Source organism: Paenibacillus sp. JT22N1, from assembly GCF_059692155.1.
On record NZ_JCAUAW010000007.1, the window covers coordinates 57,672 to 288,357 of the forward strand.

A 230,686-nucleotide genomic window follows, 5' to 3' on the forward strand; every position below is an offset into this window, starting at 1 on the left:
CATATTTGAACTTCGAATCATCGATAAGTCCAAGTTGACGACCGATTTTAAGACGAAGGTTACCTAGGACATCAGCAACAACCTTTTTCTTATCAGCGGAGAAAAGAAGCAAATCCCCTTCTTCTGCGCCCAAACGCTCTGTTAATGCAGCGATTTCAGCTTCATTGAAGAATTTCACGATAGGTCCTTTGAATTCGCCGTCTTTCACTTGAATCCAAGCTAAGCCTTTGGCTCCATAACGTGCTGCGAATGGTAAGAGGTCATCGATTTCTTTACGACTCCATGTGCCGCAACCTTTAGCGTTCAAAGCTTTTACTTGACCGCCGCCTTTAACGACGTTTGCAAACACTTGAACACCTGAAGTTTCAACGATATCAGAAACATCTTCGAGTTCTAGACCAAAACGTAGATCCGGTTTATCCGAACCATATTTCGCCATAGCATCCGCATACGTGATACGTTGGAATGGACGTGGGATTTCGACTTGAGCTGTTTCTTGCATTAATTTGACCACGAGTTCTTCCAAGATTTCAAGCAGTTGATCCTGAGAAATGAAGGAAGTCTCAATGTCGACTTGTGTAAATTCAGGTTGACGGTCTGCACGAAGATCCTCATCGCGGAAACAGCGTGCGATTTGGTAGTAACGCTCCAAACCACTAACCATTAACAATTGTTTGAAAATTTGCGGGGACTGCGGAAGCGCGAAAAATTCGCCAGGATGCACGCGGCTTGGCACCAAGTAATCGCGAGCGCCTTCAGGAGTACTTTTCGTCAAAATCGGTGTTTCAACTTCAACAAATCCTTGATCATCTAAGAAATTACGGAATACTTTGGACGCTTTGGAGCGAAGCATTAATGTTTTTTGCATTTCCGGACGACGCAGGTCCAAATAACGATATTTCAAACGAACGGCTTCATCCACATCTACACCGTCTTCGATGAAGAACGGAGGTGTTTTGGCTGCATTCATGATTTCGATTTCAGTTACCTGAATCTCAATTTCACCCGTTGTAATATTTTTGTTAACCGTTTCGGCATCGCGTTCTACAACTTTCCCTTTAACAGCAAGCACGTATTCATTACGAGCGCGGTCAGCAATGGCAAGTGCATCCCCTGAGAAGTCTGGGTTAAATACGGTCTGTACAAGCCCGCTGCGATCGCGTAGATCGATGAATAGAACGCCACCTAAGTCACGTCTTCTTTGCACCCATCCGTTTAGTGTAACTGTCTGTCCTACCTGAGCTTTAGTAAGCTGCCCACAATGATGTGTTTTGAGCATCATGATTATTTTTCCTCCTAATATAGGGATCTTTGAGTGGAGCTCAAAGTCTCTCCTTTGTTTATCTATTCGAAAAGTGTCTTTGCAGCGTTCGAGGCAAGATCGGCTAAACTCACAGTCAACTGACTGCCTGTATCCATCTTCTTCAGCGTAATTTCGCCGCGCACCAATTCGTCATCTCCAAGAATCGCCACATAGGTAGCTTGAAAGCGGTCAGCTGATTTCATTTGTGCCTTCATTTTACGGCCTTGGTAATCTTTCTCCGCTTTCAGTCCTTGCACTCTAAGTTGGTGCAGCAGCTTCGTTACTTCCTTCTCCGCCGCGTCCCCTAGACCGATCAAATATACATCCAACGGCTCTGGCTTCGGAATTTCGACTCCTTGTGCCTGCAGTACGAGCAGAATACGCTCAAGGCCAAGCCCCAAACCAACTCCCGGCTGATCGGTGCCTCGGCCGCCAATCTGCTCAACTAGACCATTGTAGCGTCCGCCTCCGCCAATCGTATCAATCGCGCCGATCCCGGCTGCTTTGTACTCAAAAGCTGTATGCGTGTAGTAATCAAGACCGCGAACGAGGCGAGGATTAATCCGATACGGGATCTCCATCGCTGTTAAATGCTCTTGGACTAGCGCGAAATGCGACGTACACTCTTCATCCAAGTAATCTAAAATTTCTGGAGCGCCTTCGCCATACTTTTGATCCACTTTGCAATCAAGAATACGCATCGGATTACGATCAAATCGGGACTGACAATCTTTACAAAGCAAATGCTTGACAGGTGCGAAGAACTCCTGCAGTTTCTCACGGTAAACCGTTCTAACCGCCGGTGTGCCAACGGAATTAATTTCAACGGTTACTTCCTTAAGTCCAATTTCTTTATAGAACGTATAACCAAGCGCAATTACTTCAGCGTCAATGCTTGGATCTACAGACCCGAAAGCTTCAATGCCGAACTGATGGAACTGGCGATATCTCCCAGCTTGTGGCTGCTCATAGCGGAACATTGGTCCTACGTAATACAGCTTCGTTAAATCCGGAATCCCGTAAAGCTTATTCTCTACATAAGCCCTAACAACACCGGCTGTTCCTTCGGGACGAAGCGTCATGCTGCGATCCCCTTTATCGAGAAAGGTGTACATTTCTTTACCCACGATATCTGTCGTTTCACCGACGCCTCTAATGAACAGATCGGTTTCCTCAAATATCGGCGTACGGATCTCTTTGTAATTAAATCTTTGGCACAAGTCTCTTGCTTTGCTCTCTAGGTACTGCCACTTCTCCACCTCACCGGGAAGAAGATCCTGTGTGCCTTTTGGCTTTTGTATGCTCATGTGCTCAACCTCCTCTTATCGTTCCTGTCAAATAACAACAAAAAAATCTCCCACCCCCGACTAACGTCAGGGACGAGAGATTTGATTAACAAATTCACCCGTGGTACCACCCACATTCAGAAATACTGCTATCGTTTGCCAGTGGCAACGAAACAGAATTCTGCTCTTTACGGTTAACGCCCGCTACACGCACAACTGCTACTAGACAAGTTGACATCAGCCAATATGCTTTTCCCAGCCGGTCCTCGGGGAGGTCTTTTCGTTCGCTCATCATAGGAAGTTTGCAGCCTAGACTTCCTTCTCTGTTATGTGGGGGCGACTTACTTTGTCCCTTCAACGGATCACAAAAGTATCGAATTACATTATTGTTTATTGTAAACATTGGCAGATACAAAGTCAAGAGATAGAAGTACTAATCCTCCTATACCTCCACTATATTAATTAATGTAAGTCCGCCCATTTTTGCAACTCGTCCATAACGGGTTTAAGCCCTTTTCCTTTGGCGGTTAATTCATACTCAATCCGAACCGGCGTTTCTGGGTATACATGACGGATGATGATCTCTGCAGCCTCGAGCTCCTTGAATCTCTCCGAAAGCATGCGATCACTCATACTCGGGATGAGAACTGATATGTCTTTAAAGCGCTTCGGTCCAGAAAGCAAGACATGAACAATAAGTCCTGTCCAACGCTTTCCTAGAAGTTCAAAAGCATTCTCGAATTTGGGACACAGTTGATAGTCTTCCATATAAATCATCTCCTTATAAACAATTTTAGCATAGTCGCTTGACAAAAGTAAGTGCTTCGTAATAATATACTAACATAAAGTAAGTTATTAAACAAAATATATTAAAAGAGGAGTTGTTAGTGATGGCTTTAGGTCTACTTATTATTCGTTTAGTGATCGGTTTATCATTCGCGGCGCACGGTTCACAAAAAGTATTTGGATGGTTTGGAGGCTATGGTCCCAAAGGTACGGGAGGTTTCTTCGATTCAATAGGAATTAAGCCAGGTGTGCTCATGGCTGTTCTTGCAGGTTTAGCGGAAATTGCAGGTGGGCTGCTCTTCGCCGCAGGTCTTTGGACACCATTAGGTGCTGCTCTTATCGTACTGATTATGCTTGGTGCTATTATTAAAGTTCATGCCAAAAATGGTTACTGGGTAACTTCCAATGGTTATGAATACAATTTAACGCTGATTGCTATCGCCGTTGGTGTTGCACTTATCGGAGCCGGTGAATATTCCTTAGATGCTTTGATGTAAAAATGATGTTAAACCGTCCGGCTCAAGCTGAGACGGTTTTTTTGTATAAAGAAAATAGCCTGCGGCACAAGGGCTGCAGGCCTCAAATAAATATATATTTTAAAGGGGGTCGACTATTATTATATCCCCTCTTGATTAAAGAGATATGAAAATTAAATTACAATTTCATTACAGCATTTTCTCCGTATTTTCAAACATTTTCATTTATTTTCACCGTATATTCAGACCATTTTCACATATACATGTACAACAAGGCAGATGGCCTTGAATTTATCATCAGGAGGCTGTAACAATGACAATACAAAACGAGTTTCAAGAGGAACGGCAAGATCTAGTGGTGCTCTTCTCTGAAGATTCCGAAACCGAAGCCGAAGTTGAAGAAGAAGTATCTGAAGAAACAGCCGAAGAAGAGGCCATTGAAGAATCGGACGAAGCTGAGGAAGCGGAAGAAGAAGCATCTGATGAGGAAGAAGTAGAAGCTGAGGATGTGTCCGAGGAGGACGCCGAAGCGGAAAGTGAAGAATCAGCCGAAGAAGATTCGGAAGATTCGGTGCAAGCAGAAGAGGATGCTGCGGACGCAGACTGAACAACGTAAGAATGTAAGCGTAGTCAAAAAAACTTCCTTAGCTTCGAAAAGTTAAGAGCCTTAGTGCCACATCTACAAGCGGCATTAAGGCTCTTAATTGTTGTTCTATGGCTTACCAGTAACACCAACTTTTAAATCTTTAATAAGCAAATACGTGTCCGCATTCGTTAACTTTTGCTTGTCTACAATAAGCTTAACGGTCGTTTCTGTGAGCAGCTTATTCTCCATTAACTTGGATTGCGCTTCAGTAGATGTAGCTTTCAACCCTAACCCTTGTGTGATTGTATAGCTGGCTTGTTCTAGTGTCAGTGGTATTTTATCTGCGTTTTGCAGATTCGCAATAGCCTGACTGACATCCCCGCCCCAGGCATCAGGTTTCATTTTCTTCGCACCACTGACTAGATTAACCATCCGCTTTGGATTGGCCGCGTCATCCAAGTGAAAGTTATTGTCATAAGCTCCTGAAGCTAAGCCCAGCATCAGTGCTGATTTCAAACCTTCATAGGCTTTGTGCTCCATAAAAGGTTGAGGCTTGATTGAAATAGGCTGAAGCTCCATGCCTTGTTTAATCAAATGTTCCTGCAATTTGGCAATAACTTCTTTGGAGCCAGCTAATTGACGAAATGTCATTTTTTCTTGCTTAGAAAGCATAGCAGCAGCCCCTGCCGCTTCACCTTCAGCCATTCCAGTCGGCATCACTCGAGCACTTCCATGCGGAAGCGTATCGTAACTAGCCGCTCTACCGACAACAAGTAGTCCATCCACTTTCTGTGGGACGATACTGCGGAAAGGAATAGCGTACTGTGTCGGAGAACATACCACGTTACCGGAATCACTCGGTGTCACACGTTGGATATCGACAGGATAAGAACCGAAGCCAATACGGTCCCATTGATCCCCATTCGTACATACATCAACTATGTTCATTCGGTATTCTCCCTGTATATGCCGTGTTTCACGCACATATAACTCAGAAGCAGTCCCCGCTAGCTCCACACCTGCAAATTCAGGGAACGTTTTCTGCATATAGGCAACCACATTCGGTAATTCTTGATTGGCAATATCAAAAGCATCTTGAACAGATTTCGGATTAAATGTATCTACGCCAAATATTTGCAATGAGTTCACAAGTACAGTATTATCGTTCTCTCTTCCCATGTTCAAGCCACGCATTTTAGCACGTTCTTTATTAAGAGGTGGATAATTACTCATTTCTTTATAGCCCCAGACACTAACTTCATTAACGCCAGAATTCACGTCATCGTCTCCATTTAGACGCTTTGCCATCAGACTCCATACTTCTGGAGTTATGTTTTTAAGACGAAAAACAAGTGTAACAGCCATTCTAGACTGAGGATCACCCAAATCTTCTCGACCAAATGTAAAAGGAACACCTGCCGCTGCTGCAAAATCAGCATCTTGTGTGGCATCGATGACAGAAGCTGCTTTCACCGTTTGTTTGGTTCCATCTGACAAAGTTAGTACTGCGCCTTGTAACTTCGCATTTCCTGATCCTGACGATTCAAGAATAGGATCTATTTTTTGCGTTTGCAATAAAATATCTATATTTTTCTCCGCACGAACCATGTCGTAGAAAGCATTAGCAGCTGTGTTAACATCGAAGGAATCACCTTCGATTTTGCTGTACCACTCTGAGAAAAAGCCCTTGTTAAACACCTCATGTTTACTGAGCGGATTCGTTTTGGGCGCATAGTTCATATCAATTGTATTAAGACCACCATGCGTCATCAAACCACCCAACATAGTCCGATTCCGCCCGTCTACGAGTAGTGTACTTAATCCATTACGAGCAGCCGAAACGGCAGCAGCAACCCCCTCAGGGTCCGTACCCACTACAATGACGTCGTATGCCTCTTTGGCTTTCTTTACTGATTTCACTTCTTGAATAGCTTGCTTTTTTAAGCTATGTTCACCATGTGAAAGGTGTTTATACTGATAGTAGAGAGATGCTGCAGCTGCCAGCACCGCAAGTACAATCAATGTCCCCATCAACCAAAGCCATCCTTTGGATGTGGAATTGTTACGATTTGAATTTGCCATTAGGACGAAAGCACCCACCTTGTCTCCTGCTTTTCATACGGCTTACCAGATAAATATGTAATAAGCTTCTTTGGAGCAGTTGATTAATTTCTAGCCAAAAAACATCACCTGTTAGTTTACCACATTTCGAACGTGTAGAGAAATATTACGGCATTAACAAATAAAGCCGCGCATGGCTGAACGAACAGCACGCGTGGCTTTATGGTTACCGATAGGATTTTTTGGGAATGCTTTTCATCTTTTCTTGTTCGGATGTGAATTCTGCACTAATTTCTACATCAGCGAGCGCAGGTGCTTGACTCATCCGCTCAGCAAGTGTGGTATGGAGCAGTTGCTGCTCCGGTGCTGTCATGGCTCTGTGTTTGATCGATTGACGCATCTGGGTGCTCCTAACCGCTAGTATATACACATTAAGTATAACCAGTCAGCTAGCTTATTATCCTTCGGAGCAACCTATCTGCTGTCGATAACCAACGTAACAGGTCCCCAATTCGTCAAAGATACATCCATCATTTCACCAAAAGCACCCGTTTCCACGTGTATGCCTAGAGACCTTAGCAGCTCATTAAACTTATCATATAGCGGTTCAGCAAGCTCTGGTCTTGCCGCTGACATGAAATTGGGTCGTCTCCCTTTACGGCAATCGCCATACAAAGTAAACTGCGAAACGGATAAAATTTGTCCTCCCGTCTCCAGGACGGAAAGATTCATTTTGCCGGTTTCATCTTCAAAAATACGCAGTCCAGCCACTTTATCCGCCAAATACTTCGCATCCTGCTCTGTATCGTCATGGGTAATCCCGACAAGGAGCATCAACCCCTGTTCAATACGACCAATGGTTACATCATTGACTGTTACTTCGGCACGTTTACAACGCTGAACAACTACTCTCATTACCTGCCCTAATCTCCTTAACTTTACAACATCGGTTAGCTTTGCATAATACGCTGAACGGAATAAACATCTTTAACACGTTTAATTTTCTCAACAACGGACTGCAGATGGTCTATATTTTTGATTAAAATGGTCATATGAATCGTAGCCATCTTATTCTTATCTGAACGTCCCGATACAGCGGAAATCATCGTTTTGCTTTCTGAAACAGCTTGGAGTACTTCGTTTAAGAATCCACGGCGGTCATGACCTGTGATTTCAATCTCTACGTTGAAATTGGATTCGACAGCTTCGGCCCAATCGACCTCAATGACCCGTTCCTCTTCCCCCATACTCGTAGGAATGTTCGTACAATCAGAACGATGCACAGACACGCCGCGTCCTCTTGTAATGTACCCAATAATCAAATCGCCAGGTACAGGATTACAGCAGCGTGCGAAGCGGACAAGCAGATTGTCGACGCCTTTGACACGGACACCGTTAGTTGGACGGCTTTTGCGTTCAGATGAAGCCTGCGCCTTGACCTCCTTGACCTCGCTAGTAAGCTTCAGCACCTGCGCTTCTTCGGCTTCCTTACGCAGTTTCTCCGTTAGCTTCGTACATATTTGTGCAGCTGTAATACCGCCAAAACCTACGGCTGACAGCATATCTTCAATATCACTAAAATTAAACTTCTTCGCGGCTTCAAGCATTTTATCGTCGCTCATCAATGTCGGAGGATCGATCGCCAATCGTTTGAGTTCGCGTTCAATCATGTCTTTCCCTTTTTCGACGTTCTCTTCGCGTTTCTCTTTCTTAAACCACTGCTTGATCTTACTTCGAGCATGAGAGGATTGCGCGATTTTAATCCAATCCTGACTAGGTCCGTAAGAATGCTTAGAAGTCAGAATTTCAATAATATCCCCTGTTTTCAACTTGTGGTCCAAGGGAACGATCCGGGAATTTACTTTGGCACCAATTGTGCGATTGCCGACTTCAGTGTGAATCCGATAGGCAAAATCCAGAGGCACAGAGCCGGCAGGAAGCTCGATAACTTCCCCTTTTGGCGTAAAGACGAAGACAAGGTCTGAGAAGAAATCCATCTTCATGGATTCCATAAACTCGGAGGCGTCATTGGTCTCGTGCTGCAGCTCCAGAATTTCACGGAACCAGCTCATTTTGTCCTCGAATGTGCCCGAAGGTACAACAGAACCGCCTTCTTTGTAGGCCCAATGCGCAGCGATACCAAACTCTGACGTCCTATGCATCTCCCATGTGCGAATCTGTACTTCTAAGGGCTCTCCCTTAGGACCAATCACCGTCGTGTGCAAAGACTGATACATATTCGGCTTCGGCATCGCAATATAATCTTTGAAGCGTCCAGGCATTGGTTTCCACAAGGTATGAATAATACCTAAAGAAGCGTAGCAGTCCTTGATGCCATCGACAATAACACGAAGTGCCATGAGATCGTAAATCTCATTGAATTGCTTGCCGCGGGAGCTCATTTTTTTATAAATACTGTAAAGGTGCTTAGGTCTTCCAGAAATATCTCCCTGAATACCCATTTCATCCAGCTTTTCTTTTATGCTATGAATAACGTCCTCAATATATTGCTCACGCTCAGTACGCTTCTTCTGCATGAGGTTAACGATTCGGTAATACTGCTGCGGATTCAAATAACGAAGAGCAATATCCTCCATTTCCCATTTAATCGTGGAAATACCGAGTCGATGGGCAATCGGACAGAAGATCTCCAGCGTCTCCTCCGCAATACGGCGCTGGCTCTCTTCGGATTGGTACTTCAATGTGCGCATATTATGCAAACGGTCCGCCAATTTAATAAGAATAACGCGAATATCCTGCGCCATAGCAACGAACATTTTGCGGTAGTTCTCGTTCTGCTGCTCCTCTTTGGACTTGAACTTGATCCGTTCCAACTTCGTCAAGCCATCCACTAGCATCGCGCAAGTTTTCCCGAATTTATCTAGAACAGTTTCCAGTGAAACTGTTGTATCTTCAACGACATCATGCAGAAGTGCAGCAATCACGGATGTGACATCCATCTGCATGTTCACCAATATCTCTGCAACAGCGAGTGGATGCAGAATATAGGGCTCACCCGATTTGCGTACTTGGCCATGATGGGCTTCATCCGCGAATTCATAGGCCTCCCTAATCCTCTGCAAATCATTCTCTTTCAGATAGGTGGCGGCCTTCTCCAGCAGCTGCTCTATACCCATGCATCTACCCATTCCCTTTAATCGATTTTTATTCATTATGCCTGCAAGGCAGGCTCCACGTCAACTGTTCGTACCATGCATTCGACAAAAAGCAGCATTTTCTCCCAATTCACTGAAAGTATTTATGAATTGTTAGCTTTCATTGTATAAAAAAGAATCGAACACTAACATTCGATTCTGAGCTTTTAATTTTAATATTGAACTAAGGAAACCACGTCAATCCCATTAAACTTACTTCTACCGTCTAAGTAGGATAACTCGATCAAGAACGCAGCCCCTACAACTTCTCCGCCAAGCTGGTTAATCAGGTCGATCGATGTTTGAATCGTTCCACCTGTTGCAAGTAAATCATCTGCAATCAGTACCTTTTGACCTGGTTTAATAGCATCCTTATGCATGGCTAATTTATCCTTGCCATATTCAAGAGCATAGTCAGCCTCAATCGTCTCGCCAGGCAATTTGCCACTTTTACGAATCGGAATAAAGCCTATTCCAAGTGAATAAGCGAGCGGAGCGCCAATGACGAAGCCACGTGCTTCGGGACCCGCAATAACATCGATTTGTTTCTCTTTAATTAATGCTTTCATTTGATCGATAGCTTCTCTATAAACAGGCCCGTTTTGCAATAACGTTGTGATGTCCTTGAAACGAATGCCCGGTTGTGGAAAGTCCGGGATAACGCGAATGTATTCTTTGAAATTCATATAATTTCCTCCAAAATGTGATTTTCTTTTTTTATTTGATCGGCAATCCATTCCTCCAGCTCTTTGGCTGAGGAGTACATGACTATGGATTCAACTTCCTGGCGATGCAATCTATGTTGATACAAGCGGGATGCTGTTAAATCTCTCTTCGCAGGTGACGCATGCAGTTTAACGAAGCCGCCTTGTTTTTCAACAAATCCAAGCTCCTCAAAAACGGATAAAATAAATTGAATCATTGCAGGAGAAAGACCCGATCGTTTACTAAACGAAGTCATTAATCGTACATCCTGAACATTCAGCGATCCTTCTTTTTGCAAAGTGCCATACAGCATTTTAAACATGTCTCGAGAAGGCAGGGTACTGCCGCTGTCTGGCCCTAGCTCGGCAAATACTGGATAACAGCGCATCATTCCACTGGCCTGATGAAGCACACTTTGCAAACTAGCAACGCTGCGTGGGATCGTGTACAAAATAATATCCTGCATGTTAGCAAATTCCAATTGCTTGGCTGGTTCGTTACCCGGCCGTAATTGTTCACTATCTTGAACAATCCAGTAGGGGACTGAACCCCCTAACTGAAACGCTGTTGAAGTGAACAAGACTGCATCTGCTTCGTCAAACAGAACGATAGCTGGAGTTAGTGTGCGGTTACCATTCAACGCAGCAATCGTGCTCTGAAGTACGCTAAGCTTTGTACTCAATTGCCCTGCTCCACGCCAATCAAACAGCTGCATATGCGTTATACGAAGATCCTGCATCATAATTTGAGGCTTCCTCACACCGTTCCACTCGTTAATTGAAAGCTCTCCAAGCACGTCTACCTTAGCAGCAGGTGCGATCAGACCCGCCAAGCTTCCTTTACCGAAGCCGACAGCTTCCACTGAGCAGCTTACTTCTTCCTTCATCTGGGAGAGCGCTAGCTTGAGATGCTGTTTCTCCTTACCCATCGTACGGATGTCGCCGAGTGATAAATCGGTGAACATGAACCTCGGCGCAGGATTGCCCATACCGAAGGGCGCGAGCTTCTCTAACTGCTCAATACTTGCAATCGGAACATCTGACAAGCTGCACGCTGCATCTGCTTTCAGAAGTGGAATGAAATCCTGTTCCGTTAGCGCAGCAGCTGCTAGTTCGTTCAGCTTATGAGTGAATGCCTCCAAATGGCTGCTATTCAAACTCATACCCGCAGCCGCTTGATGACCACCGTAGTGGTCGAGCATCTCATCACAAGCCGTCAGAGCTTTGTGTAAATCAAAGCCAGCAATCGAGCGAGCAGAACCTTTGGCCATACCCGTCTGTGGATCTATGCTTAGCACTAAGGTCGGACGGTAAAATTTCTCTACAATCTTGGATGCAACAATACCGACAACACCGACGTTCCATTGTTCCTTAGCGACAACTATCACTTTATCTAAACCTTTGGCTTGCTGTTGTTCGGCTAGAACAAAAGCTTCTTTCACCATGTCTTCTACGATAAGTTGACGTTCTTTATTCAGCATATCCAGTTCAAAGGCAATTTGCTCCGCTTCTTTCTCATCCGATGTTGTGAGCAGCTTCACAGCTATATCAGCGGCTTCCAATCGGCCGCTTGCATTAATTCTCGGTGCTAGCGAGAAACCAATATGAGATGCGGTCACTTCCTTATTTTCAATACCGGATACACCAATGAGTGAACGAAATCCTGCGTAAGTAGAATCCTGCATTCGCAGCAGCCCCTGCTTCACGATTAAACGATTCTCCCCCGTGAGAGGCATTAAATCAGCAACCGTACCAAGCGCTGCAAACTCCAACAGTTCTTCAGGCAATCGATCAAGTAGTGCATGGGCCAACTTAAAAGCAACGCCAACGCCTGCGAGATGCTTATAAGGGTATGGGCAGTCTGGCTTCTTCGGATTAATGACGGCTAAAGCTTGAGGCAGTATATCAGGAGGCTCATGATGATCCGTCACGATAACATCTAGGCCTAATTCCTGACAATAGGCTATTTCTTGAACGGCACTAATGCCTGTGTCAACGGTGATTAATAGCATGACGCCTTGTTCTTTGGCTAATTCGATCGCAGAGCGATTCAGCCCATAGCCTTCTCGAATGCGATGAGGGATATACGTATCGAAACGAGCGCCTAGGCCTTTTAACAAATGGGCCATCAATGAGGTGCTGCTTACACCATCTGCATCGTAATCACCATATACACGTATTAATTCATCATTCTGAAGAGCTTTTCGGATGCGTTCTACAGCTGGAAGCATCCCGTCAAGCAGATACGGGTCATTATAATAGTGGACTCCGCCATGCAAGAATTGCTCAGCATCTGGCACGGTGCGTATATCTCGAAGAACAAGCATTCTGGCAACGAGCGGGTCTATCTGCAGCTCGCGCACAAATGATTCAACGAGCATTTCATCCGCATTTCCTATGCTCCATCTTGCCTTCGGTGCTAGCACTCGGTGTGTCCTCCTTAGAGTTTTGCTGTGCAAAACTTTCTACGTAAGCATAGTCTTAGAGTTTTCCTTATGGAAAACTTTCTTCGTAAGCATAGTTTTGGTGCTTATTTAGTGAATAACGGATGGAAATTCATTTAACTCGGTATCCGTATTATTTTTGTAAGGATATCCTGCATCATAGGGGTTTACTTGAACAAAAACATCGGAAACATGATGGAATCGTTTCATCAACTGCTGCTTGATCTTTTTGGAGACTTCATGCCCTTCCCATACAGTTACCCTTGGATTCACGCTTATTTTGATATCAACAACGACATAATGGCCATGTTCCCTTGCTTGCAAGTCATCGACGGTTATTACGCCTTTTATCATCTGTACGGCAGCAATCAATTCAGCGGCATCTTCTTGCAGCAGGACATAATCGGTTTTCGTATGTAAGGCTTCTTTAAGTAACGAATACCCCATCTTCAGCACCATGAGAGATATAAATAATCCCGCAAGTGAATCCAAATAATAAAGAAAAGATATGTTTAGGTAATTGCCCATTAAAGCTCCGAGCACACCAATAAGAGCTACAATAGAAGAGTATATATCGGAACGGTGTCCCCAGCTATTAGCAATTAATTCCTGAGATCCTAAACGCTTGCCCATCCGGTATGTATATTGAAACATAATCTCTTTTACCAAGAGCGAAATCCCAATTCCAACAAGAGCGTACACCTTAGGAGCATGCTCGACGTCAACCCATATGGATTTGATGGTCGAAATGCCCAGTTCAACACCTAGGACTAGAATAACAATCGACATTAAAATAGATGTGATAGATATCTTCTTATCTTGCCGATTGGGGTAAGCTTCTTGAGGCGCCGTTTCTGCTGTTCTTAGTTTAATTAATGCAGAAGATGAACTTACTGCCTCAGATGCTGAATGTACCGCGTCAGCGAGAAGTGCTTTACTCTGCGACATAAACCCAATAATAACATTGAGACAGGCAAGAGCAATATTGCCAGCAATACCTACCCAGACAGTGAGTTCTGTCTTTTGAAAACGCTCGTCATTCACGTGGACACTCCCCCTGAACGGATACAAAGGCCGCGCAACATTCACGCGGCCGGTTATTATGGTTATTACGCTGCAGCTTTCTTTTTAGAACTGCGCAAAGATTTTCTTTTCAATAAATACCAGAGTGAACATGCAATGAAAATAGACGAATAAGCTCCACTTGTTAAACCGATTAATTTCGCAAGTGCGAAAAGTTTAATGGACTCACTACCGAAAATATACAAACACCCTGCGGCTAACAATACCACTAATACAGTATTGATATTACGTGCCATCGTTTGCCAGATACTATCGTTGACCAATGCAACGAGATCTTCGTCCGTTTTGAGTTTAGCAAATCGCAGATTTTCACGAATACGGTCAAAAATAACGATTTTATCATTGATGGAATAACCGATTGTGGTCAATACTGCCGCTAGAAACGGTAAGTTGACTTCAAAGCGGAAAATCGCAAACATAGCGATAACCATAAAAGCATCATGAAGTATGGCAATAATCGCTGCTACGGCAAAGCGCCATTCGAAACGAATACTTACATACAAACAAATCAAAACGCTGGAAATGGCCACGGCATATACCGCTTTAAGCAGCAATTCCTTCGCTAATTGCGGATCAACTGTGTTGATTTCTTTGGAAACCTCAGTGCCATAAGCGGTTGCGAATGCTTTCTGGATCTTATTTACCGTATCATCATTCAGAACATCATCGAATCGAATGGAGACACGGTCGCTGTTATTACCGCCGATTGTTGGATCCGCGAAGTTCGATTTTAAATCGCCATTCGTTGTAAGAGTATGCAAGATCTCTTCAACCTTGACCTTGTCTAGTTGTTTGCCAACAACAAGATCAATATTCGTTCCTGCTTTGAAATCGACACCGAAATTCATGCCCGAGAACAGCATAACGGACAGACCAATAACAAGAAGAGCAATCGAAATAATGAAGAACTTATTGCGATTTTTCACAAAATCATATTGTTTCTTAAAGCCCACGGATATCTGCCTCCTTCACACCGAAATAACTTGGCTTTTTCAGCAAGTTGCCCCGTATGATAAGATGCAGCAGCCATCTGGAGAACAATACGTTCGTTAAGATACTGATAATAATACTCATCATCGTAATAACCGCGAATCCGCGAATTGCGCCGTTTCCGACGTAGTACAGAACAATACCAGCAATCAAATTCGTTACGTTAGCATCCATAATTGTACGGAAAGAATGTTTCGAGCCTGATTTCAAAGATGAAAGAATGCTCTTACCGGCACGTATTTCCTCACGGATTCTTTCATAAGTAATAATGTTCGCATCGACCGCCATACCTGCTCCTAAGACGAGGGCAGCAATACCTGGCAGCGTTAATGTTGCATTCATAAAGTCGAATATTGCCAATAGTACCCATACATAAGTAATCAGTGTAAAGGCAGCCACTAGACCTGGTGCACGGTAATAAAGTACCATGAAGATGAAGATTAAGATCGAAGCAATCAAACCAGCTCTAGCCGTTTGGTGCAGCGATGCTTGACCTAAAGTAGCATCCACACGCTGAATATATTTCTCTGTTAATTTCAATGGCATCGCACCCAAGTTAATCATCTTGGCTACATTCGTTGCTTCAGTTACACTCGTTTGTGTAATAATCGCCGAATCACTGTCAATGGGAAAATTAACAGATGCTGTCGACTTCACTTCATCATCCAAATAAATGGAAAGTGTGCTTCCAGTAAGTTTAGTTGTCACTTCTTTAAATTTCTCTCTGCTTTTCATCTTGATTTCGACAATCGGTTGCTTCGTATTCGGATCGTAGCTTAATTTAGCCGCGTTTTCTACGAAATCCGTTCCGTTCATATAAACCGTTCCATCCGGACCTCTAAAGGTAAGAACCGAGGGCTTAGACATTAAGCCTCTAACTTCTTCTTCATTTTTCACGCCCGCAAGACGTACACGAATGCGATCCGTTCCTTCCGGATAAACCTCAGGTTCGGCTACACCAAGTTTGTCAGCTCGTTTCGCAAGACTCTCTGCTGCTTGCGTAAGCGTTTCCTTCGTCAATGGTGCACCAGCTGCCAAAGGCTCTGCGGTGTATAAAATTTCAAACCCGCCTTTTAAATCCAATCCAAGCTTAATTCGTTCTACAAGACTAGGGCTTGTTACTCCGATCGCTCCGAGAACAATAACAACCGTTAGAAAAAAGAACGATATTCTTTTCCAATCCACCATCTCTTGCTTGTCTCCCTTCCATACTCAATATGCCTATTATACTCAGGTCTGAAAATCGAGTCAATTTAAGTCGTTTCATCAGGATAAACGGCTCCGTTGTCCTTGTAGAACAAGGAACAGTGCCGTTTGTCAAGGTTGAAGGAAGCATTAAGTTGTCAAAACTTATACTTTCTTGTCAACTGAAAAAATAAGCCCATTCTTAGAATTGGGCTCCTCTATACATGCTAATCGTCATCCAGTTCATGAACGCCGTTGATTTGAGCGACAAAATGTCATTTACGATTTGATGAAGAGAAGGGACACCCGTTTTGCGGTATTTGTCACTAACGCAATCCCATATATCTTTACCACTCACGTGTTCGTAGCCAAGCATAATAAATTCTTCAACTTTGCTTAAACATAAACTTTCGATAAGCTCGTTAAGTTCTATATCAGTAAGGGAAACCTCTTCTTCCTCAGAGTCAATGGATGCTAACTCGCTAGTTTCTGCCTGTTCATTCTTCTTGTCCTCAGGATGATGAGGTACTTGATCGTTATCTTCTCCGTTCATTGGGAGAACCTCCTAAGGTGTGATTTTACCTTTACTCATTAGAATAATTCGATGTTCATCCACCATTTTCCTGCCAAACTGCGACCTGTCCACAAAATGTTAGCATGAGCTTGGCCAACCCTCGCATAGTCATAGGATATGACACGTATCGGAAGAGGGAATGGCAGTGACCAAGCAGTCGTTTATTAGAGGCACGATGATCCTGTTAGCCGCAGGCATTTTGAACCGTATTCTTGGCTTTATACCTAGGATTACTTTACCGCGTGTCATCGGTGCTGAAGGTATCGGTATTTATCATATGGGTTGGCCATTTTTATCCGTCATCTTAACCATTATAACAGGCGGGATACCTGTTGCGATTGCCAAATTGATAGCAGAAGCAGAGGCTGAACACAACGAAACGAGAATCCGCAGCATTCTAAAAATATCGTTAGCTATTACCATCTGTCTCAGTGTCGTATTTACGATCGCTTGTGTCGCGGGAGCTTCGTGGATTACATCTCATTTATTAACTGACTCACGAGTTTACTACACGTTCCTGTGTATGAGTCCAATGATCCCGATTATCGGAATCTCCGCCGTCTATCGCGGCTATTTTCAGGGAAGACAGAATATGATTCCTACCGCTACTTCTCAAATTATGGAGACACTCATCCGTATCGTCATGGTTCTCATTTGTTCGTATGTAATGCTCCCTTATGGGATCGAATATGCAGCAGCTGGTGCCATGATGGGGGTCCTAGCAGGAGAAATTGGCGGCCTAGTTGTCTTAGCCATCCATTTCAAGTACGACAAGAAAACATCTCCTAAAGCCCCTATCGCTCAAATTGGTACGAATAAAACGAATGGCCGGCTTTCTAATTTTCGTAGAATCATGCGAATTTCAATCCCTATAACAGGAAGTAAACTGATTGGGGCAAGCTCCTACCTGTTCGAATCCATTCTCATTGCACAAAGTCTAGCGATAGCGGGTATTTCAACTTCATTGGCTACAGCCCAATACGGCGCCTTACAAGGGATGATTATCCCCATCATACTTCTGCCAAGCGCACTTACGATGTCATTGTCGGTCTCGCTCGTTCCCTCCTTAAGCGAAGCAGCCGCCCGCAAAGATATCAAAACCATTCACATGCGGCTGCATCAATCCTTGAAGTTGGCTTTAGTAACCGGCGCTCCATTCGCTGTCCTTATGTTCGTTCTTGCTGAACCGATCTGTACATACATGTACAATCAACCTGATGTAGGGGTCATGCTGAAAATGATGGCTCCTATCGCCATATTTATTTATTTTCAAGCTCCTTTACAGTCCGCCTTGCAGGCTTTGAACAAGCCAGGAGCCGCTTTAATCAACACGTTGATTGGCTCATCTGTAAAGCTTATTCTCATATATTGGCTTGCCAGCAAGCCGGAAATGGGTATTCACGGAGCTGTTTTCGCCATCAATGTGAACATCGTCTTGGTAACACTTCTGCATTGGAATAGTGTTGTACGCCTGTTGAAATTCCGCATGGAAGGCAGTGACTTCGGTAAAATCGGGGCAGCTATGGCGCTTTCCGGGCTTTGCAGCTATTTCGTCATGTATACTTCTTGGACTTCAACCGATTGGCTTCGTTTTGCAACCTCTTTTCTCATAGGATTTATTGTATACTTATTGTTCATCACTGTATTTCGTCTGATTAGCTTAAAGGATATAACCCGGCTTATGAATATGGGCAAAAAAATCATACGCTGATGAGCAGCTTATCTTTTACGATCCAAAAACATTCGCCCTCTATGATCAATGGAGCAGTAAAACACTTCTTTAAAATCACGGGCTCCTTTAACTTGGAGTTGATTTTTCAGCCAAAATCTGGTTTTTCCTATTTTCTCCAAATTCTCATCCTGCACTTTACCATCCATAATGAGAGGCAGCGGAAGTCCTTCATAGCGAATCGTACCCTTCACTCCATCATTGACTTCGGCTGTCTCTTTCACTTCTCTCTCCACTACACTTAACTTCCCCGAAGGTTCTAACACTGCGAACTCCACGTCTGCTACATTCATAATCTTATTTTGTCTTAGCTGCAGCATCAAATCATCTAAATTATATCGATGCTTCTTCATTTCCTCTCGGTCAATCATTCCTTTGTTGATTAAGACACTCGGCCTTCCGTCAAACAGAATTCGAACGGTTCTACTTTTTAGCGTAATAAACGCAATGATGATTTGGATGAGTACCAGCGTTGCCATCGGGACAAGCCCATCCATGAGTGGTTTGCTGGAATCCTCAAGAACAAAGACCGCAATTTCTGCAATCATAATCGAGATCACAAGATCAAACAGCGAAAGTTTACCAATTTCACGTTTCCCCATGATCCTTAACATGAGAAAAACGACAAAGTAGATCAGCACGGTACGTAAAAAAATGGTCAGAATATCCATTGTTAGCCTCCCCTGATCTAAGCTCTTGCTTCTCGGAGTTCAATGGTATTCTGACCGCTCATGCACTTCATCATGCAGAATTTACGTATTCAATTGTTGGCAATTCCTACAGAAATAACTTGAAATAAATTGTAGCTGCTATGAATAAAAGCAGGGAAATCGGAGCGGCCACGATCATATATCCACGCTGAGTTAGCCCTCCCCCCTCCTGATCAGAAAGAGCGGCCGCATACATGCTAGTCATAGAACTTAGAAGAGTTACCCCGCTGCCAATGGCAGTTCCAACGATTAACGACCACCATAACGAAGAAACTGTTGAGATACCGTCTGCACTTGGCAGCATACTACCCATATGCTCTATGACTGGAATCATGGCAGCAGTGTAAGGAATGTAGTCCATCATCGCAGAGCCAAAGCCAGTAAGCCATAACAGAAGAATGGATAAGAAAGGGATATTTCCTTGACTGATTTCTAAACCCCTCACTGCAATAAATCCGGTAATCCCGGCATACGTTAAACCACCGATCATGATGAATAATCCAAAGAAAAATAGTAATTGTGTTTCTCTCAAGCCTTGCCATATGGAAAGATAGTCTCTTCGTTTAAACAGTTGGATTAGTTCTTTGTAGTTTAATGCCAATAAGGTCACTGCCCCACATGCAGCAATATACGAGGCATTCCACCCTAGAACGTCTTGAAGCAACAATGCCAACAATGTAAGTCCGGTGATTAAACAGCTCCCAGCAAGAAATCCTCGATCTGAAGCTAAATAGGATGCGGGTTGTAAAGTAAGCAGCTCTCTTTTATACGATTCTGCTACAATCATTTTCTTCCCGTAAATTAACCATATCACGAGATATACGATGGCTAGCAAGATGATTACAAGAGGCCCAAGCTTTATTAGCATCTCCCCAGTTGATATGTTCTCTGCAGCTCCAATCATTCGGTTAGGCAAATTCCCCATGAGCGTTGCAGCTCCGCCAATATTCACGGATAAGAGAATGCTAATCAGAAAAGGAACTGGAGATAATTTCATCATTTTCGTCGTCTTCAACAAGATGGGTACTAGTACAGCTATAGCTAGCAAACCGTCCAAAAGCGCTGATATTATCGCTGAAAGGACTGACAAACTAAGTAGAACCGTAATTGGTTTTAAACGAAACTTTCGTAGGATATGACTTGCCGAATAATCAATAATTCCTGTTTTCTGAAAAACGCCAGAAATAATAAATAAGCTTGTGATTAGTAAAAGAACATGCCAGTTCGCGTAACTTGTAACTGCCTTGCCAAGAGGAACAATCCCCAACATTATCATCAGAAGGGCTCCACCTAATGCTGTATACACCCGATCCCATTTCTCAATCAAGATACATACATAAGCCGCGGCAAAAATGATCAAGGCAACGATAGCTTGCCATAAAGCTGGACCTTGAGAAAATTCCGTCATAATTATCCCCTTCCCTTTGAACAGTCTGTACTAATTCTATGTGCTTGGCCATACAATGATGTTAATGAAACGAACGAATATACGAAAGGATTGGTGGCCTGTGAACCCTATGAAAACGGTCAGTCAGGTTCGGATAACGTCTCCTTTATTTTCTGGACTTGTTTATTCATTAAGTATGATGACAATTGGAACAATAGTGACGTCATTATTTCTGCTTTTAACCAGCACACAAGAAAGTTCTCTGCATATGTTAACTACGATTATCCATGCAGTTTCTCTATTTATTGGAGGCTGGGTTTCAGGCAAAAGAGCTGGAAACCGCGGCTGGTATCACGGGGGTATTGTAGGCTTAGTCTATTTTATCCTCATTTTTTTGGTTGGTTTTCTTGCTTTCGATGCCGGTTTGAATCTTCAATCCCTTCAATTACTTAGCATTCTTTTCGTGTCAGGAGCATTGGGCGGAATACTCGGAGTTAACACGCAAAAATAAGACGTTTCCGTGAAGATATCACTTTCCCCCTTAGATTGTGGTATAATATCATAGTTATTGCCGCAAATAATTTCCAATATTAGGGGGAAAACACCATGAGCCCTTTTCATTCTATGACGCATGCAACAGTCTATATAGTTATTACTGTTTTAATTTTCCTGATTGCTGCGACCCGTAAAAGTCCATTTAATATTGCTGGAAGCTTCGTTCAAGAAATATTTACTTCTCGTAAGTATCTCCTTCACTTTGTGGCACTGATTACGATCCTATTCTTTAATAAAGTCGAGATGTGGGTTGAAAAAGGGATCGATATCAAAACCGATTTTACCAAGTCTATCTACGGCATTGAAGGCAACTTTGTTTCTGCCATTCAGCACTTTTTCCATAATGATACATTAACATTAGTTAGCAGTTATTTTTATGTGGTCGTTTTTCCTGCTGTAATGATAACATCGATTGCGCTTTATACGTACCAGAAAAATTATAGACTCTTTTACGCCATTTGCTACGCACTCATGTTCAACTATATGATCGCTATTCCATTCTATCTGTTTTTCCCAGTTAACGAAGTTTGGTCGTTTCATCCTAATGTTAAGCTTTTGATTCTTGATGTGTTCCCAACCTTCGAGCAAGATTATCGGCCACTTTCTGGACTTGATAATTGTTTTCCAAGTTTGCATACATCGATCTCGGTTTCGATGGCTGTAATTGCAGTGAAGAGCCGCAGTACGTTTTGGAAAATATTCGTGCCTTGCTCTTCAGCCTTCATCATCTTCACGATCTTTTATCTGGGCATCCACTGGTTATCTGACATGTGTGCGGGTGTTGTGCTTGGTGTCGTAGCAGCCAGAGTGGGCTTACGCATTTCCGATGGCCGTCTCGTTCTTGGCGAGCAAGCTCTGCTGAAACGGTTAAAGAATAATGAACTATAATCCTAGTTTTATATCCTTGTAGAAAACCAAATAAAAAGCGAGAACCTGATTGAAGGATCTCGCTTTTTTATTTTATTCTTTTGCTGTAGTTTTAGAAACAGCATTGATAGCAGAACGATCAAATGTCATTTTCGTCGCATCGTTGACACGAAGTACACAAATGTCATCTGTGATTTCCATAATCGTTCCGTGAAGCCCACCAATCGTAACGACCTTATCCCCTTTTTTCAATCCTCCAAGCATTTGATTACGGGTTTTCTGTCTTTTTTGTTGTGGACGAATAAGTAAGAAGTAAAGAACGACAAACATGAGCACTAAAGGTCCGTATGTATACAAATATCCAACTGCACCTGTATTCGCAGTGTCTGCTGCTAGTAACATAGGTATCCTCCTTTCTTAAAATCCTCTTTCATTATCATTCAGCCCATAAGCGGCAAAGAATTCATCACGGAAATCAAGTAAACGATCTTCCTGGATGGCTCCTCTTACATCACGCATGAGCTGTAGTAGAAAGTGAAGGTTATGAATCGTAGTCAATCTGATTCCGAAGGTCTCATCCGCTTTTATTAAATGACGAATATAAGCCCGGCTGTAGTTCTTACAGGTGTAACAAGTACATTTAGGATCCAGCGGACCAAAGTCGGTCGCATGCTTAGCATTACGAATAACAAGACGGCCTTCGCTAGTCATACATGTCCCATTCCTAGCTATCCTTGTTGGCAGTACGCAATCGAACATATCGATACCGCGGATAGAGCCTTCAATTAAAGCATCTGGCGAACCTACACCCATCAAATAGCGAGGTTTATTCGCAGGCATAAGAGGTGTTGTGTAATCCAACACTTCATACATTAAATGCTTAGGTTCTCCAACACTCAGTCCACCAATAGCATACCCCGGGAAATCCATGGAAGTCAACTGCTCAGCACTCAACCTCCGAAGATCTTCATGCATGCCGCCTTGAATGATGGCGAACAATCCTTGATCATTCGGTCTGCTATGACTTTGCAGACAACGCTCGGCCCACCGCGTCGTACGCTCAAGTGATTTCTTCACATATTCGTACTCTGCCGGAAAAGGAGGACATTCGTCAAAAGCCATCATAATATCAGAACCAAGTGCATTCTGAATCTCCATGGCCTTCTCTGGGGAAAGAAATAGCTTGTCCCCATTTAAGTGGGACTTAAACTGTACGCCTTCTTCCGTAATCTTACGCATGTTACTAAGACTGAATACTTGAAACCCGCCGCTGTCTGTCAAAATAGGTCGGTCCCAATTCATGAATTTGTGCAAACCGCCAGCAGCTTTCACAATATCATGACCCGGTCTGATGAAGAGATGATAAGTATTACTTAAAATAATATGGGCATCCATTGTCTTCAATTCCTCAGGGCTCATCGTTTTTACCGTTGCCTGTGTGCCAACTGGCATGAAGGCTGGCGTTTCAATGACTCCGTGAGGGGTGTGAACGCGTCCAAGACGTGCTCCGGATTGTTTACATGTTTTGATTGGTTCGTACGTAACTGCTGCTGCCAATACATCCACTTCCTATTCTAAGCGTCATTCTGACTACTGATCTTAGTAAATTAACATAGCATCTCCAAAACTAAAAAAGCGATATTGTTCTCGAACAGCTTCTTCATAAGCTTGCAACACATTCGTTCGCCCAGCCATTGCGCTAATGAGCATAAGCAGGGTTGACTTAGGTAAGTGGAAATTGGTTAACAAAGCATCCACCACACCGAACGTATACCCCGGATAAATAAAAATTGAAGTCCAGCCCTGTGAAGGTTGAATAACTAATTGTTCGTCAGTCTCATTACCTGCGTGCTTACGGCTTAAGCCAGCTGCCGTTTCTAACGTGCGCGCAGATGTAGTCCCCACGGCAATCACACGCTTACCATTCATTTTGGTTTCGTTAATTAGAGCTGCCGTTTCAGCTGACAGCATATAATACTCCTCGTGCATTTGGTGTTCTTCAATGGTGTCCACAGATACAGGACGGAAAGTCCCTAGCCCAACATGCAAGGTGACAAATGCAAGACGAACACCCTTAGCTTGAAGTTTATCCAAGTAGGCTTCGGTAAAATGCAGGCCCGCCGTTGGTGCAGCAGCTGAGCCTTCATGTTTTGCATATACCGTTTGATAGCGTTCTCGCTCGGACAACTGCTCCTTAATATAAGGAGGAAGCGGCATTTCGCCCAATCGATCTAGAATCTCATTGAAAATGCCTGTATAACTAAATTGGAGCACTCGACCACCCATATCTCCAACTTCCACAACTTCCGCTGTTAACAAGGGTTGTTCTCCATTGGTTGAGTTGGCGTTCACGCCGAAAACCGCCACAGCCCCTAATTGCATGCGTTTTCCAGGCTTTACCAAGGCTTCCCAGCGATCCTCGCCCAGGGGCTTCAGGAGCAAAATCTCCACTTTGGCGCCGGTGTCTTTCTTCGCACCAAAAAGCCGTGCTGGAATGACTCGTGTGTCATTCATCACGAGCAAATCCCCGGCTTCTACATAATCAATTAGTTGTTCAAAAGTCCGGTGACTAATCTCACCTGATTGTTTGTTCAGTGTAAGAAGTCTAGACGCCGTGCGATCAAGCAGCGGCGTCTGGGCAATCAATGATTCTGGTAGTTCAAAATCGAAAGCTTGTACATCCATGTTGTGTATTCATTCCTTAGTTATGTTGACTCCAGCATAATAAGACTGAAGTATTTTCTTATAATCGTAGCCTAATTCGGCATAACCTCTTGCACCCCATTGAGACATGCCAAGTCCGTGTCCAAAGCCTGTTCCACGGAAAATGAACTGATTGCCTTGACCTGACGTTTGTGGATTAGGAGGGATCACAGGGGTTACTGACGGAGACGTCGGTTTCGACTGTCCCGCTGTGCCTAAAGCCGTTAAATCGGTTATCTTCAATGCTGTAGGCTGTGATTGACCACCAGACAACACATAGACCGAATCAGAGCCAGCACTACTTGTCTCACTACTTCCTGCACCAGCAATCGCTAGGCCAATTGGATCTGGGGTATTACCAGTATAACTTCCTGCTTGTACAATTTCAAACCGGGTGCTGGGTAATCCCCCAAGTGCCGCACGTAAGGCATCGGGATAAGGCACCTTCACCACAACTCCGTTCGCTTTAAGTTCGGTCACCCTCTCTGAAGGTCCTCGCTTCGATATTTCAAGTGATTGCAGATCTCCGCTTACAATTACATTGGCTGCCGCTAATTTACTTTTAATCTCATCACCAGTGTAAGGACCTCTAATCCAAGAATAGGCATTCGATTCTTTTTCTTGGCCCAACACTAACACTTTCTCTTTATTGGAAAGTTGAGCGATCGAAGGATTAGCTGCATTATCTACATAAGGAGCCATACGGACATTTACACCTTGTTCCGTGGCCTCGTAGTAAGAAGCGCCCTCTTTACCCTTCTGACCACTGTCTTTGAGATACATGCTGTGTACGTAGCCCGTTCTACCATCGGTTAACTGAATGCGATACCAGATGGCCTTCCCTTTTTCAGCACCATCATCCGGACTTGGTACACTACGCAAATAAGCTAATGGATTCCCCCATACTTCAGAGGGATCCGCAGTCATCCCGCCTGAATTTGAAGAAAATACAGGTGAAATCAGTCCATTTTTATCTGATAATACCTCGTCTTTTGTCGCATCAACAGCTTGTATTCCCGCAGTAAATTCCTTTTGTATCCCATAGTAAGCCTGATCTAACGTTGTATCCGTAACTTGTGCTATCTCATACTTATTTCCCTGTTTGATTGCAAAAGTACGGGCAGCTACAGCTTGGGCCTTCAACGCCTCTGTTGGCCAACCGGAACTAAGCTCTGAGCCTACGACAGCATATAAATATTGCTCCATCGGCACTTCATTCACCAAGGCTAACTTACCATGATAGGTACTTATCTCCATGTCTCCGCGGTAACTGAGGTTAGCCCGCTCCTTGATTGTAATACCCTGACTCTTCGGATGGATCACCGTCTTTTGATCGCCTGCTGCCGCGGCATAATGAAGCACCGCAGCGGAGCCATTCGAGGAAGCCGTTACATCCGATCTGCGAAGTAAATAGGATGATTTCATATTCACGGGTTGTAAAGGCAAGTTGGGAGCTGCGCGTAACGCTGCCTGTTTTACTGCTTCTAACTGTCCTGTAGTAGCTTCATTACCTACCCATACGCTATAGGTTAGTTTACCTGCCGCATCTTCTTGCAGCGCAATATCTGCATCGAGTCCAGCTTGGTTAAACAAAAGCAACTGCTGCAAAGCAGCCGCCTCATCAGCATACGTACCCGCACTCCAATGCAGAGGACCTTTAAATACAGGAGGAGCCGATTTCGTTAACGCCAAAACTGTTGTATCTTTAAGCGCTTGCGCCGCAGCGCCCTCGGCTTCTTCCTTAGAGGCGAAGCTGCCGTAATAAACTTGGTACACGGTTCTGCCTTGTTTCACTCTACTTAACACATAGCTATCTTCGGGCATCGCAGCTAATTTAGCATATAAGGCTTTGGCTGCTATGTAGTCTATCGTTTCGAGCATAATTACACTATACTGATCAATCGACATTCGAATTGAAGCATCCGGAATCGACGCCCACGGTTTAGCAGCAGTACCGGCTGAATTACGTACAGCAATATCCAGACCGCCAGATGCAGTAAGGGTAACTACAGGTTCTACTTTCTTATATTTGGTTGAATCTATCAAAAGTGCAACACGAATCTGATCCAAGTGTTTGATCCCCTCTGCATTTGCATGGGGCACCAGCGCAGAGAATGTTCCAAAGGTCAAAGCAGCCGTCGTTATTAAAGCTATTCTCTTAGGGGTAAGCAGCTTATTTCTCCAATTCATTCGACACAATTTCCTTTCTTTTGCAGCATTCTACTAAATTAGACTCTAGAAATTGGAAGAAGTTTTGGTTGATAGAATTTTACATAGGCAAAAAACATCCATAAACTAATCTATCTTATGTATTTGAACTCCTTTGTTGAAAAAACTTCTGCTAAAGCTTAAAGGATTCGCTTGTTGTAAAAAGTGCAACAATTCTTTCGGATTTCCCCTATATTCCTCCTCATGTTGCAAAAAATACAACAATTTTCAACTTTAGGAGTCTAAATGGTGAGGTATTGCCTTAAACTGTTGTACTTTGTACAACAATCGCTGTGTAAAACCTCATAAAGCCATGAAATTGTTGTAGAGAGTACAATATTGCAATACATTTCGCTCGGGAATCAGCGATTTCCCCGACATACACCTCTAATTTATAGAAACACCATGACATCTACCGACGCCACCCCCAAGAATGAAAATAATACTAAGTCTCGACTGAAAACAAAGAAACAAAAAACAATACGCTTTCTTGCTCCGCAAACTCGACGGAAAACAAAAAAGTGGTCAAATCCACTGGATTATAGGTCGGCTTGAAAGCGAAACTCTGCGGAGTGATTTCGAACATTTAGGCTGCAAATCTTAGGATCGCGGGGAACGAGGAGACGTTATTTAGGTGATTATGTCGATGCGGGACCCGCACGCGGAACGTAGGGGCGCTATTTTGGCGTTTTACCGGTTTTTCCACCTCGAAAGCGGGAAATAGAGGCTCCTCGTTCCGCGAAAACGTGAATTACGCCCTTTTGAGAAAAATAAAGCTTCTACGTTCCGCTAAAATCTGGTGATGCCGATACGTGTTGAGTTTGGGAAACAGATATAAGAGAATATGTTCACAGGTGGTTGAACAATTATTGTTTGGCTACTTAGTAAAAGGAGCGGTTGGGAAGATCACCCTGACGGTCCTTTTAGGTTTTAGAGGATATCCGTAATTCTGTATTCACGTCCCCGTGGGACTGCCTCCCCACATGTATCCCTTCCATTTCCGTTTTCATTTTACAACACTTATCCACAGATCGGCATCTATTATAATTTCCTATAAAGAAAAAAAATCTTTTGCCCGCCTTTCAGCAGTGGCAAAAGATCTTGAATTACCGTTGTTCCGGCACCGGTAAACCTAGATGATGATAGGCCTGAGGCGTTACCATCCGGCCTCTAGGGGTACGCTGCAAGAATCCAATTTGCAGCAAATAAGGCTCGTAGACGTCTTCGATCGTTTGACTCTCTTCGCCGATAGTGGCGGCAATCGTTTCGAGCCCAACTGGGCCGCCCTGGAAGCTTTGAATGATGGCGCGCAGCATCTTATGATCAATCTCATCAAGCCCAAGGTCATCGACCTGTATGAGCTTGAGTGCCTCTTTGGCGATGTCCAGCGTGATAATGCCATCGCCCTTCACTTGCGCGAAGTCGCGCACCCGCTTCAGCAAGCGGTTCGCGATTCGCGGTGTTCCACGCGAGCGCATGCCGATCTCGCGCGCAGCTTCACCGACGATGCCGACCTGTAGGATGTCGGCCGTTCGGCTGACGATGTAGGTGAGCTCCTCCACCGTATAAAACTCCAGCCGACTGACGACCCCAAAACGGTCGCGCAGCGGCGCAGAAAGCAATCCGACACGTGTCGTCGCGCCGATCAAGGTAAACGCCGGCAAGTCTAGACGCACCGAGCGTGCACTCGGCCCCTTGCCGATGATAATATCAAGGGCAAAGTCCTCCATCGCCGGATACAGCACCTCTTCCACTGTACGGTGGAGGCGGTGAATTTCGTCGATGAAAAGCACATCGCCCTCCTGCAAATTCGTCAGGATGGCAGCTAAATCCCCCGGCCGCTCGATCGCAGGGCCGGAGGTCGTTCTTATATTCACGCCAAGCTCGTTGGCGATGATGTTGGACAGAGTTGTTTTGCCAAGCCCAGGTGGCCCATACAGCAGCACATGATCAAGCGCTTCCTTACGCATCTTGGCAGCTTCAATATAGATCTTGAGGTTCTCCTTCGCCTGCTTCTGGCCGATATATTCGGCCAAATAACGAGGACGTAGGCTGTACTCAATCGTGTTGTCCTCCATCATTAAATTAGCCGATATAATCCGGTCATTGTCCATGTCGATCCTCCTAAGAGTTTTGCTTTAGCAAAACTGACTTCGTAAGCATTCGCTAAGTCATGCCCAATCCTCATTCACTACATCGTATACAAAGCTTGCAGCGCAAGCTTCATCAACACATCAACAGAATCAGACGGATTCGCTTTTGGCTTCACTTGCAACCAAGCACGATCAGCTTCAGCTTCCGTGTAACCAAGCGTCATCAACGCTTCCTTCGCTTCGCTCCAGGCATGACCGCCATCGGTCAGCTGAGCAGATCCAACCACGCTTAAAGCTACCGCAGCTTCCGGACTTGAGAAGCTCACCGAACCCAATTTGTCCTTCAGATCCAAGATAATCCGCTGTGCTGTTTTCTTTCCGATGCCTGGGAGCTTTGTCAAGAACGCTAGATTCTCTTGGCTAATTGCTAGAATAACAGCCTCTGGTCTTCCGCCCGCAGCAAGAATGCCCAGCGCAACCTTTGGCCCAATTCCCGACACATCTAGCAATAAACGAAACAAGGACTGCTCATCCCGTGAAATAAAACCGAATAGCAAATGAGCATCTTCACGTACATGATAATGAATGAACATCGTGACAGCTTCATCTTCCTTATGCGGCAGCGCATAGGGATTCGGACAAAACACACGATAACCTACGCCATTTACATCCAGCACCGCATAGTCGCTCTCGCGTGCAGCAACTTTCCCTCTTAAGAAATCTATCATCTTTTCCTAACCTCATTTATCCTAGATTGCAAAGCAGAAGAATGGGCATGGCAAATAGCAATAGCAAGCGCATCGGCTACATCATCAGGCTTAGGCACTTGGGACAGTTTTAGTAATATTTTGACCATTTCCTGCACTTGGTGTTTCTCTGCTTTCCCGTAGCCAACAACGGATTGTTTAACTTGAAGCGGAGTATATTCAGCTATCGACAACCCAGCCTGAACACCCGCAAGAATCATGACACCCCGCGCTTGTCCTACTGTAAATGCCGTCGTTACATTCCGATTAAAGAACAATTTCTCTATCGACATCGCGTCCGGTTTATACTTCTCTATTAATTGCGTCGTAGCATCATAGACATCTTTCAGCCTGATCCCAGGATCCGTGTGTGCTTCGGTTTGAATTGAACCATACTGCACAGGAATGAGCTTACTTCCGATCTTATCAATAAAGCCAAAACCAACTATCGCGATCCCCGGATCAATACCCAGAATACGCACAGCCATTCTCTCCCATCTTTAAAAAAGCGAACATATGTAGTCATTTCATTATAGCAGATAACAAAAAAAAGAGATAGACTCAGGAATCTCCCGATCTACCTCTTCATCCTACTATCACCTTAATTAAGGTCTTGTCATTGCCCGTTCAGTCTCTTGTGGCGGCATGGCATAATCACTGAAAGTTGATAATACGCTATTATACTCCTCCAAATCAGTGACTCGAATCCCTTCATGGAGCTGCTCCACCGTTTCGCGTGGAAGACTGCTTTCTAAATGCTTAATGTTCAATTGAAAAAATGTTCGAATCACATTATCCTTGGCTGGTGTTCCATTAAAAAGGGACAGATTGCTGCTTCCGTCGATGCCGAATACCGCCTTTTCCTTGCATGCCGGCGATAAATCATCGATACTTTCGGTAAAAGTGACATCTCCATTCGCACCTATGCTCAGCAACCAATTAGGGTGCTTCATTTGCATTTTCAATAATTCTTGAGGGGTCTGCAGGCCCAACTGACTGCGCTCCTCGCCACAAACATAAGTCTTAAGCAAATAGCTCTCCCTGCTATTCGTTATACTTTTCAACGTTGTCGTCGCTTCTTGAAGACGTTGATCATCCACCGGTGTAAGTCCAGCAAAGGTCGATCTAACGGCTCCACTCGGGCTATCACCAGCACTTAGAAGGCTTTCAGTTGCATATAATATATAGCTAACCACAACGACGGCAAAGAACATTCCTAAAGTCAACCAACTACGTTTCCAACGCAGCTTTCTTTTCAAATGCTTCAAAAGTTGTAGTACATTCACCGATATCCCCTTCTATTCTCGTTTTTCCGTATTGTTTCCATTTGCATGAGACACTATACATCATTTACCATAGAGGGAGAGTATGAAACCAATCAAGACGGACGGTGAAGCCCTTATCATGAACGGTAGAAAACGAATCAAACGTACAACACTCCTAATTATAGGAGTTGTCCTGTTGTGGGGGGCAGTTGCCATTTGGAATGAAGTACAAAAAAATGAATCAGGTGTAACCTCACCGCGTTCAACTTCAGCCTCATATCCATCACCATCTCAGAAAAGTCACCAAACTTCCATGAATTCGGTAACAAATGGATATAAAATGAGCTCTCCCTAGCTTTATAATTTGACTGTAGCCACAGAAATGATATAGTCAGAAGTAGATGAAATATTCTCATACTTATCCAGGGAATCCGATATATATTTAAAAAGGCAAATGCTAAGCTTACGATACAAGTTTTCATGAGAAAACTATAAACGGAGAGACTTTGAGCTAATCTCAAAGATCCCAAAAAGGAGAGACTTTGAGCCAGCTCAAAGATCCCTATATTAGGAGGGGAACAGCATGAATGTGGCAGAACTTCAATTAATTCAATTATCCAGACGGGGTGACCGCAACGCTTTCGTGGAGCTAGTCGAGTTATACCGTAACAAAATACAGAAGCTTGCTTTTCGTATGCTGCATAACAGGCCTGATTCAGAGGACATTGTTCAAGAAACATTTATCCGTGTTTATTTGAACTTAAACCACTTTGATGAAAGTCAGAACTTCTCTACTTGGATTTATCGAATTGGTAAAAATGTCGCCATAGACTTGCTGCGCAAAAAAAGGCCTGTTCAATCCTTAGATGCTGAGCTGAACGATTATGACGATGATTACAGCTACTACAGTAAGCTTGCAAGTCAAGATCAGTCTCCTGAGCACGTTGTTCTCCAAACAGAAGTTCAAGAGCATATGCATACATCCATTAATAAATTAGCTGATAAATATAGAAGTATCATTACGCTATACTATCTGGAAGAGCTTTCCCTTCAGGAAATAAGTGATAAACTGAACTTACCGATTACAACAGTAAAAACTCGTTTACATCGCGGACGTGAACTGCTGCGTAAAAAATGGGGTATGAATTTTGTTGTCGGTTTAATGACCTTTTTCACATTGGGTATGATTGCCTAATCCTTAGCATAACGGAACTAAGAAGCCTCCTATTCCACAAGTCCTGTGGTTAGGAGGCTTCTTGTTCTTTTTCAGACGTTAATCCAAGGTGAGTTTTGCTTGGCTTCCTGCTTTTCAGAAGCTCTCTGCTGCCGTTTCAAGAAAGCATTGAGTGCTTCTGTACCTGACAATTTGACTTTTTTGGAAGAATTGCCGCTGCTCGACCTATTTGCTTTTTTATCTTTACGGATGTCAATTTCAACAACTTCTTCGGTATCGGTCTCTTGCGCTAGTTCATGCGTGTGGACTTGTGGCATAATTGGCGACTCATAATGAGCCTGGTAATGAGCTCCAGCATAAGGAATCCCATAAGGAGCCTGTTGATAGTCGTATGGATTATGTGCAGTTGGTTGCATATCATAAGGAGACTGCTGATAGTCATATGGATTATGTGCAGTTGGTTGCATATCATAGGGAGAAGCTGGTGGATATAACCCAGGAATTGTAGGAAAACCGTGCTGATAACCATCCCACGGACTTTCTACGGTTCCAGTTGGATACCCCGACGGGAATGTCGTCCACGGCTGTTCGATCATCGATGGGCCACCGCAGCCACAGCCATCTTGACTCATTGGATAGGAGGTTGGCTCTGCATGATGCGGAAATTGCTCATATGGTGACTGCTGATACGGTGAAAAAGCTGGATATGTTGGCATCTCTTGTTGCTCAGAACTTGGATAAGCAAATACCTCAGTCGCTGTAATGTGAAACTGCTGGAAAGGATGAACCGCTTGCTGCTCGTAAGGTGCATGGAGACCAATAACACCAGGCTCAGGCGCAGAGGGCATCGGCGAAGGTACAAACGGTTGCTCAGCCAGAGGCATCGTTTCTACAAACGGTGCTGACGGTGCTGGCGGCGCTGACGGCATTTGACTTATCGGTTCTTCTGCAATGGGCATAAATGGTTGCTGGTACGAATCTGCAGCAGTCCATGGTTGAGCCGAAGGTACTGGCTCAAATGGTTCTGTCGATGGTTTCGACATCGATAATGGCTTAACTCCTACCTGCTCATGATGCATCTTGGGCACATAAACAATTTCTCCCGTCATAAGTACATTGGGATTCTTCAGATGAGGATTTGCTTTAATCATCTCTTGAAGAGGTACATCCCAAGCCTTACCAAGTTTCCATAAGCTATCACCCTGCTCCACAACGTGTTTATAGACATAATCTGAAGCGGGTGGATCTACTGGCTTCGGTCTAGAAGGTATTTTCACCTTCATCCCGATGTCAAGTTGATCCGGTTGTGCAATTTGCGGATTAAGTGCGATGACTTCGTCCAATGTGGTTTGATATTTTTTTGCAAGCTCGTACAGGGTATCGCCCTTTTTGACAATATGAATTTTCAACACCATACCTCCTTAGAGTTTTCGTTAGAAAACTTACTTCGTAAGCCTAAACTCGAGTTTTCGTTAGAAATCCTGCCTTTGTAAGCATTAACTCGAGTTCTCGCAAGAAAACTTGCTTCGTAAGCATTCGCTTAGTCACAATGATATTACAGTTTATGCAGGTTCCTAGGCTTTTGCCCCTTTTGGACAAAAAAAATCCCTCGCGTAATGAACGCAAGGGAAGAACGGTATTAACACGTATACGAATAACTCGGATAACAACCCAAAATTCGAACCTGACAACCAATCGCTTCAATCTCTTGAATGGCAGATGGCAGGAGAACGGAATCCAGGGAACCAGCAATATCAATATAGAAATAATAAGTACCAAGTTTCTTCTTCGTTGGCTTGGATTCAATCTTCGAAAGATTAATTCTGCGCCACGCGAAAGCTGAGAGCACCTGATGAAGCGCACCTGGGAAATCTTCAGGCAGCGTGACCAGAATGGTTGTTTTCATGTTTTCCGAGGATTTCAGTTCTGACGCTTCGCTACCAACCAGCAGAAAACGGGTCATATTGTCTTTATGATCTTGAATTTCCCTTTGCAGCATTGGAACACCATAATTTGTAGATGCAATAGCCGTTCCGATAGCAGCCACGGTAGGGTCCTGCAGCGTTGATACAATACGTACTCCTTCAGCTGTAGTGCTTATTTGCTCAAACTCTGCTTCGCTCAAATACTGCTTCATAAATCTACTGCACTGTGCAGGGACGACCTGATGAGATAGCACCTTACGAATGTGTCCATATGGATTCGAAGCTTCCGTTTGCCCTTCAGGGCTCGGAAACCCTATAAGATTCATATCAATGGGAAAAACCCACTCCGCCCGAATGGGCAGATCAACCTCGTGAACGAGCCAGTCGACATGCAAATGAACGGAACCTTCAAGCGTATTTTCAATGGGAATGACACCTAGTTCCGTTTCACCTGATGCTGTCGCATTGAACACTTCTGAAATTAGCTTGTATGAAACGTAAGTAAAGTCTTCACCCAAAAAATGACGGGTGGCTTCTTCCGAAAAGGTGCTTGGTCCTAAGATGGCAACCCGCTTCATGCAAGAACCTCCCTTTCAACGAAGGATAACAGATCCCCGTCATCTTCTTCTAGCAGAATTGCCGCAACACCCTCTACGCTCGGCTTTAACCATAGCATCTGTGCTTCGATTCCTTCCTCAGCAAGTGTATCCTTCAAGAATGCCTCCAGCTCCTCTTTCTGGCCGCTTCGTGCATCCACTAGCGCAAGCATCGTCGGTCCAGCTCCGCTAAGTGCAACACCTAACGCACCATGGTTCTCCGATTGCTCAAGCAGCGTCTTCATGCCCGGAATGAGCTCTGCACGGTAAGGCTGATGCAGCGCGTCCTTCATGGCATGGCGGATCATTCCTAGGTTGCCTGTGCTTAGCGCGGCAACAAGCAAGGATGAATGGCTGAGGTTGAACACCGCATCCTTCATGGCTACTTGCTTCGGCATGACGCTTCTCGCCTTCTCTGTAGAAAGCTGGAATGCTGGTATCGCCACCAGCACTTCCAAGTTAGCGTCCGGCTCTATTCGAATAGATTCGGCTTTCTCACCGTCCCAGAACGCAACCACGATCCCGCCGAACAAGCTGGCCCCGACATTGTCCGGGTGCTTCTCTAGGCGGCTCGCGATTTGGAACAGCTCATACTGCGTGAGCTTGTTGCCGATCAGGGCATTGGCGCCGGCAAGCGCACCAACAATGGCTGACGCGCTGCTGCCTAGACCGCGTGTGAGTGGAATATCGCTATACATGGTAATATCCAGCTCAGGGTGAGAAACGCCCGCCTGTTCAAATACCATTTGCGCAACTTTATAAATTAAATTGGACTTGTCCGTTGGAATTCCGTTCATCTGATCACCGATTAAATGAATCGTCGTTTCATCCGAGATCGCCATGTCAATCCAAGCAAATAAGTTCAAGGCCATCCCCAGTGAGTCAAAGCCAGGACCTAAGTTTGCCGTGCTTGCCGGCACTTTCACTCTTACCTTTTGCACTGCCTTATAACTCATTTCGAAATTGCGCCTCTTTTCAATAATTTAGCCTTCTACGCGATAAACGCTTTTGATGGCGTGAATAACATCCATAGATTCGAATTGTCTCAGCACATTTTTCATACTGGCTTGGTTCGCATCATGTGTGATAATAATAATTTCAGCCTTCGGATTGGACTGGTTCGGGTGCTGGAACACTGACTCCAAACTAACTTCGTGCTGAGCAAAAATTTGTGTAATTTGTGCAAGTACGCCCGCTTTATCTTCAACGTGCAGAAGAATAAAGTTTTTGGAAGCAATCTGTTCGTCCGTCTTCAGCTTCATTTCTTTGTAAGGTGCCAGCACTGTTCGTCCATTCACGCCCAGCCTCAAGTTACGCACAACGGCAACCAAATCTGCTACGACGGATGTTGCCGTCGGCAGTTCGCCTGCTCCAGCACCGTAGAACATTGTTTCGCCTACTGCTTCACCTGTTACATACACAGCATTGAATACACCATTCACGGAAGCAAGCGGATGCGAGTTTTTCACCATAGTAGGTTGTACACTCACAGAGATATGACCATCATGGTTTTCGGCAATTCCAAGCAGCTTCACTTCATATCCTAATTTTTTGCCATATTGAATATCTTCTTTGGATACTTTCGATATGCCCTTTACTTCAACATCACTAAGAGCAACATTTGCGTGGAAGCCAAGTGTCGATAAAATGGTCATTTTACGAGCTGCATCCAGCCCCTCAACATCAGATGTTGGGTCTGCTTCTGCATAACCAAGATCTTGTGCTTCTTTCAAGACATCGGCATAAGCAGCGCCTTCTTGGCTCATTTTGGTCAAAATGTAATTAGTTGTTCCATTCACGATGCCCATAATCTTCGTAATACGGTCAGAGGAGAAGCCCTCTACGAGTGCACGAATGATCGGAATACCGCCGGCAACACTAGCTTCGTAAAATACGTCGCAGCCGTGTTCAGCAGCTTTTGCCAAGATTTCAGCACCATGCATGGCCATAAGATCCTTATTCGCCGTCACGATGTGCTTGCCGTTGCCTAGCGCAGTTAATATATGCTCTTTGGTAGCAGCAATACCGCCCATAACTTCAACGACAACATCGATCTCACTATCACCAATAACGTCCCATACTTGTTCAGTCAGTTTATCTGCATCCACTGAGATGTTACGAAGCTTTGACTTATCTTGTACTAAAATTTTTGAAATTTCAATGGACGAGCCTGTTTGACGCTGTAAATCCTCTTGATGTCCTTCGATAATACGGACAACACCTGTTCCTACTGTACCTAATCCTAGCAAACCAACCTTGATGGGTTTCATGTATGTTACCTCCTGAATAATTTTTCTATCTTAACTGCCCTGACCGATGACCATGGCACGCTTGACCCCATCTTGCGCTTGAAGTCGATTAATCATTTGACGGATCTCTTCCCCCATCGAGGAAGTCTCTACCGAAATGACGACATTCGCCATACCCTGCAGAGGAATTGTCTGATGTATCGTTAACACATTCCCATCCAAATTAGCAATGAGAGCCAGTACACGCGACAGAATCCCGGACCGATGCTCCAAATCCATGGATATTGTGATAATGCGCTCTCGTTCCAGTTTGCTGAGAGGATGAATACCATCCTTATACTTATAGAAAGCGCTGCGACTGAGTCCGACTTGTTCAACGGCATCGTGAATTGTTTTCACTTCACCACGTGCAAGCAATTCCTTAGCCTGAGCTGTTTTGAGTACTCCTTCTGGCAATATATCTTCCCGGACTAAGTAGTACCTCTCAGGACCGGTGTGCTTGATCGTTTGTAAAAACTCTTTGCTATCCGGCACTTCACCACCGTCCTCTCTGGAAAGACCAATGTTCCTCTATAGAGGACATTATATCGAATCGTACGGATTGAAGCAATAGGCAATTCACATCTCATTCTTTCATCTTTTGCAGCATCTAACTACACTATGATAAGCTGATAGTACTAGATTAGAAGGGATCGCCTCCATGATTACATTACGCATGATGTCTACGGCTCTCCTATGGAACAGCCAGAACGAATTACTAATGATGAAACGCTCCTTAACGCGTTCGCTTTCGCCAGGTCTATGGGCTGCTATTGGCGGTCACCTGGAGCCAAGTGAGTTAAATAACCCGCGGGCAGCCTGTTTGCGCGAAGTGTGGGAGGAGACTGGCATTGAGCATGATGAAATCCAAGGGCTGCGCATGCAGTATGTTTTACTGCGATTGAATGGACAAGAAGTTCGCCAGCAATTTTTTTATATCGGAACCACGGATGTGAACCCGCGAATCGTCACACCCGAAGGGGATCTACATTGGATTCTTAAAGAACATGTGCTGGAGCGCCCAATCCCTTTTATTTTTCGATGCTTGCTTGAACATTATTTCAGCGTAGGCCTTACTGAGCACCCCTGGGTAGGCTCAGCAGGAATTCAACCGGACACAGGTGAACCTACTATCCACTGGAACCCATTAGTAGATCCCCTGCAGACTTAATAAGAATAGCAAAAAAGGCAGACATCGATTTCTCGAGTTCTGCCTTTTTGTATTGCTAATTATAACGCACTGCCTCCAAATAAGAAACGATATTCCCAGTGCCGATTGTCGATAGAATCTATCCGAACACCACCACTGTCTTTGGAGTATGTCGACAAGATTTGCCCATTTCCTAAGTAAATGGCCACGTGCGTAATGGTCTGTTTAGACTTATTAATACCGCTGTAATTCGATTGGCTTGTCCCTTTGTAAGACATGAAGAACATAAGATCGCCAGGCTTCAGATCATGCCAATTTGTTTTGGCATGCCCGAGAGATTTCACATAACTCCCCTGTCCTCTAGAGTCACCTGGCAGTTTCTTTCCAATGCCATCTAAGAAAGCTTGCCGGACAAAGTCAGAGCAATCAAACGTTTTTGTATTATCACGACTTGATCCATATTCATAGGGCGTTCCTAGATACTTTTTACCCGCAGCAATAATCTTTTGAACACTTGCACTTGTTGAACCTCCAGAACCACTGCCGGTATTGGAATCGCCAGGCGAAGTAAGACCTGATGCTTTTATGTATTTGGCGCTTGTGCTTATGTAGCCCTCACGGCCATCAGAGGCTTTCACTTTGTACCACCAACTGTTCACTTTGGACAGGATGGTAACTTTCTCGCCTTCCTTCAAGTACCGGATACGCTTAGAATCTACATCCGCACTTTGGCGAAGACTGACACTGTTAATAATTTGACCCGTTGATGCAGCCGAAGCTTCTTTAGGTAAAGGAATTGTGACAGCACCGAAGATAAGTGCTGGAACAAGTACGAGGGTCAGTAGTTGTTTTTTCATGGTGTTGGCCTCCTAGCATTTTGGGTTGTAGAACGAGAATTATAGCATCATCTTCCGTTAAGCCAGACTACCTAGCTTCGAAAGTTGTTTTCCTTCATATCAATTCGTAATATAGGCATTCTTTTAGTGGGTAAGAGCACAATTAAATTGCATTATTCCTCTAATTCATCTAGTAGATGGAAACAAAAAAAGCCTTCCTTTAGCTGAATACAACACAGCACTTAGGAAAGGCCTTTATCCAATTTTGGCGGAGGAATCACGTTCTTTCGGATGATCCTGAAGCGTAAAGTGGTGACTCTGATCCACCCATCGCTGCATGACTTTTTGGGCTTCTTTTCTTTGCAGCAGCGATTCTGCTAGTTGAAAGCCTTCTTCATAACTACCTACTTTATCAAACCAAGTCAATCGAAGTCCCGTATTAAAAATGACATGATCACGTTCCCGCTTCAATTCCTCTGAATCTTCTCCAGCAATAATGCGCCGCACCATGGCAACCTGATCATCTTTACTTAATGGCAGCAGGGGCTCACTCAGAAAACCAAATTTCTGCGGTTCAACCACTCGGGACTCATCTCCCCATGGGGTTACGATCCTTATTGTACTGTTCTGGTAGATGGGCAAATCCTCGGATCCTTCAATCCCATTGACAATATACACATTTTGAAAGCCAGATCGGATGGATATGGGAATCAGAGATTCCATCGCTTTTCGCTGATTGACGCCAATAATCATATTCATTGAACGTACGGGATTTATAACTTTCTCAACGGTATTCATCACAGTTCGCAATCCTAACTGCTCGCGAACCTGTTTCAGCTTCCCAAGCGGCGGACAAAGCTGTTCGGTATGAAGAAATCCAATATGCAGGTGGAATAACATCGTTTCCCATGCTTTCACTGACAAATCTATCGCAACGCCGAAGCTTTCTAATAGTTCTTTCATAGCGGTCCCCTGTCTCGGCGGAAGTGAATCACCTCCATGCAGCACCTGGGAGAAACCCACTGAAGCAAGCAGGAGACTAACTGGCAGTGTGATGGGAAAATATTGCCGGCCTTCCGTCGGTCCCGCACAATTGAGTGAATCCGCAAAAGTATGGTAATTCAAGGAGTAGCTGCGGAAAACATCAATGAATGCCATCAGTTCTTCGTCAGCTTCCCCTTTCATACATAGGGCCATTAAGAAAGCTGCGCATTGAGCATCAGTGGAATCTCCTCTGGCCATCTCATGTGCGGCTTCTACAGCTTCCTCATAAGATAAATCACGTGATCCTTGCATACCGGTTCCCATCGCTTGAATCCATCTTTTCATCTAAATTCCTCCTTCCTCATATAGTTACACTTCATTGAATGTTATATTTATTTACATATAACTATAATTATTAGTAAAATCGTAATCTTTTTCTTTTTATGTGTCAAGTTTTATGACATAAATCCGCGTTTTAACGTAAAAAGAACGGTTTACGCCGTCCTAGGTTGATAGTATTTATAAAAGTTGATGCAAGGAAGCTACAGCGTGCGAGACGAACGCAAAAAAAACACTCATCCTTAGGATAAGTGTTTCAATCGTTCTAATGCTTCTCATCAAATTCGAAGTCAAAATCACCAATTTGGATCGTCTGCCCATGGACAGCTCCACGTTTACGTAATTCGTCATCGATTCCTATATTACGCAAAATACGAGCAAAACGAGCGATACCGTCCTGTGTGCTGAAATTCGTTCGTTTGATCAACTTCTCAATTGAAGGACTTTCAACAATGAATACATCGTTCTCTCGACGAATCGTATAATCATTCTCCTCGCGTTTCTCGAAGCGATACACTTTACGCTCTTCTTTATCAGCTACACCCTCTACTTCAGGAGCATTCGGGATACTTTCTACAATGTCCGAGATCTTGTAAAGAAGTTCCTGCACACCGCCTCGTGTCAAAGCAGAGATCGGATAAACCTCAAACTCTTTGCCATCTGCCGCCATCTGCTCCTTGAATAAAGCCAGATTGTCCTCTGATTCCGGCATGTCCATCTTGTTGGCCACAACAATTTGCGGACGCTGCTCCAGCTTGGCATTATAGAGCTTAATTTCCTCATTAATCTTGAGGAAATCTTCGTAAGGATCGCGGCCGTCTGCAGCAGACATGTCCACGACATGCACAATCACTCTCGTCCGTTCTACGTGACGCAAGAACTCATGACCAAGTCCCACGCCCTCGTGGGCCCCTTCAATAAGACCGGGAAGGTCCGCCATGACGAAGCTGCGTCCATCGCCAACATCCACAACCCCGAGGTTCGGGGTAAGGGTTGTAAAGTGATACGCCGCAATTTTCGGTTTTGCGGCAGAGACAACCGACAATAGCGTGGATTTCCCAACGCTTGGGAAGCCTACTAAGCCGACGTCGGCCATGACCTTCATCTCTAGTACAACCCAACGTTCCACGCCTTCTTCGCCGTTCTCAGCAATTTCTGGCGCTGTTACACGTGCTGTTGCGAAGCGTGTGTTGCCTCGGCCGCCTCGACCGCCCTTGGCCACAACAACCTCTTGACCATGACGCGTCAAGTCGGCGATAACCTCTTGCGTATCATCATCGATGATAGTTGTGCCCGGAGGGATACGTACAACCATATCCTCTGCGTTAGCACCATGCATTGACTTGTTACGGCCCTTCTCGCCGCGTTCCGCTTTAAAGTGCTTCTGATAGCGGAAATCCATCAATGTACGCAGACCTTCGTCTACACGGAATACAACATCACCGCCATTTCCTCCGTCGCCACCTGCTGGTCCGCCCTCTGGTACATATTTCTCACGGCGGAAAGCAACTAAACCGTCGCCACCGTCGCCACCTCTAACAAATATCTTCGCTTTATCAACAAACATTTCTACACCTCAACTAAGGAGAGACTCTGGTCTTGGACCAAAGATCCCTTTATTATGTACGAAACGGTAACCGCAATGTGATGACCGCTTCTTCCTCTTGCCAATCATTATGCTCCAGTGAATAAGAATTTACTTTCGAAAGTAGGGTTTCCTTCACAGCTTTCTCAAGTTGCTCCCGGTTATAGGGGCCTTGATATACAAAATCAAGCAGTAAGCTATCTTCTTGAACATCAAATTCCAAGCTGAGTGTACCACTTTCACCGTCGCTTGCCGCAGCATGCTCATGAACGCATTCCACAGTTTGACGAACCACTCTTTCGATGAGGCCGTCATGCAGAGGAAGTTGTCCAAGATTGATTTCTTGATCTAATTCAACTTCCAGCTCTAATGATTTCGACTGGACGCGAAACATTAGCAAGAAAGCAATTAACGATGGAATACCTAACTTGGAGAGATTACTTTCCTGCTGCATAGTCATTTTTATTTTTTCCATATAGGGCTGTAAATTATCAAACTTCTTTAACTGAATATAACCAAACAAAATTTGGGTATCGTTCATCCAATCGTGACGTAAGCGATTTATGACCTGAATTAACTTCTGGTAAGACTGTTGTTCCTGTTGACGGAGCTCTTGGCTCCACTTCTCTTCCAATCTACTCGCTTCCAACTTGAAGGCGGTATAACCGCAAAAGACTATGATCAGTAGTAATGCACCCCTGACAATCCAGGGTTCCACAAACATCATTCCCGTCAATCCTATGAGCACAAGTGCTAATAAATAAACTTGCGTGCTGCCCGCTCGCTTCATTTCCCGTTCGCTCCGTTCTCCTGCTTTGTGTCCGTTCATCCAGTATATCATGATGTACTAGCAAACTTCACCAAACAAATGAGAAAACCTCTGCCCTTCGAGATGAGTAACCGCGTTTATTAGATGAGAGACTTTGGTCTCCGACCAAAGATCCCTATATTAGGTTTGTTTCCAATTAGAAAAAAATCCCTGGGCGGGCTTATCGCTCGCCAGGGATTCATATTACGCTTCTAAAGCTGCAGCCACAGGAGCTACATCAACTGGGTATACGCTCACTTTTTTGCGATCGCGGCCCCAACGCTCGAATTTCACTACGCCTTGAACCAAAGCGAAAAGTGTATCATCCGAACCGATGCCTACGTTCGTTCCTGGGTGAATTTTCGTACCGCGTTGGCGGTAGAGAATGCTTCCAGCAGTAACGGTTTGACCGTCAGCACGTTTAGCGCCAAGGCGCTTAGAGTGTGAGTCACGTCCGTTCTTTGTGGAACCCACCCCTTTTTTGGAAGCGAAAAACTGGAGATCCAATTTCAACATGGTGTTATCCTCCTTTGTGATAGATTGTTTCAATCGTTATATAGTCACCGTAATTGTCTGCAATGGTTTGTAGCATGACGACCATCGATTCTAGAATCAATTGGACCTTATTCCATGTCTCCGGAACAGATCGTGTACTTTCTGGAATTGTAACATCCATCAAGCCTCGTTCCATCTCGTGAATGGGAATCACGCCTGTCAGTGATTCAATCGAATTATAAGTACCAAACGTTACCGCCGATACTGCAGCGCAGACTAGGTCTTTGCCAGGTACGTCATATTCAGCATGGCCTTCCACTACAAAAGATGAGATCTGAGGTGAATCCGGTGCAAGACGCTCTATGGTCACATAGATCATAAGGCTGCCTCTTACGCTTGGATTTTCTCAACTACTACTCTTGTGTACGGTTGACGATGACCTTGCTTTTTGTGATAGTTCTTTTTCGGCTTGTACTTATAAACGATGACTTTAGCGCCTTTGCCGTGTTTTTCCACTTTCGCGGAAACTGAAGCACCAGCAACCAATGGAGCACCTACTACTAAGCCACTCTCTTTGGAAACCAAGAACACACGATCAAAAGAAACAACTTCACCTTCAGCTGCGTTCAATTTTTCGATGTAAAGAACATCGCCCTCTTGAACTTTGTACTGTTTACCACCTGTTTCAATAATTGCGTACATTTTCATTACCTCCTCATGTCTCAGACTCGCCTTGTCCAGGTGACGGTTAGGATCAAATCCAATCCGTGCTTAAACCCGATTCGTGCGGTTACAGCATGCCTAAACAACACACTCCGAGTATTATATCACAGAAACATTTTGTAATGCAATTATTATTTCCGCTTACGCGTCATCTCCAGCAGGCCTAGCTTGGTCCAACCAACAATAATCGTTTTGGAGCGATCCTTACGCACGGCTTGTGTGATGTTCTCCATCACGGCTGCTCGATTCACTTCCGAACTCATGTCTATAAAATCAACAATAATAATGCCTCTTATATTACGAAGCCGCAGAAGCCTTGGAATTTCACTCGCCGCTTCTCGGTTAATATCGGTGACTGTCTGTTCTAAATCAATGGATCCGGTATACCTTCCTGTATTCACATCAATCACGGTAAGTGCTTCGGTTTGATCAAATATTAAATATCCGCCGCTAGGCAGCCAAATTTTACGTCTAAAGCTCTGATTCAGCTCTTCCGTAACACCAAATTGATCAAACAACGGTATCTTGCGGTCATAATAAGCTACGCGTCCCCGCCAACTCGGCTGCTGCTTACGAAGTAACTGTTTCATCTCTTCGTACACTTTGGCATCATTCAGCCAAACTTCATGAACGTCATCCGTAATGACATCACGGGCTAATCTAGGCAGGAGATCAAGATCCTGATATAGCTGCGCGGGCGCATGTGCCTCTTCCATTTTGGATACAATGGAACTCCATAATTCTCGTAAATTTTGCAAATCATCACGAATAGCTTCTTCGCTTTGACCAATAGCACCCGTTCGAATAATAACACCTTCACCAGGAAGCAAGCTGCCTTCGGCTAGCTGTTTGAGGCGCTGTCGTTCTGCTTCCAAATCAATTTTACGGGATATAGCAATATAATCAGCGTCTGGCATGTAAACAATCCAACGGCCAGGAATGGAAATATGCGTTGTTACTCTTGCACCTTTAGTACCTTGCGGATCCTTCGTTACCTGCACCATCAACGTCTGACCTACTTCGGCGAGCTCCGTTATTGAGGGTTTAATCTTAGGCTGCTTGTCCAAGTGGACGGGTAGGAGGTCGTCTATATATAGAAAGGCATTCTTCGCAAGACCGATATCGACGAATGCCGCCTGCATGCCGGGAAGGACGTTGACGATGCGACCCATGTAGATGCTGCCTGCTCTTTGAGAATCAAGCGGATACTGCGTATCATACTCAACAAGACGACTTTCTTCAAGCAATGCCGCTTGTGTAAGATCAGGTGCGCAGTGAATTATAAGTTGCTTCATACACGTTCACCTCAACAGTTATTTTACATGAAAAGATCGGAAACTGCACTCCCCGGTTTTTTCCCATCCAAATAACCGCTCACTAATTGCTGTTCCGGCAATACGGCTTGTATGCGCCCCGTTTCTCCTACGACATAGATTAAATGATATTTTTCCCGCATAAAAAGTTTCAGTGTTTCCGCCATTGTGCGATGTCTCGTTATGACAATTGGCTGTGCTAATGTCCCGCGGCTCAAAAGCCTGCTCATTCGATTCCCTCGACCAATAAGAAAGCGAAAAAAGTGATAGGGCAGCTGCCGATAGGCATACCAATTGGATACAAGCAAGAAAATACCGATGACTAATATATTGAGCGGGAGTTGTCCATTGACCAGTTGGATGATAGCTATGACAATAATAGCCAGACTTAAGATCATACTGATCCATGCTGTATATAAAATCGTGTTATGGTAAGACAATAAATACCCTAACAATGACTGCATTACTTTGCCACCATCGAGCGGCATGACTGGAATAAGATTAAATAAGCCAATCATCAAATTAGCTTCAATGAAGTAATCCCACCAGCTGCTTGCGCCCACATCCACCCATTTCATCAGCAACGCAACGAGAATCATCCATACGTGCTGCAGCGGCCCAGCTAGGGAGACTATCAGCTCTTCACGCGTCGGAGCCGTTCCAAGCTCATCAACAATCAAGACTCCTCCAAAAGGCAGAAGCTGTACTTCCCGCACCCTCCACCCAAAGCCGTTGGCAGCAACCAAATGACCAATCTCGTGAACCAGTACGATGCCAAATAACGTAACAGCCTCCAGGAAGTAGCCTGTAATGGCTGAACCAATCATAATTAGGGTAAATAAGGGGTGGAATCGATACGTAGTTCCGGCCCATTTAATCAAAGCTGATCACATCCGATGGATTGACAGGATGCCCGTCCTTCGTAACGGCAAAGTACAGCGTCCCCTTCGCAGGATCCTTCTTGGAAGCCTTACCGATGGGCTCACCAACTTTCATCCAGTCACCTACCTCGACACTGGCCTCACTCAATCCGCCGTACAAGGATTGAAGACCTCCTGGATGGCGTATCACAATCGTTAGGCCCGTTTCTGCAGCTGCACCGGAGAAAATGACCTGACCAGTATCCAACGCATAAACCGGTGCAAATTCAATGGTATTCAAATTAACTCCCATGTGGGAAGTTCCGTCATATCGCGTAAGAATGCTTCCCTTTGAAGGAGAAAAAAAGGTACGCTTAGAGGCATTCACTCTTATGGCCTCATTCCCTTCTCGGTTGAAACTGGGAATGAACGAGGGTGACCCACCAAACTTATCGCTATACCAAGCTGACAGTGACGAGAAATCGTACGACTGTGTAAGAGAGGCGGTCACGATTTGCTTCCCTTTATTAGCCCAAGGCTGATTAAGCTGGAACATCCCGTACAGCGCTGCAAACAAAACACAGCTAATGAACAGCTTGACCGCAATCTTACGAGGCGAAGGCGGCGCTAATAGCCCTCTTTCACCATCCCTCAGATAATCTCGCCCGACTAATGTTGTGTCCATTAATAATTTTTGCTGCCATGCGTACTCAGGATCCTCCATTCGCCGTTTCCATTCGGGATCCACATAGAGAGGTACTTCGGAATGATGATGTATGGGCAACGAATTCTCCCTAAATCGAGAGGGTCTCACCGGACTCCCACTCCCGTTAGAAGGATCTGACGTTTCGCGTAAATTGCGAAGTCGTTCTATCCTACGCTGTTTCACTTTATCTTTGACTTCCATGGAAGCCCCTCCCCATCCTTTACCTTTGTACAGCCTATGAGAAGAGGGACAAGATTATGTGGACAAAAAAAGCCCCTGACCAAAGGTCAAGGGCTTGAATTTCATATACGTTTAGAAAAATTCTGGCTCTCGTTCCTGATGCAGCTTTACACTCATCACAAGGCCTAATGAAAGCATGTTAATCAGGAGAGAAGTTCCCCCATAACTGACGAATGGAAGTGTGATTCCCGTTAACGGCATGATACCAATCATCATCCCGACATTTTCAAAAATTTGAAAGACGAACATGGAAACAACACCGACCACAATATAAGCTCCGCTAAGCTGAGTACTCTGGATCGAGATGAGGATCATGCGGTAAATGAGTAAAAAATAGATCAACAATAGAACCGCTGATCCGCGGAAACCGAATTCCTCACCGACTACGACGAAAATCGAATCGGAATACGCAAATGGGATGAAATTACTATGAACAGAGGTGCCTTTCAGAAAACCTTCGCCTTCTAATCCTCCCGAACCGATCGCTCTTACCGCATTTCGGACTTGATAATTATCATCAGCAGACACGTCTTGCGGATAAAGGAATGTATCGATACGATCCATCCAATGACTAAAACCATAACCCTTAAGCATATCAAACAAGGATTGATGGAAATACTTATATAACGTCAAGAGCAAGAATCCAGCACCAATGAGTACGACTGTGCTAAGTAAGACATGCGAGTATTTAATATTACCAATCCAAATCATACCCATAAGAATGATCACAAAAATGATCGCATTCCCCAAATCAGGTTGAATGAGGACCAAGATAAACGGTAACAACACGGCTGCAAAGACTGGGATAATATCATTCTTGATTTGCAGTAAATCACCTTTGCGTCTTGCCAGCAGTGCAGTAACAGCCACGATTAGAATTAATTTCACTAACTCCGCCGGTTGAAAGGTTAAGCCACCTGGGAGCTCAAACCAGCCACGCGCCCCATGGATTTTCGTCCCAAAAAAGTAGACAGCGACCAAAGAAAAGATGCCGATACCATAAAGATAGGGAGCGATTCTGATTAGTACTCGATAATCAAATAAGCTGCTTGCAACGAACGCTGCTAGACCAACACCATATAAGACAAGTATTTTCGTGATACTAACATTAATTTTTGGATGATCGATAGATGCACTGTACACGAGCATCGTACTAATGACCATAAAAGCAATCAAAATGACAACAATAGGAATATCTATGTTTTTAAGTTTGGCAAGCATTAGACGATCAACCTATTCCGATAAACTTTTTCATACGTTTGACCCAGCCACTTTTGTCCTCCAACTGCATGAGAGGTACCGTGTCTCCTAATATGCGACGAGCGATATTACGGTAAGCAATAGCAGCGCGCGACGACGGATTCATGACAGTGGGTTCCCCTAAGTTGGCAGCTTTGATCACATGCTCGTCATCTGGAACTATCCCTAACAAATCTATGGCGAGAACCGAGCATATTTCATCAATATCCAGCATCTCGCCTTTTTTCATCATCAATGGACGAATGCGGTTAATGACTAACTTAGGTGAGGAAATTTTCTCATTTTCCAGCAAACCGATAATGCGGTCAGCATCACGTACAGCCGCATTTTCCGGTGTGGTAACAACGATCGCTTTGTCTGCTCCGGCTACGGCATTCTTGAAGCCTTGTTCGATGCCAGCTGGACAGTCGATAATGACAAATTCAAAATCTTTTTTGAGCTCCAGTATAATATCCCTTACTTGCTCTGGCGATACGGAATGCTTATCCTTCGTTTGAGCAGCTGGCAAAAGATAAAGCTCATCAAAGCGTTTATCCTTAATTAAGGCTTGCGGCAAACGGCAACGGCCTTCAGCAACATCCACAAGATCGTAAATAATACGGTTTTCCAGACCCATGACCACATCCAAATTGCGCAGTCCAATGTCGGTATCTACCATGCAAACTTTTTTCCCTAAAAGCGCTAGTGCCGTTCCAAGATTCGCAGATGTCGTAGTTTTACCAACGCCACCTTTTCCTGAAGTGACGACGATTGCCTCTCCCATATTTTCTCACCCCACACGCTATTTTCATAAATACAAACGATTATTTCACATTCGGCTCCGGCCAAATACGATGAAGCTGGTGCAGCTTGTCTATTTCCATTTTACCTTCTTTGACATAAGCAAATTCCATGAAAGCCTCATCGATTCCCCATTCATCTGGTGGACGGCTGATGATTCCGGCAATCCTAAGTTGCGTGGGGCGCATATGAGAGGCAGCAATAATCGCTTTCTCATCACCATCCACACCCGCATGAGCCATGCCGCGAAGAGACCCCATTATATAAATGTTCCCTGTAGATGTAATCGTTCCGCCAGGATTAACATCACCTAAATATAATAAATCACCCTCGTTGTGTAGGGTTTGTCCCGATCGAATCATTCCTTTGAGCGTTGTCATAGAAACCACAGTCTCTTCTGCAGCTTCTTCTCTAGGCGACTCACTTTCGATCGATTGGATAAGCAGGTTGCCTTTTTGCCTGATGACGGACCTAATTTCTTCCTTCTGTTCTTCGGTCGCTTCTCTGCTGCCTAATTTAACGTGCACATGAATAATCGGTCCAGTCAATATTTGCTGATGCGTTTTCTCAAGCTTGTGCTGCAGCTCTTGCAGCAAGATCTGCCATTCGCATGCGTCGTTTAGCAAAAAAACAAGGCCATCCTTGACCCCTTTTATCATCACATGGTGCTTTGTTACAGACATAATTGCGCTACGACCTCCCAACCTATACATTTCGGTTCATGTCCTGGATTCTCCTGCCTAGAGCCTGGAAAATTAATCTTCGTTTCCGGACGGCACAATCCGCTTTCCTTCAAGCAGCTTGCGGATGGGAACGTAGCAAATCAAGGCGACTAGCAGATTAAATAGAACACTTGGAAGCATGTAATGGGTGAGAGCAAACTTCAAATCAATATCAATGAGCTTGAACAACCGATTGATACCAAAATTAATAAACTCAAACAAGAGCAAACCAACGCCTGTTATGAGTAAGTTATAAAAAATCAAATTAGGCTGCCTTCGCTGCGCCAGTCCGGCCAAATAGCCAGTAAGCCCCATACCGAAGGAATATACACCTAGCATCGATCCATAATAGTTAAAGTCATGCAATAGTCCGAACAAAAGTCCATAAATTAAAGCGGTATGACGATGATGAAAAAGTCCGATAAACAAAATGAATACAAGTGTTAAATGGGGTGTAACATTAACATTAGATTGCCATGATGAAGGGATCAGCCAAACTAGCAAGGTTCCTTGCAGGATAAACAAACCGAGTAAAATGAGCCACAATAGATGTCGAATCACTTAACGGCTCACCTCATTTCACTTCCGGGACTTCGACAACAAACACTTCACGAATATGGTTGAACGAAGCTTTGGGCTTCACCATAACCTTGTATGTAATGCCGAATTCCCCTGGACCGATGGAAGAGATTGTCCCTACCTCAATGCCTTTAGGAAATACTTGCCCCATGCCTGATGTGATGATTGTATCCCCGATTTTCATATCGTCAGCATGTTCGACCTTGTTCATCACAAGTTCACCGGTGTTAGCGTAAGACTCAATCATCCCAAAGGGTTGACTCTCATTTCCCTTAACTGTAACCGCAATCGCCTTAGAATTATTATCGGTATCATTGATTTCATTGAGTAGTTGAACATTAGAGTGGAAACCAAACACCTTGCTCACCCTGCCGACCAACCCATCTACGGTCATGACGGCCATATTCTCCTTGATTCCATCTTTATCGCCTAGATTAATCGTGACCGTTTTGTTGTATGGGTCTGGATCAATCGTTACGACTTCAGCAATGCGATACGTATACACATTAGCCTGACGCTGTCTTTCTGTGAAGCCAAGGGCCTCCATTAATCGCTTGTTTTGTGATTCTAGCTCATTCAAACGCTGTGTATCTCGTGCATACTGCGTAAGAGTCAGTTTCAACGTCTTATTTTCCTCGTAGATAACTCTTAGCTGACGGATGTCTTCAAAGAAACCCGCTACCTGCGCAGCGGGCTTATAGAAGAGTCCTTGCGTCCATGATACCGAGTCTTTAACAAATTTCTCCGGCCACGTCATGGGTGCCCGGTTCCCGAGTGTCAGTCCCATCAATATAAAGAAGCAGACTAGACCGAACATCAGAAAAATTAACCTCTTGTTGCCCATAAATTTAAACAAATTAGCACCTTCTAACGAATATTAACGCTTATATCTCGAACTGGATCCTGATCTGTTCTTGAACAAATGGATATTTTCCAAAGCGCGACCTGTTCCAATCGCCACACAATCTAGCGGATTCTCAGCGACGAGTACTGGCATTCCGGTTTCTCTGGCAAGCAAGCGGTCAAGATTACGCAGTAAGCCGCCGCCACCCGTGAGCACAATTCCCCGATCCATAATATCCGCTGATAATTCAGGCGGACACTTCTCAAGAGTAACCTTCACAGCTTCAACGATCGCATTCACCGTGTCCGTCAACGATTCCGTAATTTCATTGGAAGTAACGCTTAACGTTTTCGGTAATCCAGAAACAAGATCACGTCCTCGTATTTCGAGCGACTCAGGCTTGTCCATAGGAAGTGCCGACCCGATTTCCAACTTAAGCGTCTCGGATGTACGTTCACCGATCATCAAGTTATACGTACGTTTAATGTATTGAGTGATGGCTTCGTCCATTTCATCGCCTGCAATTCGGATGGAACGGCTCGTTACAATCCCTCCTAGAGAAATGACAGCAACCTCCGTTGTTCCCCCTCCAATGTCGACAACCATGCTTCCAGTTGGTTCCCAGACGGGAAGATCGGCACCGATCGCTGCTGCGAAAGGTTCTTCAATCGTGTAAGCTTCGCGCGCTCCAGCCTGCTTCGTTGCATCTTCAACAGCACGCTTTTCAACAGCTGTTATGCCTGAAGGCACACAAACCATAACATTGGGGTGACGCGGGAACAACCAACGCTGCTTCTGTGCTTGTCTTAAGAAGTAGCGAATCATCGTCGCGGTCGTCTCAAAATCAGCAATAACCCCATCCTTCATCGGACGAATTGCACGAATATTGCCTGGTGTACGACCGATCATTTTTTTAGCGGCGTCTCCGACAGCCTCGATTGTTTTTGTATCAGTACGTAGAGCAACCACGGACGGCTCCCTAACGACAATTCCTCTGCCTTTTACATAAACCAGTGTATTCGCTGTACCTAAATCAATTCCTAAATCTTTCGTAAAACCACCGAACATGGCAGTTGCTCCTTTCCTATTGCGATATCTATTATATTACATAAACCCTTGTTCCTTCAAACTTATGAATCTCTGATCACCAATGATAACATGATCAAGCACTTCAATACCAATTATAGTTCCTGCCTCCATAAGACGATGTGTGAGCTGAATATCCTCCGGACTTGGAGTTGGATCACCGCTAGGGTGATTGTGTACACAGATGATCGAAGCACTGCTGCGTTTGATTGCCGCGCGAAACACTTCACGAGGATGAACAATGGACGCGTTCAGGCTGCCCATCGATAATGTTTCCTGCGCAAGCAAATGGTTCTTTGTATTGAGAAATAAGCAAACGAAATGTTCTTTCTGCAAATAGCGAAGATCTTCACTCACTAAATCTGCGATATCCTTGGGAGAACGAATCGTAACTCGTTCCGCAAATGTACTCTTAGCCAGTCTGCGTCCGAGCTCAATCCCGGCTTGAATTTGCAAAGCCTTCGCATCACCGATTCCCTTGATTTGGGTAAGCTGATCTTTGCTCATGTCAACAAGGCTGCGCAGTCCGCCGCTTTCACTTAATATGCGACCTGCTAGACGCAGCGCTGACTCCGATACAGTCCCTGTTCGAAGTAAAATGGCCAGCAGTTCTGCATGACTTAATGCACCTGCTCCGTATTGGAGCATTCGCTCCCTAGGTCTTTCCTCCTGCGGTACTTCTCGTAACATCAAACTTGTGACTTCCATGAATTCCCCTCTTTCATTATGTAGGTTGTGTTACTTAAACGCATCCCATTCATACGGATAAGTACTCATAAAAACAAAATAAAGCCCGCGGATTTGTAGATCCGAGGGCTTCTAGGACAATTGCTCTTTATTCGATTGTGGACATTCGAACGCTCTGATTTGTTCCAGCATACTGCCGATGGTATGTCCATCAAAGTATATTTCCATCTGCTTCTCTGCGTCAATGAAAACCTTCCCCATCAATAGATCCATTTTGGATGAAATGACGCAGGTCTTATTTTCATCACCAGAGCACCAGCTCGGTTTCAAGGAACCTTGACAAGTTAATCGGTAAATTTCGCCGAGTGTCACCTCGTTCGGGTTGCAGCTAAGTATGAATCCGCCACCAATTCCTTCTTTGGTCGAAACGTAACCTGCTTTTCGTAGAAAGCCCATAACTTTACGTATACGAGCAGAATGGGTAGATACATTCACAGCAATTTCTTCGCTGGTTGCCATATGATCCGGTAAATGAGCCAGAAATACGAGACTGTGGACGGCTATTGTAAATTCGCTGTTCATGGCAAATACCTCCCTGAAGAATGCGAAGTCATGTCGCTTACTGTCATTGTAACCGTTACAGATTACACAGTCAATGTATGAGTCCTATTTTGGACATATATTCCAGCTTGGATTCTGATGATTATAGAACTTGAATTTCAAAGCTTAGCAGTAGGTCACTGAGCAGAGAAAGCGGCAATCCAACAACGGTAAAGTAATCACCTTCAATAGATTCAACGATCGTTGCCCCGATCCCTTGAATTGCATAAGAACCAGCTTTATCCTTAGGTTCTCCTGTGGCGATATAACGTAGAATTTGTGCGTCAGACATGATCTTCATCTTCACATGTGTCACACGATGAGAGACTACCTGCTTACCTGTAGCCGCGTCCACACAAGCAACTCCACTGTAAACCTGGTGCGTACTGCCTTGCAGTGCTTTAAGCATCCGGAAAGAATCCTGCTCATCCATTGGTTTACCTAAAACTTCATCTTGATAGACAACAACAGTGTCAGAACCGATGATGATTCCTTCTTTTTCATTGGCTTCAAGCATTTCTAAGACAGTTGAGGCTTTACGCAAAGAGAGCACTTCTACGAGCTTAGCAGGCGATATTTTTTCTTCGACGGTCTCATCTGCGTCACTCACTCGAATGATATAGGGTAAACCAAGCGATTGAATAAGTTCCTGCCTCCGCGGCGAAGACGAAGCAAGAATAAGTCTTTGTTTAGGGGAATTACTCAAAAGAAACAACTCCTAGCTGATTGTAATATTTAATATGGCTTTCCAAATACAATCCAGTTACACCTTACGATACAGGAGGTACGCCCCCACTAATCCAAGAATACTGCACAGGTTTAGTTTCACCAAAAGATGGAACTCATATTTCACGACTTGTAAATCGGCTTTGGGCTCCCATGAAATTTGCGCCGATTTGGTCAAAAATGCGAGAGCAGGCACTGCAGCCAGCAGCTGGCCTATGATAATCCCGGTAATCAAACCGACGATTAAAAATACGATCAATGTGAAAGTACCTTTTTTCATTCCTGTCATCCTCTCTTTATGTACAAGCCCTATTATACGGGTTGACTCTTCTTTTTTCCAAGTAAAAATATGATAGGATGGTGATTCTTACCAGCTTACAACGTAAGCCGATCCAAGTAAGATAGTTAGCGGAGGTATTTCAACTTATGACTCTACTTAAAAGACTTATCCTTTTATCCTTATTACTTACATTTGCATTTCCTTATCAAGCATTCGCTTACAAAGTTGTCCTCGATGCCGGACATGGTGGAAGTGATCCTGGAGCAACAGGTGTAAACGGTCTTCGTGAAAAAGATGTCAATTGGGACATCACCCAGAAGGTACGGGACGAGCTAGTCGCAAAAGGTTACGAAGTTGTCTTAACAAGAACAGATGACTCCTATTGGTCACTCGCACAGCGCGTCGAATTTACAAATACTCTACAAGCGGATTTATTCGTATCTATCCATGCCAATGCGCATCCGGACGGCAAAACGAAAGGAACCATGGTTCTCTACTACGACAATGATTATCCACAAGAGGATTATCCAGCAAGTGAAGCAATGAAACAATTAACGCCGTACAGCAAAGACCTCGCGCAGCGTGTTTTGGATTCACTAGTCGCTGCTGCCGGCACCAAAAACCTAGGTCTCGTTCCAAGTGCTGTTTATGTAGCCAGAATGGGAACCATTCCGAGTATTCTCGTAGAAACCGCTTTTCTCAGCCAAACAAGTGACGCAGCTTTGCTTGCAAGCGATTCGGTCAGGTCTAAAATGGCTGCGGGCATTACAAATGGTATTGCCGCTTATACGCCCCCCCTTTTTACAGATTCACTTGGTCATTGGGCCAGAGAAGCGATTATTCGGATGAAAAATAAAGGGATCATTGAAGGTATTGCTAATCGGTATGAACCGGAACGTGCTTTAACAAGAGCAGAATTTCTCACTTTAATGGACCGGGTATTTACGTTCAGCAAGTTGAAGGCCGTCTGTGAGCCGAGCAATACTGTGACATCCATCGTTTACGGCTGCCAAGCTACCGCTGAGCAAAGTTACAAAGACCTGCCCTCTTCTCATTGGGCAAGCCCTGTATTTGCCAAGGCCAAAAACTTAAACCTCCTGCAGGGCTACTCTGATGGAACGATTCGACCTAATCAATCGATTACGAGAGGTGAAGTCGCTTTTCTCTTCGATCGTCTTTTACAAATGTCGTCTTCCACAACGAATAACATGCCTGCTGCAGCATCATCCGCATCATTCAACGATGTACCTGAGACATTATGGAGTGCTAAGGCCATTTATGTGCTAAGAAATAAGGGCATTATTGATGGTATAACGGATACCGCGTTTAAACCTAGTCAAACCATTACCCGTGCAGAGATTGCTGCCATGCTCAATCGCTATTACAAATAAAAAGCAGTGTGTCCAAACTCCTTAGAGTTTTGGGCACACTGCTTTTTCATTAGGATACGCTTATTTTCTTAAGCAGCTCTCTCTGAGCAATAATGTACTGCATCATGGACGATTGAGCTTGCCATAGCATAGCCGCGGAAGGACTCTTCTTGTACTCTTCCATCGATTGAACCGCACTGTTGATCGATGTGGTCATTTTTTGCACGAATGGCTTCGTGTCATCACCTAACCCCTCGCCCAGCGAGGCCGACAATGTCGTAAGCAGTTGATGGGAAGAACGAATCGATTGCAGCGACGTTTCAGCAAGCGGGGTTGGCTTCGTCTCGGCCAAATGAACAAGCGCTAATCCATTTATCGTATTCACTAGTTTATCACCTTCGGCAATGAAGGTTGGAACCGACTCCGGTCTCGAGCCGCTCCAACGAATGCCTGTGGCCGCTGGAATATCCACATTTTTCATATAAACCTCAATGGTTTTATCTGTTGTTTGCAGTTGTTCTCTTAATGCGAGAGCGTCATCTCGGTTTTTGGCAAATCCGACGAATACGGTCAGCTTATCTGTCGTGTCAAGCGCAGTGGCTAACCCTTTCTTCTTCAGAGTATCTTGGATAACTTGAGCTGACTGTAAGGTACTAAACACACCATTTTGAAGGAATGTATACGATTTCGCAGGAATTTGAACCGCTGTGACAGCCGATGCAGCAGCCGGAATAGCAGCCGCTTGATCTGTAGTCGTTTTAGTTGCTCCAGTTGGTGCTTTCGATGGGGCTGCTGCTTGTACATTGGGCGAAGGAACTGTTATCGTATTTTTAATCGATGCCGTATCTTTGGTATCACGGTCGCTTGAAAACATGGAGAGAACAAAGAAACCAAACGCAATACCTGTTACCACTGCTCCTGCCACTGATGTTGCAATTCGAATCCAAGGTGTACTCGTTGATTTCGCGTATCTGGCACCTGTTCCCGGTTCCTTATATGGTTCCTTAGACGTCCAGGACGACCACTCATCGCGATGTCTGTCAGAAGTAGGCTCATCTCTCTCTGTTGACGGATTTCTAACAGCTGGATTCTCACGGGCTGCCTGTGACTCACGAATGATGCGTTCCACTCGCTCACCTTCCGTTTCAATCTGACTATTCCAGCTTCCAAAGTCCGTCGTGAATGTATTTAAAGCATGAGGTTCAAATAAATGTTCGACTTGCTCCCTCTCCGCTTGATGATAAGGAGTAACCTCATCCGACGTATGACGGTCAATCGTAGAATCTATAACCTTAAATTCTTCCTGATAGAGTGGTATCACTTTCTCCTCTTGATCGGGTACTCGCGATGCTCTACGGGTTGATTCCGACTTTTCTTGTGGATCGAAACGGTAGGTGATTCTTGCTTTATTCTTGTTCATCTCTCAATCACTCCTCGTAAAATTTATTTGGAAACGGGCATAGCGCCGCGTCGTCTTGTCCAAATCTTCTGTTACTAGATTATGATTGAGAGAACCCCATTATGTTTCTTTCAGCAAAAAAAGACCGCCTCCAGCCATTTGGCTTGCAGCGATCTTTCTTCTAACTAGTCGGTTCGTACTTCTTACGCAGCGATTTCGCTAAACCGTCAGCTGCTTTCCAGATGTCGCCCGCTCCCATGGTTAACACCAAGTCACCAGGCTGCACATGCTGAATCAAATAAGTGAGTACCTCATCTCGAGTTGCAATATGCTGAACATTCGGGTTGCTGTTACTACGGATCAAATCAACCAGTTTGGCTGAATCTATTCCCTCAATTCGCTGCTCGCCGGCAGGTGAGTAAATATCAGTGATAATAACCTCATCAGCTTCATCGAATGAGCGGCTGAACTGTTCAAATAAATAATAGGTTCGCGTATAACGTTGCGGTTGGAATACAGCTATGATGCGTTTGCCTGTTGCTTTTGCTGCGGAAATGGTTGCTTGAATCTCTGTAGGATGATGCGCGTAGTCATCTATGACCAACATGTTCGCAACTTCTCCCAGCACTTGGAACCTACGCTTTGCACCGCGGAATTCCTGAATAGCTTCTGCAATTTTCTCGAAAGCAAGCCCTGCTTCCAAACAGGTGATAAGCGTCGCTAGTGCATTATATACGTTGTGTTTACCTGGTACGGACAAGCTAACCTGTCCGAGTGACGCCCCTTTGAACTGTACATTAAACGTAACCTTACGGTCGCCTAATGTAATATCGGTTGCGACATAATCAGCCTCAGTATCTATGCCATACGTAATAACTTCGCTTTGAATATGCGGAATCATTTCACGTAAGAACGCATCATCATGACAAACAATAGCTCTCCCTCCTGGTCTAACTTGACTGAGGAATTGCTTGTAAGCTTTCTTCAAATTCTCGAAATCACCATTGTAATTCTCCAAGTGATCCGCTTCGATATTGTTCACAAGTGCGAGGGTTGGGTGATATTGAAGGAAGGTTCCATCACTCTCGTCCGCTTCTGCCACGACGAATTCGCCCTTGCCAGCTTTGGCATTACTGCCAACATTCATGATCTCGCCGCCGATGATATAGGTCGGATCTATTCCACAAATCTCCATGACTAAAGCAATCATTGATGATGTTGTTGTTTTGCCGTGGGCTCCAGCTACGGCGATGCCTTTGCGTTCATTCATGAGCCGAGCAAGCATTTGTGAGCGATGAATAATCGGAATGTTCAATTGTTCCGCAGCTTGCATTTCTACATTGTCTTTGGCCAAAGCGGTTGAATACACAACCAAATCAGCCCCCGACACATTCCTAGCTTCATGTCCGATGAAAACTTGAGCACCCTTCGCTTTCAGCTTTTCTGTAAGCTCTTGCTGTGCCAGATCGGAACCAGATATCCGGTATCCCATTTCCAGCATGACTTTGGCAATGGCACTCATGCCGTATCCGCCGATGCCTATAAAATGTACGTGTTCTGCTTGACTCACGCCGTTCTCACCATCCTTTTTCAGAATCGGTTTGATAGGTAATCCAAGAACGAACATCAGAGATTAAATACAGCGTGCCGGATACGACCGCCAGATCATCCTGCTCAGTTCTACTTGTTAGTGTTTCTAAGGCTCGCTTCCAATCCCGCTCGATAATGATATCTACTTCACGGTTCATCTCTCGCAGAAGTTCTCTTGCAATCTCAGCGAGCATAGAAGCGTCGCCTTTTTTATGAAAATCGGGTTCCGTAATAATAAGAGTATCCACCAATGGTAGTATATGCCTTAAGTAGCCTGTATGATTCTTCGTCGAGAGCATTCCTACCATCATATGAAGCTTATGATAAGTATATACACTTTGAAGCGCGGCGGCCAGCGTTGCGGCCCCTTCTGGGTTGTGAGCGCCATCTAGTAATATACGAGGCTCGCTCGAAACCATCTCAAGCCTGCCCGGCCAACGTGTCTCCTTGAGTCCCTTGAACAGATCTTCATCATCTACGATGCAGGCATAATATTGACGAAGAACTTCAAGCGTCATTACGGCCACAGCTGCGTTCTTCAATTGGTGCTCTCCGTTTAACGTAATCGGCACACCATTAATATTTCGAAACGGCCCGCTAAAATCAAATGTTTGGCTATCTAGCTCACTTGTTACATTCGTGAAATTGAATTGTCCACCAAGTGAGTAGAGTGTTGCTTTTTTGGACTTGGCTGTTTGATCGATCACACTCCAAACCTCATGAGGCTCAACAGCGGTAATGATAGGTACACCTGCTTTAATAATACCCGCTTTGTCTGCTGCTACTAATTCGAGTGTATCCCCCAAGATTTCCATATGGTCATGGCCTACATTTGTGATAATGGTTACGACGGGATTCACAATATTCGTGCTATCCAGCCTTCCCCCGAGACCTGTTTCCCATACTACGTAATCGGGATATGCCACTTTGCCAAAATGCATAATCGCAAGCGCAGTCGAAATTTCAAACATTGTCGGAGGTCCGATCTCAGTCTCTGCAATCTCGTCAACGATTGGCTTCATTTCATTCACCAGTCTGAGCAGCACGTCGTCCGGAATATCGGCTCCGTTCACTTGAATACGATTCGTATACTTCTCCAAATAAGGAGAGGTGAATGTACCCACGTCATATCCGCAAGCCTGCAACACAGACGATAGATAGGCACATGTAGAGCCTTTACCATTCGTTCCAGCCACATGAATGAACTTCAGTCTACGTTCGGGGTGACCTAGTTTCTCCATTAACATCTGCATTCGTTGAAGTCCCGGTTTCATACCGAGCTTCTCCATTCGGCCGACAATCCAGGCAATGGCTTCTTGCGCGGTCTGGAATTCAGCCGAAGGGGTGTCTTTGATTTTATCCATCGATCTCATCCTCATTTACTATATGAATCAGCTTGTTTTCGTAACTAGGCATTCGTTTGATTTACCACAATTATCCCTTTAACTCCGCCAATCGAGCGATCACTTTGTCTCGCTTATCGGCATAATCAGCAAGCTTTGCCTTTTCTTCCTCGATAACCTTGGCTGGCGCCTTGGCAACAAAGCCCTCATTACCCAGTTTCTTCTCGATACGCTCTACTTCACCGTGCAAAGATTGTAATTCTTTATCCAAGCGCGTGAGCTCTTGCGCAATGTCGATAAGACCAGCCAGCGGCAAGTAAAGCTCAGCTCCTGTAATGATAGCCGTCATAGCTTTCTCCGGAGCTGCCATCTCTGCGTCGATTTGGAGCAGGGATGTGTTACAGAAACGCTTCAGGTATTCTTCATTGCTGCGGAGAATACTCAGCGTTTCGCTGCTAGCCGGCTTTACAAGAAGTTCAACTTTCTTACTCATTGGCACATTCACTTCGGAACGAATATTACGAACGGAACGAATAACGTCCATCAAGAGTTCCATCTCACGAACAGCGTCAGGCGATTCGAAAGACTCATTCTCTACTGGCCAAGATGCGAGCGTAATGGTCTCACCCACATGCGGCAGATGCTGCCAAATCTCTTCCGAAATGAACGGCATGAACGGATGAATCAAACGTTGTGTATGATCAAGAACGTAAGCAAGAACGGACTGCGTTTTACTCTTAGCAGCTGCATCTGCCCCATATAAGCTTAATTTACTAAACTCAATGTACCAATCACAGAGATCATCCCAGATGAAATTATACAGCAAGCGGCCAGTTTCGCCGAATTCATAACTGTCTATTAGACGCGTCACGTCACGAACGGTTTCATTCAGGCGGTGCAGAATCCAGCGGTCTGCCGTACCCAGTTGACCCGTTAGATCAATATCTGCTGCGTTTACACCTTCGAGATTCATTAAAGCAAAGCGAGATGCATTCCAGATCTTATTCGCAAAATTGCGCGCCTGCTCTACACGTTCCCAACGGAAACGTAGATCTTGCCCTGGTGTGCTGCTCGTCGAAATCATATAGCGCATAGCATCAGCGCCGTATTTCTCGATTACTTCAAGCGGATCGACTCCATTACCAAGGGATTTTGACATTTTGCGGCCTTCGGAATCCCGTACAAGACCATGCATCAATACATCTTTAAACGGAATTTGCTGCGTAAATTCCAGCCCCGTAAAGATCATGCGAGATACCCAGAAATAAATGATATCATAGCCCGTTACAAGCACATTCGTCGGGTAGAAACGCTTCAAATCCTCTGTTTCATTAGGCCAGCCCAATGTTGAAAAAGGCCACAATGCCGAGCTGAACCATGTATCTAGTACGTCATTGTCTTGATTCAAATTCGTGCTTTGGCAATGAGAACAAGCCGTAGCGTCCTCACGTGTTACCGTGATTTGGCCACAATCTGCACAGTGCCATGCTGGAATCCTATGTCCCCACCACAATTGACGAGAAATACACCAGTCACGAACATTTTCAATCCAGTTCAAGTACGTTTTCTCGAAGCGATCCGGTACGAAATTAACGCCATTACCTGATTTTTGCGTATCAATCGCTTTCTCAGCAAGCGGCTGCATTTTCACGAACCATTGTGTTGACAAATAAGGCTCGATAACCGCACCACTGCGTTCACTGTGACCCACTTGATGGACATGCTCTTCAATTTTAATAAGAACACCTTGCTCCTTCAAATCCGCCACGATTTGCTTGCGGCAATCAAAGCGATCTTGCCCTTGATACGGCCCCGCATTCGCGTTCATCGTACCAGTTTCATCCATAACAAGAATTTGCGGCAGGTCATGACGCTTCCCGACTTCGAAATCGTTCGGGTCATGCGCAGGTGTAATTTTAACAGCGCCACTTCCGAACTCTTTTTCAACATACTCATCCGCAATGATTGGAATCTCGCGATTCACGATCGGGAGAAGCAGCATTTTGCCGATGAGATGCTGATAGCGCTCATCCTTCGGATGAACAGCAACCGCTGTATCGCCAAGCATCGTCTCAGGACGTGTTGTGGCAACAACGATTGAACCTGTTCCATCTGTCGTTTTGTATTCTAAGTGATAGAGGGCACCTTGCACCTCTTTGTATTCTACTTCAATGTCAGATAGCGCTGTACGAGCCGCTGGATCCCAGTTAATAATATAATTCCCGCGATAGATGAGTCCTTTCTCATAAAGACTTACGAATACTTCACGAACCGCTTGTGATAAGCCCTCATCCAAGGTGAATCGCTCACGCGAATAGTCCAGCGAGAATCCCATTTTGGCCCATTGCTCACGAATTGTATTCGCATATAGCTCCTTCCACTCCCACACCTTCTCCAAGAACTTCTCGCGTCCAAGATCATAGCGTGATTGTCCTTGCTCCCGGAGCTTTTGCTCTACCCTAGTTTGGGTAGCAATACCCGCGTGGTCAGATCCAGGCAGCCAAAGTGCATCATAACCCTGCATCCGTTTGGTACGAATTAAAATATCCTGTAGTGTAAAATCAAGCGCATGCCCGATATGCAGCATTCCCGTAACGTTCGGAGGTGGAATCACAATGGTGTAGGTTTCTGCATCAGGACGAGTGCCCGCTTTGAAAAATTCATTTTTAATCCAGTAATCATACCACTTGCGCTCAGCTTCTTTAGGATCGTACGTAGTAGGCATTTGCAATTGTTCTTTGGTCTCATTAGCTTCGGTCATAGGATTACCTCCATTACTATTATCTCTGTTAAACAGGCTTATAAGGCCTGTAAGTCATCTCACATTGGCGTCCATTCAAACAAAAAAAGCCCTCCGCCCGCAAAGGACGAAAGGCTTGCTTCCGTGGTACCACCTTCATTCCGCGCAGCTTCAAAAGAAGCGCGTGGCTCTCAAACAGATAACGGCTGCGGCCGGCGAATGCTAATGCTGCTCACCGCATAAACGGGCGCATACAATCACACTCACAACTCCAGGGCGACTTCGTTCGGTTGCTTCCTATGGAACCTTTCAGCGCTACCAGTTCCACTCTCTGAAGGGCTTACCGCCTACTACTCCCTATCAACGTTTCCAATATTACTCAAAATGGTTTACATCATATGATATCGAACATTTGAAATAGAGTCAATATATCATTCCAGTATTACCGTTTATGCATAAATTATGCTTGATTCTGAAAGTTGTTACGGGAGAGGGTAAGCTACATCAAGCTAACGGGTAACGGCCCTTCTTAATTACTTTTTTACCTTTCGGTATGATAAGCGATGGACTAGGTTTTCTATAGAGTGGTGCTTTACCACTCTGACCAGTTGGAAGAAGAGATCTTCTCGCTCTGGTTGGGCAAAGTTGGATTCGGGTACTCCTTCTAGCAATTATGCATTGACTGTCTGTTAGCTGAAGGGATGAAGGGAATAAAATTGGATTCATTAAATTGTTTGGATCGTTCACATGCCCCAAACCTAACACATGTCCTATTTCATGAGCAAGAGTTTGCACCGGTGCACCATTCGTAACAACAACGGCTACACCAGTAGGTGTTATAAACGGTGCACACCCTACAGCACCACCAATTAACGGTCCTTTTACATAATAAATAGCAATGTCACGCGGGAAACTGCCTGGTCGAAATGCTAACCATGCTTTAAAATACGGATGAAGATTGTCATAAGTAACACCACAAGGGAAAACCCCCGGATTAACTATGGGTCCATTCAGGCGATTAAAAACCGGTAATCCGAGAGAACTCCGAAAACGAAATGCGAAATTAATTCCACAACGGCGATAGAGATTAATCAGCGTTCTCCAATGTGTATTAAACACTTCTTGGGTTAACAATGACCCTGGCGCAACATAAACAGATAAAACCAAACAAGGAACAGTTTGTGTAGGTCTAACTTTTTTCTGAATTCCTTTTTTGGCAACTGCGCTTTGTTTCGGACTGCGTACACCACAGCGACAGTTGCTGATCTGTACACCCTGTTTCAACGAACGACTAATTTTTGCATGACGCAACTTGGCAAATTTGTCTATCATTTCGTTTTATCTCACCCTTCTCTAGCAGGATGAGATAACATATTCATAGTTACCAAGCAGTGCATGTACAACAGCCTTTGGGTAAAAAAAAGGGCCTCCTCGTATGAATAAGAGCCCCCAGCCGCTATAAGCAGCCAAAGGCTCTTGCCTATGTATCTGTTATTTATCTAGGCAGATAAATAACCTGCCCAACTGAAATTTCTTGATCACTCATACGATTCAAGAGTTGAAGCTCACGCGGGTTGAGCTGATATCGTTTGGCAATCGATTCCAACGTGTCTTCTTTTTGAACAATGCAAAGTTTTAGTTTCCTAAACTCTTGCGATCCTGTGTTGCTTTGAAGAAAGAGCCGCTTCCACTCCACAGCATCTATTCGCGTCTCTTCCGCAAGCGCAGCTTGCGCTTCTGCTTCTGCATTCCTCTTATCGGTAAGATACGAGCCTGCCTTAGAAAGAAGCGATTTAATACCGTACGGGTTGATGTCCACAGCCTCATTCGCCTTTTTGCCGAAGGCGACTTTGAGTTCTTTCTTGTCTTCCGAAACCACCGTGCTTTCTTGATGGGGTGTCACCTTTATTTCGGTTTGTTCAATCTCCACTACAACTAAACCATCGTCAGAACCAACCTCATCTTGAACGGGAGCCACATATGGAGGAGATGCAATAGACGCTGCATTCACGGGCTCTGGAATGGATGATGGTGCCGGGGGTTCCTGCAAAGGCTCCGGTTGATACGGCATAGGTGGCTCGGACCGTGGGAAGTTAACCTCATGAACGAAAGTAACTTCCTCTTCTTCCCGCCAGCTCTCCAGCGGAGCCGAAACAATTTCGACGCCTTGCAGGGAAAGCACACCTGTAACGTTCAGACTCCGCGCTGATAAAAGATCAATATCAAAATTTTCAATCTCGACCTGAATATCTTCCACACGATGAATGCGATTTAAAGGTAATGTGATTTCGACTGGAATCAGATGCTCTAGTGATCTGGGTGTATCCCTTTCTTCACTGAAATAATTGCCCGTGAGCAGCAAGTTTCCTTTCAGGATTGCCTGATCATCCAAAGTAATTACCTGAATATGAGGAAGCAATTCTACATCATTTAATTCTTGTATCCCCGCCAAATCTTCTTGCAAATGAACTCGTTCATAGATATCGAATCTTAAACCTGGTTGTTGTTCAGACACCGAATTAATCCTCCCTTCCATCAAATCCAGATGCTGGACAGCATACGGATTGTTTGGCCATTTACTTGTTTGTCTCTAAAAGTATATGGGTGGGAAGGGCTAGGCATGACTACATTTTTACATGGCTGAAACTTCTTCTAGTAAAAGCTTGAAATCTTGCGGCAGAGGAGCTTGCACGATGACCTGCTTTTGAGTAACAGGATGATCGAACAAAAGCTTCTCTCCGTGCAGGGCTTGTCGATGAAACAAACGCGATGAACCCCCATAAAGGGAATCCCCTACTAATGGGTGGCCTAAGTGACTGAGATGAACCCTAATTTGATGGGTTCTCCCTGTTTCTAACGTAAGTTCCACGAAAGCCGCTTTCTTCACTTGCTGTAAAACCCTATAATGTGTTACCGCTTGATCACCGCCAGGTGAAACTCTTCGCTTGCCTGAGATATAGCGATCTTTCCCAATAGGTTCATCTATCGATCCTTGTTTCAGTCGGAATACGCCTTCAGCTAGAGCTACATAGCGTCTATCAATTCGTTTATCACGCATTGCCTCATCAAGAAGCACATGCGCCCACTCATTTTTGGCATAAAGTACTGCTCCGGTCGTATCTTGATCTAAACGATGTATATGCCGAATCCCACAAGCCTGGCCAGTCGATTCAAAATAGAAGGCTACTGCAGAAGCCAACGTACCGCTTTGCCCTACCTCTGCTGGATGAACAGACATGCCTGCCGGTTTATTAACGACAAGGCAAAAGTCATCCTCATACAAAATATCAAGATCATAAGGCTCAGGTCTGAAAGCAGCCTTCTCTTCTGGAAACGCATGAAGTCGAATTGTGTCATCCTGAATCCGAATAAGGCCTTGAGAGGCTAGTCGAAGAAAGTACTTTCTAGGAACTGGCAGTATAGTTGCTAATTCTTCAATAGCCCCTGGTTTAAGAGGCTTCCATAACGGATTTGGAACGGGGAGCTCCAACCATTCACCTCTGCGCTTCCACTCTGTCATTTAAGTGTTTCCTTTACGAAAAGATAAATAGATTACGAGCAAAATAACTAGAAACACAAAAACAACGGCCATTAGATCTATTGGAAAATCAAAAAAGTAGTATCGTTTCATAGATTTGATTACTCCTTAAGAAATTAGGGATTATGTACACTTTATTTTAACAATTACCAATAACAATTGCATGCAAAAATATGATAATATAAGTCTTGTATTGTTTTTTTTCGACATTACTTATCAAAATATCTAATACCAAATAGAATAATAGAGCAGGAGAGGAACAACCGTGGGTAGTTCAATATTAGAGCATTTTCGGAGTTATAGTTGGCTGAAACGCACTTTTCTCGTTATAGCTGTTTGTACTTTTCTGAGTTCAAGCTTCTTATTTCTAACCCCACCTGGGGCATATATCCGCGAGTATTTGGCTAAAACGGTTATTACGACGCAGCATCGTGACTGGGCTTGGATTTTCGTTGGTGCTGAGCGAAGAGATCAGATGGTTCTCGAAATGCAAAATTTGACCGAAATCAACTCTGTTGAAAAACAAGATTTGCGGGCGGTTCAATTCAATAAAAATCGTTCTACGGAAAGTCTTGTGAAAGTCGAAGATATTTCTGGTCAGTTTTGGAAGGGCAAGAAAATGTATGTTTATGACCCACGAACGATTCGTGTCGTTGTCCCCGCAAAGCAAGGTGAAGGGGAAAGAATTACCTCCATGGTAGAGCGTACTGGCGCTGTCGCCGGCGTAAATGGCGGAGGTTTCAACGATCCAGACGGACTTGGAAACGGATTTGCGCCAATTGGTGCTATTATGTCCGGCGGAGAAATTCTTTATACAGACCAAGAAGGCAGCGTTCCTCAACACATCGTTGGATTCACAAAAGAAGGCACGCTCATTATCGGCAAGTATACGATTGACGAGCTGCTTAAGCTTGGTGTCACTGACGCCGTATCCTTCTATCCGCGTGTTATTGCTAACGGAAAACCGCTCATTACTAGCGGAGACGGAGGCTGGGGACGCGCACCTCGTACAGCTGTGGGACAAAAAGCCGACGGAACGGTTATCTTCATCGTGATCGACGGCCGACAAACGCACAGTGTAGGCGCGACCCTCAAAGAAGTACAGGATATGTTTCTCGCTGATGGCGTCATTAATGCTGGCTTCTTAGATGGCGGAGCTTCCTCTGAGATGGTATACAACGATGAGCTGATTACGAAGCCCTCAAGTCGTTATGGGGAGCGTCGCTTACCTTCTGCTTTCCTAGTTTTTGATCATCCTGACCAAGTAAAGGTGAAGAATGTTTGGGAAGGACTTAAAACAATCGATCCAGGTGGTGCTTATGACCACCCTGAATTCTTGAAAGAACAAGCGAATAAAAAAGCGAACCCACCTAAAGCAACAGCTACACCGAAATCAACAACGTCAACCAAGCCTGAATCCAGCAGTGAAACAGGTAAGAATGGCACATCTAATCCTCCTTCAGGATCAGATAATGGTACTGTCAAACCAAGTCCGACAACGAAGCCTGAAACTTCACCTACACCTTCTACGAAGCCAAGTCCTTCTCCGAGTACAGGCTCTGGAACAGGAACAGGCACAGAAACAGGAACAGGCAATGGCAATACCGGCACAGGAAGCTCCTCACCAGGAGCTTCCACATCATCAAAGCCGAGCCCGACGCCTACACCGAGTACAAGCCCTAACCAAGGACAAACAAACACTGGGAATAGTGCTCTGCCATCTCCAACTGTTGCTCCAACCATAAAAACAAACTAAATCTTTTACATAAGTAAAACAAAGGACCTGGCCACGTTGGCCAGGTCTTTGTATGTTCACAAACTTATAATCGCTTCAAAGCTTCACGATGAGCATCGATGGTAGCAGCGATATCTTCATCGGAATGAACCGTAGATACAAACATCCCTTCGAATTGCGAAGGTGCAACCGAAACTCCCAAATCGAGCATATGGCCGAAATAAGCATTAAACTTAGCTAGATCAGACGTTTTGGCTGTATCGTAATTCGTGACAGCCTGCTCGGTAAAGAATGGACATATCATGGATCCAACTCGGTTAATTGTGCTTGCTACGCCAAATTCAGTGGCATTCCTTGCAAATCCAGCTTCCAGCTTCGCGGACTTGCGTTCCAGTTCCTCATAGGCATTGGGCTCACCCAATAAGGATAACGTTGCGAAGCCTGCAGCCATCGCTAGTGGATTGCCGGATAAGGTTCCCGCCTGATAGATTGGACCTGCAGGAGCAATCTGCTCCATGATGTCCAGTCGGCCTCCATAAGCGCCAACAGGGAGTCCTCCGCCAATGACCTTACCTAGACATGTTAAATCAGGTGTAACGCCGTACAAGCCCTGAGCGCAGTGTTTATGCACGCGAAAGCCAGTCATCACCTCATCGAAGATTAGCAAGGTGCCATATTGCTGAGTAATGGCACGTAATCCTTGTAAAAACCCTTCAGCTGGAGGCACTACTCCCATATTCCCTGCTATCGGCTCAACGATTAAAGCCGCGATTTCTTCCCCAAACTTTTCAAACACTAATTTAACGGATGCCAAATCATTGTAAGGCACAGTGATCGTATTCGAGGCCACGCTATGCGGAACCCCTGGACTGTCTGGAAGGCCAAGCGTGGCTACACCGGAGCCAGCTTTGATCAGTAATGCATCCGCATGACCATGGTAGCTTCCTTCGAATTTCACGATCTTGTCGCGCTTCGTAAAACCGCGGGCTAACCGTAGAGCGCTCATGGTCGCTTCCGTCCCTGAATTCACCATGCGAACCATATCAATGGACGGCACTCGTTCAATGACCAGCTTTGCCATTTCCGTTTCTAGAAGTGTCGGAGCACCGAAGCTTGTCCCTTTTTCGGCCGCTCCTTTAATGGCTTCCAGCACGGCAGGGTGAGCATGTCCTACGATTAATGGACCCCAAGATCCTACATAATCGATAAAAGTATTGCCGTCAATATCCGTTACGTGAGAGCCTGAGCCTTTCTCCATGAACAAAGGTGTTAAACCAACCGACTTAAAGGCGCGAACAGGACTGTTCACTCCCCCAGGAATGATCTTCTTAGCTTCTTGAAAGGCGGCCGAAGAGCGCGTGTCGATTCTACTCGAATTTTCCATAATTTCATACCCCCAGTAATCTATCTATGATAAAATGAGTTGACTTACAACATATAAAGGCGGTACCCATATGATCGATATCCTCAAAAAAGTACCTTTATTCTCCCAATTGAATGAAGAACAATTCAACGCTCTAGCTCAGATTTGTACAAGACGTTCCTTTACAAGGAGTACCGTCCTATTTTCCGAAAAAGAGGTCGGCTCCGTCTTTTATATGGTCCTTAGCGGTTCTGTCAAAATTTTCACAACTAGCAGCTCCGGCGAGGAAAAAATATTGTCCATCTGCAAATCAGGCGAAAGCTTTGGTGAACTTTCACTTATTGATGGCAAGCCGCGCTCTGCTTCGGCCCAAACTTTGGAGGACAGTGTGCTTCTCACATTGACAGGACAAAGTTTCCTCGATCTGCTACGCACTCATTTTGACATTACCCTCGGCATTATGCAAGAGCTCAGCAGTCGACTACGCGATACGAATCAACAAGTGTTCGACTGACCTTCTTAGACGTGAGAACGCGTGTTATCAAAAGTTTGATCAAAATGGCCAATAAGCATGGGTTGCGTAACGGAACGACGATAACGATTAAGCTCGTGCTTAACTTTGATGAAATATCTCAACTAGCCGGCGTACAAAAAGTGACGCTCATGCAGGTGATTCGTGATCTTGAAGAAAAGCAAATCTTGACCATTTCATCATCAGATTTCAAATTAGATCTGGCCAAGCTTCGTTAAATCGAACTAGCTGTTTCTACGGCTCCCTGAGACTGGTTTTGGATCAGATCTGCAAGCTGCCACGCAGCCTCTTTACCTTGCCTTATACAGTCAGGGAGACCCACTCCATGGAACCCCGCACCCACGATGAGGACTTGAGGCATAGCTGCAACAAGCTCTTCACGGAACTGTGCAATCTGCTCCAGATGACCCACAGGATATTGCGGCATAGAATGCATGAGGCGAGTTACATCCGTAAAGAGCGGTTCCGCCTTTAGTCCTAATAATTCCCGCAGATCATGACGAGCTTTGCTAACTAGTTGTTCATCCGACCACTCCGGCCACTCTTGCTCACCTGCACGACCGATATAACAGCGTAGAAGCACTTTCCCGTCTGGGGCTGTATGCAGCCATTTGGCCGATGTTAAGGTACACGCAGTAATCGTCCTGCCCTCGGTTTTCGGCACTAGAAAGCCAGAGGCATCCAGTTCAAAAGGGATGTCTTTACGATCGAAAGCCATAATAACATTCGCCACGGAAATGTAATCAATCTTCTTAAGTTGATTTGCTGCAGGCAAATCTGCTAACATCTTCGCTGCCTGATAAGTAGGCGTAGTTAGGATAACGCCATCTACTATTTCGCTATGCCCATCCTCAAAGTTAACCTCGGCTTGCTCTAGCCCCATTTTACGAACGGATACAACTCCAACGCCATTTCGTAGATCCACAGTCTTCAAGGCGTCTTCTAAGCCCGAAACCAACGTCTGAAGCCCCTTCTTGAACGTCACAAAAACCGAATTACGAACCGCAGAAGGTAAGTGGGCACTCTCTTCACTTACGTTTTTGCGGCTGGCCATCATCCCTAGAATTAAACTTCGATGCTTCTGCTCCATCGCTCGAAACTGTGGGAACGTTGCTTTCAAGCTAAGCTTAAACGTATCACCTGCATAAATCCCCGCTAGAAGCGGTTCCACGATACGCTGAAGCACTTCTTTTCCTAAACGGCGCTCCAGAAAATGCCCAAGAGATTCATCCGTCGATAAATCACGCTTCGGCAGGATCAAATCAAGTGCAGCTCGCATTTTACCTAATGGGGAAATGAGGCCCGTCTTCATGAACGGTGTCATTTGCGTTGGTATGCCGAGCACTAAACCAGGTGGCATGCGGTGCAGCTTGCCTTGACGTACAATGTAGGTCTTTTTCGCCCCAGGATTCGTTCCTGTAAGCTCATGTTCAAGCCCAAGATCATAAGCCAGATCAATAATAGGGCGCTTCCTTGCAAGGAAAGAATCCGGCCCCTTTTCAATGACGAAACCCTCTCGCGCTATGGTATGAATTTTCCCGCCAAATGTCGGGGACTTCTCCACCACAGAAATACGAAAAGGAGCTCCCGCTGACTCCAACCTCTTCTTTAAGTAAAAAGCTGCGCTAAGCCCCGTAATCCCCCCGCCAACAATCATGTAGTGAGGAATCCTAGTACTCATGATAAACTGGTGACCTCTTTCCATTTCTTGTAGACAACATCACTCAATGTTTCCAGGTACAGAGGGTCTGTATTTAGTGATTCTGTTCGTTCCAAATGCAGTCCAAGCTCTTTGGCAAGATCCTGTGCTTCAATATCTATATCATAGAGAACCTCCAGATGATCCGAAACAAAGCCAATCGGACATAGAAGTACATTCTTAACGCTTTCTTCTTGATTGATCTTTCGAATAACATCCAAGATATCCGGACCGAGCCACGGCATCGCCGTTTGCCCAGCGCTTTGCCAACCAAACTGCCAATTCGTCAGACCTACACGTTCAGCAATGACTTTGGAAGTGGCAAGCAATTGATCTGGGTATGGGTCTTTCATTTCAAGTATTTTCTCAGGCAAGCTATGTGCAGTAAAGATAACTCGCACATCATTTCGATTCACACCGGAGAATTTCTCCAAGGCTTTGTCAACACGTGTACTAAGGGCATCAACCAGTTTAGGATGAAGATGGTAATCAAGAACGAAATCAATCTTCAGTCCAAGCGCCTCTGCCTTATCTTTCGCTCTTTTCACGTAGCCGCCAACGCTCATTGTGGAGTAGTGAGGGGCAAGAACGACTCCCACAGCTTCCGTAATACCGTCCTTAACCATTTGCTCCACACCGTCTTCTACGTAAGGCTGAGCATGCTTCAGACCCTGATAACAGACGAATTCAAGGTCTGGATGTTCTTGACGAAGTGTATTCTCCAGGCCTTTAACCTGCTTGTTCGTATTTTCACGCAGCGGGAAGAACCCTCCAACAATTGCCTCATAACGAGCCGTTAATTCATGCAGCTGCTCAGGCGTTGGAGGATGCCCACGTCTAATATGTGTGTAATAAGCTTCAACTTGATCCAAACTTTCCGGAGTACCATAAGACATGACTAACACACCAATACGCTGACTCGCCATGCTAAACACCACTCTTTTCTGCTTGCTGAGTTAATACGGAATGTGAGTAAGTATGGATGAATGTAGTTAAATCCTTTAATTTCTCAAGCGATGCTTCCGGGAATAAGCCATGGCCAAGGTTAAAGATATAACCTGGTTGCTGGATCCCCTCATCAATAATGGCTTTCGCCTGTTGCTCAATTACACTCATCGGAGCTGTTAAAATATAGGGATCCAAGTTTCCTTGCACGGCAAAGCGTTCGCCAACTCTCGCGCGGCCTACAGAAATTGGAATCCGCCAATCTAGACCAATGACATCCGCTTGGATGTCTTTAAGATAAGGAAGCAGCTCCCCTGAACTCACGCCTGGGAAATAAATCTTTGGCTCCTTCAAATCCGCAAGTTCTTTGAAAATTCGCGTCATTGTCGGCAGCACATACATTTGGAAATCCACAGGAGAAAGCGCGCCAACCCAGCTATCAAATACTTGAACAGCTTTGGCACCCGCTGCGATATGCGCTCGCAAGTATGTAATGACCATATCACCAAGCTTCTCCATTAAGGCAAACCAAACGATTGGTTCGGAGTACATAAGCTGTTTCGTACGGATATAGCTTTTGGATGGCTTACCTTCAATCAAATAGCTCGCAATCGTAAATGGCGCACCCGCAAATGAGATGAGGGGAACCTCAAGCTCCTTGTCTAAGATACGAATCGTTTGAATGATATGCGATAAATCTTTCTCCACATCGATAGGACGCAGGCGCTCAACATCTTGCGCTGTACGAACTGGCGTATGAATCACAGGACCCACATCTTTGACAATATCAAAATCGACCCCAAGTGAAGCAACGGGATTCATAATGTCCGAATATAAAATGGCCGCATCAACACCCAACTTTTTAATGGGCATCATGGTAACTTCCGCGGCTAGCTCTGGTTGCTGACAAATTTCGAGCAGTGAGTACTTTTCTTTGATTTTGCGATAATCCGGATCGTAACGTCCAGCTTGGCGCATATACCAAACGGGCAGCGTATCTACCTGTTCTTTTCGGCATGCTTTAATAAAATTATCGTTGTAGGTCATGAGGCACCTTCCTCTGGGTTTCCATCTATTCTCATTCATTATGCCCTAATTATACCCCTGTCACAACTGAAGTAAGCTTATGTTTTGCGACAAAAGTATGACAAAAGAACCATTCGCACTAAGACTACATGCTGATCGTTTCCTCCGGAAACTGCTCGCCTTTGCATCTTAGGTGAATGGCTCTATTTGGAAATTTGCTATTTTTTCAAATAACGAGCAATATCTTTTGCAAAATAAGTCAAGATAATATCAGCACCAGCACGTTTGAAGCTCGTCATTGTTTCCATTACGATAGCCTCCTCATTAACCCAGCCCTGCATGGCCGCAGCCTTAATCATCGAATATTCCGCACTCACATTATAGGCAACAACCGGTAAATCGAAGTTATCCTTCAGCATCCGAATGATGTCCATATAAGCAAGAGCTGGTTTCACCATTAGGAAATCAGCACCCTCTGCAACGTCACTTTCCGCTTCACGCAAGGCTTCGCGTCCGTTGGCTGGATCCATTTGATACGTTTTGCGGTCACCGAATTGAGGTGTTGAATCCACAGCATCTCGGAATGGACCGTAGTAAGCCGATGCATATTTAACGGAATAGGCCATAATCGGTGTATTCTCATAGCCAGCTTCATCTAAACCTGAACGAATCGCATGCACATAGCCGTCCATCATATTGGAAGGAGCGATAATGTCTGCACCCGCTTTGGCTTGCGATACAGCCGTACGAACCAACAGCTCCAAGGAAGCATCATTTGCCACATCCGCCTGTCCCGTAACGGGATGATGATGAATAACACCACAGTGACCTGTATCCGTAAACTGACAAAGACACGTATCGGCAATAATGAGCAAATTCGGGTTCAATTCTTTAATAAAACGGGTCGCTTGCTGAACAATGCCATCATCCATGAAAGCGGAAGTTCCAGTCGCATCTTTATGATCCGGAACTCCAAACAAAAGAATAGCTTGAATGCCGAGCTTTGTAATTTCTTCGATCTCTTCTTGCACTCTGTCTAAAGAAAAATGATAAACACCTGGCATCGAAGCAATTTCTGACTTAATGTTCGTACCATGTGTAACAAAGATCGGTTGTACAACATCGTGAACAGTCACTTGATTTTCACGTACAAGATTACGAATAGCTGCATTGCCGCGTAAGCGGCGATTACGAACGATAGGGAAACTCATGAAGAATTCCGCCTCCTTATTGGCGTTCAGATGCAGATCCTTAGGAAGCTGCATCTGAGGCATTTTTATTATTTATGTTGAGCAATGCTTTGTACTAATGACGCAACAGTAGCCTCTTCAGCCAAATACGTAACCGGTAGTCCACATTGACTTGCGGTCTCTGCAGTTTTGGGTCCAATACAGGCAATTTCAACCCCTTGCAGCAAGGATAGCGGTTCTTCCACACCCAGCTGACGCAAGGCTTCAAGTAAATTTGTAACCGTAGATGAGCTTGTAAAAGTTATGATATGAATGCTTTGATTTTGCAGAAGATGAATGATTTCATCCCCATCTTCTGTTGTAAGTACATTTTCGTAGACATCGACTTCGGTTACTTCAAGACCAAGTTCTTTGAGCTTAGCTGGCAAATAATCACGCGCCAGATCAGCCGTAGGTATTAGCACCTTCTGACCTGCTTTCAAATCAGCTTGAATGGCTTCCAGGATACCCTCGCCTTGATATTTGGCCGGGAGTACATCCGCAATGATGCCACGCTCAGCTAGCGCTTCGGCTGTTTTCGGGCCTACGGCTGCAATGCGAGCTTTCCCCATTTTGCGAACATCAATCCCTTTTTCACGCAGCCTTCGAAAAAAATACTCCACACCGTTTACGCTTGTCAGTAACACCCAGTCAAATTCTTGAAGCTTGTCTAGCGCCAGATCCAATGCTTGAATGGCCTCAGGGCGACTTGGCGGTTGTAATCGAATAACAGGGAATTCGACCGCTTCTCCACCCATGTCATCGATTAAATCCACAAGCTCACTTGCCTGACTTCTAGCTCTTGTGACAAGCACTCGACGCCCGAAGAGCGGCTTCTTCTCTATCCAGGCCAGCTTCTCACGCAGCTTAACAACTTCACCAACGATAATAACGGCTGGTGATTTGAAATTAGCTTCTCTTACCTTCTCCGTAATATCAGCTAAGGTTCCCGTAATTGTTTGTTGATCTGCCCACGTTCCCCATCTGACGAGCGCAACAGGCATTTCCGGCGGTTTGCCGCAGCGAATCAATTCGCGACAAATTTGTTCAAGATTCGCAACACCCATCAAGAAGACCATGGTGCCGATCGCCTTAGCTAGATGCTCCCAGTCCAAACTGGAATAGGTCTTATTCGGGTATTCATGACCGGTAATAATCGCAAAGGATGAAGTGAAGTCGCGATGGGTGACTGGAATACCCGCATAAGCAGGAACCGCAATCGAGGATGTGATACCTGGTATAATATCGAAGATCACATCATTATCTGCGAGCAGCTCCGCTTCCTCGCCCACTCGACCGAAGACGCTGGGATCGCCGCCTTTGAGACGAGTCACAACTTTTCCCTGAAGGGCAAGATCTACTAGCAATTGATTAATTTCTTCTTGCTTTAGTATATGTTTGTCCGGAAGCTTTCCGACAAAAATCAGCTCAGCTTCCGGTCTACGATGCTTGAGTAGACGAGGGTTGGCAAGCCGGTCATAAACGATGACATCGGCTTTCTGAATGGCTTCCATACCGCGAACCGAGATGAGTTTAGGATCTCCGGGACCCGCACCAACGAGATAGACTCTTCCTTTGTTCACGATGCTCACTTCCTTACCTCAGCCAGGATACGTTCTGCGCCTTGCGCGATAAGCTTATCAGCGACAAGCAAACCTAGCGCTTCCGGATCGCTCCCGGAAGCCGTTTCCTTGAGCATGGTGACGCCATCCGGCGTACCGACCATGCCCGTTAAAGTGAGCAGCGGCACCTCTGATTCGCTGCTGCTATCTTCGCTTATGCTCGCATAAGCGCCGAGCGGCACCTGGCAGCCTCCATTGAGTCTGCCAAGGAAAGCCCGCTCCGCTCGCACCGCGAGTGCGGTTGGCTCATGCTGGAACCTGCCCAGCAGGTCCAGCATGAAGGCGTCGCCGCCCCGGCACTCGATGCACAGCGCCCCCTGCCCTACGGCAGGGAGGCAGATCTCGGGCGGCAAGTACGCGCTGATGCGATCCTGCCAGCCGATCCGGTGCAAACCGGCCGCGGCAAGCAGAATCGCATCGAAGTTTTCATCATCGAGCTTGCGCAGCCTCGAATCAATGTTCCCGCGGACCGACTCGATGCGGAGGTCCGGGCGGAGGTGCTGCAGCTGGCTAGCGCGCCGCAGCGAGCTGGTGCCGACGAGCGCGCCTTGCGGCAGCTCGTCCAGGGAGCGGTGCCCGCGTGTGATCAGCGCATCGCGCGGATCCTCACGCTTCGGCACCGCTCCTACGACCAGCCCTTCGGGTAACTCGAAGGGCATATCTTTCATGCTGTGGACGGCCATGTCGATGTCGCCGTCCACGAGTGCCTGTTCGATTTCCTTGACGAACAGACCCTTACCGCCTACCTTGGACAAGGTGACGTCCAGTATGCGGTCGCCCTTCGTGACAATTTTCTTTATTTCAAATTGACAAGCAATCCCATGTTCAGCTGCAAGCTGTTTTAAGAGCTCCACAACTTGCCCTGTCTGAGTAAGTGCCAACGCGCTTTGCCTAGTTCCTACGATGATTGTTCTCATCTCTACCCGCCTCCCTGTACTTGCTGCCCGATATCCTTGATAGCTGACCAAGCAGATAGATCCGTACCTCTATCTCCAACTTACCCCTGCATCCAAGGTTCTTTCTCTAAGGTTATGTAGAGCTTCTCTTTCCAAATCTCAAACGTACCCTCGCGTATTTTGGCGAGAACGTCCCATTCAAGCATCTCTTTAAATACACGTTGTCTAGCTTGTTTATCGGCCACCCTACTCTGAATCAATAACCGCAAATCACTAAGGAAATCGAGGTAAGTTTCATACTCCTCACCATAAGCGTTGTCTAATTCTTGAGCGATTTTACGAGCAGCCGAAGGGCTAGCTCCACCTGTTGAAACCGCAATAACTAACTTCCCTCTTCGAACAACAGAAGGCACGATGAAGGAGCTCAATTGAGGTTGATCAACAACGTTAACTAGCTGCCCCTGACGTGATGCTAATTCATGAACGTGAGCATTAACTTTCGCATCATTCGTTGCAGCTACAACCAAGATGTAGGGCGCAAAATCTGAGCTTTCGTCGAGCATGATCGATGGATGGAACATTTGCCTATACAGAACCACTTCAGCGTGGTTCTCCATCTCGATAATCCCCTCAGAAAATTCTGTGCTTACGATCGTTACATGGGCACCTGCTTGCAGCAATGATTTCACCTTTCGTTCAGCCACAGCCCCGCCGCCGACAACTAAACATCGGCGTCCAGACAGATTCATCATAATTGGATAGGGATGATTCATCGTCGTTAGCTCCATATCCAGCCATGAAAACCTGAAACCAGATTAGAAACCACAAAATTGAGAACAACAATCAAGAATGCAGCGAGGTTCCATGCTGCCAGTTTATTACCCGAAATACGCATAGAATGCTGCTGGAATAAATAGAAAGCATACGCGGCCAATACAAAAAATGAATTAATCACCTTAGGATCATAAAGTAAATTACGATCTCCCTCCAGTACAACCCAGACCACACCCAGACTTAAAGCCATAAGAAGCAATGGTGCTCCGATAATAACTGAGAGATAAGTGTAATGCTCAATTTTCTCAAGTGAAGGTAATCTCATAACCGTTTGAGAAAATTTCTTCGCTTTCAACATTTTGTGTAAAAACACATACATGCCTGAGAAAATAGCTGCAATCGAGAATGCCACGTAACTGCCAATCGCTAGGGTAATATGGATAAATAATAGCTCATCATTGATGTCCCAATCGGGCTTAATTGGCGTTACATTCGGATTACCAAATACATTCAAAGCCAAAATGGCAAAACCAAGCACATTCACAAAAAATACAAACAACTCAATGCGGAAAAATCGGTTAATCAACAGTGAAATCGTGACAATCAACCACGAAAACATAAAAAGTACGTCCGACCGGGCAAATGCCCATTCCGTCAAATGACCGTACAAGTTAATTCCTAAGTAAGCGGTTTGTAGAACCCATACAAACAAAAGCAGCCCCGTCCCCATCCGTTTTGCGCTTCGGTTCGCATTAGCGAAATCCGAAAAGTAAAACAATAGGCTCAGGGCATACATATAAATCATCGCATCAAACAACCAGCTACGTGTTACCATGGCACCTCTCCTAGGCGATTAGCGCCCTTTTCTTCAAGATTGGGCTAGAACATCAGCGTTCTGTAAACTAAGCACGGATAACTTGTCATCCAGCATCTGCTTAGCTTCAACTGCTTTATGCCCGGCTTCTAGTTCTTGTGCTAACTGATTGGCTTGCTCTTGTTGTTCAAGGGTCTCTTCCAGGGCAAACAGTTTCGTGAACAGCTCAAGCGCTTCATCACCATGACGCTCTCCCGCCATTTCCTTAATTCGAAGGATCGGGTCTCGCAGCACTTGATTCACAATGCTTTTCGTCAATTTACGAATAACTTTAATTTCACGTTCATCTAAGTCAGGCAGCTTCTTTAGCATGTTATCCATCGTCTCTTCGTGGATCTGACTCGCTTTCGTTTGAAGAGCACTAATGACTGGACTTACACCTAGCGTCTTCGTCCATTGTTCGAAAACACCCATTTCAGACTCAATCATCGTTTCAATCTTTGCTGCTTCTTTCTTTCTCTCTTGCAAATGCTTATCTACGATATTCTCCAGATCATCGATATCATAAAGAAAAACATTTGGTAAGCCGCTAATTTGTGGATCTAGATCACGAGGTACAGCAATGTCCATCATGAAAAGCGGACGTGATTTTCTCTTTTGAACATAGGACTGAATATCGTTCTTCGTAAGAACATATCCCGGAGCGCCTGTCGAGCTAATAATAATATCCACTTCCGCTAAATGCTCCAGCATGTTATCCATGGTACATGGAATGCCGTTAAATTTCTGGGCCAATTCTGCTGCACGTTCAAACGTACGGTTAACCACGATAACTTTGTTAGCGCCATTCGCGTAAAGGTGCTTCACAGTGAGTTCGCTCATCTTACCAGCACCAATGATCATAACAGTCTTGTTCATATAGGTACCGAATATTCGTTTACCAAGTTCCACCGCGGCGTAGCTGACGGAAACTGGATTATTGCTAATGCCTGTTTCGGAGTGTGCTTTTTTGGCAAGTGTCACGGATTGCTTAAACAACGTATTGAAATAAGCCCCGGTTGCTTTCATATTTTGAGATGATAAAAAAGCATCCCGCACTTGTCCTAGAATTTGGGTTTCCCCTATAACCATGGAATCTAAACCGCTTGTTACGCGGAATAAATGTTCAATCGCTTTTTCATTTTCATACATATATAAATGCTTTTGGAATTGATCCTTACTGACTTGGAACCAACGTTCAATGAAGTGTGTCAAGTAATGACTGCACATTTGCGGTCGATCCACAACAGCGTAGATTTCCGTGCGATTGCAGGTGGCGACAATTACACACTCCAATATGCTTTTCGTGTCTTTCAATTCTGCCAATGCCTTAGGTAAATCCTGCTCGGAAAAAGCGAACTTCTCCCGAATTTCTACCGGGGCCGTACGATAATTCAAGCCAAGTGCGATAATATGCAAAGGTACCACCTGCCTTTCCGTCTATTTCTATGAACCATTATAGCACAGCAAAACAAGCAATCCGACAAATTTTTTGTATAATTTATGAATGCTTCATTCTGCTCGTTAGTTTTAACAGCATTCCGTTCCTATATACCTCTATTGGCACAAACTCTTTATTGAAGTGCTTTTTTTCGTATAAAAGAGGTTAAATTTCGATCCAGCTCAGTTAGCTTCGTATTTTGGGACGAAACAATATCGCCATTTGAAGCCATGAGTTTCTCATACAGATCGTACAAACTCTTGTACTGAACCCAAACTTCCTTCAAAGTCTGGATCTCATCTGGCTTTAACGTTCGCTCTCCCCCCACCTGCAGACGCTTCAAGTACTGCGTTAGCTGGGTCATACTGTCCAGTGAAGTCAGATATTCGCTTCCTCCCGCAGCAAGCACCATGCGTTCATGCGTATAACTTGCCGAGTAAAGGGCTTGCCCCACAGCATCCAATCCTTTGGTATCTTTGCTTTGAGCAGCTTCCTCCAGATAGCTCTTCAGAAGTTCCATCTGAAACAGAGATACTTGATACAGTAGATGGGTAGCGTCATGCTCTTCTTTATGAGGACCAAGTATTTGAACGAGCTGATAGATTGGCCAGATGATGAGAAAGAGTACAATACTGTAAATCACTGCTTTTCTAACTATTTTCTGTTTCAAATCCGTTCCCCCAGTTCATGATTGCTTCATGTTCGGACATGTGTCGCAATAACATTGTATGGGTATCTGGACAAACAAATAACCACGGATTTCTCCGTGGTTATCGTTATTGTTATGCGCAGATTCTTATTTAACAAGCTCTGCTTGCTTTATTTCAGGAGTTTCTACTTGCAGTTCACCCATTCCGCGAACTAATTTCTTCGCATAGAATGTTTCTGGTTTCAATACGGATACCATAAAGTCAATTGCTAATTGAGGGTCCACTGTCTCACCGCATGTATAACAGTCAAGCGCGGCAAAACCTCTCTCAGGATAAGTATGAATGGAGAGATGACTCTCGGACAACATAACAAGTACAGTTGCTCCTTGTGGTTCAAATTGCTTGGATTGTACAGATAGTACGGTTGCTCCGCATACCTCGGCAGCTTCTACCATCTGAGCCTGCAGCCAATCTGCATTGTTCAGAAGTTCGAAATCTACCCCCCAAGTATCTACAGCAACGTGTCTTCCGAAAGTTGAGTATTCTGTTTCCATCTTTCGGTTCCCCCTTCCTAGGAATAAAATGTCTGAAAAAAATTTCATCCGCTAGGACCTACGTCATTCACTTCCCGAGGGTATAATCTCTCGCAACATTCAATGTCCTGAGTGAATCCTGGTTCCTATATTGTTTCAACGAGAATAAAAATAACATCTATCGACGAGAAATGCAATAGTTTTTTTTGCTAAATGCCTTAAAACAAAAAAGACCCTTAAAAGGGTCTATTGTAATTGTGGGTATATGTGTAGTTAAGCCTCCAATATAAACAAACGATGCGTTAGCTCATTGAGGCGAGTGTCAATCTGTTGATGTTCTTCCTGCTGCTGCAGCATATTGCGCAAATCTAAAAGATGGTTTATTTGATCGTAGATCATTTCAATTTCTTGCTCGACTTCTCTCTTTTGGAACATTTGCTGCATGAGACCAATGGTGTCTTTGTACTCATAGATAACGGTCAACAATTGCCCTTTGACTTCCTCGATTTTAACGACGGTTCCACGTTCATAGTAGTAAACCATTGTATAACTAGGGTAAATTCGGTTTACTGTTGCGCTTCCTTTAAACTCTGACACTGCTTTACGCATCAAATTAGCAAGTAAGGTGTTACTTAATCTGCAGGATCCTGTGCATTCATATAGGCCCGATTTCTTCTCAAATGAAAGGACGATTTCCTGACCTGCTCCATCTTGAAAAACAACCTCTTGGTTGCCATTTTCCAAGACTTTCACTTGCAATGTCACTTGATGATCCACAAACATTTGAAAAAACCTGAACATCTCGGCTTCTGTTAACTGGAGGCAGGTTTTGACATATTCAGTCGCTAACCTTTGTGCCATAAAAATCCCTCGATTCTTTGTTTTCAAGCCATTAACTATTACCTTGTTTATTATTATACTACATGCGCCTCTAATATTCCTGCGTGCAATTCATTATAATCAGCCAAATATTCTGAAAAAACCAAGGAATTACGGAATGCCAGCAAATTTTCCCCAGTAAACCTCGCTTTCCCGTATGCTTCTTCTTGATTTTCTCTGTCTTTTGACGTCCTTCTTATCCTTACACAAAAAACCGCCCTATGAATCAGGACGGTTCTTGTTCTTTATCTTGTTCTTGCTCGATCACGAGTTCATTTGCTTCTTCAGGCTCTGGCTCTCCATAAGCAATAGCTTGCTCTAGAATCCCCCACAGCTCGTCTTTGCCGAGCCCAAGCTCCGAGGAAAACATCAAGGGCTGGACACCCTTATCCATTCCCAATGTTTCTCGAACAATCTTGATATGCTTTGGCCATCTGCTTTTCGGGATCTTATCGGCCTTGGTCGCAACGACAATGACTGGCACATCATTATGTCTTAGCCACTCGTACATAGCTTGATCATCTTTGGAAGGAGGATGCCGCAAATCAACTAATTGCATAACAAGGCGCAGTGTTTCTCGATTCATTAAGTAGCTCTCAATGAATTTCCCCCACTGCTCCCGTTTTGTTTTGGAAACTTTGGCATAGCCATAACCTGGAAGATCTACGAAATATAAGTCCTGGTTGATTTTATAATAGTTAAGTGTTTGGGTTTTGCCGGGCTGTGAGCTGGTTCTGGCCAAATTTTTGCGGGATATCAAACAGTTAATGAGTGAGGATTTCCCGACATTAGAACGCCCTGCCAGAGCAATCTCTGGCAAGGCATCCTCTGGATATTGACTAGGTCCAACCGCACTGATAATAAACTCAGCTTGATTGACTTTCATGGATGTTCAACTACTTTCTATCGTTATCCGACTTGCACGGGAGGCTTATTTTTGACAAGCGCATGTTCAAGCACTTGATCCATATGGCTAACTGGAATGAAGGTCATCTCGGCGCGGACACTTTCTGGAATTTCGATGATGTCTTTCTCATTATCCTGAGGCAGCAGGATGGTACGGATACCAGCTCGATGTGCAGCGAGCGCCTTTTCTTTGAGTCCTCCGATTGGAAGAACTCGGCCACGCAATGTAATTTCACCTGTCATAGCAACCACACGAGAAACAGGAATATTCGTCAATGCTGAAATCAATGCCGTAGCCATCGTAATTCCTGCGGATGGACCATCCTTAGGAATAGCGCCTTCAGGGATGTGAATATGGATATCGTTCTTCTCATGAAAGTCAGGTGCAATGCCAAACACATCAGCCCTCGTGCGTGTATAACTGAAAGCAGCTTGAGCGGATTCCTTCATCACATCACCGAGTTTACCCGTCAAAGTCAATTTGCCTGTTCCAGGCATAACGGTGACCTCAATAACTAAAGTATCCCCGCCAACTTCTGTCCAAGCAAGGCCTGTCACAGCACCTATTTGATCTTTCTCTTCTGCTACATTATAGCGGAACTTGCTCGGTCCTAGATAGTCCTTCAAGTTTTCTTCCGTTACATGTACTGGTGTAGTTGGGTCAGACACGATCTTTTTGGCCGCTTTACGATTCATACCTGCAACCTGCTGCTCTAAATTACGAACGCCCGCTTCACGTGTATATTCACGAACGATTTTCATTAAGGCATCTTCATCCACAACAAGTTGTTCCTCTTCTAAACCATGGTCACGCTTCTGCTTAGGCAGCAAATACTTTTTCGCAATTTGAAGCTTCTCAATCTCTGTGTAGCCAGGAATGTAGAGAACCTCCATCCGGTCTAACAGTGGGCGAGGAATATTGTGAACAGCATTCGCCGTTGTCACGAACATGACATTGGACAAGTCAAACGGAACTTCAATGAAATGATCACTAAAAGTGCTATTCTGCTCGGGATCAAGAACTTCAAGCAATGCCGAAGCCGGATCGCCGCGGAAATCCATTGCCATTTTATCAATTTCGTCTAGCAAGAAAACAGGATTATTCGTACCAGCGTTCTTCATCCCTTGGATAATCCGTCCCGGCATAGCCCCAACATACGTACGACGATGACCGCGAATTTCGGCTTCATCTCTTACCCCGCCAAGCGAGATACGAATGAACTGTCTTCCCATGGATCTAGCAATCGAACGAGCAATTGAGGTTTTACCAACGCCCGGAGGACCAACTAAACAAAGGATAGGTCCTTTCAGCTTCTTAACAAGCTTCTGTACCGCTAGATACTCGAGTACCCGCTCCTTTGGCTTATCAAGGCCGAAATGATCCTCATTCAAGATTTCCTCGGCTTTATCCAAATCCAAGTCATCTTCCGTATTTTTGGACCAAGGCAGTCCCAACAGCCAATCAATATAGTTGCGGATGACGCCTCCCTCGGCAGATGTCGCTGGCATTTTCTCTAGACGGTCGATTTCCTTCTCAACCTTCTCGCGGACTTTATCTGGCAATTCGGCTTCCGTCAACTGATTACGTAGGTCATCTACTTCACCTGCGCGGCCTTCCTTATCGCCAAGTTCCTTCTGGATTGCTTTCATCTGTTCGCGAAGGTAGTATTCCTTCTGCGTTTTTTCCATTTGTTTCTTAACACGTTGACTAATTTTACGTTCAAGTTCAAGCACTTCTCGCTCATTGTTTAAGATATTGAGCATTTTCTCGAGACGCTCACGCACATCTACGGTCTCCAGAATCTCTTGTTTATCCTTAATTTTGAGCGATAAATGGCTGCATATGACATCTGCTAAACGGCCTGGTTCATCAATGTCAGATACAGCAGCAAGCGTTTCCGGTGTAACCTTTTTCGACAAATTAATGTAATGCTCGAATTGGCTTAGTACACTTCTCATGAGCGCATCGATCTCAGGATCGGTTATTTCTTGCTCCGGTAATTCCTTAGCCGTGACTTCATAATATTCATCATTCACAAGGTATTCAACAATCTCAGCACGCAAAACGCCTTCTACTAAGACACGAATGGTTCCATTCGGTAGTTTCAGCATTTGCCTTACCTTAGCAATTGTCCCGATGCGATAAATATCCTCTTTGGCAGGTTCTTCTATGTTGATCTCCGATTGAGAGCAGAGGAGAATCATGCTGTCATCCACCATTGCCCGCTCGAGTGCTTTAACCGACTTTTCTCGCCCTACATCCAGATGTAGAACCATGCTCGGATAAACCAGCAGTCCCCTAAGAGGCAATAGCGGCAATCTGCGCACCTTGATTTTTCCGGGTCCCATCCTCTGCACCTCCATTTATAGGGATCTTTGAGCAGAGCTCAAAGTCTCTCAGATTTGGATCTTTGAACGGAGTTCAAAGTCTCTCCGCTTTATGGATCTTCGAACGGAGTTAGAGTTCTCTCCGCTTCGGATCTTCGAACGAAGTTCGAATTGTCTCCACTTTGGATCTTTTAAAGTCAATTATTTCTCTACCCCTCGTTGCCCTTTACATTTTATCAAAACTGCAAACAAAACACCAACTGGCACTCTGACGTATCATGTAAGGTTACCTCTACACTGATTTAGGAGTCAATTGTATGTTGTGAATTAGCATGTAAAATGGGTAAAGACGTAGCCGGAATCGTCCTTTCCGAAGCAAAAGGCAAGTGTATCACATTATCATGAAGCTCTAAGCCTAATGCCACTTCCAGCACTTCCTCGATCGAGTCAGCAGCAAGCACTTCTACCCCCGGCAAATTAGCGAACATTTCTTGCCAATTTTCTTTAGGGATAATGACTTTGGTAGCTCCCGCTTGGAATGCAGCTTCGACCTTTGCTACAACACCGCCAACGGGTTTAACTTTACCATGGATACTCATTTCTCCCGTCATTGCCAATTTATTATCGACAGGTATTTTATGTATTGCAGATGCAATAGCTGTCGCCATGGAAATGCCCGCAGAAGGTCCATCGATAGGCACTCCGCCAGGGAAGTTAATATGCAGATCATAATCTGACGTATTAAATCCAAGTTTGCGAAGGACTGTCAGCACATTTTCAACCGATCCGCGCGCCATACTTTTTCTGCGAATGGTTCGAGAGCCTCCTCCCATTTCCTCTTCATCTACAACACCCGTAACATTAAATTTCCCAGTACCTGCAACGGTAATTGGTATCGCGGTCACTTCGATCTCAAGTAGTGTACCCAAATTAGGACCATACACAGCTAATCCATTGACGAATCCAATTTGCGGTTGGGCTGGTATTTTTCGCTCAGGTCTAGGTGGAATTTGCGATGAATTTACAACCCACTCAATGTCAGCTGCGGTAATCTCATCTCGCTTATCCGTTAAGGCAATACCCGCGGCAAGCTGAATCACATTCACAGCCTCTCTGCCATTGGTTGCATATTTCATTACAACTTGAACAGCAGCTTCACATTTCTTGAAGCCAATCTTATCAAGGGCTTTCCGAGCAATTTCCCCCACCTCACCTGGTAAAAGAGGACGGAAATAAATTTCCAAGCAGCGGGAACGGATAGCTGGAGGAATCTCGCTTGGTGTACGTGTTGTAGCCCCTACTAAACGGAAATCAGCAGGAAGTCCATTTTGAAATATATCATGAATATAGCCTGGAATATTCGTATCCTCAGAGCTATAGTACGCACTCTCTAGAAATACTTTACGATCTTCCAGCACTTTTAATAATTTGTTCATTTGTGTGGGGTGTAATTCACCGATCTCATCGATAAATAGAATCCCGCCATGCGCTTTTGTTACAGCACCTGGTTTAGGCTGTGGAATCCCCGCAACCCCCATTGCACCAGCACCTTGATAAATAGGATCATGAACTGAACCGATTAACGGATCAGCAATTCCTCTTTCGTCAAAGCGTGCAGTCGTGGCATCGATTTCTGTAAATTTGGAATCCGGACGGAAGGGTGACTCCTGATTTTTCTTAGCTTCTTCTAAAACGACACGAGCCGCAGCCGTTTTACCAACACCAGGCGGACCATAAATAATGACATGCTGCGGATTGGGACCGCATAGCGCAGCTTTTAGGGCTTTCAATCCTTCAATCTGGCCAACGATATCCTGCATGGAGGACGGTCTTGTTTTCTCTGAGAGCGGTTTTGTTAGCGAAATAGATCTCAGCTTTCTTAACTTCTCCAATTCTTTCCTGGACTCTCTATCGACAGCAGACCGGTTCGTCTGTTGATTACGCAGCAAATTCCAGAAATACAACCCAATTACAACGGCAAAGAAAACTTGAATTACCATAAGAATAATACTTAAACTCATTTGTCATAACCTCCTAAGAGTTTTGCTTTAGCAAAACGTTCATCGTAAGCATTGGCTGAGTTTTCGCTAGAAAACTGTCTTCATAAGCGTAAGCTGAGCTTTGCTTTGGCAAAACTGTCATCGCAAGCAGTAATTTTTGCTAACTTCATCAAACAGCTCAGCTTTTTTGTCATAACTTCCATTATTCCCGTGTAAAAGAAGGTTAATCCATTTCATGCAAACTTTTGCGTGACGTATGATAGCCCCCTTACAGAAGAAGGATAAGAGTAGATATTCTTGCAAAAGGACGTGGTTCGATTGAAGCAAAGCTTGTTGATTCTGGTACTTTTCCTTTGTCTGTGTAAAACATCAGATGCTTACGCTTTGGCTAATGATCCCTTGCTACCTAGTGCCGATATCATTATCGACGTAGGGCATGGGGGCATAGATAGCGGTGCTTTACACGGTAAATTACAAGAAAAAGATATGAACCTAGCCATATCCAAAAAAACATACAAGCTCCTTAAGAAAAAGGGATATCGCGTCATTATCAACCGAACGGAAGACTACGCATTAAGTGAAGATAACAAGTGGTCGTTCGGTGGAAGACATCGCAAGGATTTAGCGCAGCGTTCCGGACTCGCCAACACCATTAAGCCAAAAATGATGCTAAGCATGCATATTAATTGGTCCAGAAAATCAGATCGAAGAGGACCACTTGTCATTTATCAAAATCAATCGGACAGTATTTTGCTTGCTCAACTTTTGCAGGAATCCCTGAATCGTGTTTATGGTATGGAAGAAAAGCCTGTTCTAGGTAAAAAGTATTATGTGCTCAGGCACACAAAATGCCCAGCAGTTATCGTTGAATTAGGGTTTATTTCCAATAAAACAGACCGCAAGCTGCTGAATGATTCTCATCATCAAGCCAAGCTAGCAAAAGCCATTACTCAAGCGATAGATCAATATTTAGCCATGATTCATCCTAATTAGCATTTAGCTTCATTGTTTGTGAAATCGGAACAAAGGTAGCTTCCTTTTGAATGATCGGAATAGCCTCTTTGATGACTTGGGCTGTCTTTTTCCCTGGTGGACCTACATGTCCGATCGCGATGACCAAGTCTCGTTGATGGATTAATTTCTTAAACTTCACCATTTGCTTACTGATGTGACTGTATGTGTAAAGATCATCGAAGAAAAGTTGATTCTCTGAATATGGAACTCCACTTTGCCCAGCTAGCTTGCCGATTAGGCTTTTTGGAGTAGTACGGCTATCTAATAAAATGAGATTTTTCTCTTTGCAGATTTCAACGAGAATTTTCATCACTCTCTCATCCGCAGTAGCCTTGGATCCCATATGATTATTAATTCCTATTACATAGGGAATATCTTCGATTGCTGCTACGATCCGTTTGTGAATCTCTTCATTCGATAAGTCAGTAGTAATGGCTCCTGGACCTAACCAGCTCTTCTTACCCCTCACAGGCTCCATAGGTAGGTGTAGAATGACTTCATGCCCCTTATCGTGCGCTAATTGAGCATCTTGTTTGGAAGAGGGCAGGAATGGCATGACAGCGACAGTGAAAGGGATGGGGAGATTCATCATCTCTTTGGTGCCGTCCATATTATTGCCAAAGTCATCAATGACAATGGCCACCTTCTTCGTCTTGATCTCAACTGCATGCTGTGAAGGCATTGGCACATTCGAGGCACCTGTATGCATGGGTAAAAGAAGCAAAAAAATCCCTACGATTACCGTAAGGGTAATGTGACGAGCAGTCCTATACTTGCTTAGCAAATTCATAGCATCTCCTTGTTTGCATGTAATCGTTAGAAAAACTTACTTCAAATGAACAAGCTTTCCAGTTTTACTCATTATGCTTCTCTTGCGCTACAAATATGCGTAAGAGGTCAATCATTGGATCTGAATCTCCAACACAGCACAAAAAAACCGTTAAAAGCACCTCACCCGAGGCACCTTTAACGGCTTCTTCTTTAACATATATGCTATTAGTGCTTACGTCCTGGAATAACACCTGTTTTTTCATAAGAGTCTACGATGATATCAATTTCTTTCTTCAACTCTGCGAGCAGTTCTGCTTCAGGAACCTTGCGAATCATTTCTCCATAACGGAACAGCATTCCTTCGCCACGGGCACCTGCAATCCCAATATCGGCTTCACGCGCTTCACCTGGACCATTTACTGCGCAGCCAAGTACAGATACCTTAATCGGCACTTTGATCTTTGCAATATAATCCTCGACCTCGTTAGCGATTGAGAACAAATCGATATCCAAGCGGCCACAAGTAGGACAGGATACAAGAGTTGCAGCATTGGTAATTAATCCAAACGTTTTCAGAAGCTCGCGAGCCACTTTAATCTCTTCTACTGGGTCCGCGCTAAGCGAAATTCGAAGAGTGTTACCGAGTCCCATATTGAGCAGCGTTCCGATACCTGCCGCACTCTTCACAGCCCCTGTAAAGAGCGTTCCGGCCTCTGTAATCCCAAGGTGAAGTGGGTAGTTGAAAGCTTTAGCCGCTTGGGAATAAGCTGCAATCGCCATAGGAACATCGGAAGCTTTGAGTGAAACGATAATATCATGGAAATCAAGCTCTTCCAGAATGTTAATGTGGAACAAGGCACTTTCTACCATAGCCTCAGGTGTTGGGTACCCATACTTTTCGAGAAGATGATTCTCTAGTGAGCCAGCATTGACCCCAATACGAATTGGAATGCCACGTTCCTTACAAGCTTTAACAACCGCTTCTACCTTCTCGCGGCGGCCGATATTACCTGGATTGATACGCACTTTATCGATGCCATTCTCAATAGCAGCAAGCGCTAAACGATGGTCAAAATGAATATCCGCAACGAGTGGAATATGAATTTGTTTTTTGATTTCTTTGATTGCCTCAGCAGCTTCTTTGTTGTTAACAGTAACACGAACAATTTGGCAGCCTGCTTCTTCCAAACGAAGGATTTCTGCTACTGTCGCCTTCACATCCGCAGTCTTCGTTGTACACATACTTTGCATGATGACTTCATTACTGCCACCGATCGTCAAATCGCCTACACGAACGGCCCGCGTATCTTTTCTATGGAACATTATGGTTTCTCTCCCCATGACACCAAACATCCTCCGCTCCAATCCCATTAACAGGGGATCGGATTGGAGGCTGTGTGTAATTTGTGAAATTATGGGTTACGCACTTTCTTCTTTCTTCTTACCAGTCGCCTGCGCGCCATCTTTGGTCGTCAAAACAGGAGTGATCTTGTTTTGAACCGTTTCCTTAGATACCACACATGTCGTGACGTCTGTTCTCGAAGGGACTTCGAACATCACATCAAGCATAATGCTTTCAATGATAGCTCTCAGACCGCGCGCGCCAGTATTACGTTTGATCGCTTCTTTAGCAATGGCATCAAGTGCCTCTGCGTCAAATTCGAGTGAAACGTTATCCATCTCAAGCATCTTCTGGTATTGCTTCACGAGCGCATTTTTAGGCTCCGAAAGAATACGCACAAGGGCTGGTTCATCCAGCGGCTCTAGTGTAGAAATGACCGGTAAACGACCAACGAATTCCGGGATTAAACCGAATCGTAAGAGATCTTCCGGAAGCACCATGGATAAGTACTCGCCTGGTTTCAAATCAACTTTAGCCCCATCTGTGCTAAAGCCAATTACTTTTTTACCGATTCTGCGTTTGATAATTTGCTCAAGACCGTCAAAAGCCCCGCCGCAAATAAACAGAATGTTGGTTGTATCAATTTGAATGAATTCTTGATGCGGATGCTTACGTCCACCTTGAGGAGGAACAGAGGCAACCGTACCTTCAAGAATTTTGAGCAAAGCTTGTTGAACACCTTCACCGGAAACATCTCTTGTAATGGACGGGTTCTCGGATTTACGTGCCACTTTATCGATCTCATCAATATAGATAATGCCGCGTTCGGCTTTTTCTACATCATAATCTGCAGCTTGAATCAATTTGAGCAAAATATTCTCAACGTCTTCGCCCACATAACCAGCTTCTGTTAATGAAGTGGCATCCGCGATAGCAAAAGGAACATTCAGAATTTTGGCAAGCGTTTGCGCTAGCAACGTTTTACCGCTTCCTGTAGGTCCTAGAAGCACGATGTTACTTTTTTGAAGCTCAACATCTTCCAATTTGTTTTGCGAATTAATACGCTTATAGTGGTTATATACCGCTACAGCCAGCGATTTTTTCGCTTGCTCTTGCCCGATCACGTACTGATCCAAAATATTGCGAATTTCTTTTGGTTTCGGGACATCTTTCAGATCAAGCTCTTCTTCATGCCCTAATTCTTCTTCCACAATCTCCGTGCAAAGCTCTATACATTCATCACAAATGTAAACTCCCGGACCTGCAACAAGTTTGCGAACTTGGTCTTGGGATTTTCCACAAAAGGAACATTTGAGTTGGCCTTTTTCATCGTTAAATTTAAACATGGGATCACTCCTTTATTTCAAGTCGTTTCGAGTGATAACCTCGTCGATTAACCCGTATGCCTTCGCTTCATCAGCGCTCATAAAGTTATCTCGGTCGGTGTCTCTTTCGATCTTTTCAAGCGGCTGTCCCGTACGGTCCACATAGATCTGGTTGAGTTTATGTTTCGTTTTGATAATCCAATCCGCGTGGATTTTAATATCGGTTGCTTGACCTCTTACACCGCCGAGCGGTTGGTGAATCATTACTTCTGCATTCGGCAGCGCGTATCGCTTACCTTTGGCACCTGCTGTTAATAGCAGAGAACCCATACTTGCAGCCATACCTACACAAATCGTTGATACATCTGGCTTAATAAACTGCATGGTATCGAAGATACCCATTCCAGCTGTTACAGATCCACCTGGTGAATTGATATATAAGTGGATATCCTTATCCGGATCCTGAGCTGATAAAAAGAGCAGCTGGGCAATGACCAAATTAGCCACATCGTCATCAATAGCGCTCCCAATGAAGATAATGCGGTCCTTTAATAAACGCGAGTAGATATCGTAAGAACGTTCCCCACGAGCCTCTTGTTCAACAACCATAGGAATAAGACTCATTGTACCAACTCCTTTTGCGGCAATAGCCAAGTTCTCTCAATTGAGATTCAGATACAGTTTAACACGTTTGAACAGCAAAGTCATTTTTTCAGAGAACTGCTATGTATGAGGGTATTTCTTATGGTCTTGGGCAGTTTTGGGGCTAAAATAGGGTAAAAGAAAGGCACGTTGCTTACGTACGTGCCTTTACTTACCTTATTTATACTGCTGCGGAAACATGCTTGCTATTTTCAAGCAAGAAGTCAACCGTTTTTCTAATCACAAGATCGTTGCTCAGACCTTCTAGGCTGCCGTTAGAAGCAAACAGTTCACGAAGTTCTGCCGTTGTTTTTTGGTAGGATTGTGCATATTTCTCAAGTTCCGTGTCAACTTCCTCATCGGAAACTGTGATTTTTTCTGCAGCTGCGATGGCTTCAAGAACAAGGTTGTTACGAACACGCTTGTCAGCATCTTCTCTCATTTGTTCTTTCAACACGCTCTCGTTTTGACCGGAGAACTGGAAGTAGATCTCAAGCGTCATGCCTTGGGAGCGAAGACGTCTTTCGAATTCCTTCACCATAACATCTAGCTCTGCTTCTACCATGGAAGCTGGAATTTCAACTTCAGCGTTAGCTGCAGCTTTTTCAACAACAGCTGTTTCCAGAGCAGCCTCTGAATCTTTTTCTTTGCGCTCTTGAAGACGTTTTTTCAGTTCTTCTTTGTACTCTACAAGTGTATCGTACTCGCTCACATCTTTAGCAAATTCATCATCAAGCTCTGGCAAGTTTTTGCGTTTAATGTCGTGAATCAACACTTTAAACACAGCCGCTTTGCCTTTCAAATCTTCGGAGTGGTAGTTTTCAGGGAAGCTAACGTTAACTTCTTTCTCTTCGCCTTTACCAAGACCTACGAGTTGCTCTTCGAAACCTGGAATGAAGGAGTTGGAACCAAGCTCAAGGGAGTATTTCTCCGCTTTACCGCCTTCGAACGCTTCTCCATCAACGAATCCTTCGAAATCAAGGACAACGACGTCACCATTTGCTGCTTGTCCTTCTTCAAGAACAACCAATTCAGCATGACGTTGTTGCAAACGTGTAAGCTCTTCATTCAATTCTTCATCTGTAACTTCTGCGCTTACCGCTTCAACTTCGATACCTTTGTATTCGCCAAGTGTTACTTCAGGCTTAACAGTTACTTTAGCTTTGAACTTCAGTACTTGTCCTTTGCCGAATTGCTCAACGTCTACTTCAGGACGATCGACAGGCTCGATTTTAACCTCTTCAATCGCTTCCACATAAACTTCTGGCAAAATGATATCTAAAGCATCTTGATACAAGCTTTCCACACCAAATTTAGCTTCAAAGATAGAACGAGGTACTTTCCCTTTACGGAAACCTGGAACATTTACTTTCGCGGATACCTTTTTAAATGCTTTATCCAAAGCATCTGCGACGCGCTCTGCGCCAACTTCCACTTCAAGAACGCCTACGTTCTTCTCTATTTTTTCCCAACTTGCTTTCATTTTATGCTTTCCCCTCCAAAAATGTACGATGACATAATTTATCACGTTACTCTCATTACAACCATTCTATTATACCATATAAGATTTTCATTTCAAGGCAGCCTTTCTTACCTTATGATGGGTCCGGATTAAACTGCTTCACAAACGCTTGCAGCACGAGGTTAGCTCGCTTCCACTGAAGCTTCATGGAATCAACAATCCCGTAATTATCTAGTAATTCTTCACGATTCACCGAGCCAAACAATTTCTCTTGAAGAATAGCATGAAGGGCAGATGCCCACACATCAACAGCGCCTTCTTCCGCATTCTGTAAATCCGTATAGATCGATGTCCCATAGGCATAGGCTAGAAATTCCTGCCAAGTCTGATTGGCAAAATAAACAAAATCAGGTTGGCTTATTTCACTAATGTCCCCGACTCTGCGAATCATATCACGAATGCGTGAAGGAAAATCCTCCGGGCTCATCGGTGTCTCTTCGATCTCGACGAGGATCTTTTCCCCATTCTTAGGGAACTCGATAAATCCCCGCTCCCCCATCTGTTTAAGCGCCTGCAAAGCTTTGAATTGAATGTGTGGGTGCCGCGGCTTCTCACATAGCCACTCCTTTACACGTTGGCTTACATCAGATTGATCGATGAACGCCAATTGTTCAAGGGCATTGACTTGCTGCTCCAACGTACCGTCTTTTAGCATATTCAGAAGCTTAAGCGCAAAGGCGCCATCATCCGCCGTCTTATCTTGTATGTACTGCCGTAATAGATCCGCTTCTTCTTCTGGATCTTCTTCCAATGGAGACGTCATAGGGAACATGGATTCCGGATACATAGTATACAGCCAATTCCTCAGTGCTTCCCATTGTTCGGTTTTGTGATGGTCTACTGTCGGAAATTGCAATAGAAAGGTTAGCAATTGGAGCGCATCACTATACTGCTCTGTTTTTAGAAAACGAGTCAGCTCATCTTCGTAATATTGCTCTGTTTTCGGAAAAAGAATTAAGTTATTGATGGATGGGTCCGTTATGATGATCACCTCAGAAATCTTGGTCTCGCTGGTGACAGTTTACTTGATTGTCCAAGTGATTGCAAAATAAATATAAAATAGGGTTGACTTCACTTTAAACTATATGATAATATAACTCTTGCTTCGCTAAACGGATCACATCCGCAAGGTAAGAAGAGGTCTATGTCTCAGTAGCTCAGCTGGATAGAGCACACGCCTTCTAAGCGTGCGGTCGGGGGTTCGAATCCCTCCTGGGACGTTCATGCACGGCAAAAGATCGCGAGAAATCGCGATCTTTTTTTTGTTATAGTAATATACAATTGCGAAAATCGGCAGCTACGGTTGTCATGAATAGGGCAACAGGACAACAAAAGGACAACAAATAATAATGAATGTATGAAGATTATTGTCCTACCTTCAAACCAACCATCAAGATTTTCTTCATTATCTAACTTCAGTAAATTTTAAGAATTCTTTGCCGAAGTCCGTTATATACAGAATTGTAAGTTCTTCTTTAGCCATATCTCCTACAGTAATTCCAACTGTTTTTGTGTCAATGACGCACTTTATTTATGAGATCGCAGATATAAAATTCATACTTACCTTCTGATCAATTGTACTTAAGCTTGGATTGTTATCTTTGATTATTTCAAGTATTTCTCTCTTGAAAGATCTACTTGTTATTGAGCTTACAACTACGGCAGCTCCCTCCGGAATATCCATACTCCCACTGCGTCCAGACTCTCGATACAACTTCAAAACTTTAATTTATGATCAAGCCTGCTTACTAAATCCAAAAAAGTTTCTGTAAAATCTGATTCATAAGCATTCGTTAAGTTACCCAATAGAATACCGTGAAATATTCTAAGCTTTTCCTCACCTTCTATATCAGCAACTCGCCTCAAAATAGAAATGAATATGTCATTAAAGGTTTCGGATGATATTTCGCTCTCTTCGATGTTAATCCCAAGATCTGCAATATATACTAAAAATCCTTCTACAAAGCGGTTTATTCTCTTTTATACGACTCTGCCCCTAAGGAAAGGCCAGCATTAAATAATCCAATGAAAGTTTCCTTTACATTTTCGTTCATAATAGTATGAATCACTCTGCTTTCATTTAAAGATTGGGGTCTAAATCAAAGTATAATTTTCTGGAATCTTCGTTCTCTTAGGGAGTGTTATGATTATGTCAGATGTGTAGGGATTATCTGTCTAATTCCACTCCTCTGAAATAGTCGCGATTCGATAATTCATTGATCAAATTGATAACCCAATGCACCATCAATTACAGCAATAAGTTCTCTTTACCATTATTTAGTCTAGGTAATGCTACTGGTATATTCTTTTCAATCCTTTTAATTTTTAACGATTTTTCTTGTATTAGTATGTTTTTCGTATATGGAGGTCCTCACTCGTCTCGTCTGACGTTGCCTCGGCATCGGAAAAGCAATTGATTTCTATGAAAGAAATAGACGAAGCGGGTGTTACGTTGGGTGAAATGTCCCGACAGCTGCAAGCTTTGATTAGCAGGTTTAAGCTATGCTATAGCTATAGCCATAGCCATAAAAATGCGTTGGCACTTTACTGTCAGCCCACTAATAAGCAAAAACCGCTTCCGCGGTCTTTGCTTAAGCTATTTTCTCATCTAGAGCTGCAACTTTAATATGTTCGAGGCTGAATGCTGATCCAGATACAAATACCAGTCTCCATGCGTTTTCAGTATAGACGCCGGTATTAAATTCGTAACCTCTTGTTCCAACGTAGCTTGAATCGCTCTAGCTTTCACTTGATGGGGAACGCAGGAAATAATCGTTGTACTGCTAAGAATCTTGCTTATTGTCATTGTAATCGCTTGATTGGGTACGGCGTCCAGTGACTCAAACCAGCCCTCGCCAACCTGTTGCATTTTGCAGGCATCATCCAGATTGACGACCATGTAGGACGCTGTTGTATCCAAATCGGCAGGAGGATCGTTAAATGCAATATGTGCATTTTCGCCGATACCGATTAAAGCAAGATCAATAGGAGCCTTGTTAATCTCACTAGTCAGCTCCGCAATATGTGCTGCAACGTCGCCCTCTCCGTTCACTAAGTAGGCTTTCGCTGCTGGTGCATAAGAGAGGAAACGTTCCTTCAAATATTTGCGGAAGCTGGCTGGGTGTGATTCCGGTAAACCCACATACTCATCCAGGTGAAACATCTCTACCTTACTCCAGTCAACGTTGATCTCCTTTAATGCCTCCAGAAAAGTGAACTGCGAAGCACCGGTTGAAAGAATGATTCTTGCCTTTCCCTGCTTTTGGATACAGCTGTTGATAATTTCTGACGCTTTATGAGCCGCCGCTATGCCCAATTGCTCTGCGGTTAGGGTCATGTGTAAGTTCATTGTTCATTACCTCCTCAATTTGAATTAGAAACGACTGAAGCTTTATAGTTGTTCCTGCGATTTGGCTCCGTATCAAAAAATTTGCCCGAAGCATCTACGATTGAAAGAAGATTGAAGCTTTGCCGCCTTTCCAGAATCGTATAGGTTCCACTAGCGTATACTTTTATCGCGTTCTCCGCACCGGGCAAAATCGAAACGTATTCATTCTTGTCTCCCGATCTCAAAGCTGTGCTCGACAAGTTGCCTCCATCGGGATACCATTTCTTGTCGCCTTTCTCCAAAGCGGTGGATGCACCTACAACAAAATGTACATTGACGTATTGAAGAGGAGACGGGATGTTACCTTTATTTTCGATGACCGCATAAAAGCGTACTTCATCTCCTGGTGCATAGTCCGAATCATCAACGCCAACTTCAGTAATCACCAGATCAAAATAAGGGGAGGGTAGATTAGCGGTTAACGTATTAGCTGCGGTCCACATTTGCTTGACGCCATTCGCTGTCGTGACGATATAGGCCACCGGACTGCCAAAATTCATATAGGCTCCGGATTGGGGGGCGATCGTGCTGCCTGGCATCAGGCCGATGGTTGGCTTTAAGAACTTATTCTGGCTGTTCACATTCAGCTGGAAGTCGATCCTGCGATACACCGCATCTATTACCGAGGCCCCCACTTGTGTCCCGATGGAAAATTCGGTAACTAGCGAGCTGCTGACCATGCTGGCAAGCGTATTATTCGTGCGGTCTTCTTCTGTGGCAAGAAATTTGCTTGTTGCATCCGCAATCGCCAACAGCTTGAAGTGCGACTGTCCCATGGGAACGTTATAGGTGCCGGACGTGAACCTTATACTTTCACCTGGCGCAATCGACAACTGCAGGTTGGAAGTGGCGATATTCAGTGAGGTGCTGGACTGATTGCCGCCGCTCGGATACCACTTGGTGCCGCTACCTCCAGAACGTTCTATTGCATAATCATGGTTTTTGACAAAATGAACCATGACATATTGCAGAGGGGTTGCTTCATTACCTTGATTTTTCACTATCGCGTACAGGTGTACGTTATCTCCTTCTTGGTAGCTGGCCTCTTCCACGCCAATTTCCGTTAGTACCAAGTCAAAGCTAGGAATCGGAACGTATTCGATGTTTAGTGAAACGGGCGTGCCTTGATTGCCCGCCTCATCCACTGGCGTGACGAGGACGCTGTTCATACCGCTTTGCAAAGTTACCGTTGAAATGAAAGCTAAATTGTCCGAAGTAGAGTAGGAATGCCCATCTATCGACACCGAGCCTCGTTCGTTCAGGGTACCGGAGATTATGAATTCAGCTTGTCTAACCGTTGCATGCGTCTGATCTAAGGTTAAAGCAGGAGCCACTGAATCGTAAATAACGTGAAGCCTCTTGATAAACGAATTTCCATAGTTATCCGTTGCTTGAACGGTGATCACATTATCGCCAGGCTGTAAAATGACTTGTCCGGTAAATCCCATATCGTTATCGACGGGAACAGGATTTCCTTGAATCATAATGGTCGCATTCTCATTAGCGCTTCCACTAACCTCAAACTGAGCGTGATTCACGATGAGATTCTCTTGATTTAGATGAATCTTAGGAGGAATAATGTCGCTATTCTCTACTTTACCGTAGCGGACCCCCCTACCGGTGGTCCCGACAAATACGAGCCCAAACACTTGTTTACTGGCATCCATCGTCTGTGGCCTGTTGCCGAACCCGGTATCCCCCGTATCGATATCCTGCCAAGACTGTCCGTTATCCAAGGAACGAAACATGCCTTCAATCCCGCCGATTGTTCCGTACATATAAACGGCAGGGTCCCAGCTGCCGGCTGCGGGCTTGCCTAAGGCGATATTGAATGCTTGGTCCACCCGATCAACACGTATAAATGTGCTGCCGCTGTCAATGGACCTGTACAAGCCCTTGTCGTCCAAGCTGATCCACAGTTCACCTTCGGAATGAAATGAAGGCTGCATATAGATCCAACGTCTATCCTCAGGTAATGGCAGCGTTACGGTCTTGGTGAAATTCAATCCGCCGTTTGTGCTTCTGTAAACATCCCCGGTCTTATAGTCGATGAAATAGAACTTGTTTCCATTCACCCGGTCGGACTTCAATACGTTTGACCACGTCCATGGGCCTTTGGCCGTGACGGGAATGTCAAATATTTCAGTCCATGTACTACCGCCGTCAGCCGTACGGAACACCGAATAGTCGCTGGTCGTGACTAGAAACAGAGAAGGGTCCGTTGCGGACATGGCTACTTTAGTCGGGAGCCCGCCAATAACAGGGTATGCAGGAAACTTGGTCCATGTATCTCCTGAATCATGAGACACAGCACCTAGGCCTGATACCTTAGAGCCACCGACTATAACCAGCTGTGAGGGGTCGCTTTCAAGGAAATCCCAGTCGTAGATTTCCGACATACCCAGGTTATCGATTCGTTCGGGATACTCATCATAGTGATAGCTGATCCCTCCCCCCATATCAGCTCCTCCAATGGCAAGCCGTGTTTGTTGCGGAATCGACTTCACTGATCGAGTGGTCATCTCTTCATGGCCTTGTTGTATTTGCTCCCACTGTATGGTCTCTGCTGTAATATCTTCTGTTTTCCATATTCCATGCCAGTCTGTAAACCATACCTGATTGTTATGATAGGGGTCGAATTCCAATGCGCCGATGGAAGCTGCCCAATATGCGGGCTTCATCCACGGAATATCCGATTGAAGCACCGAGTTCGAACTGTCTATCCTTGTCCAGATATTGCCTCCATCTTCTGTATGGAATAAAACCCCTCCCATGTTATGGGGACTTACAATTATGGATTGTTCGTTGAAGGGATTGATGCTAATACCGTTGTAGCCTGCAGGTTCATCCGAGAAGTTTGTCATATTAGAATCCGGCGTCAGGTTGATCCAGATTCCGCTTTCGTATTTGAGAACTCCCTTGCCGTGATTTTCCGTTGTTACATACAAGGCTCCAGAGGCAGACAGAACCATTCGTGCCGGTTTATCGGGATTATCCGAACCGGCAAGTTTCACCCAGCTGTCCCCCGAATCGTTCGATCGGTAAATGCCATCTTCGTAAGCAGCAGCATAGACGACACCTTGATGATGACGGTCGAATAGAAGGGCAGTCACTCCATAATTATCCGTCAATATGCCAGGAAATGCTGATAAGCTCCAGCTCTGGCCGCCATCCTCAGATACCCACAACCCTTCTTGGCGAGAGCTAACCCATATACGCGCCGAATCAAACGGGTCTACAGCAATTCGCTCTCCCACCCAGCGCAAGTCCCCGTTTCCAGAAAAATTGAGCTCGAGTGGAAGTGGGGTCCAAGATTCGCCCTTATCACAAGATTTGAAGACGATTCCCTTCCGATATGAGTTTTGTGCGTTGGATGCTAAACCTACCGCTGCATAGACCACATTCGGATCGTTTGGATCCACGGCAATACCATCTACGCTATACCAGGTCCATAAAGAGTAAGGAAGATCATCGTTGAGCGGAATCCACTGCTGCTGGGTCTCATCCATTCGGTACGTACCACCGACATCGGTACGGATATACTTCAATTCCTCCTGTGGATGAAAGACAAGCCCCGTTATCCAGCCGCCTTCCCCGAATAATGCATTGCCATATTCATAGGCCATTACTGGTATGTAATCGACCGTGATAACTAAAGGCTCTGCCTGCAATCCATCTCCATTCTTGGCTTCAATCACAATCGTATTGATTCCCTGTTGAAGGTTTACCGACTGAATAAAAGTAAAATCCACTCCTAATTCCGTCGTAGTCCCGTTCACGGTGACCACAGCTTGCTCGCTGACACTTCCGGCAATAGAATAAACGGACTCCTGCACCGTTATAGAGGTTTGACCCGCCGTGATGACAGGCGGTTGATCTCCATAGGCATACCCTATTACTGGCAGCAGTGCAAACAAAGTGACAATCATACAGGCATAAGCCAATGCCCTTCCCAACATGCTCTGTCTCCTCTCGCCACGCAGAAATGCAGTATATCCTCCCCTGTCCTAACCTTTAATCTATAAATTCGGTAAGCAGCTGCTCGTAATAAGCTTTGATCCATGTTGCGTCAAGACCGCTATCGTAATACTTGCTGTAATCATAATTGTCTAATGGAAGCTTTGATGCTCTCAATTTCTCGGCAAACAACTGGCAATGAGCAAACTCGGCTCTGGCAAGCTGCGATTTATCCGCCTGCAGCAGTGTCACCGTACGAACCACTCGGTAATAGAACATAATCATCGTATGGCCATAGTCGAATCTCATCTCGTCCTCAAGCAGCCTCTGAGCTACGATGGACTTCTCCGCCTTGAATAGGGCCGCATCCAGAATCGCTCTGCAAGCATGGAGCTGCTCTACGGTAGCAACCAGGCTAATTCCCGAGTTATCGTTTTCCCCGGTGGCTTCATATTTCATGTGTTCGTATGGAAACAAGTTTTCCTCACGATCTTTGATCTTTAACCAAAGGGAATGCTTCTCTCCATCGATCTCCTGGTAATGCTTCAAATACTTGATATTGCTTAGTGCGACTTCTAATTTCTCATAGAAGGATTTCATCAGGCCTGCAGCTTCGCCGTAGTATTGTTCAAAATACGTATCCATGATGGCTCGTGTATCAGCCTTAGTATTCCACAGGAGCGCCGCATATAGGTAGTTGTTGAGGGCGAGCATTCCCCACCTTCCACTTGTGATATGCATATAATAGAAATGTCGGGCTCCCGTCTCGTAGTAATAAGGGATATCATTAGCAATGATGCTGCTTAAGAGAATCGGCATAGCGGCAAACGTTCTTACACCGTAATATTCACCTATAAACATTTCCCCTTGAAAATGACGGTTTGAATTCACGGTCCAACTTTCATAATTATGAAGCAGCTGTAGGTTGGTCTCTGTGCAACCCTTATTGTTGAACGTATGGACATAGCATCTTTCGATAGGGAAAAATATAGCAAAGCAATTGTGGTAATCAAACGATTCAGGAAGGGGTCTATCAGGAGCTTCCAGCGTTTCATGATAAGCTGGGAACAGGATTCGGACATTCCTCTTGAGAATCCCCTCTGCCATCGCCTGACAGAGCTTTTGTCTCAAATGATGGACAAGCAGGATCAACCGGCTCGTATAATTGCCACTGCTGCTGCACCTATCGCAGGAACACCAATTCCCGTTATCTAGCAGCCAAAAGTTCAAGTCATCCACATGCTTCAAATCTCCATCGACAAGAGCATTGATTATATTATTGGCGAGTTCATCAGATGCGTCTGGATGTGTCAGGCAATGATTGTCTCCGGCGAAATACTGCTCCTTTAAGGCTTCCGGGCTGCGGTAGTAACTTCTTTCCCCGTCTACTAGTGCAAACCACTCAGGATGGGACTCCGCATAAGCAAGTATCCCATCGCCGTCGGTGTCCCCTTTATATTCCAGACTTACGGGATAGGGGTCTTGCTGCTTGCCATCTCCTCCAAACAAGGGATGCGCGTAAGGGTAAGGGCTAAGCGGGTCCAAATACTTGTAGAGGATATCGTGACCCCCGCCCGCAATACGGATTCCCCTTTTCTTCAGCGCATGTGGATTCTTAATGGTAAATAAATGGGCATAATTCATTCGATTACGTGTCATCCAATCGAATAAATCGACATTTCGGTCGTCGATGAATTCTGAATAGCAGCCTCTTGTCCGGAAACTCGGCCTTTCCTGACATCGAATCTCGGGGAGGCGAGAGAGGGGCTCTGGAGTAATGACACCTGTTTCACCAGGGGTGTACCAATGGAAGCCGAGCTTCTCCAGAAATGTGTAAACAGCATATAGGCTGCCGATGCTGCCTACCCCGGATAATACCCAATACAATTCTTCATTCGATTGCAAGGTTTCGATCAGAAAGGCTTCGCCGTTTTCATCGTTCAGCTCGTGACCGTGCACCAAACCTTCCGCTTCGAAAGCCCTTATATAAGGATTGGAGAGCAGTGTTCCGATGAAAATGCTATTGCTTCTATCTTTTCCATGGGCCCATTCATGCTCAGTGTTCTCTATCCGAACAACGGTATGATCACCTAATAGCGTCTGTAGATGTTTTTGAAGCTCTACGGCAGCAAAACATTCGGTGCAATACACAGCTCGCTCGTCGGTATCATCCCACCAATCCACTTGCTGCTCCGAATAGGCTGCTTCCAGGGTGCTGTCAAAGGGCCCTTTGTTCACATATATGGTGAGGATCATTGGGGATTCTCCTTAACTGTTTTTATCCTCGATTGCGGAGCTTTATTTGGAATTCTTCAGAAATCCGGTTTTATACAGCTCCTGCAGCTTCGGGAGACCGAGGTTATTCAAGCTTTTCACATAGTTGCTCCAGTTGTCCAAGCTCTGTTCACCGATGATGAATTTAATAACATTCTCGTCACGATATTTGTCGATTGCAGCGCCAGTAGTCGTGATAGTCTCCAAATCCTTTTGATTAAAATCAGGCAGGCTGCGGTAGGGGGCGTCATACTTACGGGCTTCGACATAAGCATCTTGAAGCTCCTTGGAAGCCATGGACAAATAGGCATCATAATCGACCCATGTATAAGTACCATTGGTGGCTAGACCCGTTTCCTTACGGAAATCGACGGCTGTCTTGTAATCTGGCTTTATCTTTTTCTTTCCATTATCAACAATATAGGTTACTCCTTCAGTCCCCCAGCTGGAAAGCAATCTTCCTTCCTCGCTGTAAAGGAAATCTACCGTCCGCATAATATCTTTGATTTGCTTGGATTTAATCGAAACCGTAAGCCCAGAATCGACAACGTGCATATAAGCGTTCTGTGGTTTCCCTCCTTGATTACCGATAGGGGGGACCATGAAAGTCAGATTAAAGTTAGGATTGCTTTTCCTCAAAGCGTCGTTAAAGAAATCTATTCGTCCAATATAGTCAACTGTAACGAACGATTGCTCCGTGGACATCAGATCCTGCCATTTCTTTGCATCAACGGTTAACCAATCTGGAGGCATAAGACCTTCCTTGTAAAACTTATTTAAATATCCAAGCATCTTTTGATAGCTTTGCTCGGTTGGACCGTATTTGACGTCTCGGCCGTCGAGATAGAAGCCTTCGTTGGTTTGAAAGTTAGCAGATAGCACTTTAAGCAATAACAGATTATTCCCAAGCCGGAAGCTGAACGGATAGCTCTTCGGATACAGTTCTTTCAATTTTTTGAGCACGGTATACAGTTCATCGAAGTTGGTTGGAGCAGTTAGGTTATGCTTTTGGAACACATCCTGCCGATACATCCAAATCATTCGGTTTGCTTCGCCAAACCCTTCATTGGGAAACATGTACATGTTCCCGTCTGCCGCCAATTGCGCTTTCGCAATCTCCGGATATTTCTCCATCCATTTAGTGAAATTCGGCATATCAGCCTTGTAATCTAAAATGTTGACAAGAGCGCCCTGTTGTCCGAATTTATTAGTCTGCGATCTTCCATACATAAACATCAGATCAGGCATATCTCCCGAGGCGATCGATAAGTTAATCGTATCCTCGAGCTTACCGGAAGGTGTTTGCACATTAAATGTGGCCCCTGTTTTCTCCTCGATCATCTTCCAGACTGGCCAATCTTTATTGTAAGGATAGCTGGGGTGGGAATCGGTTAACATCGTAAACGTCTTTTTCGTCAAAGCTCCAGATTTCTCCGGATTAGTTGTCGCAGCTTGGCCGCCTTCTTGCTTCTTTTCACTGCAGCCTGCAATTAATGTCATACTCAACATGATCATCATGAATAGAAATAATCCTTTTTTCACTGCAACCGCTCCTTTTTTACTACGTCATCCATCTGTAGACCAAATAAGAAATCCTTTATCCTTTGATCGCCCCGATCATCACCCCCTTAACGAAATACTTTTGCAGGAATGGATACACGGCGAGAATAGGCAAGGTAGCTACCATTATCGTGGCATACTTTAAGGATTCTTCCACAATGACCTGATCGCCTCCTATCCCCATAGCATCCGAAAAATTTAATTGGCCTGCCAGGACGATATTCCGTAAAATAACCTGCAACGGAAATAGATCGGGATTACGTAAATATAAGAGGGGAAGCATGAAATTGTTCCACATGGCTACGGCATAAAAAAGTCCTATTGTCGCAAAAATGGCCTTGGACAGCGGCATGACGATTCTAAAGAAAATGCCTAATTCATTTAAACCATCGATCTTTCCGGATTCCTCCAGCTCTACTGGAACTCCGCTGTAAAACGTTCTCATGATCAACAGGTTCCAGGTACTTACGACCGCCGGCAATACCATCCCCCATAGCGTATCCATCAACCCGTAGGATTTGACGACCAGAAAGGTTGGAATCATGCCTCCGTTGAAAAACATGGTGAACACGATCATTAAAGTGAAGACTTTGAAGAAGGGCATCTCTCTCTTGGACAGCGAATAGGCTCCCAGTGAAGTAATCATTAAGGAGAGAGCGGTCCCCACAATCGTATAGATCAGCGTATTCACATAACCTGTTAAAATACGGGGGTCATTCAAAACAAATTTGTACATATCCAGATTAATCCCTTTTGGAAAAAATGAGATCTCGCCCTTCATCACATAAACATCCTTACTTAAGGATACGGCTATCATGTACAAGAAGGGATACAGCGTGACAATAACAACACCGAGTAAAACGACAACATTGATCACCGTAAAAAGAGAGATCCTTGATTTCATGAGACAGCTCCTTCACCATAAGCTTGTTTCAGATAGCTTCCGGCTTGCATAGTTTGTTGAAACAATAAAGACTAAACTGACCAACCCTGTAAATACATCAATAGCCGAAGCGTAACTAAAGTTACCCTGCATGAGTCCGACCCGGTAAACATAGGTGCTTAGAATATCCGCGGTCTCGTAGGTGGCTGGATTGTAGAGCAGGAAAACCTTCTCAAAGCCAATCTCAATCACTTTGCCAACATTCAGAATAAGTAGAATAACAATAGTAGGTGCAATTCCCGGTATGGTGATGTGCCATAGCTTTCTCAGACGCGAAGCGCCGTCCATCTCAGAGGCTTCATACAGCATCGGGTCAATGGAAGTTAGTGCGGCCAAATATAGAATCGTTTCCCATCCTACATGCTGCCAGATTTCCGAAAGCACATACACGGAACGAAACATATCCGGCATTAGCATAAAATTAATCTTTTCAAAATCGAGTGCTTCAATGAGCTTGTTGACAACGCCCCCTGAAGGAGACAAGAACATGACAACCATACTGGCTACTATGACATTCGAGATAAAATGAGGTAAATAGCTAATCGTTTGCACAAATCGTTTTAACATCATATTCTTCAATTCATTAAGCAGAAGCGCGAGAACAATCGGTGCGGGGAATCCAAAAATCAATTTATACATTCCCAGCAAGAAGGTGTTTCTTAAAAGCTTTAAAAGATCCGGGTTGTTAAAAAACATGAAATAATATTTGAATCCGACCCATTCACTCCCCATAACGCCTACAAAAGGATTGTAGTTTTTGAAAGAAATGACGATTCCGAACATGGGAACATATTTAAATAAAATGTAATACAACAAGCACGGCAGAAACATTAGAAGTAAATATTTGTGCTTGATCATTTTTTGCGCCATGGTATCCTGCATAGGCTTTCTGATCTCCCCTTAGCTTTTCAAATTTCATTAACAACGGTTTGTCGAACCTTGTAACCATATCTTACTTGGTCCGGCTGTAATCACAATGCTCAACATTCTAGAAGGCTATCCGTAAGCCGAAAAACTTAAAGATCGGATAACATTCGATAAAATGGCTAGCTTGCCGTGACTCTAAAACTCACAGGAATATGCTATGATTATGGAAAAAAAGGGGATGAACATGATGCTGTTCAAGCAAACATATCTTAAACACAAAAACAGCAGCTTATTTATAAAGTTAATGATGAGCTTCATGATCATTGTGGTCATACTGGTTTCGTTCAATTTTATGTCCAACTCTTTTTTTCTCAACAACATACAAAATGAAATCGTGAACACAAGTCAGGCTAACCTGAATACCACCGTTAATGATTATGAAAATCATATATTATCGATCAAAAAGTTCGGAATGAGCCTGCACGTCAATGAAAATGCGAAGCTATTGAACGGTTCGACCGGGGGGCAGATCAACTCTATGCTGCTATACCGCATTCGAAACGAGCTTCAATCCATGTTAGCGGACTCCTATTTAATGATCGATAACATTATTTACTTACTGGGTGATCATTCGATCGTGATTGAAAAGGAAGGGACAAGGACTTTCGAGGAAATGTTCGTCAATTATTATGGGAACAAGGTGTATACCAAGGATTTTTGGCTTCAGGAGCTAGCAAAGCCATATAGCTTCAAGCTGTTTCCCGAATCTGCATTTTTCATGAACTCTTTCGGACAGCAGATCTATAGAGGTCAATTCATCCCAGTGTTGGTCAAAAATCAATTCAATCCCCAATTTTCCTTGATCATTCTGTTGAATAGCAGGAGTATGTTCGCTTCTTTTTATCAGCCGGTCAAAGACGGCAAGCTGTTTATTTCCGATGAAACGGGCACGACTATTTATGCCTCTGATTCGGATTATTCAGCAATTCCCTCTTCTTTACTGGCCTCCGGTCAGAAGACCGGATATATCCAGCAAGGCAAAAATTACTTGTACTATCAGGTGGGCAAGGAAACCGGATATACGTATACCAGTGTTATTCCCTCTTCACAAATCAAAGCAAAAATCGTGCGTTTGAACTGGCTGTTAGCTGGATTTCTCCTATTGTCTATAGCAATTAGTCTCGGAGCATCAATTTTTTTCACGAAACGCTTGAACAATCCGATCCGCAAAATATTGGACTCCATTCAACACCATCATGTATCCATGCCTACAAACAGCAGCATCAGAGAATTCGATTTCATTAGCGAAAAGATTAAGGATATTTCGCAAGCTCATCACGATATCCGACAGGACTTGACTCGGAAGAACTCGCTTCTGAAAAATTACGCGTACATCAATCATCTCAAACAAATTCACACCAACACGCAAGATTTGAAGATGCATATGGCTTTTGACACACCGTTTGTTCTTATCGGTTTTCATTTGATCTTTAGAAGCCATAACCTAAAGCAAATCGACATTCATATACCGAAGGCTTCTTTCTTTATCAGAGAGCTGATCCATACCCATATTTCGCAATCGTTTAACGACTCGTTAACCTTTCAAATTGAGCAGAATTTAATCCTTACCCTTATTTTCTCGAAGGGTGACGAGGCGAACCAGATCGAAGAACATCTACAACGGTTGAGGAAAATATTCGATATGGATCAGCTATACTGCTTGATCACGATCGCAGTCAGTCCGCATCAAACAGACCCGACCTCTTTTACAGAAACCTATGGACACATTTTACGATTACTGGAGTCGAGGAAATTAGGAGAGGATGCCCAGATTATCCCTTTTTCCACTAAAATAACAGGAGATATACCTGAGGATTGGGAAAGAAACGAGCTCCAAGCACATATGGATGCCGGGAACGAGAAGGAGTTATTGCGAATAGGCAGAAAGATGCTTGCTTTACTGGAAAAAAAGGAAGCATCCGTTGAGTATTTCGTTCGATTTGCCCAAACCTTTTCCCAGCAATTGTTGAAAAACTTCTCGCCTGCTGAACGGGATCGTCTGTTAGAAACCATACAGGATGAGAAGCCCCATGATTGTTATACCTTAGAGGCGTTTGATCGATATCTGGAGCAGCTTGTGGCAGCGGCCTGTATCCTATACGACCATAAAAAGGATCAAACAGATCCGATATGCGACTTCGTTCTGACCTACATTCACAACCATTATGGTGACGATATCTCATTAGATATCATCTCTGATCATCTGAAAATAACGTCGTCCTATTTATCCACTTATTTCAAAGAAAAGATGGGAATGAATTTTAGTGATTATGTGCAAACCTATCGAATGAAAAAAGCAGCCGAGCTGCTGGAGACATCAGAATTGAAGGTAAACGAAGTGGCGCAGCGAGTAGGGTACCTCAGTGTTAACTCTTTTATCCGGAACTTTAAGAAGTTTACGGGGTATCCGCCAGGTGAGTATCGAAAAAGAAATTAAAAAATCTTCATGAAGAGAGCTTTGAATGATAGTTCCTGCCGTTTTGGGAAAAAATAGTGGGAGCAATGAAGATCTTACCGGCAGCCCCGACATTGAGTTTAATAATCACAATCCACTAGTATCGGGGTAAGGTACTAACGTGAATAAGCCTAAGAGCTCCGAGCCTGATCTGATCGAATATATGCAGCTGGTGAAACAGACGAAGTTGGAGCGTTATGATACCTCCATAGATAACCATACACAAGTTCGAATCGCCAGTCTCACACCTGTATTTAAAGGGGATCTAGCAGTGCTTGGCCTTACACCCGTTCTTACGATGCCTGTTTACACAAGCGTATCAGAAATCGCGCCTGTTGTTATGGTACCTTGGAAAAAGCACACGTGGAAAGATCGTCTATCGATGATTAGAGCCTCCTTTATATAATCCCTCTGTCATCGGCTATAACACTGATCTCTCCATCGCCGCGGATTCCTGGAAAGTTATATGATCCTCGTTCCTTTTGTTTTGCTGAACCCATTCTGTAGCCTCTGACTGATCAAAAAACACCATGCCACTGACCACTTTTAAGTAAGGTAATCCCTCCTTCATCCACTTGCTTAAAGTTTGTTTTGAAACACCTATAACTTGGTAAAACTCAGTCTCCCGAATCAGATTTTGCATCTGAGTTACCTCCCTCCAATTTTTACGTTCGGATTTTAACATCGCAATTTAATTGCGCGAAATACATCTTGCGATTCCCGTCATTTGTGTCCATTCCGTGAATATCTAGATGACAAAAAGCCCAGATAAAAGTGCTGGGCGAAAACGATTTCTAGATAGCTAGGACAACAACAGGACAACCGAGCCAACCGAGAATATTTCGTGCATACCTCTAGGCAGAACAACTACATGTCAACAAGGAACGTATTTCAAGGCCTCTACGAGCTTCTCTAAGGACCGAAAGACATTTAAATGTTTCCAGACTTCTAAGCGTGCGGTCGGGGGGTTCGAATCCCTCCTGGGACGTTCATGCACGGCAAAGGATCGCGAGAAATCGCGATCTTTTTTTGTTTATCTACATTTGTTAAAATTAAAAATTCTCTATGCTACGAATCTTTCATATTATGTTATACTCTTTTCAATTACATATTTTTTCGAATAAATGAGGTGCCCTTGCGTAGCAACCAAGGGGTAACAGGGAATCGGGTGCAAATCCCGAGCGGTCCCGCCACTGTATTCGGGGAGTTTCTTTCTATCATGTCACTTGATGCATATTCAGGGAAGGCTGAAAGAATACGATGATCCGAGAGCCAGGAGACCTACCTTCATTTATGCACCCAGAAACCTTCGCGGAAAGGAGCGGTGTACGTCAAGTCTCTCGACATCTAGCTTATATTTGTCGTTTATTCGTACGTACCCACGACCAATCCATCAGGATTGGTCTTTTTTGTTCGTTACTCAAACTTCAATTTAGGAGGAATTAAAAAAACATGCAAACAAAAACACGAAAGACCAAGGTCACTAGCTTCTTACTAGTGGTTATAGGGTTAGCCCTCTATCTATTCATTAATGAACCGCAAACCGTCTACGGCATGCACATTATGGAAGGATTTCTCCCCGTAGGTTGGGCAATATTTTGGTGGGCAGCCTTCCTTCCGTTCTTCTTTCTAGGTGTCCGAGCACTTATCAAAATTACAAAAGAACATCCAGAGCTCAAAATTATGCTCGGCCTTGCTGGCGCATTCACCTTCGTACTGTCGGCATTGAAGATCCCTTCTGTAACCGGAAGCAGCTCTCACCCAACAGGTACAGGTTTAGGAGCTGTAATGTTCGGACCGCTCCCTATGAGCGTCCTAGGGTCGATTGTATTGTTGTTTCAAGCGGTTTTACTTGCTCATGGAGGACTTACTACACTCGGAGCAAATGCTTTCTCCATGGCCCTCTCCGGTCCAGTAGTTGGTTACTTCATATATAAGTCCATGATGAAAACAACCGGCAAACAAAAATGGTCGATATTTTTGGCGGCTGCTCTTGCCGACTTATCCACATACATTGTTACTTCTGTCCAATTAGCTCTTGCATTCCCAGCTGAACAAGGTGGATTTATAGCATCCTTCTTGAAATTCGGCGGCATTTTTGCCATTACGCAAATCCCTCTTGCCATTAGTGAAGGCATTTTAACCGTCTTAATATGGAATTGGTTACAATCTTACAGCCCTAAAGAGCTATCCATTCTACAACATAAAATGAAAGGAGCTTCTGAACTATGAAAACTCGAACTGCAAATACCCTCATGCTGATTGCCGTTGTATTATTAGCAGTCTTGCCCCTTATTTTCGTACAAGGTGAATTTGGTGGAGCTGATAACGCCGCTGAACAATTAATTCAGAGTATTCAACCTTCCTATACGCCATGGTTCTCTTCTTTATTTGAGCTCCCAGCTGAGACGGAAAGTATGCTATTCGCCTTACAAGCAGCCATTGGCGCTGGCTTCATAGGGTTTGCTTTTGGCTTTTTCAAAGGGAAAGCGTCTAAATCCAAAAATCAATGATGAAACAGATCGATTCACTCTCCTATAAAAATGCCTTACGCCCCCTATCACCGATGTGGAAGTGCGGTTTTGCAGTTACCATGCTGATATTTTCTTATCTTACGCATCCTGCGGTCCAGGTACTTATAGCGTTTTGGATGGCCCTGTGGACGGTAGGCTACGCTCGCATTCCAATCAAATATTATGTAACTATCATCGGTGCTGCATGTCTTTTTTTTGTAAGTAGTGTACCCGCATTAGTCGTAGAGATCCGTCCTTTGCAAGCAGCCTTGCCTGATATTCATGAGGTGGCGACATTTACATTTATTAACTGGAAGTTGTCCGTTACTTCAACTGGTCTTCTGCTAATTGGAAAATTATTCGTTCGTATTATTGCGAGCCTAAGTTGCGTGTCTTTTATTATGTTCAGTACTCCTTTTTCTGAATTGCTGCAAGTCTTACAAAAAGTTCGTGTTCCCAAGCTGGTTCTGGAAATTATGCTTATTATGTATCGGTTTCTGTTCATCCTATTTGAAATTGCCAATAACATGTATGTAGCTCAGCAATCAAGAGGCGGTCAGACCGGTTTCCAAAATAAACTAAAGGATACAGCCATTATTATTGTTCAAATGTTTATCAAAACGATGCAGCGGTATAGATCACTGTCAAATGGCCTTGTCTCCAGAGGCTTTACGGATGATATTCACATGGCCCCCTACCAAGCTCATCCTGTACCTTTTCGATATAAACTGGAAAGTTATATAGGAATCACGCTTTTACTGCTGCTCGAAATTTGGCTGCGTTGGAATTGGAGGAGTATCTGATGAGCACGATTTTAGAAACCTTAGAAGTGAGTTTCAGCTACCCTGCTTCAAAGAACAAGGCTTTAAACAAATTAAAGCTCCGAATCCCCGAGGGGAAAAAAACGGCCATTTGCGGTCATAATGGTTCTGGCAAATCTACTTTATTTCTTCAAGCTATTGGCATTCATTCACCTTCATCAGGTCAAGTTTTATGGAAGAACGAACCTTTGACTTACACCCGCAAAGAACTTAAACAGTTACGTCAAGACGTTGGACTTGTCTTTCAAGATCCAGAACAGCAGCTCATACTGAATACTCCTTATGAGGATGTCACCTACGGTTTGCGAAATGCTGCTACTCCTGAGCCTGAGATTACTCGCCGAGCAGAAGCGATATTACGTACGATGGGACTCGAACATTTAGCACATACACCCATTCACCACTTGAGCCTTGGTCAAAAGAAACGAGTAGCCCTAGCCGGTGTGCTTGTGCTTGAACCAAAGCTGCTGCTTCTGGATGAACCAACGGCCTATCTGGATCGCATCTCGGAACAACAGCTTGTCGAGGAACTTGACCGTATACATAGCCGCGGAATCACGTTAGTCATGGCCACCCATGATATGAACCTAGCTTACTCATGGGCTGATTGGATTCTAGTGATGGATCAAGGACAATGCGTCATGGAAGGCACGCCAGATGAAATATTCAATGATAGCAAGGCTATCAATATGCTTGGTCTTGATAGGCCCATGCTGCTAGATTTGTGGGAAGCATTGCCTGAAGCTAGTCGTCGGGGAGTCTCGGCACCAAGGAATGTGAAGGACTTTACAGCATTATTACAAAAAGTCTATTTATAATTATCATCAACGACTCTATATAAGTTAAAAGTGGCTGTCCCAACAGTGATAAATAGTTAGAGGGACAGCTTCTTCATGTATGCATGCATCTATTAATGGTAGCCCTCTCGTTCCGCTAATTCAATGTTTAGCTCTTTTCATCCACCTTAGTGGCTTGTCGTTCCATTATGAACATGTATGACAAATAAGCGCGAAAACCGCGCTTTCAGTGAGAGCTCGCCAAGGTCGACAGAGTCTGAGAAGCTGAATATCGACTTCTCAGCAGACCATCCTGCACGTCCGTGCCAAATAAGCTCTGAAAACGCGCTTATTCAGGAGCACCCGAACCAATAAGCGCGAAAACCGCGCTTTCAGCGAGAGCTCTGCGAGCCGACAGAGTCTGAGAAGCTGAAAATCGACTTCTCAGCAGACCATCCTGCGCGCCCGCGCTGAATAAGCGCGGAAAACGCGCTTATTCAGGAGCACCCGAACCAATAAGCGCGATAACCGCGCTTTCAGTGAGAGCTCGCCGAGTCGACAGAGTCTGAGATGCTGAATATCGACTTCTCAGCAGACCATCCTGCGCGTCCGTGCCAAATAAGCTCTGAAAACGTGCTTAATCTGGAGGGCACGAATAAATAAGGGGTAAGCTTTGCTCACCCCTTACCTAAAACATATAAATTCTGACCAAAGAGGACCTCCCCCTATTGGCGGAAGTCCTTATGGATACGTGCTTTAAGGTAGATATCCCAAAAGGTTTATAAACCATTTGGGATATCTACCTTTTCAAACTTTCATTATCTGATTATTTACTTTGTATGCGACTAATGCCCTTATTTCCTTTTCCGGTTGGCACAAAGCGTTCCTCAAAGCTATAAATCATATGTTCTTGGAGTGGTTTCCCCTCTAATAAATGCTCTCTAACAAGCCTTCTCCCAGTCTCTGGTGTCATTTCCTTGTACCAAATCCCTTGCGGATACACCGTAACAACACCTGCATCCTGACAGCGCCCATTACATCTAGTCCGAGTTGTATGTATTAGATGCTCGGCTCCGTGCTTCGAAATTTCATCTCGGATGGCTAGCGTTGTTTCATCTCCTGAATTTTTCAGACAAGATCCTCCGTTACAGATAAGTACATGATGTTGGACTGTTGATAGATCCCACGTACTCATAAGAACACCTCCCTATCTCCCGTAGGTATATAACTGTGCTGCTGAAATAGGCAGGTCTCCTGGCTTCAGGATCTTCATCAAACGTCAGCCTTCCCAATCGGTCGATCAGTGGCATAGAGACGTTGACTCCTCTGTTACAGTGGCGGGACCGCGTCGGCTTTGAACCGATCTTCCCTTTTAAGCTTACCCTGCGCTTGGATAGCGAGGTGCAAGCACCTATTTCGAATATGAAATTATGACCGAGTTTATTCAAATCATTTAAACTCAACCATCATCTTACCTCATAGTCTATTTACATACAAGGAAAAAGCCCCAACCAAATGGTAGGGACTTCATCGAAGCTGTATTTACGATTTCAAATCACACATTTAAACGGAAGGACGATTCGGTTGGTGATGTCCAGGTTCTGTTGAATCTAGATTCGACTGTATGCGAGAAGATTGCTTCGAATGATCGATTGTGCTCTGTATCCTCTGATCCATACTTTTACTTTTCTTTTTGCTCATGATGAGATTGATCCTCCTGTGAGTTGAAGTAATGATCACTTGATTAGTATGGAGAGATGCCGCACCAAATATGCTGTATAAAATACCCATAAAGGACGAAGGCAAAGGGAACACAAAAGCAAAAGCCTGTAAGGAAACCTCCCTACAGGCTCTTGATGGTGCCATTAGACTTTAGTGCTTCTTGTGCGGCAAATTACTGCCTGGCTGACCGTCACCTTGGGTCCTGAGATTCTTCGCGGCTTTCCTCTGCTTGTCGTGCAGCTTGCTAATGAAATGACTATCCATGAGCATTCGCCTCCTGAAGAAAGAATGGCACTACCTCTTTAGAATGTCACACAAGGTCTAAATTTAAACGCATGGCAAGATTAAGAATCGCGCCTCTTGCTTCTGCATCTGTTTTGACTTTTTCGTACAATTCTTCAAAATTAGTGCGGTTTTGAATAAATTCCGGTTCGGTTTTGATAGCCGTTTGTGTCCAGTTAATCAAGACATTCTCCGCTTGGGTAAGTTCATTGTAAGCACGATGTAGGCCGACACGCTCAATAATTTCTTCCATTTCTGCTTGCCCTACTTCTTTACCTTCTTCTTTTAATTCTGCAATACGTTTATCCGCTTGGTTACTGATTTGCAGAAAATGCTCTCTTGAGGCCAGATAATCAATTTGTGCTTTAGAGTGTTTCTTTTTCATTGTCATCACCTTTGTCATTTAGTAAGTAAGAATTGGGTTTATTGTATCAGGCCTGTCAACAAAACACAAAATCCGTCCGGATGACTGCGCCCATCCAGTTCTGGACAGACATTATCTACCTTGAGTTTGCATACCTTTTATCATCATGCTCTCTTTATAAGGAAAGGAAGGAACGTCTATGTGCGGAATAACGGGTTGGATAGATTGGCGGAAAGACTTGACCGGGTACCCGTCCATTCTAGAAAATATGACGGAAACGCTCCATTTGCGTGGACCTGATGCTTCTGGTACATGGATTTCACAGCATTGTGCCCTCGGCCATCGGCGTCTTAGTGTAATGGATCCAGAAAACGGCGCTCAGCCCATGGTACGGAAACAAGGAGACTACACGTATACGATCGTATATAATGGCGAACTCTATAACGCCCCTGAACTCAAAAAGGAGCTCGAACTTCGTGGACATCATTTCCGCACGACCTGTGATACAGAGGTGCTGCTTGTTGCCTTTATCGAGTGGGGGAGAGCTTGTGTAGATCGACTTAATGGCATTTTCGCTTTCGCGGCCTGGAATGATCAGGAACAATCCCTTTATTTGGTCAGAGATCGGCTTGGCGTAAAGCCGCTTTTTTATTCTCATCAAAATAGTGTGCTTCTATTCGGCTCTGAGCCGAAAGCCATTCTCGCTCACCCCGACTTCGAAGCAGAAGTTGGTGCGGAAGGCTTGGCCGAGATCTTCGCAGTAGGTCCAGCTCGCACACCTGGTCATGGGATTTATCGCAACATGTCTGAGCTCAAACCAGGACAATGCGCTGTATTTGACCGCAATGGCTTATCCATTCGTACCTATTGGAAGCTCGAAAGCCACCAGCACCCAGACGACATCGACGCTACGGCATTACAAGTTGGGCAACTTCTTAGAGACACCTCCCAGCGCCAACTTGTTTCTGATGTACCCATCTGTACTCTACTATCGGGTGGACTCGATTCTAGTGCGCTTACTGCACTTGCTTCTGCTCATTACAAGGAGAGCGGGCAAGGCGTTTTGCATACCTTTTCTGTTGATTACAAAGATAATGACAAGCATTTTAAAGCAAATGTATTTCAACCAAATTCAGATGCACCTTGGATCAAACGAATGACAGAGCATCTGGGGACAGAGCATCATTATATTGAATTCGACACACCTGAACTCGTGGAATCACTGAAAACAGCGGTATTTGCCCGCGATACACCAGGGATGGCTGATGTCGATGGGTCTCTTTATTTATTTTGCCGTGAGATCAAAAAAGAAGCAACGGTTGCCATTTCCGGCGAGGCTGCTGACGAAATATTCGGTGGATATCCTTGGTTCCACAACGAAGAAGCTTTGGCTGCGGGGACGTTCCCATGGTCCTTAAAACTGAACAATCGAGTCGACCTGCTGGCTCCCGATCTTGTGGATTGGATCAAACCAGTCGAATATGTGAGCAATCGGTATCAGCAAGCATTGAACGAAGTGCCGCGGTTAGCTGGAGAAACACAGCAGCAAAACCGTATGCGAGAAATGTCTTACTTAAACATTACCCGGTTCATGCCAACACTTTTGGATCGTAAGGATCGGATGAGTATGGCGGTCGGCCTTGAAGTCCGCGTCCCTTTCTGCGATCACCGTCTTGTCGAGTATGTTTGGAATATTCCCTGGGAAATCAAAACATCGGGTGATCGGGAGAAAGGTATTTTGCGCAAAGCACTCAGAGGCGTTCTACCTGACGATGTGCTAACTCGCAAGAAGAGTCCTTATCCAAAGACACACAACCCTAATTATTTAGCCGCTATGAGAAAATGGGTGCTGGAGATTCTGGATGATCCCAGCTCACCCTTGCTTCCCTTCATTGATGTTAAGAAAATCCGTGCACTTGCCAGCTCAGAGACGAATGATTTCGATCTCCCATGGTTTGGTCAGTTAATGACAGGTCCTCAACTATTCGCCTATTTGGCACAAGTGGATACTTGGTTACGTTCCTATAAAATTTCCATTCGATAAATGAATAAACCTGCTTCCCACCGATGAAGTGGAAAGCAGGTTTTCTTCATGATATTAGTCGTTCTGATCAGGAAGTCTATCCAAAAACATGCGTAAAGCTTTGGCTCGATGGCTTATCTCATTCTTCTCTTCCATTGTTAATTCAGCCATCGTTCTCCCAAGAGATGGGATATAAAACAACGGATCATAGCCGAAGCCGCTATCGCCACGTTCTTCCCCGATAATGTAACCACGGCAGGAGTCCTCAGCTTCAATCACTTCATTAGCTACAGGGTCGATGAGTGTAAGCGCACAAACATAGGAAGCTTCGCTTAGAAGCTTTGGGTGTTCTGCACTAGCAGGCAATCCTTCTACAGAACCTACCTCACTTAATTCTTGCAGCAGCTTAGCATTATTGTCTTCATCCGTAGCATTCTCTCCAGCGTACCTGGCTGAATAAACACCCGGTTCACCGTTCAAAGCCGCTACACACAAACCTGAATCATCGGCAAGAACCGGCACATGGAGATGTGCCGAAATAATCTGCGCTTTAATCCGTGCATTTTCTGCAAACGTCGTTCCGCTCTCCACGATTTCTGGAAGATCCGTATAGTCCGTTAAGCAGCGAACTTTGTAGCCTTTTGCTCCAAAAAGCTTCGCAAACTCTTTGACTTTACCCTCGTTACGTGTTGCAATGACGACGAAATTACTTTGTAGCAGCATGATGTACACCTCGAATGCGATCAGCGATCGGGCCTAATACTTTAGATTGCTCTTCAATCATCGTATGGATGCCTGTTTCAGCAAGAGCGAGCAGTTCATCCAGTTCATTACGGGAAAAAGGTGCATCCTCGCCTGTTCCTTGGATTTCTACGAATTGACCCTGCCCCGTCATCACGACGTTCATATCTACTTTAGCATGTGAATCTTCTTCATAATTCAGATCCAGCCGCGGTGTTTGGCCGATAACACCAACGCTCACAGAAGCCAGAAAGTCGTTAATCGGGAATTTGGCTAATTTTTTGTCTGTCGCCAGCTTATCGATGGCAAATGCCATAGCAACAAAAGCACCTGTAATTGACGTAGTACGAGTTCCGCCATCAGCTTGAATAACATCGCAATCCAGTGTAATAGATCTTTCGCCTAATGCTTCCAAATTCACCACGGAACGAAGCGCACGGCCTATAAGACGCTGAATCTCCATCGTACGTCCACCAAGCTTGCCTTTGGCAGCTTCACGCTGATTTCTAACCTGCGTAGCACGTGGTAGCATCGAATATTCGGCTGTTACCCATCCTTTCCCTTGACCTTTCATAAAAGGTGGGACTCGCTCTTCAATCGTCGCTGTACAAATCACTTTGGTATCCCCGACCTCAATAAGCACCGAGCCTTCCGCGTGTTTTATATAATGAGGGGTTATTTTCATTGGTCGCAGTTCTTGATTCGTTCTTCCGCCAATTCTCATAAATGTTGTTCTCCTCCTGTTGCTTCCATCAGAAGCTTGTTCCTACGCCCCATTGTAACAAAGTAGCCAGCGAAAAGCATCCCGAGCCAAAACAATGATGCCGAACATTGATTATAATGCTGAGAAAACCCCTATGCAAGCGGCTTGTCAAAGACAGCGCTTTTGCATAGAGGTCGTTAGAACCGGGAAAGCTTCTTAAAGCTTAGCCGGATTAATATGAGCTGTTTTAGTTACAGGCTTCACAGCACCATCCACTTTAATTTGGACTTGTTTAAAGCTTGTGTTCTCAGTCAATGAAAGAATAACAGACTGCATAGCTTCGGTGGATGCTTTCTGATCGGCGCCAAGGAATTTATTGGAGAAGTCAACGGTTATAACACCATCAGACGGCTTAATGCTCTTAACTTCCGTAGTAGCATTCAGTACAGCAGCCAGACCCTTCTTCTGATCAGGCCCTTTGATCAACTGTTCGACAACCGCTTTCGCGACATCATCTGTCCTTTTGACGAGCCTTGTAACAGGTACATAATATTTGTAATTTTGATCATTTTGATTCAAGAAATAGAGTGTAACCGGTGTGGATTGACCAAATTCAGCGTCCTCAGCCTTCTCAATGTTGATCCCCATAGAGCGAGCAAGAGGAATATCCAGCGGTGTCTTCCCTTTCGGCATCTCCTTAAGATCTTTCCCATCTACACGCAGCTGCACTTTCTCTACGGTTGGAAAGCTCGTCAGGTTCCAAGTGATAGCCTCCAAAATCTTTCTCTCATTCGGCCCATCGTAATTGAGGAACTCCTTAGAGAAATCAACAATGGCACGCTTGTCTGATGTAACATTCAAACTTACGACTTTCGTACCTTTAGGCAGCAGAGCTTGGAAACCAGATGGAAGCAGACTTGCAACCGGTCCTCCGTCCACCATATACTCGAGAGTCGTTTTGGCGACAGACACCGTTTTTGGTAATCCAAGACTAAGTGGAGCAACGAATCCTTTTGCATCTTTTACATAAACCGTCATCTGTGATGAATTGTCTTCGATCATATCGATCGTAACGGCTGCTGATGTCGTCTTCGCGTCAGCTTCCGCACCCGTTGTCGGAGGTGCATCGATGTCACTTTTCTTCCCAGTGCCCAGAACCGAACATCCCGTGGTCAGCAAGGCAATTACCCCCGCGATAGCGGCTGAACGAATCCAATGTTGATGTTTCATTAGCTTATTTCCTCCTCCAAGTTTTCGCAGAAGCCCGAAGCATCTGCCCTGTATTTTTATGGCCTGTACATTGCTTTTTCGTATTAATATGTATACGAGGCTTTGTCCGATTTATAACTACTTTTTGTCCCATTTCGAAAAAAACTCATGCACCAGGATTTAAAGCCTGCGGCGCCCTGTGGGACATTACAATAAGTCAAATCCTAGGAGTTAACTTCCTTCGGCATCTTATAAAGATATGCTATACTCAAAAATAAGAATTGACCTAATTTGGAGGCGCTTCAATGAGAACATTCCTTAAAGAAAAAGCAAACATTTTCAACGAATTCCGTGAAGAAGTTTTCAGTCACTATTCCCAAGCTGTCATCGAAGAAGCTGTTGCTCGCTTACTCGTCGAAATCAAAGGAATTAAGAAAATTCCCTATGAAATGATCACAACAACTCTACTAGGCGTATTAAGCAAAACAGAAACCTATAACGTTATGTCCACGCTCATGGAGCTCCAAAAGAAGGTCAAACATGATTCCGAGCTTCTAGCTAGTATGAAGGACCCAGCTTACAATGTTCATCGCACCATTGCTATGTCCATCTGTGGACTATATGGCAGCGGCGCGATTTCTCTTTTTGGATTCATGGACTGCAAATTCCGTTTCTTCTTTCCGACCAAACGTCCTAAATCCTTCATTTCCAAAGGGATCTGTGCCATTGTTGCCTCAACTGTCAGTTCAATCATTTCTGAAAATGTGAAAGAGGACTATACCGCGCGTAACCTGGCTCTGTTCGAGTCGAGAGGCGTGGCTTTGGAGGATATGGTGGATATCCTGGATCAGCTTCAACGCCCCTACAATCCGGATATGGAGCGCAGCCTTTGTGAAGAGCATGTTCTTGCCGTATTGCGAAAACAACAAACATTCCACGCCCTTCAATTGGCGATCAAAATTGATACAGCAGTCGAAGCAGGAGAATTTAACCCCCAGTATAATCATATTGTCGGACAAGACGAAGGGCTTTTCGGGGTTGATGAAAGCATCGCAACTGCCGTTCCACTCATGTATGGCACCATTGCACTCACGAATTTCGGATACCTCGACAAAGAGAAAATCGGGATTATCAAAGACCTCGATAGCGATCATTCCGAGGGAAAATGCAATACATTTATCGATGATATGGTATGCGGTATCGTAGCTGCCGCCTGTGGCCGTTTGGCGCATAATAATATTCCTACTTATAGTAAGCCTTTGAAGTGAGGCTAGTTGTCATTCTAGTTACAATTCTACTTTCGATTAAATCGGATAGAAGTTGTGAGCGAAGTGATGTGGAGAGAATTGCGTAATGTGCAGTAGAGTGAAATGCTGTGGGAGAATTGCGTATTATGCTCTTGGGAGAATCAAAGGTTATGGGACTAATGTTCATCAAACAATCATTAACGGAACGTGTGGACCTTATTTCACTAAAATGACCCCTTTTCATGAGCATGAGGGAACTAGGAAGAGCCTCAACCATTCATTCGTGGTTGGGGCTCTTCTGTATTTATTTAGATGTTGCAACATATTGAATGAGCTCCGCGGCGGGGTCTACCTGCTGGATGCGGCCTTCTGCTTCCAGCAGGACGAGGTGAGCGATCGTCTCCGATAGCGCGAACCTCATCTGGTGTATGCTCAGCCGGTCGCCAAACGTCGCCCGGCACACCTCATAAGCGCTAAGCGGCGCGCTTAACTGCCCCTCCATGAGCGCGAGCCGCTCATGATGATGGCGCACAAGCTCCTCTGCGCGTGCGCCAAAGCCGGACCATGGCTCCCGGTGCCCCGGGTAAGCCATCTTCACAGGCAGCCTGCTGATCTCCTGCAGGCTGCTGAGGTACGCGCCGAGCGGGTTTTCTTCCACCTGCGGGAGGAAGGAAACGTTCGGCGATATTTGCGGCAGGACATGGTCGCCGCAAAAGATCGCCTCCGCCGCGGCGTCGTAGAAGCACAGATGACCCGCGGCATGGCCGGGGGTCTCGATGGCTTCGTACACGCGGTCCCCGAGGCGCACAGGCCCTTCAGGCAGCACCGTGATCTGCGGCTGCGGCGACACCAGCGAGACGAAGCTCACCATGTGCTTCGTCATCTCGATCAGTCCGGCTGCCGGGAAGCCGTGCCGGGCAAAGAGCGTTAGGAGCAGCGCCGACATCGGCTGCTCCGGGCCCCACAAGAGCTGCACCTGCGCTAGGCCGGTCTCCGAAAGGAGAACCGGCGCGCCCGTGCGCTCCTGGAACCAACCCGCCATCCCGTAATGATCGGGATGGTGGTGGGTGAGCACGATCTGCTCAACGTGCTCGAAACCGATCCCGCGCTCCTGCAGCACCTGCTGCCAGAGCGCCTCCGCATCCGGAGTGCGGAGCCCCGGATCAATCACGGTATACCCATTGCTGCCTCGTACGAGGTAAGCATTCACCCAACGCAGAGGGAAGGGCAGCGGAACCTTCACTTGCGTGATCTCATCTGTATGTTCAGTCACGATGTTCATTTCCGAGTACTCATCCTTCCTTATGCCCTACAAAAATCAACCGACTTGATGCTTCAGCATCATAAGCCTGTCCATCATATTCACCGTATACTTGATCAATATGTAAACCCGCTTTTAACAGCATAGATTCAAATGCCGTTCGATCATACAACTTAACCTGTTCCAGATAATGCCGATCAGCAGTACCCTTTTGCGAAATCACAATCCGTTTACGCACACAGCCATCTTCAATTGTTCTTGCTTCACGAATCAATAGATCTTCTTCCGTTCGCTCTGATTGAGGAACGAGATTAGACTGAACGTAAACCGGATTCAAGAAATCGATAATGAAACGGCCGCCCTCTTTTAGAAGCCGATGAATTTCATAAAGCACCTTCTCATTTTGTTCATCCTCTTCAAAATAGCCAAACGAAGTAAACAAATTCACGACAGCATCGTATCGCCGGTCGAGCGGTACTTCACGCATATCTCCGCGCAGCCAAGTTACTTGCTTTCCAGCGTCTAACTTAACCGCCTCATTCAAAAGCACCTCGGATAAATCCACGCCCGTTACATCGTAACCGAACTCAGCCAGCGCCATGGAATGGCGGCCCATGCCGCAGCATAAATCAAGCACTTCGGCCCCTTGCTTCAGCCCCAGCCAATCAATCATCTTCTTCACTTCATGGTAAGCACCTTGCAAATCTCTGTGTTTATAAACATTTAAATAATCATTCCCAAAACTTTCCTGATACCAAGCCATTTCTTCACACCTTCAGTTTCTACGATTTATACATGTAAGGAATATCAAATGATTGCAATTTTTGCTTCACAATACGCAAACCATCAAACGCTTCTTCTTTGCTAAAATTGCCTGCTTGCAGGAGTTCTTCTTCCATATCCATTAATTTTTCGTAAAAGATTACACCTTGTTCGAGTACGACGGATCGGTCCGGATGATCTTCCATATAATGAAATAAAACATCCTCTACCTTAGCGTAATTGCCCTGTTTCTCATAATGCACGAAAAGAAGCCTCTTGATCTCCTCCGGGATGATCCATCCTTGAAGACGTTCCAAGCTCTGGTTCAATCGGTACGTAATCTCATCGTTCACTTCATCCATAGGTTCAACTTCGGGTAAGAGCGATAGGTGAAGCAGCAAATCAACGGATTTTAGATAAGCGTGATAAGTCTCGTCAGTCTGTTCATGCCGCTGAAGCAGGTCGCCTTGTCCTACAAACATATCGCTAAGCACCAGGGCTTTGGCGGTATCCACGCTGCCATGATAGGACAATAAATCAAGGATATCCTTACTCGATAATGCCTGCAAAGAGCGAATATTCAGCCCCAATAGATGGCGACTTGCTTCATCCAGCTGCTGCTGAGCATCTTCTAATGGGATATGTGCCTTATTAAAAAGTATGCGATGCAGCACCACGGTCATTTGCTCAATCTGCCGCATAAAATAATCACGCTTGAACATCATTTGAGCCTCCTTTGTTCAAAGAAATGCTTCATTTTAGCTTACCACGCCTCGGAAGGAAACTCAAAAGCGGATATCGCCTATTTTTATGCATATACCGCACCATTGACAACAGCCCTTCATAAACTAATTTTGACTGTATCCCTAAACCTTGTAATTCCCAATACCCGAGCAAGGAGGGGTGACACACATCCATGGGCAGCGACCACAAAAACAAATTTCTACTTACTAACCGCGAAAGAGAAGTATTCGAACTCTTAGTACAAGACAAAACCACGAAAGATATCGCGCAGCAGCTTTTCATAAGCGAAAAGACTGTGAGGAATCACATTTCTAACGTCATGCAAAAGCTGAACGTAAAGGGTCGTTCACAAGCGGTTGTAGAACTGATCAAGCTTGGGGAATTAAAGATCTGATTCCGTCAGCAGAGGGATCCATGTAAGCCTTTGAGCCTCCTTATGGAGGATTCAAGGGCTTTTATGTTTGGCAGGAGGATTAGGAATCATCCAAATATTGAAAGTTTTGTTAACCCGACATTTCGACAACAAGTGACGTCATGCATGTACTATGATAAATATACAATTCATTCTTAAGGAGGTAATTATGCTAAATGGTTGAAGCAACCAATGATCAAAAAAACATTTTTTCACTTTCAATGCTTCTAAATATAGAACCCAAAATTCTGCTTAGACTTTGCAATTATATTGAATCCAGAGGACATTTCTTTACGAAATCAGAAGAGGGTACTATTCAATTTAATGATAGAGATATCGCTGTTATCCTAGCCCATTACTGAAGGGCTCTTTTCTTTGTAATAGACTCACAACCATGCATGTTCACAACTCCTATCAGGATAAAAAAAGAAGCCCACTAAATCGCTTGGGCACTGATAAAGGCCATGTTTTTCAACGAAAGTTGAAATCATGGCCTTTTCTTTATTTAATATGTAGTTTTGAGGTGATCTCAATTTTTAATAAGTCCGAAAGGGTTCGCGCTTATGAAACGGCGCCATTCTTCCGTGTTGACTATTACTTCGTTTCGTTTCTCATCTAGTCCCTTTACAATCTCTTTGAAAAACTCCTCATTCGAAGAACCATCGTAATAAAAAGGAAAGTCATTATCCTGTTTTGGCATGCTTTCACCTCCTTTTGAGTACTATTGTAAAACCTATTCGCTATTCACCTAATCTAAAACGGTAATCCTAAGAGTAACAACACAAAAAAAAGAAGCCCCATATATCTGTGGGCTTCTTTTCGCATATTATTTGATCGTGATGGAGGTTACGAGCTTGTTAACACCTTTTAGCTGGATCAGATTCCCTTCCTTAAATAAGGCCAAGTTGCCGGAAAGCGTGACACCAGAGGATACCTGATAGATTGTAGTTTGTTCCCTACCATTAATGGTTTGAGTGATGGAAATCGTTGCAAGTTCACCTTGGGCATTGAGGGTAGTTCCTTTTAACTTTCCTAAAAGATCAAATGGTAAATTCGCATCGATCATTTTGGTAACTTCAATGTAAATGACTTTATTGTCCGAGGTGCGGATATCGACTTCATCGCCAACTTTTAAATCAACAGCTCTGACCTTCACGCCGTTCCTATAAACAACGACATCCGGATGAAGTGTGAATACGGTTGTAACTCCCGACTTCGTGAGCTTCAGTTCATTGTTGCTAACCGCGACGCTTACCGTACCGTTGTTTGTAATGGGTTGAACCATTTTGGTCACTTCAATATAAATGACTTTATTTTCGGTAGTGCGAATATTGACTTCGTCTCCAACTTGCAAATCGGAAGCATTGACTTTCAACCCATTGCGATAAACGATAACATCCGAGTGAAGTATTAACTCAAATGTAACACCTGACTTCTGAAGCTTAAGCACGTTATTGCTGACAACTGCGCTAACTGTCCCACTATTCGTAATGGCTTGTGCCGTTTGTGTTACTTCAATGAAAATGACTTTATTGTCGGATGTGCGAACATTCACCTCATCGCCAACCAACAAGGAGGAAGCATTAACTTTCACGCCATTCCGATAAATGACCACATCTGGATGCAGAGTGTATGAAGTTGTAACGCCTGATTTCGTAAGCTTCAGCACATTGTTACTAACGGTCGCGCTAACTGTCCCGCTGCTTGAAATAGGTACAATCGATTTGGTGACTTCGATGTAGATAACCTTATTATCCGAAGTGCGAATGTTAACTTCATCACCAACTTTTAGGTCATACGCACTAACTTTAATACCGTTGCGATAAACGACGACATCCGGATGAAGCGTTAGTGTAGAGGTAGCTCCAGCCTTCGTTAGCGTCAATGTATTATTCGTAACTGCCGTACTTACAGTGCCGCTGTAGATAATGGATTGCACGGCATTGGTCACTTCAATGAATACAATTTGACCATTATATGTGCGTACTTTCACTACGTCCCCAGCCTGCAAAGCAGATGCGTTTACTTTGGCCCCGTTCCGATAAATGAAAACATCTGGATGCAGAGGATAAGTTGATGTTGTGCCTGAACTCGTGATACTTAGCGTGTTGTTGGTAACAACCCTGCTTACAGTTCCATTTATCGTGTTATTCCCTTGGTCTGGTAATTGACCGCCCGTACGATCTAGTAAAGCTGCGAGCTGAGCCCGTGTTACCGGTTGATTAGGCCTAAACGTATTGTCTTCGAAACCATCGATCAAACCTTTCTCGATGGCAACAGCTACATAACCCACAGCGCCTGCAGGAATTTGTTTCGCATCTTTAAACGGTAGCGTCGTGTTCATTTTCGCCTTCGCCTGAGCTTCTAACTTCAACGCTTTAACTAAAAGTGTCGTTGCCCAAAGCCGGTCACCTTCCTTTTGAGGCTGAACCATATCGTCAATTTCCGAGAACAAATCATTTTCTAAAGCTACAGCTACATAACCGACTGCCCAAGAAGGAACTTTATCAGCATCTTTAAAATTAAGATGAGTGCTCATTTCTGCTGATGATTCTGCTTGGCTGCGAAGTCCCATCAAACGAACGGCAGCCGTAATCGCTTCGATTCGGGAAACCGTATTATGAGGTTTAAAGGTACCATCCTCATACCCTTCAAACACACGCTTGGATGCTAAGCTCGCGATATAGCGTATCGCCCACTCCGCACTTTGCAAATCGTCAAAGGTAAGATGAATCTCAACCTTACTGTCATCTTTTTTATTTCCATTGTCTTTGGCTAGAACGGCTGTGCCGCTTCCCATGATCATAACGAAAGCAAGACCCGTCGCTATTACTTTTCTGAGCATCACGCTTCACACACTCTCCTTCTTTATTTGAATACTACATGTATCAGAAGAGTTCGTTGGCATGGTTATTTTTAGGAGGGTATCCTTTTATTTTCCATAGATAAATTTTCCTTTATCCATCCAATAGAATGATCAAGTAAATCTTTAACTAATTTAGCATACGCGTTGTAAATAAACTGTCATATTCTGTACCGCTGGCGATGACCCTCACAATATGCTATGTTGGAAGAAATTGTGAGCAAGGGAGCGAAGGTAATGACAGAAATAGCGCTGGATCTATCTCATTTTCATCCCATTCTGAGGTCTTGGTTTGCTTCTCGTTTCGGTGAACCTACGGATGTTCAGAAGCAGGCGTGGAAACAAATACGTTCTGGTACACATACTCTCATCTCCTCCCCAACAGGCTCGGGTAAAACACTGGCAGCTTTACTGCCTTGTTTGGACGGTGTTCTTAAAAAGAAGCAGGAACTTGAGGACATTTACACAGCCGGTGTTCGCGTGCTTGTCGTGACACCACTCAAAGCGCTGAATAACGATATTCATGATCATTTGATTCATTTTATGGCAGAAATTGAGGAGACTGCTTCCTCTTTCGAAAAGGAAACAACCTGGAGGGGACTCTCGATTGGGGTTCGTACCGGCGATACCAAACAAAGCACTCGGGCATCGATGCTGAAGCAGCCGCCAGATCTGCTGGTGACCACGCCAGAATCGTTGTATTTGCTGCTTACTTCTCCGCGCGCGAGAGAAATGCTAAAGAGCGTGGAACAGATCGTCGTCGACGAAATCCACGATCTGGCAGCGGACAAGCGCGGTATGCACTTGTCGCTCACGCTGGAACGGCTGAATGCGTGGTGCGGTCGAGCCGTCCAGCGGATCGGCGTGTCTGCCACGCAAAAGCCTATCGAGCGGGTCGCTCAGTATCTTGGCGGCTGGGAATCTGACCAGCCGCGGCATGTAGCTATTATCGAGAGCAAAGCCGAGAAACAGTACGCACTTCAGGTGACGATGCCGGAGCCTGCGCGGGCTGGTGCTGATAAAGAGGCGATATGGACGCCTCTTGTCGAGCGTCTGCTGCAGCTCATGGAAGGCTGCAGCACGGTGCTTATCTTCGCAAATAGCCGCAGGCTTTGCGAACGGCTGACCTTGCGACTCAATGACCATGTCGGTCATGAGATCGCGTGTAGTCACCACGGCAGCGTCGCCCGCGAGAAGCGGCTCGAGGTCGAGCGCTTGCTCAAGGCCGGCGAGCTTCGCTGCCTGGTAGCCACGTCGTCGCTGGAACTCGGCATCGACGTGGGTCATGTCGATCTGGTGATCCAGATCGACTCGCCTTTCACCGCTGCCGCAGGCATCCAGCGGATCGGCCGGGCCGGCCACGCCGTCGGCAGCGTCAGCCGTGGCGTGCTGCTAGCGCGCAGCCGCAGTCTGCTGCCAGAGCTGGCCGTGCTCAGCCGGCGAATCGCGGCGCGCGACATCGAGGCCATCCGCATCCCGCGGGGCAGCCTTGATGTCCTCGCGCAGCAGCTCGTCGCCATGGTAGCCATGGGCGACGAGCTCGATGTGCCGCGCCTAGAGCGCCTGCTCTGGCAGAGCGACTCCTTCCGCGAGCTTCCGCGTGAACGCTGGCTCGCGATGCTCGAGGTGCTCGCCGGGCTGTACCCCTTCGTGCGTCCGCTTATCGCATGGGATCGTGAAACCGGCCGCTTAGAACGGTTGGCGGCCACACAGATGGCCGCGCTCACCGGCGCCGGCACAATCCCTCAGAGCACGGCCTATCCCGTGCATCATAACGAAACCGGACTTCATCTTGGTGAACTTGATGAAGAGTTCATCCACGAGTCGTCTGTCGGCGACGTGTTTCAATTGGGTACGGCATCTTGGCGTATCGTCCTCAAGCGTCCAGAGCGCATTTATGTCCAGGAAGCCGACAACCGTTACAGTGAAGTCCCCTTCTGGCGCGGGGAAACCGGCGGAAAGTCATTTGAACTCGGCGTTCAAACGGGTCAAATATGGCGAGAGCTGCGTGATCGTTTGCTGCCGCTTCCTCATACTCAAGCTGATCTCGACGTCCAAGACTGGCTTATGGATCATTTTCACTTTGATTCGGAAGCTAGCCAAGCTCTCATCGGTATCGTTCGCAATCAAATCGCTGTAAATACAGTCCCAACAGATACAACAGTTGTCATAGAAACCTTTGCTGATGAAAACAATCAAACACACTATATTTTGCACAGCCTATTCGGTCGCAAGCTGAACCGTTCTTGGTTAATGGCCATTGATCGGCACCTTAAACAAAAAGGGCTAAGCGCTACCTATACCAATGCGAAAGACAATGGCATCGAGCTCATTTTCCCCAGCTTCCATGAATCGATTTTGCATGCGATCATGTCCATCTCTTCTATAGAAGCGGAACAGTTCATCATTGAAGCTGTAGCCGAATCCGGTATGTTTGGTGCAGCTTTCCAACGACTGGCAGAAACATCCTTACTTCTTTCCCGCAGCTTCACACGTATCCCCGCTTGGGTTAAGCGACTGCGCGGACAAGAACTCATGAAGGAAGCTCTACCATTCAAAGAACGATTTCCTTTGTTTCAGGAAGCCATGCGAGAATGCCTGGAGGAGCATGTCGATATTCAGCATCTTCAGCGCATTTTAGAAGCTATTCATACAGGAAATATTCAATTTGCCGTTCATCGCAACCATTTCCCATCGCCGCTCGCTGCGCAGTTCAAGTTCGATTACGTGTCGCAGAAATTATATGAATCCGATGCGTTAACGCTGGATTTACAGGTTGAATTACTTGGCTTTAGCCGTCAAATGGCAGCCGATATTTTCGGAGCTGAGGCGATTCGCAGCGCCGTTAGCCCTCAAGTCATCGAGGCAGAGGAACATAAACTCGCCCTGATGGATGAACCGCTAGCCTCTGCACAAGAGTTGTTTCGTTATTTGAAAGAACGTGGCGATTCCTCTTTGGCTGAACTCGTCAAGGCTAGTTCAGCCTCCCATACAATCGTTACAGCAATGATTAATGATCTCCTTGGGCAAAGCAAGACAGCAACAGCTTTCTTTACGAAAGAGACCCGCTATATCTGCAGTGATGAATTAGAATTCTATTCTTCGCTCTCGGATTCTATGATTGCCAAATCGTTTGTGTTTCAACGATTTGCAGACGGGAAGCTCTCTTTCACAACAGAAGAGTTGGCAGCCCGCTTTGAGGTGGAACTTGCCATTGCAGCTGATTGGGTTCAGAGCGCTGTTCAATCCAATACGTTAACTGTCGCACCTTTTGCCGATCCAGAAATCGAAGAACTGTGGACGAGCAGCAAGGTTGCTTCCCGATTAATTCGTCTGTCCCTTCAGTCCTATCGACGTAGTGGCGAGGCCGTATCCCCTTTCACCTATATGACGCATATGCCGCTTAGACGCAAACTCGCAGAAAGAACTGACGTTCCAGGAATGGAACATCTTCGCGAAATTATTGAAGATTTGCAAGGCTTCTTCCTGCCCGTCTCACTTTGGGAGTCTGTCTTATTTCCGACGCGTCAGCTATCGTACCGCAAACAGGATCTAGACACCTTGTGCTCTTCAGGTCAAATTGTTTGGATAGGCCGCAAAGAGCCCGACGAAAAGGAAGGCCGCATTGCTTTCTTTCTGGCAGAAAGCAGCTCTCTGTATGAGCCCTGTCTCACTATTGCAAACCAAAGACCAGCCTCACACCCTGAGCTTCTTAGCCTTCTGCAGGAAAAAGGGGCCATCTTTCTGAGCAAGCTGGGTATTGAAACAGGGCGAGCTCCCTCTTCATTGTTAGAGGAGCTACTGCAATTAGTGTGGGATGGACAGGCCGCCAACGACCAATTCGCTCCGCTTCGACTACATGCCGCAGGAGCTTCTAAGAAACCGGATAAATTCCAGTCAGGCCTTGGACGTTGGTATCCTCTCGATTCCCTGCTTAGCCCTGCCTTCGATAAGCAATCTTCCGCTATGCAGTGGACGCATCATCTACTAGAGCGTTTTGGCATTATCACCAAGGATCTCGTCTCTGCTCACTGTCCATTTCCTTGGGAAGCCATTCAGACAGCGCTTCGTCAGTTGGAAGAGTGGGGTCTTGTTGTCCGCGGGCTATTCATTACCGATTTACATGCTCTGCAGTTCGCTTCCAAAGAATTCATCACTCGCCTGTACCAGCAAGCAGGTAACGCTTCCGAGAGTCAACAAAAATTCACGCTTTTAAGTGCTATTGATCCGGCTAATCCCTTTGGACTGATTGTCCCATGGCCTGAGATTTCTGGCGTTTCATTTTCCCGTAAAAGTGGTAATTACTTAGCCCTCAAAGGCAGTGAGTGGTTGTATTGGATCGAGAATAATGGCAAGCGGATTTATCAACTTGCACCAACAGCGAACCAAAATAACGATAAGATAACCATCGTCCACGAGTTAAAAAGTATGTTTCGCCAGTTCCTTAAACAACATCAACTACGTAAAATCGTCATCGAAACTTGGAACGGTGTACGTATCGCAGAGGCGCCCGAACAGGAATATTTAAAACTTCTAGGCGCAGAAAAAGACCGCACCAGCTTAGTTCTTTGGCCAAGCCAACTAAGCTGAGTACGGCCTACTCTTACCTTCTGCTTTGAAAATATGATCAAAAGTCAATTCTCGGTTGACCATTCACATGGTATTATATGAAGGAACCTTTTATTGCTGAAGGGTTACAGCTGCAAATTATCCATATCCGTATAGGTTTAAAAGAAGATATCAGGGGGAATTAAATCGTGTTCAGAAGTAAGCGCTTCCGAGACAATTGGATTTTAATTCTGATCATCTCCAGTATTCCCGGACTTATCTTCGGCGGCGTTATTTATTGGCTTGCCGGCGAGCGTCTTGAGAACGACCTGCTTCAGATGCATAATAAACAGATTCAGTTGAGAGCAGCCAATATTGACGAACAGTTCTCTTACTTGGAGACGTCGGTTATGCATTGGGCATTCGATCCAAGCTTCACTTACTCATTAGCGAGTTTAAAACTATCGCGTGATTTCGAGATTGCTCGCAACATGACACAGACACTAGCCAATATGAAAGGCGCCAATCCACTGGCTGCGGAAACAGAATTGTTCTTGGAAGGTGCAGCGCCCGTGCGGTTTCATCCGCAATACGAGGCATTAACCAGTGCTGTACAGATCGAAGGATACAGGAATTTACTCGCGAATGATAAAAAGGTTTTCTGGTCCCAGCATACTTCGGAGTCCGGACTTCCGCGTGATAATTCATTGTCGCTAATGGTAAAAATACCTGAAACTAACGAGAACCCGTTTGGGGTCATTGCGGTTCGGATCGACACCGCGAAGGTCGCCAAACTGCTGCAAACGTTAGCCCCTTATAATGACGGGGGTACGTTTCTGCTGGAGGAAAATGGCGATCAATTGCTGTCTAGCTCAGGGAAAGAACCAGCATCGCAGCTAGATGAAGCTATAAAGAGAGAGGTACTTACCAGTAAGACGAAATCAGGCTCATTCCTGTTTGATTGGAACCAAACGACGTACACTGTAGCCTTCGGCACCATGTCGCGCGTCGGTGCCGCTTGGACTTATGTCACTGCGTCTCCGATTAGCGCAATTACCAAGCCTGTCGTTTTTATTTCTCAATTGGTCTTGACGTTAAGCATCGCGATGCTGCTGCTCGCGTTCGTTTTATCTTGGCTGGCTTCACGGCGCATCTATTCACCTATCGCACAATTAGTCAACTTGTTAACTGGAAAGACAGGTTTAGCGGCGCTCCGGAAAGAACAAAATGATGACTTTAAGATCATTGAGAAAGAATGGCTTCATTTGACTAGAGAGAGTACGACGCTTCAGAATAAGCTGGAGGAGCAGCTCCCTCATCTCAAGGAAGGCTTCCTGCTTCAACTTGTCCAAGGGTATCTCTATTCCTACTCTGAGCAAGCCCTTCTTGAGAGGATGCGCAATTTCGGCTGGTCGGTGGATAATCGGCAATACGCCGTACTGTACATCCAATTAAGCGGATTTGAAAACTTGGAAGGACGCTTCTCGTCTGGCGATGAAGGACTCGTCACTTTCGTTGCTGCCAATATTACGATGGAGCTCGTATCGAGCCATTTCGAGCAAGCAGAAGTGATGAATTTCCACGATTTGTCTGTCGGTCTCCTCATCATCGTTCCGGAAGAAACCGATCAGAAGGAAGCGATCAGAGCCTTTAGTCAAGAACTAACTCATGGGATTCATCACGTGCTCAACATGTACGTATCGGTCACGATCGGCAGTCTCGCTTTGTCCGTCGTTCATGTGCCCTCCCGCTTCGAAGAAGCGATGCAGGCGTCAAGCATGCGCCGTTTCGAAAGCCGAAACCAAATTATCGACCTGGAATCTCTGGATGAGTATGATAAAGAGAACCACGACATTCATTATCCATTTGCGCTCGAAAGAGAGATCATTCAAGCGATTCGAACCGGACAGATTAAAGAAGCAAAGCAGCTCATTCAGGCTTTCTTGGAAGAACTGCTTGAACGCGGAGCTAAGGTGATCGACATTCAGCAAGGAATGCTCCAATTGCTCGGCAGCATCCTGCATGCCATTCGGCTTACAGGTATGGATCCGAACCGCATTTTCAAATCGGCAAATTTGTACGAGCAATTGATGCAGTTCGGAGAGCAGCAGAAAATGATTGCTTGGTTCCACGACAAAGTAGTAGGCCCCTTCATGCAAGAACTGGAGTCACGTTCCGACGTGGAAGTGAAAAGGACTGTGGAAACTGCGATGATTTATCTGCAGAACAATTATATGAAAGAAATATCTCTGGAAAGCTGCGCCGACTACGCAGGCACGAATACGGTTGCGTTAAGCAAAGCGTTCAAGCAGGTCAGCGGTAAAAATTTTATTGACTATTTAACCGAGCTGCGCATTGAAAAGGCGAAGGAGCTTTTGCGTGACACGGATATGAAAATCAACGATATCGCCGAAAAGGCTGGATATCAGCCAAGCTATTTTAACCGAATCTTTAAGAAACAAGAAGGCATAACACCAAGCCGATATCGGGAGTTAAACAGAAATGAATAGCTTCATCCCGCAAACCGCCTGCAATGGCGGTTTGTTTTTTTTGTTTTGAAAAAAAGTCTTAATCCCGCAAAAAAGTGAAATGTCCCGTCATGTATGGAGTTAGAAAGTGTAGTTGAAGGAAATTCACATAGAAACTATTCTTGAACCAAGACCTAAACAAATTCGGAGAGGGGTAAAGAAAACATGGGAGAGAAAAAGCAACTCCGCGTGCATTGGTTGGAGGAAGAACTTCCAAACTCTTGCGGTGTTACATGGGGAGTGCCTTGGCACATAGGTGAATTAAATCGGTCGCAAGCTGGCACTTTCACCCTTATTGATCCGTCAGGAAACCCGCTCGCGCTTCAAAGCTGGCCAACCGCTTATTGGCCTGACGGCAGCGTGAAATGGACAGCGCACGCCGCATCGTTCGATAAGCCTGAAAGTAAAGGCTATACACTACAAGCCGCCGATGAACAGTCTATAGCGATCCATGCGAGATCCCGTATGAAGGTTACTCAATCGGCTGATGAAGTGACCGTCGATACCGGAGTCATCCGGTGTATCGTCGGAAAACAAGGAAAGTCATTCATCCGCGCTCTATATCACGGGGAGAAGCTGATCAGCTCGAATGGTTCACTCGTCTGTATTCGCGAAGAACGACGAACGACATCGAGCGGGCGACTTTACCAGGAAGAATCGTTTGGTGGCAAGGTCACATCCGTAACGATCGAACAAGAGGGCCCTTCACGGGTCGTACTCATGGTGGAGGGCGAGCATATCTCCAAGAAAGCCGATCGTTCTTGGCTCCCCTTCCGGCTGCGTCTGTATTTCTATACTAACCAAGCATCGATTCGGATTGTCCACACCTCATTGTTCAATGGAGATCCACAGGAGGACTTCGTGAAAGGGCTTGGCATCTCTTTTGCTTTGCCGCTGAAAGCCCCCCTTTATAACAGGTACGTTCGTTTTGCGGGCGATACAGGCTTTTTCAGTGAATCGCCCCGGCATTTGTCGACATGGCGGACGAAGGGCGTCTACATGGACATGTTCTGGCGCCAGCAAGCTGGAGAAGCGATTGCATTTGATCATGAGAAAGATGCTAAATTCAAGGCGCTTCTGGATGATTCCGCTGCGTGGGACAGCTATAAGTTAATGCAGCTATCCGCTGACTCCTATTCTGTCGTCAAGCAAACCTATGAAGAATGCAGCCCAGTGAAGGCCGTCAGCGGTAACCGCGCGAAAGGGCTCGTATATGCCGGAGACACTCACGGCGGGCTTGCAGCAGGGCTTCGCAATTTTTGGCAGAAGCATCCATCGTCTTTGGAAGTAACGGGTATGACATCAGATGAAGCCAATCTAACACTCTGGTTCTGGTCGCCGGATGCGGCAGCTATGGATATGCGTCATTACGATACGACAACGTATGTGGAATCCGCCTATGAGGGATCGGAAGAGCTGCACAGCACACCATATGGAATCGGAAATACGAACGAGCTTATGCTGTGGTGCTGCGATGGGACACCCGCTGCTGCCGACCTTGCAAACATGACTAGCCATATTCAAACCCCGCCGCAGCTCTTATGTGAGCCTGCACGTTATCATGATACGAATGTATTCGGTATCTGGAGTCTGCCTGACCACAGCACGCCTGCCAAATCTTGGATCGAAGATCAACTCGACGCCTGTTTGAGCTTCTACAAGCAAGAGGTTGAGAGGCGGCGGTGGTACGGTTTCTGGGATTATGGAGATTTCATGCATACGTACGATCCCGTACGGCACGAATGGAGATACGACGTAGGCGGGTTTGCCTGGCAGAACACCGAGCTTGTGCCGAACATCTGGCTTTGGCTCTCGTTCTTGCGGTCGGGACGTGCAGATTTATTCCGCATGGCGGAGGCCATGACGCGTCATACGAGTGAAGTGGATGTCTATCATTCTGGAGAATATGCAGGGCTCGGGTCTCGGCATAATGTCGTTCACTGGGGTTGCGGATGCAAGGAAGCGCGCATAGCAATGGCGGGTTTGCATCGTTACTATTACTTCTTGACTGCAGATGAACGTATCGGAGATATTTTGGCGGAAGTGGCCGATGCTGATTTCGCCACCGTCGTAATCGATCCGATGAGAGCTTATTTCCCGAAGGATGAGCATCCTACCCACGTGAGGAGCGGTCCGGACTGGGCAGCCTTCAGCTCGAATTGGATGTCGCAATGGGAACGCTTTGAGAATTCGAAATACCGAGATAAGATCCTGCAAGGGATCAAGAATTTGAAGGCCGCACCGTTCCGGCTCTTATCAGGCACGACATTCGGATACGATCCGAATACTGGGATTCTTACCCATATCAGCGACGGCAACTACGGATATCATATGGTCATTTCCTTCGGCGCGCCGCAAGTGTGGATAGAGCTTTCGCAACTGCTCTCCGATCCTGAATGGGATGACATGCTCGTAGAATTCGGGGAATTTTATTACCTAGAACCTGAGGAAAAGTTAGCCCGAACGAATGGGGTCATCGATCATAATAAATTCAGCTGGCCGATGTTTGCGGCATCGATGGCGGCTTACGCAGCCAACCGACGCAGTAATGCTGCTCTGGCTGCGATAACATGGCGGATAATGCTGGAGAATCGTCTGCCGGGGGGCAGCGAGGACGCGACGCAAACCTATCAAGTGCCGGACCACGTATATGTCCGACCTATTCAAGAACTGCCGAGCATCACGACAAATGTAACGTCGCAATGGTCTTTGAACGCGATCATGTGCCTAGAGCTAATCGGGAACGAACTGCCGACGGAACTGAATGCTGAATATCTGAGCGCTTCCTATGCCGCGGATCAGAAGAAATAATCGATTCAGTCTAAGATTTCAAATTTCAATGTTCGAGGAGGAACTGTTTTGAAATACGTAACTATCAATGAAACGGATATTAAACAAGCCATCGAGCGGCTAGTAACCAGAACGTTTCAGATGGATATGACATGGGATTGGCCTGCAGGAGTCGCTTTTTATGGCGTAGGCCAAGCTTATCTGGCTACTGGTGAATCAAAGTATTTGGATCAATTGCAAGCGTGGATCGATGAGCAGTTGGAGGACGGTATTCCTAGGTTAACCGTCAACGCTGTATCCATTGGTCATACATTGCTTACACTGTACAATCAAACCAAATCGGAACGTTACCTGGATATAGCGGTCCAAATGGCGGAGTTCTTGAGAACGGATGCGGTACGATTCGCGGATGGCGTGTTTCAGCACACCGTATCGCAAAATTACGATTTCCCGCAGCAGGCTTGGGTCGATACGATGTTTATGGCCGGATATTTTCTCATCCGCATTGGCACTTTACTTGAAAGAAACGATTGGCTGGAGGATGGCTTACTGCAGTACCATGCACACGAGCGCTTCTTGCAGGATCGTGAAACAAATCTATATGTTCACGGTTGGGATCATATCGCCCAGAACAACATGTCCGCTGTCTATTGGGCGCGTGGCAATTCATGGGCAGCTTATACGATGTCGGAAGCGCTACATATCGTAGAAGTCACCCATCCGTCCTATATGAAAATGTACGATTCGCTGCGTGATCAACTTAGCAGCATCGTCCGACTCCAATCTGATCATGGGCTCTGGCACACCGTGCTGAATGATCCGACCTCTTATGAGGAAACATCGGGCTCTGCGGGTCTTGCCGCCGGATTGATTCGATATAACGAAGCCATCGGCGCCCCTATGTACAATAAGTATATTCAGAAGGCCGTGCCTGCCGTATTATCGAAAATTTCGAATAACGGTACAGTGTTGGACGTTTCTGCTGGAACGGCTGTAATGAAAGACGCCGCCGGCTACAAAGGGGTCGCCCATGAACGGATTCAAGGCTGGGGACAGGGACTGGCATTAGTATTCCTCTCTTCGCTTCTAAAGTACAAATGGTTGAAAGACATTTCACCAACCGAGTAAAGGAATGTTCAACCCATTCCCATGGTGATAATACTTTTTTTCTAACTTCATACTTTTTTGAGAAAGCGGTTTCAAAATAGTGTTGTTGTCAGAAATTTTTGAATCTTATAATGTTTAACTTACAAAGCCACAAGCTAAAATTCCAATTGCGAAGGAGTGAGAACATGATCAAAGCATCTGATGCTGAACAGCACATCGTGCCTGTCCCAACCGTAACTTCCAAGCGAAGCACGCTGATAGCCAAAGTATTAAGAGATAAATATTTGCTGCTGCTGCTTCTGCCGGGATTGGCCTACTTTATAATATTTAAATATGTTCCGATGTGGGGGGTCCTGTTAGCCTTCAAAAATTATCAGCCTTATGTCGGTTTTTTTAAAAGCGAGTGGATCGGACTAGATAATTTCAAGCAATTTTTTCAAGATCCTGTCTTCTTCAAATTGATACGAAATACGCTTTTGCTTGGTTTATATGATATGGTGTTTTTCTTCCCGGCGCCAATCATACTGGCTATCTTGTTAAACGAGGTCCGCAAATCTTTTTACAAACGTTTTATTCAATCGTTGATTTATATCCCGCATTTTATTTCAATGGTTATCGTTGCAAGTATCTCTTATCTTCTTTTGACGACAGAAGGTGGAGTCATCAATGAATGGATGTTTAACCTATTCGGTTATAAAATCGACTTTCTAACAAGTGAAAGCTGGTTTCGTCCTATGATCATCACACAGAGTATTTGGAAAGAGATGGGTTGGGGAACGATCATCTTCCTCGCAGCGCTTGCGGGGGTGGATCAAGAGCAATATGAAGCAGCCATCGTCGATGGAGCAAACCGATTTCGCCAGCTTTGGCACATTACGCTGCCAGCTATTCAGGGTACAATCATTGTTGTGCTAATTTTGCGGATGGGTCACTTTATGGACCGTGGATTTGAACAAGTTTTATTAATGATTAACCCGCTAAACAGGCCGGTTGCCGAAGTATTTGACACTTATGTTTACACAGCGGGGATCATTCAGGGTGCTTTCAGCTATAGTGCGGCAGTAGGGCTATTTAAAGCCATTATCAGTGTCATTCTCGTTTTTACAACGAATTATCTAGCCAAAAGGGCTGGGCATTCCGGTATATTCTGATTTTTGCACATGCTTACGAAGTCAGTTTTGCTATCGCAAAACTCTTAGGAGGAGAGCACGATGAACACACGTCATTCGTCTGTAGGCGAGAAATTGTTTGATATCGCCAACTATTTGTTTCTTGCTATCGTTGCCCTTGCCATGATTCTTCCGGTTATGTATATCGTGGCGGGATCGTTCGCAAGCGATCTGGAGATAGGAAGCAGATCCTTTTTCCTCATTCCCAAAGACATCACATTTGATGCCTATAAATTTGTTTTTAAAGATAATACGTTACCGCGAAGTTTGGTAGTATCCGTATTTATCACCGTAGGAGGTACTCTGGTAAATCTATTCTTTACCTTTACGATGGCCTATGCTTTATCACGGCGGCATATGGTTGGCCGAAATATCGTCTTGAACATGATCATCTTTACGATGGTGTTTAGCGGCGGGATTATTCCTACTTATCTTGTTGTGAAAAGTTTAGGGCTATTGAACACCTACTGGGCGGTCATGCTGCCTGTCGCGATCAACGCCTTTAATTTGATTGTCGTGAAATCATTTTTTCAAGAAATTCCCAACGAACTGATTGAATCGGCCCGAATTGATGGATGTAACGATATTGGCGTGCTGTGGCGAATTGTTCTGCCGCTCTCTAAACCGGTTATCGCAACATTTGCTCTTTTCTATGCCGTTGCCCATTGGAATGATTTCTTTAATGCTTTGATCTATCTATCTGACGCCAAAAAGTGGCCGATGCAGGTTCTCTTGCGGCAAATTGTTCTTTTGGCAACGGGGGCGCTTGAAATGGGAACTTATGATCCTACTTACGTAAAACCACCGGATCAATCGATTAAAATGGCGATCATCGTCGTGGGTACATTGCCGATTTTGATGGTTTACCCGTTTATTCAAAAGTATTTTGCTAAAGGGGTTTTGATAGGTGCGGTAAAAGGTTAAAGCGCTTTCGTGTTGATGGTGACTATTTTCGGATTGTCGCAGCATGAGTCCAAGACCGGAAAGGGTTTGACGATAGATGGCTGCTTCATCATAAACAAGTATATTTTTGATAAGACAAAGGGAGGAAAAGGAATATGAATTGGGATAAAAAGAAAAAACCATTATTCGCAACAACTAGCATGATACTGGCAGTTACAGTTATAGCGGGGTGCAGCTCGGGTACTGACGGTTCTAAAGCGACAGACACACCTAAGACGACTGCAGGAGCAACGAATGCGGCAAAAGAAAAACCATTCCCAATCAGTATTATGTTGAAGAGCTACTACAATGATACGGCTACCCCGGAAAGTAAAGTATGGAAAAAAATAGAAGAATACACGAACACGAAGCTCGATTTCCAATTTGTTCCTGATGCAAGCTATAACGATAAACTGAACATAACACTTGCTTCCGGTTCGGTTCCTTCTCTTCTATTTGTAAATAATGCGAAATTGCCTGCTGTTGCCAACGCTATCAAAGGAGGCGCATTCTGGGAAATAGGCCCTTATCTCAAAGATTATCCGAATCTTAAACAAGCGAACCCAACTGTTCTTAACAATACGTCGGTAAACGGTAAATTCTATGGCCTCTATGTATCCCGCCCGATCGGACGGATGGGGATCAGCTACCGTAAAGACTGGCTTGATAATTTAGGCATGAAGGAACCGAAGACGATCGATGAATTTTATGCGATGTTAAAAGCATTCGCCACCAATGATCCTGATAAAAACGGCAAAAACGATACGTATGGCATGGTCGTAACCAAATATGCAGGCCCCTTTGATATTATGCAAACTTGGTTCGGGGCTCCGAATAAGTGGGCTGAGAAAGACGGCAAGCTGATACCCGCCCATTTGACCCCAGAATATATGGAGGCACTCAAATTTTTCAAAAAACTGTATGATGAGAAGTTAATCAATCAAGATTTTGCGGTATATGATTCGGCGAAATGGAATGATCCGATTATTAACGGACAAGCGGGTGTAGCGGTTGACGTTACAGAACGTTCCTATCAAATTGAAGAGAAAATGAAACAAGTCAATCCTAAGGGCAGTATTGATTTAATTGGAGCAGTAAGCGGCCCTACCGGTCTTCATAATCAACCGACAGCTGGACACAACGGCATGTTCCTCATCTCGAAATCCAGTGTTAAAACAGAAGCTGATCTGAAGAAAGTGCTTACTTTCTTGGATAAAACCAACGATAAAGACATGCAAGCGTTACTCAACTTTGGTATTGAAGGTGTTCATTATAAAGTGGAAGACGGCAAACAGGTTATTCTTATCGTTCCGACTGACCCTATGGCTCCTGATATTAACAACAAGAATATGAACCAGATCTTATCTTCGATTCCGTATATTATACCTGACATGTTCAAACCATCAACACCGCTTCGCACGAAGTCGGTCGAAGTGCAGAAGGCAAATGAAAAAATCATTGTTACAAATCCCGGAGAACCATTTACAACGGCAACCTATACGCAAAAAGGCGCGCAGTTGGATCAAATGGTGGAAGACGCACGAATAAAATTTATTGTCGGAAAAATCGATGAAGTCGGCTATAAAGCCGAAATGGATTTGTGGAAAAAGAGCGGTGGCGATGACTATACGAAAGAAATAAGTGAAGCTTTCGCTGCAAGCAAGGCTAAATAAGGTAAGTAAGCCTACTTTTGAGGATAAGGTCCAGTCGCTCAGTGGGACTGGACTTTTTCACTCAAAGGTTCCAGCTGGAATTTAAAACGTTATGACTAAAGGAGCGATTGCGATGACAATGGCAAGATCCAGAGGCGGTAAAGGAACGGTTTGGCCTTCGGAACGGCGTAGTTATACAGATTTGATCACGGGTGTAACCGTAACTCAGCTAACGAATCACTGCTCGCACAGTCACCATATCTATTTTACGAATAACGGCTTCTATGGAGATGGGAAGTTGCTCTTTGGATCGGACCGTGAGAATGTTACCAATCTATACAGCATGGATTTGCACAATGGCATAATGACGCAACTAACGGATTTGGAACGCGGTCGTGAATCCCGGATTCAGGGTACCTTTCTTCATCCAGACGGACATGAGGCCTATTTCTACTATGACAATTCAATTATGGCAATCAACCTGAGAACGATGGAAGAAAGGATTCTCTATACGATTCCACAGGATTATAAATTCGGCAGCTTGAGCTGCACCGCAGACGGGCAGTGGTTATGTTTTGGCCTGAATAAGGATTTAACGCAAAGTATAGCGATGGATACCAAGAATGGTTACTTGGGATTCGAGGAGTATTTCCGAGCGAAGCCGCACAGTATGATTATGGCAGTTTCCCCTGAAAACGGAAAAGTGAAAAAGCTTCATGAAGATCAGCTGTGGATCGGCCACGTCAATACATCGCCAACGCAAGCTCATCTGTTAACATTTTGTCATGAAGGACCCTGGGAACAGATTGATCATCGGATCTGGGTGCTGGATATCGAAACGGGACGTTATTGGAAGGTAAAGGATAAGCAGCCTAATGAATATGTCGGCCACGAATATTGGCTGTCAGACGGCATTCATATCGGCTACCACGGTTTTACCAACTCTCTTGAGGATCATACTGGGAAAATTATCGGGGCTGTCCTTTTTGATAATAGTCAAATCCAGCAGTACGAATTTCCTTTTCAAAATATGCATGTTCATTCCAATGATCTATCGCTTGTTATCGGTGACGGACAGCAAACGAGCGCTTATCATGGACAGCAATTCCAGGATACGCTGCAGGTATGGCGGAATGACGGATCCGGGTTTAAAGGTCCACGTATACTATGTAAGCATCGTGGAAGTTTCCATTCGCAAATTCTTCACGTTCATCCGAGGCTAAGCCCGGACGGTAAGCATGTGCTATTTACGAGTGATATGTCTGGCTATGGTAACTTGTACATGGTCGACATGCCGGAATTCGAATCTTTACCCGAGATGCCAGTTACATGAAGACACAACCGAACCTACTTCTCATCTTTACGGACCAGCAGCGATGGGATACGTTGGGGGTTTACGGAAATAAAACGATTCAAACCCCACATTTGGATCGATTGGCGCAGGAAGGGGCCGTATTCGAAAATGCGATTACCCCTTACCCTCTCTGTGCTCCTGCCAGAGCCTGCACGATGACGGGGTTTGCCGCAGGAAAGACGAATGTGTTCAACAACGAATCAGCCTCTGCTATTGCCGCCGATGAGTCGATTGCGGCTTATTTGTCCAAAGCAGGCTATCACAATCAGGCGATCGGAAAGATGCATTTTACACCAGATGAGCAAACGTATGGCATGGATCATCTCATTTTATCGGAAGAAATGAGGGGCGTGCGTACAGCTGGACGCATACAGGATATCCGTTTTGATGATTATGACCGATACCTGATGGAGCATGATGCCTGGGGGTGGGAAAAACCTCCAGAGATCGGTTATAACGAACTAAAGCCGCTTGTGAACGGCCTACCCAAAGAGCTCCATATCACACAATGGTGCGGGGATCGAACGGTAGAGTGGCTAAAAACGGAAAGACCCTCAAACAAACCTTTTTTCTTATGGACGTCGTTCGTCAAGCCTCATGCTCCTTTCGATTGTCCTTCACACTTGACGGATTTATATGCTCCGGAAGAAATGCCGAGGCCTTGGGTTTCCGATAAGGATGGAACGTCGAAAAATCCTTATTTGAAATCGCATCGTCAAGCAATGGAAGCCGATCTGTACTCGGAGCACGCTAATCTCACAAACAGGGCTTATTATTATGCCAATATTACGTTTATTGATGAACAAATAGGTCGGATCATGCAAACGTTGGAGGAAGAGGGTCTGGCGGGCAATACGCTCGTTATTTTCACATCGGATCACGGTGAACTGCTGGGCGACCACCGATTATGGTTTAAAAACTTAGGGCATGAGGGTAGTTTGCACATTCCGATGTTAGCCTGGTGGCCTGGCGTTATCAAACCGGGTACCCGCTGCGAAGAATTAACGACCCTGCTTGATATTTTCCCTACTCTGGTTAATCGGGCCAGTGAAAATCGCAATTACGACGGAAGGTCTGGTTTGGATCTATTGGAACTGCTCACGGAACCTTCCTCGGTTCGCCGAGATGTAGTCTGTTCTGAATTCTATGTGGCACCCAACTATATGCTCCATGTCCGCAGCAAAGAGTGGAAATACCTCTTTTATCAGAATGGCGGTTACGAAGAGTTGTATAATCTTGTGAGCGATCCACATGAACTTGTTGATCTGGCGGATGATGCCGACTTTCAGCATGTTAAAGAAGAGCTACAAAAGGCAGCTGTTAGTTGGGTCATCAACTATGGAAATCCTGAAATTGCTCTCGATGAAACAGGTTGTAAGTTGAAAGTGATGCCATTTCAGCCTCAAGAAGCCAAAACTAACCCAAGGCCGTTCTCGCGAATGCCTTGGGATTCCAGAGTTCCTCCTTCGATGCTTCCTGAACAGCAGCGCTCCTGGTTTTGGAAGGCGTTGGGCGGAGATTGGAGCAGCCTTATATCCTTGTTTGGATCAAAAGATAAGTAATTCACCAGTAGATGAGTGAGGGTGACGTACAACATGGATTGGAATGAAATATTCATGCTAGATGAGATTTTATATCAAAATCCTTTAGCCGTTGAACGCGATGTGCTTGATTTCAAAATGGAAGGGCAGGCTGTTGCCAGTTTTCCACTGAATCGAATGCGGTTGGAAAATAAGCTTGACCCAAAGCTTGGACAAAAATCGAATTTCGTTTATTGGTGTCCGGTTGAATTTCCAGACAACATCGCGATCACTTGGGATTTTTGGCCGATTCATGAGCCGGGTCTTTGCATCTTGTTTTTTGCCGCAAAAGGGATCCGTGGTGAAGATTTGTTTGACAGCCGACTTTCCGTAAGATCAGGTGTGTACGACCAATATCACCATGGAGATATCGATGCTTTCCATGTATCCTACTTCAGACGCAAGGAAGAAGAAGAGCGGAGTTTTCATACGTGCAATCTGCGTAAAAGCTATGGCTTTCATCTGGTTTCGCAGGGCGGAGATCCGATCCCGTCCGTTACCGATGCCAAAGGTCCATACCGGATGAAATTGTTTAAATGGGGAAATGAAATTTTATTCGCCATCAATGATCTGACTATCTTGCATTGGACCGATGACGGAAAAACATTTGGGAAGCCCCTTACCGGAGGACAGATCGGCTTTCGCCAGATGGCTCCTCTTATTGCCGAATACGCCAATCTTACTGTATATTCGCTTTCAAAAAAGCAATCTTTGTAATATCTCATCCATCTCTATTACCCACAAAAAAAAGACCGCACCTGCTTAGTTCTTTGGCCAAGCCAACTAAGCTGAGTGCGGTCTACTCGACACGTTCCACTTTTACTGCACATATTTTAAACTCCGGCATCCGACTTGTGGGATCCAGCGCATCATTCGTTAATTGATTAATCGAATGCTCATCGCCCCAATGAAAGGGTACAAAAACCGTACGAGGCTGAATACCTTCCGTCACTTTGACTTCGAATATCAAGGATCCACGGCGGCTTGTAATGCGGATCTTATTATCCATACTCAGTCCAATTCTCTTAGCGAGCCATGGATGAATCTCGGCAACCGGAACGGGAGCCTTCTTATTCAACGCTTCCGTTCGGCGTGTTTGAGCGCCGCTTAAATAATGATTCGCCAGCCTCCCCGTTGTCAGCACGATGGGATAGTCCGAATCGATTGGTTCTGCCGGCATTTTCGGTTTAATACCGAACAACCTGGCTTTGCCATCGGAATGATTAAAATGATTCTCAAATAATAGCGGTGTACCCGGGTGATCAGGAGCAGGACACGGCCAGAATATGCCTTTCTCCTCCTGAAGCCTTTGGTAAGTAATGCCACTATAATCCGCTTTTCCTCCGGCCGTAGCAGCTGTTAATTCGCGAAACACATCTTCAATACCCGCATATTGAAAATAGGCTCCCCTACCCAACGCTTCCGCTAACTGACAAATAATGCGGAAATCAAGTCTGCTGTTTCCCGGAAGCTCCATTGCTTTCTGGCGGTGAAACACGCGGCCCTCCAGATTGGTCATCGTACCCTCTGCTTCCGCAAAGGATGACCCTGGCAACAAATAATGGGCATAACGCGCCGTTTCGGTTTCGAACATGTCAACGACAACGAGCAACTCCAGCTTCTGCAGCGCCCGCTCCACCATTCGGTTATTAGGGCTGGATACGAGTGGATTCGATCCGAGGACGATCAAGGCTTTGATTTCACCTTCATCTATCTTTTGCAGCAGTTCATAAGCAGAAACCCCTTTGCCCGGCAGTTCACTCGGATCGATGCCCCATACCTTGGCAACATGCTCACGCGCAGCTGGGTCTTCGATCAAACGATAGCCCGGCAGTTGGTCCGCCTTTTGTCCATGCTCGCGTCCACCTTGCCCGTTCGCTTGGCCAGTTACGGCGCCATAGCCGCAGCCTTTGCGCCCTATTTTGCCGGTGATCAAGGCTAAATTAATGTAATTCAGCGTGTTCTCTACCCCGTTCACTTGCTGTTCCAAGCCACGTGCTGTAAGCACAATCCCCGTCTCCGCCTTCGCGAATCCACGAGCTATCGTACGAATTACGGCTTCTAGAACGCCGGTTAGCTCCTCCACTCTCGCTGGTGTGAAAGGCTTAACAGCCTCCTTCAATTGCTCAAATCCAACCGTACGTTCTTCAATGAATCGATGATGAACGAGTTTCTCCTCCACCATGACATGTAGAAGTCCGTTAATAAATACAGAGTCGAATCCCGGTTGTAGACGAACATGGATATCTGCTACCTTCGAAGTCATGGTATTACGCGGATCAATCGTAACGATCACTGCGCCTTTTTTCTTCGCTTCAAGTAAATAAGGCATCATCGTCGGCTGACACTCCGCAATATTCGTTCCTGCGAGAATGATATATTTCGCATTCGGAACTTCCGTTAGGGGCATTGTCATCCCGCGATCGATCCCGAAAGCCTGATTGCTGGCTGCAGCCGCTGAGGACATACAGTATCTACCATTATAATCAATGTATTTAGACTTGAGTGCTACTCGGGTAAACTTTCCAAGTAAGTAACTAACTTCATTGGTAAGTGAGCCCCCGCCATACACACCAATGGCATCAGGGCCATACATCGCTTGCAGTCCTTGAATCCGTTCAGCAATGTCTGCAAACGCATGGTCCCAAGAGACAGTTCGCCACCGCCGTGGCTCACCAATCTCCCTAGTCAATGGCTCAAGAATCCGATCGGCATGAAGCACATGATCCAGTGCATTCAATCCTTTCTGACAAAGACGGCTAGTCGCCACAGGAAAGTTCGGGCTTGGTTTAATCGTGAGACCTGACGTCTTCTCACTCGGCATAATCTCCAATCCGCACTGCATGCTGCAAAAGCAGCAATGGGAGGAGGGTTGTTCTTTAGGTAAAGTCAATAGTGCTGATTTCAACACACCCCACCCCCAATGATAAAGCTCTCTATGAAATCTCAATGCATTCTTAATGTGCCTATGCGGTCAACAAAGCGTTAGCAGGCTAATTCTTTGTTGATCGGAAATCCAATAAATACCGTACCATCATGAACTTTCGTTGAATACGTTCGTACACACCCCGTATCCGGAGCTTGAACGAGACCGGAAGGAAGATGAATCTTGCGATCATGCATCGGACAGAAGACGTGGTCATCACATACAATTCCTTCCGCAAGGACGCCCTCTTTATGAGGACAGCGGTTCTGGATGGCTTGAAGCTTGCCGCTTTTCAGCTTGAAAAGTGCTACCTCTTCTCCTTGATACCGAATCGTTTTCCCTGTGTTTACAGCCAAATCCTCATAGGATATGGCTTGCACCCAAATCATTTGCTCTTGCTCTTCTTGTGTTTTCATAGTCTGCTCCTCCCGACTTCCCTCTTTTTCTAGTTAAGCTCTACGACTTCATAAAGGTCACGTTGAATTTTTTTGCTATCAATCGCTTGTTTCCAAGGGTCCTTCGTCACAGAAAGCGCTAAATCCATACGAGCACACAATTGTTTGCGCTCTTCCTCATTCTCCACTACATCACGAATATGCTCGATACCAAGTCGGTGCACCCACTCACTTGTGCGCTCACCATATTTACCCGTTTCACGATAGTACTGCAGATAAGCTTCTGTATATTCGATAATGTCTTGCTCCGTCTTGACAGTAGTCAAGAGGTCACCCACGCGTACCTTCACACCGCCATTTCCTCCGGCATAAAGCTCCCAACCGCCATCAACCGAAACAACACCTAAATCTTTGATCCCTGATTCCGCACAATTTCGAGGACACCCTGATACAGCAAGCTTTACTTTGGCAGGAGTGTTCAAGCGTTCAAACCGTTTCTCCAGCTCGATACCTACACCCATCGCATCACCTGTACCGAATCGGCAGAAGGTTTCTCCCACACACGTTTTTACAGTTCGTAAGGCTTTACCATAAGCATAACCGGAAGGCATATCCAAAGCTTCCCACATCGCAGTAAGATCTTCTTTCTTCACACCAAGCAAATCAAGACGCTGTCCACCTGTAAACTTCACAGTAGGGACATTGAACTGCTCAGCTACTTCTGCAATACGCTTCAATTCCGTCGGATTGGTTACACCGCCATATATCCGTGGAACTACTGAGTACGTTCCATCTTTCTGAATGTTTGCGTGCATACGCTCATTTACAAAACGTGAAGTACTATCGTCTTTATACGTATCTGGACTCACCATACCTAGATAATAGTTGAGTGCAGGACGGCATTTTGAGCAGCCTTCTTCATTTTTCCAGCCAAGCACGTTCATCACTTCACGCACATGGGATAACCCTTTATCACGAATCGCTGTAACGACTTCATCCCGTGTATGGTCTGTACAAGCGCAAATCGTCTCTTTCGCAGCGTTCTTATCATAAGAAGCTCCTAGTGTAAATGCCAACAAATCACTAAGCAGTGGTTTACAACCGCCGCAAGAACGAGAAGCTGTCGTACAATTTTTCACTTCGTCAACTGTCGTTAATCCTTGATCCTTGATCGCTGAACAAATCGTTCCTTTGGTAACGCCGTTACAACCGCATATGATGGCATCGTCTTTCATATCAGCAACACCCGATGCCGCTCCGCCACCGGATGAATCCGTCAAAATGGCCGTTTTTTCCAAGCCGCTAACATCTGTTTCTTCCCGAATCATTTGCATAAGTCTCGTACCATCCGCCGTATCTCCGAAGAGAACCGCACCGATGATTTTATTGTCTTTAATCACAACTTTCTTATAAACACCGGTGAACTCATCATGAATGCGTATGGCTTTCGTGCCTTCCGCATCGCCGAACTGACCGCCTGAGAACACATCAACACCTGATACTTTAAGCTTCGTATAAAGGATAGATCCTTCATAAGGACCCGTTTCCACGCCTGCCAAATGTTTAGCAAGCACAGCACCTTGCTCGTAGAGCGGTGCTACCAATCCATAAGCAATCCCACGATGCATCGCGCATTCCCCAACCGCATAGACGTTTGGAACACTCGTTTGCAAATAGTCATTCACAACAATGCCAGGATTGCACTCAACGCCAGCCTTTTTCGCAAGTTCAACATTAGGACGAATCCCTACAGCCATAACGATAAGATCAGCCTCAGTAACAGTACCATCTTTGAATTTCAAGCCGGTTACCCGCTTATCGCCCACGATTTCCGCGGACTGCTTCTCCAGAAGGAAGTTGATGCCTTGCTCTTCAAGTGCCGCTTGCAGCATTTTGGAAGCCGTACGATCGAGCTGCCGCTCCATAATCGTATCTACGATATGAACGACATCCACTTTCATCCCCAAGTTAAGGAAACCTCTCGCCGCTTCTAACCCCAGCAAACCGCCACCGATCACGATCGCTTTTTTATACTTTTTAGCCGACTCGATCATAATCTCACAATCACGAATGGTCCGGTACGCCATAACCCCTTCTTTATCAGCGCCAGGCATTGGAATCATAAAGGGATTAGATCCTGTGGCCAAAATCAATTTATCATAAGAAACCGTCAGTCCTTTATCGCTCGTTACAGTTTGAGCTGCTGTATCAATGTCTGTAATCGTTTGGTTGGTATGCAAGGTGATGTGGTTATTCGCATACCATTCATATGGATGAATGACGATATCCTCTACTTTGGAATCTCCCGCAAGTACGTAGGACAACAAGATTCGGTTATAGTTCGGATGCGGTTCACTGCCAAAAATCGTAACCTCATATTTATCAGGTGTAAGTTTAAGTAAATGTTCAACAGCGTTAACGCCCGCCATTCCGTTTCCGACCAGGACCAACTTCTCTTTTTTGACTGTCATTGTAATCATCCTTCCATCCATTTACTATTAAAAAAGTTCGTTTTTTTAGAAAAAGGGCCATTCAGGAGCTCACGCTCCCAAATGACAAATTGGGATATGGAGCTTGAGAAGTTCGATTGAACTTCCAAAGACGGTAAGTCGTAAACGTCTTTGCGCTTGCAGCCTGGACACTCAAGCTGCATGAGCAAAGGCTTTACTTATATGCCGCTGGCCATACGACCAGCGGCTTGAACCTGTTATTTAAGCATGCACACTATCCATAGAAGCTGGAGCTACCTTCACTTTGCCGCCTTCACCGATCCAAGTACGTTTCCATTGCCCTTGCACAATGGCGATCAACAAGAGACATGTAATCGCAATAGCACTTAGGATTAGGAATCCTGGCGTAAAAGAACCTGTCGTTAGTTTCAAGTTACCGAGAATCTTGGGTAGGAAGTATCCGCCCAAACCGCCTGCTGCTCCAACGATTCCAGTTATAACACCGATTTCCGTCTTGAAGCGCTGCGGAACAAGTTGGAAAACGGATCCATTCCCCATACCGAAGGCCATCATGGCAATGAAGAGCATAATCGTTGTTAAGGAAAGTGATGGCAATGTGGAGATGCCAGCCATCATCAAAGCGACAACGCCGTACAAGACCATTAACATCCGAATGCCGCCAATTTTGTCTGCCAGCCAGCCGCCTACTGGTCGGAAGAAGCTGCCGCCGATTACGCATATCGTAGTAAAATCAGCTGCTTTAACTGGAGCAAGACCATATTGCGTATTGAAGAAGATGGTTAAGTAAGATGCCATTCCAACGAAACCACCGAATGTTACACTGTACAAAATACAGAACAACCAGGAATCTTTCTGTTTCAATACTTTGCCGTATTCCTTAACCGTTTTCGGTGCTGGTTTATTCGGGCTATCCTTTGCCAGTACACTAAAGATGATTAAGGTTAATGCAATCGGAATCATCGCAATTCCAAAAACAACATGCCAATCTCCATAATGCTGTGCTATTCGGTTTGCAAATAAGGTAGCGAAGATCGTTCCACTGTTACCTGCCCCTGCAATCCCCATCGCTAATCCTTGATACTGCGGCGGGTACCAGCTACTGGCAAGTGGTAATGCTGCCGCAAAACTTGCTCCTGCAATACCCAGCATCAGAGCAACGAAGTACATATCCCCCATCGTGTTTGCAAACTGCCAACCCCAGAATAAAGGTACTAAGGTTAACGTCAGTCCGATTTGTCCTGTAAGCTTAGGGCCTATCTTATCTGTCAGAACACCCAGTACCAATCGAAGTACGGCTCCCCCCAAGGTAGGTAATGCAACGAGATTCGCCTTTTCAGCAGCATTCAGATGAAAATCATTAGCTAGAATAACCGCTATCGGCCCAAGAAGAACCCAAACCATGAAGCTCATGTCAAAATATAAAAATGAACTGAACAATGACCCTTTGTGTCCCACTTGCATAAAACTTTTCCGATCAACCATGCATTCCCTCTCCTTTTGTGAGGCTTTTCGCCTTCTTTTTTTCCTACCCTGAAGCGTTTGACTGACTGTTCTTTGACAGAAAAGGCCGACAAACATACCCCAACTTGTGTGGGATGCTTATCGGCCTCTTTGCCACTGCTGCCCACATCATCGTGAACAGCATTTTAGTTGATTTTCAGTAAAAAGAACATAAATAGCCTATCCTGTTACGTATCTGTAAGGGGATAGGCGCCATTGCCTTCGTTAGTGGCACATCATTGTGCCGATTTCTAATTTGATTATAGTATGACATTTCCGTCGTGTCAATAAACATAACACAAAAATTTTATATGTGAGATTCCTTCTATCATATCGACAAAATTTAAGGTCATATGCTATAGTAATCCCGTATAATAAAACATTTTATCAGCAAAACCTCACATGAAGTTGCCATTTGGTAAGAAGCTATCCACGATAGGAGGTATTCAAATGTTACAATCATTTATTCTGATCGACGAGTTTAAACAAACTCGCTCAGCTACCTCCTCCTCGTCGTCAATTACCGAGCTGAATGTTACGAATAATGAAAAGGAATCCTTGCCTGAAGCGACGCTGAAGGATTTAGGATTTCGCATATATGTAGCATCTAATGTAAAAGAAATTTCATTTATGATCCCCAAGGTCGATGCTGTTTTATTATCAGTAGGTCCTGATCAAGTGGAACCATGGCGCTCGCGTGTACTTGCTCATCGCAGTCTTCCCCTGTTCTGGTGGTGTGATGCTCGCACTTTTCCTTCTAATGAATGTAGAATGGACACGGGTATTGATGGCTTGATCGGTTCTGCGATGAGTCCTCTTGAAATTCACTGTGCGCTGCTCCTTGGTGTGAATCATTACTTCCAACGAACCGAATGGCAGCAAGAGCGCGAACAGCTTCTCTCCAAACTGGAGGAGCGCAAATGGGTCGATCAAGCGAAGCGAATCTTATGTGAAATCAAAGGTATCTCTGAAGCAGAGGCTTATGATTTTTTGCGCAAACAAGCCATGAATGAACGTAAACGTATGGTAGACGTCGCTACCTCCATTGTCAAGGTGTATCAAATACTAAAGGATCAGAAACAAGGAGGTCGCAAACGATGATATCTTTATTAAAAGAAGTAGGCCGCGGAAAGCGCGGAGCCAGAGACCTTTCCTATGAAGAGGCTTCCCAAGCAGCGGAGCTCATTCTAACCGGAGCCGCTACACAGGCTCAAATGGGCGCTTTTCTCGTTGCAGAACGTATCAAAATGGAATCTCCTGATGAGTTAAAGGCCTTCATCGATGCCTTGCGCCAGCGTATCCATACCTATCCAATACCCGGCAGCATGGATTGCGCCGGACCTTATGATGGACGCTCACGTACGTTCATCGCGACTTTACCGACCGCGTTCGTTCTCGCGGCCTGCGGACTTCCCACTACGCTGCACGGCAGTCCGAGCATGCCGCCTAAATGGGGCATCACGCTGTCCGATGTGCTAGCGGCACTTGATGTACCCGCGCTTGACGCGTCACGCGAAGCGCTCATATCAGCTGCAGCGCGAACAGGCTTCCTGTTCGCACCAACGGAGAGCTGGTGTGCACCGCTCGGCGAGCTGCGCGAACTGCGCAAGGAACTCGGTCTGCGGACCGTGTTCAACACAGCAGAGAAACTGCTGCGCTTTACGGAAGCACCCTTCATGGCTGTCGGTGTGTTTCACGGTACGGTATTTGAGAAAATCACCAATTTATTAATCGAACTGGGCGTCTCTCGCGGTATTGTTGTGCAGGGTATGGAGGGCTCCGAAGACCTTTCCGTAGACAAGCGCACACGGACATACCTAATTCAAGAGGGTACCAGTGAATTATTCATTGTTGATCCTGAGATTTATGAATTAATGGTCGAGGTGCCGGAGATTGCATGGACCGCTGAGCTGCAAGGAGAAACTGCATTAGCCGTTCTTCGCGGAGAAGCTGAGCTTCCCTACTTGAATATGGTTTTACTGAATAGTGCCGTGCGTCTGTGGGTTTCCCAAAAGGTCGGATCCATTGAAGAAGGTATTTATTTGGCCCGACATGTAATTGAGCAAGGGACTGCCTTACAAAAATTCACCGAGTGGACGGAAGCGATTAAGCCGGTATCCACCACTTAATTTTATACTTATGAAAAAAGAGCCCCAATGGGCTCTTTTTCATTTTCATTTTCCAATAAACTGCTGGGTAAACATTTTACCACACGGACCGCCGTTTACGATGCCGATCCCAATATGGGTGTAATCTTTGCTGAGTATATTCGCTTTGTGTCCTGGAGAATTCATCAGCGCCTCATGAGCCGCTTGGACACTTTGATTGCAAGCGATATTTTCTCCTGCCGCGTTATACGTAATACCGAATTTCTCCATCATATCGAATGGCGAACCATACGTCGGTGAATCGTGGGAGAAATAATTGTTATCGACCATATCTTGGCTTTTTAGTCTAGCCGTTTTGGTAAGCGCCGGGTCGACAGCTAATGGAGAAAGCCCCACAGCAGCACGCTCCTTGTTAACCAAGTCCAGCATTTGCTGCTCCTCCACCGTTAATTCCGTAGTCGATGGGACTTGCGGTTTAGGTGTAGGCTTTGGTGCAGCTGGTGGAGGAGCTGGTGTTGGTGGTGTCGGCTTCTTAGCAATTTTCAAATTACCGTAAGCCCACAAGATGGATTGCAGCGTTTGATCATCTACATTCCCAGTCGCAGGAAGGCCATATCTGCTTTGAAACGCTTTAACACCCGATTGAGTTTGATTACCATAGTAGCCCGTAATAGGTCCGCTATAGTAGCCAAGTGACTTCAGCATCCCTTGCACCGCATAGACATCAGGTCCCTTAGCCCCTTTACCATAGGCAAAAGCGGTGGTGGTGGATGAGCAGAACAATGCGATACAGATTAGAATAATCCAGACATGCTTTTTTTTACCCTGTAACATGCGTTTACGTTCACTCCCCGTCGTCTTCAGTATCATTCGTCGCACAGTGGACGATAGCATTAGAATGACCAAATTCACGACTATTATCCATAATAATGAAATATGGGTTGGATGTCGTTTCAAGGTAAGGGAGAACCGTCTCAAAGCCCAGAAAATCCGCGTAGTTATGTCTTTCGCCTCATTAAAAGAGGTAACCTCTCAATCACCCCATGACTCCTTACAACGGATAGGCATGACTCCTTTTAGACTCGTTTATGCAGCTTCGTGAAGGTAGATAGGCTAATGTGGCTACCAATGTTGTATTTTCTACAACAATTCATACGCCAAAAGGCTATTTTGTACGCTGAAGTTGCAGTTTGTACAACATTTTGAACCCATTTGTTGCGAAATAGCCAATATTGGACCAAATTGTTGTACTTTATGCAACAACGGAGGGAGAAAGGCGGGATCTAGGCAGCAATTGTTGCACTTTCTACAACATCATTAAACTGAAAAATATAGATTCATTCATCCGAACAGATAAGCTTTATCTCAAGTCCCAAAGTAATTTCCCCATCCGAAATGATATTATTTCAATTGCTAGGATCGATGATCATGACAAGCGCTCCGAAGATCACGATGACAATTCCCGCAAAGGATGTGTTCCGCTACATGCCGTACTCCTATCGATTGCCTTAGGCGAATATACGCTTTATTTCTTTAGAGATTTCATTGGCACAATCTTCCGCCTGCGGATATAAACCCGTCTTATCCAAAAACGCATGATCCATGCCGTTATACTGAATCAGCTTCGTCGCGACTCCCGAACGGGCTAACTTTCTAGCGTAAGCTTCATTCTCTACCCTCAAGTAGTCAAATTCCGCCGTGACGATCAAGGTCTCTGGCATACCGCTTAAATCGTTCGCCAATAGTGGGGCAACATAAGGATTCGTAAGCTCCGTACGATTTTGCAAATACAGATTCAGCAGCATAGCGCTGCCTCCGCGCAATCCTTCAATCCCAGCGACAATGAATTCTTCGTGATTGCGAATATCGTATTCATCCAGGCTCCATTTGAAATCTTCCGTTTCGACAGCGCCCATATTCACAGTAGGATAAATAAGCGCTTGAAATTTAATCATGCCGGTTCCTTTATCACGGTCCATCAAGGCGCAAACCGTAGCCAAATTGCCACCTGCGCTATCGCCAGCCACTGCGACTCGCTCTGGATCAACACCAATTTCACTGGCGTGCTCGTAAACCCACTGAACAGTTTCGAAGCAATCCATTAGCCCTGCAGGAAACGGATGCTCTGGGGCAAGCCGGTAATCGACTGAAACCACGACAGCCTCCGCTTTTTCAGCCAAAGCTTTGCATGGGTTCTCAACGACGTCAACGGTTCCGCCAATAAAGCCGCCACCATGAAAGAATATGATCACCGGTAAACTTCTTTCTCGTGAAGGTGTGTAAATACGCAGCGGAATCGGGCCGTTGGTTCCCTCAATAACCTTGAAAGCGATCTCAATTTCAGTCTGAGTAACATCCTCGTTCTTCCATCCCATCATAGCCCTCATCGCTTTAACGAAATTCGGTATATCGGAAGGATCGAAATTCGGCCTCTCTGCCGATGCCATAGCCTCCGCCTGTTGTTTCTGAACACGATACACTCGCGGGTCTAATTCGCCCACGGCATCTGAATCCGGAATCGGTTTGACCACTTTTACATAATGATCTTTACTGTTCATGCATACATCTCCTAACTCTCAATTGGTTTATCAAAACTTGATTGGATAATAAGATCTCTTATGTATGTATAATAATAGGCAATTGTGAACTCATACAATGCCATTGTTCCTCTATGCGGAACAGTAAAATTAATCGGAGAGGGGCTTATATCAACTCGTGCCGAATACAAATCCGCATCTACTTTCTTCCGTTAAAAACGCCTTGCGCCTATTAAAATTGTTTACCGTAAAAACGCCCGAAAAAAGACTGACCGAGTTGGCCCATGAATTGAGTCTCGGCAAAAGCACAACCAGCCGTTTGCTGTCCACCTTACTGAGTGAAGGGTTTGTCTTCCAAGATCCAATAACCCATAAATACAGGCTAGGCCAACGAATCGTTTCGCTCTACCACGTTATGGTCACATCCTATTGGGACTTATCGGAAGCGGCAAACCCTATTATTCAACGTCTCGCTCGTGAAACTTCCGAAGCACTCCGTGTAACCGTATTAGAAGAAAACGAAATCGCATACATTCATCAAGTAGAGGGAACAAAAAAAGAAGATGTCGGCTCCTATGTAGGAGGAAGAACTCCCGTCCATTGTACGAGTTCCGGTAAAATGCTCTTGGCCTTTCAAAATGAGCTTGAACAGAACAAGATATTGAACAGCCCCCTTATCAAATATACACCCATGACCATTACCGACCCGGTCGCGATGAAAGAGCAGCTTAAACATATTCGTAAACAAGATTATTGCGTCTCTATCGGGGAATTCATCGAAAACATGGTCTCCATCTCATCTCCCATTCGGGACTCTGCCGGTCAGGTAATCTCCGCACTTACGTTAGTTGCTCCTACGCATCGTATGGATGAGAACCGAATCGTCTCCTATACCAATAAAGTCGTAAAGACGGCGAAAGAGATTTCACGTCAGTTCGGTTTTCTGAAATGATCTGACAAAGGTCCTATTATGAAGAACAGCGGTTCACTCCCCGATACTTTCTGGGTTGTGACCGCTGTTCTTCTTTGCTCTCTCCTAATCGCTCTCAATCTCCTATTGTCATTGATACTTTCAATAACCACTCGCACCCTCGTTTAACTGGATGTTGTTTCTCCGATATTCACTTGGCGTAACACCTAGAAACTTTTTAAAGATGCGGTTGAAGGAACTCATGGTTTGATAGCCTGCTTGGAGAGCAATATCTTGAATTTTCATATCCGTTTGCATAAGCAGCTTAACCGCCTGCTTGATACGGAACTCATTAACGAAGTCAACGAAGTTGGTTCCTGTTTTTTCCTTAAAATAAGTGGATAAATAACCTCCAGTAATGTTAAGTTTACCGGCTATTAGATCCAATGTGATATCTTCCGAGTAATGGTCTTGCAAATAGTCGACTATAAAGCTGACGATCGGGTCGCGTTCTTCCTTTTTCAACCGGATCAACTGACCTGCTTCGTTCAGGATCATCTCGAAATATTGTTCCAATTCCTCGATTGTATGCATGAGTCGGATCGATTTCGCCGTATCCGCCACTTGGTTTGTATCCAGATGCAGAGAGTTTAGTATTCGCTGGACTTTATCTGTTATTTCCTCCGCAAACCGATAGAAAACAGTCGTGCTCACCTCTTTCTTTTTCATTTGCTTAAGAACACGACGCAGCGTTTGTAGGACCAGGGTATCGTTACCTTCCTGCAGGTTAACGTTTATTTCCTGTTCGAGGGTACCTGGGAGCAAGAAAGACTCCTCTTTCACGTCCTCTTCATATAAAATCCTTGTCTCATCGTCAAATGGGCGATGTTTGACCAATTTCACGACTTGTTCATAAGCGGATGTCTGTTCAGAAGAATGCTCGTATAAATCACTAACGGCTATGGTGAAAAAAAAGTATTCCTTATCGGTTGCCAGGACGTGCTTAATTGTATTTAAAACTTCCTCCCATTGCTGGGTCTGATCGTTCATATACACAATAGATAATATTTGATCCGTTTCGATCTGAAAGGTGTGGGCATCGTTCAATTCTTTTCCCATCGCTTGATTGACATACTCCCTAATAAAATAGGTGGCGCGTTCCTTTTCCTCGCTTATATTCTGAGTAAACTGCATTTTGAAAGTTAGTTGAAACAAGATAAAGCGAAACGGCTGGTTCATTTCATCAGAAACATGGATCTCATCGGAATCGCTATGAATACGTTTTAATCGTTTCATGTAAGCGTAATAACGAAGGAGAGACGTTTTTTTCTCCAAGTTCATATGGGCGTCTTGATTCGATTTCAACATGAAACCAATATTTTCTTTAATCAGTTCAAATTCGTTCGTGTGTTTGCCGAGCGTATTTTTTTCGTTAAAATGCCGGATCGAATCCACTATTTTTTTGACAGGATTGTTAAACCTCATGCTAAAGAAGACAGACGCTGCAATGCTTATAAGGACCGAAATGACGAGAAGCGCAATTAGAGTCAAGTTCAAATGGAATATTTGGGACGAAATCGCGGCATCCGGGACAATATTGACGTACGTAAATCCAGTGACCTCCCCTTTTTTATAAAAATAGTAATTCCCGTTTTCCTTGATCCAATCTTTACCCGGTTCCAGAACCGGAAGTTGATGCCGACTGGTCGAATCGGACGAGAACAAAGGATGCCCCTGATTGTCTAACATGTAAAAGTTATCGTTGATCGATTGATGGAACGCCTTGTATAACCTATTGGTATCGATAAAGGCAAGCATAATATAGTCGGGATAAAAATCGCTTTTTATCATTAAAGGAAAAACAAGGTCGGTTTGTGATACAGGACTAAGATTGGGCGCTTCCGTAAAGGTAGCCGCCGGGTACATTTTGAAGATGACTTTTTGGGCAAATTCCCGTTTCCAGAAGTCATAGGTGTAGTCTGGATTCGTATAAAGTTGGCTAAATATCGCTTCTGGACTTGCTCCTCTTCCTTTTTCGAGAACAAGTGAATGCTTGATATCGTAGACAAACAAGTTATTTAAATAGAAACGGGGATTGGAGACCGTGTTTCGCAGATCGTCGATCACATGATTGGCGGCGACATAATCGATGGATGCTGAATCTGAATCCCTTAGGTTTTTATTTAAGTACAAATTGACAATGATGCTGTTCAGTAGTTGAAAATATTCTTCAAAGTCGTGAGTCGTATTGGACATGTTGGTATCGTTATATTTAATCAGCTCATCACGTACGCTCTTTCTGAAAATTGTAAGTGAAAATAAATTAAACGAGACAAACAGGAGGATGATCACTAGGAAGCTTATTAGCAATTTGACAAAAATGGAGCGGGTATTGAGTTTCAACTGTCGTATTCCTCGCATGTTCTTGAATCCTCCTTCGTAATAAGAGTGATCATTTTATTGAAAATTGTGTTTTTTTACGGATTTTTCGAAGAAATGATCGGTAATGAAAATTTTACGGATAGCCTCTTCCCATCTTTCTGATTAGTATGGGTCATATGGCAACATCCACTGATGGTCCTCTAGATCGGCGTTACGCCAACACGTGTCATTATTGAAAACGGTTTCACAAACACAAGTGATCTTTTTATAGTACATAAATATAGGGGGGAAGACAATGGAAATAATCGCAGAAAGTAGGATTGTGAAGAAGAAGAGAAATTCGCTCGCATCCAGATTGTGGAAAGAAAAATATTTGTATCTGCTCCTTTTACCGGGACTTGCTTATTTCATTATTTACCGTTACGTTCCTATGTTGGGCAATATTATCGCCTTTCAGGATTTCAGTGCATTTAAAGGATTTCTTCATAGCGACTGGGTTGGGATGAAACATTTTAAGAAGATTTTTGAAGATAGCGAAGTGATTCGGGTCATCTGGAACACGCTATACTTATCCTTTTTGCAGATTGTGTTTGCCTTCCCGTTTTCTATCCTTTTGTCGCTCATGCTAAATGAATTACGCAGCGAGAAGCTAAAGCGTATCATTCAGTCCATCATTTATTTGCCTCACTTTTTATCATGGGTTGTGGTCGTTGGAATCGCAACAGTATTTCTCAAATCAGAAGGGATTGCTAATCAACTATTATCCCATGTCTTTGGGATGCAGCCGATTCCCTTTCTACAGGAGCCAAGCTGGTTCATGCCCTTGATCGTCTTGGAAGTGATCTGGAAGGAATCCGGTTGGGGTACAATTATTTTCCTCGCCGCCCTATCAGGTGTGAACCCAAGCTTGTACGAAGCGGCTGTTGTCGATGGTGCAAGCCGACTGAGGCAGATTTGGCATATTACGCTGCCAGCTATTCGCAGCACGATTGTCATTTTGTTGATCTTAAGGCTCGGGAGCGTTCTCGATGTTGGTTTTGAACAAATCTTCTTGATGATTAATCCGTTTAACAGGGAAATGGGCAACGTGCTTGATACGTTCGTTTACTACAAAGGTATCGAACAATCGGACTTCAGCTTCGCGACTGCGGTCGGTCTCTTCAAATCGTTTGTTGGCTTAATCTTGATCGTTGGGGCAAACCGTTTGGCGAAGCGATTCGGTGAAGAAGGCGTCTTTTAATCACCAGAAAAGGAGGCGAAGGGAATGAATTCACATTTAAGTTGGCAAAGTAAATCGATGAATGCGCTCAATGCGCTTATACTTATTGTGATTAGCTTGATCATGCTGTTTCCGTTTTATTATATGATTGTTACTTCATTTACGTCTTACGCTGAATTTGTACAAAAGGAATTACTGCTGTTTCCGAAGACATGGGTGCTTGACGCTTACAATTACATTTTTGATTCCAAAGCGTTTGTCCGTTCTATTGGGGTTACTGCCATTGTTACGATCGTTGGTTCGTTGATAAGTCTACTGCTGACTTCTATGATGGCTTATGCGCTGTCACGCCAAATATGGGGCCAACGATTTTATTTATTCCTTGTGCTGTTTACCTTTGTTTTCGGTGCAGGCATTATCCCAACCTACTTAGTGGTAAAAGCAACACACTTGCTCAATACTTATTGGGCGCTTATCATTCCAGGTGCGATCAACTCGTTCAATTTGATCGTGATGAGGCAGTTTTTCATGGGGATCCCTCAAGATTTATCGGAAGCTGCTTACATGGATGGTGCAAATGATTTGCAAATTTTTTCACGCATTATCATCCCGCTTTCTAAGCCGGCTCTCGCGGCATTTGGTTTGTTTTATGCGGTAGGCAACTGGAACACTTATTTCTCGGCATTAATCTATATTAGTGATCCAGCAAAATGGACCGTACAGGTCATATTGCGCCAAATCGTCATTTTGGAGCAAGCTTCAGGGACACTTTCTGATGGTCACGCAATGGGATTGGCTCAAAACCCGCCGCCCGCCGAGACGATTGGCATGGCTGCTGTACTGCTCGCAACGATCCCGATTTTACTTGTATATCCGTTTCTGCAAAAGCATTTTGCGAAAGGGGTGATGTTGGGATCAGTGAAAGGATAATGGAGTACCGATTACATATCAATGAGGAGGGTTCTACATGCAAATAAAACGTATAACTACTGTCCTACTGTCTCTTACTATGGCAAGCAGTCTGGCGGCTTGTTCCAGCGGACAATCTGCAACTCCACAAGAAACCGGCAAAGCTGGGACGGATACCGGCAAAAAAGTGACGATCAACTGGTTTGAAGGTTCTTGGGAAGATCCAGTACCGCCACCGGATAGTGAAGCGGTAAAAGCGATCAATGAAAAGTTTAAGGTTGATTTCAAGTCACAGTACATTCCATGGGATACATACGATGAAAAGCTTGCCGTAAAAATGGCTTCCGGCGATCTTCCGGATGTGATCGGCATGGAAGAAGTTGATTCCAACTTCGTGAAATGGGCGAAGCAGGGCGCTTACCTTCCGCTCGATGAGTTTATTAAGCAATATGACACTTTTAAAGCGGTTCCGGATTATGTATGGGATCCTTTGAAAGTTGACGGGAAAATCTACGGGATTCCAACCTACTTTACGGCAAAAGGCGGAAAAAAACCGCTTATCCGCCAAGATTGGCTGGATAAGCTTGGTCTTAAAATGCCGACCACCTATGAAGAGCTGAAGCAAGTTGTAACTGCATTCTCGAAAAACGATCCGGACGGAAACGGGAAAGACGATACCGTAGGTTTAGGTCTTGCTAAAGGGATTTATTATGATCCGGGATTTGGCGCTTATTACAGCAATACCGCATGGTACCATAAGAATCCAAGCGGGCAGTTGATCCCCGGCAATATTTCTCAAGCCAATAAAGAAAAGATTCAATTCCTTGCCGATGTTTACAAGGCAGGCGCGCTCAATAAAGATTGGGCTGTTACAAAATATAACGACGTATTTAAAGCGTTTAACGCGGGTAAAGTCGGGATTTGGTACGATCAACCGGGACCTGGCGGGCCGGGCGGTGTTGACTTTGAAGTATTGATGAAAAATGATCCGAAGGCGGTAGTCGTTCCGATTCCTCCGTTTAAAACAGCGGATGGGAATTCCGGCTATACACTAGGGAGTGGCTTTTATCGTATGTATATGATTTCGGCCAAGCTGAAAAACGATCCGAATAAAGTAAAACGCATCCTGGAGATCATCGATTACTTCAGAAAGCCCGTTCCCTTCGATCAGCAGAATCCGAAGAACGAATACTTCGATTGGATGAACGGTCATGAAGGCAAAGGTTATAAAATGGTTGACGGAATCGCGCAACAAATGAAGGAAAACAGATCTAATGTTGCGCCTAATGCCTATATCTTAAACGAAGGATGGCAGACTGGCGATGACATTCTGTATGATTACGCGAAAATGAATAAAACAGCTGATGGAAAAGTATTCAACCAAAAGCTTGCTGATCTTTTGAAAAGTTCACCGTTTTATGTAAATCCAATCAGTCGGATTCATCCACTTACATTTATGGAGAAAAAGACGGAATTGAACCAATATATTACCGATGAAACGACGAAGATGGTCGTGGGTCAAAGACCGATATCCGATTGGGATAAGATGGTTGATGAATGGATGGCTAAGGGCGGAAAACAGGCTATCGATGAAGTCAACAAAGAGCTAAATGATATGAAATTAAAAGGCGAATGGAAAAAGTAATCCTACCCACAGGTTAGCGACGAGAACAGCCCGATCCCAAAGACCCGGGCTGTTCTATTTTATCTAAATATGCAAGGAGAGAACCTACTATGAAGGAGCTTACAGCTGTATTAATCGGTGCGGGAGCGAGAGGCGCCCATGGTTATGCGCCTTATGCCATCAATTACCCTCACTTATTGAAATTCGTCGCCGTTGCAGAATCGAATCCGGAGCGAAGAGCAAGTTTTGCCAAAGAGCACGGGATTCCAGAGGATCGCTGCTTTGATTCCTGGGAAAAGCTGCTGGAGCAGCCGCAAATGGCAGATATTGCGATGATTTGCACGCAGGACCGAATGCATTACCATCCTACACTTCAAGCTTTGAACAACAAGTATCATGTCCTACTGGAAAAACCGATGTCGCCCAGTCCAAAGGAATGCTTGGAGATGGAGAAAGCATCTAAGGAAAATAACCGACTACTTACCATCTGTCACGTTCTCCGCTACACGCCGTTCTGGTCTGCCATTAAACGCTTGATCCAAGAGGACAGAATTGGCAAAGTCGTTTCCATTCAATTAAACGAGAACGTCGGTTATTGGCATATTGCCCACAGTTTCGTTAGAGGCAACTGGAATAACTCCGACACCTCAAGCCCGATGATTCTCTCCAAATCATGCCATGATATGGATGTGCTCTCCTGGTTAATGGATCAGCCTTGTGTTCGTGTTAGTTCTTACGGCTCCTTGATGCATTTTCATTCCGGGAATGTCCCTGAAGGATCAACGGATTATTGCGTGAATGGCTGTACGGTCGAATCGACCTGTCCGTATTCCGCGCCACGGTTTTACTTGGGAGAAGGAAAGAATTGGGCGAGGCATTTTACAGAAGAGCTGACTAGGGAAAATATCGTCAAAGGCTTGAAGGAAACCCCTTATGGACGCTGCGTATACAAAAGCGATAATAATGTCGTTGATCATCAAGTTGTCAATATGGAATTCGCGAATGGGGCTACGGCGATGTTCAGCATGTGCGGCTTCACCCGTCATCAGGAGAGAAGGATTCAGATTATGGGCACCAAAGGCGAGCTTCGCGGGGACGAAAACAAGTTAACCCTACTAGATTTCGTCACTCATGAGGAAACGGAGATTAAAATTGCCACTCCAACAAGCGGCCATGGCGGCGGGGACTCTGGAATCGTGAGCAGCTTCCTTGAGGAAGTAAGGAACTACGACGGAGGAGAAAGCTTAACATCCGCATCTGCATCCGTGCGCAGCCATTTGATGGCTTTTGCTGCTGAAGAGTCCCGATTGAATAATGGGAAGTCCATAGATTTATCCGAATTTGCCATTCATAATATGAAAACATAGTGGAAAAGTAGACAGAGCCGATTCCGTCGATACTCAGAAAGGGAATCGGCTCTACTTTTCTTCATAGTTTACTATCTCCTGCTGCGTTTTTTTATCCCGCTCATTGTTAATTCGCTTAATTAATTAGTCTAATTCCTTTCAAAACTACATTATTTGGTAAATAAATTTGCATAATTATAAGACTTAGAATTCTTATATTTCCAATTTAAACCTATAATTTGCAGAAATAGTTCGACTAACTTTTTAGTAAAAAAACACTGATATTCAATGCAATGCATAATTATACATAAACAATTACATAAATCTGTTTAAATCAACAAAGCTGCACGAACTAATTTAAGATAAGGCTTAAACAAAGTGGGCAAAGTTTAACTGATCCTTTATGCAATTCATCTGCTGGTATATGACAACTATTAAACACATATGTATTTTATATTTCCTACCATGGATACACAAAATATCGAATCTAATAACCTCAATTTTTCAAATCTTAGTAAAAAAACTCAACCCTCAATAAGGTCTATTGTTACATTACTAAGGTTATAATACCATGGAGAATTATTTCATTGTAAACTCACCTTCTCATATATCCAGCTTGATAAGCAATCATTTTCCTCTATGTATTTATTCTCATCTTCTTGTAAAACAACATCATGCAGTAAAGAAAGACTGACTATTTTCCATTTTTTCTTTTTAACGGATTATAATTGTCTCTCTATCGATTCACTTCTAAACCTTAATTTATTCAAAATAAAAAAAGACCTTATATTTAAGGTCTATTAATATTTCATTTGAATGATATATATATCATTTATTCTTTTTTGTAAATATCGAACAATGTTTCTTCTTTAATTATTTGTCTACACTCAATTAATGGAGGGTTGTCAAATGATTGATATTTTAAAACTAGTTGGTGCCAAAATACGCGATATAAGAAAACAAAAAGGTCTAAGTCAAGAGCAACTTGGAGAAAAATCAGGTTTCCAATTTTCATATATAGGTAGCATGGAACGAGGAGAAGCAAATATATCCTTAAAAAATTTACATCGTATTGCAGAAGGATTAAACGTTGGGATACATGAGTTTTTCACATACTCCAGTGAGATTGAAATACATAAGATTGAAAAAGAAATTTTCTTGAGTGAAATATTCGAACTCCTCATCAAGTTAGAAGTCTCAGATCTGAAAAAAACAAAAATAATTCTTAATGAAATATTTAATGGAAACTAACCTGACCCAAAATTTCTAAATTAAATTTATATTAACTCATCTATCAATCTATTTTCATCAAAAATATAATCCTCTAAATCAGTACTTTTATTACTTTTGTAGAGAACTATCTTTTTGCTTTTTAACCAAGAGACTGCCCTTTCAAAAGAGAAACCTTTTGTACGATATTTGGAAATTGCTCTTTTGAAATTAATCCCTCTTATATCCTCTCTATACGGTGCTCCCTCAAACAACTTCATTAGCTCTTCAATTTCATTTTTTTTATATACTTTATGATTGCCATTAATTATATGGGGAGTGATAATCCTTGTTCTCTCTAAAGATTTGAATTGGTACGGACGTAATTTAAAGTATTGAATTAATTCCTCTCTGTTGATAGTATCCTCAAGTATGCCCCCCCCTCCATTTCGAACATACGTTTCATTCATAAAATCAGAAAATGCCTCTCTAATAATTGATAATGACTCATTTTGTAAAATGCTATTATAAATTCGCAATTTTCGTTCTATTAAATAATTTGTTTTACTATTTATTTTACTTAGTGCAATATAGAAATTTCGTGGAAAGTCATAATACATCCATACACAATTTGAATAGATATGCGATATAAAAACCTTATTTCTAGAGTTATACTCTAAGATCGTTTCTCCGATGAAACTTTTTTGTCCAGCAATAAGGCGCCTACTCCCAAGCATTAGATGTATGTAATCTTTAATACTATATTTCTCAAGAAACTGTGCATTTTGTTCTATTATTATTGAATTGATTTCTAGCTGAGCATGATAATCGAATGAGCTTATATCGATAGGATTTGCATGCGCATCATTAAATCGAAACATACATTCGGAACATTGTTCCTTCCAATATGCCCACAGGTTAATTTTAATACCACAAGAGTAACAATGATCTACTAAGTATATGTTATGTTTCAAACATATTGTTATTGGAGTCAAGTACCAAGCAATTTGATGATGAAAATTTAAATTTACACACATTGGACAATATTGAACTTTATGCTTAATTGCAGTTTCATCAAACAGTTTCTTTCCTATATCTTTGATTAAATATAAATTAGTCATTCTCATTAAAACCTCAGGTTCCTGATCTAGAAGTTCTCCCAGGCGTTCCAATTCTAGAATCGAGAATTCGTTTTTCAAGAGTACATACATTGACATATTAAGTTCAGAGCTGAACATAGATGGAAATACATAGCCATTTTCTTTAGATATTCTGTACAGATAGCTTACTAAACTCTCATTATGAAAAATTTCCAAACGAATAGGAACCTTATCCATATTTCATTCTCCTTTTAACATGAACTATCGTTCTCTCCACCTTCGCTTTAAATCTTGAAATTTCATGTAATATTCCGCTAATTCACTTTCTGAAAGACTTTTCTGTCCCTCTACACTTCGAGAGATAACTATATCATCTCCAATAATTAATAGGAGCTGTTCAAATTCATCAACCCTGCTGTAGGGATAACTACAAATTTGTTTTTTTCTGATTGCAAATACCAGTTTTCTTTAATTGCCAACGCACATGAAAATAACTTTCCATGATAACTAATGCCTTTTGAAGTTACAAATGCAAATTCATTAATATTTTGCATTAAACATTTTCCTCACTCTTTAATTTTTCATAATACATAATAAAAGTATTGACAAGATCGAATAAAATGAATCATATATGATTTATTTTATTATAATTATGTATATATTATTCATTTGTATCTCCTCTTCTTTATCCGCTAAGAGCTATTACTTCACGAGATCAAATTTCTCTTAAGTATTTATCTTGATTGATGTCCTATTGGAAAATAACTAGTAATGAATTCTGAACCAAGAGAATGCTCCAGTTGTTTAGAAAAAATAAAATATCGAACGAATAGTCGTTGTTATTTCACCTCCCCTACAGGTTATAAGGTTAAAAAGGTCGGTGCACAAGCTATGATCAAAGAAATCAAAGAATTCGAAGATTCGTTTCCAGATGACGTATATGTTATTCCACAATCTCCAGATGAGCCTGTAATGAGAGGTTAAAAAGCTTGATATCTATAGCAAAGAAAGAGGAATTCTATCTTCTAATCTGAGTGAGCAGGAAATGGACCGATTTCTTAATAGATAAACAAATTAATTCTATAAGCCCTTAGAAACTCAAATCTACTGAAGAACTTGTAGTTTTTCAGTAAAGCTCAGAAAAAACCAATAAAAAGACGACCCTCACCTCCATTTTTTTTGGGCATGGATCGTCTTTTCTTATTCACAACATATTAGTACGGTTGATTTTTTATTTCATCAGTTTCAAAATGTTCTAGCATACCCTAATATAAATTTAATAAGCGCGTTGCTTGTTGTGCACAACCTTTTGAGGTTGTGCACAACAAGCAACGTAGATTCCGTTATAAGAACTTCCTTTAAAACACATCGTTACCCGTTAGCGCAATAATCTAGCTTTTCTATATGATACGGTTCTCCTCGCTGTCAATAACGGCAAGTTTTTAAGACCATCCTTTTGAGATGACCCTTTCTTTTTAGATGATTAACCTGAATTCAACCCGGTGTATATCCGGTGAGGCATGGTTATACTTGGACATAACACAAGCCAATTCCCAGGCAAGTACCAGGAAATCGTCCTGTGTCACATTTTAGTGGATATGTTTCATTTCTCAGATATGCTTCATAATAAATCGGGGCATGATATCACACGCTCTGTCTGTCTCCGGTCCTGGATTCAGTGTAAAGCCATGAGGGAGGTTGGGGAAAATCATGAAACTCAACCGAAACACCGGCTTGTCTTAGCATTTCAACATAACGACCCCCTTCATCATGGAGCGAATCCCCTCCAGCTACAATCACAAGCGCCGATGAAAGTTGATCAAGCTGCTCTTTTGTAGCAAATACAGGAGATAACAGAGGATTCAGTGCGCGCCACCTTTACTGAAACCGAACCTTTCGGCTAGGTAGGCTAATTCCTCTGCGTCTATAGCTTTTCTTTAATAGATGAATACAAAACTAAACACCTAGCTGAATCATGCTGATATTCAGGTGTTACTATTTAGAAGGTTTTTAAAAATATCACTCTAAACATCCTCCTTTTTAATACGTATTTAAAACATTGATTTCCTTGTCAATTCGCATGAATTATCTTTATTTTCATGGTGAAATCAAGTATGATATTTATATGGCAAATGAATTGATTTATTTTAAAATACGAGCTTTTGAGGTGTATATATGAAACCACAAATTCTTCATTTCATAGCTCCACCTATTCCTTATTTCCTTGATTGCGGAAGCGCTTTCTATCAAGTTGGAGAACGTCATATAAATCGCAATAATATCGGTACATTTGATCTTATTGTTGTAAAACAAGGAGCCATTTTCATAGGTGAAGGATCCAATGAATGGCATGTTAAGCAACACGAAGCCATCATTCTGAGACCCGATCTTAATCACTATGGAACAATACCCTGTGAAAAAGAAACCGAGATTATCTGGATCCATTTCCATACTTATGGTGCTTGGGAAGAATACATGGATATGAGCGCTTGCCTAGAAAATCAAGCATCCTTAATTGAGAATCACAAAAAAAGCGCTTTTCTGAATCATGCTGAGGTGAACTCAATCTTCATACCAAAGTACATAAAACTTACGAGTAAAGGATTAGAAATTTTAGAATATTTTTTTGAATTAGAACAGGAGTCTCGTTCACAGCGCAACTGGCGAAAGCAGAACACCTTTCAGCTATTCATGCAGCACATAAATCGAGAATTAATTTCTACAACTGATGTGACGGCCTTTCATTTAGCTGAAAAAGTTGAATTATTTATTCGTCAAAACTACACAAAAAAAATTTCTAATACCATGCTGCAGGAACATCTTAATTATCATCCTAATTATATTGCTAAATGTATGTTAAAAGTATTTGGCATGACACCCAATGACTATCTTCTCTATTATCGGATTGAGCAATCCAAAAAACTTTTGATTCAAACGAATTGGTCGATGACGAGAGTAGCGGAAGAAAGCGGCTTTCAGCATGCCTCTTATTTTTCTTATTGTTTTTCTAATAAGGAAGGCATTTCACCGCTAAATTTCCGAAAAAACTTCACAGGGTTCTCCTAAAGAAACAACAAAGATCCTATGACCTGCACTTGCAGGTCATAGGATCTTTGTTAACTACTAGGAATTTCTTACTTTAACCCAAACCATCATTTCCCCTATTCCTCGGTTCCCCCAAGCGTAATAAGGAATGAAAGTTGAATTCGCCGGTTTCAAGTTCCACTGTTTGTTTCTATAATACAATGATTCTTCACCATGTGGAACTTCGGCACGTAAGGCAGACGCGGTAATTATATGCATTCCACCGAATAATTCCATATCATATTCCACATCGAACGCACCATCACTATGAATATTCAACAAATGAAGGTTGCACCCATTATCGATTTCTTCCATACAATAGATGAAAGGCCCTCGCTGTAAAGCAATTTTCCCGGCATTTTGACGAATTAATGGGTGTCCGTGAATAGGTTTAACCGGCATATCCAAGCTTAGTTCGATAATGTCGCCTACTCGCCATGTACGCGTGATCTTGCCATATCCGTCCAAGATGACATCAAAGGCAACCACATCGCCATTCAGTGCACAGGTCACCTGCTCACACCATTCAGGAACTCTGACAGCCAGCGTAAATGTAACAGGTTCAGCCCCTGACCGGACTTCAAAAGCAACTTTTCCATCCATCGTGTACTCGGATTTTTGCACTACCTTCACCGATTGTCCATCGAGAACAAAATCGACTTCTCCGCCAATATACAGATGGGTGTACAGCATCTTATCCTTAAAGGTATATACATATTGATTTAGGGAGGCAATCAAACGAGCGATATTCGGTGGACAACAAGAGCACCCAAACCATTGCTGACGCTGCAATTTAACATGTTCATAAATCTTGTTCGTCTGATTGGCTTTAGGATAGACTTCTAGAGGGTTTACGTAAAAAAAGTGTTTCCCATCTTTTTCCATACCACTAATGACCGTATTGTACAATGCTCTCTCCAACACATCGGCATATTCGCTCTTCGGCTCAATTTCCAACATGCGATGTGCGAAAAATATCAGCCCGATAGAAGCATAAGTTTCTCCATAAAAGGTATTATTTGGCAAATCGTAGTCAGATGTAAACGCCTCACCATAAGCCATCGCACCAATTGCTCCAGTGACATACATTTGCTTGTGAACGATATTCGACCACAGCTTCCGACAAGCCTCAATTAAATCTTCTTCTTGCGTGACCGCGGCGACGTGTGCCATCCCTGTACACATATACACGACTCGCACTGCGTGTCCAACAGCTACAGCTTGTTTACGCACTGGCAAATGAGCTTGACTGTACGCAAGGTCACGGGCAATATCAAGTTCCGGAAAATGAACCTTTTTCTCACGTCGATCATACTCCTTCTGATAAAAACTCGGTTTATTTCCCCGTTCATCCAAAAAGAATTGACTTAATTTCAAGTAGCTCTTTTCGCCCGTAACTTCGTACAGTTTCACAAGAGCAAGCTCGATCTCCTGATGCCCATCATACCCTTGCAATTTTCCTGCTTCCTTACCGAATATTGTGTTTACATAATCCGCGTAACGACAACATACATCAAGTAATTTACGTTTACCTGTGCTTTTGTAATAAGCAACGCCCGCTTCAATCAAATGCCCCGCACAATATAGTTCATGACACTCCGCCAAATTTGTCACCCGTATTCCAGTTATAAGCGACTGGACAGTCATACAAAGCTTTAAAAATATTATAAGCGCGAAGCAAATAAGTATTTTTCAGATTTTTGTACGTAACAAGATTCGGATATAGCTTAGCAACTTTATACATGCTGAAATACGTGTTGTAAATATGCGGATACGCGTAACCACGATAGGTTGGCGTTGTATTCGGCTGAGCCATCAGAAAGTCCGGCACAAGATAGTCGGTTTGATGTCCGTTCATCAGATTGGTCCATACCGCCGTTTCCAAATAATTATCAACTGCCGTTACTTCGGAGGCTACAGGGATAATTGTATTTTTCTCAGCAAGGAATTGACCGTGTGTGAGCCCCCAATCGTCACCCCAGCCCCAATATCCAGCAAAATTATTCCGCTTGGCTTTCGTTTGCATCAACCAGTCATCAAAGACTTTATCCCTGATGTCGCCTGGGACATTCCATTGTTGATTATTCACCATGAAGGTAGCATGACGCTGTAAAGCCGTGTCAATGGGTTCAATGGCATAGAATTGAAGAACCGTTTTTTCTCCGCTTCCATATGTGACAGTAATATTGTTTTGTCCCAGATGGCTCATCGTCATTTGATACAGTTTATGATCCGTCCCCGTCGTTCCTAACGAAGTAATCGTTGTTTCCGACGGATATTGGGTACTCACCGATGTAATCGCTTTCGAAGTATGCAAATCAAATTTAGCCGTTTGGTTAGTTGGCACGATCATGCCTGGCACGACATTAAAATCAATCATACCTTCGGTGTAAAGTCTGTTTGGACGGCATACTCATCGGCTGCTTTAAAAAATTTGAAAGCGTACGTTTTACTAGCACCTGGCGCTAACACCAAGCTTGTGCTAGGCAAGTATCCGCGAGCATTGCTTTTAATAACATTGGAATGGATGTAGTAGACATTGAGTCCCTTGGCATACCCTCCCTGATCTGCGGCCCACATACTGCCAGGATGTTCCTCAACCCGCCAGTTATCCTGATACTCCAATCCTGCACCAGTCGTCGTATCAGGCACCATGAGCAGGGAATGTCCTATTCCGCTTGGACGCTGAGCCACAAGATAAGAGCTGTTGTTGCCAATAAACGCGTGAGAAATGGTTCGTGTCTCATAGATTTCTTCATTATTCCCGCCAGTAAAGAACTCATTGAATGGAAGTGGAAGACCGAAATCACCGATTTCTAACGTCTGAGTGCTCGTATTGGTAACCGTAATTTGCCATTTTAAATAATCGCTTACAAGCGAATAGGACTCATCTACTTTAAAATTTTTAATTCCAGCACTGTTTGTGGAATTCTGATACGTAATATTAACCGTATTCCCCGATTGGGTAATCGTTCTAGCATCCGAGGACTTGCTCGTAAGCGCTTGCAACCATGAACCGGAACCAAGCTTGTAAGTAAACATAAGCTCCCCAACCCATTGATGGTCGGCTGTATTCTGATTAGGCGCATTCGTGGCATTCATGACATAATTAGTCGGATACGTATCACCACCAATTTGTAGAGAAGTAATCTCCCCATTCGTACCTGTCTGCACAGTGAAATTACTGTTCGTAATGGTATTGGCTGCGGCTATCTGCGGCACCAACATAATGGCTGCGGCTGTAAAAGCAGAAGCTGCGAACATCTGTACTTTCTGTGAACTTGACAACTTGCCCCAACACTTACTTAGCATTTGCTTCATTAGTAATCCTCTCTTTCGCTTCTTGAATGTCTTCAACTTTTTGAAGAAGTTTCAGCTGTCGATGAAGTCCTAAGATTCTTGATCCTTGAGAATGATCCCGTATCCCCCCCTTATTCAAAGTTACCACTAATTCCATATTGAATGCTGTAATGCGTTGCGCTTACAAACCTATCATATATAAATTAGTTGTCCTTTACTTTAAGATTCACAACATATTTTTAAAAAATATTAACCAATCCTAACATCCATTCACAGCATGCAGACAGCTCAGAAAAAAAACCCAAGACAAGTCTAATGGGATCATCACTTACCTACATATTGGAAGAATTTGATGTCCTTGTTTGTATTCATGGAACTCTGTCAGTATCCTGTCAGTTAGACTATTGTGTGAATCAAGTCATTAACGTAATTCTAATCAATAATACTGTGAATATTTACGACCGCAAAAGAACTGAAGGAAATTCTATACAGTACGGGCGGCAAAGAAATGCTTCAAATTTATATTAGCTGGATAAAAAATAGCCTAAAATCGTCTGATTTTAGGCTAAGAATTGATTCAAACTGTGGCAAAGAAATGGTTCAAGTCACAGAACATTTGTTTGTGAAACATACTTGAATATTTTTTTAAAAAAGAGATAGGTGAATCTTTGGTAATTGAGGCTTGAAGCATATCTTTGCCGCAGTTGCAAGGAATCTTCCGCACCTTCAAGTACATTGTTCAGTGCTTTCCACAAAAAAGGAATCGTTTCCAGGACGATCCGCGGGTCAAGCGCGATCGGATACCCATCTTCGCATTGCTTCCTCAATTAACAGGCATCCGGACTAACTTTTCATTCCGGTCATCGTGATTCCCTCTACAAAATACTTTTGACCAATCAGGTAGAAAATGACGCCTGGAGCAAAGGACAGGCACGTAGCTGCCATCGTCAACGACCAATCTTGCTTTAATTGACCTTTAAAATTGGTAAGCCCCAACGCTATGGTGAATTTATCGCTCGAATTAATGTAAATCATCTGTTGGAGCAAATCATTCCATAAGCCGATGAAAATAAACAATGCGACAACGATCATAGCGGGTTTGATCGCCGGCATAATAATGCTGAACAAAATGCGGAAGTACCCGGCGCCGTCAATCGTTGCCGCTTGGTCGAGTTCTCTCGGTATGGAGAGAATGAACTGTCGAATCAAAAAGATATTAAAAGCGCCGCCGCCGCAAAAATAGGGCAGAATCAATGGCAGATAGCTGTCATGAAGCCCCAGCCCCCGTGTCCATCCAATGTACAGCGGAATGAGCGTTACCATGGCAGGCAAGAGCATAGAACCGACGCAAAGGATCCAGATCAATTGTTTGCCCCTAAACCGCAACCTCGCAAAGGCATATCCGCACAAAGTGGCCGTGAATGTCCCCCCCAAGCAAGAAGGAACGATAATTACCATCGTATTCCACAAATATTTCCAAAATTTAAATATATTCAGTGTTCTTTCATAATTGGAAAACAACCAATTTTTCGGTAAGAGAGACGGCGGATATTTGTAGATCTCGGGATTCGTCATTAGAGACGTACGGAATATCCACCAGATCGGGAAGAGCACGATGAGGGCAAATATAATGACGACTATAAGCGTAAGCACGTTCATCGTTCGTTCACTGCGTTTCTTGCTCTTTAATCTGGCGTATGCGACTTCGCTCATTTATCGTCGTCTCCTTCGGAAAAGATCCACCGTTTCGACGTCTTGAACAAAACGGCAGTAAAAGCAGCAAGAATGGCGAAAATAATAAAGGTCGTCGCGCAGGCATAGCCCAGCTTGTAATTGACAAAAGCCTGATCATACATCAGATAGGTCATGAATCGGGAAGAGTTGCCCGGACCGCCATTGGTCAGAGCAAGGGCCGGCGTAACGACTTGTAGATTGGCGATTAGGCTCAGCAACAGGTTGTAAAAGATGATCGGCGTCATACAAGGCAACGTGATATGCCGGAAGCGATTCCATCCGTTCGCACCATCCATTTCAGCCGCTTCATGATACACGTTCGGAACGCTCTGAAGCCCAGCCAAAAAAATAACGATTAAGTTCCCCGACAGCCAAACCGCAATCAATGAAAGAGATGGGACTACGTAATTGGAATCCGCGATAAAGAGAACTTTGTTCAATCCAATTGTGGAGAGGAGATAGTTGAAGAAACCAAAATTCGCCTCGTAAAGCCAGGACCATCCTACATATATAGCGGCAGCAGGCAAAACGAAAGGCACATAAAATACAGCTCTGAAAAAACCTCTTGCCGGAATTTTACGGTTCAATAGCATCGCGATGAAAAGTGAATAAATCATGCTTCCGGCTACGGATAAAAATGCGAAGTAGAGTGTCGCTATAATTGAATCTTTAATATAAGGATCGGTGGTAAATAGCGTGATATAATTGCTGAAGCCGACGAATTCAGGGTTCTTTAGCCCAGTCCAATTCGTCATACTAATTCCCAACACGCCAAGAAGAGGCAGATAGGTAAGGAAGATCAGTCCGAGTATTGCCGGAATCAAGCATATATAAGCAACACTTGCCTCGCTTGAATAAAGGCGGGAACGGCGTTGCTGGGGTTTATTAAAGGTTTCCATATCTTGCTCCCCACCTCATATTTGAAGGATGACCGCCGCTTGCTTGTTCTTGGCGGTCATCCATCCTATACGTTATTTTTTGCCTTTATTGGCTGCTTTCAAAGCTTCGAGATTTTTGGAAATGGCGTCCTTGGCGGTAGCTTTTCCGGTCCATACATCCCCCAAAGTCGATCCCAGCAAGGTGTTAAAGTCCGTCGTATGATTCGTATAGAACCAGGAAGCGGGTCTCGCAGCTGAGGATTGCGCATAATCGACTACAGCAGACTTGTATTCGTTATACGGAGGGAAGTTCTTATTGTCGACCCATTTATGGGTAAGAGTTTCATCCGTATACCACTTTTTCAGCGTTGGCATCCAAATGCCCGATGAGATGAGTCCCCAGTTGTTTTCTTCGGCAGTGTACCATTTGAGCCATTCCATAGCTTCTTTTGGATGCTTTGTCTGGGAGAATACGACATTGGCACCGCCCGTGTTGAGGGTAACCTTTTCCTTAAAGTAAGGTAATACGGCTACGCCATATTTCAGTCCTGCATCCTTGGCTGCATTCAAGCTAGTTCCTACGTTCCACGCGCCGTTCGTGGCCATGGCGACTGTTCCTGCGATTATGGTACGCTGAATGCCATCATCGGTCTGTCCAACGGACAACGGGGCAACATGGTCTTTCAAGTACAGATCCGCGACTTTCTGAATCGCTTCCGTACTGGCGTCTTCCCCGATTCTCACCGCTGTACCGTCATTGGAATAGAAACCGCCGCCATTGCTAAGCACCCAGGCTTCCAACTGCCATGCCAGATTTTCGACGGATGCACCATACTGAACGATGCTCTGCGGATTAAAGCCAGCCTCGTCAGGATGTTTGCCATTCTTGTCGACCGTCAGCTTCTTGGCCGTTGCTACGAATTCGTCCCATGTCCATGCTTTATCAAGTAGCGATGGAGGATAAGGTACCTTCGCTTTGTCGAACATGTCTTTGTTGTAATAAAGGAGGAGGATTTCATTGGCAGCGGCATAGGCTACGGTTTTGCCTTGATATTTGTAGGCCAGACTATCCAGTGGCTTACTGTCACTTCCCGTGTACATGGTACTTACATCATTCAACATGCCATCGGAGGACCACTGTATGACGCCATCCTCCTTCAATATCCCCGTATCTGGCAATTGACCTGCCGTTGCCTGTGTATTCAGTTTGGTCATGTAGTTTTCCCAAGGAATCGCTTGCACTTTTACTTCAATTTTGTTTTGGGAAGCATTAAATTTGTCCGCCGCTTCCTGGGTTTTGCTTCCTTCAGCCTCGCTTCCCCACATCGAATAGGTAATCTTAACCTTCTCCGTGGAAGGAGGCGGCGTCGTCATCGGTGCTTTTGAAGCCGCTTCTCCCGTTGGTGATGCGTTTGGTTTATCGTTATTCGTGGAGCATCCAGCCATCATGCTTAAGATCAAGACCATAGACACGCTAAACATGAATCCTTTTTTCATTGTTTTCATATTAACCCCTCCATCATATATATTTCATTCTCATCCCTTATTTCCTCCCGCGTTGGCGGGGAATATTTCATCTGTCTATAAGACGTTTATACTGTCGCTTGCTCCCTTCCCTCCTTGACCAGAGTCAACAATCGTTATTTATCCTTGCACCTCATGAGGGTAAAACCGTATTTTCTCTGATCCACACTCTCATCTCACCGCTTCCCCGGTTCGCCCAAGCAAAGTAAGGGATGAATCGGGCGGTCGTCGCTTCTAAGTGATCCTCGGCATTCATACGGTACAGTCGATCCTTCCAGCCCTCGTCTTGGATCCGATAAGCGGTTAAGTCGATGGTAAGCAGTCCGCCTAACAAGCTGCTATCAAAGCTAACTTGATCTTCGAAGCCCGGACGGATGATCAGCTTATGCAGCCCTTTGCCATTGTCGGCTTCCTCCAGGCAGTACACCATCGGCCCTCGCTGGATGGCGACCATGCCTACGGTCTCTCGAATTTCCGGATTGCCTTTCATCGGACTAACGTTCATCGGTAGAACCAATTGGACGATATCACCACCGTTCCATTCCCGTTCGAGATAAAGATAACCGTTAACCAGGCGCATAGCGGATTCCGCTACCGGTTGCCCGTTAACCCTGACATCCCATGTCCCACACCAGCTTGGTATCCGAAGAGCCAAAGAGAAGGTTTTGGGTTGATCCATCATCAGCTCGAATCTGATATTACCGTTCCAAGGCAGCTCGGAATGCTGGATGATTTGAACGGCGCTGCCATCCACCTCCACCGTGACTTGGCTCCCAATATATAAGTGAGCATAAAGGGTATGCCCATGCAACGAGTAGATATAGCTGCCGAGAGAGGCGAGCAGCCTAGCGATATTAGGCGGGCAACAAGCGCAACCGAACCATCGCTGCCTTTCCATCTTCACGTGATCAAAATTCTGATTCTTACCGCTCGCTTCAGGCCATGCTTCCAACGGATTTACGTAGAAGAAGTGCTGTCCGTCGCGAGACATTCCGCCAATAACGGTGTTATAGAGCGCTCTCTCCATGACGTCTGCGTATTCGCTTCTCGGCTCGATCTGAAGCATGCGCTGGGCAAAAAAGATGAGACCGATCGATGCGCACGTCTCGGCGTAAGCCGTATCGTTCGGCAAATCGTAATCGAGCGTGAATGACTCGCCGTAAGACATCGAGCCGATCGATCCCGTAATGTACATCCGCTTGTTCACGATGTTATTCCAGAGAGCCCGGCATGCCTTCAGCAACTCCTCGTCTCCGGTCGCTGCAGCGACATCGGCCATACCCGTGCACATATATACGACCCGCACCGCGTGACCTTCAGCCGTCTGCTGCATTCGAATCGGGAGGTGCGCTTGGCTGTAAGATTTGTCCTTGGCTATCTTCAGCGCTTGGAAATGAGTCTCGCCATTCCGGCGATCGAACTCTAAGTCGTAGAAGTGGGGACTCTGCCCTCTCTCGTCCAAGAAGAACTTCGCCAGCTTCATATATCGCTCATTCGAGGTGGCTCTGTAGAGCTTCATTAGCGCTAGCTCGACCTCTTGGTGCCCGTCATAACCTTTGATCTTTCCATCTTCTGGCCCGAACGTCGCATCGATGCAGTCGGCCAGCTTGCAAGCCACTTCCAGAATCTTGACCTTCCCCGTTGCCTTCTCATAGGCGACCGCCGCTTCGATCAGATGACCCGCGCAGTAGAGCTCGTGGCACTCCGCGAGGTTCGTCCATCTGCCTGCCATTTCTTTGAGCGTAAAATAAGTATTCAAGTATCCGTCCGCATGCTGCGCCTGAGCGATCAGATCGACGACTTCGTCCGCTACCTTTTCCAGATCGGGATCAGGCATTTGCTCCAAAAGATAACCGACGGCTTCGAGCCACTTGGCCACGTCGCTATCTTGAAACACCATGCCGTAGAAGTCGCCCTGCTCCAATCCGGCAGCGATTCTGAAATTCTGGATGGCGTGACTCGGCTCGTTACCTTCGATTCGGTCATTAAGCGCCTCCCACTGGTAAGGTACGACAACATCGCGAATTAATGAAATATAAGGGGACCAGAAGTCATCCTTGATTATCATGTTCTTCAATTGAACGGGTGTAGAGATAGACAGATTACTCATCAAGTATGCTCCTTTACTTTAAAAATTCCGCCTTCGAATGAAAGCGCTATTAATTATAATACATGTGATACCGTGGTATTAATTATGGATTTTCAACCACTTTTTTAAAAATTACAACCAATAGAAAATATCCCAAATGAGCTCTCCGATCGGTTGTGGTGCACGGACGAAACCTACATCAAAGTCAAAGGTCAATGGAAGTATTTATATCGGGCAGTTGATTCTATGGGGAAAACGATTGATTTCATGTTATTTGAAAATATCCACCAGCCATACAAGAATTAATAAATGAAAAAGCCTTACCAAAAGAAACTTTGATTAGACAGACAAAGTATCTAAACAACATTGTGGAGCAAGATCATCGGTTCATAAAAAAAATCACAAAACCGATGCTTGGTTTCAAATCATTTCTAACTGCAGAACAGACGTTAAGGGAATTGAGGCCATGTATATGATTAGGAAAGGGCAGGCCGAAAATAATTCGTCTGTCCTCTCTGCTGTTGAATGGCTCAATAAAATATTTGGTATTGTGGCATAGCACAACGATAAATTCCAGGCTCTCCACCCTTCCTCGGCCGGTCAAGCGAGGGGACAATGGCGGAAAACCTGGCTCTTTCCGCGTGCAGTGGCCTGAACGTCGCTGATGAACAAAAAAATACTCCCCAAGACAGTGTCGCCTTAAGGGAGTCTGTAATTGTTACTTGGCAAATTCCAATAACTTTATAAAATTATAAATGACTTGTGCGGCTTCTACCCGCTTCGCATTAGACAATGGATCGAATAATTTTTCCCCTTTACCGTTCATTAAGCCCAGCTCAAGAGCATAATTGATCGAATCCTGCGCCCACTTTGATACTTGCTCCTGATCGACAAAGATTTTTAAGTGATTTGGATGTACTCTTTATCGACTTTCCTTTTTTATACTCATATGCTTTAACCATCAAAACAGCCATCTGCTCACGTGTGATTGCCTCGTCAGGTGCGAAGCTGTTTGCCGATACGCCTTGAATCAATCCGGCTTCATAGGCCGCTGACACATCCGCTCTAAACAAGCGTTAGAACTCACATCGTTAAACGGCAGCGTCCTATCGTCTCCATATCCCGAGCACACGGACTAAAAGAGCTGCAAACTCTTCCCTAGTTATCGTTCCATTCGGATTAAAAAGAACATTGGCAACACCGTTAATGAGATGTGGTCACACGGTTATTTTCTTTGGCTTTGTGTCAAAACCCTCTGCTGTGAACCTGTCTTTCAGTTTCCGCTACCTTCTTTAGGGATTCGTGATTCTCCAGACACTTATTTCTTATTTATTAGAGCTTGAGCATCTCGAAGCAGGTACGTTGCAGCTTCACTTGAGACATGTTTACCTGCTTGCGCCTGTACCTCGTTCACGAAACTCTCCACATTGCCTTTATCCAATTTCTTTTGCAAGCTATTGGCAATTCCGGCATTATCAATCCAGTTATTCTTGGCAAAGCGAGTGATCAGTGCCTTTAAAGCCTCAATGCTTGTCGTCGTCTGAAACGTCACTGTTACGCTAGCCGCGTTCCCAGCCAAGTCGCTCGAAGCCACCATAAATGTATGCGAGCCAAGCGGCAGCATATAAAGCGGGATGGGCGTTCCTATCTGGAAAGAATAAGTATCCAGCGTTACAGTAGTCCTACTGCTGTCAACCCCCGACATGCCGTCGTTCACAAAAAACATAGGCGAGAAATCCCCATCATCGCTAAGGTCACTATTTCCCACTAATCCAGAAATGCTGATTGTTGGTGCAGCTACATCCAGGTTAAAACTGTCTGTCTTCACGACTTCTACGTTGCCGGCATTATCTGATGAACGGTAGCTCACATTATACTTACCGTCCAGATTCATGGTAATAGGTCCCGTATATGACTGCCATGTTCCCCCGCCATCTAGATTGTACTCCGTCAGTATTGCACCTGATTGATTGTCGGCAATCAGGTTTATCGTAACCGGATGTATGTACCATCCGTTCCGTCCATCTGGCTCAGACGGCGTTAGAACAGCTCTCGTTGCCGGTATGAGGCTAGTGACTGTTACATTCACTACGGCTTTAATTGATGTTCCATCCACTTTGCCATACACCTGAAATACACCACTCTGTGCATATTGCGATGGATCAATCGCATCCCAACTGACATCTGCTGTTCCCTGTCCTGCGTTTTCGTAGATGACCGAAACGGTACCAGGCAGCGTCGGAGCCGTGCCGATTGTAGTTGAAACCGCAACAGGCTGAACGCTTTGCACATCTTTACCGTCGTACAGCGCCTTTACTTGTTTAGCCGTCATCGTTCCGTTATAAATGCGGAAATCGTCTAACGTTGCGTTTAGCTGCGCTCCATTACCATATCCAGATACACCGATTTTCTTAATATCGGTTGTAGCTGTTATGGAATTGAGATCACCATCGGTATCAATTTCTTGGGCGATACCGTTCTTATAAATCGCCGCTGTCTTAGATGCTGAATCGAAGGTGAAAACGACATTCGTCCATTCGTTCAGAGGAAGGAAATCATCCGGCTTTGCTTTTACAAAGAAGTTACCCGTACCATCAACCATTACCAAGCTGGAGACATCACCATTATAAGTGACGAAAAATCCTTTAGCCGCATAGTCGTTCTCCGGTTTGAACCATAGTAATATGTTCTCATTGTCATTCATGCTTGTCGTCCGCTTGATCCAATAAGAGAGTGTAATCTTGCTCGGCTGCAAATCTCCGCTCCTGCCTAAGTCTACGTAATTTCCACTTGTGCCACTAAAGGTTAAAGCACCATTCTGATGGCCACTCGGTTCCCAGGCCAGCGATCCTTTCGTCGTTCCATCATGTCCGTTACCTGAAGTGTCGGCAACGCCGCTGCCGCCTACTTCATCAAATTTGTACCGAGTAACCAATGAAGGGAACGGATCCAATAGGACTCCCGTTACAACAATATTCGCTTTTGTCTTCAAAGTCGTTGATCCGACCACACTGCCCGCAACTGTGAAAGAATTGCCTTTTGAAGCATACCGGGCAGGATCGATAGCATCCCATGTAACTGGAACATCAATAGTGCTGGCATTTTTCAAATGTGCGGTTACGGTTTGCGGTAGTTTCGGCGCTACTTTCTCCTGTGTAGTAAGATTGACTTCATCCAATGACATAATTTCATCAAAAGGCGGAGCCGCGAGTGAAGCGATTTCCGCCGCACTAAGCGCACTGCTGTAGATTCGGAAGTCATCCACAATGCCATCCAAATAAGGATCGGCGAATTGTGATTTTCCGATGTAATTATTGATCGTTTTCCCTAAGCTCGATGGATTCAGAGTCATGTTTGTGTTAATTCCAACTTGCACACCATCGACATAAAGAATCCCGGTTGTTCCGGAAAGTGTGAACGCCACATGTTTCCATACGCCTGTAGGAAGAACTGGTGCATTGATAACCTGTTCATGCCCTGCCCCATTTCCTGTCGTTGTAATGCCAAATTTCATACCTCCTCCGCCTACTTTCGGCGATAGGTACATATACGTATTCGTTCCGCTGCCGAAGTCGAATATTCTTGAGTAATTGCCCAAGTTGTTTGCTTTCACCCAAGTCGCAATCGTAATATCATGCACGCGACTTAGGATGCTCGCAGGCAGTTTCACGTAACTATCCGTACCGTTTAATTGCAATCCGTTGTCTTGCTTGCCTTGAACCCACGTGGCCGAGCCTTTCAGAGCTCCGTCCATGCCATTGCCTGCTGAATCGAAGGCTGTGATTCCACTTGTTTCGTTAAATGAATAGTGTACGATGACCGGAGGCAAGGGTGGTGCAGACGCTACCGTCACTTTAACGGTATCTTCAGAAGAAAGTTCCGAGTCACTTACTTGCAGCTTGAATACATATTCCCCAGCAGCGGATACGGTTGCCAACGTATTCAATGAATCCGTGTAAGCAAACGTTGCCGTACCTGGTCCACTCACCAAGCTCCATGTAGCACTTAACGTGCCACCCGGAAGATCATCGTCACTAGCCGTTCCTTTTAAGCTAACATCATCCGGCAAAGTAATCGAACTATCTTCTCCAGCATTCACGATCGGAGCTTTATTCGCATCCTTTATTCCTTCTTGCAGCTCAACTGTATAAGATGCTGCCGCTCCGGCACTAATCGTAAGTGTTGCTTTAGAGCCATAGGCATTCAATTTCCCATGAATCACGCCATCAACTAAGATATCATAGGTCGCTTTTTTAAGTCCCGTGAACGCAATTTTTGTTTGATGCTGCGTACCGGGCGTTACGTTTTTCATACTCAATTGAACGTAGTTCTTGCTCTTCGCGATCGTGGCATTCATAAACTGATCTCGATCCAATTCTAAGTTAAGCTTTTCGGTGATCAGATTTATACGCTTGAACACACCGTCTTTTGGTGTAATGACGTAGTTCGAGCCGCTTTCCGTTACATCTGCGCCATATCCCGTTAACCCGAAAATCGGATCAATGGCTACATCGCTGCTCAGAATCTTGATCGCTCCGAATAACCCTAAATCGGACTCACCCGTCATCCCTCTCCATCCGTTAAAAAGGGGGCCGCCATCTAGACCCATTGCGCCGTAGTTTCCTTTTTCCGCTTGATACGTCCATGAAGACGCACCGATGTTCGCAGGGTCTGAGCTAATTTGTCCAGAGTTAATAGCACCGATATTGGCAATTTTGGCAGCGTAGGATAAGCGCTGTTCAACCTCAGGCGCTGCAGAATGATTGCGAATCCAGTCATCCATCGTATAACCGGCGAGTGAAGTCGAGTACTGAAAATTCCACCAGTTCTCTCCCGTAATCGTCACCGGATCTGCATAATAATACCAGATCGGCATTTGCCCGCGATCGGCTCTTGTTTTTGCAATAATTTTGCTCATCATCGTTGTATTGTTGTTCATTTTAGCTAACGTATAGACCGCTTCTTCGCCGGTATTGTCATAGCTGTATTCAGAGCCATACGGATATGTCGTGTTTTTAAAATTGTTATACTTAGTAGCCATCTTAGCGATGAGATCACTCGCCTCAGCTGTGAACCCCTCATCCTGCAGGGCTTTGATTATATCAGGTGTTGTCAGTTCTCCCATAAGACCTGTCTCCCAATTATACGCAACCGGACCATCATATAAGGCTTTGAAAATGTTGTACGTCCGCAGAAGATACTCTTCTTTTGTGTGCTTATATGGGACAATATCAGGATACATTTTGGCAATCTTATACATGCTGAAGTACGTATTATAAATATGAGGGTAAGCATAGCCACGATACGTCGGCGTTGTGTTTGGCTGATTCATTAAGAAATCCGGAACCAGATAATCCTCATGATGCCCATTCATCAAATTGGTCCAAATGGCCGTCTCCAGATAGTCATCGACCGCTTTAACTTCCGACGCAATCGGGACCTGCGAGTTCTTTTCGGCCAAAAATTGTCCATGCGTTAATCCCCAGTCATCGCCCCATCCCCAATAACCATTGAATCGGTTTCTGGTCGTTTTATTTTGCATCATCCAATCGTCAAAAACCTTATCTCTAATGGTTCCCGGATCATTGTATTGCGTCTTTTCTACCATAAAAGTGGAATGTCTCTGCAATGCGGCATCAATAGGCTCAATCGCATAAAACTGCAGGACGGTTTTTTCCCCGTTTCCATATTGAACGGTAAGATCATTCTGTCCCAGATGGCCCAGTGTGAGCTCGTAAATCTTATGGTTGGCATCGGCCGTATTCAAATAAGTGACCGTTGTCTCGGAAGGATATTGTGCGGTAACGGAAGTTATGTCTTTGAACGTATGCAAATCGATCTTGGCCTTCATGTTGGTAGCAAAAATCATCCCCGGCACCACGGTGACATCAACGAGGCCCTCGTCATAGAGCTTGGCTTTCAAATCGTTATCTTCAGCTGTTTTAAAAAACTTAAAAGCATAGCTCTTGCTCTCATTCGGAGTGAGAATCAGGCTTGTATTCGGGAGGTACCCCTTGCCCGTGCTCTTGATCACGTTGGAATGGATATAGTAAACATTCAGTCCTTCCACCCAGCCTGCCGAATCATTCGTCCAATTGCTGCCCGGATGTTCCTCACGCTTCCAGCGGTCTTGATATTCAAAACCGGCGCCGGTCGCTGCATCAGGAACCAAAAGCACGGAAGGACCGATGCCGCTTGGCCTTTGAATCGTGATATACGAGCTGTTATTACCAACAAACGAATGATTCAAAACTCTAGTTTCATAAATACGGTCATTCGGCGCCTGCCATAATTCATTAAACGGCAAAGGGAGGCCAAGGTCCCCAATCTCTAGAGACTGGTTGCTCGTATTTTCAATAGCAATCGTCCATTTGACATAGTCATCCACTAAAGCATATTTTTCAATGACCTTAAAATTCCGGATCCCCTCAGGGTTTGAAGCATTCTCATAAGTGACTGTAATTTCATTCCCACTCTTCGATATCGTTCTACCGTCATCTGACTTGCTTGTCCAAGCCTTCGTCCATTCCCCGTTTCCAAGCTTGTATGTAAACATCAGTTCTCCGAGCCATTGATGATCGGGCGTATTCTGGTTTGGAGCATTGGTTGGATTCATCACGTATTCCGTAGGGAATACATCCCCTTTTAGCCGCAATGAGGTGATTTCACCATGGGTTCCTGTTTGTATCTCAAAAATTTCATTGGACATACTGTCCGTGAGTGATTCGGCAGATGCCGCCATAGATAGGAAAAACAAAAACATTGTGGTAAAACAAAGAAAAATCGGCAGCACAAGAAGCTTTTTTAATCTTAACCTATACATATCCGGCCTCAGAAATTCCGTTGCTTCCATCCTGGTTACCTCCAATTTATATGTAGTTACACTAACCATTCCATACCCCAACAAATGTAAACAACAGAACAACAACGATAGCGGGCTTGACAAGTGGAAGAATGATTTTGCGGTAAATGGTAAAATACCCTGCTCCAAAGCAGCGGCTTTTTTATCGCATGACTGGGGCTCTGCCCTTCGACCTGGTCGTTCAACGCTTCCCACTGATAAGGAACGACAACATCCCAAACCATTCGAATATATGCAGACCAAAAGCCTCCATGATGTGTACATTTTTCAAAGAAAATGGGCTGGAGATTGATTAATTCGTCATGTACTTGGCCCCCTTTTAAATATGATCTTTCTGGTAAGCGTTTTAATAGTTATTCTACATGGTATAATGTGGGAATTATATAGGATTTTACAACCACATTTTTAAAAATTACAACCTTTTCCAAGGAGCGTAAATAAATGAATACATCTGTCTTAAGAAAATAAAGGATTAGACCGCCCGGTTTTTCGATTACAAAAATCTGCCAGACTATGTAAACTAAGTAATAGACTGACCAAAAAAACGAAACAGCGGCAGCCATGAACGAGAAAATAAGTCCTAGTCTGTCGCTGTTTTATTGAACTAACGTTAACGAAAGAGGCAATTAAAAAATAAAAAAATAAGCACTGTTGATTTATAACAAACTCAAATTTCGCACCTTCTAAAAACTAGTTAAGCCTTATGGCTGCAAGGATTAATTGACAGAAAAACACCCTCTGTGTTTCAACTTTTGTTCTCACTCGGGGAGTACCTGTCATTGGTATGGTCAAAGAATTGAAGCAACGCTATCGCTTAAACGGCAAACTAATGACCTTAGAAGAGTTGTACGCAACAATTTCAAAGGGTAAGCCAACTGAAATTCTGGGATCCGTCATCGCCGAAACCTCTTGCGGATTACCGGTTAAGTTCGTGTTTGTTCAAAATCGTAACAAGCGCTTATCAGCACGGACTTGACCATAAGTGAAGACGAAATCGTGCGAATATATGGCATGCGTTGGACTCCAGAATATGGAGGAAATCATTGGGTAATCTTAAAATACGTATGATAGCGTTCATCTTGTACTTGATACAATGGAACAAACTTTATTCCATCCAAAACAAACGTCAAAGGGCTCTCCTTTTGTTGAATTATTTGTTCCAGAAACTCTTTTTCACTGTATGTCCAGGATATATAATCCCTTTCCTCGCTTATTGCCACCAAAACGTATGGTCCATAAGTAAGACTTTTAATGGTTTCGTTATCGGATATGCCCGTCAATCTCATTGAGTAGGGCATCGTCAGTTCGATTTCATCCTTCTTCCACGCTCTGCACAGCTTTAAATATCCGTGCTCATACTCAAGATTGCTGTAGATCTCTCCGTTTACCTTTACTTCAATTGGCTCTGATAACCAATTAGGAATTCTGAACATAATGGTAGTTTCAGGGCCGCCATCTAGATAGAATTTGACTGTCCCCAAACCGTTCTGATCCCGTTTCTGAATCAAGATGAGCTCCTTCTCGCTCCAATTCAATTGAGAGGGAATATACAAATTTACATACAATCTGTCTTCATCATGAAAATAGACGCCTTCTTGATATTTAAAATGATTTTCCAGGCCAGTTCCATGACAACAGGTATTTTCATGAGTATCAAATTTCTTAACAGATCCAGGCGCCATTGGCATAAAGTAGGTGGTGCCACCTTCTGCTGTTTTTCTGTTCTCTGTGGCAAGAATATGGTTATAGAGTGCATTCTCATAATAATCCATATACGCTTTACGCGGGTTAAACTGAAAAAGTTCTTTGGTCAATTTCAGCATATTATAGCTAGCACAGGTTTCCGCAGTCTTATCGGTAAGAAATCTTGCAATGGCGTTGGGCTCTTTAAACATTTCCGTCTCCCCGGTACCGCCAATTTGATAAATATGACTTTGTGTCACCATAGTCCAAAAGTTCTCTGCGATCTTATAATATTTCTTGTCACCCTCAACCTCAAACAGCTTTAACGCTCCAATAATTTGCGGGATGTGCTGGTTGGCATGCATATTCCCTAGAGTATCTACATCCTCTTTCATCGGGAAGAAGAGTTTTTCATTGTCAAAATATTTCGCCGCTATCAGATGATTTTTATTGCCTGTGATTTCATATAACTTGGCCAAAACCTCATTCATACCTCCATATTCCCCGGCAATGTACAATGACCACATTTTATGCAGCTGTTCCTTCAGAAGCCTGCTTAGTCGGTTGTGTACCCAATTGCCCAACTTATCGCAAATATCCAAGGCTTTTTGCTGTCCTGCAAGCTGATAACAATCCAACAGACCGGCCATAATTTTATGCAGCGTATAGTAAGGAGCCCATATTTCCGGATAAGTCGTGTACTGCTCCAGCAGATCGAACTGTTCTTCCGAATACGCGCTCAGGAAGCCCTGGCTATATCCCGCCTTTTCAGACATAGCTTTCTGGCATTCGCCCAATTCTTCAACCATGTATTGGATTTTCCTCAGCAGAACAAAATCACCCGTAGCATTATAAGCAAGTGCCAAAGAGGAGAGATAGTGTCCTGTTGTGTGCCCCTTCAGATTGCATTCCGGAGCATCCCACCCCGTCATCGGCTGTGCTCCTTTGGTGTCACCGGTAGCCGCCGCTCTGAAATTATATAGCATCTGATCATCGTCCACTGACTGTACATACTGCAGAAAACGGTTCATAGCCGCTCCAAATTCACTCTCCTTCTCCAGACTTACACTATGTCCTTTAAATTCTTTCAACCGCTTGGTATGATCGACTATTTCCTCAAAATTATCGCATATTTGAATATTGGCCACGGCCTTTAAATGGCTTCCTTCCAACTTACCATGGATCGAAAAGAATCCTTTTTGCTGGTAAGCCTCCTGTTTAACTGGGTCCCAGAAAACGTTGCTTACCGTATGACTTCCGGTATCATTTTTTACGATAACGACTGTCGGCAATTCTGGTCGTTCCCCTGTCTTTGACCGCACTAATATTGGATTTGCCGAAATAATATTTGCTTTATATTCTTCTTGGAGAACCGTTGCTACAAATGTCTTTTGGGTCACCTCTCCTTCACAAGTCACCGTTGCAATAAGAGTAACTCTCCGATTACCAACTCCATAGGTAGGTCTTGTTACCTTACCTGTATGGCTTATAAAAAGCTCCTTCGATTCCCAGTGGATTGAAGATCCGTATTTACCCATAAGCGGTAGATTCAAATCGGCCTCTACTGTATTTAAATTCCCCAAATAGATCGCATTGCCGTCCAATTCTGTTTTATCTTTCGCGCTTGCCGAATTAACGGCGTTCTCTTTGATCTCCATCTACGGTCCTCCTCTTTGTACGTGGCTCCATTCCTCACTCTGTTCTGAAAAATTTGCTGCTGTGACTTCCCGTTTTCTTGCGGTTGCCTTGCTTAACCGATAATCGTCAATGTTTTCTCAAAGGCATTAAGCACCTCGACGCCCGTCGAAGTGACGAGTACGTCATCCTCTATGCGAACCCCGCCGACATCCGGCACGTAGATGCCCGGCTCGATGGTCACAACCATGCCTTCAAGCAGTTGGTCCTGATTATCCCCGTGAAGCGACGGATATTCGTGGATTTCAATGCCAAGCCCGTGACCTAAGCGATGCATAAAATAAGGGCCATAGCCTACGGCGGTAATGTATTCTCGCGCCGTGCGATCTACATCGGCCATGATGACATTGGGACGAATCGCCTCAATCGCCAGCAAATTGGCCTGCAGCACGGTTTCGTAGATTTCTGCCTTCTTGCTATCAATATCACCGACGGCGAACGTGCGCGTCATATCGGATAAGTAACCATCGACGCAAACGCCCATGTCGAACAAAAGCAAATCGCCGCGTGCGATTTTGCGGTTGCCGGTAGCTCCGTGTGGCAGCGCCGATTTTTCGCCGGTGAGAACCGTCGTAGAGAACGCAGGACTTACCCCCGACCGCTTCATGGCATATTCAATTTCTGCGGCAATCTCGATTTCCTTCATACCCACCGCAACCTTGCTGATGCCAACGCGCAGCATTTCTTCGGCAAGTCGTACCGCTTCCTTCATGCGCGCGACTTCTTCCGGAGATTTGATTGCCCGCATCCGGCACAGTGTATCTTCTACGTCGACATACTGCTCAATGCCGAGCGATTGCGTCAATTCCTCGTAACGACGGACGGAGAGATGGCTCTTTTCGATCCCGACTCTCTTGAGCGCATGACCCACATGACTTTTCAGCACTATATAAGGATCTTTCGTATCGGAGTAGCCAAAAATCCGCGTCACCTGTGAAGCCTGCCTAGCCGCTTCGACATCCAGTTCTGGAACGATCAGAAACGGCTCCTCGTCCTTCGGCAAAATCAGCCCGAGAAAGCGCTCATGCGGCTCGGTCGCAAAGCCGGTCAAATAATACACACTTTTGGGAAGCGTAACGAACACAGTGTCCAAATTCATGGCTTCCATGCTCGTATACAGCTTTTGGATCCTTGCGTTCATTCCTTCCACCATCCATATTCGCATTATTTCCAATCGCCTGATCGGCCTTAGCCAACAGGGCTTATTCTGCCGTTTCGCGAGTCTGGTCCGGATCGTCTCCAGGAACTTCGCGGCGGCGCGCCACATTGGATTCGTAAGCAGCTTGAATGACCGCCTTACGCACCTGCTCGACTACATTACGGTTAAACACACTCGGTATAATATATTGCTCGTTCAATTCCTCTTCGTCGACCACCGACGCGATGGCTTTTGCTGCAGCGAGTTTCATAAGTTCGGTAACCTTCGTAGCGCGGCAATCCAGTACCCCGCGAAACATACCAGGAAAGCATAATACATTATTAATCTGATTAGGATAGTCGGAACGCCCGGTCGCCATTACGCGAACGATTCCTTCTACTTCGTCAGGACTAATTTCCGGTTCGGGATTAGCCATGGCGAACACAATCGGATCGGCGGACATTTTACGCACATCCCCCGCCTTCAATAAGCCGGGACCGGAAACCCCGATAAAAATATCAGCATCACGGATCACATCTGACAACATTCCCGTCTCCATATCAGGATTCGTATGCTCTGCGTACCAGGCCCAAGCTTCGTTCTCGTAGTGATGCCCCCGCACCAAGGCCCCGCAGCGATCAACGCCGATGATGCGCTTTGCCCCTGCCGCAAGCAATATTTTCGTGCAGGCGTGACCCGCCGCCCCGACTCCGCAAATGACAATTTTGCATGCTTCAAGCTGTTTGCCGACAAGCTTCATCGCATTGTACAGGCCCGCCAGCATCACGACGGCAGTGCCATGCTGATCGTCATGAAAAACAGGAATGTCCAATTCCTCGATCAATCGCCGTTCAATTTCAAAACAACGCGGCGAGGATATGTCTTCCAGATTAATGCCTCCGAAAGTCGGAGCCATGCGTTTGATGCTGTGGATTATTTCTTCCGTGTCTTGCGTATCCAGGCAAATGGGAAAAGCGTCAACATCGGCAAGCTGCTTGAACAGCATCGCTTTGCCTTCCATGACGGGCATTGCGGCCAACGGCCCGATGTTGCCTAGCCCAAGCACGGCAGACCCGTCTGATACGACGGCGATCGTATTTCTCTTGATCGTGAGGGAGTAGGCCCGCGACGGTCTTTCCTGAATCGCCAGGCAAACTCTCGCTACGCCCGGCGTGTAGACCCGCGACAGGTCATCGCGGTTTTTGATCTTCATTTTGGAGGCTACTTCAATTTTCCCTCCGAGATGGAGCAGCATCGTTTGGTCGGAGACATTGATGACCTTAACGCCTGAAAGCACTTCCAGGCACTGAACGATACGTTCGGCAAGAGTCGGCTCCGTCGTTATCGTAATGTCGTGAAAGGTCGTCTGCTTGCCCGCCCGGCTAACATCGACGGCTACGATATCTCCTCCCGCTTCGCCAATCACTGTCGCGATTTGCCCGAAAGACGTCTTGGCTTGATCGATCTCCAGACGCAAAATGATATTTGTGCTGCTTCCCTTATGAACCCTCATTCCCTTTGCACCTCAGCTTCCATCGTTCCCTGCCATTTGCGGTACAAGCAACGCCGCGCCTCCGGGATGCCCGGCTGGAATTGAATTAGCGCCTCCGAGCGAACTTGCCGCACCTCTTCCATAGCCTGATGAACCTTTTCTTCGCCCCTGGAGCCCAAAATCCCGGAATCGAAGCAGATCGATGCGGCGGCTAGCCTACCCTGCGCCATCGAAACGAGCGCGCTTTCGACTCCCGTAATGTTGCCGGCCACATACAGCCCGGCCAGTGTCGTTTGCATGCGCTCGCTGTGTAGGGGAATGTGCCCGCCAAGCTCCTGAACATAAAGGAAAGGGCAACCCGCTACTGCCGCAAGTTCAGCCAGCGGATACAGACCGCCGGCAATCGCCACGAAGTCGACGGGCTCCTCGCGCTCCGATCCTGCCACAAGCTCGCCGGCGCCAGTTACGCTAGCAAGCGTAACCGATTCGACCCGATCCTTGCCGTTGATTGAACAGACGGCGGTGCGCAGCCTGAGCGGAATATCCCATATTTTGATTCCGCGCTGTGGGAACAGGCTCGTGATCAGGCCTGTCAGTCCCATCGCTTTGGCCAATTTGCCGCCGCTGCGTAGCAGCGGGGAAGGAGCCAGATGGGACAACCCCATTAACGTTTCCAGATTGTTCCGCGGCACCGCCGCTTTTCCCGCAGTCGAGCCGCCCGGCGGCAGCACGATGCCGGCCAGTTCAACGCCGCTCACCGCAAGCTCTCTGGCAATGGCCATCGCCAGCACATTGACGCCGACAATGATTCCCCGTCTGCCCGGTTTGACGTAATGGACATTGGTCAGCACCTGGGCGGCGCCGATTGACATGACGCCAGGCAACGTCCAGCCTTCTACTGGCAGCGGCAATTCTGCTGCTCCTGTCGCCAAAAGCGCATAAGGGGCGACAAAAACGCCGACCGATGTCGATATTTCCCAGCGGTTCCCAACTCTGCGCATGTCGTAAACGGATGCGCCGCACTGGATATCGACGCCGAGCTTGCGATTTCGCTGGATAAGCTCCTCGGCGATATGCTTGCCGACCCACCAAGACCCATGTTCCTCGTGAAATTGCCCAGGCATCCGGCCGCCGGGCTGCGGAAATTCATCGACAATCATCACCTGCAAGCCTATTTCCGCTGCGCCCGCCGCTGCTGACAAGCCTGCCGGACCTGCACCGACGATGATCAGATCGGACTGCTGCCGTTTGAAGCTCATGGCAATTCCCTCCTGGTTATTTCATTGGGCAATTGCTGCCCTTCCCTGATGCTCATGCCAGGCTCCAAAGGCGTCAAACATGCCCGAACGATGCCTTTGTCCGCAATATGGACTCTGCACTCCATGCAATGGCCAATTGCGCAGTACAGACCACGGGGGTTCCCGGATTCTTCATGTCTGCGCAACGTGCGGATGCCTGCCGCAAGCAGGGCGGCGGCAACGGGTTCTCCCCTGCGGCCGGTCATCGGCTTCCCGTTAAACGTATAGTCAACGATTTCATGGGGGGCCTTTCTGCCCAGAATCGGATGTTGTTCAATGCGCATAGATTCCATCGTTATTCACCTTCTGTCAGTTGGCCGAATGTAACCGGACGGATCGGCGGACGGCAGGATAGCAGTTCTGCGTCGCGCACAGCGCCGGGATGTTTGTCTTGCAGCCACGCTTCGATGAGGTACCTGCACACCCTGCCTTGGCAGGCCCCCATCGTCGCGCGCGTTTTCATTTTCAATTGGCGCGAGGTGGAACAGCCCGTATGATAAGCCTGCTCAAGCTGATCGAACGTCACTTCCTCGCAACGGCAAATCAAGGTATCTGCTCGTTCCATTGGACATCCCTCTCTTAAGCGTAGCTGACTGCGCAAGTTTTGGTTTCGGTATAAAAATCGAGAGCCGCCTGGCCCTGCTCGCGTGTATGAGAGCTGGAAAGCTTCATGCCGCCGAACGGCGCCTGATATTCAACTCCGGCAGTTTCCTGATTGACGCGCACCATCCCGGCTTGGGCCTCATCCAGAAAGCGGTGCGCCTTGGACAGATTTTGTGTAAATAACGAAGCGCTAAGACCGAACACGGTACGGTTGCACAGCGCAATCGCTTCATCAAAGTCGCTCGCCTGAAGCAGGGTGACGACCGGTCCGAATATTTCCTCCTGAATCAGCGGATGATCCGCGTCCACACCAGCAGCTACAAGCGGCTTGACGAAGTAGCCTTCAACCGAATCTGCCAAATCGGGGCCTTCGGCGACAATTTGCGCCTGCTCGCGTGCGAGCTTGGCATAGGACATCACTGTCTTATATTGGCTGTTCGACGCCACGGGTCCGAGATAAGCCGTGGGATCAAGGGCCGTTGACTGCCGGATGGAAGTTACACCCTTTTGTAGCGCTCGGATAAACGGTTCGTAGATCCCTTTCTCCACGATGACCCGGCTTGTTGCCGTACATTTCTGCCCCGCCGAGCGAAACGCTCCGCTGAGGATCATCGGGATTGTTTTTTCCAGATCAGCGTCATTCAACACGATAGCCGCATTTTTGCCGCCCATCTCCGTCTGGTACTTAATGTTATTGCGGGCGCACGTTTCGGCTACCTGCAAGCCTGTAGAAGTAGAGCCTGTAAAGCTGAAAGCGTTGATTCCGGCCTGCTCCAGCAGCACGCCCCCAAGCTGTCGGCCGCTGCCGATAACAAGGTTCAGCACCCCTGCCGGAAGTCCGATGGAAGCAAAAACTTCCGTGATCAGCGTTGCCGTCAGTGAAGCGAATTCGGCAGGCTTCCAGACGATTGTGTTGCCGCAAATAAGCGCTGGAGCAATTTTCCAGATAGGAATAGCAACCGGAAAATTCCAGGGCGTTACAATGCCGACGACGCCTAGCGGCACCCGCTTCGTGTACTGCACCACTTGCGTTTCGCTGGACGGAATCACGCTGCCGTTCGGACGGACGCCTTCGGCTGCGTAGTAATTCAGCAGGTTGACGGCCCGCATCACTTCTCCCCGCATCTCCGTGATCGGCTTGCCCATTTCTGTACTGGCCAGCGTCGCCACCTCGGTCAAACGCGCTTTCAATGCTTCAGCCATTCGGTACAAATAATCCGCTCTTCCCGCTCCTGTCAGACGCGCCCAAGCGGGAAAGGCAGCTTGCGCCGCCTGTCCTGCCTGCACCACGTTCGAGGCATCGGATAAGTAAAGAACGCCGACTTTTTCCTGTACATTTGAAGGACTATGAATGACTGTTTCGCCGTTGCGCGGCGTCATCCATTCCCCGCCAATCCAGTTTTGACTGTTCTTCATCATATCCTCCTACTTTCCTGCGGCCAATTTGTAAGCCGCTTCAATCTCGCGGTATTCTTCCTCAGTGAGCGGCAAGCGCGGCGGGCGTGTGCCTCCCATCGGCATTCCGGCCAAATCCATCGTATATTTGATCGCCTGCACCAGAATCGGTTTGGAATCGTAGCGGAAAAGCGGGAGCAGCTTTTGATACAAAGCGAAAGCTTCCGTTAATTTGCCGGTGCGGGAGAGGCTGTACAGCTCAGCGCATTCTTTCGGGAATGTATTGGAAAGGCCGCCAATCCAGCCTGTGCCTCCGGCCAAAACGCCTTCGTACAGCATATCGTCAAGACCGACCAGCACTTCCAAATTGCATTTCTCCAAAATTTCCGGAATGCGGCGAACGTCCGCGGAAAACTCCTTGACGGCAACAACTTGCTCGATTTGCGCCAGTTCGGCGAGGAGGTCAGGCGTCAGGTCAACAGCCGTATCAAACGGATTGTTGTACGCAATAATCGGCAGCCCAACACTGGAAAGCGCTTTGTAATGGGCGATAATTTCGCTTTTTCTTGGGCGATAATTGATCGGCGGCAAGGCCATCACGCCTGCGGCTCCGTGGTCTTTGGCATGCTGCACCCATTTTACAGCTTGCTTTGTGGACGGCGATGCGCTGCCCACGACAAGATCGACCTTGCCAGCGGTTACCTTCGCCACAGTTTCTACCACTTTGGCCCGTTCTTGTTCGGTCATGGAAGCATATTCGCCAAGTGATCCGGTTGGAATAATACCTTGAACTCCCTGTTCAATCAACCAGGCAACATGCTCCTCCAATCGTCCGTAATCCACCTCTAACGTGCCTGTAAAAGGCGTTAAAATCGCCGTATATATCCCTTCAAATCTAGCCATTTTCTTTTTCCCCTCTCCTGTCAATTGTCGTTGTAATTCGTATAAGTCGCTTTCTGTCTATATCGTTTCCTGTATCAGCCGTCGTACCTGTCATCTCGGCACGGCATCACCCCTTTCACGAAACCGTTCGTTACTGTAACAGAAATCCCTGTATGAGCGGATCGGACGGATCGAAAACAAAATGATGCAGCCCTGTCACCCAGGCCGAACCGGCGATTTGCGTAATAACCGCAGGCAGGCTGCCTGCCTGAACTTCCCGCAGCACCTTGGCATAGAACAGCGAGCCTGTAATGCTTTCATGAACGAACTCTTCGTTCAGCTCCAATTGCCCCTTCGCGTACAATGTCGCGACTTTGGCGGAAGTCCCCGTACCGCAAGGCGAGCGGTCGATGCCGCCGGGCGGAATGACGACCGCATTACGGCAGTCGACTTCCGGCGACTGCGGATCTTCAAAAAACTCCACATGCGTCATTCCGCGAATAACCGGATTTTCCGGATGAATCACTTCGATGCTGGCATTCACGGCTTCGCGGATGCGGATGGCGGTGCTAACGATACTAGCTGCGTATTCGGGCTGCAAGGAAAGGCCGACAGAACGGGCATCGACGAGGCCGTAAAAGTTGCCGCCATACGCAATGTCCAGCTTCACTTCGCCCAGACCGTCAATATGAACCCGAACGTCCTCCTTATATAAGAAGGAAGGAATGTTTGTAAACGTCACCAGCTTCACCTTGCCGTTCTCAATGTCCAGCTTCGCTTCCACCAGGCCCGCCGGCGTGTCAAGCCGTAGCAGCTTAGTATCCTCAGGGAACATGCCGCTTTCAATCAATGCGGTGCAGACGCCTATCGTATCGTGGCCGCACATCGGCAAATAGCCGCCGGTCTCTATAAACACGACGCCGATATCGGCCGTCGGATCGCACGGCTCTGTCAGGATGCACCCGGACATCACCTCGTGACCGCGCGGCTCGAACATAAGGGCCCGGCGAAAATCGTCATGCCTCTCTGACATGTACACCATCTTCTCCGACATGGTACTGCCGTAAAGCTTAGGAGCTCCGCTCGTCACCGTGCGAGTCGGATTGCCGCCCGTATGGGTATCTATGGTCGTTACGATCTTGGACAGTTTCATGAGGGTCCTCCTTGCGGTTTTAACTATTTTATCTTAATTATAGATAAATTTTACATATAATAACGAACGCTTGATCCCATTATCATTCCGCCTCTCCTGTTCAGGAGGTTCGGCTTTGCGTAAAACGGTCGTAGCGCAGCGGCTCCGTCGGGATGCAGGTTGCCGTACCGCTCAGCATCTCGCTGACTAGCTTGCCCGTTACGGCCGCCAGGCTGATGCCGTCTCCTTCATGCCCGGCTGCCACATACAGGCCGGGAACCTCGTCGATCTCCGAAACAATCGGCAAATGATCCGGCGTCCACGGACGCAGTCCGGCATACGTGCGCAACATCGGAATTTGCGCAATGACCGGAAAAAAACGGATCGCCCGCTTCGCAACCAAGCGAATGACCTCCTGATCGACACGCGGTTCCATGCCTACGAATTGACGGCTGCTCCCGATCAGAAAATTTTGCGATGCCGTTGGCTCGAACACGAAGGCCACGCCAAACTTCTCGTAAGCTTCATCCACCTGCCGCTTGCCGCCGAATTTACTGATCAAATACCCGAACTCCATCACCTTGCGCTTGCCGATATTCGGCGTTCGCGACGCAACGAGAATGTGCCCTTTGCGCGGTTCGATGGGGATGTCGATTCCGACCATATGCCCAATTGATTTGGACCATACGCCGGCAGCGACAATGACCGATTTGGCCTTAATGTTGCCCCTGTCCGTTTCTACGCCCTGCACTCGCCCGCTTCCGTCCCGAAGGACATTCGTTACCGCCGTATGCGTCAACATGCGAGCGCCTAGCCGACGCGCTGTGGCGGCGAGCGAATACGTCAATAGCACCGGATTGACCGTAGAATCGGTCGCGCATTCCAGACCGCCATGCAGATCGGTCGCCATATACGGCCACTCGTCACGCAAATCTTGCCTGTCCAGCATGCGAAAGGGCAGCCCGGCTTCCTGTTGGCGCTTCACCCATTGCTCGGCAGCCGCCATCTCTTCCTCGCTCTCGCACACGAGAATGCTTCCCGGCGCGCGGTATTCAAATTCCTCGTCAAGCTCATGCACCAGCTCTGCTACCAATTCCTGCGATTTAAGCGACATGCGGCTGTCAAAGCCAGGGTCCTTGTCGATAGCCAAAATATTTCCGTCGCATTTGGACGAGGTGCCCCCGGCGATTTCCCCCTTTTCGACGACGATAACGTCCATGCCAAGCTTTGCCGTATAGTAGGCAATCGCCATGCCAATGATCCCGCCCCCGATAATTACAACATCTGCCGAATCGGACCTCATCGCCTACACTCCTTCTTTTTTGCTGCAACACGTATTTATAGAGCAATCAGTTCTTTGTCTGATTTCGTCAACACTTCAATGCCTGTATCGGTGACGAAAATATCGTCTTCAATGCGAACGCCGCCGAATCCCGGAATATAGATACCGGGTTCTACGGTCATCACCATCCCCGGCAATAGCACATCCTCGCTCGTCTGCGAAAACCGCGCAGGCTCATGAATCTCCAACCCGAACGCATGCCCCAGCCCATGTCCGAAATATTCGCCATACCCGCGCTGCGTGATCACGTCTCTGCCGAGTGAATCCGCATCCTTCGCGGACATTCCCGGTTTAAGACGGGCCAATGTTGTTTGATTGGCTTCCAGGACAGCGGCATAAATTTCTTTGTGCCTCGCTGTCGGGGTGCCGATGAATACAGTTCGCGTCAAATCCGAGCAATACCCTTCGTAGCTCGCGCCAAAATCGAGCGTTACGAACTCGTTCATCCCAATGGCTTTATCGCTCGCCAAGCCGTGCGGCAGCGCCGAGCGCTCTCCTGAAGCGACAATCAACGAATAGGCCGATGAAGCCGCTCCATTTTTACGCATGACATATTCCAGTTCCGCAGCAACATCCCGCTCCGTTATTCCCGGTTTCAGTACGCCCAAAATATGTGCGAACGCCTGCTCCGTAATGTCGATGGCTTTGCGGATGCGCTGCAATTCCCCGCTATCTTTGAAACCGCGAAGATGCTCGACGAGATGGCGCGTCGGCATCAGATCGATGCCTGCGAACGTCTCTTGATAGGCGGTAAAATTTTCGTAAGGCAGCACATGCTGCTCAAAACCGAGCTTTTTTACCTGGAGGGAATTCAGCGTCTCGTTGATCGTTTCGATGGGCTGCACCGCATGCTGCCGCACCTCGTACACCTTTGTCTGCGCCTGCGCTTGCTGCACATACCGAAAATCGGTCAATAAAATCGCTTGTTCTTTCGTGATGACCACATAGCCCGCCGACCCTTTAAATCCGGTCAAATACATGCGGTTAAAGGGACTTGTTACCAGCAAAGCGTCAATTCCCCATGCATCGAGTTTCTCACGAACAAGCTGCAATCGTCTTGCTTCCATGCAATCCTCCCGCTTTCCTTTACAAAATCAAGCATCCTGCCTGCGGCAGACGCATTTTTCCCGCTATCCCTTGATCCCCGTCAACGTAATGCCTTCTACAAAATAGCGCTGCGCGAGGAAAAACAGGAGCAGAATCGGAGCCACCACAGCCGCGGATGCAGCCATCAAATAGCCCCACTGCGCATTGTACAAGCCCTTGAATGTGGCCAGCCCCAAGGCCAGCGTAAATTTCTCATTGCTGCTTAAATAAATGATCGGGCCGAGAAAATCGTTCCACACATCAATGAAGGTGAAAATGCCCACAACGATCATCGCCGGTTTCGACAGCGGCACAATGACGCGCCAAAGCACTGTGAACGGCTTCGCGCCATCCATATAGGCGGCTTCATCCAAATCTTTGGGAATGCCCATAAAAAATTGGCGGAGTAAAAAAATGTTGAACGCGCCGCCGCCAAACCAGGCCGGAACCGTTAAAGGCAAAAACGAATTCAGTGCGCCTAGGCTCTTCCAGACTATAAAAGTCGGAATCAGCGTAACCGCATAAGGCAACATCATAGTCGCCAGCAGCAACGAAAAGACAAGATCCCTGCCAGGCCAGCGCAACCGGGAGAAGCTGTAAGCAGCCATCACACTTGTAATCAGCACGCCGCTAATTGTAAACAGCTCAATGGTCATCGTATTTTTAAAATAAAGGTGAAAAGGCACACTAGTCAGCGCTTCGCGATAGTTGCTCCATTTGACCGGATTTGGAATCCACTGCGGCGGAAAAATAAAGATTTGACTACGGTCCATCAAGGAACTACGCAAGAGCCATATAAAAGGAAAGATCATAACGACACTACCGAGAATCAGAGTCGCATAAACGCCCAGACGACTTAACGGATTGCTGCGGCTCTTGCGCATACCTTTGCTCACAGCGGCATGAACGGCCATTTGTTCCATTACGCCCCTCCCTCCTCGTAATGCACCCATTTTTTCGATGTTTTAAAGACAATCAGCGTCAGCACCAGGATGATGATAAACAAAATCCAGGCCAGCGCCGAAGCATAGCCGATTTTGGATTCCGTAAACGCTTTCCGGTACAAATAGTACACATAGAACAGCGTGGAATTGTTCGGGCCGCCCTGCGTCATCACATAAGCTTGATTAAACGCCTGGAACGTGCCGATTAACGACATGACGAGATTAAAAAATATCGTAGGCGACATATAAGGAACAGTTACATAAATGAACTTGTGCCAGCTATTCCCGCCTTCAACCTCGGCGGCTTCGTATAAATGTCCAGGAACTCCCTGGAGACCTGCCAGAAAGATCAGCACCGAATTGCCGACTCCCCATGTACTCATCAAAACCAGCGACGGTATTGCCGTCGATTCGCTGTAAACCCATTGCGACCCGGGCAGCCCTACCGACTTTAGCAGCGAATTCAGCAGTCCAAAATCCGGATTGTAAATCCAAATCCACAGCACCGTGTTGGCTATGCTAGGCACAATCGTCGGTAAATAGAAGATCGTGCGAAAAATCGAAAGCCCTCTTACTTTCTGGTTCAACAGCATGGCGATAAAAAACGCGACCAAAAGGCCGATCGGCACGCTTCCTAGCGCATAGTAGGTCGTTGCGTACAGCGATTTGTTAAACAAGGGATCGTTTGTAAAAATCGTCTTATAATTATCCAATCCAACGTAATGCCAATCGCTCCCGATGCTCCAATCGGTAAGACTGTAAAAGAAAGAAGCGACTACCGGATACAGTGTAAAGCACAAAAGCCCAAGTATAGGCGGCAGCGCGAAGAGGATGCCCCAATTACGCTCCATGCGCGAAATGCCAGACGCCGTTCGCATCACTGTGTCCCCCTTTCCATTAAATTATCCGAATATTCCGACTTTTGGCGCTACAGTTCAGAGATCCCCTTACCCTCAGGGGATCTCTTCCCCATTCAGCAAGCTATTTGTTATTTATCTGGGTATTTCCCTTTCAATAACGGCTGAAGGTCTTTTTCCAAGCCATCTAGTGCATCTTTTGCCGGTTTTTTATTTGTCCAGATCAAATCGAGCGCCGGGGTCAATTTGGAATTGATCTCCGACCAGTTTTTCAAGCTGGCAGAAGGCGATTTTACCGAATATTTGAGGGCGTAATCAATCGCTGCCGTCTTCCATTCAGGCGGATGCACGTCTTTGCTCACCCATGTATCGATGCCCGCCTGATCTGAGTAATACTTCGTTTCGACTGGCATCCAAAGCCCGATTTTATACAAATTCACTTGAGAAGGATTGTTGTGGAATTTGTAGAATTCCATTGCTTCCTTCGGATGCTTGGTGTTCGAGAATACGACGCTGGCGCCGGCTACATAAGTCGTCTTCGGCTCTTTGAATTTGGGAAGAACGCCCATGCCGTAATTCATTTTTGCATTGGAGATGTCAAGCTGCGCCCATGTGCCGTCCAGCACCATCGCCACCTTGCGCGTTTGCAGCCGTACATAGTTGTCCGGCATATTTTGCTGTTGAATCAAATCGGGCGATACATGATACTTGAACAGCAAATCTTGCAGCGACTGGAACACTTGTACGGATTCAGGACTGTTCATCGCATATTTCGTTCCGGATTCGTCTGTAATTCCTGCGCCGTTGCTGGCAAGCAGCGGTCCCCAACTGCCGCGGTCTGAACCGAAGGAGAAGCCGTACTGCTCGATATTTTTCGGATCAAAGGCAGGATCGTCCGCCCTTTTGCCATTTTTGTCCTTGGTCAATTTTTTTGCAACGGCTAAAAATTGATCCCATGTCCATGCCTTGCCCGCTTCGACCGGAGGCAGCTCCAGTCCCGCTTCTTTAAATAAATCCTTATTATAATAAAGTACCATCACTTCAGCTGCAGTGGCATAGCCTACTACTTTGCCGGGCTGGCCGTAGTAGAACGATGCCGGCAGGCGCTCTTTCAATTCCTTGGAATCCCCCAGAAACGGAGTAAAGTCAAGTAATTTCCCTTCCTCGCCCCATCTGGATGCAAGCGAATCGGGCAAGTACGCTACGTCGGGGAGTTCGTTAGCAGCCATCAATGTGTTGATCTTGGTGTTGTAGTCCCCTGGGACATGCTCGGATGTGACCTGAATGTTGGGATGAGAATCATTGAACGATTTCACCATGCCTTCAACAGCTTTCTTCTCTTCGTTACTGCCCCAGAACAAAAATTTCAGCTTGACAACTTCTTGCGAACTGCTAGCCCCAGGCTTGGCGCTTTCCGTGCTTCCCGACGGTTTGCCGCTGTCGCTTCCGCAAGCTGACAGCACGACAAGCGATGTAAGCAGTGTAACTGAAGTCAGCCATTTCCCTGTTTTCATAAACCTTCGCTCCCCCTCGATATCATTATGCCTTACATGTTTTATTATGTGGAAAAACAGCCGGGCGAACAATGGAATGAGTCCATACGATCTTTGTTTCGGTATGATGTTTTATAAAAACCGTTTGCGGAATTCGGTCGGTGTAATACCAACGTTCTTTTTGAACGCCATGCTGAAATAATTCGTATCGGTAAAGCCGACTTTGTTGGCTACTTCCAGTATTTTGAGCGAAGAATCGGCCAGAAGCTCCTTGGCCCGCTCGAACCGCACCCGCGTGGAGTAATCTCCGAACGTTTCTCCTGTCGCTTGCTTGAAACGCGAACTGAGATACTTCGGACTCATGTTTAAATAAGCAGCCAGATTAACCAGGCTGAGATCTTCGGATAAATGCTCGCGAATCCAGCTTTTGGCCTGTTCGATCATTTTGTACGAAGGAACATCCTTGGCCTGGCGAATCGCCTGTCCGACCTCGGCCACATAGGCGGATAAAAATCGCGCCACCTCGTCCACGGTCTGGCAACTGTTCAGATCGACCAGAGGATTGGCAACCGATAGTTGCTCCTGCTTAATGCCCGCTTCCTTGGACAGACGCATGACGAAGAGAACAAGTTGGAACGAGATTAGCTTCACATCACTCCAGGCGAGCGTCCGCAAGTTTTCCGACCATTCTTGCAAAATACTAAACACGTTGGCATCATTGCCTGCGCGCATTTCGCTCAGTAGGTACAGTTCCTTGTCCAGCAGACGGTTGTCCTCTGAAGCCGCCGCTTCGCCCATACGGATTGTCGTGAGCTGGTAGGGCATGATCTGGCCTTTGCCGACAAGCGACTTGTATTCGATGGCGCGCAGCGCTTCGTGGTAGGCTAGATACATATGCTCAATGCCCTGCATCGGGGTGCTGAGGCCAATACTAATTGACATATTCAAATATTCTGAAAATATTGCCCGCAGCCGCTCGGCGATGCCGTTCAAATACCCTTCTTCTTCGGTGCGGCTGCCAATCAGCAAAATGACCCGTCCGGGCGAATAGCCAAGCGAATACACATCGCCGTAAGACACCGTCGCCTCTTCAGCCAGCTTGCGGAACAAATACTGGTACAATTGGCGGTCTTGGGCGGAAGCCCGTTCCATCAGCGATGAGAAATCGTCAATATCCAGGCAAAGTACGGCGCAATAGCTTGTATCATCAAACCGTACCCCGATGGAATCCAACGCATTCAGGCACTCCTTTAACGGCCGGCGCTGCTGAACGAGGTCGATCAAAAATTGTTCGTGCGCGGCTTTGCTGTAATCCGTCACCTGCCGCTGCAGACGGTTCATATCTAGGTTGCGGTTTTCTCTTTTCTTCACGTGGCCGCTTGCCTTTTGCAGTGCTTTGTACAGATCCTCCCGGATGACAGGCTTGAGCAAGTAATCGGAAGCTTGCAAGACGACGGCTTCCTTGACCAGTTGAAATTCGTCGTACCCGGTCAAAAAAATAATTTGCACGTCCTCATCATGGCTGCGGATCGCTCTGGCCAGTTCCATTCCGCTCATTTCCGGCATGTTAATATCCAGCAGTAAAATATCCGGCCGGGCAATACGGTATAACTGCCAGGCCTCCACCCCGTCGGCGGCTTCGCCGATCAGGCTGATGTCCAGTTCGTTCCATAGCTCCGAGCTTTTCAAGCCTTCGCGAATATAATATTCATCGTCTACGATCAAAGCTTTGATCATCATTGATGCGCCTCCTTTCGTAAGTAGCAAGTAGTAGGGACGATATGGCGGGTACTGTGACCGATACGGTCGTGTATTTGCCTTTTTCGGTGGAAATGCCGATACCAAACCCCGCCCCGAAACGGAGGCGCAGTTGGTCATGCACATTTTTGATTCCGTATACTTTTCCTTTTTCGCCTTCGTTTAGCGCCTTGAAAATGTCGTGTAGCCGTTCTTCCGGTATGCCCTCGCCGTCATCGGTAACGCGAAAGGTCAGCATATGGCCTTCAAGCTCCGCGGATACCATGATCATGCCGGTGCCAGGCCTGCCCTTCAAGCCATGATAGATCGCATTTTCCACAATCGGCTGCATAATGAGTTTGGGCACATAATAGGGTTTAACAGCCTCATCTACCTCACAGATCCATTCAAATTTATCCTTGAATCTGAATTTCTGAACCTTGACGTAGGCGGATACGTGTTCCAGCTCGTCGGCTACCGTAATAAATTCATTCCCTTTGCTCAAGGTAATGCGGAAAAATTTCCCTAGTGCCCCGATGACCTCGCTCATCTGCGGCTGGTTGCTGGAGACGGCCAAGCCGTTTAGCGATTCCAGCGTGTTATACAAAAAGTGCGGATTAATTTGCGCCTGCAGCACTTCGATTTGCGCTTCCACGCGCTGACGAAGCATGTCATAAATTTCCTCGTGCAGCCGAGTATTTTCCTCCATCATGGTAATAAACTTCTCACCGATTTGCCCAACCTCGTCGTTAGGATTAAAAATGCGTTTTTGCCTTGCATGTGCATATTGATTGGCGACGATCATCGATCGGAGCCGGTTGAGCGGCTTGCTGATGGAATTGCCCAGCTTCAGAGCGGCCAGCCAGCCGATGATCAGCACAACGAGGAATATGCGGATCGTGAGCGTGCCGATCTCGTTCGCATCCTCATATAGCTTGGAATCCTCGATAATATTCACCAGTTTCCAGCGGGTTCGCTCGTTGTCCACCGAGGCGCTGAGATACGTTTTACCATCCAATGTCGTCTGCCCCCCGCCAAGATCGATCCGGGAAAGCAACTTCGCTGCGCTTTCGCCATTATCCGGGTCAGGTTGCGGCATCCGGTACATCACCTGCCCTTGATCATTGAGGATAAAAAATTGCGACTGTTCCGTCGGATTTAAAAACAGCAGCCCTTTAAAAAAGGCGTCTTTGTCGATTTCCAGCATCACGAAGCCCAGATCGTCATAATTGCCTTCCGTCCTTTTCAGCAGCTTGCAGACGAACATCCGGTTGGGATTGGCCGCTGTGCTTACTTCTTCAAACGGATTCTGGTTTATCCACATAATCGTGTTTTGATGCAGAATTTGGTTATAGTATATTTCGGCTTTTTTGGCGTCAAGGACGATTCTCGAACCGAACTGGACGCTGGCGCTGCCACGGTAAAGATGCATATTGGCGGAGCCGTTCTTGACATAAATCAGATAAGATGAAATATACGGCTTGGCCTGCGTATACACATTCATAATTTTGGACAGTTTATCCACATTGCGGATGTACTCAAAATCGTCCGCGACCGGAATGGCCAATATACTTTGAATTTCCTTGTTGCCCAAAATAACGTTCGTCAAATCGCCCACTTCATTGATCGCCCGATCCATGTAAAGCTCGGCCATCCTGAGCGAGGCTGTGGCATGATTCGTTGCATTGTCGCTTAGCTTCTGGGCAGTCAGCAAATAAAAAATAAGGCTGACGATGACCATCGGAATGACAATCAGGGAAGTAGTCAGCAAAAAAAACTTGCCGCGGATGGCCCGGACATTGATAAGTTCTTTCCATTTGTGAAGCATAGGACCCACCTCCGCCATCATCCATTTTTTCAGCTATTTGTTAATAATTATATCATGATGTGAGAAGTTGAAGCGCTCTCAATATTTGTGGAAGTAATAAAGCGAGCATGTGCGCTCTTCATTATCCGAGGTATTTTGAGCCATCCTAGCCTGACAGGGGATGAGGTACCCCTTCGCTTCTAACCAAAGCATCTATTTACAGCGCCTCGGCAATACCTTTCAATATTATTTGTGCATGAAAAAGCAGTTAGGTGAAGGTTTCGCTTTTTTATGTAAGGCATATTGGTTGAAATATTGAAAAAAATAGTTGAAATTTGAAGTATCTGGAATTTATAGGCTAATGTATAATTTATAAGACAACGCTTTCAAACTAACGTTATAACCTGTTGGACAGAAATCTCCGGGAGGTGATGCTCTTATAACTTTATTAACGTGAACATTTTCATACACGTGCTCGAAGCATCAATTGACGGTAATCGTGAGATACAGTCCTCCGGTTTGAATCTCTAGTGTGTTCTACAAAAAAAGTTTGGCCTGTGACCTACGGTTCCAGTAGGTCACAGGCCAAGTACACAGTGAAGAGACGCTTTTGGTTTCACATTCAATGCATCAACAATGCAGTAGTTTGTATCTAAAACAAAATAAAGTTTACTACCTACCATCACATTATCTAGAGCTCTTCCATGTGATTCTCCTTTCAAAACTCAACAATTACCTACTTGTCAGCCTTATCCACGACATCGTCGGCCTCCGTGCCGAGAATATCGATCAACGTGATTTCATTCCCCTCTTTGTCCGTTCCGATGGGATCATGCAAGGACACATCTTTACGCGTTTTCTTCAATGAGCGAAGATGCATAAGTATTTCATTTTCGATACAACGCGCTGCGAAAGTCGCCAGCTTCGTCCCTTTGTTTGGCGAGAACGATTCGATAGCTTTGATCAATCCGATCGTACCGATCGAGATTAAATCTTCGAGATCTTCCCCTGTGTTATCGAATTTTTTGACGTTGTGGACACGAAGCAACGTAATATTTTTTTTCGTTCTCCCCCACTACAAGCAATACAAAAAAAGAGCCGCAACATGGCTCCCCCTTACAATCTAATCATAAACCACATCTTACAACTACTCATTTTTAATTACCCAGTAGTTTCATTATTCGCAACTGTTACAATTTTTGCTTTCTTAAAGCATATTGTTAAAATTCTCCCTAAAATGATTTTGCTGAACATTGAAAAACTATGCAGCCTTAGCAGCTGGAGATCAACAGAGCGAGAAGCTGACGCTCGCCGAAGATTAAGACAACCTCCCACTCATCTAGCATATCCAAGTTTAACTTTTGGGTGCTCAATCTTCAGCTGCACCTTATCCAACACAACGTTGCCTTCCGAGCCGAAAAGTCGATCAATATATTCGCAGCCTCGGCACCGACCAAGGTAAGTTCCAAGGCAAGCAGGCTAGGATTTTTCATACTGTTTTCGGTACTCATGCGGGGCAAGGCCGTTCGATTTTTTAAATATTTTTGCAAAGTGGGATAGGTGCGTGTAGCCTAAAGATTCCGCCACGCTGCTAACTTTCATGTTCGTTTCGGCGAGCAGTTGCTTCGCCTTCTCCATCTTGGCCTCCAGCACATAGTCGGACAAAGCCCTTCCAGTTTCCTTTTTGAACCAGCGGGACAAATAGGCCGGATTGAGGAATACATACCCGGCGATATCCTCTCGTGAAAAATCATCCGTGATATGCTCCTCAATGTATTGCTGAACCTTAACGAGCAGCGCCGACTTCCCTTTGTGGTATTGCACCAAGAAACGAGCGGCTTCGGTCATAAGTAGAGATACGCTGTTCTGAAGCTGAATGATGGACCTTGGATACTGGTAGAGCTCGGCCAGCATTTTGGGTCCGAATACATCTCGGATCAACACGCCTTTCTTATGAAACACTTGATAAAGCAAATGGATGAATCCATAGTAGAAGGCATTCAGCGATTCCTGGTCTGCGCCTTCGGTCCGCAGTTTTTCCATATTCACATCCAGCTTGGAAAGCAGCTCCTCTTCCTTGTCCTGCTCAAGAAGGATCGACCAGTCCGCAAAGGAAGGGCTCAAATGCAACTGGGCGGGCTGCAGAGGCTTCTCTTCATCGATCGCTATCACACCACAGGTATTGATTACATTCGCTTTCTCCGCGGATAAAAGCGACTCATATACGGCCGTCAACTGAAGTGCCGGAACGGGGGCTGCAATATAACAAGACACGCTACACTGGAAATTGTCTACGCAAAATGCGTTATAACGCTCCGCCAACCGCTTCACTCCCTCCTTTCCTGCAGATTCCAGTAAGGGCAGCGGATAATAGAGGAGTACCAGACTCAAGTCGTTCTCGATCGATACGACGAGACCTTTCTCGTCGTGCAGGAACACTTCCTCGGCAGTTTTCCGCAGCGCATAGCACATAATTTCTTCGTCTCTAGGACTGAACAGCTCTTTCCACTGCTCTAAGCTGATTAGAATAGGCAACACCGGATCGCCCACTCCAATCGGAAGTCCGTTCTCTTCAAACTGCCGCTGCAATCCTTCCTTATCTGGAGCGATTCGGTAATGCAGCAAATCCTGCCAAAGACGCTCGGTTACGATTGGAAGCTGCTTCTGATATAGATTGCGATAATGCTGATAATGTTCGTTAAGGCTAAGTACTTCTCGATCTTGCTCCACCTTCTCCAGTGCTCTCCAGATGACATCCTTCAATTGCCCGTGATCGACCGGCTTAAGCATATAATCAAAGCTTCCATGCTTCACGGCCATTTGCGCGTAATCGAAGCTGGCATGTCCGGTCAGAAAAATCGTCTTTATAGTCGGAAAACGTTCGTTCACCCAATTCAAAAGGGCCAGCCCGTTCATCTCCGGCATTTCAATATCGCAGATCATAACGTCGATCGGGTGCGTCTGCAGGATATCTTGTGCGTCGATGGCATCGTAGGCTTCGAACACTTTGCTGACATCTAGTTCTTCCCATCGGATTCCCTTGCGCAACCCTCGAATGGCTACCGGTTCATCATCCACGACCAATACGTTGTACATTTGTCAGACTCCTTACTCCTGTTTTTCGGGATTCATCTTCAGTGGTAGACGTACCAACACCTGCGCTCCTCCGTTCGGTCGATTTCCGAACTGTACCGAAGCACGGCCGCCATAATGAATGTCAAGACGGTACAGTACATTCCATATGCCGATATGAGCATGCCCAGATTCTTGGAGGTAGGTACTGGATGACTGTAGCTGCTGAAGGAACTCTCTCGGGAATCCTACTCCATTGTCGGCCACCGTAATCTCTAACATGTCAGGGGCTTGTTCATCCTGATGGACGATAATTTCAATCAGGAACGTGGTCTTCAGCTTCTTGAAACCGTGAATGATCGCATTCTCAACAAACGGCTGCACGATGAGTGGTGGAATATAACAGCTGTCCACATCCTCAGTCGATTCAACGCGATAGCTAAGCCTGTCCTCAAAGCGAAGCCACTGAATTTCCAAATAATTTCTAATATGCTGAAGTTCTTCGGGAATGGTGATGCTGTTGCCATTCGTCTTAATGATGAAGCGGAAATAATCGGCCATATGCAGCGACATCTTCTTAATCGAGGTGTAGTCTTCCAGCACAGCCATATTATACATCAGATTCAGACAGTTCATATAGAAGTGCGGATTGATCTGAACCTGTAGATGCCTGAATTCCGCATGCTGTACCCGCAGCTTCTCTTCATACACATGAATTTTCAAATCGCGGATTTCTTCGACCATACTATTAAAGGTTTGGGCAAGGAACGCAAATTCGTTCGTATCCTCCAGCCGAAGACGCACCTCCAGATTGCCTAAACCGATCTTCCTCATTCCTCCGATCAGATTCGTGAGAGGATTAAGGAACAGTCTTTTCAGGAAGAGCAAGAACAATAAAAGAATCAAGATGGCGGCAACCGGCACCAAATAAATCACCCTTTGGAAGGAGAGCAGACTCTTAAACATCGCCTCTTCCGGCACAAGCTTGATGAAATACAAATTGGAAATGATCGATTTCCTGCCGACCATTAAATAGTTCAATTTGGCTTTGGAATCCGCAACGGTTTGATATGATTCTGCCAGAAGCGGAAGCTTTTCCCGTACCGCTTCCAGTTGCTTCTCTGATAAAGGATGCGCGCTCATTGGCACACCAGTCTCGGTGAGGACAAGCGCCATCCCGGTATCGTTCTGATCCATATGGTTTAATGGAGCGACATACCTTTGAATGTCACTCCAATTGCCGATATATAAATTGCGGTTCACCCGGACTAAATTCGTCAAATAGTGGCTAGTGCCGACGTCAACAACATTCCAATTGCGATAATCGGTGCTGTCGTACTGGGAAATTAACCGTTCGATATGTTCGCGAATGGCGGCCGTCTTCTCGGCTACCCTATCTTCGGTCACCAGAATAAGATCTTTGGTTGCAATCGAATAGACGAATAAGGAATCCAAGTTGTTATTCAAATTAATATCTGTCGTAAATTTATTGATGATGGCGACCCGCGTCAGCACATAATCAGTCGAATCTGGCGAATACAGATTCAAGGTGTTCAGATTAAAATCCGTATCAGCATTATGAATCAAATATTTGCTGGTTTCCCGCAATGAGCTATCGATACGATTCACATAGGGTTCAAGTAGGCTGTTGTTGGTGCTTGCTACCTGATTACGCACAACGTTCATCGCATGAATGTTATTGTAAAACAAGAAAAAAAGTAATGGAGAAAACATAATTGTGAAGCCGATAAAAAATTTAAATCCGAGTGAACGCTTAAAATTCATGTTACAGAACTCCCTATTTGAACCGTGCAAGCCGCTCGGCCGCTTCTAATGAAGTAGACTAAGGCAATCTCCACTATCGAGATTGCCTTAGTCTTATGATCGGAGCTTTTGAAGACAGATCCGTATTATTTCTTGTTAGCAGCCAAGAACTCATCGAGCTGCTTTTGCTTCTCGGCCAAAATTTTGTCGAGGCCGGCTTCCTTCAGCTTCGCTTTGAATTTAGCCAGCACATCGTCAGGTTCAATCGAGCCGGTGTACAGCGCCGCCTGGAACTGGTTATTGACGTTAACGACAGCTGCAACTTCGCTCTTCACCGGCTCGCTGTTGAACGTAAAGCCAAGTGCTGGCGACGGCTTGCCTGCATTGTTGAACTGCTTGAACTTCTCCCACTTCTGCGGATCTTCGTTCGGCTGCAGGTAGTTCAGAAACTGGTTGCCGAACATCCAAGCGGAGCCTGGATTATATTTCTTGGAGCCCATTTCGGCGTCGATCACCGTATCCGATTTCTTCACATAATGAATGCCCTCGATCCCGAAGTTGAGCATGTTGTTCAGCATCTTGTCTGAATGCAGCATGTTGATGAACATCATGGCGCGCTCCGGATCCTTTGACGTTCTGGAGATTGCCAGCATTGAACCAGCCGCAGCAGCCGTTGAGATCGTCGGCGACGTAAGCTCCACCTGTACCAGCTTCTGACCGGTCGCGATCGCCATCTCTGCATCTTTACCAGGCTTCAAGCTTTGTGCTACAGCGAATACGTTGCCTGCTTTCATTTGGTCCTGAGGGAATACTTTCGCGGATGCGGCATCTTGGTTAATAAAGCCTTTTTTGAACCAATCGCGCATAAGCTTAATGCGGTCCACTGTTTCCGGCAGATCGAGCTCGCTAACGACCTTCGTGCTCGATTGGTCCTTCAGTATGATGCCGGGAATTGTTCCATCGCCAATGTAATCCCATTGATTGATCATGTTGATGCCGTTTTCCTGATTGGACATATAATATGGAATCATCTTCGGCTCATTATCTTTGATGGTCTTGAATAATGGTTCCATATCGGCAACCGTCTTCACCTTGGACAAATCCATATTGTATTTGTCAACCAGATCCTTACGAAGGACGAAGCCGAGAGTTTGAGCAATCTCTTTATTCGTCGGAACGCCATAGTTTTTGCCGTTGATTTTAGAACCTACAAGGAATTGGGGATCCAAGCTTTTCTTGATATCTTGGCCGTATTTGTCGAGCAGGTCGTTCAGCGGTAGGAAAGCGCCTTTCGCTACATTGGTGGAGTGTCCGTTCCAAGAAGCCGTGAAGATGATATCCGCTTGTTCGCCTGAAGCAACGAGCAAGTTCATTTTATCGTTCCATGCGCCCCAATCGATCGGCTTAATCTGGATGGACGCGTTGATTTTTCCTTTTAGGTATTCGCTCATCTTTTCTTCAACTAACTTCTGGTCTGGTTGAGACGTACCCGGGTAGTAAAGCGTCAGTGTATATGGCTTTAGATTCGCTGCGCCTGCATTTGCCGTATTGTCTTTCTTGGCGCTCGTATCTGCAGCCGGTGCTGCTTTATCGCTTGCCCCGCTGTTCGTAGCGGCGCCACTACAAGCTGCCAGACCCATGGACATGACTAGAGTCAAAACGGCAACTGCCATCGGATTCTTTCTTCCAAATGCTCTCTTCATTAAAATCACCCTCCGTTGTGTATTGATCTATGCTAACCGGTTCTTTACTTTTCATCCGGAATTAGCCGCTACCCTTTTACTGCCCCTACGGTCAAGCCCTTGACAAAGTATCTTTGGAAGAACGGATAAGCGAAGATGATTGGCCCGATACCGACGACGCACATCGCCATCCGGACCGTTTCGGTCGGCAGGTTAGCAAGGCCGCCCTGAGCGTTAATGCTTTGCGACGCATACGGATTCGAGGTCAAATACTGAATGTTGAGCATCGTCTTGTACATCAAGTATTGGAGACTGACCATCTGATCGTTGGTGATGAAGATCAGGCTCAGGAACCAATCGTTCCAGTACGTCAAAGTGGTGAACATCGCTACAGTCGCAAGCACCGGAAGTGAGAGAGGGATAACGATGCGCCATAAGATTTTCCACTCGCTGGCTCCGTCGATCGTCGCCGATTCCAATATTTCCTTCGGGATCGTGTTGGCGAAGAAAGTTCTCATCAGTAGGATGAAGAACGGCGAAATCAGCAGTGGGATGATCAGCGCAAGAAGCGAGTTTTTAAGATCTAGTAGCTGCACATAAGTCAGGTAGAAAGGAACCAAACCTCCGTTAAACAGCATTGTAAAGAACATGTAGAAGGTGAAGAAGCCTCGGTGTGAAAAGTCTTTACGCGAAATCGGGTAGGCGAACAATGCCATAAACGTGATTCCAACGATCGTTCCCACCATCGTTACGAATAGACTGATGCCGTAAGACTTTAGAATAGGTAGCCAGTTATCTTGAAAGAGGTACGTGTAAGCGAAAGTGCTGAACTTCTCCGGTATAATCTGATACCCGTTGATCAGGACTGCATTCTCATCCGATAAGGAAACGATGATCACCAGGATAACCGGGAATATGCAAGCGATTGCATACAACCAGAAGAAGATGTGTACGATCACCCGTGCAATAGGCGACATTTCGTTGTTAAGCTTCATTTTTTTTGTCAATGCGGTTTGCATGGACGAAGTTGCAGCTCCCATAATACACCTCCTAGAACAATGCGTTGTCTTTGCTGATGCGGCGGACGACGAGATTCGAGATTAGGACGAGAATAAAGCCGACCATCGATTGATACAACCCTGCCGCCGACGATAATCCAATATCCCCGCTGGTCAGAAAAGTCCGATACACATAAGTGTCAATCACGTTCGTCGTCGGAAAGAGAGGACCCGAGTTCAGCGTTACTTGGTAGAACAAGCCGAAGTCCGAATAGAAAATGCGACCGATCTGCAAAAGCGTCATGACGACCATGGTCGGTACAAGCAAAGGAACAGTAATCTGGATAATCTGCTGCCATTTGCCTGCTCCGTCAATCAGCGCCGCTTCGTAATATTCGTCGGATATGCTCATAATCGCTGCCAAATAAATGATTGCGTAATATCCGATGCCCTTCCAGGTATTCACAATCGGCAGAATAAACATCCAATACTTCGGTTCGTTGTACCATTCGATTGGCTTCAGGTTGAAATACTTCATCATGGTATTAAGCAGTCCGTGCTCTTGGCCGAGAAACGCAAAGCCGAGATAAGAGACGACGATAGCCGAAAGGAAGAACGGCATGAACATTGAACCGAGATAAAACTTCGGAAGAAACTTATTCTTAATCTCGTTGAGAAGAATAGCTAAGGCGACACCAATGATCAGGTTCAGCAAGATGAAGATCGTATTGTAGACGATCGTATTGCGGGTGATCACCCAAGCACTCTCGGTAGCGAACAAGTATTTGAAGTTCTGAAACCCGTTCCACGGACTGCCGAGAATACCGTCCGTATAGTTAATGTTTTTGAATGCGATTAACACACCGAACATCGGAATATAGTTATTGATCAGTAGAACGATGGACGCCGGAAGGAGCATGAGATAAAATGGCCAGTATTTTTTCATCGTTCGCATGCAGCTTACCCCTTTCCTCTCTATTTGCTTTCTATGTACCTAATTATAGGATTGCGCCTCATAAACACTCTACATACGCAGGTGACTTGATCATCACTTTTGTGACATAGTTTCGTTTTTTTGTAAGCGGATTTGACAAAATTCTATGTCCCTTCTCACAATTCCTGCCGAGAGTGGATCTACAACAACGGAAATGCTCTTTGTACTGGGCGAGCTTATACTCCAGTCACAGGATGATCAATGGTAAAGAAATCTGTAAAGAAGTAAATATATGATTTGGTTTTGGTGCAACAATTAAAATTGATCAAAGATATCCGCGATTTCGTTGTTTGATTATGCTGTCAAACCAAACAATTTGTTGATTAATTCAACTAAGGAAAGGACAGACGAATGAACGCATTCGACCTGCCCTTTCCTTAGCATATGCATGACTTCGATTCCCGCAATTGTATATTCTGCAGTTTCAAACGACTTGAATCCCAGCATTGGTTTTATGATTTTCTTTATAAACCGATGATCTTGTTCAATAATATTGTTAAGATATTTCTTTTGCCGTAGTAATGTTTCTTGTTTCATAGCCTTCTCGTCCATTAATTGCTGAACTGCAATAGGGTAAGCTGGGTTTTTATCGACAGTGATCACACGAGGCGATTGATTGTGTGTTGAAGTCAATGCTTTCTTGAAAAATCGTTTGGCAGCGAGAGCGTCTCGATTTTCAGACAACATGAAATCAATCGTGTTTCCTTTTGAATCTACTGCTCTGTAAAGATATTTCCACTGCCCTTTGACTTTAATATAGGTTTCATCAGTTCGGAAGGAATCATTTGTCGACTTTAAATAGGGACGAATTCGCTTGTCTAATTCTGGCCCAAACTCATGAACCCATCGCATGATGGTTGTATGAGCCATCCCAAGACCTCGTTCTTCCATCATCTCCACTAGATCACGATAACTTAGGCTATATTTCAAATACCATCTTACTGTTAGCAAAATAACTTGAGATTCATACTGCTTCCACTTAAACAAATCTAATTCTGTTTCCAACGTAATTGCCCCATCCCATGAATTCATTTCAATAATGCTATCATGGATTAGAACTTTGCACCAGAACCCGCATAAATCCCTACATTCACCAGAAATTACCTCCTAGTAGCCCCAACTCCTTAAAACTGTTTTGAGTGGGGTTAAGAAGGCATTAGTAATGGTCCTTAATTTATTTTCAACAATGCTTTTTGTTGGACTGACCAAACTCCACAATTCTATTCTCACCTCGACGTCCTCGTTCCAGTCTAAACCTCATTAGATATACAAACGATTGCGTCGGACTTTGTTTTTTGTGTTGAGGTTGAGCACTCGAAGCAACGTAAAAATCAAAAATAACTCATTAGCTCAGAATGGCTTTTCCAGCTAATCGTTCCGTATTGAACTATCGTTCTCGGTCATATTGCGCATATTCACTAAATGCTTGCGCCTTTCTTGTTCTCATCATCTTTGCCTATCCTTGTCATTCTACCTTTCTAAATTGAAAAAGCTGCCCTAAGACAGCTTACCTTCACTTCATTTATTTCAGACCCGATGTTGCAATGCCTTCTACAATGTATTTTTGAAAGAACATAAATATTAAAAAAACGGGAACGATTGATAACGTTGACATTGCGAACAAGGAACCAAGACCTGATTCGCCTTCGGCATCTACGAACATACGTAAAGCTAATGTTACCGTGAAATTTTTGACAGTGCTTAGATATAAGAGTTGACTAAAGAAATCGTTCCATGTCCAAATAAATGTAAAGATAGTAGTCGTTACGAGAGCCGGTACTGTTAGTGGTAGAATAATACGCCAAAAGGTTTGAAAAGGACCACATCCGTCAATCGACGCCGCTTTATCTAGCTCACGAGGTAAGGAACGGATAAATTGAACCATCATAAAGATGAAGAAGGCATCGGTAGCAAAAAATTTAGGAACTACAATTGGCAGAATACTGTTCACCCATTGCAGATTATTGAACAGAATATATTGAGGAATAATCAAGACATGCTGAGGAATCATTAAAGTAAGCAGCATACATGCAAATAGTATACCTTTGAATTTAAAATCTAATCGCGCAAATGCATACGCCGTTAAAGAGCAAGAGATTACGTTAGCAACAATAGATAAACCAACCATGACAAAGGAATTCAGATAAAATGTTGTAAATGTGGTGCGTGCCGTACCAGCCCATCCTTTGATATAGTGGGCTAATGTTACCTCTTTCGGCCATAAACTCAGATTCGTAAACATAAGATTTGACGGCTTAAAGGAACTGCTGATCATCCATAAGACAGGATACATCATAATGATAGCTCCAAAAATAATAACTAGATGGTATATCATTTTTCTGTAATTTGCAGTTAACGCCATGGATACACCTCTAATCGTTGTAATGAACCCATTTCTTTGAAGTAAAGAATAAAAGACCCGTTGAACATGCGATGATAATTAATAAAATCCATGCCATGGCGGATGCATATCCCATTTGAAAGTTCCCGAAAGCATTCTGATATAGATACAATGTATAGAATAAGGTCGAGTTAACCGGACCGCCCGATCCGTTGCTAATAATATAAGCAGGCGTGAAAGCCTGGAAGCTGCTTATGATTTGCATAATCCCATTAAACAAAATAATCGGTGACAGCATAGGCAAAGTTACAGAGAGAAATTGTCTTCCTTTTCCTGCCCCATCTATCGAGGAAGCTTCATAAAGTTCTTTCGGAATATTTTTAAGGCCCGCAAGAAAAATAACCATGGGTGAACCGAACTGCCATACCTTTAAGAATATAAGTGCAAACAATGCATAGGTGGGCGTACCTACCCAACTCGGAAAATGGACATGGAAGATAGCAAAAAATTGATTAACAATCCCCTCGGCTCCAAAAACCTGCTGCCATAAAACGGCAATCGCGACACTGCCCCCGATAAGCGAAGGAACATAATAGATGGCTCTATACAGACCCAAACCTTTTAGTCCATGATTTAACATAATAGCTATCATCAGAGCAAACATTAGTTCCAGCGGTACAGCAACAAATACATAAGTGAATGTTATCTTCAGCGCTTGAATAAATTGGGGATCATTCGAAAACAAATTGGTGTAGTTCTTTAAGCCAACCCAAGAGGGTGTGCTGGTAAAATTATAGTTCGTAAACGATAAATATAAAGAGCTAGCCATCGGAATCGCACTAAAAACGAATATCCCGATAAACCATGGAGCAAGGAATCCGTACGCAGCTAGCGAAGGGTATTTTTTCATAACAGTCTTCTGCATGTGACTAACCCAACTCCTCTTGTATAAATCGGGAACTAGACCGTTTGTCCAAGTTCCCGAATGGATAAAATTGTTTACCTCGTCAATATTTGGTTAGCTTGTGCAAAAAAATCGTTTACTGCTTGTTCAATACTAGTTTTACCGAAAGCTATGGCTTCATTTTCAGCTAGGATGAGTTTTTGTACCGATGCGCTTCCTGCAGGTTGAGCTGGATACGGTTTTATGACGGATTGCATATCATCCGAATATTTGTATTCCTTTTTCTCGGCATCCCCAATTAACGGCTTAATCACTTCTCTCATTGATTTAGCTGGCGGTTGCCCGTGTTCGCCTTTGAATATTTTGGCCGCTTCAGGATCGTTCACTAACCAGTTAATGAGCTTTGCTGCTTCCTTCGGATGCTTGGAATTAGCGGAAATGCCTACACCCGATATGATCATCGGCACTTCTTTCTTCGCATTTGTTGTCCAAGGGTAACTTACAATGTTCAATTCATCTTTCGTGCTTGCCTGATACGTTCTAAGCTGATTGGAGCTCGTACTGATCATCGCGACTTTCCCTTTAGCTAGCATCGACTGCTCTTGACTTTTTCCACCCTGTTCTTTCTGAATGCCTGCCGGCGGTATGACCTTGGCTTTGCGGAGTTTGTCCCAAATCGTATACCAATCTATCAAATCTTGTTTAGTGATGCCCAAGCCTTTATCTGTAAATACCGTTTTCCCTTTTTGAATAGCGAAATTTTCTAGTACTCTGTAGGAGCCGCCCTCATCTTCTGTTGCCCACGCGCTGTCACCAAGCGTCTTTTGAAGGTCTGTTAACGATTTCTCATAATCATCCCAAGTCCAGTTGTTCTTCGGAAGCTCAATCCCCGCTTTCTTATATATATCAGCATTATAGATGATACCCGTCATAATATGGCCCCAAGCCACAAGATATTGCTTGTTATCTTTCTTTCCAGCATCCACATCAACTTTTTCATAATCCTTTAAATTAATGTCTCCCGATGCAATAAGGGGATCCAAATCCATATACATTTTTCTTCCTATAAAATCATCTAAGTAAAAGCTGCTGGCTTGAAATACATCCGGAGCACTACTACCAGCTGCTTGAGCCGTGACTTTCTCAACAAACTGGGCCTCAGTTCCGAATTCACGAGCCACTGTAATCGTTGGATTTTTCTGCTCGAAGGCATCCAACAATTTATTGAACATATCATGACGGGCTTGTCCACCCCACCAAGCCATTCGTAATTCTACCTTTTCCTGCTTTTGACCCTTTTCTTTTTCCTGACTTTGGTTGGTACCTTGGCTACACGCCGTTAAAGCAATCATCGAAGATATTAATAAAATAGTTCCTTTTTTCAGCATTTTTGTAACCTCCCAAAAAATCGTTAATTTACAAACAATAGCGTTAACATTTATAACACAATCAACAAGAAGCAACAACTAAAAGTTCGTAAACATAACATTTGAATGTATAAACTGGGTTCATGTCAAGTTTTCCTTACTCAGACCTGACATCATCAGGTAAAAAAAATATCCTTCTTGGAGCCCCGAAAGAACCTTATATACAATCAGGGCTCACTACAAAGCAACATATAGATCGGATTTTAGCAAAACAACGATGTCATGTTCTATAGTTTTGGGATTTGTCCATACCAGTTCATTGCACTTTCCAAAATAAACCAGTATGAATCATCGGCATAGTGTACAATGGTTGTTCCCAAGCTTCGTTTTACAAAACGTCCTTCTGGAGAATGACAACCACAAGCGTGAACAACAGCCTCTGGCAATCCCACTGTCAAAGCAATATAGGCGCCATATGCTGGATGTCTCAATGCAGGACTTCCACTTTCTCTTGGATCTTCTCTCCACCGTTTGATGTTCTCAGGATTGAATTCATAGGGCTTACCCACGTCGTGACATAGAGCAGCAGCCAACAACATATCATCGTCTACGCCCAAAGGCTCATTGAATACTTTTTCCAAACATTCTTTCATAGCAACAGCCATGTAAGCCACACCTAGAATATGATGCAGTTGATTTCCCTTCACAGGCGCATCCGGCATCCCCGAACCCGGCATTTCTTCAATCCGATTATACCCATTCAATGCGAGCGACAGAGCCCAGGCATCAATAACCTTTTGGCGAAGCTCAATATCTTTAATATCATTAACCACAGGTAAGGATTGTACGACACCGTCTTTGATCTCCTGCGGGATATTTACATTTACCTTTAACAAATCTTCCATTCAAATCTCTCCTTTTATTGGTTTTGCTAATAATTAACGGATGTATTTACGCAGGTTGGAAGAGATTCTCTTGCGAGTCCAGCCAACAGATTATCTGCAGTCAGCATGGCCATCCGATTTCGAGTCTCATACGTAGCGCTTCCAATGTGCGGTGTAATTAAAATATTTGACAATGTTAGCAAAGGATGATCTCCAGGCAGCGGTTCCGGATCGGTTACGTCCAATGCGGCGTACGCAATTTTTTTCTCATTTAATGCGTTGTAAAGCGCTTCGGTCTGAACAACTGACCCTCTAGAAGCATTTATAAAATAAGCGGTAGGTTTCATCCGATTAAACTGTTCCTTGCCGAACATGCCTTTGCTATGATCGGATAAAGGAACCAGACTAACAATGAAATCCGCTTGCTCTAACAAAGATTCAAAAGCAACATACTCAGCTCCAAGCTCCAGTTCATCTTGCCTGCGTGTGCGATTGTGATAAATAATACGCATTCCACTGGTCTGCGCTCTCTTCGCAACCTCACTTCCAATGTCCCCCATTCCGATGATACCCATTGTTTTCCCGTATAGGTCTGTTCCTAACACTTCTCTCCATTGACCCGTTTTAACCAAGTTCCAGCCTTCGTGAATACGGCGCGCTGCCGATAACACCAATCCAAAAGTAAGGTCCGCCGTCGCTTGTACCAAAACACCTGGCGTGTTGCTGAACGGAATTCCCTTTTGCGTGCAGGCATGAACATTAACGTTATCATACCCCACCCCTGATTGAGCAATCACACGGAGTTTCGGAGCAAAGGATAACAATTCTTCATTTATCTTAATCGTGTTATCTACGTTGAACAGCCCTTCGGCGTCAGCTAACCATTCCTTCAACTGCTCCAGGGGAATGGAGCCGGAACCTTCCCACCGTTTCACATCGCAGTGTTCGCGTATTTTGTCGTAAGGTTCAGTCCATGTTTTACCAGTTAAAACTACTTTATATTTACTCATCCCTAGGTAGACCCCTTTTACAGTAGAATGCTTTCAAAGGCTAAGCGGTATTAACCTTTCCTTCACATAGATGCTGTTTTTCATCATACAACCGTCGGGATCAGCTACAGCTTCGGCGGATTCTTCTTCTACCATAATCCAGCCCTCGTAACCCGAATTTTTCAACATACGGACTATAGCAGGAAAATCTATAACGCCTTTCCCCATTGCCTTCCATTCATGAGCCAAGGATGCATCTTTAAAATGTACATGTTTAATGAAAGAGCGATAAGTATTGAAAACATTCAGCACATCCATCCCGCCTGCGGCAATATGCCCCGCATCCGGTGTGTAACCAATTACATTGGTGTCCAACCCCTCAAATAGTACTTTGTAATCCTCTTCAGTCCGGAACACAGATCCAGGGGGAGAGTTCGGGTGGAATGCACAAGTAATTCCATTCTCTTGCGCTCTTCTAGCAAGCGTGTTGACACAACGAAGAATATTTTGCTGGCGAAGCTCTAATTGTTCCCTATCCTTTCCTGGAAGCGGAACCACATTTAACAAGGCATTGGGGAAATGTTGAAGGTATTCAAGGAAGTAATCCGCTTGCCTGCGCTCATCCTCCGTTTCCTCAGAGTGAAGCCATTGTAGAGAGAGTGTCAGGGCAGTCAATTCGAGGTTTCTTTTTGCAAGCTCTTCTTTAAGAAGCAGGGGATGCTCATGGAACCTTCCCAACATCACGACTTGTGTATCCAACCCTTTGAATCCACCCTGTTCAATGACATCAAGAATATGCGGAAGATTATCCATTTGTTTCTCATAGCTCATTTGCCACGTGTATCCATGACATCCAAATCTCATACTTATTAGCTCCTTCCTTCTCAGAATACCGCAAATAATTATCGAATGATAACAAAGTGTTAATAATTCAATAATATACAACCATCAATATCTTGTCAATCACTCATTTCACATCTCTTTTTGTTTTTTACAACGGGCAAACTTAAGTAATATTCAGAGATTCAGATTAACTTTTAGTGATTTTATCCATTATCGTTATTAAATTGACATTATTACAATAAATCGATAATAATTAAAGCATAACTATCATCATTGTAGTGATGAAACAATAAAACAATAAATTTAATGGGGTGTTTGTTACTATGTCATTAGAAAGACACCAGAAACTGCTTCAAATCCTCGAGGAAAAAAAATCCATTGATATCCATTTTTTAAGAAACGCCCTGAAAGTCTCCGAACCCACAATAAGAAATGACCTGCGTTTTCTGGAATCGGAAGGCAAGCTGCAAAGAACACACGGCGGCGCTACGTTGCAAATAAAAACGAATGAAGTTTCGTATAGTCAGAGAGCGGTTATTAATCAGACTGAGAAAGCGCGCATTGGCAAAGCTGCAGTTCAGTGGATTGCTCCTGGCGAAACGGTTTTCCTTGATGCAGGATCAACGATTATGGCGCTGGCCTCCCAGCTTCCGTCGGGATTTGATTTTAACGCCGTGACGACAGCGCTTCATATTGCATTGGAGGCCGGCAAGCAGACCAACGTATCTGTACATTTGATCGGCGGCATGCTGCAGCCTTCGCTACAGGAAGTCGTCGGTCCCAAAGCTATCCAAGGAATTAAGGAAATTCACGCCCATAAGGTGTTTCTCAGCATTAGTGGTTTGGACCTAACGAAGGGGATTACGGAGAACCACGTCTTCTCTGCGGAAGTTAAAAAAGCGATGATTGAAGCCTCAGATCAAGTCATTGTCCTTGCAGATTCCAACAAGATGGACAAAGTATTCTTCGCAGATGTTCTCCATTTAAATGACGTCGATGTGTTAATAACCGACAATGGCATCTCGGAAGAATATCATCAAGCCCTTCTTTCCCGCGGCATACATGTCGTTATTGCTTAAGTAAAACAATAAAATAATCTTTCATTGACAATATCATTTTTTATCGTTTAGTATTATTTCGATAATACATTTATCGATTAAATAAAAACGATAAGGAAGTGTACCTCTATGACTTCTTCTGTATCTGCTCAATTAAAAAAGGAATTAAACCTGTACGGCAGCAAAATTGTCGACAAAAACCTCGCTGTAGGTCCAGGTGGTAATATTAGTGTAAGAGACGGCGAAATCATGTGGATTTCCCCAAGTGGCTTTGCTTTAGATGAAATTACAGACGACCAATGGGTTCCCGTTCATATTCCAACCGGTGAACCTCAGCACCCTACCCTTAAAGCTTCTTCTGAGATTGCGATGCATTTATACATTTACCGTGAACGTTCGGAAGTTTATGCCGTTGTCCACACACACCCTCCTGCCACTATTGCAGTCATTAGTTCTGGACATGACGAAATTCCATTTATGTTTCCGGATCATGTTGCTCTGGTCGGATCTGTTCCAAGCATCGAATATGTCATTCCATGTTCAGAAGAACTGGCGCAAGCCGTTGTACAAGCTATAGTCCCGGATTATCCTGGCTTACTCCTAAAAAACCACGGACTGATTACGGTTGGCGCCAATCTCAAGCAAGCTTACTATCGCACTGAGCTTATGGAGGATTCAGCTAAAGTCTACTGGATGGCCAAATCCATCGGTACGCCACGAACGTTAACTCGAGAGGAAGCAGATGCTATTCTTAACCTGGAAGCTGAGAAGTACCGGCAAAAGCTGCTTGACAACAGTTTAAACGGGGTGAAATAAAAGATGACCCTCTCCTCCTTCATCGGTATAGATATTGGAACTCAAGGTCTTCGTGTAATGGCATTGGATCAAGCAGGCCATGTGCTCTGCTCAGAAAAAAAAAACTTTCAATTGACGGATAACAGGGACGAACAGAATCCAGAGATGTGGTGGTCTATCCTCATCGATGCTCTGAAGGAATTTACAAAGCATTTTGTGAAGGTTGCTCCTTTATCGTCTATTAAAGCTATTTCTGTTACTTCTACTTCAGGTACCGTCATTCCAGTAAACCGAAATTATGAACCGCTGCATGCCGCGTTGATGTACAGTGACAAGCGTTCAATCAATGAATCCGCTATATGCTCAACCATATCCGCAATTCCTATTAATCCTTCATATGGTCTACCCAAAATGCTCTGGTTTAAAAATCACTATCCAGAGCAGGCTGAGCATCTTCATCTTTGGTGCCATGCGGCCGACTTTATTATAGGAAAATTATGCGGAGTTTGGGGGATCACTGACTATACGAATGCTCTTAAGAGCGGGTATAACTTGGAGCGTGAAGAGTGGCCTGAATATATAAGCACATCTTTAGAAATCCCTTCCTATCAGCTTCCTAGAGTCGTTCCTCCCGGAACTGTAATTGGTCAGATTTCAAAAGAAACCAGCACTCTTACTGGACTTCCTAACTCTATTAAAGTTGTCTTGGGGATGACCGATGGCTGCGCCTCTCAAGTCGCTTCAGGCTGCACCAAGCCCGGGGATTGGAACACCACGATCGGTACGACTCTGGTCATAAAGGGTATAACCTACCAACCCGTTCATGATCCGCTTGGACGTATTTATAATCATAAACATCCTCAAGGTTATTGGATGCCTGGCGGAGCAAGTAATACGGGGGCGGATTGGATAACGCGTGATTACAATGATTATGATCTGCAGCTGTTAAATCAACAAGCTGAATCCTTTCTTCCTACCCCCTGGCTAAGTTATCCGTTGACACAAGCCGGTGAACGTTTCCCTTTTCTAAGTGCTGTTGCTCGAGGTTTTGATACTGAAGGATTAACAATCGAACAACGCTTCGCCGCTCGATTGGAGGGAGTTGCTTACATTGAGCGCTTATCCTATGAATGTGTTGAATCTCTCTCTTCCGAAAAGGTGCATGGTATTTATACAGCTGGCGGCGGAAGCTTAAGCGATGTATGGTTAAACATTCGCAGCAATATTTTACAGAAACCAATTTATAAAATGAAACATGTCGAGGGCGCCGTCGGTGCAGCAATGATCGCTGCATCCCAAACGCAATATCAAACCTTGGGTGAAGCCGTTTCGAATATGGCGCAGGTCGATAAATATATCGAACCTGGAAATTGGCAGGAAACCTATAACGAAAACTATTATCGCTTCAAATCACTCTTGCAGGAAAAAGGGTATATCCCTAAGCTCGAAAGCTGAGGGACTCCGAAAGGTCGTGAATCTATAATGACTCGCTTTTATGTATTAAGGCATGGGGAAACAGAATGGAACCAACAAGGAAATAAATACTGCGGTATGACAGATATATTCTTAAACGAAACAGGACTAGAACAAGCAAAGCTCGCTGCTGCCGCATTCGCTAAGGAAGGTATAACTGCCATCTATTGTTCACCCTTACGAAGATCGCAGCAAACTGCCGAAATTATAGGGCACTCATTGAACCTGGAACCCATCATCGATGAGCGTATACGCGAAATTGATTTCGGCCAATGGGAAGGGAAAACGAGACATGAGCTTGAATCCGAATTTCCAGGTGGATGGAACGCTTGGTTATCCGACCCTCATTCAGTTCGGGCTGGTAATACGGGAGAGACAGGCTATGAGGTAGCCTCCAGATATTTATCTTTTGTTCAAGAACAATACGTGAACCGTCCCCATGATAAGATATTGGTCGTTGGCCATAATACCTCCAATCGGCTTTTCTTAGCCGCTTCATTAGGCCTTGCCTTCAGCAAATATCGGAGTTTTGTGCAGCATAATGCAGCTATCTCTTTGTTGGAAGCGAGCCCGAATGAACTTGTATGGGTTTATATCAATCAGACAGCACATTTGAATACATGATTTATAACGGGAAAGTAGTGATACGATGAGTGTATTGGCTTTCGATTTAGGAGCAAGCAGCGGAAGAGCTATAGTCGGTCGGTTACTCGATAATCAATTGTCCATTGAAGAAATTCACAGGTTTGCCAACACCCCCGTTCAAATCGGACAACATCTGCATTGGAATATTTTAAGTTTATTCCAAGATATAAAGCTAGGCCTTCTAAAATCCAATCAGTTAAAACAAGAGCTGCTGAGCATGGCTATTGATTCTTGGGCACTTGACTTTGGTTTGATCGCTCGTAATGGTGAATTATTAGGAAATCCTTTTCATTACCGCGATGAACAAACACATGGCATGATGGACGAAGTGTTTAGTCTCCTCAGTCGTGAAGAAATCTTTAACCTGACAGGAATTCAGTTTATGCCTGTGAATACCCTTTATCACCTTTATGCAATGAAAAGAAATCAGTCACCTATACTTGAACAGGCGGATCAATTATTAATGATTCCCGATCTGTTGCGATATTTTCTAACAGGAGAGAAGCATACGGAATACACGAATGCCACAACCACCCAGCTTTTTAATGCACGTTTACAATCATGGGACTACACGCTGCTTGAGAAATTAGGAATCCCGTCGCATCTGTTTGCACCTATTATTAAACCGGCGTCATTCGCAGGCCATTTACTACCTTCAGTTTGTAACGAATTTGCCATTCCTTCTATTCCCGTCATGGCTGTAGGCGAACACGATACAGCATCCGCTGTTGTGGCTGTTCCAACAGATCAACAGGAGTTTGCTTATATTAGCTGTGGAACCTGGTCACTGATGGGAACGGAAATAAGTGAACCTTTGATAAACAAAGCTGTACTGGATTATAATTTCACCAATGAAGGCGGAATTAACGGGACTATTCGTCTGCTCAAAAATATAATGGGGCTTTGGATATTACAGGAGTGCAGACGGGTTTGGGGACACAATAACATGGACATATCTTTTTCGGATATGGTGGACGCAGCGGTCCATGTGCAGCCATTTCAATCCTTCATCGATCCCGATGACCCTATGTTTCTTCTTCCAAGCAATATGCCCTTCCAGATTCAAGAATACTGCCGTAAGACCAATCAAGCGGTTCCGTATAGCGTAGGCGAGATTGTTCGTTGTATATTGGAAAGTCTAGCTTTTAAATACAAGATGACCTTAGATATGATGGAGGAACTTACCGGTATCATGTACACAGGCCTCCATATTGTAGGTGGGGGAACTCAAAATGCACTACTTTGCCAATTTACTGCCAATGCTATTGCTCGCCCCGTTTGGGCAGGTCCTAAAGAAGCTAGCGCCATCGGGAATATTGCTGTGCAATATATGGGGCTGAATCAAATTGGCAGTCTGCGAGAAGCGCGCAAATTAATCAAAGATTCATTTCATATATCAACATATGAGCCTGAATCAATTGAATCTAGCACAGACGCATACGCTAATTTCTTAAAGGTAACAAATATTCTTAAACTAAGATCCTAGCCACGAGTTACTAATTGCTATAAAATTGCTTTTAATTTTCCGCATCCCAATATATTGTTCATCTAATGGCTTCTTAACACTTATTTATTGAAGAATTAGGATAATTTTCCGAATTAAAACGGTAGCGCCAGGCTTTATTGAAGCGGAGGCAGCACAAAGGCTGATTAACCGGATGCCAAGATGACAGGTTACCGCAAAAGTGCATTAAACCAACTGATGGGCTCCCTGGGAGGAATTCCAATCGGTCGTCCAGGACTACTAGATGAAGTCGCTTAGCTCGTTGCTTTTCTGCTATCCGATAGCACTGCTTCAAATACAGGTAGTGAATATACGATTGACAGTGGAACAGTTCCAACGGTTTAAGTAAAGCCCTTAAACGGTGTTTCTGTTGTATTCATCTAACCATCGCATTAATTTTCAAAGCCTTCTCATTGTATTTGAAAATGTGAGATGCCGCTTAGAAAGTACGATACCGCGAAAATTTGTCGCTTGTGCTACATGAGTTTCCTTTGCTATGTCTATACCCACAACAAGGCGAGAAGTGGTAATTCGTTCAATACGTTGATTTTGTCCGTCTGTTTGTTTAAACTTCAT

190 protein-coding genes, 1 tRNA gene, 7 pseudogenes, 2 riboswitches and 2 other annotated features (1 of these 202 running past the window's edge) are annotated in these 230,686 nt (G+C 45.0%); of the genes and pseudogenes, 50 read left to right on the forward strand and 148 right to left on the reverse strand.

Features of this window, described 5'->3' with window-relative positions; translation table 11 throughout:
* The 3 genes from aspS to AC58UU_RS15275 form a co-directional block, all read right to left on the reverse strand.
* A protein-coding gene (gene aspS / locus AC58UU_RS15265; RefSeq protein ID WP_497316925.1) for an aspartate--tRNA ligase crosses the window boundary here: on the reverse strand, positions 1–1,282 show its 5' portion. Its footprint begins 500 nt before the window's first position; the window shows 1,282 of its 1,782 coding nt (coding positions 1–1,282); it begins with the start codon at positions 1,280–1,282; its stop codon lies beyond the left edge, outside the window.
* A 62-nt stretch (positions 1,283–1,344) separates the two neighbouring features.
* Positions 1,345–2,610 (reverse strand): histidine--tRNA ligase, encoded by a 1,266-nt coding sequence (hisS, locus tag AC58UU_RS15270; protein ID WP_497316927.1) that lies wholly within the window; start codon positions 2,608–2,610, stop codon positions 1,345–1,347.
* A gap of 441 nt (positions 2,611–3,051) precedes the next feature.
* Entirely contained in the window at positions 3,052–3,357 is a 306-nt protein-coding gene (locus AC58UU_RS15275) for a winged helix-turn-helix transcriptional regulator (RefSeq protein WP_056836252.1), read from the reverse strand.
* A 122-nt stretch (positions 3,358–3,479) separates the two neighbouring features.
* Between AC58UU_RS15275 and AC58UU_RS15280 the strand changes: the two genes are divergently transcribed.
* Positions 3,480–3,872, forward strand: a complete 393-nt coding sequence (locus tag AC58UU_RS15280) for a DoxX family protein (RefSeq protein WP_171644715.1) — start codon at positions 3,480–3,482, stop codon at positions 3,870–3,872.
* A 292-nt stretch (positions 3,873–4,164) separates the two neighbouring features.
* Positions 4,165–4,458 (forward strand): hypothetical protein, encoded by a 294-nt coding sequence (locus tag AC58UU_RS15285; protein ID WP_497316930.1) that lies wholly within the window; start codon positions 4,165–4,167, stop codon positions 4,456–4,458.
* Between the two features lie 105 nt (positions 4,459–4,563).
* Here the strand turns inward: AC58UU_RS15285 and AC58UU_RS15290 are convergent, their stop codons facing one another.
* The 10 genes from AC58UU_RS15290 to AC58UU_RS15335 all read right to left on the reverse strand — a co-directional run bounded on the left by AC58UU_RS15290 (position 4,564) and on the right by AC58UU_RS15335 (position 16,612).
* Positions 4,564–6,519: an FAD-dependent oxidoreductase gene (locus tag AC58UU_RS15290; RefSeq protein WP_497316932.1), complete on the reverse strand. Its 1,956-nt coding sequence runs from the start codon at positions 6,517–6,519 to the stop codon at positions 4,564–4,566.
* Between the two features lie 205 nt (positions 6,520–6,724).
* The gene (locus AC58UU_RS15295; protein WP_154669611.1) at positions 6,725–6,898 is read right to left on the reverse strand and encodes a hypothetical protein; all 174 of its coding nucleotides are present in this window, start codon (positions 6,896–6,898) and stop codon (positions 6,725–6,727) included.
* A gap of 74 nt (positions 6,899–6,972) precedes the next feature.
* Positions 6,973–7,413, reverse strand: a complete 441-nt coding sequence (dtd, locus tag AC58UU_RS15300) for a D-aminoacyl-tRNA deacylase (RefSeq protein ID WP_497316934.1) — start codon at positions 7,411–7,413, stop codon at positions 6,973–6,975.
* 35 nt (positions 7,414–7,448) lie between these two features.
* Entirely contained in the window at positions 7,449–9,635 is a 2,187-nt protein-coding gene (locus AC58UU_RS15305; protein WP_497316936.1) for a RelA/SpoT family protein, read from the reverse strand.
* Between the two features lie 191 nt (positions 9,636–9,826).
* On the reverse strand, positions 9,827–10,339 hold the full coding sequence (locus tag AC58UU_RS15310) for an adenine phosphoribosyltransferase (protein WP_497316938.1): 513 nt from the start codon (positions 10,337–10,339) through the stop codon (positions 9,827–9,829).
* On the reverse strand, positions 10,336–12,783 hold the full coding sequence (gene recJ, locus AC58UU_RS15315; protein ID WP_497316940.1) for a single-stranded-DNA-specific exonuclease RecJ: 2,448 nt from the start codon (positions 12,781–12,783) through the stop codon (positions 10,336–10,338). Before recJ ends, AC58UU_RS15310 begins: the two co-directional genes overlap by 4 nt.
* Before the next feature lie 108 nt (positions 12,784–12,891).
* Positions 12,892–13,845 (reverse strand): cation diffusion facilitator family transporter, encoded by a 954-nt coding sequence (locus AC58UU_RS15320; RefSeq protein WP_497316942.1) that lies wholly within the window; start codon positions 13,843–13,845, stop codon positions 12,892–12,894.
* 65 nt (positions 13,846–13,910) lie between these two features.
* On the reverse strand, positions 13,911–14,837 hold the full coding sequence (gene secF / locus AC58UU_RS15325; protein ID WP_497316944.1) for a protein translocase subunit SecF: 927 nt from the start codon (positions 14,835–14,837) through the stop codon (positions 13,911–13,913).
* Entirely contained in the window at positions 14,827–16,059 is a 1,233-nt protein-coding gene (secD, locus tag AC58UU_RS15330) for a protein translocase subunit SecD (protein WP_497317339.1), read from the reverse strand. The genes secF and secD overlap by 11 nt, the downstream gene beginning before the upstream one ends.
* 202 nt (positions 16,060–16,261) lie before the next feature.
* Positions 16,262–16,612: a post-transcriptional regulator gene (locus AC58UU_RS15335; RefSeq protein WP_497316946.1), complete on the reverse strand. Its 351-nt coding sequence runs from the start codon at positions 16,610–16,612 to the stop codon at positions 16,262–16,264.
* 166 nt (positions 16,613–16,778) lie between these two features.
* Here AC58UU_RS15335 and spoVB point away from each other — a divergent pair, with 166 nt between their 5' ends.
* Positions 16,779–18,344 carry a stage V sporulation protein B gene (spoVB, locus tag AC58UU_RS15340; RefSeq protein WP_497317341.1) on the forward strand — a complete coding sequence of 522 codons (1,566 nt, stop codon included), beginning with the start codon at positions 16,779–16,781 and terminating at the stop codon, positions 18,342–18,344.
* An 8-nt stretch (positions 18,345–18,352) separates the two neighbouring features.
* On the opposite strand, the gene AC58UU_RS15345 is transcribed toward spoVB, so the two are convergent.
* The gene (locus AC58UU_RS15345; RefSeq protein ID WP_497316948.1) at positions 18,353–19,033 is read right to left on the reverse strand and encodes a DUF421 domain-containing protein; all 681 of its coding nucleotides are present in this window, start codon (positions 19,031–19,033) and stop codon (positions 18,353–18,355) included.
* Between the two features lie 106 nt (positions 19,034–19,139).
* Positions 19,140–20,480 carry an ArsB/NhaD family transporter gene (locus tag AC58UU_RS15350; protein ID WP_497316950.1) on the reverse strand — a complete coding sequence of 447 codons (1,341 nt, stop codon included), beginning with the start codon at positions 20,478–20,480 and terminating at the stop codon, positions 19,140–19,142.
* 55 nt (positions 20,481–20,535) lie between these two features.
* Between AC58UU_RS15350 and AC58UU_RS15355 the strand changes: the two genes are divergently transcribed.
* Both AC58UU_RS15355 and AC58UU_RS15360 read left to right on the forward strand, forming a co-directional pair.
* The gene (locus AC58UU_RS15355) at positions 20,536–20,970 is read left to right on the forward strand and encodes a TIGR04086 family membrane protein (protein WP_497316952.1); all 435 of its coding nucleotides are present in this window, start codon (positions 20,536–20,538) and stop codon (positions 20,968–20,970) included.
* A 95-nt stretch (positions 20,971–21,065) separates the two neighbouring features.
* Positions 21,066–21,902, forward strand: coding sequence for a phosphatase PAP2 family protein (locus tag AC58UU_RS15360; protein WP_171644742.1), 837 nt, complete (start codon positions 21,066–21,068; stop codon positions 21,900–21,902).
* 72 nt (positions 21,903–21,974) lie between these two features.
* On the opposite strand, the gene yajC is transcribed toward AC58UU_RS15360, so the two are convergent.
* From yajC to AC58UU_RS15400, 8 genes are all read right to left on the reverse strand, one after another.
* Positions 21,975–22,283 carry a preprotein translocase subunit YajC gene (gene yajC / locus AC58UU_RS15365; RefSeq protein WP_497316955.1) on the reverse strand — a complete coding sequence of 103 codons (309 nt, stop codon included), beginning with the start codon at positions 22,281–22,283 and terminating at the stop codon, positions 21,975–21,977.
* Positions 22,284–22,298: 15 nt separating this feature from the next.
* A complete protein-coding gene (gene tgt / locus AC58UU_RS15370) occupies positions 22,299–23,438 on the reverse strand; it encodes a tRNA guanosine(34) transglycosylase Tgt (protein ID WP_171644746.1) in 1,140 nt (379 codons plus the stop codon).
* A gap of 42 nt (positions 23,439–23,480) precedes the next feature.
* Positions 23,481–24,566: a tRNA preQ1(34) S-adenosylmethionine ribosyltransferase-isomerase QueA gene (gene queA, locus AC58UU_RS15375; protein WP_497316957.1), complete on the reverse strand. Its 1,086-nt coding sequence runs from the start codon at positions 24,564–24,566 to the stop codon at positions 23,481–23,483.
* A gap of 9 nt (positions 24,567–24,575) precedes the next feature.
* Positions 24,576–26,774, reverse strand: coding sequence for a SpoIID/LytB domain-containing protein (locus AC58UU_RS15380; RefSeq protein ID WP_497316959.1), 2,199 nt, complete (start codon positions 26,772–26,774; stop codon positions 24,576–24,578).
* A gap of 1,124 nt (positions 26,775–27,898) precedes the next feature.
* Positions 27,899–28,906 carry a Holliday junction branch migration DNA helicase RuvB gene (gene ruvB / locus AC58UU_RS15385; protein WP_497316961.1) on the reverse strand — a complete coding sequence of 336 codons (1,008 nt, stop codon included), beginning with the start codon at positions 28,904–28,906 and terminating at the stop codon, positions 27,899–27,901.
* A 77-nt stretch (positions 28,907–28,983) separates the two neighbouring features.
* Positions 28,984–29,613, reverse strand: a complete 630-nt coding sequence (gene ruvA, locus AC58UU_RS15390; protein ID WP_497316963.1) for a Holliday junction branch migration protein RuvA — start codon at positions 29,611–29,613, stop codon at positions 28,984–28,986.
* Positions 29,610–30,113, reverse strand: coding sequence for a crossover junction endodeoxyribonuclease RuvC (gene ruvC, locus AC58UU_RS15395; RefSeq protein WP_057306137.1), 504 nt, complete (start codon positions 30,111–30,113; stop codon positions 29,610–29,612). The genes ruvA and ruvC overlap by 4 nt, the downstream gene beginning before the upstream one ends.
* A gap of 123 nt (positions 30,114–30,236) precedes the next feature.
* Positions 30,237–30,917 (reverse strand): BofC C-terminal domain-containing protein, encoded by a 681-nt coding sequence (locus AC58UU_RS15400; protein ID WP_497316965.1) that lies wholly within the window; start codon positions 30,915–30,917, stop codon positions 30,237–30,239.
* A gap of 562 nt (positions 30,918–31,479) precedes the next feature.
* Here AC58UU_RS15400 and sigW point away from each other — a divergent pair.
* Positions 31,480–32,091, forward strand: coding sequence for an RNA polymerase sigma factor SigW (gene sigW, locus AC58UU_RS15405; RefSeq protein ID WP_060648579.1), 612 nt, complete (start codon positions 31,480–31,482; stop codon positions 32,089–32,091).
* Between the two features lie 71 nt (positions 32,092–32,162).
* Here sigW and AC58UU_RS15410 read toward each other — a convergent pair whose 3' ends face one another.
* From AC58UU_RS15410 to AC58UU_RS15430, 5 genes are all read right to left on the reverse strand, one after another.
* The gene (locus AC58UU_RS15410) at positions 32,163–33,479 is read right to left on the reverse strand and encodes a LysM peptidoglycan-binding domain-containing protein (protein ID WP_497316968.1); all 1,317 of its coding nucleotides are present in this window, start codon (positions 33,477–33,479) and stop codon (positions 32,163–32,165) included.
* Positions 33,480–33,709: 230 nt separating this feature from the next.
* Positions 33,710–34,573: a prephenate dehydratase gene (gene pheA, locus AC58UU_RS15415; protein WP_497316970.1), complete on the reverse strand. Its 864-nt coding sequence runs from the start codon at positions 34,571–34,573 to the stop codon at positions 33,710–33,712.
* A complete protein-coding gene (thrB, locus tag AC58UU_RS15420) occupies positions 34,570–35,547 on the reverse strand; it encodes a homoserine kinase (protein ID WP_497316972.1) in 978 nt (325 codons plus the stop codon). The genes pheA and thrB overlap by 4 nt, the downstream gene beginning before the upstream one ends.
* A gap of 27 nt (positions 35,548–35,574) precedes the next feature.
* Positions 35,575–36,861, reverse strand: a complete 1,287-nt coding sequence (locus AC58UU_RS15425; protein WP_497316974.1) for a homoserine dehydrogenase — start codon at positions 36,859–36,861, stop codon at positions 35,575–35,577.
* Positions 36,862–36,891: 30 nt separating this feature from the next.
* On the reverse strand, positions 36,892–37,374 hold the full coding sequence (locus AC58UU_RS15430; protein ID WP_497316976.1) for an ACT domain-containing protein: 483 nt from the start codon (positions 37,372–37,374) through the stop codon (positions 36,892–36,894).
* Positions 37,375–37,540: 166 nt separating this feature from the next.
* Between AC58UU_RS15430 and AC58UU_RS15435 the strand changes: the two genes are divergently transcribed.
* Positions 37,541–38,050, forward strand: coding sequence for an NUDIX domain-containing protein (locus AC58UU_RS15435; protein ID WP_497316978.1), 510 nt, complete (start codon positions 37,541–37,543; stop codon positions 38,048–38,050).
* Between the two features lie 59 nt (positions 38,051–38,109).
* Here AC58UU_RS15435 and AC58UU_RS15440 read toward each other — a convergent pair whose 3' ends face one another.
* From AC58UU_RS15440 to AC58UU_RS15535, 20 genes are all read right to left on the reverse strand, one after another.
* The gene (locus AC58UU_RS15440) at positions 38,110–38,886 is read right to left on the reverse strand and encodes a C40 family peptidase (RefSeq protein WP_497316980.1); all 777 of its coding nucleotides are present in this window, start codon (positions 38,884–38,886) and stop codon (positions 38,110–38,112) included.
* Between the two features lie 234 nt (positions 38,887–39,120).
* The gene (locus AC58UU_RS15445; protein WP_497316981.1) at positions 39,121–40,194 is read right to left on the reverse strand and encodes an anthranilate phosphoribosyltransferase; all 1,074 of its coding nucleotides are present in this window, start codon (positions 40,192–40,194) and stop codon (positions 39,121–39,123) included.
* A gap of 259 nt (positions 40,195–40,453) precedes the next feature.
* Positions 40,454–41,755 carry a GTPase ObgE gene (gene obgE / locus AC58UU_RS15450; RefSeq protein ID WP_497316983.1) on the reverse strand — a complete coding sequence of 434 codons (1,302 nt, stop codon included), beginning with the start codon at positions 41,753–41,755 and terminating at the stop codon, positions 40,454–40,456.
* A gap of 52 nt (positions 41,756–41,807) precedes the next feature.
* On the reverse strand, positions 41,808–42,602 hold the full coding sequence (locus AC58UU_RS15455; RefSeq protein WP_497316985.1) for a Spo0B domain-containing protein: 795 nt from the start codon (positions 42,600–42,602) through the stop codon (positions 41,808–41,810).
* Between the two features lie 183 nt (positions 42,603–42,785).
* On the reverse strand, positions 42,786–43,097 hold the full coding sequence (rpmA, locus tag AC58UU_RS15460) for a 50S ribosomal protein L27 (protein ID WP_029194675.1): 312 nt from the start codon (positions 43,095–43,097) through the stop codon (positions 42,786–42,788).
* 4 nt (positions 43,098–43,101) lie between these two features.
* A complete protein-coding gene (locus AC58UU_RS15465) occupies positions 43,102–43,455 on the reverse strand; it encodes a ribosomal-processing cysteine protease Prp (protein WP_029194674.1) in 354 nt (117 codons plus the stop codon).
* An 11-nt stretch (positions 43,456–43,466) separates the two neighbouring features.
* The gene (gene rplU / locus AC58UU_RS15470; protein WP_029194673.1) at positions 43,467–43,778 is read right to left on the reverse strand and encodes a 50S ribosomal protein L21; all 312 of its coding nucleotides are present in this window, start codon (positions 43,776–43,778) and stop codon (positions 43,467–43,469) included.
* A gap of 12 nt (positions 43,779–43,790) precedes the next feature.
* Positions 43,791–43,878: a sequence feature (ribosomal protein L21 leader region), on the reverse strand.
* Between the two features lie 52 nt (positions 43,879–43,930).
* Complete coding sequence (locus AC58UU_RS15475; protein ID WP_497316989.1) at positions 43,931–45,094, reverse strand: Rne/Rng family ribonuclease; 1,164 nt, start codon at positions 45,092–45,094, stop codon at positions 43,931–43,933.
* A gap of 23 nt (positions 45,095–45,117) precedes the next feature.
* Positions 45,118–45,993 carry a M50 family metallopeptidase gene (locus AC58UU_RS15480; RefSeq protein WP_497316991.1) on the reverse strand — a complete coding sequence of 292 codons (876 nt, stop codon included), beginning with the start codon at positions 45,991–45,993 and terminating at the stop codon, positions 45,118–45,120.
* Entirely contained in the window at positions 45,986–46,879 is an 894-nt protein-coding gene (locus tag AC58UU_RS15485) for a peptidoglycan DD-metalloendopeptidase family protein (protein WP_497316993.1), read from the reverse strand. Before AC58UU_RS15485 ends, AC58UU_RS15480 begins: the two co-directional genes overlap by 8 nt.
* A gap of 111 nt (positions 46,880–46,990) precedes the next feature.
* Positions 46,991–48,139 carry an FtsW/RodA/SpoVE family cell cycle protein gene (locus AC58UU_RS15490; protein ID WP_497316995.1) on the reverse strand — a complete coding sequence of 383 codons (1,149 nt, stop codon included), beginning with the start codon at positions 48,137–48,139 and terminating at the stop codon, positions 46,991–46,993.
* Positions 48,140–48,146: 7 nt separating this feature from the next.
* Positions 48,147–48,941 carry a septum site-determining protein MinD gene (gene minD / locus AC58UU_RS15495; RefSeq protein WP_307553234.1) on the reverse strand — a complete coding sequence of 265 codons (795 nt, stop codon included), beginning with the start codon at positions 48,939–48,941 and terminating at the stop codon, positions 48,147–48,149.
* 40 nt (positions 48,942–48,981) lie between these two features.
* Positions 48,982–49,641 carry a septum site-determining protein MinC gene (gene minC, locus AC58UU_RS15500; protein ID WP_497316997.1) on the reverse strand — a complete coding sequence of 220 codons (660 nt, stop codon included), beginning with the start codon at positions 49,639–49,641 and terminating at the stop codon, positions 48,982–48,984.
* Positions 49,642–49,713: 72 nt separating this feature from the next.
* Positions 49,714–50,241, reverse strand: a complete 528-nt coding sequence (gene mreD, locus AC58UU_RS15505) for a rod shape-determining protein MreD (RefSeq protein ID WP_497316999.1) — start codon at positions 50,239–50,241, stop codon at positions 49,714–49,716.
* Between the two features lie 13 nt (positions 50,242–50,254).
* Positions 50,255–51,115: a rod shape-determining protein MreC gene (gene mreC / locus AC58UU_RS15510; RefSeq protein WP_497317000.1), complete on the reverse strand. Its 861-nt coding sequence runs from the start codon at positions 51,113–51,115 to the stop codon at positions 50,255–50,257.
* Between the two features lie 21 nt (positions 51,116–51,136).
* Positions 51,137–52,171, reverse strand: coding sequence for a rod shape-determining protein (locus tag AC58UU_RS15515; RefSeq protein ID WP_497317002.1), 1,035 nt, complete (start codon positions 52,169–52,171; stop codon positions 51,137–51,139).
* Positions 52,172–52,207: 36 nt separating this feature from the next.
* Entirely contained in the window at positions 52,208–52,897 is a 690-nt protein-coding gene (gene radC, locus AC58UU_RS15520; RefSeq protein ID WP_047675978.1) for a RadC family protein, read from the reverse strand.
* A gap of 111 nt (positions 52,898–53,008) precedes the next feature.
* Positions 53,009–53,458 (reverse strand): RrF2 family transcriptional regulator, encoded by a 450-nt coding sequence (locus AC58UU_RS15525; protein WP_057306156.1) that lies wholly within the window; start codon positions 53,456–53,458, stop codon positions 53,009–53,011.
* Between the two features lie 121 nt (positions 53,459–53,579).
* A complete protein-coding gene (locus AC58UU_RS15530) occupies positions 53,580–54,182 on the reverse strand; it encodes a Maf family protein (RefSeq protein WP_497317005.1) in 603 nt (200 codons plus the stop codon).
* Positions 54,183–54,239: 57 nt separating this feature from the next.
* Positions 54,240–54,482, reverse strand: a complete 243-nt coding sequence (locus AC58UU_RS15535; protein WP_047675969.1) for a DUF4321 domain-containing protein — start codon at positions 54,480–54,482, stop codon at positions 54,240–54,242.
* 146 nt (positions 54,483–54,628) lie between these two features.
* On the opposite strand from AC58UU_RS15535, the gene AC58UU_RS15540 reads away from it, so the two are divergent.
* Positions 54,629–55,873, forward strand: coding sequence for an N-acetylmuramoyl-L-alanine amidase (locus tag AC58UU_RS15540; protein ID WP_497317007.1), 1,245 nt, complete (start codon positions 54,629–54,631; stop codon positions 55,871–55,873).
* A gap of 49 nt (positions 55,874–55,922) precedes the next feature.
* Here the strand turns inward: AC58UU_RS15540 and AC58UU_RS15545 are convergent, their stop codons facing one another.
* From AC58UU_RS15545 to AC58UU_RS15575, 7 genes are all read right to left on the reverse strand, one after another.
* Positions 55,923–57,272: an SPOR domain-containing protein gene (locus AC58UU_RS15545; protein ID WP_497317009.1), complete on the reverse strand. Its 1,350-nt coding sequence runs from the start codon at positions 57,270–57,272 to the stop codon at positions 55,923–55,925.
* 160 nt (positions 57,273–57,432) lie between these two features.
* Positions 57,433–58,821 carry a UDP-N-acetylmuramate--L-alanine ligase gene (gene murC, locus AC58UU_RS15550; RefSeq protein WP_497317344.1) on the reverse strand — a complete coding sequence of 463 codons (1,389 nt, stop codon included), beginning with the start codon at positions 58,819–58,821 and terminating at the stop codon, positions 57,433–57,435.
* A 7-nt stretch (positions 58,822–58,828) separates the two neighbouring features.
* Complete coding sequence (locus tag AC58UU_RS15555) at positions 58,829–60,205, reverse strand: bifunctional folylpolyglutamate synthase/dihydrofolate synthase (protein ID WP_497317011.1); 1,377 nt, start codon at positions 60,203–60,205, stop codon at positions 58,829–58,831.
* Between the two features lie 70 nt (positions 60,206–60,275).
* The gene (locus tag AC58UU_RS15560; protein ID WP_497317013.1) at positions 60,276–62,945 is read right to left on the reverse strand and encodes a valine--tRNA ligase; all 2,670 of its coding nucleotides are present in this window, start codon (positions 62,943–62,945) and stop codon (positions 60,276–60,278) included.
* A 99-nt stretch (positions 62,946–63,044) separates the two neighbouring features.
* Positions 63,045–63,297, reverse strand: a binding site (T-box leader).
* A 131-nt stretch (positions 63,298–63,428) separates the two neighbouring features.
* On the reverse strand, positions 63,429–64,256 hold the full coding sequence (locus tag AC58UU_RS15565; protein WP_497317015.1) for a matrixin family metalloprotease: 828 nt from the start codon (positions 64,254–64,256) through the stop codon (positions 63,429–63,431).
* 163 nt (positions 64,257–64,419) lie between these two features.
* Positions 64,420–65,439 carry a LysM peptidoglycan-binding domain-containing protein gene (locus AC58UU_RS15570; protein ID WP_497317017.1) on the reverse strand — a complete coding sequence of 340 codons (1,020 nt, stop codon included), beginning with the start codon at positions 65,437–65,439 and terminating at the stop codon, positions 64,420–64,422.
* 117 nt (positions 65,440–65,556) lie between these two features.
* A complete protein-coding gene (locus AC58UU_RS15575) occupies positions 65,557–66,444 on the reverse strand; it encodes an RluA family pseudouridine synthase (protein ID WP_497317019.1) in 888 nt (295 codons plus the stop codon).
* A gap of 283 nt (positions 66,445–66,727) precedes the next feature.
* Here AC58UU_RS15575 and AC58UU_RS15580 point away from each other — a divergent pair, with 283 nt between their 5' ends.
* A complete protein-coding gene (locus AC58UU_RS15580; protein WP_497317021.1) occupies positions 66,728–68,218 on the forward strand; it encodes a phosphodiester glycosidase family protein in 1,491 nt (496 codons plus the stop codon).
* A 64-nt stretch (positions 68,219–68,282) separates the two neighbouring features.
* On the opposite strand, the gene hemL is transcribed toward AC58UU_RS15580, so the two are convergent.
* Entirely contained in the window at positions 68,283–69,581 is a 1,299-nt protein-coding gene (gene hemL / locus AC58UU_RS15585; protein WP_497317023.1) for a glutamate-1-semialdehyde 2,1-aminomutase, read from the reverse strand.
* Between the two features lie 70 nt (positions 69,582–69,651).
* Between hemL and AC58UU_RS15590 the strand changes: the two genes are divergently transcribed.
* Positions 69,652–70,074 (forward strand): Crp/Fnr family transcriptional regulator, encoded by a 423-nt coding sequence (locus AC58UU_RS15590; protein ID WP_497317025.1) that lies wholly within the window; start codon positions 69,652–69,654, stop codon positions 70,072–70,074.
* A 44-nt stretch (positions 70,075–70,118) separates the two neighbouring features.
* Positions 70,119–70,310, forward strand: coding sequence for a hypothetical protein (locus AC58UU_RS15595; RefSeq protein WP_497317027.1), 192 nt, complete (start codon positions 70,119–70,121; stop codon positions 70,308–70,310).
* Here the strand turns inward: AC58UU_RS15595 and hemG are convergent.
* From hemG to lonB, 15 genes are all read right to left on the reverse strand, one after another.
* On the reverse strand, positions 70,307–71,773 hold the full coding sequence (gene hemG, locus AC58UU_RS15600; protein WP_497317029.1) for a protoporphyrinogen oxidase: 1,467 nt from the start codon (positions 71,771–71,773) through the stop codon (positions 70,307–70,309). The genes AC58UU_RS15595 and hemG overlap by 4 nt on opposite strands.
* Positions 71,770–72,717 (reverse strand): ferrochelatase, encoded by a 948-nt coding sequence (gene hemH / locus AC58UU_RS15605; RefSeq protein ID WP_497317031.1) that lies wholly within the window; start codon positions 72,715–72,717, stop codon positions 71,770–71,772. The genes hemG and hemH overlap by 4 nt, the downstream gene beginning before the upstream one ends.
* Position 72,718: 1 nt before the next feature.
* On the reverse strand, positions 72,719–73,783 hold the full coding sequence (gene hemE, locus AC58UU_RS15610; RefSeq protein ID WP_497317033.1) for a uroporphyrinogen decarboxylase: 1,065 nt from the start codon (positions 73,781–73,783) through the stop codon (positions 72,719–72,721).
* Between the two features lie 197 nt (positions 73,784–73,980).
* Positions 73,981–74,973: a porphobilinogen synthase gene (gene hemB / locus AC58UU_RS15615; protein ID WP_497317035.1), complete on the reverse strand. Its 993-nt coding sequence runs from the start codon at positions 74,971–74,973 to the stop codon at positions 73,981–73,983.
* Positions 74,974–75,041: 68 nt separating this feature from the next.
* Complete coding sequence (cobA, locus tag AC58UU_RS15620; RefSeq protein WP_497317037.1) at positions 75,042–76,574, reverse strand: uroporphyrinogen-III C-methyltransferase; 1,533 nt, start codon at positions 76,572–76,574, stop codon at positions 75,042–75,044.
* A 5-nt stretch (positions 76,575–76,579) separates the two neighbouring features.
* A complete protein-coding gene (hemC, locus tag AC58UU_RS15625) occupies positions 76,580–77,530 on the reverse strand; it encodes a hydroxymethylbilane synthase (RefSeq protein ID WP_497317039.1) in 951 nt (316 codons plus the stop codon).
* Positions 77,531–77,610: 80 nt separating this feature from the next.
* Complete coding sequence (locus tag AC58UU_RS15630) at positions 77,611–78,282, reverse strand: precorrin-2 dehydrogenase/sirohydrochlorin ferrochelatase family protein (protein ID WP_497317041.1); 672 nt, start codon at positions 78,280–78,282, stop codon at positions 77,611–77,613.
* 5 nt (positions 78,283–78,287) lie between these two features.
* Complete coding sequence (locus AC58UU_RS15635; protein WP_171644803.1) at positions 78,288–79,118, reverse strand: cytochrome C assembly family protein; 831 nt, start codon at positions 79,116–79,118, stop codon at positions 78,288–78,290.
* A gap of 33 nt (positions 79,119–79,151) precedes the next feature.
* Entirely contained in the window at positions 79,152–80,555 is a 1,404-nt protein-coding gene (gene hemA / locus AC58UU_RS15640; protein WP_171693724.1) for a glutamyl-tRNA reductase, read from the reverse strand.
* Positions 80,556–80,710: 155 nt separating this feature from the next.
* Positions 80,711–81,247, reverse strand: coding sequence for an S-adenosylmethionine decarboxylase (locus AC58UU_RS15645; protein ID WP_497317044.1), 537 nt, complete (start codon positions 81,245–81,247; stop codon positions 80,711–80,713).
* A gap of 126 nt (positions 81,248–81,373) precedes the next feature.
* Positions 81,374–81,781, reverse strand: a complete 408-nt coding sequence (speD, locus tag AC58UU_RS15650; RefSeq protein WP_028556978.1) for an adenosylmethionine decarboxylase — start codon at positions 81,779–81,781, stop codon at positions 81,374–81,376.
* A 252-nt stretch (positions 81,782–82,033) separates the two neighbouring features.
* The gene (locus AC58UU_RS15655; RefSeq protein WP_171644806.1) at positions 82,034–82,621 is read right to left on the reverse strand and encodes a non-ribosomal peptide synthetase module; all 588 of its coding nucleotides are present in this window, start codon (positions 82,619–82,621) and stop codon (positions 82,034–82,036) included.
* A 244-nt stretch (positions 82,622–82,865) separates the two neighbouring features.
* Positions 82,866–83,525 carry a ribosome biogenesis GTP-binding protein YihA/YsxC gene (gene yihA, locus AC58UU_RS15660; protein WP_497317046.1) on the reverse strand — a complete coding sequence of 220 codons (660 nt, stop codon included), beginning with the start codon at positions 83,523–83,525 and terminating at the stop codon, positions 82,866–82,868.
* Positions 83,526–83,548: 23 nt separating this feature from the next.
* Entirely contained in the window at positions 83,549–85,894 is a 2,346-nt protein-coding gene (gene lon, locus AC58UU_RS15665; RefSeq protein WP_497317048.1) for an endopeptidase La, read from the reverse strand.
* 281 nt (positions 85,895–86,175) lie between these two features.
* Entirely contained in the window at positions 86,176–87,894 is a 1,719-nt protein-coding gene (lonB, locus tag AC58UU_RS15670) for an ATP-dependent protease LonB (protein ID WP_497317050.1), read from the reverse strand.
* Positions 87,895–88,170: 276 nt separating this feature from the next.
* Between lonB and AC58UU_RS15675 the strand changes: the two genes are divergently transcribed.
* Positions 88,171–88,866 carry an N-acetylmuramoyl-L-alanine amidase family protein gene (locus AC58UU_RS15675; RefSeq protein ID WP_497317052.1) on the forward strand — a complete coding sequence of 232 codons (696 nt, stop codon included), beginning with the start codon at positions 88,171–88,173 and terminating at the stop codon, positions 88,864–88,866.
* Here AC58UU_RS15675 and AC58UU_RS15680 read toward each other — a convergent pair.
* From AC58UU_RS15680 to AC58UU_RS15705, 6 genes are all read right to left on the reverse strand, one after another.
* The gene (locus tag AC58UU_RS15680) at positions 88,859–89,596 is read right to left on the reverse strand and encodes a divergent polysaccharide deacetylase family protein (protein WP_497317346.1); all 738 of its coding nucleotides are present in this window, start codon (positions 89,594–89,596) and stop codon (positions 88,859–88,861) included. The genes AC58UU_RS15675 and AC58UU_RS15680 overlap by 8 nt on opposite strands.
* Before the next feature lie 287 nt (positions 89,597–89,883).
* Positions 89,884–90,981, reverse strand: coding sequence for a flavodoxin-dependent (E)-4-hydroxy-3-methylbut-2-enyl-diphosphate synthase (gene ispG, locus AC58UU_RS15685; RefSeq protein ID WP_029194634.1), 1,098 nt, complete (start codon positions 90,979–90,981; stop codon positions 89,884–89,886).
* Positions 90,982–91,077: 96 nt separating this feature from the next.
* Positions 91,078–92,346: an ATP-dependent protease ATP-binding subunit ClpX gene (clpX, locus tag AC58UU_RS15690; RefSeq protein ID WP_047675911.1), complete on the reverse strand. Its 1,269-nt coding sequence runs from the start codon at positions 92,344–92,346 to the stop codon at positions 91,078–91,080.
* Positions 92,347–92,358: 12 nt separating this feature from the next.
* A complete protein-coding gene (gene clpP / locus AC58UU_RS15695; protein ID WP_171644814.1) occupies positions 92,359–92,949 on the reverse strand; it encodes an ATP-dependent Clp endopeptidase proteolytic subunit ClpP in 591 nt (196 codons plus the stop codon).
* 199 nt (positions 92,950–93,148) lie between these two features.
* Positions 93,149–94,450: a trigger factor gene (gene tig / locus AC58UU_RS15700; RefSeq protein WP_171644815.1), complete on the reverse strand. Its 1,302-nt coding sequence runs from the start codon at positions 94,448–94,450 to the stop codon at positions 93,149–93,151.
* 112 nt (positions 94,451–94,562) lie between these two features.
* Positions 94,563–95,480 (reverse strand): hypothetical protein, encoded by a 918-nt coding sequence (locus tag AC58UU_RS15705; protein WP_497317055.1) that lies wholly within the window; start codon positions 95,478–95,480, stop codon positions 94,563–94,565.
* Between the two features lie 155 nt (positions 95,481–95,635).
* On the opposite strand from AC58UU_RS15705, the gene AC58UU_RS15710 reads away from it, so the two are divergent.
* Positions 95,636–95,709 (forward strand) — tRNA-Arg (locus AC58UU_RS15710).
* A 1,388-nt stretch (positions 95,710–97,097) separates the two neighbouring features.
* Here AC58UU_RS15710 and AC58UU_RS15715 read toward each other — a convergent pair.
* The 6 genes from AC58UU_RS15715 to AC58UU_RS15740 are packed head-to-tail and all read right to left on the reverse strand — an operon-like array spanning position 97,098 to position 107,493.
* Positions 97,098–97,838 carry a 6-phosphogluconolactonase gene (locus AC58UU_RS15715; protein WP_497317057.1) on the reverse strand — a complete coding sequence of 247 codons (741 nt, stop codon included), beginning with the start codon at positions 97,836–97,838 and terminating at the stop codon, positions 97,098–97,100.
* A gap of 14 nt (positions 97,839–97,852) precedes the next feature.
* On the reverse strand, positions 97,853–101,836 hold the full coding sequence (locus AC58UU_RS15720) for an SGBP N-terminal domain-containing protein (protein WP_497317059.1): 3,984 nt from the start codon (positions 101,834–101,836) through the stop codon (positions 97,853–97,855).
* Positions 101,837–101,891: 55 nt separating this feature from the next.
* A complete protein-coding gene (locus tag AC58UU_RS15725) occupies positions 101,892–104,090 on the reverse strand; it encodes a DUF4838 domain-containing protein (RefSeq protein WP_497317060.1) in 2,199 nt (732 codons plus the stop codon).
* Between the two features lie 42 nt (positions 104,091–104,132).
* Complete coding sequence (locus AC58UU_RS15730) at positions 104,133–105,650, reverse strand: extracellular solute-binding protein (protein ID WP_497317062.1); 1,518 nt, start codon at positions 105,648–105,650, stop codon at positions 104,133–104,135.
* A gap of 55 nt (positions 105,651–105,705) precedes the next feature.
* Positions 105,706–106,572, reverse strand: coding sequence for a carbohydrate ABC transporter permease (locus AC58UU_RS15735; RefSeq protein WP_497317064.1), 867 nt, complete (start codon positions 106,570–106,572; stop codon positions 105,706–105,708).
* Positions 106,573–106,584: 12 nt separating this feature from the next.
* On the reverse strand, positions 106,585–107,493 hold the full coding sequence (locus AC58UU_RS15740) for an ABC transporter permease (protein WP_497317066.1): 909 nt from the start codon (positions 107,491–107,493) through the stop codon (positions 106,585–106,587).
* 202 nt (positions 107,494–107,695) lie between these two features.
* Here AC58UU_RS15740 and AC58UU_RS15745 point away from each other — a divergent pair, with 202 nt between their 5' ends.
* Positions 107,696–109,975 carry a helix-turn-helix transcriptional regulator gene (locus AC58UU_RS15745; protein WP_497317068.1) on the forward strand — a complete coding sequence of 760 codons (2,280 nt, stop codon included), beginning with the start codon at positions 107,696–107,698 and terminating at the stop codon, positions 109,973–109,975.
* 139 nt (positions 109,976–110,114) lie between these two features.
* Positions 110,115–110,399, forward strand: coding sequence for a hypothetical protein (locus AC58UU_RS15750; RefSeq protein ID WP_497317070.1), 285 nt, complete (start codon positions 110,115–110,117; stop codon positions 110,397–110,399).
* 15 nt (positions 110,400–110,414) lie between these two features.
* Here the strand turns inward: AC58UU_RS15750 and AC58UU_RS15755 are convergent, their stop codons facing one another.
* Positions 110,415–110,636 carry a helix-turn-helix transcriptional regulator gene (locus AC58UU_RS15755; RefSeq protein ID WP_497317072.1) on the reverse strand — a complete coding sequence of 74 codons (222 nt, stop codon included), beginning with the start codon at positions 110,634–110,636 and terminating at the stop codon, positions 110,415–110,417.
* Between the two features lie 467 nt (positions 110,637–111,103).
* Positions 111,104–111,297, forward strand: a riboswitch (cobalamin riboswitch).
* A gap of 148 nt (positions 111,298–111,445) precedes the next feature.
* Here AC58UU_RS15755 and AC58UU_RS15760 point away from each other — a divergent pair.
* From AC58UU_RS15760 to AC58UU_RS15775, 4 genes are read left to right on the forward strand one after another with little or no spacing between them, the layout of a single operon-like run.
* The gene (locus AC58UU_RS15760; protein WP_497317074.1) at positions 111,446–112,225 is read left to right on the forward strand and encodes an energy-coupling factor ABC transporter permease; all 780 of its coding nucleotides are present in this window, start codon (positions 111,446–111,448) and stop codon (positions 112,223–112,225) included.
* Complete coding sequence (locus tag AC58UU_RS15765; RefSeq protein ID WP_171644818.1) at positions 112,222–112,506, forward strand: energy-coupling factor ABC transporter substrate-binding protein; 285 nt, start codon at positions 112,222–112,224, stop codon at positions 112,504–112,506. The genes AC58UU_RS15760 and AC58UU_RS15765 overlap by 4 nt, the downstream gene beginning before the upstream one ends.
* The gene (cbiQ, locus tag AC58UU_RS15770; protein WP_497317076.1) at positions 112,503–113,309 is read left to right on the forward strand and encodes a cobalt ECF transporter T component CbiQ; all 807 of its coding nucleotides are present in this window, start codon (positions 112,503–112,505) and stop codon (positions 113,307–113,309) included. Before AC58UU_RS15765 ends, cbiQ begins: the two co-directional genes overlap by 4 nt.
* Entirely contained in the window at positions 113,309–114,145 is an 837-nt protein-coding gene (locus tag AC58UU_RS15775; protein WP_497317078.1) for an energy-coupling factor ABC transporter ATP-binding protein, read from the forward strand. The genes cbiQ and AC58UU_RS15775 overlap by 1 nt, the downstream gene beginning before the upstream one ends.
* Before the next feature lie 784 nt (positions 114,146–114,929).
* On the opposite strand, the gene AC58UU_RS15780 is transcribed toward AC58UU_RS15775, so the two are convergent.
* The 4 genes from AC58UU_RS15780 to AC58UU_RS15795 form a co-directional block, all read right to left on the reverse strand.
* Positions 114,930–115,298 carry a (2Fe-2S) ferredoxin domain-containing protein gene (locus AC58UU_RS15780; RefSeq protein ID WP_497317080.1) on the reverse strand — a complete coding sequence of 123 codons (369 nt, stop codon included), beginning with the start codon at positions 115,296–115,298 and terminating at the stop codon, positions 114,930–114,932.
* Between the two features lie 32 nt (positions 115,299–115,330).
* Positions 115,331–115,533: riboswitch (cobalamin riboswitch) on the reverse strand.
* 133 nt (positions 115,534–115,666) lie between these two features.
* Positions 115,667–115,804 (reverse strand): hypothetical protein, encoded by a 138-nt coding sequence (locus tag AC58UU_RS15785; protein ID WP_156390195.1) that lies wholly within the window; start codon positions 115,802–115,804, stop codon positions 115,667–115,669.
* 171 nt (positions 115,805–115,975) lie between these two features.
* Positions 115,976–116,089, reverse strand: a complete 114-nt coding sequence (locus AC58UU_RS15790) for a DUF4023 family protein (protein ID WP_084595043.1) — start codon at positions 116,087–116,089, stop codon at positions 115,976–115,978.
* Positions 116,090–116,135: 46 nt separating this feature from the next.
* Positions 116,136–116,492, reverse strand: a complete 357-nt coding sequence (locus tag AC58UU_RS15795; protein WP_307553192.1) for a hypothetical protein — start codon at positions 116,490–116,492, stop codon at positions 116,136–116,138.
* 178 nt (positions 116,493–116,670) lie between these two features.
* Here AC58UU_RS15795 and asnB point away from each other — a divergent pair, with 178 nt between their 5' ends.
* A complete protein-coding gene (gene asnB, locus AC58UU_RS15800) occupies positions 116,671–118,515 on the forward strand; it encodes an asparagine synthase (glutamine-hydrolyzing) (protein WP_497317083.1) in 1,845 nt (614 codons plus the stop codon).
* Positions 118,516–118,569: 54 nt separating this feature from the next.
* Here asnB and AC58UU_RS15805 read toward each other — a convergent pair whose 3' ends face one another.
* From AC58UU_RS15805 to AC58UU_RS15815, 3 genes are all read right to left on the reverse strand, one after another.
* The gene (locus tag AC58UU_RS15805; RefSeq protein WP_497317085.1) at positions 118,570–119,217 is read right to left on the reverse strand and encodes an XTP/dITP diphosphatase; all 648 of its coding nucleotides are present in this window, start codon (positions 119,215–119,217) and stop codon (positions 118,570–118,572) included.
* Positions 119,201–119,959, reverse strand: a complete 759-nt coding sequence (gene rph / locus AC58UU_RS15810; RefSeq protein ID WP_497317087.1) for a ribonuclease PH — start codon at positions 119,957–119,959, stop codon at positions 119,201–119,203. The genes AC58UU_RS15805 and rph overlap by 17 nt, the downstream gene beginning before the upstream one ends.
* Positions 119,960–120,154: 195 nt before the next feature.
* A complete protein-coding gene (locus tag AC58UU_RS15815) occupies positions 120,155–121,168 on the reverse strand; it encodes a GerMN domain-containing protein (protein ID WP_497317089.1) in 1,014 nt (337 codons plus the stop codon).
* Between the two features lie 284 nt (positions 121,169–121,452).
* On the opposite strand from AC58UU_RS15815, the gene AC58UU_RS15820 reads away from it, so the two are divergent.
* Entirely contained in the window at positions 121,453–122,415 is a 963-nt protein-coding gene (locus tag AC58UU_RS15820) for a phosphatidylglycerophosphatase A family protein (protein WP_497317091.1), read from the forward strand.
* A 283-nt stretch (positions 122,416–122,698) separates the two neighbouring features.
* Here AC58UU_RS15820 and AC58UU_RS15825 read toward each other — a convergent pair whose 3' ends face one another.
* Genes AC58UU_RS15825 through AC58UU_RS15835 form a run of 3 tightly spaced genes read right to left on the reverse strand, consistent with a single transcriptional unit; the run spans position 122,699 to position 125,142 of the window.
* Positions 122,699–123,676: an MBL fold metallo-hydrolase gene (locus AC58UU_RS15825; protein ID WP_497317093.1), complete on the reverse strand. Its 978-nt coding sequence runs from the start codon at positions 123,674–123,676 to the stop codon at positions 122,699–122,701.
* Between the two features lie 10 nt (positions 123,677–123,686).
* Positions 123,687–124,418, reverse strand: a complete 732-nt coding sequence (locus tag AC58UU_RS15830) for a class I SAM-dependent methyltransferase (RefSeq protein ID WP_497317095.1) — start codon at positions 124,416–124,418, stop codon at positions 123,687–123,689.
* Positions 124,419–124,437: 19 nt separating this feature from the next.
* Complete coding sequence (locus AC58UU_RS15835; protein WP_497317097.1) at positions 124,438–125,142, reverse strand: DUF6483 family protein; 705 nt, start codon at positions 125,140–125,142, stop codon at positions 124,438–124,440.
* Positions 125,143–125,333: 191 nt separating this feature from the next.
* Between AC58UU_RS15835 and AC58UU_RS15840 the strand changes: the two genes are divergently transcribed.
* Both AC58UU_RS15840 and AC58UU_RS15845 read left to right on the forward strand, forming a co-directional pair.
* The gene (locus AC58UU_RS15840) at positions 125,334–125,555 is read left to right on the forward strand and encodes a helix-turn-helix domain-containing protein (protein WP_028556998.1); all 222 of its coding nucleotides are present in this window, start codon (positions 125,334–125,336) and stop codon (positions 125,553–125,555) included.
* A 194-nt stretch (positions 125,556–125,749) separates the two neighbouring features.
* Positions 125,750–125,935 (forward strand): hypothetical protein, encoded by a 186-nt coding sequence (locus tag AC58UU_RS15845; RefSeq protein WP_497317098.1) that lies wholly within the window; start codon positions 125,750–125,752, stop codon positions 125,933–125,935.
* A 167-nt stretch (positions 125,936–126,102) separates the two neighbouring features.
* Here AC58UU_RS15845 and AC58UU_RS15850 read toward each other — a convergent pair whose 3' ends face one another.
* Positions 126,103–126,273 (reverse strand): hypothetical protein, encoded by a 171-nt coding sequence (locus tag AC58UU_RS15850; protein WP_497317100.1) that lies wholly within the window; start codon positions 126,271–126,273, stop codon positions 126,103–126,105.
* A 126-nt stretch (positions 126,274–126,399) separates the two neighbouring features.
* A complete protein-coding gene (locus tag AC58UU_RS15855; protein WP_497317348.1) occupies positions 126,400–128,418 on the reverse strand; it encodes an S-layer homology domain-containing protein in 2,019 nt (672 codons plus the stop codon).
* Between the two features lie 255 nt (positions 128,419–128,673).
* Between AC58UU_RS15855 and AC58UU_RS15860 the strand changes: the two genes are divergently transcribed.
* From AC58UU_RS15860 to AC58UU_RS15905, 10 genes are all read left to right on the forward strand, one after another.
* Positions 128,674–133,026, forward strand: a complete 4,353-nt coding sequence (locus AC58UU_RS15860) for a DEAD/DEAH box helicase (RefSeq protein ID WP_497317101.1) — start codon at positions 128,674–128,676, stop codon at positions 133,024–133,026.
* A 167-nt stretch (positions 133,027–133,193) separates the two neighbouring features.
* Positions 133,194–135,494, forward strand: coding sequence for a helix-turn-helix domain-containing protein (locus AC58UU_RS15865; protein ID WP_497317103.1), 2,301 nt, complete (start codon positions 133,194–133,196; stop codon positions 135,492–135,494).
* Between the two features lie 183 nt (positions 135,495–135,677).
* Positions 135,678–138,323 carry an exo-rhamnogalacturonan lyase family protein gene (locus tag AC58UU_RS15870; protein ID WP_497317105.1) on the forward strand — a complete coding sequence of 882 codons (2,646 nt, stop codon included), beginning with the start codon at positions 135,678–135,680 and terminating at the stop codon, positions 138,321–138,323.
* 48 nt (positions 138,324–138,371) lie between these two features.
* Positions 138,372–139,430, forward strand: a complete 1,059-nt coding sequence (locus AC58UU_RS15875; RefSeq protein ID WP_497317107.1) for a glycoside hydrolase family 88/105 protein — start codon at positions 138,372–138,374, stop codon at positions 139,428–139,430.
* A gap of 167 nt (positions 139,431–139,597) precedes the next feature.
* Positions 139,598–140,560 (forward strand): ABC transporter permease, encoded by a 963-nt coding sequence (locus AC58UU_RS15880; RefSeq protein ID WP_497317350.1) that lies wholly within the window; start codon positions 139,598–139,600, stop codon positions 140,558–140,560.
* A 60-nt stretch (positions 140,561–140,620) separates the two neighbouring features.
* Complete coding sequence (locus AC58UU_RS15885; RefSeq protein ID WP_497317109.1) at positions 140,621–141,502, forward strand: carbohydrate ABC transporter permease; 882 nt, start codon at positions 140,621–140,623, stop codon at positions 141,500–141,502.
* Positions 141,503–141,636: 134 nt separating this feature from the next.
* Entirely contained in the window at positions 141,637–143,193 is a 1,557-nt protein-coding gene (locus AC58UU_RS15890; protein WP_497317110.1) for an extracellular solute-binding protein, read from the forward strand.
* A gap of 112 nt (positions 143,194–143,305) precedes the next feature.
* Positions 143,306–144,505 (forward strand): oligogalacturonate lyase family protein, encoded by a 1,200-nt coding sequence (locus AC58UU_RS15895; RefSeq protein WP_497317112.1) that lies wholly within the window; start codon positions 143,306–143,308, stop codon positions 144,503–144,505.
* Positions 144,502–146,088 carry a sulfatase family protein gene (locus AC58UU_RS15900; protein ID WP_497317114.1) on the forward strand — a complete coding sequence of 529 codons (1,587 nt, stop codon included), beginning with the start codon at positions 144,502–144,504 and terminating at the stop codon, positions 146,086–146,088. Before AC58UU_RS15895 ends, AC58UU_RS15900 begins: the two co-directional genes overlap by 4 nt.
* Positions 146,089–146,121: 33 nt before the next feature.
* Positions 146,122–146,823: a DUF1961 family protein gene (locus AC58UU_RS15905; RefSeq protein ID WP_497317115.1), complete on the forward strand. Its 702-nt coding sequence runs from the start codon at positions 146,122–146,124 to the stop codon at positions 146,821–146,823.
* A gap of 82 nt (positions 146,824–146,905) precedes the next feature.
* Here the strand turns inward: AC58UU_RS15905 and AC58UU_RS15910 are convergent, their stop codons facing one another.
* The 4 genes from AC58UU_RS15910 to AC58UU_RS15925 all read right to left on the reverse strand — a co-directional run bounded on the left by AC58UU_RS15910 (position 146,906) and on the right by AC58UU_RS15925 (position 153,380).
* Positions 146,906–149,014, reverse strand: a complete 2,109-nt coding sequence (locus AC58UU_RS15910; protein WP_497317117.1) for a molybdopterin oxidoreductase family protein — start codon at positions 149,012–149,014, stop codon at positions 146,906–146,908.
* Positions 149,015–149,091: 77 nt separating this feature from the next.
* On the reverse strand, positions 149,092–149,448 hold the full coding sequence (gene nirD, locus AC58UU_RS15915) for a nitrite reductase small subunit NirD (protein ID WP_497317119.1): 357 nt from the start codon (positions 149,446–149,448) through the stop codon (positions 149,092–149,094).
* 29 nt (positions 149,449–149,477) lie between these two features.
* A complete protein-coding gene (nirB, locus tag AC58UU_RS15920) occupies positions 149,478–151,898 on the reverse strand; it encodes a nitrite reductase large subunit NirB (protein WP_497317121.1) in 2,421 nt (806 codons plus the stop codon).
* A gap of 240 nt (positions 151,899–152,138) precedes the next feature.
* Entirely contained in the window at positions 152,139–153,380 is a 1,242-nt protein-coding gene (locus tag AC58UU_RS15925; RefSeq protein ID WP_497317123.1) for a nitrate/nitrite transporter, read from the reverse strand.
* 468 nt (positions 153,381–153,848) lie between these two features.
* Between AC58UU_RS15925 and AC58UU_RS15930 the strand changes: the two genes are divergently transcribed.
* Both AC58UU_RS15930 and AC58UU_RS15935 read left to right on the forward strand, forming a co-directional pair.
* Positions 153,849–154,499: an ANTAR domain-containing response regulator gene (locus tag AC58UU_RS15930; protein ID WP_497317125.1), complete on the forward strand. Its 651-nt coding sequence runs from the start codon at positions 153,849–153,851 to the stop codon at positions 154,497–154,499.
* Positions 154,496–155,527 carry an anthranilate phosphoribosyltransferase gene (locus AC58UU_RS15935; protein ID WP_497317127.1) on the forward strand — a complete coding sequence of 344 codons (1,032 nt, stop codon included), beginning with the start codon at positions 154,496–154,498 and terminating at the stop codon, positions 155,525–155,527. Before AC58UU_RS15930 ends, AC58UU_RS15935 begins: the two co-directional genes overlap by 4 nt.
* A gap of 45 nt (positions 155,528–155,572) precedes the next feature.
* Here the strand turns inward: AC58UU_RS15935 and AC58UU_RS15940 are convergent, their stop codons facing one another.
* On the reverse strand, positions 155,573–156,340 hold the full coding sequence (locus AC58UU_RS15940; protein ID WP_497317129.1) for a peptidoglycan-binding protein: 768 nt from the start codon (positions 156,338–156,340) through the stop codon (positions 155,573–155,575).
* 674 nt (positions 156,341–157,014) lie between these two features.
* Positions 157,015–158,064, reverse strand: coding sequence for an alpha/beta hydrolase (locus tag AC58UU_RS15945; RefSeq protein ID WP_497317130.1), 1,050 nt, complete (start codon positions 158,062–158,064; stop codon positions 157,015–157,017).
* A 157-nt stretch (positions 158,065–158,221) separates the two neighbouring features.
* Here AC58UU_RS15945 and AC58UU_RS15950 point away from each other — a divergent pair, with 157 nt between their 5' ends.
* Positions 158,222–158,995 carry an IclR family transcriptional regulator gene (locus AC58UU_RS15950; protein ID WP_497317132.1) on the forward strand — a complete coding sequence of 258 codons (774 nt, stop codon included), beginning with the start codon at positions 158,222–158,224 and terminating at the stop codon, positions 158,993–158,995.
* A 120-nt stretch (positions 158,996–159,115) separates the two neighbouring features.
* Here the strand turns inward: AC58UU_RS15950 and AC58UU_RS15955 are convergent, their stop codons facing one another.
* Positions 159,116–161,374: a helix-turn-helix domain-containing protein gene (locus AC58UU_RS15955; RefSeq protein ID WP_497317134.1), complete on the reverse strand. Its 2,259-nt coding sequence runs from the start codon at positions 161,372–161,374 to the stop codon at positions 159,116–159,118.
* Between the two features lie 256 nt (positions 161,375–161,630).
* On the opposite strand from AC58UU_RS15955, the gene AC58UU_RS15960 reads away from it, so the two are divergent.
* The 5 genes from AC58UU_RS15960 (at position 161,631) to AC58UU_RS15980 (ending at position 167,684) form a co-directional block, all read left to right on the forward strand.
* Positions 161,631–162,575 (forward strand): ABC transporter permease, encoded by a 945-nt coding sequence (locus tag AC58UU_RS15960; RefSeq protein ID WP_171646796.1) that lies wholly within the window; start codon positions 161,631–161,633, stop codon positions 162,573–162,575.
* Positions 162,576–162,599: 24 nt separating this feature from the next.
* Positions 162,600–163,484: a carbohydrate ABC transporter permease gene (locus tag AC58UU_RS15965; RefSeq protein ID WP_497317137.1), complete on the forward strand. Its 885-nt coding sequence runs from the start codon at positions 162,600–162,602 to the stop codon at positions 163,482–163,484.
* A 37-nt stretch (positions 163,485–163,521) separates the two neighbouring features.
* Entirely contained in the window at positions 163,522–165,108 is a 1,587-nt protein-coding gene (locus AC58UU_RS15970; protein ID WP_497317139.1) for an extracellular solute-binding protein, read from the forward strand.
* A gap of 89 nt (positions 165,109–165,197) precedes the next feature.
* Positions 165,198–166,454 (forward strand): Gfo/Idh/MocA family protein, encoded by a 1,257-nt coding sequence (locus tag AC58UU_RS15975; protein ID WP_497317141.1) that lies wholly within the window; start codon positions 165,198–165,200, stop codon positions 166,452–166,454.
* Positions 166,455–167,342: 888 nt separating this feature from the next.
* The gene (locus AC58UU_RS15980; RefSeq protein WP_497317143.1) at positions 167,343–167,684 is read left to right on the forward strand and encodes a helix-turn-helix domain-containing protein; all 342 of its coding nucleotides are present in this window, start codon (positions 167,343–167,345) and stop codon (positions 167,682–167,684) included.
* Positions 167,685–167,710: 26 nt separating this feature from the next.
* Here the strand turns inward: AC58UU_RS15980 and AC58UU_RS15985 are convergent, their stop codons facing one another.
* Together AC58UU_RS15985 and AC58UU_RS15990 are read right to left on the reverse strand one after the other, a co-directional pair.
* Positions 167,711–168,979, reverse strand: coding sequence for a TniQ family protein (locus tag AC58UU_RS15985; protein ID WP_497317145.1), 1,269 nt, complete (start codon positions 168,977–168,979; stop codon positions 167,711–167,713).
* Positions 168,980–169,125: 146 nt separating this feature from the next.
* Positions 169,126–169,296 (reverse strand): hypothetical protein, encoded by a 171-nt coding sequence (locus tag AC58UU_RS15990; protein ID WP_497317147.1) that lies wholly within the window; start codon positions 169,294–169,296, stop codon positions 169,126–169,128.
* A gap of 217 nt (positions 169,297–169,513) precedes the next feature.
* On the opposite strand from AC58UU_RS15990, the gene AC58UU_RS15995 reads away from it, so the two are divergent.
* Positions 169,514–169,726 (forward strand): hypothetical protein, encoded by a 213-nt coding sequence (locus tag AC58UU_RS15995; protein WP_497317149.1) that lies wholly within the window; start codon positions 169,514–169,516, stop codon positions 169,724–169,726.
* A gap of 660 nt (positions 169,727–170,386) precedes the next feature.
* Here the strand turns inward: AC58UU_RS15995 and AC58UU_RS16000 are convergent.
* A complete protein-coding gene (locus AC58UU_RS16000) occupies positions 170,387–170,608 on the reverse strand; it encodes an alpha/beta hydrolase fold domain-containing protein (protein ID WP_497317352.1) in 222 nt (73 codons plus the stop codon).
* 309 nt (positions 170,609–170,917) lie between these two features.
* Here AC58UU_RS16000 and AC58UU_RS16005 point away from each other — a divergent pair, with 309 nt between their 5' ends.
* A complete protein-coding gene (locus tag AC58UU_RS16005; RefSeq protein WP_497317151.1) occupies positions 170,918–171,808 on the forward strand; it encodes a helix-turn-helix transcriptional regulator in 891 nt (296 codons plus the stop codon).
* A gap of 57 nt (positions 171,809–171,865) precedes the next feature.
* Here the strand turns inward: AC58UU_RS16005 and AC58UU_RS16010 are convergent, their stop codons facing one another.
* From AC58UU_RS16010 to AC58UU_RS16035, 6 genes and pseudogenes are all read right to left on the reverse strand, one after another.
* A complete protein-coding gene (locus tag AC58UU_RS16010) occupies positions 171,866–173,431 on the reverse strand; it encodes a glycoside hydrolase family 127 protein (protein ID WP_497317153.1) in 1,566 nt (521 codons plus the stop codon).
* Between the two features lie 7 nt (positions 173,432–173,438).
* Positions 173,439–175,090, reverse strand: a pseudogene (locus AC58UU_RS16015) (DUF5695 domain-containing protein); the annotation flags it as partial.
* A gap of 879 nt (positions 175,091–175,969) precedes the next feature.
* Positions 175,970–176,839, reverse strand: coding sequence for a carbohydrate ABC transporter permease (locus AC58UU_RS16020; RefSeq protein ID WP_497317155.1), 870 nt, complete (start codon positions 176,837–176,839; stop codon positions 175,970–175,972).
* Entirely contained in the window at positions 176,836–177,759 is a 924-nt protein-coding gene (locus tag AC58UU_RS16025; protein ID WP_497317157.1) for a carbohydrate ABC transporter permease, read from the reverse strand. Before AC58UU_RS16025 ends, AC58UU_RS16020 begins: the two co-directional genes overlap by 4 nt.
* A gap of 72 nt (positions 177,760–177,831) precedes the next feature.
* The gene (locus AC58UU_RS16030; RefSeq protein ID WP_497317159.1) at positions 177,832–179,244 is read right to left on the reverse strand and encodes an ABC transporter substrate-binding protein; all 1,413 of its coding nucleotides are present in this window, start codon (positions 179,242–179,244) and stop codon (positions 177,832–177,834) included.
* Positions 179,245–179,395: 151 nt separating this feature from the next.
* Positions 179,396–181,372, reverse strand: coding sequence for a glycoside hydrolase family 127 protein (locus AC58UU_RS16035; RefSeq protein WP_497317161.1), 1,977 nt, complete (start codon positions 181,370–181,372; stop codon positions 179,396–179,398).
* A gap of 150 nt (positions 181,373–181,522) precedes the next feature.
* Between AC58UU_RS16035 and AC58UU_RS16040 the strand changes: the two are divergent.
* A pseudogene (locus AC58UU_RS16040) lies at positions 181,523–181,910 on the forward strand (IS6 family transposase); the annotation flags it as partial.
* Between the two features lie 159 nt (positions 181,911–182,069).
* Here the strand turns inward: AC58UU_RS16040 and AC58UU_RS16045 are convergent.
* From AC58UU_RS16045 to AC58UU_RS16070, 6 genes and pseudogenes are all read right to left on the reverse strand, one after another.
* Positions 182,070–182,249 (reverse strand): S-layer homology domain-containing protein, encoded by a 180-nt coding sequence (locus AC58UU_RS16045; protein WP_497317354.1) that lies wholly within the window; start codon positions 182,247–182,249, stop codon positions 182,070–182,072.
* Positions 182,188–182,424: an S-layer homology domain-containing protein gene (locus AC58UU_RS16050; RefSeq protein WP_497317163.1), complete on the reverse strand. Its 237-nt coding sequence runs from the start codon at positions 182,422–182,424 to the stop codon at positions 182,188–182,190. Before AC58UU_RS16050 ends, AC58UU_RS16045 begins: the two co-directional genes overlap by 62 nt.
* Before the next feature lie 33 nt (positions 182,425–182,457).
* Positions 182,458–182,559: an S-layer homology domain-containing protein gene (locus tag AC58UU_RS16055; RefSeq protein WP_497317356.1), complete on the reverse strand. Its 102-nt coding sequence runs from the start codon at positions 182,557–182,559 to the stop codon at positions 182,458–182,460.
* Positions 182,560–182,669: 110 nt separating this feature from the next.
* Complete coding sequence (locus AC58UU_RS16060) at positions 182,670–184,343, reverse strand: OmpL47-type beta-barrel domain-containing protein (RefSeq protein ID WP_497317358.1); 1,674 nt, start codon at positions 184,341–184,343, stop codon at positions 182,670–182,672.
* Positions 184,317–188,114: pseudogene (locus AC58UU_RS16065) on the reverse strand (DUF5695 domain-containing protein); the annotation flags it as partial. The pseudogene AC58UU_RS16065 and the gene AC58UU_RS16060, both read right to left, overlap by 27 nt.
* A gap of 121 nt (positions 188,115–188,235) precedes the next feature.
* Positions 188,236–188,337 (reverse strand): annotated as a pseudogene (locus AC58UU_RS16070) (carbohydrate ABC transporter permease); the annotation flags it as partial.
* 642 nt (positions 188,338–188,979) lie between these two features.
* Here AC58UU_RS16070 and AC58UU_RS16075 point away from each other — a divergent pair.
* A pseudogene (locus AC58UU_RS16075) lies at positions 188,980–189,242 on the forward strand (IS4 family transposase); the annotation flags it as partial.
* Between the two features lie 11 nt (positions 189,243–189,253).
* On the opposite strand, the gene AC58UU_RS16080 reads toward AC58UU_RS16075, so the two are convergent.
* The 29 genes and pseudogenes from AC58UU_RS16080 to AC58UU_RS16220 all read right to left on the reverse strand — a co-directional run bounded on the left by AC58UU_RS16080 (position 189,254) and on the right by AC58UU_RS16220 (position 224,656).
* Positions 189,254–191,554, reverse strand: a complete 2,301-nt coding sequence (locus AC58UU_RS16080; RefSeq protein WP_497317165.1) for a beta-L-arabinofuranosidase domain-containing protein — start codon at positions 191,552–191,554, stop codon at positions 189,254–189,256.
* 92 nt (positions 191,555–191,646) lie between these two features.
* Positions 191,647–192,732 carry a M24 family metallopeptidase gene (locus tag AC58UU_RS16085; protein ID WP_497317360.1) on the reverse strand — a complete coding sequence of 362 codons (1,086 nt, stop codon included), beginning with the start codon at positions 192,730–192,732 and terminating at the stop codon, positions 191,647–191,649.
* A 61-nt stretch (positions 192,733–192,793) separates the two neighbouring features.
* On the reverse strand, positions 192,794–194,242 hold the full coding sequence (locus AC58UU_RS16090; RefSeq protein WP_497317167.1) for an NAD-dependent malic enzyme: 1,449 nt from the start codon (positions 194,240–194,242) through the stop codon (positions 192,794–192,796).
* Entirely contained in the window at positions 194,239–195,480 is a 1,242-nt protein-coding gene (locus AC58UU_RS16095; RefSeq protein ID WP_497317169.1) for an NAD(P)/FAD-dependent oxidoreductase, read from the reverse strand. The genes AC58UU_RS16090 and AC58UU_RS16095 overlap by 4 nt, the downstream gene beginning before the upstream one ends.
* Entirely contained in the window at positions 195,477–195,812 is a 336-nt protein-coding gene (locus AC58UU_RS16100) for a (2Fe-2S)-binding protein (protein ID WP_497317171.1), read from the reverse strand. The genes AC58UU_RS16095 and AC58UU_RS16100 overlap by 4 nt, the downstream gene beginning before the upstream one ends.
* Positions 195,813–195,814: 2 nt before the next feature.
* Positions 195,815–196,120, reverse strand: coding sequence for a (2Fe-2S)-binding protein (locus AC58UU_RS16105; protein ID WP_497317173.1), 306 nt, complete (start codon positions 196,118–196,120; stop codon positions 195,815–195,817).
* Positions 196,099–197,541: an aldehyde dehydrogenase family protein gene (locus AC58UU_RS16110; RefSeq protein ID WP_497317175.1), complete on the reverse strand. Its 1,443-nt coding sequence runs from the start codon at positions 197,539–197,541 to the stop codon at positions 196,099–196,101. The genes AC58UU_RS16105 and AC58UU_RS16110 overlap by 22 nt, the downstream gene beginning before the upstream one ends.
* A 6-nt stretch (positions 197,542–197,547) precedes the next feature.
* On the reverse strand, positions 197,548–198,420 hold the full coding sequence (locus tag AC58UU_RS16115; protein WP_497317177.1) for a dihydrodipicolinate synthase family protein: 873 nt from the start codon (positions 198,418–198,420) through the stop codon (positions 197,548–197,550).
* Between the two features lie 130 nt (positions 198,421–198,550).
* Positions 198,551–199,552 carry a proline racemase family protein gene (locus AC58UU_RS16120; protein ID WP_497317179.1) on the reverse strand — a complete coding sequence of 334 codons (1,002 nt, stop codon included), beginning with the start codon at positions 199,550–199,552 and terminating at the stop codon, positions 198,551–198,553.
* 100 nt (positions 199,553–199,652) lie between these two features.
* Positions 199,653–200,834 (reverse strand): NAD(P)/FAD-dependent oxidoreductase, encoded by a 1,182-nt coding sequence (locus tag AC58UU_RS16125; RefSeq protein WP_497317181.1) that lies wholly within the window; start codon positions 200,832–200,834, stop codon positions 199,653–199,655.
* 35 nt (positions 200,835–200,869) lie between these two features.
* On the reverse strand, positions 200,870–201,940 hold the full coding sequence (locus AC58UU_RS16130) for a M24 family metallopeptidase (RefSeq protein WP_497317183.1): 1,071 nt from the start codon (positions 201,938–201,940) through the stop codon (positions 200,870–200,872).
* A 63-nt stretch (positions 201,941–202,003) separates the two neighbouring features.
* A complete protein-coding gene (locus AC58UU_RS16135) occupies positions 202,004–202,882 on the reverse strand; it encodes a carbohydrate ABC transporter permease (RefSeq protein WP_497317185.1) in 879 nt (292 codons plus the stop codon).
* The gene (locus AC58UU_RS16140; RefSeq protein WP_497317187.1) at positions 202,882–203,784 is read right to left on the reverse strand and encodes a carbohydrate ABC transporter permease; all 903 of its coding nucleotides are present in this window, start codon (positions 203,782–203,784) and stop codon (positions 202,882–202,884) included. The genes AC58UU_RS16135 and AC58UU_RS16140 overlap by 1 nt, the downstream gene beginning before the upstream one ends.
* A gap of 107 nt (positions 203,785–203,891) precedes the next feature.
* A complete protein-coding gene (locus AC58UU_RS16145) occupies positions 203,892–205,274 on the reverse strand; it encodes an ABC transporter substrate-binding protein (RefSeq protein ID WP_497317189.1) in 1,383 nt (460 codons plus the stop codon).
* 111 nt (positions 205,275–205,385) lie between these two features.
* Positions 205,386–206,993: a response regulator gene (locus AC58UU_RS16150; protein ID WP_497317191.1), complete on the reverse strand. Its 1,608-nt coding sequence runs from the start codon at positions 206,991–206,993 to the stop codon at positions 205,386–205,388.
* Entirely contained in the window at positions 206,962–208,818 is a 1,857-nt protein-coding gene (locus tag AC58UU_RS16155) for a sensor histidine kinase (protein ID WP_497317193.1), read from the reverse strand. Before AC58UU_RS16155 ends, AC58UU_RS16150 begins: the two co-directional genes overlap by 32 nt.
* Before the next feature lie 727 nt (positions 208,819–209,545).
* Positions 209,546–209,851 (reverse strand): annotated as a pseudogene (locus AC58UU_RS16160) (sigma factor); the annotation flags it as partial.
* 425 nt (positions 209,852–210,276) lie between these two features.
* Positions 210,277–211,893 carry a response regulator gene (locus tag AC58UU_RS16165; protein ID WP_497317195.1) on the reverse strand — a complete coding sequence of 539 codons (1,617 nt, stop codon included), beginning with the start codon at positions 211,891–211,893 and terminating at the stop codon, positions 210,277–210,279.
* A 12-nt stretch (positions 211,894–211,905) separates the two neighbouring features.
* On the reverse strand, positions 211,906–213,654 hold the full coding sequence (locus AC58UU_RS16170) for a sensor histidine kinase (RefSeq protein WP_497317197.1): 1,749 nt from the start codon (positions 213,652–213,654) through the stop codon (positions 211,906–211,908).
* A gap of 125 nt (positions 213,655–213,779) precedes the next feature.
* Entirely contained in the window at positions 213,780–215,336 is a 1,557-nt protein-coding gene (locus AC58UU_RS16175; protein ID WP_497317199.1) for an ABC transporter substrate-binding protein, read from the reverse strand.
* Positions 215,337–215,404: 68 nt separating this feature from the next.
* Positions 215,405–216,355 (reverse strand): carbohydrate ABC transporter permease, encoded by a 951-nt coding sequence (locus AC58UU_RS16180; RefSeq protein ID WP_497317201.1) that lies wholly within the window; start codon positions 216,353–216,355, stop codon positions 215,405–215,407.
* Between the two features lie 10 nt (positions 216,356–216,365).
* Positions 216,366–217,268: an ABC transporter permease gene (locus AC58UU_RS16185; protein ID WP_497317203.1), complete on the reverse strand. Its 903-nt coding sequence runs from the start codon at positions 217,266–217,268 to the stop codon at positions 216,366–216,368.
* Positions 217,269–217,601: 333 nt separating this feature from the next.
* Positions 217,602–218,312 carry an IS6 family transposase gene (locus AC58UU_RS16190; protein ID WP_497317205.1) on the reverse strand — a complete coding sequence of 237 codons (711 nt, stop codon included), beginning with the start codon at positions 218,310–218,312 and terminating at the stop codon, positions 217,602–217,604.
* Between the two features lie 517 nt (positions 218,313–218,829).
* Positions 218,830–219,669: a carbohydrate ABC transporter permease gene (locus AC58UU_RS16195; RefSeq protein WP_497317207.1), complete on the reverse strand. Its 840-nt coding sequence runs from the start codon at positions 219,667–219,669 to the stop codon at positions 218,830–218,832.
* A gap of 10 nt (positions 219,670–219,679) precedes the next feature.
* Complete coding sequence (locus AC58UU_RS16200; protein ID WP_497317209.1) at positions 219,680–220,573, reverse strand: carbohydrate ABC transporter permease; 894 nt, start codon at positions 220,571–220,573, stop codon at positions 219,680–219,682.
* 74 nt (positions 220,574–220,647) lie between these two features.
* The gene (locus AC58UU_RS16205; protein WP_497317211.1) at positions 220,648–221,940 is read right to left on the reverse strand and encodes an ABC transporter substrate-binding protein; all 1,293 of its coding nucleotides are present in this window, start codon (positions 221,938–221,940) and stop codon (positions 220,648–220,650) included.
* 266 nt (positions 221,941–222,206) lie between these two features.
* Positions 222,207–222,824 (reverse strand): HD domain-containing protein, encoded by a 618-nt coding sequence (locus tag AC58UU_RS16210; protein ID WP_497317213.1) that lies wholly within the window; start codon positions 222,822–222,824, stop codon positions 222,207–222,209.
* Between the two features lie 26 nt (positions 222,825–222,850).
* Complete coding sequence (locus tag AC58UU_RS16215; RefSeq protein WP_497317215.1) at positions 222,851–223,813, reverse strand: 2-hydroxyacid dehydrogenase; 963 nt, start codon at positions 223,811–223,813, stop codon at positions 222,851–222,853.
* 33 nt (positions 223,814–223,846) lie between these two features.
* Positions 223,847–224,656 (reverse strand): sugar phosphate isomerase/epimerase family protein, encoded by an 810-nt coding sequence (locus AC58UU_RS16220; RefSeq protein WP_497317217.1) that lies wholly within the window; start codon positions 224,654–224,656, stop codon positions 223,847–223,849.
* A 302-nt stretch (positions 224,657–224,958) separates the two neighbouring features.
* Here AC58UU_RS16220 and AC58UU_RS16225 point away from each other — a divergent pair, with 302 nt between their 5' ends.
* The 5 genes from AC58UU_RS16225 to AC58UU_RS16245 all read left to right on the forward strand — a co-directional run bounded on the left by AC58UU_RS16225 (position 224,959) and on the right by AC58UU_RS16245 (position 230,092).
* Positions 224,959–225,714 (forward strand): DeoR/GlpR family DNA-binding transcription regulator, encoded by a 756-nt coding sequence (locus tag AC58UU_RS16225; RefSeq protein WP_497317218.1) that lies wholly within the window; start codon positions 224,959–224,961, stop codon positions 225,712–225,714.
* Positions 225,715–225,822: 108 nt separating this feature from the next.
* Complete coding sequence (locus AC58UU_RS16230) at positions 225,823–226,509, forward strand: class II aldolase/adducin family protein (protein ID WP_497317220.1); 687 nt, start codon at positions 225,823–225,825, stop codon at positions 226,507–226,509.
* Positions 226,510–226,512: 3 nt separating this feature from the next.
* The gene (locus AC58UU_RS16235) at positions 226,513–227,943 is read left to right on the forward strand and encodes an FGGY-family carbohydrate kinase (RefSeq protein ID WP_497317222.1); all 1,431 of its coding nucleotides are present in this window, start codon (positions 226,513–226,515) and stop codon (positions 227,941–227,943) included.
* Between the two features lie 27 nt (positions 227,944–227,970).
* Positions 227,971–228,585 (forward strand): histidine phosphatase family protein, encoded by a 615-nt coding sequence (locus AC58UU_RS16240; RefSeq protein WP_497317224.1) that lies wholly within the window; start codon positions 227,971–227,973, stop codon positions 228,583–228,585.
* Positions 228,586–228,610: 25 nt separating this feature from the next.
* Positions 228,611–230,092 (forward strand): rhamnulokinase, encoded by a 1,482-nt coding sequence (locus tag AC58UU_RS16245; RefSeq protein WP_497317226.1) that lies wholly within the window; start codon positions 228,611–228,613, stop codon positions 230,090–230,092.
* A gap of 435 nt (positions 230,093–230,527) precedes the next feature.
* Here the strand turns inward: AC58UU_RS16245 and AC58UU_RS16250 are convergent.
* Positions 230,528–230,686, reverse strand: a pseudogene (locus tag AC58UU_RS16250) (IS110 family RNA-guided transposase); the annotation flags it as partial.

Excerpts from the sequence above, each read along its gene's own strand:
- hisS (WP_497316927.1), bottom strand. The coding sequence starts at position 2,610 with ATGAGCATACAAAAGCCAAAAGGCACACAGGATCTTCTTCCCGGTGAG.
- AC58UU_RS15275 (WP_056836252.1), bottom strand. The coding sequence starts at position 3,357 with ATGGAAGACTATCAACTGTGTCCCAAATTCGAGAATGCTTTTGAACTT.
- AC58UU_RS15280 (WP_171644715.1), top strand. The coding sequence starts at position 3,480 with ATGGCTTTAGGTCTACTTATTATTCGTTTAGTGATCGGTTTATCATTC.
- AC58UU_RS15285 (WP_497316930.1), top strand. The coding sequence starts at position 4,165 with ATGACAATACAAAACGAGTTTCAAGAGGAACGGCAAGATCTAGTGGTG.
- AC58UU_RS15290 (WP_497316932.1), bottom strand. The coding sequence starts at position 6,519 with ATGGCAAATTCAAATCGTAACAATTCCACATCCAAAGGATGGCTTTGG.
- AC58UU_RS15295 (WP_154669611.1), bottom strand. The coding sequence starts at position 6,898 with ATGCGTCAATCGATCAAACACAGAGCCATGACAGCACCGGAGCAGCAA.
- dtd (WP_497316934.1), bottom strand. The coding sequence starts at position 7,413 with ATGAGAGTAGTTGTTCAGCGTTGTAAACGTGCCGAAGTAACAGTCAAT.
- AC58UU_RS15305 (WP_497316936.1), bottom strand. The coding sequence starts at position 9,635 with ATGGGTATAGAGCAGCTGCTGGAGAAGGCCGCCACCTATCTGAAAGAG.
- AC58UU_RS15310 (WP_497316938.1), bottom strand. The coding sequence starts at position 10,339 with ATGAATTTCAAAGAATACATTCGCGTTATCCCGGACTTTCCACAACCG.
- AC58UU_RS15335 (WP_497316946.1), bottom strand. The coding sequence starts at position 16,612 with ATGAACGGAGAAGATAACGATCAAGTACCTCATCATCCTGAGGACAAG.
- AC58UU_RS15345 (WP_497316948.1), bottom strand. The coding sequence starts at position 19,033 with ATGGATATTCTGACCATTTTTTTACGTACCGTGCTGATCTACTTTGTC.
- AC58UU_RS15350 (WP_497316950.1), bottom strand. The coding sequence starts at position 20,480 with ATGACGGAATTTTCTCAAGGTCCAGCTTTATGGCAAGCTATCGTTGCC.
- AC58UU_RS15355 (WP_497316952.1), top strand. The coding sequence starts at position 20,536 with ATGATGTTAATGAAACGAACGAATATACGAAAGGATTGGTGGCCTGTG.
- AC58UU_RS15360 (WP_171644742.1), top strand. The coding sequence starts at position 21,066 with ATGAGCCCTTTTCATTCTATGACGCATGCAACAGTCTATATAGTTATT.
- yajC (WP_497316955.1), bottom strand. The coding sequence starts at position 22,283 with ATGTTACTAGCAGCAGACACTGCGAATACAGGTGCAGTTGGATATTTG.
- queA (WP_497316957.1), bottom strand. The coding sequence starts at position 24,566 with ATGGATGTACAAGCTTTCGATTTTGAACTACCAGAATCATTGATTGCC.
- AC58UU_RS15380 (WP_497316959.1), bottom strand. The coding sequence starts at position 26,774 with ATGAATTGGAGAAATAAGCTGCTTACCCCTAAGAGAATAGCTTTAATA.
- ruvB (WP_497316961.1), bottom strand. The coding sequence starts at position 28,906 with ATGGACAATGACCGGATTATATCGGCTAATTTAATGATGGAGGACAAC.
- ruvA (WP_497316963.1), bottom strand. The coding sequence starts at position 29,613 with ATGATAGATTTCTTAAGAGGGAAAGTTGCTGCACGCGAGAGCGACTAT.
- sigW (WP_060648579.1), top strand. The coding sequence starts at position 31,480 with ATGAATGTGGCAGAACTTCAATTAATTCAATTATCCAGACGGGGTGAC.
- pheA (WP_497316970.1), bottom strand. The coding sequence starts at position 34,573 with ATGAAGCGGGTTGCCATCTTAGGACCAAGCACCTTTTCGGAAGAAGCC.
- thrB (WP_497316972.1), bottom strand. The coding sequence starts at position 35,547 with ATGAGTTATAAGGCAGTGCAAAAGGTAAGAGTGAAAGTGCCGGCAAGC.
- AC58UU_RS15425 (WP_497316974.1), bottom strand. The coding sequence starts at position 36,861 with ATGAAACCCATCAAGGTTGGTTTGCTAGGATTAGGTACAGTAGGAACA.
- AC58UU_RS15435 (WP_497316978.1), top strand. The coding sequence starts at position 37,541 with ATGATTACATTACGCATGATGTCTACGGCTCTCCTATGGAACAGCCAG.
- AC58UU_RS15440 (WP_497316980.1), bottom strand. The coding sequence starts at position 38,886 with ATGAAAAAACAACTACTGACCCTCGTACTTGTTCCAGCACTTATCTTC.
- AC58UU_RS15445 (WP_497316981.1), bottom strand. The coding sequence starts at position 40,194 with ATGAAAAGATGGATTCAAGCGATGGGAACCGGTATGCAAGGATCACGT.
- obgE (WP_497316983.1), bottom strand. The coding sequence starts at position 41,755 with ATGTTTGTTGATAAAGCGAAGATATTTGTTAGAGGTGGCGACGGTGGC.
- AC58UU_RS15455 (WP_497316985.1), bottom strand. The coding sequence starts at position 42,602 with ATGAACGGACACAAAGCAGGAGAACGGAGCGAACGGGAAATGAAGCGA.
- rpmA (WP_029194675.1), bottom strand. The coding sequence starts at position 43,097 with ATGTTGAAATTGGATCTCCAGTTTTTCGCTTCCAAAAAAGGGGTGGGT.
- AC58UU_RS15465 (WP_029194674.1), bottom strand. The coding sequence starts at position 43,455 with ATGATCTATGTGACCATAGAGCGTCTTGCACCGGATTCACCTCAGATC.
- rplU (WP_029194673.1), bottom strand. The coding sequence starts at position 43,778 with ATGTACGCAATTATTGAAACAGGTGGTAAACAGTACAAAGTTCAAGAG.
- AC58UU_RS15475 (WP_497316989.1), bottom strand. The coding sequence starts at position 45,094 with ATGAAGCAACTTATAATTCACTGCGCACCTGATCTTACACAAGCGGCA.
- AC58UU_RS15485 (WP_497316993.1), bottom strand. The coding sequence starts at position 46,879 with ATGGAAGTCAAAGATAAAGTGAAACAGCGTAGGATAGAACGACTTCGC.
- AC58UU_RS15490 (WP_497316995.1), bottom strand. The coding sequence starts at position 48,139 with ATGCTTGCCAAACTTAAAAACATAGATATTCCTATTGTTGTCATTTTG.
- minD (WP_307553234.1), bottom strand. The coding sequence starts at position 48,941 with ATGGGAGAGGCAATCGTCGTCACTTCAGGAAAAGGTGGCGTTGGTAAA.
- minC (WP_497316997.1), bottom strand. The coding sequence starts at position 49,641 with ATGTCTGTAACAAAGCACCATGTGATGATAAAAGGGGTCAAGGATGGC.
- AC58UU_RS15515 (WP_497317002.1), bottom strand. The coding sequence starts at position 52,171 with ATGTTCGGTGGTTTTACGAAAGATTTAGGAATTGATTTAGGTACAGCG.
- radC (WP_047675978.1), bottom strand. The coding sequence starts at position 52,897 with ATGGAAGTCACAAGTTTGATGTTACGAGAAGTACCGCAGGAGGAAAGA.
- AC58UU_RS15525 (WP_057306156.1), bottom strand. The coding sequence starts at position 53,458 with ATGAACAGCGAATTTACAATAGCCGTCCACAGTCTCGTATTTCTGGCT.
- AC58UU_RS15535 (WP_047675969.1), bottom strand. The coding sequence starts at position 54,482 with ATGAAAAAAGGTACTTTCACATTGATCGTATTTTTAATCGTCGGTTTG.
- AC58UU_RS15540 (WP_497317007.1), top strand. The coding sequence starts at position 54,629 with ATGACTCTACTTAAAAGACTTATCCTTTTATCCTTATTACTTACATTT.
- AC58UU_RS15545 (WP_497317009.1), bottom strand. The coding sequence starts at position 57,272 with ATGAACAAGAATAAAGCAAGAATCACCTACCGTTTCGATCCACAAGAA.
- AC58UU_RS15555 (WP_497317011.1), bottom strand. The coding sequence starts at position 60,205 with ATGGATAAAATCAAAGACACCCCTTCGGCTGAATTCCAGACCGCGCAA.
- AC58UU_RS15560 (WP_497317013.1), bottom strand. The coding sequence starts at position 62,945 with ATGACCGAAGCTAATGAGACCAAAGAACAATTGCAAATGCCTACTACG.
- AC58UU_RS15565 (WP_497317015.1), bottom strand. The coding sequence starts at position 64,256 with ATGATAGACAAATTTGCCAAGTTGCGTCATGCAAAAATTAGTCGTTCG.
- AC58UU_RS15575 (WP_497317019.1), bottom strand. The coding sequence starts at position 66,444 with ATGACAGAGTGGAAGCGCAGAGGTGAATGGTTGGAGCTCCCCGTTCCA.
- hemL (WP_497317023.1), bottom strand. The coding sequence starts at position 69,581 with ATGGAAAATTCGAGTAGAATCGACACGCGCTCTTCGGCCGCCTTTCAA.
- AC58UU_RS15590 (WP_497317025.1), top strand. The coding sequence starts at position 69,652 with ATGATCGATATCCTCAAAAAAGTACCTTTATTCTCCCAATTGAATGAA.
- AC58UU_RS15595 (WP_497317027.1), top strand. The coding sequence starts at position 70,119 with ATGGCCAATAAGCATGGGTTGCGTAACGGAACGACGATAACGATTAAG.
- hemG (WP_497317029.1), bottom strand. The coding sequence starts at position 71,773 with ATGAGTACTAGGATTCCTCACTACATGATTGTTGGCGGGGGGATTACG.
- hemH (WP_497317031.1), bottom strand. The coding sequence starts at position 72,717 with ATGGCGAGTCAGCGTATTGGTGTGTTAGTCATGTCTTATGGTACTCCG.
- hemE (WP_497317033.1), bottom strand. The coding sequence starts at position 73,783 with ATGACCTACAACGATAATTTTATTAAAGCATGCCGAAAAGAACAGGTA.
- hemB (WP_497317035.1), bottom strand. The coding sequence starts at position 74,973 with ATGAGTTTCCCTATCGTTCGTAATCGCCGCTTACGCGGCAATGCAGCT.
- hemC (WP_497317039.1), bottom strand. The coding sequence starts at position 77,530 with ATGAGAACAATCATCGTAGGAACTAGGCAAAGCGCGTTGGCACTTACT.
- AC58UU_RS15630 (WP_497317041.1), bottom strand. The coding sequence starts at position 78,282 with ATGAATCATCCCTATCCAATTATGATGAATCTGTCTGGACGCCGATGT.
- AC58UU_RS15635 (WP_171644803.1), bottom strand. The coding sequence starts at position 79,118 with ATGGTAACACGTAGCTGGTTGTTTGATGCGATGATTTATATGTATGCC.
- speD (WP_028556978.1), bottom strand. The coding sequence starts at position 81,781 with ATGGAAACAGAATACTCAACTTTCGGAAGACACGTTGCTGTAGATACT.
- AC58UU_RS15655 (WP_171644806.1), bottom strand. The coding sequence starts at position 82,621 with ATGGCACAAAGGTTAGCGACTGAATATGTCAAAACCTGCCTCCAGTTA.
- yihA (WP_497317046.1), bottom strand. The coding sequence starts at position 83,525 with ATGAAAGTCAATCAAGCTGAGTTTATTATCAGTGCGGTTGGACCTAGT.
- lon (WP_497317048.1), bottom strand. The coding sequence starts at position 85,894 with ATGGGACCCGGAAAAATCAAGGTGCGCAGATTGCCGCTATTGCCTCTT.
- lonB (WP_497317050.1), bottom strand. The coding sequence starts at position 87,894 with ATGAGTTTAAGTATTATTCTTATGGTAATTCAAGTTTTCTTTGCCGTT.
- AC58UU_RS15680 (WP_497317346.1), bottom strand. The coding sequence starts at position 89,596 with ATGCATACAGGTGCCTCGAATGTGCCAATGCCTTCACAGCATGCAGTT.
- ispG (WP_029194634.1), bottom strand. The coding sequence starts at position 90,981 with ATGTTCCATAGAAAAGATACGCGGGCCGTTCGTGTAGGCGATTTGACG.
- clpX (WP_047675911.1), bottom strand. The coding sequence starts at position 92,346 with ATGTTTAAATTTAACGATGAAAAAGGCCAACTCAAATGTTCCTTTTGT.
- clpP (WP_171644814.1), bottom strand. The coding sequence starts at position 92,949 with ATGAGTCTTATTCCTATGGTTGTTGAACAAGAGGCTCGTGGGGAACGT.
- tig (WP_171644815.1), bottom strand. The coding sequence starts at position 94,450 with ATGAAAGCAAGTTGGGAAAAAATAGAGAAGAACGTAGGCGTTCTTGAA.
- AC58UU_RS15715 (WP_497317057.1), bottom strand. The coding sequence starts at position 97,838 with ATGAACTTACACATGACCCTAACCGCAGAGCAATTGGGCATAGCGGCG.
- AC58UU_RS15720 (WP_497317059.1), bottom strand. The coding sequence starts at position 101,836 with ATGTTGGGAAGGGCATTGGCTTATGCCTGTATGATTGTCACTTTGTTT.
- AC58UU_RS15725 (WP_497317060.1), bottom strand. The coding sequence starts at position 104,090 with ATGATCCTCACCATATATGTGAACAAAGGGCCCTTTGACAGCACCCTG.
- AC58UU_RS15735 (WP_497317064.1), bottom strand. The coding sequence starts at position 106,572 with ATGAAATCAAGGATCTCTCTTTTTACGGTGATCAATGTTGTCGTTTTA.
- AC58UU_RS15740 (WP_497317066.1), bottom strand. The coding sequence starts at position 107,493 with ATGCAGGATACCATGGCGCAAAAAATGATCAAGCACAAATATTTACTT.
- AC58UU_RS15745 (WP_497317068.1), top strand. The coding sequence starts at position 107,696 with ATGATTATGGAAAAAAAGGGGATGAACATGATGCTGTTCAAGCAAACA.
- AC58UU_RS15755 (WP_497317072.1), bottom strand. The coding sequence starts at position 110,636 with ATGCAAAATCTGATTCGGGAGACTGAGTTTTACCAAGTTATAGGTGTT.
- AC58UU_RS15760 (WP_497317074.1), top strand. The coding sequence starts at position 111,446 with ATGCAAACAAAAACACGAAAGACCAAGGTCACTAGCTTCTTACTAGTG.
- AC58UU_RS15765 (WP_171644818.1), top strand. The coding sequence starts at position 112,222 with ATGAAAACTCGAACTGCAAATACCCTCATGCTGATTGCCGTTGTATTA.
- cbiQ (WP_497317076.1), top strand. The coding sequence starts at position 112,503 with ATGATGAAACAGATCGATTCACTCTCCTATAAAAATGCCTTACGCCCC.
- AC58UU_RS15775 (WP_497317078.1), top strand. The coding sequence starts at position 113,309 with ATGAGCACGATTTTAGAAACCTTAGAAGTGAGTTTCAGCTACCCTGCT.
- AC58UU_RS15780 (WP_497317080.1), bottom strand. The coding sequence starts at position 115,298 with ATGAGTACGTGGGATCTATCAACAGTCCAACATCATGTACTTATCTGT.
- AC58UU_RS15785 (WP_156390195.1), bottom strand. The coding sequence starts at position 115,804 with ATGAGCAAAAAGAAAAGTAAAAGTATGGATCAGAGGATACAGAGCACA.
- AC58UU_RS15790 (WP_084595043.1), bottom strand. The coding sequence starts at position 116,089 with ATGGATAGTCATTTCATTAGCAAGCTGCACGACAAGCAGAGGAAAGCC.
- AC58UU_RS15795 (WP_307553192.1), bottom strand. The coding sequence starts at position 116,492 with ATGAAAAAGAAACACTCTAAAGCACAAATTGATTATCTGGCCTCAAGA.
- asnB (WP_497317083.1), top strand. The coding sequence starts at position 116,671 with ATGTGCGGAATAACGGGTTGGATAGATTGGCGGAAAGACTTGACCGGG.
- AC58UU_RS15805 (WP_497317085.1), bottom strand. The coding sequence starts at position 119,217 with ATGCTGCTACAAAGTAATTTCGTCGTCATTGCAACACGTAACGAGGGT.
- rph (WP_497317087.1), bottom strand. The coding sequence starts at position 119,959 with ATGAGAATTGGCGGAAGAACGAATCAAGAACTGCGACCAATGAAAATA.
- AC58UU_RS15815 (WP_497317089.1), bottom strand. The coding sequence starts at position 121,168 with ATGAAACATCAACATTGGATTCGTTCAGCCGCTATCGCGGGGGTAATT.
- AC58UU_RS15820 (WP_497317091.1), top strand. The coding sequence starts at position 121,453 with ATGAGAACATTCCTTAAAGAAAAAGCAAACATTTTCAACGAATTCCGT.
- AC58UU_RS15825 (WP_497317093.1), bottom strand. The coding sequence starts at position 123,676 with ATGAACATCGTGACTGAACATACAGATGAGATCACGCAAGTGAAGGTT.
- AC58UU_RS15830 (WP_497317095.1), bottom strand. The coding sequence starts at position 124,418 with ATGGCTTGGTATCAGGAAAGTTTTGGGAATGATTATTTAAATGTTTAT.
- AC58UU_RS15835 (WP_497317097.1), bottom strand. The coding sequence starts at position 125,142 with ATGATGTTCAAGCGTGATTATTTTATGCGGCAGATTGAGCAAATGACC.
- AC58UU_RS15840 (WP_028556998.1), top strand. The coding sequence starts at position 125,334 with ATGGGCAGCGACCACAAAAACAAATTTCTACTTACTAACCGCGAAAGA.
- AC58UU_RS15845 (WP_497317098.1), top strand. The coding sequence starts at position 125,750 with ATGGTTGAAGCAACCAATGATCAAAAAAACATTTTTTCACTTTCAATG.
- AC58UU_RS15850 (WP_497317100.1), bottom strand. The coding sequence starts at position 126,273 with ATGCCAAAACAGGATAATGACTTTCCTTTTTATTACGATGGTTCTTCG.
- AC58UU_RS15855 (WP_497317348.1), bottom strand. The coding sequence starts at position 128,418 with ATGCTCAGAAAAGTAATAGCGACGGGTCTTGCTTTCGTTATGATCATG.
- AC58UU_RS15860 (WP_497317101.1), top strand. The coding sequence starts at position 128,674 with ATGACAGAAATAGCGCTGGATCTATCTCATTTTCATCCCATTCTGAGG.
- AC58UU_RS15870 (WP_497317105.1), top strand. The coding sequence starts at position 135,678 with ATGGGAGAGAAAAAGCAACTCCGCGTGCATTGGTTGGAGGAAGAACTT.
- AC58UU_RS15885 (WP_497317109.1), top strand. The coding sequence starts at position 140,621 with ATGAACACACGTCATTCGTCTGTAGGCGAGAAATTGTTTGATATCGCC.
- AC58UU_RS15890 (WP_497317110.1), top strand. The coding sequence starts at position 141,637 with ATGAATTGGGATAAAAAGAAAAAACCATTATTCGCAACAACTAGCATG.
- AC58UU_RS15895 (WP_497317112.1), top strand. The coding sequence starts at position 143,306 with ATGACAATGGCAAGATCCAGAGGCGGTAAAGGAACGGTTTGGCCTTCG.
- AC58UU_RS15900 (WP_497317114.1), top strand. The coding sequence starts at position 144,502 with ATGAAGACACAACCGAACCTACTTCTCATCTTTACGGACCAGCAGCGA.
- AC58UU_RS15905 (WP_497317115.1), top strand. The coding sequence starts at position 146,122 with ATGGATTGGAATGAAATATTCATGCTAGATGAGATTTTATATCAAAAT.
- nirD (WP_497317119.1), bottom strand. The coding sequence starts at position 149,448 with ATGAAAACACAAGAAGAGCAAGAGCAAATGATTTGGGTGCAAGCCATA.
- nirB (WP_497317121.1), bottom strand. The coding sequence starts at position 151,898 with ATGACAGTCAAAAAAGAGAAGTTGGTCCTGGTCGGAAACGGAATGGCG.
- AC58UU_RS15925 (WP_497317123.1), bottom strand. The coding sequence starts at position 153,380 with ATGGTTGATCGGAAAAGTTTTATGCAAGTGGGACACAAAGGGTCATTG.
- AC58UU_RS15930 (WP_497317125.1), top strand. The coding sequence starts at position 153,849 with ATGTTACAATCATTTATTCTGATCGACGAGTTTAAACAAACTCGCTCA.
- AC58UU_RS15935 (WP_497317127.1), top strand. The coding sequence starts at position 154,496 with ATGATATCTTTATTAAAAGAAGTAGGCCGCGGAAAGCGCGGAGCCAGA.
- AC58UU_RS15940 (WP_497317129.1), bottom strand. The coding sequence starts at position 156,340 with ATGTTACAGGGTAAAAAAAAGCATGTCTGGATTATTCTAATCTGTATC.
- AC58UU_RS15945 (WP_497317130.1), bottom strand. The coding sequence starts at position 158,064 with ATGAACAGTAAAGATCATTATGTAAAAGTGGTCAAACCGATTCCGGAT.
- AC58UU_RS15955 (WP_497317134.1), bottom strand. The coding sequence starts at position 161,374 with ATGCGAGGAATACGACAGTTGAAACTCAATACCCGCTCCATTTTTGTC.
- AC58UU_RS15960 (WP_171646796.1), top strand. The coding sequence starts at position 161,631 with ATGGAAATAATCGCAGAAAGTAGGATTGTGAAGAAGAAGAGAAATTCG.
- AC58UU_RS15965 (WP_497317137.1), top strand. The coding sequence starts at position 162,600 with ATGAATTCACATTTAAGTTGGCAAAGTAAATCGATGAATGCGCTCAAT.
- AC58UU_RS15970 (WP_497317139.1), top strand. The coding sequence starts at position 163,522 with ATGCAAATAAAACGTATAACTACTGTCCTACTGTCTCTTACTATGGCA.
- AC58UU_RS15975 (WP_497317141.1), top strand. The coding sequence starts at position 165,198 with ATGAAGGAGCTTACAGCTGTATTAATCGGTGCGGGAGCGAGAGGCGCC.
- AC58UU_RS15980 (WP_497317143.1), top strand. The coding sequence starts at position 167,343 with ATGATTGATATTTTAAAACTAGTTGGTGCCAAAATACGCGATATAAGA.
- AC58UU_RS15985 (WP_497317145.1), bottom strand. The coding sequence starts at position 168,979 with ATGGATAAGGTTCCTATTCGTTTGGAAATTTTTCATAATGAGAGTTTA.
- AC58UU_RS15990 (WP_497317147.1), bottom strand. The coding sequence starts at position 169,296 with ATGCAAAATATTAATGAATTTGCATTTGTAACTTCAAAAGGCATTAGT.
- AC58UU_RS15995 (WP_497317149.1), top strand. The coding sequence starts at position 169,514 with ATGAATTCTGAACCAAGAGAATGCTCCAGTTGTTTAGAAAAAATAAAA.
- AC58UU_RS16005 (WP_497317151.1), top strand. The coding sequence starts at position 170,918 with ATGAAACCACAAATTCTTCATTTCATAGCTCCACCTATTCCTTATTTC.
- AC58UU_RS16020 (WP_497317155.1), bottom strand. The coding sequence starts at position 176,839 with ATGAGCGAAGTCGCATACGCCAGATTAAAGAGCAAGAAACGCAGTGAA.
- AC58UU_RS16025 (WP_497317157.1), bottom strand. The coding sequence starts at position 177,759 with ATGGAAACCTTTAATAAACCCCAGCAACGCCGTTCCCGCCTTTATTCA.
- AC58UU_RS16030 (WP_497317159.1), bottom strand. The coding sequence starts at position 179,244 with ATGAAAACAATGAAAAAAGGATTCATGTTTAGCGTGTCTATGGTCTTG.
- AC58UU_RS16035 (WP_497317161.1), bottom strand. The coding sequence starts at position 181,372 with ATGAGTAATCTGTCTATCTCTACACCCGTTCAATTGAAGAACATGATA.
- AC58UU_RS16080 (WP_497317165.1), bottom strand. The coding sequence starts at position 191,554 with ATGGAGATCAAAGAGAACGCCGTTAATTCGGCAAGCGCGAAAGATAAA.
- AC58UU_RS16085 (WP_497317360.1), bottom strand. The coding sequence starts at position 192,732 with ATGAACGCAAGGATCCAAAAGCTGTATACGAGCATGGAAGCCATGAAT.
- AC58UU_RS16090 (WP_497317167.1), bottom strand. The coding sequence starts at position 194,242 with ATGAGGGTTCATAAGGGAAGCAGCACAAATATCATTTTGCGTCTGGAG.
- AC58UU_RS16095 (WP_497317169.1), bottom strand. The coding sequence starts at position 195,480 with ATGAGCTTCAAACGGCAGCAGTCCGATCTGATCATCGTCGGTGCAGGT.
- AC58UU_RS16100 (WP_497317171.1), bottom strand. The coding sequence starts at position 195,812 with ATGGAATCTATGCGCATTGAACAACATCCGATTCTGGGCAGAAAGGCC.
- AC58UU_RS16110 (WP_497317175.1), bottom strand. The coding sequence starts at position 197,541 with ATGATGAAGAACAGTCAAAACTGGATTGGCGGGGAATGGATGACGCCG.
- AC58UU_RS16115 (WP_497317177.1), bottom strand. The coding sequence starts at position 198,420 with ATGGCTAGATTTGAAGGGATATATACGGCGATTTTAACGCCTTTTACA.
- AC58UU_RS16120 (WP_497317179.1), bottom strand. The coding sequence starts at position 199,552 with ATGAAACTGTCCAAGATCGTAACGACCATAGATACCCATACGGGCGGC.
- AC58UU_RS16125 (WP_497317181.1), bottom strand. The coding sequence starts at position 200,834 with ATGAGGTCCGATTCGGCAGATGTTGTAATTATCGGGGGCGGGATCATT.
- AC58UU_RS16130 (WP_497317183.1), bottom strand. The coding sequence starts at position 201,940 with ATGGAAGCAAGACGATTGCAGCTTGTTCGTGAGAAACTCGATGCATGG.
- AC58UU_RS16135 (WP_497317185.1), bottom strand. The coding sequence starts at position 202,882 with ATGGAACAAATGGCCGTTCATGCCGCTGTGAGCAAAGGTATGCGCAAG.
- AC58UU_RS16145 (WP_497317189.1), bottom strand. The coding sequence starts at position 205,274 with ATGAAAACAGGGAAATGGCTGACTTCAGTTACACTGCTTACATCGCTT.
- AC58UU_RS16150 (WP_497317191.1), bottom strand. The coding sequence starts at position 206,993 with ATGATGATCAAAGCTTTGATCGTAGACGATGAATATTATATTCGCGAA.
- AC58UU_RS16155 (WP_497317193.1), bottom strand. The coding sequence starts at position 208,818 with ATGCTTCACAAATGGAAAGAACTTATCAATGTCCGGGCCATCCGCGGC.
- AC58UU_RS16165 (WP_497317195.1), bottom strand. The coding sequence starts at position 211,893 with ATGTACAACGTATTGGTCGTGGATGATGAACCGGTAGCCATTCGAGGG.
- AC58UU_RS16170 (WP_497317197.1), bottom strand. The coding sequence starts at position 213,654 with ATGAATTTTAAGCGTTCACTCGGATTTAAATTTTTTATCGGCTTCACA.
- AC58UU_RS16175 (WP_497317199.1), bottom strand. The coding sequence starts at position 215,336 with ATGAAGAGAGCATTTGGAAGAAAGAATCCGATGGCAGTTGCCGTTTTG.
- AC58UU_RS16180 (WP_497317201.1), bottom strand. The coding sequence starts at position 216,355 with ATGGGAGCTGCAACTTCGTCCATGCAAACCGCATTGACAAAAAAAATG.
- AC58UU_RS16185 (WP_497317203.1), bottom strand. The coding sequence starts at position 217,268 with ATGCGAACGATGAAAAAATACTGGCCATTTTATCTCATGCTCCTTCCG.
- AC58UU_RS16195 (WP_497317207.1), bottom strand. The coding sequence starts at position 219,669 with ATGGCGTTAACTGCAAATTACAGAAAAATGATATACCATCTAGTTATT.
- AC58UU_RS16200 (WP_497317209.1), bottom strand. The coding sequence starts at position 220,573 with ATGCAGAAGACTGTTATGAAAAAATACCCTTCGCTAGCTGCGTACGGA.
- AC58UU_RS16205 (WP_497317211.1), bottom strand. The coding sequence starts at position 221,940 with ATGCTGAAAAAAGGAACTATTTTATTAATATCTTCGATGATTGCTTTA.
- AC58UU_RS16210 (WP_497317213.1), bottom strand. The coding sequence starts at position 222,824 with ATGGAAGATTTGTTAAAGGTAAATGTAAATATCCCGCAGGAGATCAAA.
- AC58UU_RS16215 (WP_497317215.1), bottom strand. The coding sequence starts at position 223,813 with ATGAGTAAATATAAAGTAGTTTTAACTGGTAAAACATGGACTGAACCT.
- AC58UU_RS16220 (WP_497317217.1), bottom strand. The coding sequence starts at position 224,656 with ATGAGATTTGGATGTCATGGATACACGTGGCAAATGAGCTATGAGAAA.
- AC58UU_RS16225 (WP_497317218.1), top strand. The coding sequence starts at position 224,959 with ATGTCATTAGAAAGACACCAGAAACTGCTTCAAATCCTCGAGGAAAAA.
- AC58UU_RS16230 (WP_497317220.1), top strand. The coding sequence starts at position 225,823 with ATGACTTCTTCTGTATCTGCTCAATTAAAAAAGGAATTAAACCTGTAC.
- AC58UU_RS16235 (WP_497317222.1), top strand. The coding sequence starts at position 226,513 with ATGACCCTCTCCTCCTTCATCGGTATAGATATTGGAACTCAAGGTCTT.
- AC58UU_RS16240 (WP_497317224.1), top strand. The coding sequence starts at position 227,971 with ATGACTCGCTTTTATGTATTAAGGCATGGGGAAACAGAATGGAACCAA.
- AC58UU_RS16245 (WP_497317226.1), top strand. The coding sequence starts at position 228,611 with ATGAGTGTATTGGCTTTCGATTTAGGAGCAAGCAGCGGAAGAGCTATA.